At 59.1% G+C, this 170406-nt stretch carries 154 protein-coding genes and 2 tRNA genes (1 of these 156 cut by a window edge); 51 read left to right on the top strand and 105 right to left on the bottom strand.

The features are described 5' to 3' along the window. Positions 1-582 (top strand): metal-dependent hydrolase (locus A0251_RS11690; protein WP_062817035.1); only part of this gene is annotated, 582 nt, incomplete at its 5' end. A gap of 403 nt (positions 583-985) precedes the next feature. Here the strand turns inward: A0251_RS11690 and A0251_RS17195 are convergent. From A0251_RS17195 to A0251_RS17185, 4 genes are all read right to left on the bottom strand, one after another. Further along, positions 986-2986: a CocE/NonD family hydrolase gene (locus A0251_RS17195; protein WP_082810864.1), complete on the bottom strand. Its 2001-nt coding sequence runs from the start codon at positions 2984-2986 to the stop codon at positions 986-988. Positions 2987-3223: 237 nt separating this feature from the next. Continuing rightward, the gene (locus A0251_RS11680; protein ID WP_156478283.1) at positions 3224-4156 is read right to left on the bottom strand and encodes a metal-dependent hydrolase; all 933 of its coding nucleotides are present in this window, start codon (positions 4154-4156) and stop codon (positions 3224-3226) included. Between the two features lie 40 nt (positions 4157-4196). Next, positions 4197-5015 (bottom strand): SDR family NAD(P)-dependent oxidoreductase, encoded by an 819-nt coding sequence (locus A0251_RS17190; protein ID WP_082810863.1) that lies wholly within the window; start codon positions 5013-5015, stop codon positions 4197-4199. Beyond that, a complete protein-coding gene (locus A0251_RS17185) occupies positions 5015-6589 on the bottom strand; it encodes an NAD(P)/FAD-dependent oxidoreductase (protein WP_082810862.1) in 1575 nt (524 codons plus the stop codon). The genes A0251_RS17190 and A0251_RS17185 overlap by 1 nt, the downstream gene beginning before the upstream one ends. Before the next feature lie 86 nt (positions 6590-6675). Here A0251_RS17185 and A0251_RS11670 point away from each other — a divergent pair, with 86 nt between their 5' ends. Then, positions 6676-7311 carry a TetR/AcrR family transcriptional regulator gene (locus A0251_RS11670; RefSeq protein ID WP_062817020.1) on the top strand — a complete coding sequence of 212 codons (636 nt, stop codon included), beginning with the start codon at positions 6676-6678 and terminating at the stop codon, positions 7309-7311. Positions 7312-7482: 171 nt separating this feature from the next. Here A0251_RS11670 and A0251_RS11665 read toward each other — a convergent pair whose 3' ends face one another. After that, positions 7483-13071 carry an alpha-2-macroglobulin gene (locus A0251_RS11665; protein ID WP_062817033.1) on the bottom strand — a complete coding sequence of 1863 codons (5589 nt, stop codon included), beginning with the start codon at positions 13069-13071 and terminating at the stop codon, positions 7483-7485. Between the two features lie 131 nt (positions 13072-13202). Between A0251_RS11665 and A0251_RS11660 the strand changes: the two genes are divergently transcribed. Beyond that, positions 13203-14240, top strand: a complete 1038-nt coding sequence (locus tag A0251_RS11660) for a DUF3080 family protein (RefSeq protein WP_062817019.1) — start codon at positions 13203-13205, stop codon at positions 14238-14240. Positions 14241-14731: 491 nt separating this feature from the next. On the opposite strand, the gene pelG is transcribed toward A0251_RS11660, so the two are convergent. The 10 genes from pelG to A0251_RS11610 all read right to left on the bottom strand — a co-directional run bounded on the left by pelG (position 14732) and on the right by A0251_RS11610 (position 28462). Beyond that, complete coding sequence (gene pelG, locus A0251_RS11655; protein WP_062817018.1) at positions 14732-16102, bottom strand: exopolysaccharide Pel transporter PelG; 1371 nt, start codon at positions 16100-16102, stop codon at positions 14732-14734. After that, on the bottom strand, positions 16102-17622 hold the full coding sequence (gene pelF / locus A0251_RS11650; protein WP_062817017.1) for a GT4 family glycosyltransferase PelF: 1521 nt from the start codon (positions 17620-17622) through the stop codon (positions 16102-16104). The genes pelG and pelF overlap by 1 nt, the downstream gene beginning before the upstream one ends. After that, complete coding sequence (locus A0251_RS11645) at positions 17600-18610, bottom strand: hypothetical protein (protein ID WP_062817016.1); 1011 nt, start codon at positions 18608-18610, stop codon at positions 17600-17602. Before A0251_RS11645 ends, pelF begins: the two co-directional genes overlap by 23 nt. Beyond that, positions 18603-19937, bottom strand: a complete 1335-nt coding sequence (locus A0251_RS11640; protein ID WP_062817015.1) for a PelD GGDEF domain-containing protein — start codon at positions 19935-19937, stop codon at positions 18603-18605. The genes A0251_RS11645 and A0251_RS11640 overlap by 8 nt, the downstream gene beginning before the upstream one ends. Beyond that, positions 19937-20449, bottom strand: coding sequence for a hypothetical protein (locus tag A0251_RS11635; RefSeq protein WP_062817014.1), 513 nt, complete (start codon positions 20447-20449; stop codon positions 19937-19939). The genes A0251_RS11640 and A0251_RS11635 overlap by 1 nt, the downstream gene beginning before the upstream one ends. Positions 20450-20458: 9 nt before the next feature. Then, positions 20459-23227 carry a tetratricopeptide repeat protein gene (locus A0251_RS11630; protein WP_062817013.1) on the bottom strand — a complete coding sequence of 923 codons (2769 nt, stop codon included), beginning with the start codon at positions 23225-23227 and terminating at the stop codon, positions 20459-20461. Further along, positions 23227-24099, bottom strand: coding sequence for a hypothetical protein (locus A0251_RS11625; protein ID WP_062817012.1), 873 nt, complete (start codon positions 24097-24099; stop codon positions 23227-23229). The genes A0251_RS11630 and A0251_RS11625 overlap by 1 nt, the downstream gene beginning before the upstream one ends. After that, the gene (locus A0251_RS11620) at positions 24062-26716 is read right to left on the bottom strand and encodes a bifunctional glycoside hydrolase 114/ polysaccharide deacetylase family protein (protein WP_156478282.1); all 2655 of its coding nucleotides are present in this window, start codon (positions 26714-26716) and stop codon (positions 24062-24064) included. The genes A0251_RS11625 and A0251_RS11620 overlap by 38 nt, the downstream gene beginning before the upstream one ends. A gap of 238 nt (positions 26717-26954) precedes the next feature. Beyond that, positions 26955-27515: an HNH endonuclease gene (locus A0251_RS11615; RefSeq protein WP_062817011.1), complete on the bottom strand. Its 561-nt coding sequence runs from the start codon at positions 27513-27515 to the stop codon at positions 26955-26957. 311 nt (positions 27516-27826) lie between these two features. Continuing rightward, complete coding sequence (locus A0251_RS11610; protein WP_082810859.1) at positions 27827-28462, bottom strand: DUF3047 domain-containing protein; 636 nt, start codon at positions 28460-28462, stop codon at positions 27827-27829. 107 nt (positions 28463-28569) lie between these two features. Here A0251_RS11610 and A0251_RS11605 point away from each other — a divergent pair, with 107 nt between their 5' ends. The 3 genes from A0251_RS11605 to A0251_RS11595 all read left to right on the top strand — a co-directional run bounded on the left by A0251_RS11605 (position 28570) and on the right by A0251_RS11595 (position 34099). Further along, entirely contained in the window at positions 28570-30165 is a 1596-nt protein-coding gene (locus A0251_RS11605) for a GMC family oxidoreductase (RefSeq protein WP_062817010.1), read from the top strand. A 398-nt stretch (positions 30166-30563) separates the two neighbouring features. After that, the gene (locus tag A0251_RS11600) at positions 30564-32222 is read left to right on the top strand and encodes a hypothetical protein (protein WP_062817009.1); all 1659 of its coding nucleotides are present in this window, start codon (positions 30564-30566) and stop codon (positions 32220-32222) included. 221 nt (positions 32223-32443) lie between these two features. Beyond that, positions 32444-34099, top strand: coding sequence for a DEAD/DEAH box helicase (locus A0251_RS11595; RefSeq protein WP_062817008.1), 1656 nt, complete (start codon positions 32444-32446; stop codon positions 34097-34099). Positions 34100-34192: 93 nt separating this feature from the next. Here the strand turns inward: A0251_RS11595 and A0251_RS11590 are convergent, their stop codons facing one another. Then, positions 34193-34408 (bottom strand): dodecin, encoded by a 216-nt coding sequence (locus tag A0251_RS11590; protein ID WP_062817007.1) that lies wholly within the window; start codon positions 34406-34408, stop codon positions 34193-34195. A gap of 174 nt (positions 34409-34582) precedes the next feature. Here A0251_RS11590 and A0251_RS11585 point away from each other — a divergent pair, with 174 nt between their 5' ends. The 3 genes from A0251_RS11585 (at position 34583) to A0251_RS11575 (ending at position 36416) form a co-directional block, all read left to right on the top strand. Beyond that, the gene (locus A0251_RS11585) at positions 34583-35098 is read left to right on the top strand and encodes an Hsp20/alpha crystallin family protein (protein WP_062817006.1); all 516 of its coding nucleotides are present in this window, start codon (positions 34583-34585) and stop codon (positions 35096-35098) included. A 168-nt stretch (positions 35099-35266) separates the two neighbouring features. After that, positions 35267-36019: a subclass B1 metallo-beta-lactamase gene (gene bla / locus A0251_RS11580; RefSeq protein ID WP_062817005.1), complete on the top strand. Its 753-nt coding sequence runs from the start codon at positions 35267-35269 to the stop codon at positions 36017-36019. A 16-nt stretch (positions 36020-36035) separates the two neighbouring features. After that, positions 36036-36416 (top strand): hypothetical protein, encoded by a 381-nt coding sequence (locus A0251_RS11575; protein ID WP_062817004.1) that lies wholly within the window; start codon positions 36036-36038, stop codon positions 36414-36416. A 3-nt stretch (positions 36417-36419) separates the two neighbouring features. On the opposite strand, the gene A0251_RS11570 is transcribed toward A0251_RS11575, so the two are convergent. Further along, positions 36420-37136: a nitroreductase gene (locus A0251_RS11570; protein WP_062817003.1), complete on the bottom strand. Its 717-nt coding sequence runs from the start codon at positions 37134-37136 to the stop codon at positions 36420-36422. Between the two features lie 52 nt (positions 37137-37188). Here A0251_RS11570 and A0251_RS11565 point away from each other — a divergent pair, with 52 nt between their 5' ends. From A0251_RS11565 to A0251_RS11540, 6 genes are all read left to right on the top strand, one after another. After that, positions 37189-37707 (top strand): DUF1643 domain-containing protein, encoded by a 519-nt coding sequence (locus A0251_RS11565; protein ID WP_062817002.1) that lies wholly within the window; start codon positions 37189-37191, stop codon positions 37705-37707. A gap of 89 nt (positions 37708-37796) precedes the next feature. After that, on the top strand, positions 37797-38249 hold the full coding sequence (locus A0251_RS11560) for a DUF3429 domain-containing protein (RefSeq protein WP_231874221.1): 453 nt from the start codon (positions 37797-37799) through the stop codon (positions 38247-38249). A 113-nt stretch (positions 38250-38362) separates the two neighbouring features. Next, on the top strand, positions 38363-40690 hold the full coding sequence (locus A0251_RS11555; RefSeq protein ID WP_062817000.1) for a fatty acid cis/trans isomerase: 2328 nt from the start codon (positions 38363-38365) through the stop codon (positions 40688-40690). A gap of 543 nt (positions 40691-41233) precedes the next feature. Next, the gene (locus A0251_RS11550; protein WP_062816999.1) at positions 41234-42541 is read left to right on the top strand and encodes an acyl-CoA dehydrogenase family protein; all 1308 of its coding nucleotides are present in this window, start codon (positions 41234-41236) and stop codon (positions 42539-42541) included. 14 nt (positions 42542-42555) lie between these two features. Next, entirely contained in the window at positions 42556-43761 is a 1206-nt protein-coding gene (locus A0251_RS11545; protein WP_062816998.1) for an acyl-CoA dehydrogenase family protein, read from the top strand. A gap of 349 nt (positions 43762-44110) precedes the next feature. After that, entirely contained in the window at positions 44111-44443 is a 333-nt protein-coding gene (locus A0251_RS11540; RefSeq protein ID WP_062816997.1) for a hypothetical protein, read from the top strand. 82 nt (positions 44444-44525) lie between these two features. On the opposite strand, the gene A0251_RS11535 is transcribed toward A0251_RS11540, so the two are convergent. Then, positions 44526-44912: a DoxX family protein gene (locus A0251_RS11535; RefSeq protein WP_062816996.1), complete on the bottom strand. Its 387-nt coding sequence runs from the start codon at positions 44910-44912 to the stop codon at positions 44526-44528. 152 nt (positions 44913-45064) lie between these two features. Here A0251_RS11535 and A0251_RS11530 point away from each other — a divergent pair, with 152 nt between their 5' ends. Beyond that, complete coding sequence (locus tag A0251_RS11530; protein ID WP_062816995.1) at positions 45065-46084, top strand: zinc-binding dehydrogenase; 1020 nt, start codon at positions 45065-45067, stop codon at positions 46082-46084. Between the two features lie 74 nt (positions 46085-46158). Here the strand turns inward: A0251_RS11530 and A0251_RS11525 are convergent, their stop codons facing one another. After that, on the bottom strand, positions 46159-46473 hold the full coding sequence (locus A0251_RS11525) for a thioredoxin family protein (protein WP_062816994.1): 315 nt from the start codon (positions 46471-46473) through the stop codon (positions 46159-46161). Position 46474: 1 nt separating this feature from the next. Continuing rightward, positions 46475-47362, bottom strand: coding sequence for a LysR family transcriptional regulator (locus A0251_RS11520; protein WP_062816993.1), 888 nt, complete (start codon positions 47360-47362; stop codon positions 46475-46477). 110 nt (positions 47363-47472) lie between these two features. Here A0251_RS11520 and A0251_RS11515 point away from each other — a divergent pair, with 110 nt between their 5' ends. Both A0251_RS11515 and A0251_RS11510 read left to right on the top strand, forming a co-directional pair. Continuing rightward, positions 47473-48114 carry an NAD(P)-dependent oxidoreductase gene (locus A0251_RS11515; RefSeq protein ID WP_062816992.1) on the top strand — a complete coding sequence of 214 codons (642 nt, stop codon included), beginning with the start codon at positions 47473-47475 and terminating at the stop codon, positions 48112-48114. Between the two features lie 91 nt (positions 48115-48205). Beyond that, entirely contained in the window at positions 48206-48988 is a 783-nt protein-coding gene (locus tag A0251_RS11510; protein ID WP_062816991.1) for a crotonase/enoyl-CoA hydratase family protein, read from the top strand. Between the two features lie 187 nt (positions 48989-49175). On the opposite strand, the gene A0251_RS11505 is transcribed toward A0251_RS11510, so the two are convergent. Both A0251_RS11505 and A0251_RS11500 read right to left on the bottom strand, forming a co-directional pair. Continuing rightward, complete coding sequence (locus A0251_RS11505) at positions 49176-50522, bottom strand: DegQ family serine endoprotease (protein WP_062816990.1); 1347 nt, start codon at positions 50520-50522, stop codon at positions 49176-49178. A gap of 170 nt (positions 50523-50692) precedes the next feature. Beyond that, positions 50693-51370, bottom strand: coding sequence for a 50S ribosomal protein L11 methyltransferase (locus A0251_RS11500; RefSeq protein WP_062816989.1), 678 nt, complete (start codon positions 51368-51370; stop codon positions 50693-50695). A 49-nt stretch (positions 51371-51419) separates the two neighbouring features. Here A0251_RS11500 and A0251_RS11495 point away from each other — a divergent pair, with 49 nt between their 5' ends. Beyond that, positions 51420-53327, top strand: coding sequence for a hypothetical protein (locus A0251_RS11495; protein WP_062816988.1), 1908 nt, complete (start codon positions 51420-51422; stop codon positions 53325-53327). Positions 53328-53466: 139 nt separating this feature from the next. On the opposite strand, the gene trmH is transcribed toward A0251_RS11495, so the two are convergent. After that, complete coding sequence (gene trmH / locus A0251_RS11490; protein WP_062816987.1) at positions 53467-54162, bottom strand: tRNA (guanosine(18)-2'-O)-methyltransferase TrmH; 696 nt, start codon at positions 54160-54162, stop codon at positions 53467-53469. 192 nt (positions 54163-54354) lie between these two features. On the opposite strand from trmH, the gene A0251_RS11485 reads away from it, so the two are divergent. Beyond that, the gene (locus A0251_RS11485; protein WP_062816986.1) at positions 54355-55563 is read left to right on the top strand and encodes a CaiB/BaiF CoA-transferase family protein; all 1209 of its coding nucleotides are present in this window, start codon (positions 54355-54357) and stop codon (positions 55561-55563) included. 262 nt (positions 55564-55825) lie between these two features. Here A0251_RS11485 and A0251_RS11480 read toward each other — a convergent pair whose 3' ends face one another. After that, positions 55826-56266, bottom strand: coding sequence for a group III truncated hemoglobin (locus A0251_RS11480; protein ID WP_062816985.1), 441 nt, complete (start codon positions 56264-56266; stop codon positions 55826-55828). A gap of 74 nt (positions 56267-56340) precedes the next feature. Next, on the bottom strand, positions 56341-56661 hold the full coding sequence (locus tag A0251_RS11475; protein ID WP_062816984.1) for a DUF962 domain-containing protein: 321 nt from the start codon (positions 56659-56661) through the stop codon (positions 56341-56343). Between the two features lie 291 nt (positions 56662-56952). Between A0251_RS11475 and A0251_RS11470 the strand changes: the two genes are divergently transcribed. Beyond that, positions 56953-58203 carry a serine hydrolase gene (locus A0251_RS11470; RefSeq protein WP_062816983.1) on the top strand — a complete coding sequence of 417 codons (1251 nt, stop codon included), beginning with the start codon at positions 56953-56955 and terminating at the stop codon, positions 58201-58203. On the opposite strand, the gene A0251_RS17180 is transcribed toward A0251_RS11470, so the two are convergent. The 8 genes from A0251_RS17180 to xerD form a co-directional block, all read right to left on the bottom strand. Then, a complete protein-coding gene (locus A0251_RS17180) occupies positions 58186-58407 on the bottom strand; it encodes a DUF3565 domain-containing protein (protein ID WP_082810865.1) in 222 nt (73 codons plus the stop codon). The two genes, A0251_RS11470 and A0251_RS17180, sit on opposite strands and share 18 nt — an antisense overlap. A 56-nt stretch (positions 58408-58463) precedes the next feature. Then, positions 58464-60041: a BCCT family transporter gene (locus A0251_RS11465; RefSeq protein ID WP_062816982.1), complete on the bottom strand. Its 1578-nt coding sequence runs from the start codon at positions 60039-60041 to the stop codon at positions 58464-58466. 165 nt (positions 60042-60206) lie between these two features. Then, entirely contained in the window at positions 60207-61358 is a 1152-nt protein-coding gene (locus A0251_RS11460) for a hypothetical protein (protein ID WP_062816981.1), read from the bottom strand. Between the two features lie 449 nt (positions 61359-61807). Next, positions 61808-62890, bottom strand: a complete 1083-nt coding sequence (thrC, locus tag A0251_RS11455; protein WP_062816980.1) for a threonine synthase — start codon at positions 62888-62890, stop codon at positions 61808-61810. Positions 62891-62948: 58 nt separating this feature from the next. After that, entirely contained in the window at positions 62949-64250 is a 1302-nt protein-coding gene (locus A0251_RS11450) for a homoserine dehydrogenase (RefSeq protein ID WP_062816979.1), read from the bottom strand. Between the two features lie 88 nt (positions 64251-64338). Beyond that, positions 64339-65529: an alanine transaminase gene (gene alaC / locus A0251_RS11445; RefSeq protein ID WP_062816978.1), complete on the bottom strand. Its 1191-nt coding sequence runs from the start codon at positions 65527-65529 to the stop codon at positions 64339-64341. A 121-nt stretch (positions 65530-65650) separates the two neighbouring features. Further along, a complete protein-coding gene (locus A0251_RS11440) occupies positions 65651-66397 on the bottom strand; it encodes a DsbC family protein (protein WP_062816977.1) in 747 nt (248 codons plus the stop codon). A gap of 46 nt (positions 66398-66443) precedes the next feature. After that, positions 66444-67352: a site-specific tyrosine recombinase XerD gene (gene xerD / locus A0251_RS11435; RefSeq protein ID WP_062816976.1), complete on the bottom strand. Its 909-nt coding sequence runs from the start codon at positions 67350-67352 to the stop codon at positions 66444-66446. Positions 67353-67536: 184 nt separating this feature from the next. On the opposite strand from xerD, the gene A0251_RS11430 reads away from it, so the two are divergent. Further along, on the top strand, positions 67537-67791 hold the full coding sequence (locus A0251_RS11430) for a GlsB/YeaQ/YmgE family stress response membrane protein (RefSeq protein WP_062816975.1): 255 nt from the start codon (positions 67537-67539) through the stop codon (positions 67789-67791). A gap of 55 nt (positions 67792-67846) precedes the next feature. After that, on the top strand, positions 67847-69004 hold the full coding sequence (locus A0251_RS11425; protein ID WP_062816974.1) for a diguanylate cyclase: 1158 nt from the start codon (positions 67847-67849) through the stop codon (positions 69002-69004). A 169-nt stretch (positions 69005-69173) separates the two neighbouring features. Here A0251_RS11425 and rplS read toward each other — a convergent pair whose 3' ends face one another. The 5 genes from rplS to ffh form a co-directional block, all read right to left on the bottom strand. Then, positions 69174-69530 (bottom strand): 50S ribosomal protein L19, encoded by a 357-nt coding sequence (rplS, locus tag A0251_RS11420; protein ID WP_062816973.1) that lies wholly within the window; start codon positions 69528-69530, stop codon positions 69174-69176. A 10-nt stretch (positions 69531-69540) separates the two neighbouring features. Then, positions 69541-70323 carry a tRNA (guanosine(37)-N1)-methyltransferase TrmD gene (gene trmD, locus A0251_RS11415; protein ID WP_062816972.1) on the bottom strand — a complete coding sequence of 261 codons (783 nt, stop codon included), beginning with the start codon at positions 70321-70323 and terminating at the stop codon, positions 69541-69543. Next, positions 70324-70863, bottom strand: coding sequence for a ribosome maturation factor RimM (gene rimM / locus A0251_RS11410; protein WP_062816971.1), 540 nt, complete (start codon positions 70861-70863; stop codon positions 70324-70326). After that, positions 70863-71111, bottom strand: a complete 249-nt coding sequence (gene rpsP / locus A0251_RS11405) for a 30S ribosomal protein S16 (protein ID WP_062816970.1) — start codon at positions 71109-71111, stop codon at positions 70863-70865. Before rpsP ends, rimM begins: the two co-directional genes overlap by 1 nt. A 431-nt stretch (positions 71112-71542) precedes the next feature. Beyond that, positions 71543-72958 carry a signal recognition particle protein gene (gene ffh / locus A0251_RS11400; RefSeq protein WP_062816969.1) on the bottom strand — a complete coding sequence of 472 codons (1416 nt, stop codon included), beginning with the start codon at positions 72956-72958 and terminating at the stop codon, positions 71543-71545. A 206-nt stretch (positions 72959-73164) separates the two neighbouring features. Here ffh and A0251_RS11395 point away from each other — a divergent pair, with 206 nt between their 5' ends. Continuing rightward, the gene (locus tag A0251_RS11395; RefSeq protein WP_062816968.1) at positions 73165-73965 is read left to right on the top strand and encodes an inner membrane protein YpjD; all 801 of its coding nucleotides are present in this window, start codon (positions 73165-73167) and stop codon (positions 73963-73965) included. Between the two features lie 413 nt (positions 73966-74378). Next, positions 74379-75641, top strand: a complete 1263-nt coding sequence (locus A0251_RS11390; RefSeq protein WP_062816967.1) for an HlyC/CorC family transporter — start codon at positions 74379-74381, stop codon at positions 75639-75641. Between the two features lie 154 nt (positions 75642-75795). On the opposite strand, the gene rssA is transcribed toward A0251_RS11390, so the two are convergent. The 4 genes from rssA to A0251_RS11370 are packed head-to-tail and all read right to left on the bottom strand — an operon-like array spanning position 75796 to position 78052. Further along, positions 75796-76722 (bottom strand): patatin-like phospholipase RssA, encoded by a 927-nt coding sequence (gene rssA / locus A0251_RS11385; RefSeq protein WP_156478280.1) that lies wholly within the window; start codon positions 76720-76722, stop codon positions 75796-75798. Beyond that, on the bottom strand, positions 76719-76925 hold the full coding sequence (locus A0251_RS11380; RefSeq protein ID WP_062816965.1) for a DUF1289 domain-containing protein: 207 nt from the start codon (positions 76923-76925) through the stop codon (positions 76719-76721). The genes rssA and A0251_RS11380 overlap by 4 nt, the downstream gene beginning before the upstream one ends. Continuing rightward, a complete protein-coding gene (locus A0251_RS11375; protein WP_062816964.1) occupies positions 76922-77458 on the bottom strand; it encodes a gamma carbonic anhydrase family protein in 537 nt (178 codons plus the stop codon). The genes A0251_RS11380 and A0251_RS11375 overlap by 4 nt, the downstream gene beginning before the upstream one ends. Before the next feature lie 18 nt (positions 77459-77476). Beyond that, entirely contained in the window at positions 77477-78052 is a 576-nt protein-coding gene (locus tag A0251_RS11370) for a CoA pyrophosphatase (protein WP_062817030.1), read from the bottom strand. A gap of 171 nt (positions 78053-78223) precedes the next feature. Here A0251_RS11370 and A0251_RS11365 point away from each other — a divergent pair, with 171 nt between their 5' ends. Then, the gene (locus tag A0251_RS11365) at positions 78224-78787 is read left to right on the top strand and encodes an NUDIX hydrolase (protein ID WP_062816963.1); all 564 of its coding nucleotides are present in this window, start codon (positions 78224-78226) and stop codon (positions 78785-78787) included. Between the two features lie 124 nt (positions 78788-78911). Here A0251_RS11365 and A0251_RS11360 read toward each other — a convergent pair whose 3' ends face one another. From A0251_RS11360 to purL, 4 genes are all read right to left on the bottom strand, one after another. Next, positions 78912-79244, bottom strand: a complete 333-nt coding sequence (locus A0251_RS11360) for a hypothetical protein (RefSeq protein ID WP_062816962.1) — start codon at positions 79242-79244, stop codon at positions 78912-78914. Between the two features lie 226 nt (positions 79245-79470). After that, entirely contained in the window at positions 79471-80169 is a 699-nt protein-coding gene (locus A0251_RS11355; protein ID WP_062816961.1) for a PaaI family thioesterase, read from the bottom strand. Positions 80170-80171: 2 nt separating this feature from the next. Next, positions 80172-80837: a PaaI family thioesterase gene (locus A0251_RS11350; RefSeq protein WP_062816960.1), complete on the bottom strand. Its 666-nt coding sequence runs from the start codon at positions 80835-80837 to the stop codon at positions 80172-80174. A gap of 203 nt (positions 80838-81040) precedes the next feature. Continuing rightward, positions 81041-84916, bottom strand: coding sequence for a phosphoribosylformylglycinamidine synthase (purL, locus tag A0251_RS11345; RefSeq protein WP_062816959.1), 3876 nt, complete (start codon positions 84914-84916; stop codon positions 81041-81043). Between the two features lie 364 nt (positions 84917-85280). On the opposite strand from purL, the gene mltF reads away from it, so the two are divergent. After that, positions 85281-86684, top strand: coding sequence for a membrane-bound lytic murein transglycosylase MltF (gene mltF / locus A0251_RS11340; protein ID WP_082810855.1), 1404 nt, complete (start codon positions 85281-85283; stop codon positions 86682-86684). Between the two features lie 90 nt (positions 86685-86774). Here mltF and A0251_RS11335 read toward each other — a convergent pair whose 3' ends face one another. The 4 genes from A0251_RS11335 to A0251_RS11320 all read right to left on the bottom strand — a co-directional run bounded on the left by A0251_RS11335 (position 86775) and on the right by A0251_RS11320 (position 89079). Continuing rightward, entirely contained in the window at positions 86775-87620 is an 846-nt protein-coding gene (locus tag A0251_RS11335) for a DUF72 domain-containing protein (RefSeq protein WP_062816958.1), read from the bottom strand. Further along, positions 87617-88096: a DUF6942 family protein gene (locus tag A0251_RS11330; RefSeq protein WP_062816957.1), complete on the bottom strand. Its 480-nt coding sequence runs from the start codon at positions 88094-88096 to the stop codon at positions 87617-87619. Before A0251_RS11330 ends, A0251_RS11335 begins: the two co-directional genes overlap by 4 nt. A gap of 114 nt (positions 88097-88210) precedes the next feature. Continuing rightward, positions 88211-88287, bottom strand: a tRNA-Val gene (locus tag A0251_RS11325). A gap of 96 nt (positions 88288-88383) precedes the next feature. Further along, positions 88384-89079 (bottom strand): GntR family transcriptional regulator, encoded by a 696-nt coding sequence (locus A0251_RS11320; protein WP_062816956.1) that lies wholly within the window; start codon positions 89077-89079, stop codon positions 88384-88386. Positions 89080-89438: 359 nt separating this feature from the next. Here A0251_RS11320 and A0251_RS11315 point away from each other — a divergent pair, with 359 nt between their 5' ends. Continuing rightward, positions 89439-89984, top strand: coding sequence for a hypothetical protein (locus tag A0251_RS11315; protein WP_062816955.1), 546 nt, complete (start codon positions 89439-89441; stop codon positions 89982-89984). 402 nt (positions 89985-90386) lie between these two features. On the opposite strand, the gene A0251_RS11310 is transcribed toward A0251_RS11315, so the two are convergent. The 6 genes from A0251_RS11310 to dapA form a co-directional block, all read right to left on the bottom strand. Next, positions 90387-90893, bottom strand: a complete 507-nt coding sequence (locus tag A0251_RS11310) for a hypothetical protein (protein WP_062816954.1) — start codon at positions 90891-90893, stop codon at positions 90387-90389. A gap of 152 nt (positions 90894-91045) precedes the next feature. Then, positions 91046-91279 (bottom strand): DUF6726 family protein, encoded by a 234-nt coding sequence (locus A0251_RS11305; RefSeq protein ID WP_062816953.1) that lies wholly within the window; start codon positions 91277-91279, stop codon positions 91046-91048. A 50-nt stretch (positions 91280-91329) separates the two neighbouring features. Then, the gene (gene purC / locus A0251_RS11300) at positions 91330-92046 is read right to left on the bottom strand and encodes a phosphoribosylaminoimidazolesuccinocarboxamide synthase (protein WP_062816952.1); all 717 of its coding nucleotides are present in this window, start codon (positions 92044-92046) and stop codon (positions 91330-91332) included. A 25-nt stretch (positions 92047-92071) separates the two neighbouring features. Beyond that, complete coding sequence (locus A0251_RS11295; protein WP_062816951.1) at positions 92072-92845, bottom strand: MBL fold metallo-hydrolase; 774 nt, start codon at positions 92843-92845, stop codon at positions 92072-92074. Positions 92846-92850: 5 nt separating this feature from the next. Then, on the bottom strand, positions 92851-93465 hold the full coding sequence (bamC, locus tag A0251_RS11290; RefSeq protein ID WP_062816950.1) for an outer membrane protein assembly factor BamC: 615 nt from the start codon (positions 93463-93465) through the stop codon (positions 92851-92853). Continuing rightward, entirely contained in the window at positions 93462-94346 is an 885-nt protein-coding gene (gene dapA / locus A0251_RS11285; RefSeq protein WP_062816949.1) for a 4-hydroxy-tetrahydrodipicolinate synthase, read from the bottom strand. Before dapA ends, bamC begins: the two co-directional genes overlap by 4 nt. A gap of 388 nt (positions 94347-94734) precedes the next feature. Here dapA and A0251_RS11280 point away from each other — a divergent pair, with 388 nt between their 5' ends. Both A0251_RS11280 and bcp read left to right on the top strand, forming a co-directional pair. Further along, positions 94735-95262: a glycine cleavage system protein R gene (locus A0251_RS11280; RefSeq protein ID WP_103916509.1), complete on the top strand. Its 528-nt coding sequence runs from the start codon at positions 94735-94737 to the stop codon at positions 95260-95262. A 54-nt stretch (positions 95263-95316) separates the two neighbouring features. Further along, positions 95317-95793, top strand: a complete 477-nt coding sequence (gene bcp, locus A0251_RS11275) for a thioredoxin-dependent thiol peroxidase (protein ID WP_062816947.1) — start codon at positions 95317-95319, stop codon at positions 95791-95793. A gap of 49 nt (positions 95794-95842) precedes the next feature. On the opposite strand, the gene A0251_RS11270 is transcribed toward bcp, so the two are convergent. Both A0251_RS11270 and A0251_RS11265 read right to left on the bottom strand, forming a co-directional pair. Further along, a complete protein-coding gene (locus tag A0251_RS11270) occupies positions 95843-96934 on the bottom strand; it encodes an AI-2E family transporter (protein WP_062816946.1) in 1092 nt (363 codons plus the stop codon). Then, positions 96934-97182: a sulfurtransferase TusA family protein gene (locus tag A0251_RS11265; protein WP_062816945.1), complete on the bottom strand. Its 249-nt coding sequence runs from the start codon at positions 97180-97182 to the stop codon at positions 96934-96936. The genes A0251_RS11270 and A0251_RS11265 overlap by 1 nt, the downstream gene beginning before the upstream one ends. 107 nt (positions 97183-97289) lie before the next feature. Here A0251_RS11265 and A0251_RS11260 point away from each other — a divergent pair, with 107 nt between their 5' ends. Then, positions 97290-98720, top strand: a complete 1431-nt coding sequence (locus A0251_RS11260) for a M48 family metalloprotease (protein ID WP_062816944.1) — start codon at positions 97290-97292, stop codon at positions 98718-98720. A gap of 171 nt (positions 98721-98891) precedes the next feature. Here the strand turns inward: A0251_RS11260 and nadA are convergent, their stop codons facing one another. The 7 genes from nadA to A0251_RS11225 all read right to left on the bottom strand — a co-directional run bounded on the left by nadA (position 98892) and on the right by A0251_RS11225 (position 106664). Continuing rightward, positions 98892-99941, bottom strand: coding sequence for a quinolinate synthase NadA (gene nadA, locus A0251_RS11255; RefSeq protein WP_062816943.1), 1050 nt, complete (start codon positions 99939-99941; stop codon positions 98892-98894). 147 nt (positions 99942-100088) lie between these two features. Further along, a complete protein-coding gene (locus A0251_RS11250) occupies positions 100089-101351 on the bottom strand; it encodes a cyclopropane-fatty-acyl-phospholipid synthase family protein (RefSeq protein ID WP_062816942.1) in 1263 nt (420 codons plus the stop codon). Positions 101352-101355: 4 nt separating this feature from the next. After that, the gene (locus tag A0251_RS11245; protein ID WP_062816941.1) at positions 101356-102123 is read right to left on the bottom strand and encodes a DUF1365 domain-containing protein; all 768 of its coding nucleotides are present in this window, start codon (positions 102121-102123) and stop codon (positions 101356-101358) included. Continuing rightward, on the bottom strand, positions 102120-103373 hold the full coding sequence (locus A0251_RS11240) for an NAD(P)/FAD-dependent oxidoreductase (protein WP_062816940.1): 1254 nt from the start codon (positions 103371-103373) through the stop codon (positions 102120-102122). The genes A0251_RS11245 and A0251_RS11240 overlap by 4 nt, the downstream gene beginning before the upstream one ends. Beyond that, positions 103370-104836: a deoxyribodipyrimidine photo-lyase gene (locus A0251_RS11235; protein ID WP_062816939.1), complete on the bottom strand. Its 1467-nt coding sequence runs from the start codon at positions 104834-104836 to the stop codon at positions 103370-103372. The genes A0251_RS11240 and A0251_RS11235 overlap by 4 nt, the downstream gene beginning before the upstream one ends. Next, on the bottom strand, positions 104833-105714 hold the full coding sequence (locus A0251_RS11230) for a MerR family transcriptional regulator (protein ID WP_062816938.1): 882 nt from the start codon (positions 105712-105714) through the stop codon (positions 104833-104835). Before A0251_RS11230 ends, A0251_RS11235 begins: the two co-directional genes overlap by 4 nt. Next, positions 105711-106664 (bottom strand): DUF523 and DUF1722 domain-containing protein, encoded by a 954-nt coding sequence (locus A0251_RS11225; RefSeq protein WP_062816937.1) that lies wholly within the window; start codon positions 106662-106664, stop codon positions 105711-105713. Before A0251_RS11225 ends, A0251_RS11230 begins: the two co-directional genes overlap by 4 nt. 171 nt (positions 106665-106835) lie before the next feature. Between A0251_RS11225 and A0251_RS11220 the strand changes: the two genes are divergently transcribed. Continuing rightward, entirely contained in the window at positions 106836-107228 is a 393-nt protein-coding gene (locus A0251_RS11220; RefSeq protein ID WP_062817028.1) for a DUF2493 domain-containing protein, read from the top strand. A gap of 218 nt (positions 107229-107446) precedes the next feature. Here the strand turns inward: A0251_RS11220 and A0251_RS11215 are convergent. The 15 genes from A0251_RS11215 to aspS all read right to left on the bottom strand — a co-directional run bounded on the left by A0251_RS11215 (position 107447) and on the right by aspS (position 119284). Next, a tRNA-Lys gene (locus A0251_RS11215) sits at positions 107447-107522 on the bottom strand. 72 nt (positions 107523-107594) lie between these two features. Further along, positions 107595-108263 (bottom strand): 7-cyano-7-deazaguanine synthase QueC, encoded by a 669-nt coding sequence (gene queC / locus A0251_RS11210; protein WP_062816936.1) that lies wholly within the window; start codon positions 108261-108263, stop codon positions 107595-107597. A gap of 26 nt (positions 108264-108289) precedes the next feature. After that, a complete protein-coding gene (gene queE / locus A0251_RS11205) occupies positions 108290-108931 on the bottom strand; it encodes a 7-carboxy-7-deazaguanine synthase QueE (protein WP_062816935.1) in 642 nt (213 codons plus the stop codon). Positions 108932-109020: 89 nt separating this feature from the next. After that, a complete protein-coding gene (gene ybgF / locus A0251_RS11200; RefSeq protein WP_231874219.1) occupies positions 109021-109743 on the bottom strand; it encodes a tol-pal system protein YbgF in 723 nt (240 codons plus the stop codon). Positions 109744-109785: 42 nt separating this feature from the next. Continuing rightward, entirely contained in the window at positions 109786-110358 is a 573-nt protein-coding gene (gene pal / locus A0251_RS11195) for a peptidoglycan-associated lipoprotein Pal (RefSeq protein ID WP_062816933.1), read from the bottom strand. Positions 110359-110403: 45 nt separating this feature from the next. Further along, positions 110404-111678: a Tol-Pal system beta propeller repeat protein TolB gene (gene tolB / locus A0251_RS11190; protein WP_062816932.1), complete on the bottom strand. Its 1275-nt coding sequence runs from the start codon at positions 111676-111678 to the stop codon at positions 110404-110406. Next, positions 111678-112466, bottom strand: coding sequence for a cell envelope integrity protein TolA (locus A0251_RS11185; RefSeq protein ID WP_062816931.1), 789 nt, complete (start codon positions 112464-112466; stop codon positions 111678-111680). The genes tolB and A0251_RS11185 overlap by 1 nt, the downstream gene beginning before the upstream one ends. Then, the gene (gene tolR / locus A0251_RS11180) at positions 112459-112896 is read right to left on the bottom strand and encodes a protein TolR (RefSeq protein ID WP_062816930.1); all 438 of its coding nucleotides are present in this window, start codon (positions 112894-112896) and stop codon (positions 112459-112461) included. The genes A0251_RS11185 and tolR overlap by 8 nt, the downstream gene beginning before the upstream one ends. A 3-nt stretch (positions 112897-112899) precedes the next feature. Further along, entirely contained in the window at positions 112900-113586 is a 687-nt protein-coding gene (gene tolQ, locus A0251_RS11175) for a protein TolQ (protein WP_062816929.1), read from the bottom strand. Then, on the bottom strand, positions 113579-114022 hold the full coding sequence (gene ybgC, locus A0251_RS11170; protein ID WP_062816928.1) for a tol-pal system-associated acyl-CoA thioesterase: 444 nt from the start codon (positions 114020-114022) through the stop codon (positions 113579-113581). The genes tolQ and ybgC overlap by 8 nt, the downstream gene beginning before the upstream one ends. Beyond that, a complete protein-coding gene (gene ruvB / locus A0251_RS11165) occupies positions 114015-115043 on the bottom strand; it encodes a Holliday junction branch migration DNA helicase RuvB (protein ID WP_062816927.1) in 1029 nt (342 codons plus the stop codon). Before ruvB ends, ybgC begins: the two co-directional genes overlap by 8 nt. A 244-nt stretch (positions 115044-115287) precedes the next feature. After that, positions 115288-115887 (bottom strand): Holliday junction branch migration protein RuvA, encoded by a 600-nt coding sequence (gene ruvA, locus A0251_RS11160; protein ID WP_062816926.1) that lies wholly within the window; start codon positions 115885-115887, stop codon positions 115288-115290. A 21-nt stretch (positions 115888-115908) separates the two neighbouring features. Continuing rightward, complete coding sequence (ruvC, locus tag A0251_RS11155) at positions 115909-116427, bottom strand: crossover junction endodeoxyribonuclease RuvC (protein ID WP_062817027.1); 519 nt, start codon at positions 116425-116427, stop codon at positions 115909-115911. A gap of 287 nt (positions 116428-116714) precedes the next feature. After that, positions 116715-117455: a YebC/PmpR family DNA-binding transcriptional regulator gene (locus A0251_RS11150; RefSeq protein ID WP_062816925.1), complete on the bottom strand. Its 741-nt coding sequence runs from the start codon at positions 117453-117455 to the stop codon at positions 116715-116717. 65 nt (positions 117456-117520) lie between these two features. Next, entirely contained in the window at positions 117521-119284 is a 1764-nt protein-coding gene (gene aspS / locus A0251_RS11145; protein WP_062816924.1) for an aspartate--tRNA ligase, read from the bottom strand. Positions 119285-119653: 369 nt separating this feature from the next. On the opposite strand from aspS, the gene A0251_RS11140 reads away from it, so the two are divergent. The 8 genes from A0251_RS11140 to A0251_RS11105 all read left to right on the top strand — a co-directional run bounded on the left by A0251_RS11140 (position 119654) and on the right by A0251_RS11105 (position 130002). Next, positions 119654-120028 (top strand): HU family DNA-binding protein, encoded by a 375-nt coding sequence (locus A0251_RS11140; RefSeq protein WP_035248851.1) that lies wholly within the window; start codon positions 119654-119656, stop codon positions 120026-120028. Between the two features lie 192 nt (positions 120029-120220). Further along, positions 120221-120520: a PA4642 family protein gene (locus tag A0251_RS11135; protein ID WP_062816923.1), complete on the top strand. Its 300-nt coding sequence runs from the start codon at positions 120221-120223 to the stop codon at positions 120518-120520. A 369-nt stretch (positions 120521-120889) separates the two neighbouring features. After that, positions 120890-122113: a hypothetical protein gene (locus A0251_RS11130; protein ID WP_062816922.1), complete on the top strand. Its 1224-nt coding sequence runs from the start codon at positions 120890-120892 to the stop codon at positions 122111-122113. Then, positions 122113-122733, top strand: coding sequence for a class I SAM-dependent methyltransferase (locus A0251_RS11125; protein ID WP_062816921.1), 621 nt, complete (start codon positions 122113-122115; stop codon positions 122731-122733). Before A0251_RS11130 ends, A0251_RS11125 begins: the two co-directional genes overlap by 1 nt. A 200-nt stretch (positions 122734-122933) precedes the next feature. Continuing rightward, entirely contained in the window at positions 122934-124124 is a 1191-nt protein-coding gene (locus A0251_RS11120; protein ID WP_062816920.1) for a HAMP domain-containing sensor histidine kinase, read from the top strand. Further along, the gene (locus tag A0251_RS11115; protein ID WP_062816919.1) at positions 124121-124690 is read left to right on the top strand and encodes a response regulator transcription factor; all 570 of its coding nucleotides are present in this window, start codon (positions 124121-124123) and stop codon (positions 124688-124690) included. Before A0251_RS11120 ends, A0251_RS11115 begins: the two co-directional genes overlap by 4 nt. A gap of 153 nt (positions 124691-124843) precedes the next feature. Beyond that, positions 124844-126538: an autotransporter assembly complex family protein gene (locus A0251_RS11110; RefSeq protein WP_231874218.1), complete on the top strand. Its 1695-nt coding sequence runs from the start codon at positions 124844-124846 to the stop codon at positions 126536-126538. Next, positions 126535-130002, top strand: a complete 3468-nt coding sequence (locus tag A0251_RS11105) for a translocation/assembly module TamB domain-containing protein (protein WP_231874217.1) — start codon at positions 126535-126537, stop codon at positions 130000-130002. The genes A0251_RS11110 and A0251_RS11105 overlap by 4 nt, the downstream gene beginning before the upstream one ends. A gap of 53 nt (positions 130003-130055) precedes the next feature. Here the strand turns inward: A0251_RS11105 and A0251_RS11100 are convergent, their stop codons facing one another. Beyond that, positions 130056-130463: a PaaI family thioesterase gene (locus A0251_RS11100; protein ID WP_062816916.1), complete on the bottom strand. Its 408-nt coding sequence runs from the start codon at positions 130461-130463 to the stop codon at positions 130056-130058. Positions 130464-130606: 143 nt separating this feature from the next. On the opposite strand from A0251_RS11100, the gene A0251_RS11095 reads away from it, so the two are divergent. Next, positions 130607-132319: a proline--tRNA ligase gene (locus A0251_RS11095; protein ID WP_062816915.1), complete on the top strand. Its 1713-nt coding sequence runs from the start codon at positions 130607-130609 to the stop codon at positions 132317-132319. A gap of 158 nt (positions 132320-132477) precedes the next feature. Here A0251_RS11095 and A0251_RS11090 read toward each other — a convergent pair whose 3' ends face one another. Further along, positions 132478-133512, bottom strand: coding sequence for a DUF4062 domain-containing protein (locus tag A0251_RS11090; RefSeq protein ID WP_082810853.1), 1035 nt, complete (start codon positions 133510-133512; stop codon positions 132478-132480). A gap of 232 nt (positions 133513-133744) precedes the next feature. Between A0251_RS11090 and A0251_RS11085 the strand changes: the two genes are divergently transcribed. After that, a complete protein-coding gene (locus tag A0251_RS11085) occupies positions 133745-134491 on the top strand; it encodes a ParA family protein (RefSeq protein WP_062816914.1) in 747 nt (248 codons plus the stop codon). Between the two features lie 159 nt (positions 134492-134650). On the opposite strand, the gene A0251_RS11080 is transcribed toward A0251_RS11085, so the two are convergent. The 3 genes from A0251_RS11080 to chrA all read right to left on the bottom strand — a co-directional run bounded on the left by A0251_RS11080 (position 134651) and on the right by chrA (position 138366). Beyond that, positions 134651-136345, bottom strand: a complete 1695-nt coding sequence (locus A0251_RS11080) for an acyl-CoA dehydrogenase family protein (protein ID WP_062816913.1) — start codon at positions 136343-136345, stop codon at positions 134651-134653. A 19-nt stretch (positions 136346-136364) separates the two neighbouring features. Further along, positions 136365-137000 carry a TetR/AcrR family transcriptional regulator gene (locus A0251_RS11075; RefSeq protein WP_062816912.1) on the bottom strand — a complete coding sequence of 212 codons (636 nt, stop codon included), beginning with the start codon at positions 136998-137000 and terminating at the stop codon, positions 136365-136367. Positions 137001-137229: 229 nt separating this feature from the next. Continuing rightward, on the bottom strand, positions 137230-138366 hold the full coding sequence (gene chrA, locus A0251_RS11070; protein WP_062816911.1) for a chromate efflux transporter: 1137 nt from the start codon (positions 138364-138366) through the stop codon (positions 137230-137232). 96 nt (positions 138367-138462) lie between these two features. Here chrA and recQ point away from each other — a divergent pair, with 96 nt between their 5' ends. Further along, complete coding sequence (recQ, locus tag A0251_RS11065) at positions 138463-140598, top strand: DNA helicase RecQ (protein ID WP_062816910.1); 2136 nt, start codon at positions 138463-138465, stop codon at positions 140596-140598. Between the two features lie 25 nt (positions 140599-140623). On the opposite strand, the gene A0251_RS11060 is transcribed toward recQ, so the two are convergent. Continuing rightward, on the bottom strand, positions 140624-141055 hold the full coding sequence (locus tag A0251_RS11060) for an MgtC/SapB family protein (RefSeq protein ID WP_062816909.1): 432 nt from the start codon (positions 141053-141055) through the stop codon (positions 140624-140626). 169 nt (positions 141056-141224) lie between these two features. Here A0251_RS11060 and A0251_RS17685 point away from each other — a divergent pair, with 169 nt between their 5' ends. From A0251_RS17685 to A0251_RS11050, 3 genes are all read left to right on the top strand, one after another. After that, the gene (locus A0251_RS17685; protein ID WP_255357632.1) at positions 141225-141359 is read left to right on the top strand and encodes a hypothetical protein; all 135 of its coding nucleotides are present in this window, start codon (positions 141225-141227) and stop codon (positions 141357-141359) included. A 76-nt stretch (positions 141360-141435) separates the two neighbouring features. Beyond that, a complete protein-coding gene (locus A0251_RS11055; RefSeq protein WP_062816908.1) occupies positions 141436-142158 on the top strand; it encodes a glycerophosphodiester phosphodiesterase family protein in 723 nt (240 codons plus the stop codon). A gap of 103 nt (positions 142159-142261) precedes the next feature. After that, the gene (locus A0251_RS11050) at positions 142262-143632 is read left to right on the top strand and encodes a DEAD/DEAH box helicase (protein ID WP_062816907.1); all 1371 of its coding nucleotides are present in this window, start codon (positions 142262-142264) and stop codon (positions 143630-143632) included. A 48-nt stretch (positions 143633-143680) separates the two neighbouring features. Here the strand turns inward: A0251_RS11050 and A0251_RS11045 are convergent, their stop codons facing one another. The 4 genes from A0251_RS11045 to sat all read right to left on the bottom strand — a co-directional run bounded on the left by A0251_RS11045 (position 143681) and on the right by sat (position 147581). Continuing rightward, positions 143681-144355 carry a hypothetical protein gene (locus tag A0251_RS11045; RefSeq protein WP_062816906.1) on the bottom strand — a complete coding sequence of 225 codons (675 nt, stop codon included), beginning with the start codon at positions 144353-144355 and terminating at the stop codon, positions 143681-143683. A 189-nt stretch (positions 144356-144544) separates the two neighbouring features. Then, positions 144545-145084, bottom strand: a complete 540-nt coding sequence (locus tag A0251_RS11040; RefSeq protein WP_062816905.1) for a hypothetical protein — start codon at positions 145082-145084, stop codon at positions 144545-144547. A gap of 122 nt (positions 145085-145206) precedes the next feature. After that, on the bottom strand, positions 145207-146112 hold the full coding sequence (locus A0251_RS11035) for an aspartyl/asparaginyl beta-hydroxylase domain-containing protein (RefSeq protein ID WP_062816904.1): 906 nt from the start codon (positions 146110-146112) through the stop codon (positions 145207-145209). Positions 146113-146375: 263 nt separating this feature from the next. Beyond that, positions 146376-147581 (bottom strand): sulfate adenylyltransferase, encoded by a 1206-nt coding sequence (sat, locus tag A0251_RS11030; RefSeq protein WP_082810852.1) that lies wholly within the window; start codon positions 147579-147581, stop codon positions 146376-146378. 329 nt (positions 147582-147910) lie between these two features. On the opposite strand from sat, the gene A0251_RS17510 reads away from it, so the two are divergent. Further along, entirely contained in the window at positions 147911-148084 is a 174-nt protein-coding gene (locus A0251_RS17510; protein WP_197461915.1) for a hypothetical protein, read from the top strand. A gap of 215 nt (positions 148085-148299) precedes the next feature. On the opposite strand, the gene A0251_RS11025 is transcribed toward A0251_RS17510, so the two are convergent. From A0251_RS11025 to A0251_RS11000, 6 genes are all read right to left on the bottom strand, one after another. Beyond that, positions 148300-149358 carry a succinylglutamate desuccinylase/aspartoacylase family protein gene (locus A0251_RS11025; RefSeq protein ID WP_062816903.1) on the bottom strand — a complete coding sequence of 353 codons (1059 nt, stop codon included), beginning with the start codon at positions 149356-149358 and terminating at the stop codon, positions 148300-148302. 109 nt (positions 149359-149467) lie between these two features. Then, positions 149468-150373 (bottom strand): 30S ribosomal protein S6--L-glutamate ligase, encoded by a 906-nt coding sequence (rimK, locus tag A0251_RS11020; RefSeq protein WP_062816902.1) that lies wholly within the window; start codon positions 150371-150373, stop codon positions 149468-149470. Further along, positions 150370-150807 (bottom strand): ATP-dependent zinc protease, encoded by a 438-nt coding sequence (locus tag A0251_RS11015; RefSeq protein ID WP_062817024.1) that lies wholly within the window; start codon positions 150805-150807, stop codon positions 150370-150372. Before A0251_RS11015 ends, rimK begins: the two co-directional genes overlap by 4 nt. An 11-nt stretch (positions 150808-150818) precedes the next feature. Next, the gene (gene gloA, locus A0251_RS11010) at positions 150819-151202 is read right to left on the bottom strand and encodes a lactoylglutathione lyase (protein ID WP_062816901.1); all 384 of its coding nucleotides are present in this window, start codon (positions 151200-151202) and stop codon (positions 150819-150821) included. A 419-nt stretch (positions 151203-151621) separates the two neighbouring features. Further along, a complete protein-coding gene (locus tag A0251_RS11005; protein WP_062816900.1) occupies positions 151622-153025 on the bottom strand; it encodes a YncE family protein in 1404 nt (467 codons plus the stop codon). Positions 153026-153226: 201 nt separating this feature from the next. After that, positions 153227-154450, bottom strand: coding sequence for an argininosuccinate synthase (locus tag A0251_RS11000; protein ID WP_062816899.1), 1224 nt, complete (start codon positions 154448-154450; stop codon positions 153227-153229). Between the two features lie 202 nt (positions 154451-154652). On the opposite strand from A0251_RS11000, the gene rnt reads away from it, so the two are divergent. Further along, on the top strand, positions 154653-155321 hold the full coding sequence (rnt, locus tag A0251_RS10995; protein WP_062816898.1) for a ribonuclease T: 669 nt from the start codon (positions 154653-154655) through the stop codon (positions 155319-155321). A 121-nt stretch (positions 155322-155442) separates the two neighbouring features. Here the strand turns inward: rnt and A0251_RS10990 are convergent, their stop codons facing one another. The 5 genes from A0251_RS10990 to A0251_RS10970 form a co-directional block, all read right to left on the bottom strand. Beyond that, positions 155443-156045, bottom strand: a complete 603-nt coding sequence (locus A0251_RS10990; RefSeq protein ID WP_062816897.1) for a peroxiredoxin — start codon at positions 156043-156045, stop codon at positions 155443-155445. Positions 156046-156229: 184 nt separating this feature from the next. Continuing rightward, positions 156230-156955, bottom strand: a complete 726-nt coding sequence (locus tag A0251_RS10985; RefSeq protein ID WP_062816896.1) for a PepSY-associated TM helix domain-containing protein — start codon at positions 156953-156955, stop codon at positions 156230-156232. Positions 156956-157122: 167 nt separating this feature from the next. After that, a complete protein-coding gene (gene grxD / locus A0251_RS10980; RefSeq protein WP_062816895.1) occupies positions 157123-157455 on the bottom strand; it encodes a Grx4 family monothiol glutaredoxin in 333 nt (110 codons plus the stop codon). Between the two features lie 163 nt (positions 157456-157618). Then, a complete protein-coding gene (locus tag A0251_RS10975) occupies positions 157619-159808 on the bottom strand; it encodes a TonB-dependent receptor domain-containing protein (RefSeq protein ID WP_062816894.1) in 2190 nt (729 codons plus the stop codon). A 95-nt stretch (positions 159809-159903) separates the two neighbouring features. Next, the gene (locus A0251_RS10970) at positions 159904-161454 is read right to left on the bottom strand and encodes a hydantoinase B/oxoprolinase family protein (RefSeq protein ID WP_062816893.1); all 1551 of its coding nucleotides are present in this window, start codon (positions 161452-161454) and stop codon (positions 159904-159906) included. A gap of 513 nt (positions 161455-161967) precedes the next feature. Between A0251_RS10970 and A0251_RS10965 the strand changes: the two genes are divergently transcribed. From A0251_RS10965 to A0251_RS10955, 3 genes are all read left to right on the top strand, one after another. Further along, positions 161968-163149: an aspartate aminotransferase family protein gene (locus tag A0251_RS10965; protein ID WP_062816892.1), complete on the top strand. Its 1182-nt coding sequence runs from the start codon at positions 161968-161970 to the stop codon at positions 163147-163149. Then, positions 163146-164054: an ornithine carbamoyltransferase gene (gene argF, locus A0251_RS10960; protein WP_062816891.1), complete on the top strand. Its 909-nt coding sequence runs from the start codon at positions 163146-163148 to the stop codon at positions 164052-164054. The genes A0251_RS10965 and argF overlap by 4 nt, the downstream gene beginning before the upstream one ends. A gap of 98 nt (positions 164055-164152) precedes the next feature. Continuing rightward, positions 164153-165208 (top strand): ABC transporter ATP-binding protein, encoded by a 1056-nt coding sequence (locus A0251_RS10955; protein WP_062816890.1) that lies wholly within the window; start codon positions 164153-164155, stop codon positions 165206-165208. Positions 165209-165359: 151 nt separating this feature from the next. On the opposite strand, the gene A0251_RS10950 is transcribed toward A0251_RS10955, so the two are convergent. The 4 genes from A0251_RS10950 to A0251_RS10935 form a co-directional block, all read right to left on the bottom strand. Further along, complete coding sequence (locus A0251_RS10950; RefSeq protein WP_062816889.1) at positions 165360-166463, bottom strand: GGDEF domain-containing protein; 1104 nt, start codon at positions 166461-166463, stop codon at positions 165360-165362. Beyond that, a complete protein-coding gene (locus A0251_RS10945; protein WP_062816888.1) occupies positions 166460-167563 on the bottom strand; it encodes a diguanylate cyclase in 1104 nt (367 codons plus the stop codon). Before A0251_RS10945 ends, A0251_RS10950 begins: the two co-directional genes overlap by 4 nt. Before the next feature lie 200 nt (positions 167564-167763). After that, entirely contained in the window at positions 167764-169254 is a 1491-nt protein-coding gene (gene glpK, locus A0251_RS10940; RefSeq protein ID WP_062816887.1) for a glycerol kinase GlpK, read from the bottom strand. 351 nt (positions 169255-169605) lie between these two features. Then, positions 169606-170406, bottom strand: the 3' portion of a protein-coding gene (locus A0251_RS10935; protein ID WP_062816886.1) for an ATP-binding protein. It continues 816 nt past the right edge of the window; only the last 801 of its 1617 coding nucleotides appear in the window; its start codon lies beyond the right edge, outside the window — the gene reads right to left on this strand; its stop codon occupies positions 169606-169608.

Below are 170406 nucleotides of genomic sequence, written 5' to 3'. Positions count from 1 at the left end.
CCGGTGGAAGCCGGGCTGCCGGTGGATACCCAGGAAGCCATTGTTTCCAAACTGCTGGATGTGGTTTCCAAATACACTCCTAATGCTCTGCAACTCTCCGCCACCGTGGCACTGGAACACCTGACCGCCATTCTCGCCGATATCCTGCTGCGTGAGCCGGACCTGATTGACGATTCGGATGAGTCCTACCAGCGTCTGTGGCACTGGCACGCCCTGGAAGAAACCGAGCACAAGGCGGTCGCCTTTGATGTGTACCAGACCGTATTCGGTACCGGCATCAAGGCGTGGGCCCTGCGCAGTGTGGGCCTGGTCCTGGCCACCACCATTTTCTTCTCGCTGTTCTATCCCTTCTACCTGATCAACACCTGGAAGGTGGGCCAGTTGTTCAATCTGAAAGGCTGGTGGCTCTCGTTCAAGTTCCAGTGGCTGAAGCCGGGCGGCCTGCGCCGGGTGGTGATTCCCTGGCTGGACTGGTTCAAGCCGGGCTTCCACCCCTGGGACCACGACAACCGGGAATTTCTGGCAGAAATGGATAGCCTGATCGGCGATGCGGACGGTTACCAGAAAAACCAGGCAGCCTGATCCGTAGAACTCTACTCATCCGGTTAGAGCCTTGTTAGCAAGGCTCTAACCCAACGAGCCGCTAAATAGGGAGCCTCGACACGCGAGGCTCTGGTCTAGGGAGCCTCTGAATAACGCTTTGCGTGCTCAGGCTTTCAGGCTGGCTCACAATCTAGGCGCGCTTTTGAAGGCATGCTGGTTGCCTGTCGAGAAAGTGCAACAACGAGTGTGGGCCAGCCTGGAAGCCCCGAAGGGCGCGACCTGAAGGGCACATCTGCTGCGCTTTGTCGCTAGGAAAGGGAACCACCCTGTCCGTCGCACCAAAACACAACAGCTGCACCCTTCAGGTCACGCTGAGTACGCAAAGCGTTATTCAGAGGCTCCCTAGTCATGATCACCCAGCATACAGATCATAGTTGGTGATTTATTTTACGAAAACGATTTCATCAGTGGGAACCTCAGGCAACACAAGACTGGACTGAAATTCTGAATTTGCATAGATCTTTATCCTCCCCAAATAAAGAGGCGCATTACCCATCCAAATGTCGCTGGCGGAAACCGACAAGCGCAAACGGTGGCCTTTAGGAATCCGAACTGCATTTTGAAATAACTCGACCTGCATCAGCATTGGTTCATTTTTCACAACAGTCTTAACGGTTTCCTTGGTATGGGTGTGCCAAGGCTGAATCATTTCATCGTCAACAAAGCGCGACTTTTCAGTATCCACGTTTCGCTTTGATGCCATGAGACCGCCAGCACTAATGCGTGTGACCTTGCCGGTTGAGGGGTTAACATGATCAAGGTGAACCGCTAAGCCCATATCCGGGGCATTCGTAGAAACCCATAAATTCGCTTGGATCGGGCCGTTGATATACAGATCGTCAACCAAGGGGTCAGTCTGATATTTCGATGCTGCCAAGTTGAAAACATTATTTTCATTAAAACAGTTCGTAGGCAACAAAGAAGTAATACCCATTGTCATTTGATTGGCATAACTCGAGCACAAACCAAAAAACGGCGCCTGCGGAATAGAATTAAAACCATAATCAGATTGAGGGAAATCCGGCAGCAATTCACCAGTACTCTGCAGATAGATTTTTTTAGGGCTCATTTTTGGGTGAGGCCAATCAGTGGTAGTAACATACTCGTCAACACCGTGGACCCACTGAGTCATATTTGGCAACTCAGGTGCACCTGTATCCATTCCCTTCAAATAATAGTCAAACCACTGAAGAGCGATATTTGATATGCTTGGGATGTTATTTTTGGGCAATCCTGTCGGCAAGAAATCAACTGCTTCAGTATGGCTCCAGGGCCCAATCAGAACTTTGGTATTAACGTTTTCTTTCATAGCCTCAAACCACAAGGGCGCACTCCTTTGCATCAGGTCGTAGCTACCGCCTACAAAAAAGCTTGGAACCTGAACATTTCTTGCTTGCTCAAGCATAGAGCGCTCAGCCCAAAATTCATTATCAAATGAATTATCCCCTCCAGTAAGCACGTCAACCATAAATTTACTTTGGTCGATACTGTTCTGAAAAAGACTGCTAAAGGCAAGAGAAAGGCCACCAGCAGGGTTGCTCAGAATATTATCGACTGGCAAACCACTCATTAACGATATGAACCCTCTCCAGAGAGGCGTGAAATTTGCATTTGGCTGCCCTCCACTAAAAGAGAAATCCCTATACAAGTCACCAATTGGAACAATAGAAAAAGCAGCTTTCAGTGCAGGATTTGTTGAAGTGGCGCTGGAAATAGCAGTGGTTCCAAGGTACGAACCGCCATAGGTTCCAACCACGCCATTTGACCAGCTTTGCTGGCTCGCCCACTCAATCAACGCATAAGAATCTTTCTGTTCTCTTTTACCAAGAAAATCCCAACGACCAGAAGAACTACCTGTACCACGCACATCGACCACAATATTTGCATAGCCACGCTTTACAAGTACCGGGTTAGGTGCGCCAAGAGCATCAAAAACACTTCCACCCACTAACGAGTTGTAGGGGGTTTGTATAAGAACGACAGGAAATCTTTGGTTAATAGCTTTTCCTTTATTGTCGGCAGGCAACGTCACTGAAACTGCCAACTCTGCCCCGTCATCCATTTCTACCCACTGGGTTGGCAAGGTGATAGTGCGGGGATATTCCTCTTCCCGACTATAGTTGTTCCACTTAGCATTAGAATCACCTAGCAGAACCTTTTGTCTTTCACTATTTTCAAATCGTGTTCCCAGTTTGGTATTCTTTTTTGAAACAGGTTGATCATTTTTCTGGGGGCCGTCGACATTAAGGGCAGGCTTGTTACTATTTGAAGGATCCGCTGATCGATCGGCGGCAGCATTACCGCCGGAACCTCCGCCTCCGCAAGCGACTAACAGCATTGATGAAAGGAATGTAGCAGCCATCTCCATGTTAATATATTTCATTTTTCCCTCACTCTAACAGTCACTCTCTCACCTTCAGGGAAGGCTACATTTACTCATAGCCATTCACTCGATCATCACAACCGACACTGACTAACAAAAGTTTCAGAGCAGCGTTCCAGGATATTTTTTAATCCGAAAAACTCACAATCAACGTAAAATGATAAAAAAGGCAATCTCATCGGCGTACCAGCAGCATTATCCAAGCGGGACAACAATACTGAAACGCACCCAGATTTGTCAGCCGCGAATAGCGGGTATCATTTCCTTGGTCAGATAAGGAACGAGAATCCCATTATCAGGGTTTAAAAGTTTTTCTTTATAATAATCAAGATAATCAAGTGTATCATGATCATTTGGATGGAAACCCGGTCTCAGATAGTCAAATATATGTCCCAGCGAACTACCATAAACCCCATTTTGAACCCCAAAAAGCAGACCTGCTCCGCGCCACGCATCTTTCCAGTATTTATAACTGAACACTTTGGACGGTTTACGGTACAGGGGTGTAATAGTACTCATGGCCGCCGTTTGAGACATAATTGTAAGGCCAATAGCAAAACCTAAAACCCTAAGGTAATAATTACCCGACAACTCCTGAAAAAGATCATAAGCGATATCTTTATGCTCTGACTCTTCCATCATATGCCAGAGCCACATTGCCCTTTGTTTCTCATCTTGCGTCTCAAAGAAATAGCCCTCTCTCTTCATCATAAAATCCGCCAGGACTGCACTAAAATGTTCAATACCTGCAGTCATGGATAATTTCAAAGGTTGAGGCAATTTCTTCAAAACATTCTCCATGAAAAAAGAGCCTATCGATTTATATAGCTCCACAGGGTAGTTATATTCTTTAAGAACCCCATGATTCCATTCGTCATGGACTTTGGAATGAATCGCTTCTTGCCCAATAAGTGCAGTAACACGCTGCTTTAGCACCGGATCCTTTACAAAGTCGCGATGAAATCGGGCTGTATCAATAACGAGATCTTCACCAAAAGTCAGAAATATAGATAATGCTTCGAAAAATGCACTTGCTTGCTCTGATTTCAAGTAAAACTCATGATCCATTTCTTCTGCATCAAACAGAAAATTCATATGGCGGACAGGAACCAATGGCTTACCACTATAATCGATATTATTTTTTTCTTTCTTAGCTAAATTAATCATCATTCAAACTCCATCAGAAAACGAAAAATATCAACTTTAAAAGTCAAAATAAGCCATTCAAAAGTCCCACACTTTTTGCATAATAATCAGGCGCGTAGCGTTTTAATCGCCATACGACTCGCCCATCAATTTGCGGCAGGACATACAGTTTTCCGTTATCCATGGCATCCAACGCATAAACAGCAATTTTCCCTGGATTCACACCAACCCACTTCATCAATTTTTCTGCATTCTTTGAGGCATCACCGGAAATGCGACCCTCTTGTGCAATATTTGTTTTAACCCAAGCCGGACAAAGCGCAGACACTTTTACTTCACTTCCACTTAATTCAGCTGCAAGGGTTTCTGTAATGGAGAGAACAGCGGCTTTACTCGCATTGTATGGAGCCATTTTGGGAGCGGACGCAAAACTTGCCATTGAACAGACATTAATGATTCCGCCATGATCAGATTTTTTGATCTGTGGCAAAAAAGCCTGACAACCGTAAATCACTCCCCAGAGATTTATTCCCAACACCCACTGCCAATCTTCCATTGATGTATCTTCCAGGGCAGTCCCTCCTGCTCCTACTCCAGCATTGTTGATAATTAAACTCGCAGGACAACCGAACCAATCCTCAGTATATCTAGCGAGACAATCAACATCCTCTTTTCTGCTGACATCACAAACGAACGGGGCCGCAGCGTCGTCCCCGAAAAGGGAACATATTTTTTTTGCTGTTTCATTTGCCGATACGGAATTTACATCAGCACAAATAACCCGGCCACCACGCTTTGCTATTTCTTCAGCAAATGATCGCCCAATTCCGCCGCCCGCCCCTGTGACCACTGCACAGGAAGAGTAACTCGGTTTCTTTTTCATTATATGGCTTCACTGCGCTGAGGAAATTCATCAAATCCGGAAAATTCATAATCACTCAGAGGAAATGTAAAGCTTCTCCAGTGTGCCTCCAGACTTGTTGAAGGGCGAAATGGAACATCACCGTGCTTATCAAAATAGTAACTATTCGCTACGCCGCAGTTATTTGAGAAGAACACCTGGTTTTTAGACCTTGATTTCATCTCCACAAAAAACCGCTTATTGGCTCCTGGTTTAATTTCTACTCTTCTCGCACTTTTATTATTTGCTGATTTCAAGCAACGAACGATATGCCTGGCCTGCATTTCAATTAATTGAAAATAAGAAGCACCATTAAACCCATTCGGTCCAAGAACCATGAAAAAATTAGGAAAGCCGGGGATACTCACACCCTCATAAGCTTGATACCGGTTGTTATCCCACCATTTTTCCAGATCCAGACCAGAGACTCCTTTTACTGGGAACGGTGGCATATTTCCGTTTTCAAAAACTTTAAACCCTGTGGCACAAATCAGAATGTCAAAATCATGTTTGGCACGGTCTTGGGTATGGACGGATTTTTCATCGATATAATCAATGGGATCTACGACCAGCTTCACATTGGAACGGTTAAAGGTTGGAAGGTAATTATTAGAAGCACTGGGTCTTTTGCAGCCAAAACCATACTTGGGAGTAAGTTTTTGCCTGATATCGTAATCTTCAACCTGCTTTTCCAGGTGCGCAAGAGCAAGCTTTTCGTAATATTTAGCAATCTTGAATTGCTTATGATAATGAGCGGTAAGAACGAAACCAACTTCGACCGCTGACTGGCTTACCAGCCTTAAGGGGGCTTGAATTAACGGATATTTACTGAGCAGCTTTCTTATTTTTCCTGGAATCTTAGCATCCGGTTTCGGTAGCACCCATATCGGTGTTCTTTGAAAAACTGTCAGCTGTTTTGTCAAAGGCGCAATCTCAGGTATCACCTGAAGCGCCGAAGCCCCTGTACCAATGATTCCTACACGCTTTCCCTTGATATCTACTGAATGGTCCCACCGTGCGGTGTGCATGGTGATCCCCGCAAAATCATCTACGCCTTTTATCTCAGGTTTTTTGGGCTGGTTTAAGACCCCGGTTGCACCAACCAGGAAACGCGCCTTAAATTCTTTTCCGTAACCCGTTCGGACACACCAAAGATCATTGGCCTCATCAAAATCACAGCCGACTACTGATGTATTCAAAGCTATCTTGGATTCTATTTTGTATTTTTTTACACAGTGTTCTGCATAGCTTTTTAATTCGTTACCTTTCGCAAACACCCTCGACCAATTGGGGTTTTTCTCGAAAGAGAAACTGTAACTGAATGATGGAATATCAACTGCAACGCCAGGGTAAGTGTTGAAATGCCATGCGCCGCCCACTCCCTCTCCAGCCTCGAGGATCATGTAATCCCCTAGCCCAGCTTTCTCCAGCTGAATTGCAACGCCGATCCCTGAGAATCCAGCCCCAATTATCAAAACCCCGTATGCGGACTGTGACGAGGTTCCTTTGGAACGCCCTGTACTGACAAAGCGTTTGACGTTTGTATTTTGCGACATGACACACCTGTGCAATTTTTGACCAATAGATAGCACCACTATCCAGATAACTCGACTATCTGAATAGTCACGCTATAGTCTTTGCCATGAAAAAGCAACGCCTCAGCCGCGCTGAGAGTCAAATCCTGACCAAACAGCGAATTGTCGAATCCGCCTCACGGCTTTTCCTGGAAAAGGGCTTCGTAGGCACCTCCCTTGAAGAAGTTGCCCGTGAGGCTGGCTATACGATTGGTGCCATCTACTCCAACTTTGGCAACAAAGTCGAAATCGGTATTGCCGTGGTAGATCAGCTATTGACTGGGCTGACTCGCCGGGTTCTGGATGCATTTATGGAGGGTGACTACGAGAACCTTTCCGATGCACTGGAGGGTATTTGGGTAGCACTCGAACCCGACTGGGGGAGCTCAAGCTGGACGAGACTGGAAACGGAGATCATGATGAGTGCCACCAAAGATCACCAATTCCAGATGTCTATTGGCCATCGGTATGAACAGGTTCAGCGCTTAATAAGATCAGCGCTTGAAAAAATCTACTCCATCATTGGCACCCCTCCTCCTACTGATATTGATGCTAAAGCACTTTCCATTCTTGGCTTGATTGTCGGCCTGGGCCTGCAACGTACCATGAACCGTGATATGCCTCTTGCAGAGCTCAAAAAGTCGTTACTGACCAGCATGGAAGCTATTGTTGTTTTTGATTCATCTCCGGAAAAAGTGGCATAACACACTCGATATAGTTTTGTTACTGTAGACCCAGTTGTCAGTCCCCTACCCCTGCCCCTTGCTAGAGCGTTGCCAGCAAGGCGAAAGCTCGTCGATGGCAGCATGTCAGCCAATCGCTTTCGCCTTGCGAGTACGAGTAAGGCTGGGTGGAAACGTCTGACGGAAGCCGCGCTATCGTTTCACTTCCACCCACTGGCCTTTGCTGCGGGCCTGACGGCGGCCGTCGTACATGGCTTCCACGGTCCAGGCCGGCAGGTAGAAACGGCCGGCGAAAGAGGCGTTCAGGTCCACGCTCAGGGTCAGGGCATTGTTGCTGCCGGGCTTCAGGTCGAAGTAATGCATCACCCGATCGTCGCGCAGATCCTGGTACGTCACCTTCTCGTTATTGCCCGCACTGCCATCCAGACGGCTGCTGGTCAGCTGCCAGCCGGACGGCAGAATCTGGGTCAGCGCCACATCCTCCAGCAAGCGGGAGCCGGTATTGGTCACCGTCACCTGCGCCGTGAAATCCTGCCCTTGCGTCAGGCTGGCCGGATTGATCGGCCTGTTATTAACCAGGAACCGTACGGCCAGACTCAAGCCTTCGCTCACCGGCGCCTCGTTGCCCGGTAGCGGGGTACCGGTCTGGCTGAGGGTAACGAACAACTTGCGGTCGCTGTCATTGCGCACACTGAGCGACTGTTTGTCATCCCCTTCCCGGCCGCCGGCGTTGAGCGGCTGGCGGGTGACCGGCGAGGTGGCGGCAATATCCTGCCAGCCCTGTTTGCCTTCCTGCCAGGCAAAGCGGTAACCATGATCGCCGCCCTGACTACCCGCATAACGGGCCATGGCCATCAGTGACCAGGCGGTGGTCTGGGTGCTGTACCAGCTCTGCCCGGACAATTGATCGGCCATGTCCTGGGCCAGGGACCAAGCCTCCTGCTCACGATTCAGAGCCTGAGCCACCGTCAGGCGAATGGCCTGATCACGCAGGGAGGAGCCGTAGGTGTAACTGGCACCGTCATAGTCCAGATCATCCACATTCAATGTGGTGAGTTCAGCGGCCACATCGCTGAGCCCCATCTGCTGATAAGCCGCCGCCAGCAACCAGCGACCGCTGTGGTAACTGGCGCTGCGGGGATAATCCTGCTTCGCCATCTGCAGGCGCTCACGCAGGCGGTTCATGGCACCCACCTGGGGCTTACCAGCCAGAGCGAGCGTGTACTGGCGATAGGCCTCGGCGCTCCATTCCCAGGGACGATTCCCCAGGGTCTGACTACGACGGGTTTGGTAGTCGACCCAGTCATCCATCATGCCGGCGGGCACCGCATACCCCAGCCTTCTGGCTTCCAGCAGGAAGTGCCCGGCATAGGTAGACCCCCAGTCATTGGCCTGGGCCTGGCCGGGCCAGTAGCCAAAGCCGCCATTGGCCAGCTGGAAGCGCTTGAGCCGTTCGATGCCGGCGGTAATGTTCGTTTGGATCTCCTGTTGCTGCTGCGCATCCAGTTGCACCAGCTGTTTCAAGTACAACTGCGGCAGCACCGACGACGTGGTTTGCTCAACGCAGCCGTGGGGGTAGCGCAGCAGATAATTCAACCGTCGCTCCAGCCCCATGGCCGGCAGGGCACTCACTGCCAATGTCGCGCTGTTGGTACCGGTCATGCCATGGGGCTGATAACCCAGCGCCCAGGTTTCCCCTTTCTCCAGCACCTTGAAGGTATCGCGGGTGGTGGGCGGATTGGCTGCCCGTACCGGCAGGTGCACGGTTTCGCTGGCGCGATGCTTGCCCCCCGTGGCCGTCACCGTGACCGAGCCGGTGCCTACCCGATCGTTGGCGCGCAGGCGCAGCATGGCGATCTGGTCCGACGGTCCGGTAAAGGTCATCGCCGCCTCACCGGTTTCCACGCTGAACAGGTCATCATCTGCCTGCACGGACAGCGTGACCTGCTTCACCGCGTCGTCAGTGACGAACACCGTTACCGGCAAATCCACGGTTTCTCCCGGGCCCATGACCCTCGGCAAGGTACTGAGCACTGCCAGTGGCTGGGTCACGGTGATGTCCTGATCCGCCTTGCCGTAGGCGCCATTGTCACCGGCCACCACCATGGCCCTGACCTGCCCCATATAGGGCGGCAGGCTGATCTCGTGAGTGCCGCTATCACCCGCATCCAGGGTGAAGGGGCCGAGGAATTTCACCACCGGCGGGAAACGCCGCCGCTGTTTTTCGCGGCCATCATCGGCGCCATCGGAGCCGCCCAGAGCCAACAGCCGGTCCAGCTCGGCGCCGTAGGCACCGACCACCATGTCGAACAGATCCCAGGTGAGCACACCCAGAGCTTCGCGACGATAGAAGGCGCCGTGGGGGTCCGGGGTGCGGTAGTTGGTGAGGCCAAGCAGGCCCTCGTCCACCAGCGCCAGGGTATAGGTCATGGCCTTGCCCTGCTTTTCGCTGACCTCCACGGTGAAGCTTTCTTCCGGTTTCACTTTTTGCGGCGCGCTTATCTGCGGCTGCAATCGGGTGGCCGGGTCTTCCACCAGTAACGGCACGATACCGTACAGACGGATGGGGCGATCGTTAGCGCGCTGGTGAGGCTGCAACAGGGCCACATGCACATACACATTGGGCGCCATCTCGGCAGTCACCGGAATCTCCAAAGTCTGAGCCTGGCCACTGGCCGACAGCCAGTAGTGATCCAGCACCCGGGAACCGTTTTCCAGGCTCACCAGCAGGCGGCCTTCGCTGACCGCAGGCAGTTCTACCCTGGCTGTGTCGCCCACCTGGTAACCTTCCTTGTCCGCAGAGAGGGACAAACGGGTAGCCGCATCCTGACTGCCACTGGCCTGGTCGCTGCTCCAGCCCAGATACACGGTCTGCGAGGTGCAGTGATCACTTTGTCGATCGCAGACGCGAATCAGGTGGCGACCCCAGTCATAGTTGTTGCCATCCAGCGTCCATTGGCCCCGGCCTTGTGCATCCGTGGTCAGCTGTGCCTGGGTAACCACCTTGGTATTGGGGTCGCTGATGAAATTGCTCAGGTCGTCGCCGGAGCGGTCCCACCACCAGCGCCAGTCGATTTGGTAGATAGTGATATCCAGCGGCCGGCCGTCCACCGGCTTGCCCTGGCTGTTCACGCTGATCAGGTCGATCGGGTGCTTGCCATCACGGGACAACGCACCGCCCCAACCACTGCCCTGCGGCACCTGCATGCCAACCCAGTGTTTGAAGGGGTAGACCGGCACACTGCGAACCTGGGTACTGTAATCACCGCTGTTTTCGAACACCCGGGTGGTCAGGGTAGCGCGCAGCATGCCCGGGGTCTGTTCCACCGGGATGGTGAGCGGGAAGCGGGCCTTGCCCTGCCCGTCCACATTGGCTTCGAAGGCGGTAAAGGGCTCGCTACTGAGGGCGCGGGTGCTGTCATCGAAATGATAGGCATTGAGGCCATCGAAGCCAGTTGTGGTCGCCGCCACCCGCACTTTCACATCCGCTTTCAGGCTGGCGGCGGTGGCGCCGTTGAGCCACTGGGCAAACAGGCCCACCTGCGCCGCTTCATTGGCGGGTAGCTGGTCGGGCAGTTCCAGCTCAATCTTCAGCCGGTTGGGCTTGATGGCCTCTACCCGCACCGGGGTATCGAAATAGCGCTGCCCCAGCCGGGCCACGGCGCGCCAGTTACCGGTGGGGGCGTCTTCGCGGGTGCTCAGGGTAAAGGCATAAAAGTCCCCCACCGGCTGATCCAGGCTGTAGCTTTTCACCTTGTTTCCACGGGGATCGAACCAGTCCAGAGTGAGCGGGTGATCGTCGGGCAGCACGTCGTTTTTATCTTCGAGAATAAAGGTCAGGTGGATGTCATCGCCCGGGCGCCACACATCCCGTTCCCCGTAGAAAAACCCTTTCAGACCATCGCGCACGGTCTGGCCGCTGGTGTTGAACTGGTTGGTGGGCAAGGCCCGGTTGCGGGCCACTTTCAGGAAACCGGTGTCGCGATCTTTTACCGCCTGCAGATAGAAAGGCGTGCCATCCAGCTTGAGGCTGGCCATGCCCTCTTTATCGGTAAGCCCCATGCCCACCTGTTGCTGCTGGTAATTGTAGGCCTTCACCACCACATCGGCGGCGGGCTCATTGTTGTCCAGGGTGGTGGCCACCACGTGCAGGCTATCGTCCTGGCCACGCTTGGCGATCAGGCCCAGGTTGGAAGCCAGGAAGGCACGGGTGCTGGAGGCCAGGTCGTTATAGCGGTAGTAACTGTCGGAACAGGGGTTGTCCTGTTCGTACCAGCTCAGGTAGCCGGCATCACGGTAATAATCCGCCAACCGGTCCGGTTGGTCCTGTTCCTGCCCTGGGCCTTCGTAGTTGTCCGGCAGGGTTGTCTCACGGGTCAGGGCATTGTCCGGGCAGGTATAAGTGATGTCGTCGCCATCAATGGTCAGGGTGAGATGGACCAGACCATTGGGATGTTTGGCCATCAGCTCGGTCAGGTCCAGATGATAGCGCTGCCAACCGTCGCCGTTGGCGGGAAGCTCAAGGGTTTTCTGCCACAAATAGCGGCCAGTGCGGGTATCCATGTCACCCTCATCCAGCTCACTGCCCTGCAGATAATTGCCAATATTGTCGTCAAACACCCGGAAGGCCTGCACCTTCACTGAGCGAATACCGACGGCCTCAAAAGGGACGCTGAGCTGCTTGCCATCCGGCAGGATGGTGCCCTTGCCGACAAAGCGCACACCGGGCTTGGTCATCATCAGGGTGACGGTTTTTTCCAGCTTTTTCGCCAGCCGGCCATGACTGGCGGAGCGCAGGCCGGCGTCGATCACCAGTGCCACATTCTCTTCCTTGTCATCCTGGGGATAGACCCGCAAGCGACTGCCGTCCACTTCCAGCCGAGGCGCCTTGCCATTCAGGGTGACCAGGCCGTTGAGGTTCTGGAAGCCTTGCAGGGCCTCGGAAAAATTCACTTCCACATGGGGTTTCGGGTAGTTCACTGCCCGCACATTGGTGACTGCAAACGCAGCCACCGCAGGGACGTTGTAGTGGCGCTCGCCCTGGTTTTCCACGCCAAGAGGGCTGCCATCCCAGCTCAGGGTCACCTGGCTGGCCTGGTCACCCCGACGGATACCGGATACGGTGAAACCATGGCCCAGACCGGCCTTGTCGTGCTCCCAGCGTACCGGGAGGCTTTGCTTGTCCTGGCTGGCATGCAGGCTTTTTTCCACCTTGTCCTGATCTGCCAGATCCCGGGTTTCCAGGCTGCCGGTGAGCACCATCTGCTCGCCATCATCCGCCGGCAGCAGGGATTGCACAGTCAGGCTCAGTTGCTGGCGCATGACCTGCAGGGGGAATTCCGCCGGGGGTAGCGTTTCATCCACACCGTTCAGGCCCTGGGCATAGAGCATCAGGGTCAGGTTTTCACCGGCGGGCAGTGGTTCCGAGGGGTGGATTTCCAGCCGGTCTTCGGCAGTAAAGCGAATGTCCGCCGGTATTTCCGGCACCAGCCGGGCGACACCGGAGACCGATTGATCAAGTTTCCCGGCAGACGCTACCGGATGATTAAAACGCACCACCAATGGCGCCCGGGCACTGATTACCCCGGAGGGAGACGATGCCAGGTGCGCCTGCCAGCGCTCGTCCAGCTGTGCCTGTGCCGGCTGCGCAGTGAGCGTATCGGCTTCATTCTGGTCGGAGGGAGAGCCACTGCCCCCCTTCTCTCCGGTATCACAGGCGCCCAGTGACAATGCCAGGCACAGCATCAGTAACCGAAAAAACGGCAATCCCCTCGTTGACATAATACGCGTCCAATGCAAGTTGATAATCAGGCCAAACATAGCACAGCCGTCCTGCAATACGCGGACAGATCGACCACAGTGTCAACGGTTTGGCAAAAGAGAGGCACCGGATGAAGCGGAGTCCTGTCGTGATGCAGAAAAAGACCGCCTGGGGGCTGGTAGTCCTGGCCATGGCGTCGCTACTGGTCATCGGGTGGCTGGTCCCTCAGGACCCGGATGAGGCGCGCTGGGAGGACTACCTTGACCGCATTGCCCGACTGAGTCGACAGGCGCTTCCCGAACGTGCCCCGCTTCCCCTCCTGCCCTACCCCGGTGCCAGTGAATTGCGGCTGTCACTCCCGGAACACCGGGTGAATTTGCTCGACTATCTGGAGCTGCGACACTGCGGCCTGATGGAATTGATCAGCCAGCGCAACAGCTCGCTGGGCAAGCTGCAGGCGGATTCCTTACGGCTCAGTCACGAGCTCGCGTTCATTGCACAGGCGCGCGCCTGCCTGGAGAGAGAAAAGCTGGACGACCCGGAGCTGGTAACGGTCATGTCGCAGGTGGTGGCCGAAAAGGAAGCCGCGTTGCCAGCCCTGTACTGGAATGTGCTTGCCAGCAGCGAGGAAATACGACGCTTTTTCAGTCAGTCGCCGTCCGCCAGTGTCGGCGACACCAGCGCAGCCTTGCAGAGCCTGGAGCAACTGAGTCACACCCTGGTTGACCACAAACAACGCGGCGCGGTGACGCCACTGAATCTGGAGCCGCTGCTGGAAACCCTGGCCCATAATCAATCCGGCGGGTACCTGCTGCGGCGCATGGCGCTTTCATTGCGTGAGCTGGAGCGCGGCAACCAACTACTGGAAGGCATTGATCCGCAACGCCTTTGCCCCCGCAACCAGGCCAGCACCCGGGCCCGGCGGCTGCGCAATGTGCTGGACAAGGTGTGGGGCCCCAGGGTGCAGCAGGCCCTGGCGGAAAGCCGCCGCCAGCGCCAGTCACTGGCTGACAGCCTCGAACAGATGAACGGTCTGCTGGATTCGCCCCCCGTCGCCTTCACCCGCTGGCACCGCCATTACTTCGGCCAGAATGGCGTGGAAAGCCGCATGGAGACTGCCCTGGAGCGTCATGTGACCCTGTGGCAGGAGCACCTGGGCGCCTGCGGACTGATGCCGGGGAAGCCATGACTGGCGGGCTTATATGCACTTTCGTGCAAAAATTGACCTGGCGGGCTAAACAGAAAGTCTACAAAGCGAATGTTTCGGCGAACAACTGTCCACATAATGCCAGGCGTCGATGAGGTCCCATCCATCGACTCCGGAGTTTCTACTCCGTGATAGCTCTCCCGAGCCAAACTATTACGGCGCCTTATGGCGCCGTTTTTTTTGGGGGGGGGACTCACAGGGTGCTACGTAGCCGCTGTAGGAGCGCCGCTTGAGGCGCGATCCTCGCCCTAGCGAGGACATTGCCCGCAGGGCAATCAGGAATATCAAGGCTCGACAGGTTTCAGAAAGAATGACCGACAGCTCTAGCCCCCTGTCGCGTCGCCTCGCTTGCACTCGGTTCGCGCCTCGAGAGGCATTATTCGCTATGCTCACCCTTCGGGCCGCACTGCACAACGTGCGTTACTCCGCTACCCTCCTGCGGCGGATTCCAGAAAGGTTAGCGGCTATATCAATCAATGCAGCATAAATGTGCTGTACTCCAGCTCCCCCATCTTCCGGTTCACCAGCCACAACCCCAACATCACGCACACTGCCAGCGACAGCAGGAAACCGAAGCCGAAGAACTGCGGGCCCAGGTACAGGCTGATGCCGGTAAAGATCACGTTGAGCACGAAAAACAGGCCGGTGAGCAGTACCAGCATGCGGCGCTGGTCCAGATAGCAGAACACGTTGATGATGGCCAGGAACACCACCTGTAGCGCCGTGGCTACCAGCTGTACTTTCAGCAACGGCAGGTAGAGATCGGTGATCCCCAGGGCCGCGAAAATCTGGGCGCCGGCCACCATGATCACCAGCGCCGAGATGGCCTGGATCTTGAGGATCTGGAAGATCCCCTGACGGATCACGAACACCATCTGGTTGCGCATGTCCTCGATATAGGACAGCGAGCCCCCTTCGCGCACCGCATCGTAGAAATTGCTGTAATACTCAACGAAATCGGTTTCCATGCGCACCAGAAACACTGCCATGCCGGGAATCAGCGACAGGTAGGACAGGAACACCGGGATGTCATAGATCAGCGAGGCACGCAACGGACCGATCACATCGCTGCCGGTGCCGCTGTAAAACCAGAACATGGCCTTGTCCGCCCACACCCCGGCATTATAGAACAGGCCCACCAGCATCAGACTGGGATACAGATAACGGGGGCTGAACATCTGAAAAGACACCATGCTGCGCGCCGGATAGCCACGCACAATCAAAACCAGCATGCCGGCCAGCAAGGTCACCTGCCCCAGCAGAAAGCCCAGCAACAGGCCCTCCAGATCCAGAAAGCGCAACAACAGGGCGCCCACCACGGTAATCCCGTAACCCAGGGCGTACAGCAACAAGATCGCCTTGTATTGCTTCATACCGGACAGGAACACGGTGGCAATCCAGATATTGCACAACACCACAAAACTGGCCGCCAGCAGCACCCGGAACAGAATGCTCTGTTCCGGAAACAGGAACAGCGCTACCAGCAACGAAAGCACGCCGGAAATCACCGTCACCAGCAAGGTAACGCCGCCATAATTGGGGAGAACCAGATCCTCTCGCTGCTCGAAAGCACGGTCGGCACAGAAGCGGGTAAACGCCAGCTGTACGGTACCGGTGAGCACAAGACTGGTGGCGATCAGATACGTCACCGTAACCTGGAACTGGGACACGGCGATATCCGGTACCACTGCGCCCAGACTGAAAATACCGATGATCAGGATGCCGATAATTGACAACACCCAGGGACCCGAGCTGATGACACCGGCGTAGGTGTAGGCACGGATCAGCCCCAGCAAGGTATCCTTGCGCAGCAGTTTTCGCAGTTCGAAACCAATACCCGCCATCAGCTATCCTCCCCCAGCAGGCCCTGATAAAGCGCACGGTAGGAACCGAACATTTGCTGCTGGGTATACAGGTTCTCCACACGGCGAATACCGGCCTGCTGGGCCTGGTGCCAGGTGTCGGGATTCTTGAGCAGATGCGCCACCGCCTTGCCCAATGCTTCCGGGTCCGCAATACCCACCACAGAACCGGCTTTGCCGAAGGCCCGGTCTTCTTCATCCAGGCCTTCGATTAATTGACGACAGGAGCCCACGTCAGTGGACACTGCCGGCACCCCGGCGGCAAACCCCTCCAGCAATACCAATGGCAGTGCCTCACTGATAGAACTGAGTACGATCACTCCCACTTTCGGCAGTAGCTCGTCAATCTTCTGGAAACCGAGAAATTCCACGTTTTTTTCCAGTCCCAGGCTGCTTACCAGCGCGCGACATTCCGCCGCATAGTCCTTGTCTTCGTCTTCCGGGCCGGCAATCCAGCCTTTCGCGTCCGGTATCTCGTTGACCAGGGTGCGCATGGCACGGAGGAAGGTTTTGACATCCTTGATGGGCACCACACGGCCAATCAGGCAAGCGGTATGGGGGATGCCTTCACCCCGGGCGGCACGGACCTTTTCCATGCGCGGCAAATCAATGCCGTTGGGAATATTCAGGGTACGCTCGGCAGGCGCCCCGTCTTCCACTTGCCGTTGCCGGTTGCGCTCATACAGTGCCACGATACGGTCCGAGGACTGGTAGCACTCGCGGCCCAGCTCGGTGAAAAAATTCACCCACTTCTCGCGGAAATACGCCATTTCCGCATTGTTTTTTTCCACCAGTCCGCGGTTATCACTGATCCATTCACTCTGAAACAGATCAATCTTCCGTTCCTTGGTGTAGATACCATGCTCGGAAAGCAGCAACGGCTTGCCTGTCCGTCGTTTCAGCATGGCACCCAGAAAGCCGGCATAGCCGGTGGAGATGGTGTGATACATGCGCGCCGGGATCAGATTGCTGGCAATATCATTCAGTACCCACAAAGGGGAATGCATGATGCGCACGGTCCAGAAATAATCCACAAAGGAAGGGTCGCGGCTGTACTTGCGATAGGCATCGGAGATGAAATCCCAGCTTGCCCGACTGTGCAGGAATGCATCCTCGGAATAACAACAGCCATCGCCAAGGCCATCCAGAGCCTCGCCCAGCAAAGCCTCACGCTCCCGGGAATGTCGCCCTGTGCGCATCAACTCGTGGAGCCGACGTAACCGTTCGAACGCCTCCGGGTCACCTTTTTTGGGTTTTTTCTCAGCCCCGCGCTGGAAGTCATGCAAGTAGTGCACTTCCAGGTGCACCACATTGTCCGGCAGGGTGTACTTCATGTCGCCGTAATCTTCCGGTCGGCTACCGACGAAGCAACAGGCAAACGTATATTCGGGGAAACCACGGATAATCTGGTTTACCCAGCTGGACACGCCGCCACTGACATAGGGAAAAGTTCCCTCAAGCAGCAGGCAGATATCCGCCTTATCCGCTCTGGGCAGCGCCATAGCCCCTCCAGTACTCCACGGATTTATTCAAGGCAGTAAACTGACTGCCATCGGGAATTTGTTCCATCAGCAAGCGCACCATGGGCAATTGCCGTCGTTGCAGAGCGATTTCCGCCAACCAGGGATTTACCTGGGCCGGGGACAACCCCAATCTGCGGGCAAATATCAGGGATTCCTGGGCTTCCCCAAGGTTGTCCTGGCTCATCTTGATACGTCCACGGAGCAACCACAGACCGGCATCCTCAGGGGATTCCATCAGTCCCATATCGGCATAAAAACTGGCCCGCTCCAGGGTCAGGGTGAGGATGTCACCGCGAACCAGGTCCTGATAGCTCAGTTCCCAGTAAAGTTCAGCCAGACGCCGGGCAAGTCGGTATCGACGCGACTCTTTGGCCCGCTCCAGCAATTGCAGCACCCGGTCGATATCACGGGTAATCTCTTTTTCCTTCTGATCCAGAATACCGTAGGCAAGCAGGCGCAAATCCTCATAGGAATCACCCAGTGAATCACGCAGCAATCGGCCCGTGACCCGTCCAGGCATGTCCTTGAGTACCAGCATGCCCTGAATCCGCAAGGCGTTGGGCGCAGTCTCACTGGTAAGCAGGGTTTTCAGGTCAACCTGCCGGAAACCGGCGCTTTGCTGATTGTTCACCGGAGTGAAGTAAGGCTTGGCTACCTGGGAAAAAGGAAGCGGCTTGAACAACGCCGGCAACATCACGCCGAGGGCAATCCCGCCGACGATGGTCAACAGGCCAATCGCCGGAATGAAAAAAGCGAAGGAAAAAATCAACGCCAGCGAGAATACTTTCGGTTCCCGAAAACGGGTGGGAAGAAAGGTCCATGCCACTGCGGAAAGCAGGGCCGAGGCCAAACCGTGAGACACCAGATAAAGCAGGAAATAGGATAGCGAGCTGTTCTGGCTAAGCAGCAGCAGCAAAGAGCCCAATTCGGCACTGATGGCATAGATAAGCAGCTTCCAGCTAGACACCCGCCACCCCCAGCAGTTCGTTCAGCTGATCGGCCGGATCACGCTCATCCAGTAGCCGATGGAAGTACTTGACCCCCGCCTGGCGCAGACTGAAGAACGCAAAGTCGTCCTGCAACCACTGTTCGGTGCGCAACACAAAACCTTCCAGACTGGACTCCCCGGTCATCGGCATCATGATCATCAATACGTTGTCATGCACCCACCAGGCCAGGTCCAGACTGCGCAACCCACGGGCCAGCACTTCCAGAATCTGTGCAGCCTGTTCGCTGTCATCCGCGACAAACAGCGTCAGAGCGGTATCTACCCGGGCCTCCCCACGGAGTCGGGCCAGGGCAGTGAGTTCGCTGGCGAAACGGTTGGGCAGATTCGGCCAGGTATCCAGAAGACTGTCGACCTCTTCCCCGTTGTGAGCCACATCCGCATAGAAATTCAACAGTACTGAGAGCAGCTGAAGGTTTTCATAATTCATGGAAAGAAATGGCAACCGTTCCACCACCAGTGCGCCAATCATCTCCCCGGCACTGTTGGTCACCGGCGCAGCCACCAGGTAACGGCCAACGTAGAGGTCATCCTGGGTATGCTGTTGCACATGGGCGAGCATGCCGATGTCCAGGGCGTGGTTCAGCAAGGCGTCGTTCGGGTCCAGGGGTTTGTTCTCACCCAGCAACGCAGCAGGCTGGTCACTGACCTTGCCATCGATGATCGGGTACAAGCCTGCACGCTGCAGCTGGCAATACTCTGCCAGCAGGTTGATCAGATCATCCGCCGCCGGCAGGACCTTTCCGTCACTTTCATCCAGGGTCAGATCCCGTAACCGAAAAAGCGCATCCCGCACGGTGTAAGGTTTGACCAGCAGATTTTCTTCAAGGCGATCATGGGACAGTCGCAACAGCACGTGACGCTGAGTCAGGTTCTGCAGACGCTCCAACGCATAGCTGGCAGCACTTTCCGCCCGTTGCAGACGCACCCGCCAGAGGTCGGCAAATTCACCACAAACCAGGCTGAGAATGAAACCGCCCAGCATGGTGCCCTCAGGAAAACTCCAGTCCGCATAAAAGCCCACCTTGCGAAGCACGAACCAGCTCGCCAGCAGACACAACATCCCGAATACGCCAGCCAGACTGCCGTATCGCAGCGCGACCACAATGGGCACAAACAGGCCCCAGCGGAAGTTGGCACCCAGCGCCAGCGGGTCATCGGAACGCAACCACAGCCCGATCCCCACAGCCGCCACAGTCAGCATTATCGTCTCGAAGACCACCCATAAGGGTCTTGCCGATGGCGCCACCAGTGCGGGGATGACAGTGTTACCCAGCCACTTGCGCATTAGCGAATGACCGGTGCCAGCAGCTTATCGATCACTTTCTGCCCCGTTTGGCTGAGCGACGATCTTGCCCAGCCAGCACGGGCTCCTGTCCCGCTGTAAACGATATTCCCGGTGGGCAATTCACGGATTTCCAGCATCACACCCACTGCCGGTTCGCCATCCACACCAGTCTTGTAGCGCCATTCATGGACCACACCGCTGACCACATACTGGGCCGATTGCGACTGTACCCAGCGATCCATTTTCTCACGGTTGGCAGAGGACGAGGCTTCGAACAACAAGCCGTCATTACCGGTTTCCGGGTAGCTGTCCACGGTGGTCACACCATGGCGATAGAGTACCGACTCGACGATGGCCGCTGCCCGCAATCCGGCCTGGGGGGTGCCGGTGCGGTTGACCAGCGGCAGCACCAGCCAGGTCCCTTCCGCGTCCAGCGAGACGTCCTGACTACTGCGTACATGGGTGCAACTGGCCAGCATCAGTGCCAGCAACAAAGCAACAACCTGTTTCATCTCATGCTCCTAATAGTAAATCCTGTATTGCAGTTCGGCCCGGTAGCTGTCTTCGTCGTTGCCACCGGTATTCAGTTGGCGCTCCAGAGACAACTGCCAGGCATCGCGCCCCAGCAGCGGACCGGCGAGCCCTAACCGGCCGATAAAGCCATCGCCGGAAATGCTGTTATTCACATAACCGATTTCACCCCATCCCTGCAGGCGGTGTGGCCGGATATGCACATCCGGCATTCCCAGTAACAGGGAGGCGCCGGATTCGTTGTAATCCTGCGGTAAAGGACCGGTGTCCGCCCCCGGTGGCAGCAGCGCCCGAACCTCCCCCATGCTGTCCCCGGTTTCGGTAAAGTCGGCGCGGGTATGTCGCAGACGCAGCCCCGGGGAGAAACGGGACAGCCAGGGCCGCCAGGTAGTTTGCAGATTGAGGATACTGCCATCTCCCAGGGTCTGGTCATTGAGATCCCGGTACTCATAATCCGCCCAATCCACACTGCTCTGCCAGGTAGCCTGGGGCGACCAGTTGAGTTGAAGCTGGTTTCCCGTTCGCGACCCACCCAGCAACAACAGGGAGGTCTCATCCGCTGGCATTCGCCACTGGTATCGCCAACTGGCTGACCAGTCGGAGTGCCAGTTGCCCCCCACTTCCAGCTCCGCCGTGGTTTCGCTGTTCTCCAGCAACTGACGCTGGCCCAAGGAGAAACGCTGACGGTAGCGTTCGCGCTGATATTGCCATTCCAGGCTCAGCCACTGTTCCGCTTCATTCACGTCAAGCTGGGTGCGGTCATTACTGCCAAACTGCCGCTGACGATAGCGGGCCGACAGGGTGCTGTAGTCGCTGAATGGCTGGTACTGGGTGAATGCCCAGTCGGTCATCTCCAGGGCCCCCAGACGGCGTTGCCCCACTACCAGCTCACTGGAACGTGCGCTGGGTAACAGCAGCGACTCCTGCTGATTGTTGGCACCGGCCAACTCCGGAGAACCGGCCTGCATGGCCATCAGTGTGGCAGTAGCGCGCCGTTCCTCGTCCAGCTGTACCCGAGCCTCCAGTTGCTCAGAGAGGGTCAACTGGCCGGCATAACGCTGACGGATTTGCGCCACCGCATCCCGGTCGCTGTTCAGCATGGCATAGGCCAGTGCCGACCCGGCATGGAGGGCTCCGGCTGCCTGTTGCTTGCGCAAGTACCAGGCACGGGCCTGCTCCGGCTCGCTATGTCCGAGCGCCCATTGGGCCAGCCATTCCGCACGGGCTTCCTCATCCCCCTGCTGCTGACGGATCTGTTGCGCCAGTTGCCAGGAACTGTCTCCACCGTCGAACCGTTGACTGAGGGTCAAACGCATATCGCGATACAGATTCTGCTTATCGTCACTGACCGGGAAGGGCACACGGTGGTGCAAGTTGCGCAGTATCGGCCGGGCCTCACCGTCCCGGCCTGCTGCGATCAACGCCTGGGCATACTGCCACTGCCGTTCCCAGTCACCGGGAGCGCTTTCCAGCAGACGACTTTCATAGCGGACCGCCTGCTCGGTATGTCCCAGGGCCATGTGGGCAGCGGCAAGCACCTCCCAGTAACGCCGGTCAAGGCGGATACCCGCCTCCCAGGCTGCCAGAGTCTGGGCCAACTGAGTATCATCACCACTTGCCACCAGCAGCCACAACCAGGCAATACGGGTTTCCCGATTGCCGGGGGCAAGCTCCAGCGCCTGCTGCAACCACTGCTCAGCCTGTTCCGTCTCCCCCCTGCGCAATAGCAGGTTGGCGTAAAAGCGAAGAAAACTCGGATCCTGTTGCAGTTTTTGCAACTGGGCGTCACTCAGCCGGGCCAGGAAATCATCAATGTCCTGCCAACGCCCCGCATCCTGCATTTGGTAAAGCGCGCCCATGGCAAAGGCCTGATCACCATTGCGCTGCCAGGCCCGCTCCATTAACGCCACGACCCGCTCCCGGTCGTAATAACGGGCCAGTGTGATGTACTGATAAAGATCGGGCAGGGTTTCGTCACCCTGATCCAGCAAAGTCTGGTAGTCATCCATGGCCGCCTGCCATTGCCCCAGCTCGCTGGCCATGATCGCCAGACGACGGGTGAGATCCGGATCATAGGGAAGCCCCTGTGCATCGGTACGCAGATCCCTGTAGGCCTGTTCCCGCTGGCCATCCAGCCAACGATAGCGGGAAACATTGAGCGCCATCTCCCGATCCGGACCGTAGCGATCCATGTACTGTCTTGCGTAACGGGCTGCGCGTTTTTCCTCACCCTGATTCCACGCCAGTCGCTGCATTTCCCACAATACGGCCTGGCCCGGATAGCGGCGATGCCAGTCCGCGAGAAAATCGACCCCCTCACTCACCTGGCCGAGCAGCTCATACTGACGAGCCACGGTAGCCAGCATATCCCTGTCGCGGGGAGAGGTTTCCAGCAACTGCTTGTAAACGCGCAGGGTCAGCTGGTGATCGTAGGCCAGCGGAGCGCGCTGGCGCACCTGCTGCCAAGCCTGTGGATCATCCGTGGTTTCTGCTACTTTCCACCAGGCTCTCAGGGCGGTCGGACTATCTCCCTGCCAGTCAGCAATCTGTGCCAGGCGCTGCCACCAGCGGATATCCCCGGGCCGCCAGTAGAGGGCGTTCTCCACCACCTGACGCGCCCGCCCCAGATTGCCGGCTGCCACGAAAACCTCATAGCTGTGCAGGTAATAACTTTCCACGTAGGGTTCCGGTGCCTCCGCCAGGGCAACGCCAGGGCATAACGACAGGGGCAATAACACCAGGACAAGCAGCCGCTTCATTACTGCTCCCCCGAATCCGGCAAACGCAACAGACGTACGGCATAGCGTTGGGCCTGGGCCAGGTTGCCTCCCGCCTGGGCCAGGCGCATGAGTCGATACAGCACCTCTTTGTCCCGGTAGTAGAGATGTTCGTAGCGCGACGCAAACCGCAAGGCCACCTCATGGAGGCTGCCCGCTTCGAGGGCCGCCAGCGCCTCCAGGAAATAATATTTGCTTACGGCAGGGTCACTGGACGCTCGCATGGCTTCGCCATAGGCCAGCCCGGAGGCCAGATAGTTGCCCTCCCCCAGCAGAACGCGCCCGGCTTTTTCATACCAGTCCCCCGGCCGCTCCGCCTCGCCGGCCAGCAGGCGGTAGTAACGGACCGCCTGCTCCGCAGCCCCCAGTACCAGGGCCATTTCCGCCAACTCCCGGCGCTGCTCGCCGTTCAGCATGGACCAGTCCTGGGCACGGACACTGGCCAGGGTCTCAGCTTGCAACCGTGAGGCGGGACGCAGTTCAGGCTCCATGGCCATCAACCGCTTGAAATCCCATTTCAGTCTCAGCCAGCGTATCTCTGGCAGATAGCCCGCATCGGCGGCTTCAACCCAGTCCAGCTGTGCATCGGCCTCAGCAAATCGGCCAAGCACGATCAACTCCCGGGCCATCAACAGCCGCAGTTCATGATCATCCGGCTTGGCTTTCAGCCAGGCCTGCATGTAACTCAATGTCACCGCATCCAGGCGCGCGTTACGCAGTGTGATGGCCAGATCCCGCGGAAAGGTCAGCCAGCACACCACCGCAATCAACAACAGGCAGGCAAGCAGCTCTGTTGGACCGAAAACCCGTAATCGCTCAGTGCGAACAGTGTAGCCGTAGCTCTTCGAGCCCATGCTTCGCACTCCTGTAGTGATAGAGGGTTCCTTCCCGACGTACCGGTGTCAAAGACCCACCATTATGGTTGAGGGTGCAACCGCCAGCATTGCCGATGGCAAATTCCAGGTCGGCATGACCGGCAAGAGAAAAACGAAAACCCTTCTCCTCCCGGGCAAACATGGTCAGACGGGCATTGGCCTGTTGCAGGTAAGGCACCGGATCCGGGCCGGGCTCCCAGCGGGCCTCATTCGCGGACAAATGCACATAGCGACCCGGGCCATCTTCACGATAACCGGCAATGCCCTTGCTGCCGGGCAGCGACGGCAAAGCCAACGCATCAGGCAAACGCAGGGTACGCAGCTGTCCCTCCCCTTTGATGCGCCAGCTATTGCCTTCCCTGGCGATCACCATGGTATTGAAATCCAGAACCTTGCGGGCGTAGTCCGACGCAAACACCGGATGCAACGGCTGGGACTGTGCCCAACGGTAGACAGTCAACAGGGATTCCAGTGCCGCCGTCTTGCTGGCGATATAGGTGTGGTAATAGATATTGACCGGCTTGAAACGGTGGGGCGTTTCCGTCAGCTTGAACGTTTCAATCACCCGCTCGAAACCGTAGAAAGGACCGGTCCACTCTCTGGTGTAGATATTCTCGTTCTGGTTGGGCGCATACACCTGGTATTCGTCACCCTTGGGCACGCCAATGCCCTTTACCAGGGTCCAGGTGGGTGCACTTTCGGTGATAATGGTGTCACTGCCGTTCATATTGAGCAGGTTACCCTGCCGGGCTGCGGCCAACGCCTCGGGAGTGGGAATGGTGTCCCCGCTCCACAACACCATTTCCGTTCGCTTGTCCCCGCTTAGCAGGTTCTCATTGATGTACTCTGCAGAGCCGACAACCTCCCGAACCGGATCCATCCGGTAGCCCGGAATGGGCAAACGCAGCTGTCCTTCCGGACCGTACAACTGGCCGGGCATTCGCTGAGCGTCATACCAGAAAAAAGGATGGGAATAGGTGTGGGTCGCCGCTTCCACATGGGGCAAGGCGAACATGTCCCGGGCAATCTGCTCCAGCTCGGCGGACATTTTCGGGTAAAGCCCGTGGGGGGCCACTTCCCCCTCAATCACCGAGATGGTGGTGGGCAGCTCAAAACGCTTGAGCACTTCCTCCAGCAATACCCGTGCATCCGTTTGCCCCTGATAGCCCTTCACCTCCGCAGGGCTGGGAAAACCATCACCATCCATATGCGCAAACAACAGCCGTCGACCATTTTCCGTGGTCACATCCGGAATCGGCATGGCCGGCAGCTGCAGGGCCTCACGAATAAAGGTGAGTGGATTCACCACCCAGCGATCCAGCCCTTCGCCTTTCTCGCCGGGCAATACCGAGCGGATCATGAAAGGCTGGAACACATAGCCCCCCCAGGGGGTTGTTGCCGCCGGCGTATAGGTATGCTCCCCGGAACGCAGTTCCAGCCAGGGCTGGGCGGAAACATTGTGCAAGGGTGAGGACAACTCAATCAGCTTGGGCAACGCCAACTCAAATCCCATGGCCTGGTGTTGACGGGTAATAGCTGGCGGCGACAAGGGAGTGGGTCGAGTTTCAAACCCGAAGGCCTGGGCATTCGGGCCTACCGGATCCACCGCGGGATAGCCCAGCATGGCAATGGGAACCCCGGCCTCTTTCTGTTCCACCAGCCAGGCCTCGAAGTCGTCGTCGGAAAGGTCTTCCTGTTCCAGCCACACCACGATACCCGCATAGCGCCCCTGCAGGTTACCGGCCGGCATCGACGTATTGATGGCGCGAATCTCCGGCACAAGACCCTGAAACTGCAGGGGCATCAGGCCATAGCGTACCGCATCGGAGAGCTCCCATAGCCGCTCATCGGAGCCGCCATGGACCAGCAATACTTTTCGGGGAAGGACCTCGCGTTGCCCCAGACCAAACATGTCCAGCTCCGGATTGGTGACCCAGGGAATCACATCATGTCCGGCAATTTTGTCCGCAATTTCCCGCGCCTGCTGACGCTGGCCGGGCGGCGTGTAATCAATGGCAATGGTCGCCACCTGATATTGTTCACGCATGGCCGCAAACTGCCCCAGCAACCACTGACGGTCTTCTTCGGGCACCGCAGCATAGCGTTGCTTGCCGGCTTCCCAACGCTGGTAGAGGGATTCCGCCGCAATGGCATCCACTGGCGCCTCAACCAGTGGCATCAACTCGAAACCACGATTGAAAATAAAACGGGCCTCGGGATAACGCTGCGCGATCTGGTTGATCAGCGCGGCGAGCCCCTCACGCTGCTGCTGACGTTGCTCCGGTGTTTTGGCAACCAGCTGATAACTGTCCAGGGTGTCGAAGAAAAAGCCCTGGTAACCCTGCTTCCACAATGGCGCGACCACCTGTTCGACAAGGAAGTCCCGCAAATCCGGCGAAGACAAATCGAAAATATGGGAGCCCCAGTCGGGGTTTTTGCCCAGCAACCATTCCGGTTTCAGGCTTTTGAAAAACGGGCGGGATGCCAGCACTTCACCCAGGCTGACATAGGCATAGAAACGTTCACTGCGATACCGGTCGGGCACACCGCTGGCCTGATCAGGCTCAACCACAGGGAAATCGTAGACAGAAAGCATGTGCCAGGGGATGTCCGGCCCATAATAAAAGGCAGCCGCCTGATCCAGGCGAGACTGTGCCCCGGCCGATCCCCAAAGAAGTACAAACAGAATCGTCACAAAAGTACGAATCAATGAATTCCCCAATTCACTCAAAGCGATAGGTTCTTATATACCTATTCAAGGCAGCGTGAATAATGGGAGGAAACATCATGTAACCCAAATACGACAAAAAAGGCATTTATGTAAAATTTACGTGTTACAACAACCGACTATTCTTGCCAAACTGGCTGCGTAAAAACGCCATCTGGTCACCACGGATACGGTGGCTGTTAATCAATGCCAGGTATTCGGCCATGTTGGGCACATACGGCAATGCCAGCAAATCCATATCGATGTCTTCCAGAGAGCGGCTGCCCTTGCGCTGGTTACAGCGTCGGCAGGCGGAGACCACATTGGACCAGCGATCCCGCCCCCCTTTCGAAGTGGGAACAATATGATCACGGGTAAGCGCGTGCTCCGGGAAAGGCTTACCGCAATAGAGACAAAGATGCTGATCGCGCCGGAACAGGGCCCGGTTAGTCAGCGGAGGGGCCGGGCGCTTGTGGGGATAGGCCACGCCGTCGCAGGCAATGATGGAATGCAGTGACAGACCGGAACGTTCCCCGGACAGGCGACAGGTCCCGCCGCGCAGACGATAGATCACATCCCCCAGCGTCCAGGTCACCAACCCCCGGGCGTAGAGGGTGGCAGCCATCTGCCAATCCAGCCATTCAACGGGGGTCCCGGTCTTGTCCAGACGCAGAATGCGCTCACTCATGGGCTACCTCACGATCAGTGCTGTACCCCCAGTGGGTACAACGGCCCCGTCCAGGTTTGGCACTAGCATGCCAACGCTCGGGTCAGTATCTCGTAAACCAGTGACGATTCTGCGACAGCGGGAAAAGGAGGCAGAGAGGCAGGCAGACTGGGTCTGCCCGGGAAAGTCCGAATTGCCTCTATCGACAGGATCCACACAGCCGTGGTGCCTTTACCCGGTTATCTCTGATCAAACGACCGTGGCCGACTGATCACAGACACCGGATTGCACAAATAATAAACAGAGGGATGTGCGTATCGCAACCGTGGGGCTCAGGGTGTGCTGCGAAATTCCGGCAACCGGTAGCAACTGCTTACCTGCGTGTTGGTGTTATCCCCGTCGGTCATGATGGCCACCGCATCGACCGTATCCACCTCCAGATCATGAAAGCGACGAAAATCCTCACGCACGTTCCGGGAAAAGGATTGCCAGCTGCCGGCACCACCCGGTCCTTGCACCACCACCATCATTGCCTGGGAAGCAAAAGGGTTGGGCCAGGATGTCCCTGGCGCCTGCTGCCGGGACCACACATAGTTGATGGCCCGGGTCTGCCAGGGCAGCCAGCCCTTTTTCACCACGTAGACTCGTGCCTGAAAATCGTCGCCAACCCGGCTCTTCTCGTCCACCGCCGGCCAATCGGCCATGCGCTCCGCACGCCATTGCCAGTGCAGATGGGGCGTGCGGGTCAGGTCCACGGTATGCTCGTGCACCAGCCCTGACGCCGTACCCCGGGCCCGACTCTGCCAGCATCCTTGCTCAAGGCGGTATTGGGTCTTGCCGTCAAAGACCACTTCCCGCCACCCCTCCAGTCCTGCAGAACTGGCCGCGGAGGGCAGCAAAGCCAAAGACAAAAGACACAGCGCTGGTATACATTGGACCAACGGGTCACAAACAGGTCTCGTTTTCATGGCTGCGTTTCCTAAAATAGACAATCTGTTTACGACTATTTTCTCCTCCTGCTGAGAGGAGCTTTCACCGGATTTTCCTGTCTCAACCCAAGCTCAAGGCAGACATCATGCAGTTTGATTACATTATCGTCGGCGCCGGTTCCGCCGGCTGCGTACTCGCCAACCGTCTCTCCGAAAACCCCAATAACCGTGTTTGCCTGCTGGAAGCGGGCCCGGCAGACAACAGTCTCTTTATTCGCATTCCTGCCGGCATCATTCTGATGATGCGTTCCAACGCGCGTAACTGGCGTTACTACACGGTACCCCAGAAAGCCTTGAACAACCGCCAGATCTACATCCCGCGGGGCAAGACCCTGGGTGGCTCTTCAGCGGTGAATGCCATGTGCTACACCCGCGGCCACAAGTGGGATTATGACCACTGGGCATCACTGGGGAATGAAGGCTGGAGCTTTGACGATGTCCTGCCGGTGTTCAAACGCTGCGAACACTATGAGCCCGGGGAGAGCGAATTCCACGGCACCCACGGCAAGCTCAACATTGCCGACCTGCGTTTCACCCATCCTGTCAGCCGGGCCTTTATCGAAGCCGGCGTCCAGGCGGGCCACCCCGCCACGGATGACTTCAACAACGATGTCCAGGAAGGCATGGGCATGTACAAGGTGAATCAGAAGGACGGGGAGCGTTGTGGCGTCTCCCGCGCCTATCTGCACCCGGTCATGGACCGGCCCAACCTGACCATCATGACCGGCGCCCTGGTAAACCGGGTTCTGTTCGACGGCAAGCGTGCCATCGGCGTGGAAGTGGAACACAACGGCCAGATCCGCACTCTCAAGGCCGACAATGAAGTGATTCTCTCCGGCGGTGCCATCAACTCCCCACAGATTCTCAAGCTCTCCGGCGTGGGCCCGGCGGCGGAACTGGCCGAGCACAACATCCCGCTGGTGCACGAACTTCCTGGCGTGGGCGAAAACCTGCAGGATCATCCGGACGCCCTGGTGGTCCACAAGAGCTTGCGCAAGGACACCCTGAGCCTGGCGCCGGGCGCCCTGCTCACTACCGGCCTGAAAGGCTTTATCGATTTCTTCTACCGTCGCACCGGACAGCTTACCTCCAACGTGGCAGAGGCCGGCGGCTTCATCAAATCCCGTCCGGAAGAAACGATCCCGGATCTGCAGCTGCACCTGACCGCCGCCAAACTGGATAACCACGGCCTCAACCTGCTATTCAGCATGGGCTATGGCTATTCCGGCCACGTCTGCATTTTGCGTCCCAAGAGCCGGGGCAACATCACCCTTCGCGATGCCAACCCGCGCTCCCCGGCCCTGATCGATCCGCGCTTCCTGGAACACCCGGATGACATGGAAGGCATGGTCCGTGGCGTCAAGGCCATGCGCAAGATCATGGCCCAGGATGCGCTCAACGACTGGCGGGGTGATGAAATCTTCCCCGGCAACGATGTGGAAAGCGACGAGGACATCCGTAACTTCCTGCGTCAGAAATGCGACAACATCTATCACCCGGTGGGTACCTGCAAGATGGGCAACGACGACATGGCGGTGGTCGACAGTCAGTTGCGCGTGCACGGCCTGGAAGGCCTGCGCGTCATCGATGCCTCCATCATGCCCACCCTGATCGGCGGTAACACCAATGCGCCGACGGTGATGATTGCCGAGAAAGGGGCTGACGCCATTCTCGGGGAGTAACCGCTGCAAGCCTCAAGCTACAACGCGGGCCGGGCCGTGCTAATCACATAGCGCCCTGCCCGCGTTTTTTTGTGGTAGGTTGCCCAGCCCCTCGCCGTTGGAGCCATGCTCGCATGGCGAATAGGTTCGCAGGTTGCTCCAGATTGGGGAGAAATGCATAGACCTGTCGAGCCCTGAGATTCCTGATCGCCCAGCGGGCGATTTCCGCGCAAGCGCGGTTCGCGGCTCAAGCTCCGCTCCTACAGAGGCTTCGTAGCAATGCCAGGGTCTCGGGAATTTCCCAACCTTTGCCTATCCAAATAGCCTGGCTTTGTAGCTTTCGACTTTTCACCTTCCTGTCATCTTTCTTTTACACACTGCCTCTTTTCGAATATCGCCTGATCCGATTGGGGGGATTTATGGTGGATGAAGTATCGTCTCCGCGTGCACAGCTTGTGGAATTGCTGTGGCAGCTGAAGCAAAATTTTGATCAGGAAAACGACAGCAGCCTGCGGTTTGTTCATTTCAATACGCTTCTCAACGACCCGGCCTATCGTGCTGAAGTGATTCAGCGGGCGGTCAATAGCGAGAACAAAAAAATCCGTAACCTGGGTCTGAAACTGCAGGATGCCAATCGCGACGGCATGCTGCTACACAAGCGGCCCTCAGCTCCCGGCTCTTCGCTGCCCATCACCAACCCGGACATCGCCGAAACCCTCGGCCATTCCTCCCTTGCCAGCAGCCGCAACGCAGGATTTCACTGGATGTACGCCTGGCTGGGACTGGCTGCGATCATGCTTGGTGTCATCGGCTACTTTGCCTATCAACCTCTGCACCAGATGATTGCCGGCAAACAGGTAATAAAAGGCGCTTTATTGGGTAACCAGACATGGCATGCCGGCACCACCTGGATCCTGGATGGCATCGTCTATGTGGAAGCCGGTGCCAGCCTGACCATCGAACCCGGTACCCGTATCGAGGGCCGACCCGGTTCTGCCCTGGTGATTACCCGCGGCGCGACCCTGTTTTCCCGGGGCCAGGAGACGGCTCCCATCGTCTTTACCAGCCATCAGCCTGAGGGGAGCCGTTCAACCGGCGACTGGGGGGGGGTGGTCATGCTGGGAAGCGCGCCGGTGAACAGGGCCGACGCACAGATCGAAGGGGTACCCCACGGGGATACCCGGGGCGCCTTCGGCGGAAGCGATGCCGGCTCGTCCTGCGGCATCATGGAATATACCCGCATCGAATTCGCCGGCTTCGAGGTATATGCCAACAACGAGCTCAATGGACTCACCCTGGGCGGCTGCGGTGATGGCACCATTGTTCGCCATGTCCAGGTACATCGCGCCCTGGACGACGGCATCGAAGTGTTTGGCGGCACCGTGGACTTGCAGAACATCGTCATCACCGGTGCCGGCGACGATTCCCTGGACTGGGATATGGGGTGGCGTGGCCGGGTGCAGTTTCTCGCCATTCAGCAACATGCGGATACCGGCGATAATGCCTTTGAGGGGGACAATCAGTCCGGCAACCCGGATGCGTCTCCTGTTTCTGCCCCGACCATGTACAACGTGACCCTGATCAGTCCCCGTAGCCACGAAAAATACCACCGTGCCATGACACTCAAGGCTGGCTCCGGCGGGCATTTCCACAACATCATCATCGATGGCTTTTCCGGTGAAACCATCGACCTGAAAGGCACGGAAACCGTAGCGCGCATTGAGCAGGGAGAATTGAGTTTCCAGAGCATGATGGTTAACCGGGTGGGCAGTCGCGGGCTGACCTTCTTTGACCCGGAAACCGGTGACAACGACGATGATGGTGATTTTGACGAGCGCCGTTACTTCCAGAGCAGCGCCGTGGCCGCCCAGTTTGGCACCGACCCGCTGTTGACCCGTGACGCCACCAGCGCCTCCCACCCGGACTTCGCCCCCACCTCCCGGTCTCCGGCCCGCAACGGCGCCAGCCCCATTCCCCAGGGAGAATTCTGGGACGAAGCCGCCAATTATCTGGGGGCAGTACGCCCCGGCAGCGTACAGAACTGGACCGACGGCTGGACCGCCTATCCGCTGAACTAGGAAAGCCTCTGAAAATTTCGTGGGAGCCATGCTCGCCATGGCGAAAAGCCTCAGCAACATCGAGCATGTTCGCCATGCAAGCGTGGCTCCTACAGGGAGACGGGGCGCCAGGGCCACCAACCATATTGGCGAAAAAACGTGCAATAACCCCTGTACACGCGTATACTGCCGCGTCCTCGCCGACGCTCGCTCGGCCCCTCCTCCCAATCCATAGGTAACACATGTCAGATTCCCGTTCCGGGTTCGCCGATTTAGGCCTGCCCGAGGTATTGCTCGCTGCGATTGCCCGCCAGGGCTTCCAGGAGCCGTCGCCGATTCAGGCGCAAGCCATCCCGCTGTTGCTCGATGGTCACGACCTGCTGGGCCAGGCACAAACTGGCACAGGTAAAACCGCCGCTTTTGCCCTGCCACTGCTGGCACGGCTGGATGCATCCCTGCGTCAACCACAAATGCTCATTCTTGCCCCCACTCGTGAACTCGCTATCCAGGTGGCCAAAGCCTGCGAAGAGTTTGCCCAGGGCATCAAAGGACTCAAGGTACTGCCGATTTATGGCGGCGGTGAATACCGTACGCAGCTCAAGGGCCTGCGTGACGGCGCCCAGGTGATTGTCGGTACCCCCGGACGTGTCATGGACCACATCGAACGTGGCTCCCTGAACCTGGCCAACCTGCAGGCACTGGTACTCGACGAAGCAGATGAAATGCTCCGCATGGGCTTTATCGACGATGTGAAATGGGTACTTGAACGTACCCCGGACGACTGCCAGCTGGCATTGTTCTCCGCCACCATGCCACCGGTGATTCGCAAGGTGGCCGACCAGCATCTGAAGAACCCCAAGCTGGTACGCATCGACAATGGCGGCGCCACCACCGGCACCAGCATTCGCCAGCGTTTCTGGCCGGTCGCCGGGCTAAACAAACTGGATGCCCTGTGCCGCATTCTGGAAGCCGAAGAGCACGATGCCGTGATCGTCTTTGTGCGAACCAAACAGGCAACCCTGGAACTGGCGGATCAATTGAACCGTCGCAATTTGCGCGCAGAAGCCCTCAACGGCGACATTCCGCAGCAACAGCGAGAAAAAACCGTTCAACGGCTGAAAGACAAACGTTTTGACCTGCTGATTGCCACCGATGTGGTGGCCCGGGGCCTGGACGTTCCGCGCATCACCCATGTGGTGAACTACGACATGCCCGGTGACCCGGAAGCCTACGTACACCGTATCGGCCGTACCGGCCGTGCCGGTCGCGAGGGTGACGCGATCCTGTTCGTTTCCCGTCGTGAGCAGCACGTGCTGCGTCAGATCGAGCGCACCACCCGCCAGAGCATCGAAAAGATGACCCTGCCGTCCGTGGACGACCTGAACGCCAAGCGCATTGCCCGTTTCCAGGAGCAGCTCACCACCGTACTGGAAGGCAGCGGCCTGGACGAAACCCGCGCCCTGGTCAATCAGCTACGCGACAGCATGGATGTCAGTGACAACGACATGGCCACTGCGCTGGCGGTGATGATGTTCAAACGTGAACCGCTGATTCTGAAAGAACCGAAAATGATCAAGGAAACCCGCTCCCGTCGCGAACCGGCCCACGCTGCCGGCGGCCGCCGCGAGGATCGTGCCCCCCGTGGCAACAGGGGCAAAAGCGACAAGACCATGCGTCGCTACCGGATTCAGGTCGGCCATGACCACGGCGTCAAGCCGGGCAACATTGTTGGTGCCATCGCCAACGAAGCCAAACTGCCCAGCCGCCTGATCGGCCCGATCAAGATCCACCAGGACCACAGCACCGTGGAATTGCCGGAAGACCTGTCTCCCCGCCAGCTCCACGTGATCCGCACCGCGCGGGTCTGCCAGCGTTCTCTGGATCTGGAAGCGGTTTAAAACCGTCGCGAGGACCGAGTTGAAAGAAGCGAAAACAGTCTCCAACGGATTGCTGTTCTTCGTTTCTCGAAACTCGCTCCTCGCAACGCGTTATCAAGACCCGGAAATCCGGAAGCCCACCTTCAAACTCACCTGATAATGCCCCACCTTGCCATCCACGATATGGCCGCGGGTTTCGGTCACTTCGAACCAGTCCATCATTTTCAGGCTTTCCCTGGCAGTGGCCAGAGCGTTGTCGATGGCGTCCTCAATGCCGGTTTTCGATGAGCCAACCAGTTCCACTTTCTTGTAAACGTGATGATCGGACATTTCGCTCTCCTTTTCTGTCCTCGGTCACTTCATCTGTGACACTCAAGACCCGGGATTACAAGGGTCACCTCCATGACATTGTTTAAAGATTAATCAAAAAACCATTGAAACCGGGGCGCACTTCCCTCAAAACAGACAGGGAAAGCACTTTCCTTTCGAGAAGGAGGTCATGCGATGGATATGCACAAAATGACGCCCTGGAACTGGTTGCGCCAGGAAAGCAGCCGGGAACGGCCGTTGCCGCAACGTCAACCTCGCCATCCGCTGTTGCGCTGGGAACGAGAGTTCGACAACTGGTTTGAACAGATGCTGGGCGATATGGCCTGGACGACGCCAGCGCCCCACGCCGAACCCAGCATCCCGTTTCGTCCCAACCTAGACATTCTTGAGCGTGATGATCATTACCTGATTACCGCAGAACTCCCGGGTGTGGAAAAAAAGGATCTGCGCATCACGCTTCATCAGGACGCCCTGACCATTGCTGGTGAAAAGCAGGAGGCACTGAGCTCGGAGCGGGATGGCTATCACTACAGCGAACGCCGTTTCGGCCAGTTCCAGCGCCTGCTCAATCTACCCACCGATGCGGATGGTGAGGCCATGGAAGCGGTGTTCCACAATGGCGTGCTGTCGCTAACCATTCCCCGCCACGAACACCATGGACAAGCCAGCAAGACCATCGAGATTCATTAAAGGGTGCACGGAGTCCAGGACGAACTGCACCGTTCCGGCATTTGACGGGGCAGTTCGCCTTGGCTCAGTGCACCTCACGGAAACGAGACATTCTTTCCCGGTGCCAACCCTGTCACACGGCCGATCGTAAACCGTCGTACCATGGGCTTCCTGATCCGGAGGTTCGTGATGCGCATCGTTGTTGCCCTGCTGGTATTGTTCTCCCTGCCTTTGCACGCAGATGAAATCCGACTCAGCGATGATCTGCAGGTCTACCCGCTGACCCAACACACCTGGGTGCACCGTTCCTGGGAAGTCATCCAGGGTCAGCGCTACCCCTCCAACGGACTGATTATCGTCGAAGAGAAAGCCCTCACCCTGATCGACACCGCCTGGGGAGACACCCCCACGGCGTTGTTGCTGGACTGGATCGAACAGCAGTTCGGCAATGTGCCGGATCTCGCCATCCTCACGCACTCCCACGACGACCGCATGGGCGGCGCCAGAACGCTGGCGGAACGGGGGATTCCCGCCTGGGCGCATCCAGCCACTCTGGCCCTCGCCCGCAACGATCCCGATACCTTTTACGATCCGGACATTCCCCTGCCCCGGCTCCTCAAGGCTTTCACGGAGCAATCACGGATCACGTTCGCTAATCTGGAACTCTATTACCCGGGCCCGGCGCACAGCCCTGACAACATCCTTGTCTGGTATGCCCGCGATGAGGTATTGATCGGCGGGTGCGCTGTAAAGGGAGGCTCGGCCACTGCTATCGGCCACGTGGAAGGCTCGGACGCCAGCCACTGGCCTGTTGCCATGGACAATGTGTTGGCTCACTACGGTGATGCCAGTATCGTCGTCCCCGGCCATGGAGACATCGGCGATGCCAGCTTGCTTACCCATACTCGTAACCTGGCCGCGCGGGCTCTGGAGAATCCGTAACGCCCTGCTAATGGGGATGTTTGTCACCGCTGCCAGTTCGGCTGCTCTGGCTGACAACGATACGGTTTTGCGTTTCGACACCCCGGTGCAAATTGACGGTGAGGCCCGCTTTGATCGCGACAGCCCGCTGCAGCCCAACGCCAGCAGCTTTCGCATCCGGGAAGCCAACACGCTCAGCAGTGACAGCGGAGAACGCTGGGCCCTGGTCACCCTGGAGAACCGGGATGGAGGCAAGCGACTGCTGCAGAACAACTATCTGGTAGCAGAATTTGCCAACGGAGAGCGGCGCCACCCTACCGGCCTGGAAGGCTCCTTTGCCGCCGGGGAATCGCAACGCAAGATGGTTTTCTTTGGCTATCACCGCTTCCCCATTCTGCGTATCTTCACGGCACGCTGAGCATTATTTTTCCGGGATCAATAACGCATCAAGAGGCTGGCGGTCCGGCCGGAACTGGTTGATGCGGGTATCTGCCTCGTAACCCAGCGACAACCCGCACAGCAACTTGTAGTTGTCCGGCAACTGGAAATGCTGCTCCAGCGGCGAGCGCCACAGCCCCAGCGCCCCCTGGGCACAGGTGCCCAGGCCCGCATCGGTGGCCGCCAACATCAGATTCTGCAGAAAGATACCGGCATCCAGCGCACTGTAGACACCCAAACCTTCATGGATAAAAACAAACAACGCGACCGGAGCATTGAAGAAACGAAAGTTGTCACGCATCTGTTCATGGCGAGCTTGTTTGTCCTGCCGTCCGATATCCAGCAACTCATAAAGCCTGCGTCCGGTGGCCACTCGGCGGGGTTGCAGATCATCGGGATAATTCACAACCGGGCGAAAATCGCCGTCGGGAATGCCGTCCTTGCGCAACCAGGCCAGCACTTTTTTTGTCATGGGGGCTTTCTGTAGCGCCGCCAGTTTGTCAAAGCGCGGAGGCAATTCCTCTCGCAGACTCTCCAGTACCTTTCCCCGGGCAATGGCGATCTGATAAGGCTGGGTATTGGACCAGCTTGGGGCCGTGGTGGCAGCGGCAAGCAGCGCTTGCAGCTGGTCATCGCTCACCGGCTGATCGGTAAAGGCACGCACACTGTGGCGAGCCCGTATCACATCACTGAATTCCATTAACGTCTCCTGTTGCTGGTCATATCATGGCAGATGCCTACAATACGCAGCCATGACCAAGTCCGTCCCTACCCTGCAACGCAGCGCCAATTTTTCCCGTTGCCGCCAATATCGCTATGCCCTGTGGCGACACTGGGGCCCCGGGGATGATTTTTTATTGCTGATCGGTCTGAATCCGTCCACTGCCGACCATCGTCAGGATGACCCGACCATCCGCCGTTGCATGGGCTTCGCCCGGGACTGGGGCTACTCCGGCCTGTGCGTGGCCAACCTGTTTGCCTACCGGGCCACCTACCCGGAGGACCTGTTTGCCACCGACAACCCGGTGGGCCCGAAAAATGACCGATGGCTGCGCAAGCTGGCCCGTCAGGCGGACCTGGTCGTCGCAGCCTGGGGCAACCATGGCCGATTCATGAACCGTGCTCGCATCGTGTCTGATCGATTACCCGCCATGCACTGCATTCGCCTCAACGGCTCCGGAGAACCGGCCCACCCGCTTTACCTGCCCAAACATCTCACCCCCACACCCTGGAAGGTCCGCGAGCCAAGCCCCCTGAGAGCCTCTGAGTAGCGCCGTCCATACTCAGCGGTTCCCTTGTCTTCACCTTCACTCCGGGCGCAAGATAATAATGACATTCGCTAACATCATGGATGACCGCCTTGGGCCCTCATACCGTCAACAATATTCGCCGTGCACGCTGGCTCGCTTACGGTGGCTTGATCCCTTTCTACGGCCTTGCCTTACTGGCCTGGATAGAGACCTGTCGAGAGTGGGCACTGCAAGGCATCGCGGCCTATGCCGCCATCATCATTGCCTTTCTGGGTGCCGTTCACTGGGGGAGAGCCCTGCAGCAATTTGACCGCGGCAATCAGTTCCCCACCTTGCTATTCGGCATCATGCCGGCGGTTCTGGGCTGGTTTGCCTTGCTGCTGCCGCTGGAGTTTTCCCTGCCCATGCTGGCTGCCGGCCTGGTTTTTGTCTGGGGCACCGAGCAGATGGTGTTCACCGAAGCCTTACCCGACTGGTATCGCCACTTGCGACACCAACTCACCGCCGCCGCCGTGATTGCCGTTTTGATAGGCTGGGCCGCCACCATGATCCCCATGTTCTGATCCTCCCCCTCAATGCAGTTTCTCCCGCTTTTCCCTGCACCGTTTGCCGCACAAGCGTAGCCACTTCGCACCGACACAGATAGACTGATTCAAATTCACAAGGAGACGGTGATATGTCCTTGTTTCCCCGATATCGGGTCTGTCTGAGTCTGTTTGCTGCGCTTTTTTTGCTGACGCCTGTGACTGCTGCCGAGCGGCCTCTCAAGTATCAGACCGATATTCAGCCTATTTTTGAAACCAAGTGTCTGGCTTGCCACGGCTGTTACGACGCTCCCTGCCAGTTGAAACTGGAAGCCCCGGAGGGGCTGGACCGGGGCGCCACCAAGAACAAGGTCTACAATGGTGTGCGCACCGAATCCGTGCCGCCTACCCGCCTCTTTGAAGACGCATTCACCACCGCGCAATGGCGCGACAAGGGTTTCTTTTCGGTAATCGACAGCACGCAAGGTATGGAGTCATCGCTGCTCTACAACATGCTCGAGCTGGGCAGAGAGCAGCGTTTTGCCGACAACGAAAAATTACCGGATGACATGGTACTGGGGCTGAAGCGAATCAACAGCTGCCCGACTCCGGCAGAATTCGACGATTACGCCGACAAGCATCCCATGGGCGGTATGCCCTTGGCCGTCAGCGGCCTCACTGACCAGGAGTTTGCTACCGTCAGAGAATGGCTTAAGCAAGGCGCTCCGCTGTCTTACCAAACGTTTTCTCTGTCAGAGGATGAGCAGCGCCAGATCCTTGCCTGGGAGAAAATGCTCAACCAGCAAGACAAGCGCCATCAACTTGTGGCTCGCTGGCTCTACGAACATCTGTTCCTGGCCCACCTGTATTTCGGCAATGACAGTGACAGCAAACCGGATCATTTCTTCAAGCTGTACCGCTCCAGCACCCCTCCGGGCGAGCCGGTGAAGCCCGTTGACAGCGTGCGCCCGAATGACTTGCCCCCCGAGCACTTCTGGTACCGCCTGGCACCGGTGCGCGGTAGCCTGGTCCACAAGACCCACATCACCTTTGCCCTTAACGATAAAAAACTGGCTCGCACCCGCGAACAGTTTTTTGCCGGCGACTGGGAAGTGGAAAAGCTGCCCGGCTACAGCTATGAACAACAGGCCAATCCCTTCCTGACATTTGCGGATATCCCCGCGCGAGCGCGTTATCAATTCATGCTGGATGAGGCCGAATACTTTGTGCGCACCTTTATCCGCGGTCCGGTATGCCGGGGTCAGGTGGCCACCGATGTGATACGCGACCAGTTCTGGGCTGTGTTTCAGGATCCCGATCACGACCTCTACATCACCGACGCCAATTACCGCGCCAAGGTCAGTGGTCTTCTGGGTCTGCCGGGCCAGGAAGACAATTTGCTATCACTGGGTCCCCAGTGGCTCAAGTACAGCGAAAATCGCAATGAATACCTGAACGCCCGGCACCAGGCCTATGGTGAAAAGGACCCGCAGGGACCCACCTGGGAGAGTCTCTGGGATGGCGACGGTGAAAACCGCAACGCCCTGCTGACCATCTTCCGTCACCATGACAATGCCTCGGTGCGTAAGGGACTGATCGGGGATCTGCCCCTGACCACCTGGGTGATGGACTACCCATTGTTCGAGCGCAGCTATTACAACCTGGTCGTCAACTTTAATGTCTTTGGCTCCGTCTCCCATCAGGCCCAGACCCGCCTCTACTTCGACCTGATCCGTAATGGCGCTGAACAGAATACCCTGCGTTATTTCCCCCGTGAGCTGCGCACACCGGTGGTGGAAAACTGGTACCAAAACACTGGCAAGCTGCGCCTGTATGTGAGCTACGCATCAGTGGATACCAAGCATCCCACCGGCATCCAGTACCAGACCCGTACCCCGGTGAATGAATTCAACGATGCCCTGTTGAAACGTTTTGCCGCCATCAACGCCCGTCCTGACCCGATCAATCGGTGCGATGGGGAAGACTGTCATCGCAATGATATTGCTGACTGGTTAAAAGCGCCGGAAACCGCGCTGGTGGGTATTGCTTCCACCCTGGCCCAGGACCTGGAAGCGGTGAACTTCATGCCCGAAGTCACCATGCTGCGCGTGGAGAATGACAACGGTGAGCGGGAGATCTATACCCTGATTCGCAATCGGGCCCACACCAATGTGGCCTTCATGCTGGGGGAGTCGCTGCGCTACCAGCCCCCGCTGGATAGCCTGACAATCTACCCCGGTGTTCTGGCCAGCTATCCCAACTTCATGTTCAACGTGAAAGCGAAGGAGGTAGAGGATTTCGTGTCCGCCATGCAGGCGATCAAGAAAGAAAAGGATTTCACGGCACTGACCGCCCGTTTCGGCATCCGACGAACCCATCCACAGTTCTGGACCTACTTCCACGACCTGACCCGCTACCTGGAAGAACACGAGCCTACCGAGGCCGGGGTCCTGGACATGAATCGCTACGAAAATCTGTAGAGACAGCTGCAAGCCTCAAGCCAGAAGCTGCAACGCGGGTTGGGCCGTGCTAATTGGATGCCGCCCTGCCCGCGCTCAACGGTACGACCCGGGCTGTAGGAGCGTCGCTCGCGGCGCGATTCGGCCACCAGTGCAGCCACCTTCCCCCGTTGGAGCCATGCTCGCATGGCGAATAGGGTTATGGTGGCACCGGATCGGGATGGTTTGGATAGACCTGTCGAGCTCTGCGATTCCTGATCGCCCTGCGGGCGATTTCCGCGCGAGCGCGGTTCGCTTGCAAGCATAGGTTATTCGCTTCGCTCACCCTTCGGGCCGCACGGAACTACGTGCGTTACTCCGCTGCGCTCCGTTCCTACAGCGGCTTCGTAGAAATGATAGCCGTTACCAGCTTCCCTTCCATACCCTTCACCGCCCGTAGTTACTAGGCCTTTGGCGCCAACGTGTTGCTACTTGGCCCGACCCATCGGTCACACTGGTCAATGTGACTGAGCCCCTCCGGTCCATAATCGAGTACAAATAGACACAACAACGAGGCGAACTCTCATGGCAAAAGATGCAGTTGGTTATGCGCTGACCGCGCTTAACCGCCTGGCCAGCTCGGAAGTGCTGGACAAGATCGGCATGCGCAAGACCGTGGAACGGCTTGCCTACACGCTCACCAAAAGCGGCTTCCAGGTGCTCACCACCACGGCCCGTACCTTCAAGTCCAGCAACCCGGGCAGCAAGCCGGAACGGCTGAATGCCCCGGGGCATACCCGCGACCTGTTCGATCTGGGTATCACCGACGAGCAGCAGATGATTCGCGACAGCGTGCAGTCCTTTGCCCGCGATGTCTTGCGTGACAAGGCCGAAGAAGCGGATGCCGCCCAGAAGACCAGCGATGAGGTGATTGCCCAGGCACTGGAACTGGGCCTCAACTATTTTGCGGTACCGGAATCCCTGGGCGGCGCAGCCACCGAGCGCTCCACCGTCACCAGCATGCTGGTGGCCGAAGATCTGGCCCACGGCGACATGGGTCAGGCCGTGGCGATCCTTGCTCCCATGGGGGTGGCCAATGCCCTGACCCAGTGGGGCACCGCGCAACAGCAGGACAAATACCTGAGCACCTTCGCGGAAGAAAGCCCGCCCAAGGCCACCATTGCCGTGTGCGAGCCTTATCCGCTGTTCGACCCCATGGCACTCAAGACCACCGCCCGCAAGGACGGTGACAGCTATGTACTCAATGGTGAAAAGTCCCTGGTGCCGCTGGCCGCCGAAGCAGAAATCTTCCTGGTGGCCGCCCAGGCCGATGACGGCCCCGCCGTGTTCATCGTGGAAGGTGGCAGCGACGGTCTGGTGGCCGGCGATGATCCTTCCATGGGCATCCGCGCCAGCGGCCAGCGTCCGCTGAAGCTGGACAATGTACGCGTGCCGGTGGAAAACCGCCTGGGTAACGGTGATTTCGATTACCGTGCCTTTGTGGACCTGGGCACCCTGGCCTGGTGTGCACTGGCCGTTGGAACCTGTCAGTCCGTACTCGACTATGTGGTGCCCTATTGCAACGAGCGCACCGCCTTTGGCGAGCCCATCAGTTACCGTCAGGCGGTGGCGTTCATGATTGCCGACATCGCCATCGAGCTGGATTCCATGCGCATGCTCACCTACCGCGCTGCCAGCCGTGCCGAACAGGGCAAATCCTTCCAGCGTGAGGCCCATCTGGCCCGCACCCTGGTCAAGGACAAGGCCATGAAGATCGGCACCGACGGCGTGCAATTGCTGGGCGGTCACGGCTTCACCCATGAATATCCGGTGGAGCGCTGGTACCGGGATCTGCGTGCCATAGGCGTCGCCTTCGGCGGCCTGCACCTGTAAGGAGGGAGACAACCATGAATATCGAAATTCCCAAGAAGTTCAAACCCCTGATCAACAACGCCTATCAGGTGGCCCAGAGCACCCTCCGCCCGATCTCGCGCAAGTACGACCGAGGCGAGCACGAATATCCGAAAGAGCTGGATATGCTGGCGTCGGTGCTGGATGGCTTCAACGAGGGTGATCCGGCCAACTCCGCCGGTGCCGCCACCACCGGTAGCGGCAAGGTGAAGGACGACGGCAGCGTGAAAAACGGCGCCAATATGGGCGTTTGCCTGGGTGCCATGGAAATGTGCTACGGCGATACCGGCTTCCTGCTGGCCATGCCCCGCCAGGGCCTGGGCAATGCGGCCATCGCCGCGGTGGCCAACGACGAGCAACTGGAACGCTTCAAGGGCAAGTGGGCGGCCATGGCCATCACCGAACCCAGCTGCGGCTCCGATTCCGCGGCCATTCGCACCACCGCCAAAAAGGACGGCGATCACTATGTGCTGAACGGCGAGAAGATCTATGTGACCTCCGGCTCCCGGGCCGACTGTGTGGTGGTCTGGGCGTCGCTGGATCCGAAACTGGGCCGTGCTGCCATCAAGTCCTTTGTGGTGGACTGGGGCACCCCGGGCATGGAACTGGCGCGTCTGGAGAAGAAGCTGGGCATCCGTGCTTCCGACACGGCGGCTATTAACTTCAATGACTGCCGCGTACCGGCAGAGAACCTGCTGGGCAGCCCGGAGATCGATACCAAGAAGGGCTTTGCCGGGGTCATGGAGACCTTCGACAACACCCGCCCGCTGGTTGCCGCCATGGCCATCGGCTGCGCCAAAGCTTCCCTGGAGCGCATCAAGGAACTGCTGAAGGACAGCATGACCTATGATTACGGCAAGCCGGTGGACAACTGCTCCGCGGTGGAAGCGGAAATCTATCGCATGGAAGCGGACTGGGAAGCGGCCTACTGGCTGGCCGTGAAAGCCGCCTGGATGGCCGATAACAAGAAGGCCAACACCCTGGAAGCCTCCATCTGCAAGGCCAAGGCCGGGCGCGTGGGCAATCAGATCACCCTGCGCTGCGTGGAACTGGCCGGTAGCATCGGCTACACCGAAGACGAACTGCTGGAAAAGTGGGCCCGCGACTCGAAGATTCTGGATATCTTCGAAGGCACCCAGCAAATCCAGCAACTGGTCATTGCCCGCCGGGTACTGGGATTGAGCTCCAAGGAACTGAAATAATCCCGCTCCCGGCAGTCATGCCGACCTGAAAGCCGCACCTCCGGGTGCGGCTTTTTTGTTGCGGGTCCCCGCCCTCTCCGTCCGCACTTCCATGTCTTTCCTATTACTCACCACGGCTTTTATCGGCCGAAATCCCTACTGCATAAAGAGACATAACGATGATGTTGCGGTGACATCGTCTGTGCCACCATCCAGGGAGCCTCTACAAGGAGTTATGCCGAGGCTCCCTGGTCGATGGAATGTAAAAAAACACTACACCCCGGTTACAGCTTTACTGACATTGCACAACAGGTCGGGCCAGTACGCCGCAGTAAGGTGTAGGTGTAACAATAAAAAGGAAGGGATCCCCATGTCAGCACTGAAACTGCATCTGCTCGGTGCCGGTCTTGCGGGCTGTATGTTGCTCGGTCAGACAGCACACGCCAACCAGCAACAGGCCACCGTCATTCTCAGTCAGAGTTGCGAATACATGTTGCTCAATACCCGTGGCGGCATGGTGCTGGTCAAACAACTGGACGGCACCACACCCCAGGCAGGCGACACCCTGAAAGGCAATATCGTTGCCGGCGACTTCACCAAATTACAGAACACCCGGGATCAGGCGTCCATGCAGGTCTGGGTGGATCTGGTGGATCCGCACAGCAGCAAGGCCCTGAGCCAGTACGGTCGCTACTGTACCTGAGCGTAGACTCGCCTGAACGAAAAAGGCCGCCCTGTTGAGTCGGCGGCCTTGAGACAGTGCGTGCGAAAAACTCCGCCTGCACTCAGTTCCTCACGGCGTATTTACCAGCCCCCAAAAAGAAAATGGCAACTGCGGTAAACAGGAAAAAGCCCTGTAATTCCAGCGCCCAGCCTCCGGTCTTGCTCAATGCAAACAGCTCGCCCATGTGCACCAGCACCAAAGCCACCAGCATATTGCCGGCGATCAGCACTGCGCCAATACGGGTATGCACGCCCAGGATCACCATCAACGGGGCAATAATTTCACCGATAAAAACCCCATAGGCCAGAAAGCCCGGCAGACTGTGAGACGCCAGCTCCGCTGAAATCCAGCCCACCCCATGCTGCAGCTTGCTGATACCGTGCAACAACATCAGTAACCCCAGCATCAAACGCAGCACCAACTTGCCGATATCCGGATTGTTGACCATCTTTACTCCCAGTGAAGAATTTCGTTGCCCGTCATTCAACCGGTTCGTCCGGGAAAAGAAAAGTGCCATCACCCTCAATACCATTCTCTTCATGGCCCATTGAGCTCTGCCACGCCCCGTCCCATACTTTCGCTTTTGCGGCGGAGAACGGGATGAGCACTTTTCGTTACTGGCAGACACCCCGCGCCGGCAATATGGCGCGGCTGACGCTGTATACCGGTAACCTGCCCGCCCTGGCGGACAACCATGTCCGCATCAAGGTCCATGCCGTGGGCCTGAACTTTGCCGATATCTTTGCCCTCACCGGGCTCTATTCCGCCACCCCGCAGGGCGCTTTTATCCCCGGCCTGGAGTTTGCTGGCGAGGTGCAGGAAGTCGGCCAGCAGACACAAGGGGTTGCCGTGGGCGACCGGGTCATGGGCGTCACCCGCTTCGGTGGCTATACCTCCGTCATCGACAGCGAAGCGGATTACCTGATCCCGCTGCCCCCCCAGTGGGACTATGCCCAGGGCGCCGCCTGGCCGGCACAGACCCTGACCGCCTGGTACGCCCTCACTCACCTCGGTGCCCTGCAAGCGGTCCAGCAAGTGCTGATCCACAGCGCTGCCGGTGGTGTGGGCCTGCAGGCCATGAAACTGGCACAGGCGCTGGGCGCCCGCCCCACCGGCACGGTAGGTAGCGAAGAGAAAGCGAGCTGGCTGCGGCAACAAGGGTTCGAGGATGTGCTGGTACGGGAGGCAGACTTTGCCCGGCAACTGCAACGGGATGAACGAGGCTTCGACCTGGTGCTGGATGCCATCGGCGGCAAGGTCCAGAGCGCCAGCTTCGACGCGCTCAATCCCATGGGTCGGCTGGTAGTTTTCGGTGCCGCCGAGTTCACTCCCAGCCACAACCGCCCCAACTACCTGAAAGCCGCCTGGCGCTATCTGCGCCGCCCCCGCTACGACGTGATGGAGATGATCAGCAGTAATCGCTCGGTACTGGCGTTCAACCTGATCTGGTTATGGGAACAGAAAGACAGGATGCAGGCGCTGCTGGAAGAATTGCAAACGATTGCCCTGCCACCGCCCCACGTAGGGCACCGCTTTGCCTTTGACGATGCCCATGGGGCATTGGCGCTGCTGCGCTCGGGGCAGTCGGTGGGAAAGGTGGTGCTGGAAACCGGGCAATAACGCTCTGGTGCGCGGTGCCCTCCACGGTCAGATGCTTTTGATCCAGGCCGGAAAGCGCGCCGCCAGCGACACTCTTACGGGAAAAGCTGGCGGATCTGTTCAGCACTGGTGGGACGCACCACACGGTCTATTTCCTGACCGTCACGAACCAGAATCAGCGTGGGCCACAGTTTGACTCGATAACTACGCCCCAGGGGACGGCCCGGGCCATCGGCAATCTTTTCGTGGTTCACCTCTGCCCGGGAGGCCAGGACGGTTTCAATGTCCTTCTGGGCCGCGATGCAGTGGCCGCACCAGTTGGCACCGAATTCCAGCACCCAGGTGCCCGGGCGTTGCTCCACGGCGTCGCGGCTGAGAGTTTCCTCTTCGTAGGTCTTCACATAACTCATTTCATAATTGCTCGCGCAGAAATTCCACAAAGGCCCGCACCTTGGCCGGGGTATGCCGCCCCGGCGGGTAGACCGCGTAAATGCCACCTCCGGGAAGATCCCAGTCAGGCAGAACTCTTTCCAGCTCGCCCCGCGCCAGTGCTTCTGCGGCAATGGAGTCCGCCAGCACCGACAGGCCTGCCTGTTGTAGCAGCAACTGCTTGGTCACTGCCGTGGTGTTGGCTTTTAGAGCCCCCTGCATGCGTACTGTGCAACGCTCGTCTGCCCGGGAAAAAGTCCAGGTCAACGGTGACGGCAAAGGAGTAAACGTCACCCAGGGCAAGGCAGCCAGATCCCGGGGATGACTGACCGGCCCATGGTTTGCCATGAAGGCCGGCGACGCCACCAGAAACTGCTCGAACTCGCCCAGGCGAGTGGCGCGCAAGGAAGAGTCTTTCAACCAGCCCAGGCGAATGGCCAGGTCGATGCCCTCCTTGACCATGTCCGCCACGCTGTCGCCGGTGCGCAATTCAATTTCCAGTTGCGGGTGACGCTCACTGAAGGCCACCACCGCCGGGGCCACCACCTGGGCCGCGAAATCCTCCGGGGCGGTAATGCGCAGCTCCCCCTGCAGGGTCTGCTGGTCGGTTTCCACCTGATCCAGCAGGCCTTCCAGCTCGGCAAACAGGGGGGTCAGCCCGGCCAGCAGCCGCTCACCGGCTTCAGTCAGGTGCACCTGGCGAGTGGTGCGGGTCACCAGCGCCACACCCAGACGCTGCTCCAGCCGCTTGATGGACAGGCTGATCTTGCTCTTGTTGCACCCCAACCGTTCCGCCGCGCCTGTAAAGCTGCCCGCCCGGGCCAGCGCCAAAAACAGGGGCAAGGCATTAAGATCGTATTCCGCTTCCACGCCGGTCTCACTGTTTAGAAATCAACAACACTGATTTACTTATTAGGCTATTTTTCCAATCAGTGCAAATGCCGATACTGCTCGAAACACATCGAATCAGGAGATACCCCATGAAGATTGCATTGATCGGTGCCAGCGGTTTTATCGGTTCAGCGCTGCGCGAAGAAGCCCTGGATCGCGGCCATCAGGTGATGGCCCTGATCAGTCAGCCGGGCAAGTTGAATGCCACAGCCACCCACCTGACCGTGAAGCAAGTCGATGTGCAGGACACTGCACAACTCACACAAACACTCAGCGGGGCGGATGTGGTTATCAGTGCCTTCAGCGGCCACGCCCAGGACGATATCCGTGGCTACTATGTGCAGGGGGTGAAATCCATTATCGCGGCAGCGAAAGCCGCTGACGTGCCTCGCCTGGTGATCGTGGGCGGGGCCGGATCCCTGCGGGTAGCGGCGGACACACGGTTGATCGACACCCCGGCCTTCCCGGAGGAGTACAAACCCACCGCCCTGGGCGCCCAGGATGCCCTGGCCCTGCTGCAGGCAGAGTCAGCATTGAACTGGACCATGCTGTCGCCGGCAGCGGAAATCTTCCCCGGTGAGCGCACCGGTCAGTTCCGTCTGGGCCAGGATGATCTGCTGGTGGATGACCAGGGCAACAGCCGGATTTCTTTACAGGATTATGCGGTGGCACTACTGGATGAAGTGGACCATCCGCAACATGAACGTCAGCGTTTCACCCTGGCCTACTGAAAACTGAAAAGCGGAGCGGTAACGACTGCCGCTCCCCTTCCGGCTTTCTTTTATGGTTAGATGCGGAAAACGGCAGAAAACGGATAGCCCTGTGACTGAACAACCGGTAATCACCGAGACCCGCGACGACCTTTTCATTATCACCCTCAACCGCCCCGAAAAGCGTAACGCGGTGGATCGCCCCACTGCGGATGCGTTACGTACCGCCTTCGAAACCTTTGAACGCAACGCTGACCTCAAAGTCGCTATTCTCACCGGCGACGGTGGCAACTTCTGTGCCGGCGCCGATCTGTCCGCCCTGTCGGATCCGCAACGACGCAATGAGATCGATGAAACCGGCAGCGGCCCCGGGCCCATGGGACCCACCCGCATGCTGCTGAGCAAACCGGTAATTGCCGCTGTTAGCGGCTTTGCCGTGGCCGGCGGCCTGGAGTTGGCGCTACTGTGTGACTTGCGGGTGGTGGAGACGTCAGCCACTTTCGGCGTCTTCTGCCGACGCTGGGGAGTCCCTCTGATCGATGGCGGTACCGTGCGTTTGCCACGCCTGATCGGCCATAGCCGGGCCATGGACATGATCCTCACCGGCAGGCCGGTGGCCGCCGATGAAGCGTTGCAGATTGGACTGGCCAACCGGGTGGTCGCCGACGGCACGGCGCTGGATGAAGCCATTGCCCTGGCCCGACAAATCTCCGCCTTCCCGCAACACTGCCTGCAGGCTGACCGGCTTTCTGCCTATCGACAATGGGATCTGCCCCAGGAGGAAGCCTTGCGTCAGGAAGGCGCTGGCGGATATCCGGTCGTGTTCGAAGAAGCCATCGGTGGCGCCGAACGTTTCCGGCAAGGCGCCGGCCGACATGGGAAATTTGAAGAGTGAGTTTTGTGGAATGACCACCCTGGCAGTGAAATACTAGCAGCCGATCCGGTTTCTCTGGCCAAGGTTCGCCATGCAAGCATAGCTACTACAGGGCCATCAGCGCTTTTGCAGAAATGAAACGCGGGCACAGCCTGGCAGTTTTAAACACCAGACTCGCCCGCGCTTTTTTACTTTCAACTCAACCGAATCAGCGAATCACCACGAAGAACACACCACCGTTACGATTGACCCGCAACAACAGAGTGCCATCCTTGTCGTCGATGGCATTACGCAGTTCCGCCGTATTCTGCACATCCTGACGGTTGGCATTGATGATCACGTCACCCCGGCGCAGACCCGCGCGCCAGGCCGGCGAACCCTGCTTCACCTCGTCCACCAGCACGCCGCTTTCAGCATGTTGCAACTCGCCTTTACGCAGGTCCCGCAGGCTGGCGCCCTCCAGATACTTGGAAACGGTCTCACCGCTGGATGCCTGCTCGGAGGACTCGCTGATCACCGCAGTCATCTCACGCTTTTTGCCATCACGCAGCACCGTCAGCGTCACCTTCTCGCCTACCGGCGCCATGCCGACCTTGTTACGCAGATCCGCGGCACGCTTCACCGGACGGTCATCCACGGCAATCACCACATCGCCGCTTTTGATACCCGCTTTTTCCGCCGCGCTCTCTTCCATTACCTGAGTGATGACCACCCCACTCTTGCGCTTGACCCCGAAGGCTTCCGCCAACTCGCTGGTGAGGTCCTGGATGGTCACCCCCAGCACGCCGCGGCGCACTTCGCCATGCTCAATCAACTGATGCATCACGTTCTCGGCCATTTCCGTGGGGATGGCAAAACCGATGCCCACATTGCCGCCGGCAGGGGCAATAATGGCAGTATTGATCCCCACCAGTTCGCCATTCAGGTTGACCAGGGCCCCACCGGAGTTACCCGGGTTGATGGAGGCATCGGTCTGGATAAAGCTTTCATAGCCTTCAATGCCCAGGCCGGTCCGGCCCAGCGCGGAGACGATGCCACTGGTGACGGTCTGGCCCAACCCGAACGGGTTGCCGATGGCCACCACAAAATCACCGACCCGCAGCCCCGTGGAATCGGCAATGGCAATCTGAGTGAGATCCTCGGCAGATTCCAGCTTGAGCACTGCCAGGTCCACTTCCTCATCGGTACCCACCAGCTCGGCGGACAACTCACGACCATCGGTGAGGGTCACCTCAATGGAGTCCGCGTTCTTGACCACATGGGCATTGGTCAGTACGTAGCCCTCCCTGGCATCCACGATAACGCCGGAGCCAGCACTGGCGGCACGGCGCTCCCGTTGCTGGTGCTCGGGGATATTGAAAAAGCGACGGAAAAAAGGATCTTCCATCAAGGGATTTCGGGCAGTGCGGATCCGCGTTTCGATGGCGATATTGACCACCGCCGGGGAAGTTTTTTCCAGCATCGGCGCCAACGATGGCAGCGCCTGGCCGTCCCCCGTAGCCGATGGCAACGCCGCCCGGGCCGGGGAAAAGGCGATGACACAGAGTGTCAGCATCCAGACAGCAGGGTATAGCGGATTCTTGGAATTCAACAACGTCGTTCCTCCTGTATTGAGAAAACACACCAAAAGCGACTTACAACGGTGGAGGCCTTCCCTCCTCCCTACTGCAGATGCAGGGGCCGCCGGGGCGGATAGCTACGCCGTACAGCTTTTCTGACATTGCTTCATGGCGACGGTTCCGAGGCAAACACTCGTACCCCGTTATACTCGCTGGATTCTCCCAGATCCGGCCAGGTACAGGACTGCCACTGGCCCAGCAGCCGGTAACCGGGCGGATTCAGGTCCGGCACCCGGGAGTCGGCCAGCAGCACCTGACTGGCCTGCTGGAAGCGGGCCAGCAGGGGCAGATTTTCCCGGTCGTAAAGGATATCCGCCGCGGTCACCAGATCCGCCACCGCCAGAGCACTGTCCAGATCCCGGCTGAGTTCCAGATTCACCCGGTTTTCCGCCGCATTCAGGGCGGTGGCCGTAAGTGCATCCTGGTCCAGATCGCAGGCAATCACCCGACTGGCGCCGGCCATCGCCGCGGCAATTGCGACCACCCCGGACCCGGGCCCCACATCCACGACACAGCGCCCTTGTACCCACTGCGGGTTCGCGAGCAGAAATTCCGCCAGCACCTGACCGGATGCCCAGCAAAACGACCAGTACGGCGGCTCTTCCATGATCGCGTTAACGATTTGCGGGTCCAGCGCCTGTTCGGGAAACAGCTCATCCAGCAGCCACAAACGGATTTGCGGTGTCTTCGGCAAAGCCTGGCAGGACAGGGATACCGCCGGTAATACGCGGTGGAGCCGTTCATGCAAGGCGTCAAGGCCTACTCTTTCCTGATTGCTTGTCATACCCTAGGGCCTTGTTTCGCCAATCCAAATCGTCCAAGAGAATAACAAAATGACCGGCAGACAGGCATGGATCGGTCTCACCGCCCTTCTCATCACTCTGGTGAGCCCATTACAGGCACGGGAAATCTGGACCGAGGGGGTCCCCGATCCCTACTTCGAGCATTTCCTGGATTTCTACAAGGCAGACCCCAGTGCCATGGGCCGCTGGGCCTCCGGCCTGCGCAACATTTCCACCGATCAGCTTGATCGCACCCTGAAAGCCCTGGATACCACCCAGTTCACCTACCTCTACCCCATGGAGATGAAGGGCTTCCAGCTGGCCAGACATAACGGCATCCCCACCGGGGAATTGTCACTGATGGCAGTGCGGGCGGGCAAACTGGTTCCGATTCCTTTCCAGATTGACGAATTCGACAAGACCGGCCTGATCTGGATCGAGGGTCACAATGATCACAAACCGGAGGGCAAACCCGGCATCTTCGATGATTTCGATGAGCTGGCCTTCATGTTTCGCGATGGCGGCTGGGACCGTTTTGATCCCCGGCAACATTCACTGAAAGAAGGCAGGATGCTGGAGGAAATCCGCCTGGATTCCCCCCGCAACCAGCCCCGCTATATTTATCTGGTGCGCAACAACAGCGAGCGCTCACGGGCGGACTATGTGCAGGTGGACCTGGACAAGGGCCGTATCGAGACCACACTGATGCAGATGGACTACGAGCCCAAGGATTTCACCCAGATCAAGGGTATGTCCCCCCGGCTGGGTCCACACAAGGACGAAAATGTCATCGACAACATTTACGTCAACATCAGTACCGGCATTTTCAACCAGAACCTGCGGGTGGATCTGGATACCCGCAAGAACATCAAGGCCACTCCCATTGCCGTCAAGGACGGACCGGTGCGGGCATCCATCCTGGTCAAGGCCCGCATCTGGTATGCCTACCTGCCAACGTTTTTCAGCCAGAAATTCCAGGTGGATTTTTACGAGCAGTCGGTGACGATTCCCTCCCGTTTTGCCATCGGCAGCGTCAAGGTATTGAAGTTTTTCATGATGTTCCTGCGCGAACCCCGCATTCACTTCGCCATCGATTTTCACAATCTGGATGGCGCCCGCATTACCTATGATTCCGTGTATGGCAAAGGCCAGTACGGCACCGTGGATGGCGAAATGAGTGATTTCGAGCGGACTCTTGGCGCTACCCGCCTGCCCGGCGACTGGCTGCATATGGATTCCAATCAGGGTTGGGAAATGTTTTTCAGCAACCACATGCCGGTGGTGCCTGATGGGTTATTCGATGCTTTCCTCAACGGCATGACCATGAACATGTTCTATGAGGACGACAAGGCAAGCATCACCGATTATGAACGTCATCCGGGGGCAACCCCTCGACTGGGTTTTGAAAGCGAAGGCATGCCAGCCACGGTCATTGATCTGATGGGAGCTATCCCCAAACTGGATTACCTGGACATGGACAGTCTGGGCGAGGCGATTCTGGCGTTGGCGGACGCAGAGGATGACGGCGCCTTTAAAAAATACGATGAGGTAGTCAATCAGCGCTTGCGAGAGCTGAAGAAGGAGGATCGTTTTGCTTCAGTGGATGATCTGGCTGATGCCTTCCTGGCCGACCTTAACCGGATGAATTTTTCCGGTATTGCCCGTGATGATTTAAACCGGCTCATGCGTCAGGCCATGCTGGACACCATCAAGCACGTGGATCAGGTGCACCATGGCAAGGTTCTGCAGCGCATGGTTGAACTGGCCAAGGAGAGCAACATCGATATTCGCCGGCTACGATACGCCACCATGGACAACACCCTGTGGTTCCCGGCCTGGGTAGGCGAAGGCGGTGCCGCCGATTTCCACTGGCAGGTCAGTCATGCCCCGGTGGCCAAACCGGTGACAAGCGACGCGGTGGCCGTTTCCGGAGAGGACACCACCAAGGGCGAACAATAGCGAACAACCGCCCGCGTGATTCATTGAAAATGGATAACGCACGGAATCTCTCTTCCTTGCCCAAACCCAAAGGCCGCGCCAGGATATTGCGCGCGGCCTTGAGGTTTCCGGTCCATTCACGACGTTGATCGCGTCGTTATCAACGACAGTCCTGATCCTTCTTCTTGAGCAGCGCGGAAAGTGCGGCACTATCTTTCACCTGCCCCTCGTCATCCAGCTCCGGGTAGGCAATGCCCTCGGCATCACAAAGGCGGGCAATTTTTTCATGCCCCCAGCGGAACAGCAGCTCGTGGTAGCGGGCCGGATCAATGCGAGGCTGATCATAGAACCCTTTCGCCCGGCGCTGCTCGCAGGCTTCCGCCAGAATAATGGCTGCTGCCACACTCACGTTGAAGGATTCCACCATGCCCATCATCGGAATGATCACATGCTGATCCACCGCCGCCGCCGCCTCATCGCTGACGCCAAACTTTTCCGTGCCCAGCAACAACGCCGTGGGCCGGGTGAAATCCACCTCGCGATAGGGGACGGCAGTATCGGATAGATGCGCCGCCAACACCTGCACCCCCTGACCCTGCAATTCACGAATCACACTGCCGCTTTCGTCCCGCTTGTGCACCTTTACCCAGCGCTGGGAGCCCATGGCAGTGCCGGCAGCCATCCGCGCCCGGTTATTGGGCAAGATCGCGTGCACATCAAGAATCCCCACCGCATCGCAGGTGCGCACAATGGCGGCAATATTATGGGGTTTGTGGACGCCATCCATGATCACGGTGAGATCAGGCTGGCGACGGTCCAGGGTGTCGCAAATACGACGATAGCGTTCCGGGGTCATGGGCTTTCCTCATGGATGGCCGCGGATTGTATAGGCTGCGGGCGAGCAGGCAAAATCCGGCGCCCGAGCCCCATGCCTTAACGCTTGCCGAGACTGACCTTAAATCATTCGCTGCGAGCATTTTGGACACTACCACGGGGCTTTCAATCCGCTAGGCTTATGCTCCAGAAAACCGCAATCTTCGGAGGTTCCATGCCCGAGACTCCATCCCGCCGCCTGCCCCTGGACGGTGTCCGTGTTATCGAGCTGGGCCAGCTGCTGGCTGGCCCTTTTACCGGCACCCTGCTGGCCTATTTCGGTGCCGATGTGGTGAAGGTGGAACCCCCTGGCGGTGACCCCATTCGTGGCTGGCGCAAGCTGGACGAGGACGGCACCTCGTACTGGTGGCGCAGCCTGGGGCGCAACAAGAAATCCGTGACCCTGGATCTGAAGTCCGAGCAGGGCAAGGGACTGGTGCGCAAGCTGATGAGCAGCGCGGATGTGGTGATCGAGAACTTCCGCCCCGGCACCATGGAAAACTGGGGCCTGGGCCCGGACAGCTTTGCCGATGACAACCCGGGGCTTATCTACACGCGCATTTCCGGCTACGGCCAGACCGGACCCTACGCCAGCAAACCCGGCTATGCCTCGGTGTGTGAGGGCATTGGCGGCCTGCGATATGTCAATGGTTTTCCCGGCGAGCGCCCGGTGCGCCCCAATCTCTCCCTGGGCGACACCATTGCCGGCCTGCACGCAGCCCTGGGCATTCTGCTGGCCCTGTTTGAACGGCAAAAAAGCGATAAGGGCCAGGTGGTGGATGTGGCCCTTTATGAATCCGTCTTCAATCTGCTGGAGGGGGTGATCCCGGAATTTGATGGTGCCGGGGTCATCCGCGAACCGGCAGGCTCCACCGTCACCGGTATCGTGCCCACCAATACCTACCGCTGTGCGGATGGGAAGTTTGTGGTGATTGGTGGCAATGGCGATTCCATCTTTAAACGGCTAATGACCACCGCCGGCCGACCGGACATGGCAGACAATCCGGCCATGGCCAGCAACGCCGGACGGGTGGAACACGAGGCTGAGATTGATAGTGCTCTTGATAGCTGGTGTCGCAGCCTGCCCAGCGAGCAAGTCCTGACTCTGCTGGAGGAAGCCCGGGTCCCGGCAGGTCCCATCTACTCGGTTTCCGATATGTTCAACGATCCCCACTTCCAGGCCAGGGGCCTGTTCCAGCAGGTGGAAATCAACGGCAAACCTCTCAAGGTCCCCGCCATCACTCCGCGCCTGACCGACACCCCCGGGGAAACCCGCTGGCCGGGTGGCGAAGTCGGCAGTCATAACGAGGCGGTTTTACGTGAGGAGTTGGGGCTGAGCGACGAGGAGTTTGCGGCGCTGAAGGCGGACGGGGTGATCGGGTAGAAGAGCAGTTGAAAGTGTAAAGTTCAAAGTTGAAACGCGATGACGGCCTTCCCTGACAACAAGGGCGAAGGCCGCGTTCAGACGCTTTCAGGAAACACGGATGTAGGAGCGCCACTTGAGGCGCGAATTACCCCCCCGTGGCTGTTCGCGCCTCAAGCGGCGCTCCCAAAGTAGCTTAGTAGAAGATCTCTTCCTGCAGAGAAACGCGGCCACCCTGCTCTCCGTTTGGCAACGAACATCAACCGCGTTTCAACTTTGAACGTTAAACTTTCAACTCACGCCTTTTGTTCAACTGCGCATACAGATTATCCATCACCCGAAAGGCAATATGCCGCGCCCGGTCGGTGTAGGGGCCGGCGAAACGGCCGTCGAGATTATTCATGAAATGCTGCAGCCAGCGTTCATGATGCTCACCCGTCAGCGGCTGTTTGTCATCCAGGGCCCGGTGCTTGGCCATCATGTGACGCCGGTATTCCCGCTCCCCCAGCAGCATCTTGTACCAGTACTGGCAGATGGTGGGCAGATGCTGCTGCAGATCAATGGTAGCCACATCCAGGAACATGGGCGCCATCACCGGATCATCCAGCAACCGGCGATAAAAGCCATGGACCATGGCATCGATATTCTCCCGGCAATCCAGATCGGGTAGCGCGCTGTCTTGCTGCGGGGAAATGCCGGGTTGAAAGTGCTGAACAACGGTCATTGCAATATTTTTGGCTCATGGATTCCCGGCACCAGCCGCGCTGAAGCATCAGGCCGGGAGCGTGATGGTATGCCTTACCAGTCGATACGACGGGTGAGGATGTCCTTGTACATGACAAAGTCACCCATCAGGCTGTACCAGGGGTGTTTGAAGGTAGCCGGGCGATTTTTCTCGAAAAAGTAATGCCCCACCCAGGCAAAGCCATAACCCACCACTGGCAGGGCAAACAGCCACCAGGCACTCAGGGCGCCGACGACGATGGCCGCCAGCAACACCAGCAATAGCGTGGTGCCGACCACATGTAACCGGCGGCAAGTGGGGTTACCATGCTCCTGCAGGTAATAGGGGTAAAATTCAGCGAAACTCTGAAAATCGGACTGCTTGATGGTATTCACGTAACCTCCTGAAAATGCTTCTGTTATTCTGGGTATCACGCCCTTAATCCTGCAAGGATCATGGGACAAAATCTTGTAACCTGCGGCTAGCCCCTGCGGCTTACCGCCATTGTACCGCAGTGACTTCAGCCCGCACGGCCAAAACATTGTGATCTGGCGCCATGAGGATGGCACGGGTGGCCATTGCAGGAGCGCCTGCCACGTGGACAATGTCGTCCTTTCACAATAAACATCACGTCGACATATATCCCGTCATTTCGGGCCCGACACGACCTGTTATTCGAGATCCTTATGGCTTTACGTCCCCGCATCAACCGAATGCTCAGCGCCCACGGCACCCCTATTCCCCGCAGCCTGGATGGCCTGATCCGCCAGGGACAGGAAGCCCTGCCGGAGAAAACCGGCATGGGATCCGAGCAGGTAGAAGCCATCTGGCGGGCCACTCGCAAACTCTACCGGGGTGGCATGAGCCCGGCCATCAGCCTGTGCCTGCGACGCCATGGGGAAATCATGCTGGACCGCAGCATCGGCTATGCCGACCCGGAGAGCCAGCGAATCATGACCCCGGACACCCCGGTCTGCCTGTTTTCCGCTTCCAAGGTGGTGGCCGCCATGATGGTCCATCATCTGGTGGAAACCGGGCAGCTGGACCTGGACGACCCCGTCACTCGCTACCTGCCCAAATATGGGCAGAACGGCAAGGGGCGCACAACCATCCGCCACTTACTGACCCATCAGGCCGGTATCCCCCGCCCCCCTGCCCAGGTGGAACCGGACATTCTTTACCGCCCCCAGGAAATCATCAATCTGCTGTGTGCGGCCAAACCTTCTGGTCTCAACAATCAGGCCTACCATGCCATTACCGCCGGCTTTATCCTCGGCGCCATTGTCGAGGCGGTTACCGGCGAGGACCTTAATGCCACCCTGGATCGGGTAATTCGCCAGCCCATGGGCATGAAATACTTTACCTTTGGCCAGACCGGCCCGGAACGTGCCCGGGATGTATCCACTGGCGTGCCCATGAAACTGGTGGATTTGTTTCTGACCTATGCGGTGGGAGGCAGCATCGATGAGGTAGTGGAAGTCACCAATGATGACCGCTTTCAGGACATCATCGTGCCGGCGGGTAACCTCTATGCCACCGCCGAAGAAGCCAGTCGATTCTTTCAGATGCTTCTCAATGACGGGTATTACGAAGGCCAGCAAATCTTCAAACCGGAAACCGTGGCTCGCGCTCTGCAGCCGGCCTATCACCGCCCGCGCTTCGATCGCAGCCTGTTTCTCCCCCTGAATTTCTCCAGCGGCTTCATGCTGGGAAATCGGGGCATGGGTATGTTCGGCCCGGGCGCTCCCCGCGCCTTCGGTCATCTTGGCTTTATCAGCATCTATTGCTGGGCGGATCCCCAGCGGGCACTGAGTGGTGCGCTGTTGACCACTGGCAAGGGCGTGGTCGGTCCGCACCTTCCCGCCCTCTTTGGCCTGCAGCACACCATCAACCGCCATACCCGGTTACGTCAGGATGGCTCACCCGCCACGGTTTGAAGGGAACGGCATACCACGCTGACATTGGTTGCAAGTGAGCGCCCTCCCCAGATGCCGGGCACGCCCGGCTTCACGGGTAACCCAGGGGCGATTGATAAAGGGTGGTTGATGGCGCACATGCTGGCGATGGCCACATGACAACAACATCACCCAGTCTCCCTGTTCATCCTGTGCAAAGCTGCAGATTCTGACCTGAAACGTCATTTTTCCATCCATAAAAAATGCCCGCATGTGCGGGCATTTTTTGCTTTCCTGCGCGATCAAGAAGTCTTGATGGCTCGTAGCCGCTTACTCTCTACGGAAAGCCCCATGTAGAGGCTGACGCACATCAGCAAGAGCACCAGCGTAAACGGCAAGCCGGTGGCAACCGCGCCGGACTGCAAGGCCTTGAGGGCTTCCTTGCCACCACCATACAACAATGCACCGGCGATGACGCCCTCCATCACCGCCCAGAACACACGCTGGGGTACCGGCGCATCCACCTTGCCACCTGCGGTAATGGAATCAATCACCAGGGAACCGGAGTCGGAGGACGTTACGAAAAACACCAGTACCAGTACGATCCCCAGGAACGACATGATGCCGGTCCAGGGAAGATTTTCCAGCATCTGGAAGAGCGCCAGGGAGGCATCATTGACGCCACCGGCCAACTCGCCGACACCATTGATGGCCTGGTCCAGGCCTGCACCGCCGAACGCGGACATCCAGATAATGGTGATGATGGTCGGCACCAACAGCACGGCGGTAATGAACTCCCGTACGGTACGGCCTTTGGAAATACGGGCGATAAACATACCGACGAAGGGTGACCAGGAAATCCACCAGGCCCAGTAGAACACGGTCCAACCGTGGAACCAGGCATCATCCTCACGACCGATCCAGTTACTCAGCGGCACAATATTGGACAGGTAATCCACTGCCGTGGTGCCAAAGCCGGTGATGATCAGTAACGTCGGGCCGGCGATAATCACGAAGAACAACAGGAACAGCGCCAACGTCATATTGATGTTGCTGAGAATCTTCACGCCACCATCCAGGCCACGCATCACCGAGACCACAGCCACAGAAGTCACACCGAAAATGATCGCCAACTGCATGTTGATGGCATTGGGGGTATCAAACAGGAAGTGCAAACCACCGGATGCCTGCTGAGCACCCAGCCCCAGAGACGTAGCCAGACCGAAGATGGTTGCCACTACCGCTAGCGTATCAATGATGTGGCCCGGCCAGCCCCAGCAGCGCTCACCCAGAATGGGATAGAAGGCGGAGCGAATGGTCAGCGGCATCCCTTTGTTGTAGGAAAAGAATGCCAGCGACAGGGCTACCACGGCATAGATCGCCCAGGGATGCAGACCCCAGTGATACATGGTTGCCCCCATAGCCATGTGACGGGCTTCTTCAGAGCCGGCTTCCACTCCCAGGGGCGTCCCGTACCACTGGCCGTTGAGATAGGCCACCGGCTCCGCAACGCTCCAGAACATCAGGCCGATGCCCATACCGGCAGCGAATAACATGGCAAACCAGGACAATGTGGAAAACTCCGGCTTGGCTTTCTGGCCACCAAGACGAATCTTCCCGGTTGGCATCACCGCCAGGGCCACACAGAACAGTACAAAAAGATTGCCACTGACCATGAACAACCAGTCGAAATGCTCGATGGCCCAGCCCTTGGCGCCATTAAGCATGCCGTTGGCACTCTCCGGGAATGCCAGGGTGCCGACAACAAAGGCAATCACCAGTACGGCACTGATAAAGAAAACAGGATTGTGCAGATCCATCCCCAGGACCTGCACATTATCCTGGCCGACATCATAGTCGGTCTCGTAATCAATACTCATGTTAGCTCCGTATTCCGTCTTGCTTCAGGGTGCGCAGTGAATGCCGCAACTCACAGCCAGTCGGTCCGGACGATGTCAGGGTTGCTTCCCCGAAACATGCACTCCTCAAAAGGCACTTCATCATCTGAACCCGAGTAGGCGGCCCCGCAGGACCGCTACCGGCAATCAGAAATAAAAATCAAACGAGGCGTAGACGGCGCGGAAATCCGCTTCGTAAATGTCGCCATTACGATCTACATCCCCATCAGACCACAGATATTCCAGATACAGCCAACCCGGGCCGTACTTGTAGCTGACACCGGGTGCGTAGAACTCCACATCGTCGGCGTTGTTGCCGCGGGTATCGGTGCTTGCCACACCCGCGTCCAGGTAATAGCTCCAGCGATTCTGGTTGTAGATCAGCTGAGCCATGTGCACCTGGGTTTTCACTTCTTCATCGACCGGGCCCAGAAAGTCACCATCGTCATTCACCCAGTTAGCCAGATTCATGCCACCGAAGTCCCGCTCAGTATCAATGAACTGATAGCGGGCGGTGAAGTCATTCATGTTGAAGGTGTAATGCAGATTCACTGCTTCATGGTCACCTTCATCATCCCGCGCCTTGGCCACGGTGGCGGCAAGGTCCTGCAGGCGCCCCTTCTGAAAGGACACACCAACAGTATGGCCTTCCATAAAGTTCCAATCACCATTGACAACACCGGTCTTGATCTTCCGATAAGTCGTTGCGCTACCCCAGTGACCGTTGTCATCCACGGTATCGGTACTGGTTTCACCCCAGTCATCCTGGTGGTAGTAGGCCACATCGTAGCTGAAGGCATTCAGTGAAGAGCTGAGCTTGAAGCCCACATCCATCTGATCGCCGTAACCCCCCAACACCCCTTCACCGGGCCAGAAGTTGACGGTTTTCCAGCCGAAAGGTACCTGGCTTTTCCCCACTGTGAGCAAGGTTTCGTCGTCAAACTCGTAACCAATCCATGCCTTGTGCATGGTGAAGGTATCACCGGAGTTGTTGTTGGCCGGATCGGTGAAACCACCGGTGCCAATGCGGCCTTCTGCACTGAAGCGCCAGGGCCCATGGGAGCCATCGTCATTGGCATAGAGAATCAGGGCAGGATCCGCGAAGTTACCCCCGGTGGTGTTATCCAGATCTTCATCAAAGGCGGACGATGGACCGGAAAAATCGGAGTCCGTGACATATTGATAAACCCACCAGACACCAGCGCTGAGCTCGGCCCCCGCATGGGCATTGAGTGGAATGGACGCAGTAAGCAGACAGCTCAGGTAGCCAGTGCGCTTTGCAAAAGCACGCTTATTCATTTAACGCTCCCTTCTCTGATTTTCTTTACAGACTAAATATTGACCAAGCAAAGTCAAATCACCGGGTGATACCCGATTGTGTGCAGACACAAAAACTTCGAACTAGAACGATGACAATACAAGGAGAGGAATAGCCGCAAAGGGCTATAGAACAGGCAAAAAATCAGCCCGGAAAAGACAATATACAGGTAGGTGGTTTCAATAATCTCGACACGGAGTCGTGGTTCCCTTGCTTCCCGTCAAGAAAGCGCACCCTAACATATTCTTGCCAGATTGTTTCTCGCAATCGCCAAAACAAATGCAAAATTCCCGGTTTATTGGTTGCAGCCCCGTTCACAAAAGCCGCACTTAAATACCGGTAAGTAGCCGGGGCATGAAAAAAATCACAGCAAAAATTAAAAAAAACGGAGCGCCATGCGCTCCGTTTTTGGGTCGAGCGTTGTTGCAGATCAGGACATATTGGAGAGGATGGCACCTTTCACTGCGTCCAGATCCGCATCGATGGTGACCATGCGGCTGTCCTGGCACTGGGCGATGGCCGTATCAGGATCTTTGAGACCATTGCCTGTCAGGGTGCAGACAATGGTGGAGCCTTCGGGAATTTTTCCGGCCTTGATATCGCGCATGGCGCCACCCAGAGATGCCGCAGACGCCGGCTCACAGAAAATGCCTTCCTTTTCGGCCAGCAGCTTCTGCGCCGCCAGAATTTCCTGGTCGCTCAGCTCGTCGAACCAGCCGCCGGATTCTTCCTGCAGGGCCCAGGCCTTGTCCCAGGACTGCGGGTTACCGATACGAATCGCCGTGGCAACGGTTTCCGGTTCTTTCACCGGTCCGCCGCGCATGAACGGGGCTGCCCCTTCAGCCTGGTAGCCGACCATCTTCGGGGCGCTGTTCACCACGCCGGCTTTCTTGTATTCGCTGTAACCCATCCAGTGGGCGGAAATGTTGCCCGCATTGCCCACCGGCAGGCAGTGGAAATCAGGAGCGCGACCCAGCTCTTCGACAATCTCGAAAGCCGCGGACTTCTGGCCCTGAAGACGATAGGGATTAACGGAATTCACGATGGTCACCGGCGCCTTCTCGGCAACCTGTTTGACCAGTTCCATGCCCTGGTCGAAATTACCGCGAATCTGCATGATCACCGCGCCATACATCATCGCCTGGGCCAGCTTGCCCATGGCAATCTTGCCTTCCGGGATCAACACGAAAGCGGTAATGCCGGCACGGGCCGCGTAGGCCGCCGCTGCTGCAGACGTATTGCCGGTGGACGCACAGATAATGGCTGTGCTGCCCTCTTCCACGGCCTTGGTCACCGCCATGGTCATGCCCCGATCCTTGAAAGAACCGGTGGGGTTGAGGCCCTCATACTTGACGTAGATATCCACGTCCTTGCCCAGCATTCGGGGAATATTCTTCAGACGGATCAGGGGCGTATTGCCCTCCCCCAGGCTGATAATGGGCGTGTCATCATTCACCGGCAGGTGGTCACGGTAGCGGTTGATCAGGCCGGTGTAACGGTCACGAAAAGGCATGTTCAAATCTCTCTTAAAAAGCGTCTGAAGTCTGACGTCAAACGTCGGACCCGGTATTTCAGGCGTCCAGAGTTTCCACTCTGATGCGCATTATATCGCTATCCACGGTGTCCAGGGCACCGATCTTGGCCAACGCCAGATTCATGTCTCCCTCGCGCACTTCGTGGGTCATCATCACGATGGGTACCAGCCCCTGATCCACTTCCCGCTGCACCATGGCATCAATGCTGACATTGTTGTCACTGAGGATACGAGTCACATCGGCCAGTACCCCTTTCTTGTCCTGCACGTGCAGGCGCAGGTAGAAACAGCAGGTCACATCATCAATGGTGAGGATCGGCTCATCGGACATGTGGTCCGTATGGAAGCCCAGATACGGTACTCGTTCGTCATGATCCACGGTCAGGGCGCGGCCCAGTTCGATGATGTCCGCCACCACCGCAGACGCGGTGGGCTCAGCGCCGGCACCGGCGCCGTAGAACATGGTCGGACCCACGGCATCGCCGTGGATCATCACCGCATTCATGACGCCATTGACCGCGGACAGCATGGTTTCCTTGGGCACCAGGGTCGGGTGCACACGCAGTTCAATCCCCTTGCCGGTGTCCTTGGCGATACCGAGATGCTTGATGCGATAACCGAAGTGCGCCGCGCTGGCCACGTCCTCGGTGGTAATGCGGCTGATCCCTTCGGTGTAGACCTGGGAGAACTGCAGCGGAATCCCGAACGCAATGGATGCCAGGATGGTCAGCTTGTGGGCCGCATCAATGCCTTCCACATCGAAGGTCGGGTCCGCTTCCGCATAACCCAGCTGCTGGGCTTCGGCCAGCACATCATTGAAGTCACGACCGCCCTCTTCCATCTCGGTGAGAATGAAGTTGCCGGTGCCGTTGATGATACCCGCCAGCCAGTTGATATGGTTGGCGGCCAGCCCTTCGCCCAGGGACTTGAGGATGGGAATCCCCCCGGCGACGGAAGCCTCGAAGGCCACATCCACGCCGTTATCCTGGGCCGCCTGGAAAATTTCATTGCCATGTTCGGCGATCAGTGCCTTGTTGGCGGTCACAATATGCTTGCCGTTCTTGATGGCGGTGAGCACCAGCTCACGGGCGGTATCGATACCGCCGATCAGCTCCACCAGGATATCGATATCCGGATCGGTGGCCACGGCGAAGATATCCCGGGACAGGCGAATACCCTGGGTGTCGCAGGCGGGGTTGTCCCGGCGCGCACCGATGTGGGTAATTTCGATCGGACGTCCCACACGGCGGGCAATATCCCCCGCATTGCGTTTGAGAACGTTGACGGTGCCTGAGCCCACAGTGCCCAGACCAGCAATACCCACCTTCACCGAATCCACAGCCTATCCTCGTTTCATTTATCAGGGTGACAAAAGCCCAGCAACGGCTTTTCCCGACGCCCGCGGCCAAGTGCCGCAAGAGCATTTCTCAACCCAGCAAACCGTCCTGGCGAAACATCTTCTTGATGCCGCGGATGGCCTGCCGGGTACGTTGTTCGTTCTCGATCAGCCCGAAACGGACATGATCGTCGCCATAGTCGCCGAAGCCAATGCCCGGAGAGACAGCAACGCCAGCATCGACAAGCAGTTTTTTGGAGAATTCCAGCGACCCCATGTCACGATACGCCTCGGGGATTTCTGCCCAGACGAACATGGTGGCACGGGGCCTTTCTACCTGCCAGCCGATCTCCGCCAGCCCATCCACCAGCACGTCCCGGCGCTTGCGGTACATCTCGCAGATGTCGGCCACACAGCTCTGGTCCCCTTCCAGGGCGGCGATGGCGGCCACCTGAATCGGCGTGAAAGTGCCGTAGTCCAGATAGGACTTGATCCGTGCCAGGGCGTGGATCAGTTCCTTGTTGCCGCAACAGAACCCCACTCGCCAGCCGGGCATGTTATAGCTCTTGGACAGGGAGAAGAACTCCACGGCCACCTCTTTCGCCCCTTCCACTTCCAGAATGGACGGGGCCTTATAGCCATCAAAGACGATATCCGCATAGGCCAGATCATGAACCACCCAGATCTGGTGCTCACGAGCGATGGCCACCACCTTCTCGAAAAACGCCAGATCCACACACTGGCCGGTGGGGTTGCCGGGGAAATTGAGCACCAGCATCTTCGGCTTGGGCCAGGATTCCTTGATCGCCCGCTCCAGCTCCACAAAGAAATCCACCCCTTTCACCATGGGCACGTGGCGGATATCCGCGTTGGAGATCACGAAACCGTAGGGATGGATCGGATAACTGGGGTTGGGCACCAGTACCGTATCCCCCGGCCCCATGGTAGCCAGCGCCAGATGCGCCAGCCCTTCCTTGGAGCCGATGGTAACGATGGCTTCAGATTCCGGATCCAGGTCCACCGCATAGCGGCGCTGATACCAGTCGGCAATGGCCTTGCGCAGGCGCGGAATGCCGCGGGACTGGGAATAGCGGTGAGTATCCCCGCGTTGCACCGTTTCGGTGAGCTTGTCGATGATGTGCTTCGGGGTGGGCTGGTCCGGATTGCCCATGCCGAAATCAATAATATCCTCACCCCGCGCTCGCGCTGCTTTCTTCAAATCACCAACGATATTGAAGACATAGGGCGGCAGACGACGAATGCGCTGGAAATCTGTTTCCACGACAGCACCTTGGGTGAGGGAAAAATGAAGGCGGACACATTAACGGCGCATCTCTGCGCCGTCAATGTATTCACGCTGTATTCCCGGGCCGAAAGCGCCGGATTACGCGGGGTCCAGCCCGTTAGTTGAGTCGCTGGAGAAGCTGTTCCGGGGTCACATAGCCCCCCAGTTGCTCGCCTTCGGTGGAATAGATGGCCGGGGTGCCACGGACGCCGAAGGTATTACCCAGCTGATACTGCTCATCCACCGGTTTGGCGCAGTCGCTCAGCTCAGCCTGGATCACTTCGTTGTTCAGCTTGGCATCGGTGAGTGCCTGGGCCCGATCCTCCGCGCACCAGATATGGCGCATGGCCGCTGCGGCTTCGGTGGTCGCACCACCACGGGGGAAGGCCAGGTAGTGAACGGTCACGCCCGCGGCGTTGTACTCGTCAATATGGCGGTGGAGTTTGCGGCAGAACCCACAGCTGATATCGGTAAACACATACACCTCGGCCGTCTCGTCATCCGCCGCGTAGGTAATCATGTCTGCCGGGTCCAGCTCCTTGATGCCCGCTTTGCGCACCTTCTCGAAGCGCTCTTCTGCCGGGTTGACCACCTCGCCGTCCTTGATCTCCAGCAGCTTGCCAATCAGGATGTGACGACCATCTTCGGTCATGTAAACACTCTCACGGCCGTTCACATCCAGTTCCACCATGCCCGCCATCGGCGCAGCACGGACTTCGGTCACTGTCATGCCCTCAAAGGCTTCCTCGAAAGCCGCCTTGGCCTGGTCGCCATTCACGGCATTTTTGCCAGCCTCTGCGGAACCCGTATCCGCACCGCAAGCCGTCATCAGCCCCGTCAGTACCACTAAAAACCACTTGTTCATTTTGTCGTTACTCCTTCAGCTGATGTCTTGGAGCCCGGCGAGCGGGTCAGGTTCCCGAACGGGGGTGATGTTTCTGGTACAGATCCTGTAAGCGCTGCTGCGCCACATGGGTATAAATCTGGGTGGTGGACAAGTCACTGTGGCCAAGCAACAACTGCACCACTCGCAAGTCTGCCCCGTGATTCAGCAGATGGGTGGCAAACGCATGACGCAGTGTATGGGGTGAGAGTTTTTTTTCCACCCCGGCGACCATAGCCATTTGCTTGATACGATGCCAGAACGTCTGGCGGGTCATACAGGTGCCTCGTCTGCTGGGGAACAGTAGTTCCTGATTGTCCCCCAACAGCAAAGGTCGCGCCTCACGCAGGTACCGGGCCAGCCAGTGAAGCGCCTCTTCCCCAAGGGGAACCAGACGCTCCTTGTCTCCCTTGCCGATCACACGAACCAGTCCCTGGCGGGGATTGATCTGGCTCTGGGTCAGGGTAACCAGCTCGGTGACCCGCAACCCGGTCGCGTAGATAAGCTCAAGCATGGCCCGATCCCGCAACCCCAGTGGCGTGGACACATCCGGGGCCGCCAGAAGCGCCTCCACATCGGCTTCGGTAAGGGTTTTGGGCAGCGGCCGGCCGGTTTTGGGGCGCTCAATCAACAGCGCCGGGTCCTCTTCGATGCGCCCTTCCCGCTTCAACCATCGGTAAAAACTCTTCACCGCTGACAATTGCCGGGCCACCGAACGGGCTCCCACTCCCTGCTGATGGCGGTCCGCGAGAAATTCCAACAACTGGTAACGCTGGCATTGCAGCAAATTGGCATGCTGGCCCTGCAGCCAGATGGCCAACTGGCGGATATCCCGCCGATAGCTCTCCAGGCTATGCTCACTGAGCCCTTTTTCCAGCCACTGCTGATCCAGCCAGCTGTCGATCAGGCGCCCATGGTCATCGGTTAACTGATTCATTCCTGAATAAAGCCCTAAACAGCAAGAAAAAACAATGGGTTAACGACATTCTGCATGGCCGCTTCAAACTGTCTTTTACCAAAAATTACGCCCGGAGCGCGCCACATTAACGACAGCGGCCGCCTTTTGCGGCAACAATGGGTCTGTCCTTACAACTGACAATCAGCTACCAAGGAGAGGAAATATGGGCATTCTATCGTGGATTGTGTTTGGTCTGATCGCCGGGATCATTGCCAAGTGGATCATGCCGGGCAAGGACCCGGGTGGCTTTATCGTCACTATTCTGATTGGTGTGGCCGGAGCCTTCGTGGGCGGCTGGCTTGGCTCCATCACCGGTATCGGCGGCTCCATGGGCGATTTCAGCCTGGGCAGTTTTGTGACCGCCATCGTCGGTGCATTGGTGTTACTGGCGCTCTACCGGATGCTCAGAAAAGCGTAAATCTCCCCCCTTGCGGTTTCGCTCCCCGCGAAACCGCAACCCAACCGCGACAGCCATGATAAAACCATTAGAAGAACTCTATCGGCTCATCGGTCAGCAAATTAATGGCAGCCCCCGGGAAAAAGGCATTTTCATCTGCTGGATCGGGCAGCCCATCTACTGGGTCATCTTCCTGGGATGTGCCGCAGGACTGACCCTTTCCGTCTTTATTGAGGGCGTCTACAACCCCCTGCTTTGGGCTGGCTTGGCGTGGGGTCTTATTGCCAGTCTGATGTGGCTGGCCATCGCCCTGTTCGGCAGCCGCACGCCCATGTCCGAGAGCGGGGAAACCCGGTTTGCCAATTTCACCATCCTGCTTTTCGGGCTCAGCGGCATCGTCTCGTTGTTACTGGTAGGCCCATTCAATCTGGTTACCGGCATTGTCCTCACCGGCTGCGTCCTTATCGGCCTGCTGCTGTTTCCCGCGCCCCAGATCACCCTGGTGTTCGCCTGCTCCATGGCCGCCATACTCGCCTACGCCATTGCCGTCAGCCTGGATAGCACGCTGTATCGGCCCTTGCTTTCCCCCGTGGACTACCGCCCGGCACAGGTCTGGTATGACATGATGACAATCATGGCGGCTGGCCTGATCATCATTAAAGATTCCTTTACGGTTGCCGCACTCACGTCTACCTGGCGCCATCGGGAAGCCTCCACCTTTGACCGCTCCATACGCGACCCTCTCACCGGTGTGGTCAATCGCGGGCACTTGTTACAGACCCTCAACCAGCAACTTTCCCTGCCAGTGCGCAATCGCAAAAGCTTGGCTGTGGTGCTCATGGATGTGGACCATTTCAAACAGATCAATGACCGTTACGGCCATGCCATTGGTGACCAGGCTCTGATTCATGTTGCCGAGACGCTGCAGGACAATCTTCGCGACAATGACCTGCTGGGGCGTTACGGGGGCGAGGAGTTTCTGATGCTGCTGCCCGGGGCCACCCTGTCCCAGGCGCAAAATGTTGCCGAGCGGTGTGCCGAGGCGCTACGTCGCAACACAATGCCGATTGCCGGTTCTCCAGCCATCAAGCTCACCGCCAGTTTTGGTGTCAGCAGTACCGGGGAGGCATCTGCGATAGATGCCCATACGCTGATTGAGGAAGCAGACCGGGCCATGTACACGGCAAAACACCAAGGGCGAGACCGCGTGGTGACCTATTCACGGCCGCAGTGACCCGAAGCGTACGCACCCTCTGCCCTCTGTGACAGACACAAAAAAGCCGCGCCCTTTCGGGAGCGGCTTTTTTGTGTGGAGCATTCTGTCTGGCCAGAGGTCGATTTCGCATGCCCTACAGCAAAGGCTAAACCGACATTCGCTCGCGACAGAAGATACGCGCAGGATCTTAGCGGATTTTTTCCTTGATCCGGGCAGACTTGCCAGAGCGGTCGCGCAGGTAGTACAGCTTGGCGCGGCTTACATCACCACGACGATTCACTTCGATGGAATCGATCAGCGGGCTGTGCAGCTGGAATACACGCTCAACGCCCACACCGTGGGAGATTTTGCGAACGGTGAAGGCAGAGTTCAGGCCACGATTGCGACGTGCAATCACAACGCCCTGGAACGCCTGAAGACGCTCACGGCTACCTTCCTTTACTTTCACTTGCACGGTGACGGTGTCACCGGCGCCGAATTCCGGCAGATCGGATTTCAGCTGGGCTTCTTCGATGCCCTGGATAATCAGGTTCTTGCCACTCATGGCAGTGCTCCTAGTCTGTCGTTTTTGCTGTATGCGGCGACTGCTCGGCGATGTATTCGTCCAGCAGCTGCTGCTCTTCAACGCTCAAACCCCGCGCCCGGCGGGCTTCCAGCAGGTCGGGACGCTGTTGCCAGGTCCGTCCCAGCGCCTGTTTCAGACGCCAGCGGCGAATCAGCTCGTGATTGCCGCTCAGCAGTACCGGGGGTACTGCCTGCCCGTTGTACACCTCCGGGCGGGTGTAGTGGGGGCAATCGAGCAGGTGTTCGAATTCACCGGAAAACGAATCCTGCTCGGCGGAATCCTGGTGTCCCAGCACTCCGGGTAACAGTCGGCTGACCGCATCGGTCAACACCAGCGCCGGCAATTCGCCGCCGCTGAGCACGTAGTCGCCGATGGAGATCTGTTCATCCACTTCGGCCTCGAGCAAACGCTCGTCTACGCCCTCATAACGCCCCGCCAGTAATACCAGACCGGGCTTTTCCGCCAACTCCGCAGCTTTCGCCTGGGTCAGCGGCTGCCCCTGGGGGGACAGATAGATCACGGTGGCCGCCGGATTGGCTGCACGGGCCGCCTGCAGGGCTTTCGCCAGCGGCTCCACCTTCATCACCATGCCAGGGCCGCCGCCAAAGGGGCGATCGTCCACGGTACGGTGACGATCTTCGGTGAAATCCCGAGGGTTCACGGTGTCCAGCTGCAATTGGCCGTTTTCCACCGCGCGCCGGGTCACACCGAAGTCAGTAATCGCTTTTGCCATTTCCGGGAACAGGGTTACCAGCGTCACCGAAAAAGGCATTTAAAACTCCGGATCCCAGTCCACCGTCATCCGGCCTTCGGCCAGATTCACTTCGGTGATCACATCGTCCGGCAGCCAGGGAATCAGGCGCTCGCGCCGATCCAGGCTGTTGCTGTCGCCGCGTACCGCCAGCACATCGTTGGCACCGGTTTCCAGCATGCGTACCACCTTGCCCAGGTCCATGCCGTCCACGTGATGAACACGCAGGCCGATCAGGTCGCGCCAGTAGTACTCCCCCTCCCCGGAGGTGGGAAGCAGATCACCGGGGACCCCGATGTCTTGCCCCACCAGGCTTGCCGCCGCTTCACGATCGGTGATTCCCTCGATCTGCGCGATAAGCCCCTTGCCCTGGGGGCGAAAGCCGGTCAGTTTCACCGGCTTCCAGTGGCCACCCTGTTTCAGGTGCCAGGGTTGATACTGCTGGAGGTTGTCCATGGGATCGGTATAGGAATACACCTTTACCCAGCCCTGGATGCCGTGCACCCCGAGGATGCGACCGACCACCTCCAGCTTAGAGGACACTTGCCCTCCCCCTGCCATCAGGCTTCCTTACGGGCCTGCTTAGCCAGGGATTTGACACGGTCAGACAGCTGCGCGCCTTTGGCAACCCAGGCGTCCAGGCTTTCCAGGTTCAGCTTGAGAGGGATTTCACCGCCGCGGGCGATGGGGTTGTAGAAACCCAGCTGCTCGATGAAACGGCCGTCACGGGCGTTACGGCTATCGGCAACAACAATGCTGTAGAACGGGCGCTTCTTGGAACCGCCACGGGCAAGACGAATAATTACCATGGTTCATTTACCTTTTATCAATCCGGTTTCCCGGCCTATCTCGTGATAAGCCATCGTATCCGCTTGAAAGCCAGCCCTGACACACAGGGAAGGCCGCGAAGGGCGCGAATTATACAGAGGGACGAGGCTGGCAACAAGCACCACGCAACACGCTTTCTACAGCGCCCCTGTAGGAGTACCTCTTGAGGTGCGAACCTCGCGCAGCGAGGACATTGCCCGCAGGGCAATCAGGGCTTGCCGAACTCGACAGGTTTCTCCCCTGGGATACACACCCTCAAGGACAGTTCGCACCTCGAGAGGTGCTCCTACAATAATATCGGGAGCCTACCCCCCCAAAAAAACGCAACGCGGGCAGAGAGGCGGCTTAACCACCCACTCTGCCCGCGTTGCAGCTTGCAGCTTGAAGCTTGAAGCTTGAAGCTTGAAGCTTTTTACATAGGCGGCATACCGCCCGGGCCGCCCATGCCCCCCATTCCGCCAGGGCCACCGGGGCCGCCGTTGCCCCCCATCATGCCTTCCATGCCCCGCATCATGTTCTTCATGCCACCCTTGGTGCGCATCTTCTTCATCATCTTGGCCATCATCTTCTGCTGCTTCATCAGACGATTGAGGGCCGGGATATCCAGGCCGGCGCCGGCGGCAATGCGCTTCTTGCGCGACCCCTTGATCAGATCCGGGTTACGGCGTTCTTTCGGCGTCATGGAGTCGATCAGCGCTTCCATGTGTTTCATCTGCTTCATGGCCGCCGGGTCCTGGGCCGCCTGCATCATGCCGCCCATACCGGGCAGCTTGTCGAGCAGGCCCGCCATGCCACCCATGTTACGCATCTGCTGAAACTGGTCCTTGAGGTCCTCGAAGTCCATGGCCTTGCCTTTCTTGAACTTCTTGGCAATTTTCTCGGCCTTGGACTTGTCCAGCTTGCGCTCGGCTTCTTCCACCAGGGACAGCACGTCGCCCATGCCGAGAATCCGGCTGGCGATACGGTCCGGGTGGAACGGCTCCAGGGCATCGGTCTTCTCGCCCATACCGATAAACTTGATCGGCTTGCCGGTAAGGTGGCGAACCGAGAGAGCGGCACCACCGCGGGAATCACCATCCGCCTTGGTCAGAATCACACCGGTGAGCGGCAGGGCTTCATTGAAGGCCTGAGCCGTATTGGCAGCGTCCTGACCGGTCATGGCATCGACCACGAACAGGGTTTCCACCGGGCTGATGGCCCCGTGCAGGCGCTTGATCTCACTCATCATGTCTTCATCGACATGGAGTCGACCGGCGGTATCGACGATCAACACATCCATGTAGCGACGACGGGCTTCTTCCAGGGCGCCGTTGGCGATATCCACCGGGTCCTGATCGCCGGTGGAGGGGAAGAAGTTGGTCTCCACCTCCCCCGCCAGGGTTTTCAACTGCTCGATCGCCGCCGGGCGATACACGTCGGCGGACACCACCATGACCTTCTTCTTCTCCCGTTCCTGCAGGAAGCGGGCGAGTTTGGCCACGGAAGTGGTCTTACCGGCACCCTGCAGGCCGGCCATCAGGATAATGGCCGGCGGCTTGGTGGCCAGGTTAAGGGCGTCATTGGCGTCGCCCATGGTGTGGACCAGCTCGTCATTGACGATCTTCACAAACGCCTGGCCGGGATTCAGGCTCTTCAGGACTTCCTGGCCCAGGGCCTTTTCTTTCACCTGTTCGACAAACTCTTTCACTACTGGCAAAGCCACATCGGCCTCCAGCAGTGCCTTGCGCACTTCGCGCAGGGTGTCGCGGATATTGTCTTCGGTCAGTGAGCCCTGACCTGCCAGGTTTTTAAGCGACGATCCCAACCGGTCGGTGAGATTCTCGAACATGGGGTTACCTCCAAATACACCGTGTCTGCGGCTGGCCTTCGCCACCGCAGGGACAGGGGCGCGATTATAGCCTTCCTTGACCGCCAACGTCATGGGGCAGACACCGGCAGAAAATGAGAATGATTGTTGATAGTCAAGTTATGCCTATGCCAGACTTCAGCGGCCCGCCACTTTATTCGGGTAATGACGACGGATAACAACGACCTATGAACCTTTCCGTGATCAGTGGTTTTGCCGCCTTTGCCCTGTATCTGGTTGCTTGCCTGATCCTTTACCGGCAGTACCGCGGGCAACAGCGCCCTTCCCGGGTCTCCGTGCTGCTCCCCGGGAGTCTGGCCGTGCTGGCCCATGGACTCTGCCTGTGGCAAATCATCCTGACTCCCCAGGGGCTGCAACTGGGCGTGTTTCCGGTGGCGTCCACGGTGGCTTTCACCGGCGCTATCGTGGTGCTGCTTTCCAGCCTCTATCGACCCTTCGAGTGGATTTCTGCGCTGGTCTATCCCTTTGCGGCACTGACTATCCCCGCCATGCTCTGGGTCAACACAGGTTATATCGCCCACCCCCTGGCCCACGGCCTGGGGGTGCATGTGCTGTTTTCCATTCTTGCCTATGCGGTGCTGGCCATCGCCGCCTGTCAGGCGGTGCTGCTGTGGGTGCAGGATCGACAGCTAAAGAGCGGCCATATCCGCGGCGTGATGCGGGTTTTTCCGCCCATCCAGGTGATGGAATCCATGCTGTTCGAAGCCATCTGGCTGGGGCAGATCCTGCTTACCGTGGCGATCTTCAGTGGCTTCCTTTACGTGGACAACCTGTTCGCGCAGAACCTGGCACACAAGAGCATCCTGACGCTGGTGTCCTGGGTGGTATTCGCGATCCTGCTCACCGGCCGCTATTTGCGCGGCTGGCGGGGGCGCACTGCTATTCGCTTTACGCTGGGTGGTTTCGCGGTGCTGCTGGTAGCCTTCTTCGGCAGCCAGCTGGTGCTGGAATTTATTCTCAAGCGGTGATCGCAGCGACAAGCTTCAAGCCACAAGCAGCAACCGGGGCTGAGCCGTGCTGATCGGATAGTATCTCGCCCGGGTTTTTGTAGAAGCCGTCCGTAGGAGCGTCGCTCGCGGCGCGATTCGGCGTTCATTGTGGCTGCGCATCGTCTGATCAGTAAAACCTCTTGAGCGCTGCGATTCCAGATCGCCCTGCGGGCGATTTCCGCGCAAGCGCGGTTCGCATGTCGCAGATCCCCCATGGGGGACAAGCATGGGTTATTCGCTTTGCCCACCCTTCGGACCGCACTGCACTACGTGCGTTACTCCGCTGCGCTGCGTTCCTGCAGCGGCTTCGTAGGAACGCAGCGTGCTGCTTGACACCTCCAGCCCCCAGCCCGAACAATAGCGGGCCGATTGGCGGATAAACGATATTTCCTTTGGATACCTACTCTGACGGGTGGCTGATAGGCGCCCTGATTGCCCTGATTCTTGGCTCTGCCTTCTTCTCCAGCAGTGAAACCGGCATGGTGGCGATCAACCGCTACCGACTGCGTCATCTGGCCCGCCAGGGTAACAAGGCCGCTTCCCGGGTGGAGGGGCTGCTCAAGCGTACCGACCGGCTCTTGTCCGTAATCCTGATCGGTAACAATTTCGTCAATAATTTCGCTGCTACTGTGGCCGCCATTCTGGCGATCCGCTGGCTGGGCGACAGCGGGGCTGCGGTGGCGCCGGTGGTGATCACGATCATCATGCTGGTGTTTGCCGAAATTACCCCGAAGACCTATGCAGCCATGAAGCCCGAACGCGTGGCCTTCCCCGCCAGTGTGCTGCTGAAACCCTTGCAGGTGCTGCTTGCCCCCCTGGTGTGGATGGTCAACGGCGTCAGCATGATGCTGCTGCGGCTGGGCGGCATCCGTCCCCATGACCAGGACGACGATCACCTGAGTCCGGAGGAGCTGCGTACCGTGGTCAATGAGGCAGGCGGCCTGATCCCGGAAAATCACCAGAAGATGCTGCTCAATATCCTCGACCTGGAAACGGTGACCGTGGAAGACATCATGGTGCCCCGCAACGAGATGGTGGGTATTGATCTCGAGGATGACATGCACGAGATCCTCACCACCCTGCGCGCCAGCCAGCACACCCGCCTGCCGGTTTTCAACGGTGACCCGAACAACATGATTGGCCTGCTCCACCTGCGCAAGCTCAGCCGCTTGTTGCTCAAGGATGACATCAACAAGGCAGAGCTGATGCAGCACACAGTGGAGCCCTACTTTGTCCCCGAGGGTACCTCCCTGCACCAGCAGCTGATCAACTTCCAGAATGCCAAACGCCGTATCGGCATCGTGGTGGATGAATACGGCGATGTGCTCGGCCTGGTGACCCTGGAAGACATTCTCGAAGAGATCGTCGGCGAATTCACCACCGACCTGGCCGCCAGCAGTCCGGACATCCACCCCCAGGACGACGACAGCTATGTCATCGATGGCTCCGCCACCCTGCGCGAAATCAACCGCAGCCTGGACTGGGAACTGCCCACCGATGGACCCAAGACCCTCAATGGCCTGATTCTGGAATACCTGCAGGACATCCCCGATGCCAACATCTCGATAAAGATCGATCAATACCAGATCGAGATCCTGCAGGTGAAGGACAATATGGTGAAGGCGGTGAAGGCCAGGAAAGCAATTAATAGTTAATAGTGAATAATTAATAGTTGCGCGAACATACTTCCTGCTGAATTAAACGTAAGAGGCCGCGCCCAAGTTTTGGGCGCGGCCTCTATGCTTTCAATAACTGAAGCCGCCTCTCGCGACGTTATTAATTATTCATTATTAACTATTAATTGCCTCTTCAAACCCTATCCGCTACCGGTGAGCCCACCCAGGCGAGGATGTCGGCTTCATAGCGTTTAACCAGCGAACGCCCCTCTTCAATGGCTTCCTTGGCGCGATGAAAATCCATCAGCGCAAAATCCTCCAGCAAAGGCACCAAGGTGACTTCCGGCGGATCGCCAGCCATTCGAGAACGGGTGATGCGGTCCTGCATGATGTTGATGCTGGACGCCACCACATCAAAGAAACCCGGGTCTTCATCGTCTTCGGAGATGAAGTAACCCATCATCTTGTGCCAGATGCTGCGCTCTTCGTCACTGCCGTCTTCCCCTTCGGCCTGGGTGCGGGTATCCCGGGACAGGTGGGCGCCAACCAGCTGGGCATTGAGGTTCACGGCGATGACCACATCCGCTCCCATGGCACGGGCGGCAGACACCGGTACCGGGTTGACCAGGCCCCCATCCAGCATCCAGCGACCCTGCATTTTTACCGGAGAGAACAACCCCGGCAGTGCACAGGATGCCCGGGCGGCATCCAGCATGGTGCCTTTGGTGATCCAGATTTCCCGGCCACTCTTCATGTCCGTGGCCACAGTCACCAGCTTTTTCTCCAGGGTTTCAATATCCGGGTTGTCATGATGCTCACGAAAGAAATTAAACAATTTCTCCCCCTTCACCATGCCCCCAGACAGACTGATATCCAGCAGCCCGAACACATCCTTGACGGTGAGCGACTGAACCCAGTCAGCGAATTCATTCAGCGTGTTGGTAACGTAGGCACCCCCCACCAGCGCACCAATGGAGGTCCCTGCCACCACCTGGGGCTGTACGCCGATTTCCTCCAATCCCTGGATCACACCGATGTGGGCCCAGCCCCGGGCAGAACCACTGCCCAGCGCCAGACCGACCACCGGCTTGTGAGGCGCCTGATCATCAATATTCGTCATGATGAACTCTTCTCCTTGCGAACCACACAGGGCGCCGGCTCGCCGTTCATGCGTTGCTCGATACGACGAAAAACTTCCCGCTTTTCTTCATCGGAAAGCAGCCCCCAGATGGAAATCTCTCCACCACTGCGGAAACAGCCCACGCAGATATCATTTTCATCCAGCGCGCAGATAGAAACGCAGGGGGATATCAACTGGCTCATGACGGAAACCGTTCGTCCACTTCCAGGTGCTCGCTGAATTCCTTGGCATGGGCCACATAATGCATGCTGCTCATGGTCAGCATGGCCTTGTGGCCGTCGGTGATTTCCTTGACCACCTTGGCCGGGGACCCCATCACCAGGGAATTGTCGGGAATCTTCATCCCTTCCGGCACCAGGGAGTTGGCACCAATGATGCAATTCTTGCCCACCACCGCCTTGTTCAGAACCACCGCATTGATACCAATCAGGCTGTTGTCGCCAATGGTGCAGCCGTGCAGCATCACCTTATGCCCAACAGTCACATCACGGCCGATTTTCATGGGCACGCCGGGGTCCACATGCAGTACCGCACCGTCCTGGATATTGGTGTTTTCGCCAATCTCGATCACATCATTGTCGGCGCGTAATACCGCGTTGAACCAGATGCTGGTGTTGGCTTCCATGATTACCGAACCGATCACGGTAGCGTTGTCCGCGATCCAGTGGCCGGCGCCCCGTTGTTCCAGTTGCCGGCTGCCAATTTTATAAATCATCAGTGCTTTCCTTCGTTGTCAGTCCGTCACTTCAAACGCAATGTTCGCATCATAAACGTGGTTGATCAGGTCCAGAATCATGAAGGCGGTGAGCCCCCAGATGCGCTTGTCTTCGTAGTAATAACTGGGAATGCGGAAACGACGGCCAAAAAAATCGATGGGGCTGGACAGCTCCGGCACTTCATCCAGAAAGAACCGCAGCGGCACCTGGAAGATGGTCTCGATTTCACCGGGCTCCGCCACCAGCGGTGCCTCCGGCCGGACGATACCCACAAAGGGTGTGACCTTCATCCCATAGCGGGACGCCAGCGGTGACAGCTGCGCCAGCACCTCCACATAGCCAGGGTCCAGACCCACTTCTTCCTGACTTTCCCGCAGGGCGGTCATCAGCAGGCTCCTGTCACCCGGGTCCCGCTTGCCCCCCGGAAACGCCACCTCGCCGGCATGGGTTGGCATGGTACTGGAACGCACGGTCAGGATCAGGCGCGGTTCCGGGTCATCAATCAGCGGCATCAGCACCGCTGCCTCCGGCAGTGCCAGCGGCAGCTCCGTGCGTTTGTAGTCCGGCAATCGCTGCCTGAGCTGATCGAGCACAACCTTCTCCTGTAATGCATGCAACGGTGCATTCAATTCAAACGGTAGTTTGAACAGGCAGGCCGCCGGCGGCAAGTCCGCGATCACAGTAACATCGTCACCGTGCCGATGGGGCCGCCGGAGATTCTCCTGTATCATCAGGTTTTTGCCGCGTCCGGAGCGAGAGGTTTCATGAAATTCTGCAGTCACTGCGGTAGCGACCAGATCGGTTTCAGCATTCCGGAGGGGGACAATCGGCCCCGTTACTGGTGCCCCGATTGCCAGACCATCCATTACCAGAACCCCAAGATCGTGGTCGGCGCAGTGCCTATCTGGGACGGCAAGGTGCTGCTCTGCAAGCGCTCCATCGAACCGCGCAAGGGCTACTGGACCCTGCCCGCCGGCTATATGGAAAACGGGGAAACCCTGCAGGAAGGCGCGGCCCGGGAAACCTGGGAGGAAGCCTGCGCCACGGTGGCCATCGGCGATTTGTATACCGTCTTCAACCTGCCCCATATCAACCAGGTCTATGTGTTCTTCCTGGGCAAACTGGAGGACGGCAAGTACGACGTGGGCGAGGAAAGCAGCGATGCCGGTCTGTTCGCCCTGGATGACATTCCCTGGGGTGAGCTGGCCTTCCCGGTGGTGGGACGCACCCTCAAGTTCTATATCGATGATCTCAAGCGTGACGAGTACCCGGTACGCATTCAGGAAGTGCCGCCCATCGGCAAGAAACACCTGACTAAAGATGCATAATGCTTCCGTAGGAGCCATGCTCGCATGGCGAACCGAGCCTCAGCGAGGAGGAAGGCTCGCCACGCAAGGTTCGCCATGCAAGCATGGCTCCTACAGGGAGGGCATGTCAGCCGCCAGGCGTTAGTCAACCGGGTAACGGCTCCAGCCGCCACAGGTCAATGGCGGGCTCTTCGTAGGGGTGGGCCAGGCGCAGGGCGCTGATTACGGTTTGCACCCGCGACGCCGGGCAGATTGTCTCCACCCGGTACTCTTCCACCACTTCCACGTCGCCCCCGGTCTCACCGATATAGGGATTGCTGCCTTCCAGGGGGCGGAACTGGCCCTGCCCCAGGGTCTGGAAGCAGCAGGCATCATAATCGCCCATGTGCCCGGCGCCGGCTTCGAAAATGGCGTTCTTCACCTGCTCCACATGACTGGTGGGCACGTAAAAGCACAGTTTGTAATACAGCTCGTCCATGGGGCTGGCCTCCTTGTCATTGTCGCTCGCAGCTCGGGAAAACGGATTGTTGCCACAGAGGGCACAGGGTTCAGTTGCAGGGTGAAAGTTAAAAGTTGCAACGCGCGACCAGAGGGAAGCCAAACGGAAAGCGACTTTCTCCGCGTTGCCCGGGTTGAGCCAGAATCCCGGGTAAGGGATGTGCTTATTGCCAGCGGCCTCGCCCGCGCTTGGTAACTTTCAACTTTTAACTTTCACCGTGTAACTCGGCAAACTCCGGCTTGAGAGCGTAATCGCCGTGGGCAGAAATCCAGATGCCTTCGGCGGCGACGGTCTGCTGGCCATTGACCCAGACACTGCCTTCACAGCGCAGCTTGCGCCGTTCCAGGGTGACCAGCCTGGCCTCGAAGTCCACCGGCGTATTGATGGGGGTGCCGGCAAGATAACGAATATTGAGCGTACCGGTCATACCGATCTGTTTCACGAAATCCTGGCTTTTCGCCATCAGCATATCCAGCGCCAGGGACAGGACACCACCGTGTACCCGCCCCGGTGGGCCCTGGAAAGCCAGCCCGAACGTGGCCCGGCCCCGGACCCGGTCCCCGTCCAGCCACAACTCCAGCGGTGGTGACATGGGGGAGGCCTTGCCGGTGAGGATCTCGAAATCCACCAGATCGGTCACATCATCCGCGGAGCCTTCTCCCGCCAACAGCCGCTGGAGAATGCCGTTATAGTCCCGTTGGCCATACTGGGCCAGGTCCGTACGCAGCTGACGGATGTGTTCGATGTACTCGTGCAGCTTGTCGTCCGGGGCATCCAGGCGCAGCACCTGCTCGGTCAGCCCGACCAGCTCCTGGCCCAGCTCCCGGTGTAGTAGAGCCCGAGTCGAAGGCGCCGGGGTTTCCGCCACGAGAATGTCGCGGAAGTGATAGCGTTGCTCGCTCATGGTCACCCCAGACTCTTCGGTGTGAGCCAGATGCCTTCCGCGCTGACCGTCTGAGTGTCACCGTGCCAGATGCCCCCTTCCACAAAGATCTTTCGCCCTTCCTGGCCAGTGATCCGGGCCCGGCAATGGATGCTGTCTTCGATGGGTGTGGCTGCCAGATAACGAATATTCAGGGTACCGGTGACGCCCAACCGGAAGGCCGCATGCAAGGCGCGGGACAGGGCCGCGTCCAGCAGCCAGGCGATCACGCCACCATGCACCCGCCCCGGCGGGCCCTGGTATTGCAGGCCCAGGCGCAGGGCGCCTTCGATACCGTTCTGGTCTTCCTGCAACCATTCCACCTGGGGGGCAATGGGGTTGGAAGGCCCACCCACCGGATCGTAATCCATCATGTGGAAGATATCCTCGGTGGTGGCCGAGCCGGTGAACAGCTTGCGGTTGGCGGCCCGGGTGTCGCGTCGCGCCGGTTCCCCCACTGTTGCCACCAGCGCTTCCAGCTGATCCGCCCAGCCACTGAGCGTGTCGATATCCCCCTCCGCCCGGATCAGCCGCTCCGCCAGGGTCTGCATGGCCGCACTGATACGCCGGCGCTCAATAAAATCCGCCGGCACAGGCTCGTTGTTGTAGGCCTTTTGCAATTCGAAAGGCCCGAAGGTTTTTTCAGACACAGGACACCTGAGAGTAGTGAATAGTTAACAGTGAACAGTTAAAAGCGAAATCAAAACAAGCGTTTGATTCTGAGGGTAGCAACTCTTCAGCTCAAGCTCATAAAAGGACATAAAAAAGGCGGAAACAGCCAAGCCATTCCCGCCTTTCTCTTCAGCTTTAGATCCCAGCTGTTAACTGTTCACTATTAACTGTTCACTGCCTTTTAACCGACCCACTTCCGCGCATTGGCAAACATCCGCAGCCAGGGGCCGTTCTCGTGACCCCGCCAGTCGTCCGGGATCCAGCTGTTCTGCAGGACACGGAACACCCGCTCCGGGTGCGGCATCATGATGGTGACGCGGCCGTCGCTGGTGGTGAAACCGGTAACGCCCTGGGGTGAGCCGTTGGGGTTTGCCGGGTACTGTTCCGCCGGGTTGCCCTGACCATTCACATAACGCAGGGCCACCAGACGCTGCTCGATATTGCGATTGAGCGCATCATCACCCAACTCCACCCGGCCTTCGCCATGGGCCACGGCAATGGGGATACGGGTACCGGCCATGTCCTTGAGCAGGATGGACGGGGAATCCTGGATTTCCACCAGGGAAGTCCGTGCCTCGAACTGCTCGGACAGGTTGCGCACAAAGCGCGGCCAGTGTTCGGCACCGGGAATCAGGTCCTTCAGGTGGGACAGCATCTGACAGCCGTTACACACACCCAGCGCAAAGGTGTCTTCGCGGAAGAAGAACCGATTGAAGGCTTCGCGCAGCTCCGGGTTATAGAGCACGGTCTTGGCCCAGCCACCGCCAGCACCCAGCACATCCCCGTAGGAGAAACCGCCACAGGCCACCAGTCCCTTGAAGTCATCCAGCTGCACTCGCCCTGCCAGCAGGTCGCTCATGTGCACATCGATGGCAGAGAAGCCGACCCGGTCGAAGGCGGCCGCCATTTCGGTCTGACCGTTGACGCCCTGCTCGCGCAGGATCGCCATCTTCGGTTTTGCGCCAGTGTTGATGAAAGGCGCCGCCGGGTTCTCGGTCATGTCAAAGGTCAGGCGTACATTCAGGCCCGGATTGTTGTTGTCCGGGATGGCCTCGAATTCCTGACGGGCGCAATCCGGGTTATCGCGCAGGGACTGGATCTGGTAGCTGGTTTCCGCCCAGGTGCGATGCAGCTCCCGGCGCGGGGTTTCCAGCAGGATACCGCCGCCCAGACGCAGGCGAATCACATCATCACCGTCAGGATGACCCAGTACATGCACACACTGGCTCAGGCCGGCTTCTGCATAGCGTGCCAGGATTTCCTGGCGATGGGCCGGGCTGATCTGCAGTACCGCGCCCAGCTCCTCGGCAAACAAGGCGGCCACCGCCTCCGGGTTATCACCGGCAATATGATCCAGACTGATATCCAGGCCGGTGCGACCGGCAAAGGCCATTTCCACCAGGGTGGTAAACAGACCGCCGTCGGAACGGTCGTGATAGGCCAGCAGCTTGCGCTCGGCCAGCAGTTGCTGGGTCACCTCGAAGAAGGCGATCAGATCCTTGGCATCGTCCAGGTCCGGCGGCACATCGCCCACCTTGCCGAATACCTGAGCCAGGGCGGAGCCTGCCAGGCGGTTCTGGCCACGGCCCAGGTCCACCAGCAGCAGTTCGCTGTCCACACCGGTTTTCAGTTCCGGGGTCACAGTCAGATCAATGTCGGTGACACCGGAAAACGCGGAGATCACCAGGGACAGGGGCGCGGTGACACTCTTGTCGATACCCTTGTCGTTCCACACGGTGCGCATGGACAGGGAGTCCTTGCCCACCGGAATGGCAATACCCAGCTGCGGGCACAATTCCATGCCCACGGTTTTCACGGTATCGAACAAGGCCTGGTCCTCGCCCGGGTGACCGGCAGCGGCCATCCAGTTGGCGGACAGGCGAATCTGGCCCAGATCACCGATATGGGCGCTGGCGATGTTGGTGATGGATTCCGCCACGGCCATGCGACCGGAGGCCGCTGCGTCCACCAGGGCCACCGGGGTTCGCTCGCCCATGGCCATGGCTTCACCGGTGCGTTGATTGAAACCCGTGGCGGTCACCGCGCAATCGGCCACCGGCACCTGCCAAGGGCCCACCATCTGGTCGCGATGGACCAAGCCGGTGATGGAGCGATCACCGATGGTAATCAGGAAACTTTTCGACGCCACCGTGGGCAGGCGCAGCACGCGCTCGCTGGCCTCTTTCAGATCGATGCCCTTGGTGGTGAAGGTCTGGCGCAGGAAGTCTTCCCGGTCAAAGCTACGCTGCATTTTCGGCGGCTTGCCGAACAGCAGGTCCATGGGCAGATCCACCGGCGCCTTGCCGAAGTGTTCATCACTGACCGTCAGATGCTCTTCGCTGGTGGCTTCACCGAGGACTGCGTAAGGGGTGCGCTCGCGCTGGCAGATTGCATCAAAACGCTCGATGTCCTCCGGCATTACTGCCAGCACATAGCGCTCCTGGGCTTCGTTACACCAGATCTCCACCGGGCTCATGCCGGGCTCGGAGCTGGGGATTTCACGCAGTTCCAGTCTGGCGCCCATATCGTGGTCGTGGACCAGCTCCGGCAGGGCGTTGGACAGACCGCCAGCGCCCACATCGTGGATGGAGACGATGGGATTGTTGTCGCCTTCTGCCCAGCAGCGGTCGATCACTTCCTGTACCCGACGCTCGATTTCCGGGTTGTCCCGCTGCACGGAAGCAAAATCCAGGGTTTCGTCGGACTCACCAGAAGCCATGGAACTGGCCGCACCACCACCCAGGCCGATCAGCATGGCCGGGCCTCCCAGCACGATGATCTTGGCGCCGGCGGGAATCGGGTTCTTTTCCACATGGCCGTCGCGGATGTTGCCCAGGCCACCGGCGATCATGATCGGCTTGTGGTAGCCGCGCACTTCATCACCGTTCACGCCCGGGGCCTGGATTTCCAGGGTGCGGAAGTAGCCACACAGGTTGGGGCGACCGAATTCGTTGTTGAAGGCCGCCGCACCGATGGGGCCTTCAATCATGATGTCCAGTGCCGAGGCAATACGGCCGGGCTTGCCATAGGGCGTTTCCCAGGGCTGCTCGAAACCGGGAATATTCAGGTTGGACACGGAGAAACCGTTCAGGCCCGCCTTGGGTTTGGAGCCACGGCCGGTGGCACCCTCATCACGGATCTCACCGCCGGAGCCGGTGGCCGCGCCCGGATGGGGCGCAATGGCGGTGGGATGGTTGTGGGTTTCCACCTTCATCAGCAGGTGTACCGGCTCGTTGACGAACTGGTACTCGGCACTGCCCGGTGCCGGGAAGAAGCGATCGGCCACCGGACCGGCAACCACCGAGGCATTGTCCTTGTAGGCACTCAGCACCCCTTCCGGGGCATGGTTGTAGGTGTTGCGGATCATGCCGAACAGGCTCAGATCCTGTTCCTCACCATCGATGGTCCAGTCCGCATTGAAAATCTTGTGGCGGCAATGCTCGGAGTTGGCCTGGGCGAACATCATCAGTTCTGCATCGGAGGGATTACGGCCCAGCGCCGTGAAACGCTCCACCAGGTAGTCGATTTCATCCTCGGCCAGCGCCAGGCCCAGCTCGCGGTTGGCGGTTTCCAGGGCGTCGCGCCCGCCGCCGATCACATCCACCGTGGTCAGTTCGCGGGGGCTGTGATGGGAGAACAGGGCTTCAGCGTCTTCCAGTTCCGCCAGCACCACTTCCACCATGCGGTCATGCAGGGCCGGCGCCAGGACAGACCGGTCACCCTCGCCAGCCAGCCGGTATTCGATGCCCCGCTCCACCCGCTCTACTTGAGTCAGGCCGGCGTTGTGACAGATATCCGTGGCCTTGGATGACCAGGGCGAAATGGTGCCCGGGCGCGGCACCACCACAAAACGCTGCCCCTCCACATCATCCTCTTCCAGGCTGGGGCCGTACTGCAACAGCCCTTCAAGCACCTGTTGCTGCTCATTACTGAGGGGCGACTTGAGCGCCACGAAATGCACGTAACGGGCAGAGATCGCAGAAATGCCCGTCAGGGACTCCAGCAGTTTTTCCTTACGAAATGCGGACAGGGCCGGGCTTCCGGAGAGGATCAGCATAGTGCGCCTTATATGATTACCAGTGGGGGTGGAGAGTAGGGCAGCAATGATACGGGATTTGACCGCCGCTCGCAGCCTCCGCACACCGCCAATTTCCATCCAGTGCAGCCTTGTCTTACCGCGAGGAAAAATCGCCTACGACACCTGCCTTATACGCAATTTAATGCTCTCTTCCGGACTTGTCGCATTTGTGCATAAAACGCTCAATTGTTCGACAAAGCGTTACATAACAGCCATTTGCCACTGATAGAGTTGCGCCACTTTGACGTGATATAGATCACAGGCAGGGGACCAAACAATCCCCAACCGGTCGGCGGTAAGCAGTATCGACCTGTCTGGACAACCTGACAGAGGTACACCAAGGATGACGGTTTTCTTTCGACATACTAAGCATCTCCTGGCTTCGCTGGCCCTGTTCGGCGTTATCGGCATGATGCTGGCCATGCGTCCCACCCCTACCGCCATGGAACGGGTCATGACCCGCGGTGAGCTGGTGGTGATGACCCGTTCGTCCAACACCACCTACTATCAGGACCAGCACGGCTATACCGGCATGGAATACGAGCTGGCCAAAGGCTTTGCTGACAGCCTGGGGGTGGAGCTGCGGATGCTGGAATCCGACGACCCTTCCTATATTCGTTATGCCATTCGCAAAGGCACTGCTGACATGGCAGCGGCCGGCCTGGTAGCCACCGCAGAACGCAGCGAAAGCCTGCGCTTCACCACGGATTACCAGAAAGTGGACGCTCTGGTGGTACGCCGTCTGGACACTCCGCGCATCCGGGATCTGGAAGACCTGGCCGGTAAACGTGTGGCCGTCGCTGCCGGCTCCAGCCACGCAGAGCTGCTGGTCAAGGCCCAGCTGGAAAACCCGGGCCTGGCATTCCAGGAAGTGGAAGACGCCAACCCGGAACAACTGATGGCCCTGGTGGAGGACGGTCAGGTGGATTACACCCTGATTCACTCCAACAGCTACTCTCTGCAGCGCGCCCTGTGGCCGGAGCTGATTGCCGACTATACCGCCGCCACTGATATGCCCCTGGCCTGGGCTTTCAGCCCCAAGGATGACCAGAGCCTGTATCTGGCCGCCCAGCGCTACCTGACCCAGGCCAAGGCCAACGGCACCACCGCCAAGCTGGAAGACCGTTTCTACGGCCATGTGGAACAGTTCAACCTGTATGCAGCCCGCAGCTTCATGCGCCATCTGGAAGACCGTCTGCCCCGCTACGAGGAACTGTTCCGTCAGGCGGAAGACAACAGCGGTTTCGATTGGCGCCTGCTGGCGGCACTGGCCTACCAGGAATCCCTGTGGGATCCCGGTGCCATCTCCCCCACCGGGGTGAAGGGTCTGATGATGTTGACCAACGACACCGCGCGCCAGATGGGTATCAGTGATCGTACCGACCCGGCCCAGAGCATTCTGGCCGGCGCAGACTACCTGCGTCACACCCACGAACGCATCCCTGCGCGCATCCCGGAACCGAGCCGCACCTGGATGGCCCTGGCCGCTTACAACGTGGGCTTCGGTCACCTGGAAGACGCGCGCGTGCTGACGGAAAAACAAGGCGGCAACCCGGACAACTGGCAGGATGTGAAGCAACGCCTCCCCATGCTGGCCAACCCGGCCTACGCCGACCAGCTGCGCTACGGCAATGCCCGTGGTGGCCAGGCAGTGATCTACGTCCGCCACATCCGCCGCTACTATGATTTGCTGGTATGGGCGGAAAACAGCCGCCGTCGTGACGACACGCTGATCGCGCTGAATTAAGAGACAGTGACGAGACGCGAGTAACGAGTAACGAAACCCTGTCACGGTTTTGCTGTTCGAAACTCGTTTCTCGCAACTCGCAACGTCGTCTCAGAACAACCCTGGCTGCTTCACCTGCCTCCCCAACGCCAACGGTGCCAGCCCCGGCAAACGTTCCGCCAGCATGTCGTGCCACAATGCCGCCAGAGCCAGCGCATCTCCGTTGTCCGGCATGTGTATGAAAACGTAAGGGCCCTCCCCCGCCGCTATCCAGTTCGCTACCCGTTCCACCCAGGGCGCAAGAAACGCCCGGTTGGCCTGCAGCTCCGGATGCCCGACGTAACGAATCACCGGCGACGCGTCACCGGGCAGCACATGCACTGGCAGGCGGGGCTTCTTGCGCTGAGCCTCTCGTGTGGCAGCATCCTCCGCGCTGGCGGCAAACAACGCCCGGCTATCAAAACAGACCCGGGCCAGATTGCGCTCGCGCAGGCCGCGATTGAGCGCCCTCTCCGCCTCGCCCTTGGCGAAGAAATCCCGGTGACGCACTTCTACCGTGCAAGCGAACGGTGCCGGCAGCGCCTCCACAAAGCGCCACAAATCCTCCAATCGCTCCGGCCCGAAAGCTGCGGGAAGCTGTAGCAAGAACGGCCCGAGCACATCCGCCAGCGGAGCCAGCACATCCAGAAATGCCCGCGCCGGCCCATCAACCCCCTTTAGCAGACGGTCATGAGTGATCTGCCGGGGAAACTTGAACAGGAACCGGAAATCCTCCGGCACCTGGGCCCGCCATTGTTCACATTGCTTGCGTGACGGGGTGGCGTAGAAGGAGGTATTGCCCTCGACACTATTGAAGACCCGACTATAGCGTTCCAGAGGACTCTCGCCGGCAGGCAGACGACCATTCCAGCCGGGGTGCTGCCACTGCGGGCAGCCAAGAAAATACGGCAGCGTCATGGGCAAACCCCGCCATAGAAGCCCTGCTCCTCAAGACAAAGACGCACCTTTTCCAGCAACGCGTTGCTGAGCTGGCGATAGTCCGGGTAAGGGGTTAGTAGCAAGCGGCGCTCCGTGTCCACGGAAACCCCGGGAGCACCGGCCAGCGGACGGGCATTGTGCTGCAAGCCGGCAAAACGCTGTAGATTGTCCCTGCCTCCAATCCAGTGCCAGCATTCCTTGTCGGACATTGTCGGCACAAAACAAAGTGCGGAGTTCTGGAACAGACATTCATCCCGAAAATGCCGCCAGTCCTCCGCCACCGGGCTGGCCAACTTGGCGAGCAGGTTCACGATCTTGCGCCAGTGGTTGGAATTGGCCGCCACCAGTTCAGTAGCGTCAGGGTGTTGCTGCAACCGGGCAAGACCGTTCGGCCGATGCGGCAGGTAAAGAATCAGGGCCGGGCGGGCAGCCCCGAGATAATCAATGTCAGGCATCCCAACTTTCTCGTCGGCTCCAGAGTGTCAGGTATTCTACAGGGCAGCGTGAAAAAGGGGCCAAACGAAAAAAGGGTTTGCCGCATCACTGCGACAAACCCTTTTTCTGAATCTTGGTAGAACCGGGCGGATTCGAACCGCCGACCTCCGCCATGTCAAGGCGGCGCTCTAACCAACTGAGCTACGGTTCTATGGCGATCTTCAGGTTGATGGGGTCACTGACCCGGCCAGCTCCCTGAAGAGGGTGGCAATTCTATGCAGCTTGGCGGCACAGGGCAAGGGGGAATTTATTTACGCCGGCGCGAGCCCCAGGCGGTTTCGATCTGGCGGGCCCGGGTAATGGATTCCTCCACCAGTTCAGACTGGTGCTCGGCAAACTCCCGAATGATTTCCAGGGCCGAGCGTACATCACGGCGGAAGATGGTTTCCACCAGGGCCTTGAAGAACGACAGGCATTCCTTCACTTCATCGGCCTCCAGATGCAAGGCCATGAAATAGGCCCGCTGCATGGCCGGCTGCATATTGATCAGGATGTCTTCCACAAACACATTGCGGGCGAACGGGTAGGCATGCTCGAGAAACTGGAAACTGAGCACAAAGAACGCATCCAGATCCCGATCCTCCGCGGCCACCTGCAAACCGTGAACCAGCTCAATAAACGCATCCAGGTCTTCTTCGCGTACCACCTTGATGGCCTTGCGAATCACCAACCCCAGCAATACCTGCATCACCTCGTAGAGGCTGCGCACATGGGCTTCAGACATCTCCTTCACTACGGCGCCCCGGCGCGGCAGGATATCGATCAGCTGGCGGCGCTGCAGGATCAGCAGCGCCTCGCGGACAGAACCGCGACTCACATCCAGCTCACCGGCGACACGCAGCTCCTGGATACGATCGCCAGCCAGCATGTCACCATGAATAATCTGCTTGGCAAGATGCTGGGCTATCTGCTCAGAGAGGCTTTCTTTGGCTTTGAAGCTCACGGGCACTCCTTGTGGGGATTGTCTCAGCCCGCAGGCAGCCGTATTGAAGCCTGCCGACGGCGGGATCAGACAGTGGTACTGCGGCCCCAGGCTTGTTGAACAATCCCAAAATTCTTGTCCGACTATAGTACAAGGAAGACTGAGTACCAAGCACCGGAAATCGATTGCTTACAATTTTGGTGACCACCGGCACTGTCTACACCGTAAAGCCAATATCACGATGCCCTGAAGGTGTGTCCGGGGTCCCAGTTTTTACCCGTGCCCACTGGATTTCATTCACACTACTGGCCAGTATGAAGTGACATGGTGTCTTATCGTGACGTTAAGATGCGCCCCTTGAAGACCACCAGGTAGACAGGATGCCCCAAGACCTGATTACGCAATTGCCGCGCCTAGATGCACTGTTCGATCAATACTCGGAACGCTTTGGCAAGCAACAGACCCCCTATCGGAACCACGTTTACCGTTTGATCAATCTTGTGGCGGCGCAAAAAACACTGGACCCGCAGGAATGGGAAGCCCTGGAAATTGCCGCTTTTTTTCATGATGCCGGCATCTGGCTGGCCGGCACCTTCGATTACCTGCAGCCCTCTGCCCGCCTGGCAGAACACTACCTTGAGGAACACCAGCTGGGCCATTGCCGTACCCTGGTCCGGGCCATGATCCTCAATCACCACAAGATCAGCCGCTACGACAAGGACCGCAATAACCTGGTCGAAGTGTTCCGTCGCGCAGACTGGATCGATGTGAGTCTGGGCGTCATTCGTTTCGGCGTCCCCATGGCCCGGGTCCGGCTCATCAAACACGCTTTCCCCAACGCCGGCTTCCATCGTCTGCTGCTCAAACTCAGCGGCCAGCAACTCCTCAGCCAACCCTGGCGGCCCCTGCCGATGCTGAAGCGCTGAGCGCGACGACCGGCTTGCCGCCTCCATCACAACGCGGCGGTGTGTACACCGTCTAGCGGCCTTCCGTTGTCCAACATCGGCCCCGAAAAGTTACTCACAACATCTGTGGATAACTTTGTGCATAGACTGTCAGGAACTGCCGCCAGCACCCATGTTGCCTGCCCTTCCCCCAGAATGATGAAAAAATGGCCGTTTTATTAAAACCTTTAAAAACAGCAACTTAACAATCATCCACTGCAAATCAACGAGTTAGCCAAGAACATTCACACAAGGTGTGAAAAACGGTTAAACGCTGTGCAAAACTTTTGCTTCAGATCAGGGCAAACACAAGAAAGCAAGTGCCCGTGGCGCTTTCTTCAACCGCCACAGACACTTGCGTAGGAACACGGAAGGATTGGGGAATCAGCGGCGCAAACTGAAGCTGATACCGAGCACGACCACCGGCTCTACATCCAGGTCGTTATTGTCGCGCTCTTCTTGCGTATCACAACGAATCGCCGCTTTGTATTCGTCGCAGTCCAGGGCTTCGATAGCGCCCACCCCGGCACTCACGGTCCAGCGGGAATAGGGCTTCACCCATTGATGGCCCAGCTCCACACCGACACCCAGGCGTTCATAATGACGCTCACCGCCCAGGTCCCCTGCCATCAGGCCGGTGAAGAAGCCACTCTCGGACATCAGGCCCCGCTCCATTTTACGGCGCCAGCCAGCCACCCAGCGAGGCTCATCGGTGTCGAAGCCACCGGAGTCCAGATACATGGCAGGCATGGCGTAGAAGCTGTTGTGCTCGGTGGCCCACTCCAGGTTCACCCCGGCGAGACCATTCAGGTAACCCAGGCCTATCAGCAGATCATCTGCCACAGCCGGCAAAGGCATAAGCATAAGGAAGGAAAGTAGCCAGCGGTGCATGGCGAACTCCGGTTATTGTTGTTATGTCGCCAGGGCTTTCACGCCTGGTCAGGCCGCAAGCGGGCCGGGGAGTCTGTATTTTTCACAACCGCCCCGGGGATTACAAGCCCGGAAATCCCTGGCCCCGCCTCCGCAGGGCCAAAGGACGCCTGTTACAGAGGAATCTTGTCGATATTGTCCGCCGTGGTATCGATGGCACCATCCACCTTTTCCAGGGCTTCATCAGCGGCATTCCCGGCCACCGGAATAATGGACAGCACCGCACCCACCACAGAGCCGGCGGCGCCGACCAGTCGCATGGGAGTGGTGGCCAGTTTGGTCAGGAAACAGCCACTGAGAGTGGCAGCCAGCAGGCCCACCACCGCCAGACGCATTACGGATTTCATAGTTGCTCCTTATTATTCTTCAGTGTGTAGTTGTACCGGCACGCCGTGAATCAGTACTGAAACTGCATCCCCAATCGGCGTCCCACTTCTTCATAGGCTTCCACCACGCCACCCAGGCCCTGGCGGAAACGGTCTTTATCCAGCTTTTCCCGGCTGTCCTTGTCCCACAAGCGGCAGCCGTCCGGGCTGAACTCATCGCCCAGCAGCACCTCACCATTAAACACGCCAAATTCCAGTTTGTAATCCACCAACAGCATGCCGCCATCCAGAAACAGCTGCTTCAGTACTTCGTTGACCTGGAAGGTGAGAGTCTTCATTTGCGCCACCTGCTCGTCGGTGGCCCAGCCAAAGCTGCGAATGTGGTAATCGTTGACCATGGGGTCGCCCAGGTCATCATTCTTGAGAAAGAATTCGAAGGTGGGCGGATTCAGTTCCTGGCCTTCTTCCACCCCCAGACGACGGCAGATAGAGCCAGCGGCAATATTGCGCACCACGCATTCCACCGGAATCATGTCCAGCTTCTTCACCAGAGACTCCACCGGTGACAGCATCTTCTCGAAATGACAGGGAATCCCGGCCGCCTTGAGCTTTTCCATGATGGCGGCATTGAACTGGTTGTTCACCGCTCCCTTACGCGCCAGTGCCTCTTTCTTCTTGCCGTCAAAGGCCGAGGTATCGTCGCGGAACAGCATGATCAGTTTGTCCGCGTCATCGGTGGTGTATACAGACTTGGCTTTGCCGGCATACAACTCGTCGCGTTTTTCCATGGAAAGGCCTTTATTCGGGTCAGTATTAATGTACTTGCAGCCAGCCAAACCCTTCCGTCTGGCTGGCAACGCCAATTCGTTCGCGTCCCTGGGTTACCACTTGTTCAATGGCATCCAATGCATGCCGGGACGTGTTGTTCTGCTCGCTCAGATGCGACAGCACCAGATGCTGCAGGCGATCCACATTGGCCTGACGGAGCAAGGCCGCCGCCTGATCATTGCTCAGATGACCCAACATACCACCCACACGACGTTTCAACGACGGCGGATAAGGGCCGTTAACCAGCATCTGCGCATCATGGTTGCATTCCAGTACCAGCGCATCGCAATCCTGGTAGGCCTCCACCACATGGGGAGTGATTGCCCCCAGATCCGTGAGCACACCCAACGTACGGCCCTGCCAGCTAAAGCGGTACTGGCAAGGTTCACGGGCATCATGGGGTACCAATACCGGCAGAACCTGCATGGCGCCAATGGTAAAGGGGCGCCCCGGTCGCACTTCCTGCCAGTTGGCGCCGCTCAGACTGGTGCGCTTGCCCTGTACCGCACTGGCGGTACCGAAGGAGCTGTAGACCGGGCAACCGGTCTTGCGGGCCAGCGCCCCGGCACTGCGAATATGATCACCGTGCTCGTGGGTTACCAGAATCGCGCTGAGCTGATCTGCGGCCAGACCCAGCCGGGCCAGTCGCTGCTCGGTTTCCTTGACGGTAAACCCGCAGTCGATCAACACCAGGGTGTCGTCTGCTTCCACCAGGGTGGCGTTGCCCTTGCTGCCACTGCCCAGGGATGCCAACTTCATGATGCTTAATTCAGTTCGTCAAAAATGCGTTCGAGAATGGCCTGGCCGGGCGTCTTTTCCACCAGCGCAGTCCCCTCCTCATTCAACACTGCCACCTGGATGCCATTGGTGGTGTGGCTCAGCTTCAGCTGGGCACTCTTGGCTCCCAGGGTGTAGCGCTCGGGCACTCTCAGATAATAAATGCCCACTTCACGATCCCGGTCGCTGATCTTCAGGTCCGTCTTGCCCAGGGCCTCGCCCACATATTCCCAGGCCCAGGCAAAGCGGGTGGACATCATGATGATCGGGTAACCGTTCCCGTCACGGGCCAGAATCGCCTTGGATGAGGCATCTTTGGGCGCCGGCTGCTGTGCCTCGTCGTCATCGGCGCTTCCCAGCACCACCAGCTGGGGCGGTCTGGGAACCGCAAAGCGTTTCTCGTCCTCACCACGGCCCACCAGTCGTTCTTCCTGGCGTGGCACCGAATAAAGCGGTTGCTCGCCGATGAATACGCCATCTTCCGGAACCTCCATGGGCTCCAGCACCTGCGCATCACGATAATTCAGGCTGCTATCCGGCAACCAGCTACAACCGGATGTGGCGGATACCAACAGTGCGAGCGTTAACGCCGCTTTCTTCATTTAACCTCCAGCAGGCCGCATTGACGCATGGTCTCGCGCAATCGCGGCTGGGCCGCTTCTGACAGCGGTACCAACGGCAAGCGGATACCAAGGTCAATCAGGCCCATTTCATACAGTGCCCATTTCACCGGAATCGGATTGGCTTCAATAAACAGATCACGGTGCAGGGGTTCAAGTTCCGCATTCAGTGCCCGGGCCTGATCCGCATCGCCAGCCAGGGCCGCTTCGCACATGGCAGCCATCTTGGCCGGCGCCACGTTGGCGGTTACCGAGATGTCACCGTGCCCGCCGGCCAGGATGAAATCCATGGCCGTTGCATCGTCCCCGGAATAGAGCATGAAATCATCGCCGCAGCGCTCGCGGATTTCCCGGGCGCGCTCCAGGTTCCCCGTGGCTTCCTTGATGCCGATGATATTGGGCACCTTGCTGAGTCGCTCAACCGTTTCCGGCAACAGATCACAGGCGGTCCGGCCAGGCACGTTGTAGAGAATCTGTGGGATATCCACCGCCCGGGCCACCGCCAGATAATGCTGGTAGAGGCCTTCCTGGGGCGGCTTGTTGTAATACGGGGTCACCAGCAGACAGGCATCGGCACCGTCGCGCTTGGCATCACGGGTCAGGCGGATGGCTTCGTCGGTGTTGTTGGCGCCGGTACCGGCAATCACCGGTATGCGGCCCTTGGCCACGGCCACCACTTCACGGATCACACTATCGTGCTCTTCAAAGCCCAGAGTGGCGGATTCGCCCGTGGTGCCCACCGCCACGATGGCGTGGGTGCCCTGCTCCACATGCCAGTCCACCAGGGCGCGCAAGCGCTCCCAGTCCACTGCTCCGTCTGCGCGCATGGGGGTTACCAGCGCTACAATGCTGCCACGGATCATGCCTGTCTCCTGTTTTGCGCCAATCGGGCGCAATCGCGATTATTCCGGTGCACCGGACCCTGTCGTCGAAGGGCGCTATGGTAAACCTCGAAAACGCCGGACGCCAGATGCCTGACGCCCGGCAAGCCCTTTGTCGAAACCGAGCCAGCGAGATCAAACGGTCGCTCCACCGCAAACAGGCCGAAGCGAGTCACGCGGTGCGAGTTTCGAAAAGACAAACCCGGTGTTGCCTTTCGAACCTTGTCACTCGCTCCTCGCCATGGTTTTGCTTCCGGGTCCCCACCGCCTACGATAAGCCTTCAGCCCCCTGCACACCCCGCAGAAAACCTCTAAACTCTCACCACACCACTCTCAAAATACCAACAAGACAATGCCTGCGGAGCGCATCATGGAACAACTCATCGTTATCTCGGCCCTGGGTTCAGACCGCCCGGGTATTGTGGAGTCGCTGTCCCGGGCGGTACTGGAACACAACGGCAATATCCTCGACTCTCGCATGACGGTGTTGGGCGGTGAGTTTGCCGTGCTGATGCTGGTGTCCGGCAGCGACGCAACCCTGGACCAGCTGGAAACGGACCGGGACAAGCTGGCTGGCGAACTGGACCTGCTGCTCACCCTCAAGCGTACCCGCCCCCGCGACCTGCAGGCCCGCGCCCTGCCCTACGAGGTAGAGGTGGTCGCCATGGATAACCCGGGCATCGTCCACGAAATTGCCAATTTCTTTTCCCGCCGCAGCATCAATATCGATGATCTGCATACCGGCACCTACGCGGCGCCTCACACCGGCACCCGCATGTTCAGCCTTCACCTGGTGCTGAGCATGAACGCGGAACAATCGGTGGCCGAATTGCGCGACGCCTTCCTGGACTTCTGTGAGGCGCGCAACCTGGACGCCACCATGACGCCGAAACGCTGAACGGCTCGCTCAGACGGCTATACCATCAACCTCAGAAAGAGAAACGGACCCGATATGGCACATCCCAAGATTGGTAATCTGGCACCCAACTTCAAACTGCCCGATCAGGACGGCAACCCGGTTGAGTTGAAATCCTTCAAAGGCAAGAACCCGGTGGTCATTTTCTTTTACCCCAAGGCACTTACCCCGGGCTGCACCACCCAGGCCTGCGGTATCCGCGATACCAAAGCCGAGCTGGAAAAACGTGGCGTGGTGGTGTTTGGCATCAGTCCGGATCCGGTGGCACGGCTGCCCAAGTTCATCGACAAACATGATCTGAACTTCCCCCTGCTCTCCGACGAAGATCATGCCGTTGCCGAGAAGTACGGTTGCTGGGGCATGAAAAAATTCATGGGCAAGGAATTCATGGGGCTGATCCGCACCACCTTTATTGTCGGCAAGGACGGCAAGCTGGTGAAAGTGATGGACAAGTTCAAAACCAAGAGCCATCACGAGGATCTGCTGGCAGAACTGGACGCACTGGGAATCTAGGGAGCCGCTTCACGGCAAGGGGCGTCGCCGCGCCCCTCGCGTAACGCCGCTATGTATCGGCCTGCACCGTCGGCCCAGAGTCCGGGTAGTCCCCCTGGCTGGGCCAGGCATTGATCACCGCCTTGATCAAGGTGGCCAGGGGAATAGCGAAGAATACCCCCCATAATCCCCACATCCCCCCGAACAGCAGGATCGCGGTAATAATCGCTACCGGGTGCAGATTCACCGCTTCCGAAAACAGCAACGGCACCAGAATATTGCCATCCACAAACTGGATCACACCGTAAATCACCATCACCAGAGCAAAATCTCCGCTCCAGCCAAACTGCACATAGGCCGCCGCCGCCACGGGCAGTGTCACCACGGTGGCACCGATATAGGGCACCACCACCGACAGCCCCACCAGCACCGCCAGCAGCACGGTGTAATGCATGCCCAGCAACAGGAACGCGATGAAGGTGACGCTGCCGACCAGGAGGATCTCGATGGCCTTGCCGCGCACGTAATTGGCGATCTGGTCATCCATTTCATGCCAGACGTGATCGAGAATCCGTCGGCGACGGGGTAAAAAGCGCATCATCCAGGCAATAATGGCTTCCCTGTCCTTGAGGAAGAAAAATACCAGCAGTGGCAGCAGTACCAGGAAAACCATGATCTCCACCAGATTGGGAATCGACGACAGCGACAGCGTCAGCACCCCCTGCCCGGCTTCCGCCACCTGCCGCTGTATCACCGCGACAATGGAATTGACCTGTTCCATGGAAATCACTTCCGGATAATGCTCCGGCAACTGTCGCAGCCAGGTTTCCCCATTCTTGAGCAGATGCGGCAACTGATCCTGTACCAACAGCAAGGTCTGGCGCCAGACCATGGGCAGCAACACCACCAGGGTGACAACCAACAAACCGAGGAACAGGGTGAACACCAGGTTTACCGCCAGCAGACGCCGCATGCCCCGGCGCTCCAGCCCGGCCACCAGCCCCTGCATCAGGTAGGCAATCACGATCGCTGCCAGCACCGGTGCCAGCATGCCGCCGAAAAAAAGAATCACCAGCCCGGCGGCGAGCAGCACCACCAGCAGATACACTGCCTCCTCGTCGGAGAAGTATCTTTCGGACCAGTTCTTGAGAATACGTAACATCAGCTCTCCTGTTCGCCGCGGCGAATGACAAAGGCATAGTGGCCTTTATTTTCGCCCATGCGAACCAGCTCGTGGCAGGATTGTCTCAGATAAGCAGGAATGTCATCGGCAGAAGCGACGTCGGTGGCAATGACCTCAAGCAACTGACCCGGCTTGAGATGTCGCAATGCCTGCCGGGTCTTCAGCAACGGCATGGGGCATTGCAGGCTGGAGGCATCAATCTGCAGATCGATTGGCTGGTCGCTCATACAGGCGCTTCATTCGTCTCTGGTCTACCGGCATTATAGTCACAACCCGGCTATGGAATAAGGGTCGATCTGTGTCGGTCGGCACAAATAATCACGGGAGTCCCGACTTGAAGTTTTTGCTACGCACTCTTTTATTATGGAGTTGTTGCATCCCGGCAGCCATCAGTGCCAATGACGACTTGCCGGTGCTCGGTGATCCTACCGCCGCACTGATGTCTGCCGACCAGGAATACCGGTTGGGCCGGGGCTGGCTACGCAGCCTGCGCGGCCAGACTTCCATCATGTCCGACCCACTGGTACAGGAGTATGTGGAAAGCCTGGTCTACCGGCTCGCCTCCTACAGCGACCTGAAAGAGCCCAACCTGGACATCGTGGTTATCAACAGCCGCCAGATTAATGCCTTTGCGGTGCCCGGTGGGGTGATCGGCCTGAACGCCGGGCTGTTCCTCAACGCCCGTGACGAGGACGAAGTGGGTGGCGTGGTCGCGCACGAAATCGCCCACGTCAGCCAGCGGCATTTTGCCCGCCGCTACCTGGATTCCCGGAAGATGAACACCGCTGTGCTTGCCGCCATGCTGGCCAGCCTGGCAGTGGCCATCGCCGGCGATGGCGAAGCCGGCATGGCCGGTATTGCTGCCACCCAGGCCGGTGCCATCCAGGCACAGCTGGCTTATTCCCGGCAGAACGAGCGCGAAGCAGACCGGGTAGGTATGCAGACCCTGGCCGCCGCCGGGATGGATCCGAATGCCATGCCCCGGTTCTTCGAGCGCATGCACAACAATCAGCGCTTTGCCGGTGATCCCCCGGAGTTTCTGCTCACTCACCCGGTTACCGAGAGCCGCATTGCGGATAGCCGCGCCCGGGCGCGCTCCCTGCCTACACCGCGCATGAATACGTCCCTGCACTTTCTGCTGGTGCAGGCCCGGCTCCAGGCCGCGTTTATCCAGAGCGACAACCACGCCATCGACCACTTTCTGCGATACAGCAACGAACGCAATGCGCTGGGCTTGCAGGCCGCCCGCTACGGACTGGCCCTGAGTTATCTGCGCGCCGACCGCTATGAGCAGGCCAGAACCATCATGCAATCACTGGCCGAGGAACATCCGGACCAGCTGTGGTTCCGGCTGGGATTGGTGGAGGTAGCCTTGGACGAAGGGGATTACACGCGCGCCATCAGCCAGGCCGAACGCGTTCTGGATCTGGCACCGGACAATTACCCCGCGTCCATCCTGATGAGCAAGGCACTATTGAGAAGCGAACAACCCGCCCGGGCCTTGCCGGTCCTCAAACCCTTGCTCAGCGAGCGTCCCAACAACCCCTATCTCTGGGAGCTGGCCGCCGACGCCTATGGGAACAGCGGCGACAAGGTTCGTGCCCTGCATGCCCGGGCGGAGAGCCAGTTTCTGCGTGGCAGGGACCAGCAGGCCATGCAGCAGATGGAATATGCCCTGCGTGATGCCGAAAATGATTTTGCTCTATACAGCAAACTCAATGGCCGGCTGCAAACCATGAAGGCGTTATCGGAAGAGAAATTCTAGAAGGACTGGCAACGTGTCTGAAAAGTGGCGAGGCAGGTCACGGGGTGGCGGCTTCGGTGGAACGTTAGCGAGTGGCGAGGTACGAGTTGCGAAAGGCGACACCGGTTTTCCCTTTCGTTCCTCGCAACTCGCTTCTCGTGAATGACAATCTTCTCGTCAGGCTTCTGCGTTCTACCCTTTCAAGGACTTGCCAAAGTCCAGCATGCGATTGAGCGGCACCATGGCTTTTTCCGCCAGCGCCGGATCAACGAAAATTTCCTGGCCCATGCCATTATCGTCTTCCAGCACCGCCAGCATGTTCTGCAGGCCATTCATGGCCATCCACGGGCAATGGGCACAGCTGCGGCAGGTGGCGCCGGAACCGGCCGTCGGCGCTTCCAGGAAGGTTTTCCCCGGTGCCAGCTGCTGCATCTTGTAGAAGATGCCCTTGTCGGTGGCAACGATGAAGGTATCGTTATCCATCTCGCAGGCCGCCTTGATCAGCTGCGAGGTCGAGCCCACCACATCCGCCATCTCCACCACCGGGGCCGGGGATTCAGGGTGAACCAGAATGGCCGCGTCCGGGTAGGCCGCCTTGAGGTCCTGGAGCCCCTTGGCCTTGAATTCCTCGTGGACAATGCAGGCACCGTCCCAACACAGCACATCCGCACCAGCCTTGTCCCGCACATAGCTGCCCAGGTGCTTGTCCGGGGCCCAGAGAATTTTTTCGCCGTTGCGATCCAGGTGTTCGATCAGCTCCACCGCAATGGAGGACGTGACCACCCAATCGGCGCGGGCTTTCACCGCCGCCGAGGTGTTGGCATAGACCACCACGGTGCGATCCGGATGCTGGTCGCAGAAAGCGGCAAATTCGTCCTCCGGGCAACCGATATCCAGGGAGCAGGTTGCCTCCAGGGTGGGCATGAAAACCCGTTTTTCCGGGCTGAGGATCTTGGCGGTCTCGCCCATGAACTTGACCCCGGCCACAATCAGGGTAGAGGCCGGGTGTTCCTTGCCGAAGCGCGCCATTTCCAGGGAATCGGACACGCAGCCGCCGGTCTCTTCCGCCAGGGACTGAATTTCAGGATCGGTGTAATAGTGAGCCACCAGTACCGCGTCGCGCTGGCGTAACAATTCCTTAATGCGCTGACGATAGGATGCACGCTGCTCCTCGTTGAGCGAGTCTTCGTGCTCCACCTTGGCCAGGTGGGCCTGTACCAGTGCTTGTGCCTCTGCTGTCATTGGCTTCACCGCCCGGGGTTTCCCCCTGATATCAATAACTTAGCTAACAACCAGGAAATCAGGGCGGGCATAATACCACAACGTGGCGCCGAAACGACGCCACGCAAATACCCTTGGTAGTTAAAATGCGCCCGGACGGGCGGCTTTTCAAGATGCCGGGCGATAGTCGGGGCCGGCTGCCACCAGGTGCACGGTACTGATGGCACGCTCCAGGAAAGCGCCCTCGCAGTAGCACAGGTAGTAATCCCACATGCGAATAAACCGCTCGTCGAAACCCAGCTCGCGAACTTTGGGCAAGGATGCCAGAAACCGTTCGCGCCAATGGTGCAACGTCAGGGCATAATCGTGGCCGATGTCATGGAGCTCCGTGGCAACCATGCGGGTATGCTCGGCCAGGTGCTGGCACATCACCGAAACACTGGGCAGAAAGCCGCCGGGGAAAATATAGCGTTTGATGAAATCCACCTGATTCAGGGCATGCTCATAGCGTTGGTCCGGAACGGTGATCGCCTGCAATACCATCTTGCCATCCGGCTTCAACCGCTCACCCAGCACCCGGAAATACCCCGGCAGGAATTCCGCGCCCACCGCTTCAATCATTTCCACGGAGACCACCCGATCATAGTGACCGGTGAGCTCCCGGTAATCTTCTTCCAGCACCGTCACCCTGTCTTGCAGGCCTTCGGCCTCCACGCATTCACGGGCATGGCGTGCCTGCTCCCGGGAAATCGTCGTGGTGGTGACCTGCACGCCGTGATGCTTGGCCGCATGAATGGCAAGGCCACCCCAGCCGGTGCCGATTTCCAGCAGGGTCATACCCGGGGACAGTGACAGGTACTGACAGATTTTTTCCAGCTTGTGCTCGGAGGCCTCTTCCAGGGTGGCATCCGGATGAGGAAACACCGCACTGGAATACATCATGCTGCGATCCAGGAACAGGCTAAAAAAGTCATTACCCAAATCGTAGTGGGCAGAAATATTGCGCCGGGATCCCTGCAGGGAATTACGGTTGTAGCGGTGCAACATTTTCAGGGCGGGCTTGGACAGCAACGCCATGCCGCCCTCCAGTGCTTTCATGGCATCCACGTTGGCGGCGAAGTAGCGAATCACGGCCACCAGATCCGGACTGCCCCAGCCTTTTTCCAGGTAAGCTTCCGCCGCCCCCAACGCGCCGCCGCTCATCATCATGGAGTAGGTTCGCCAATCATGCAGGCGAATTATCGCGGCATCAGCGTGGCGGGCGTTGTCACCAAGGACCACCTGATTACCGTCAGGCTCATGGATACGAAGAGCGCCGTGGGGCAACGCATTGAGACGCGCCAGCACCAGCTTGCGGGCCACAGTTTGCGGCCAGCGAATAGTCACTCTGTGCTCGAGTCGATTGGTTGTGGCTTTTTCGCCAGACAGCATGCGGTCAATCTCCGTACCGATTGTTACTGTTTTTGCCGGGGTGAGAATGAAATCTCGCCCCTTTGCGCCATAGCCGGAATGCCTGCCAGTAAATGGCACGCAACGTGGCTAACCCCTGAGCGCCAAAACGGAAAACCACCGTTGTCATGGTGCGACGATTGGCTTCCTGCAAATTCAGCTGCAGACCTGCCACGAAAACGATCTGGTCATCCTTTCTATCTTCCAAGACTAGGCGCAGGCCGGGTAAAGCCACGTGAAGATCCCAATGATAGTCCAGTGCCATGGGCAGAAAAGGCGATACATGGAACGCCTTGGGGTGGCTGACCTGCCAGCTTCCTTGAGCGTTTTTTTGCAGCTCCAGCGGGTAAAAATGACGCTCACGCCAGGGGGTGTTCTGGACTTCTGCCAGCATGCTGTCCGGCTGATCGCTGCCTTCAGCAAAATGCAGGTACAGCACCAGCGGATTGAACAATGTCCCCAGGGTGCGCCACTGGCCCAGCATCACCACCCTGCCCCCGGTCCATTGCAGACCCAGCGCGGCCGCCTTTTCACGGACCTTGTTTTCCAGGTTATCCGGGCGGGAGTCCACAAAATCACTGTCCCGGAACACTACCGGGCGCCAACGACGGCCCCAGCCGGGATGCCTCGCCAGCATGGCGTCCACTTCCGCCAGGTCACACCAGACCAGCCAGAGCGGGTAATGGAAACCATGACGGAACGGCACCAGGCGCTGATGCCACACCTTGCCCCTTGCCACCGCCTGGCTGATCACGGCACTGACTCCGGGGACAGCGCCCGTACCACATCCAGGGCCGACACCACGCCGTCTTCATGAAAGCCATTGCGGCACCAGGCACCGGCAAACCAGGTGCGCCTTTCACCATTGCCGGCCAACAGCGTCTCTCTGGCCGCCATCGTTTCCGGCGTAAAGAGAGGATGGGCAAAGTGATAGCGAGCGATGATCTTGTCCGGGTCAATCCTGTCCGTGGCGTTAAGGGTCACGCAAAAGGTTTCCGGCGCCTGGATGCCCTGCAGAATGTTCATGTCATAGGTCACCTGGACGCGATCCTGGTCATTATCGAACAACAGGGCATTCCAGCTCGACCAGACCCGCTGCCGCCGGGGCAGCAAACGGATGTCCGTGTGCAACACCACCTCGTTATCCTGATAGCCAAGCCGTGACAGACAATCCTTCTCGCGGCTGTCCGGGTCGGCCAGCAGGGCCAGGGACTGATCGCTGTGGCAGGCGAGAATGACCTGATCAAAGGTCTGCTGTTCGCCGTTCACCGTGAGAGTGACACCCTGGTCGTAGCGGCGCACTTCACTGACCGCAGCGCGGGTATGAAAACGGGCTGAACACTTCGCCACCAAGGGAGCCACATACTGGTTGGAGCCTCCGGGCACCACATACCACTGGGGCCGGTTGGTCAGTGACAGCAGACCATGATTCTGGAAAAAGCGGATGAAAAACTTGGCCGGGAACACTTCCATCTGCTCCAGAGAGCAGGACCAGATGGCGCCTCCCATGGCGAGGATATAATCCCGGCAGAAACGCTCCCCGTAACCGTGCCGGCGCAGGTACTCTCCCAGGGGCATTTCCCCCGCCTCAGTGTTCAGCAAGCCGGGCGCATTGCGATTGAAACGCAGGATGTCACCGATAAAACGCCAGTGTGACGGACTCAGCAGATTGCGCTTTTGGGCAAAGATGCCGCCCAGCCCATCTCCACAATATTCCAGGCCGTTGCGCTGGTCGCTCACGGCAAAGCCCATGGCGGTAGGCTGCCCCTGCAGACCCAACTCGTCCAGCAAGCGCAGATAATTGGGGTAGGTGCGGTCATTGAAAACGATAAAGCCCACATCAATGGCGTAATCGCCGTGATCACGACGTACCGGTACGGTGCAGGTGTGGCCACCGAGATAGTCGTTGGCCTCAAAGACGTCCACCTGGTGATGCCGGGAGAGATACCAGGCGGCGGTCAGGCCACTGATTCCTGCGCCGACAATGGCAATACGCTGACTCATGCCTGTTCCTTTTTGCTGACGGGACTGTGATGACTGTGATCGTTATCGTACTGGGCCTTGGCGGCCTTGAAGGCCTCGGTGACCCGCTCGCGCACCCCGGCATGGGGCACCACCGGCGAAGGGTAATCCGGTGCCAGCAATGGCTGTTTCCAGGGTTCATGGACCGTCTTGTTGTCCAGTTCGCGCAATGCGGGCACCCAGTGAGCAATAAACTGACCCTGGGCATCGAAACGCTGACTCTGGCGGACCGGATTGAACACCCGGAAGTACGGCACCGCATCGGTACCGGAGGAAGCACTCCACTGCCAGCCACCATTGTTGGCGGCAAAATCGCCGTCGATCAGGTGCTGCATAAAGAAACTCTCCCCCCACCGCCAATCCAGCCACAGGTGCTTGCTGAGAAACATGGCCGTGACCATGCGCAGACGGTTATGCATCCAGCCAGTGGCCACCAGTTGGCGCATGGCCGCATCCACCAGCGGGTAACCGGTGCGGCCTTCACACCAGGCCTGAAACCGCTCTCGATCCCGGGACCACTGGAGCAGCTCGGTTTCCGGCCGAAACGCGCCGCCACGGCTGACCCGGGGGAAACGGGCCATGATCTGGCGATAGAAATCCCGCCAGGCCAGCTCGCCAATCCAGCAGGCGGCGCCATCCCGGGCACCCGCATCGGCCATGGCCCGGGTCGCCGCCCGGTAACAGCTGGCCGGTGACAGGGTGCCGGCAGAGAGGGCCGCGGACAAACCACTGGTGGCAGGTTCGGCGGGGAAATCCCGGTGTTTTCGGTAACCCGCCAGATGGTGCTCAACAAAGTGATCCAGTTGTTTCAGCGCCGCCGACTCACCCGGCTGCCAATGACGGGTCAGGGAGTCGGCCACCGTCAGGGTCTTCAGGGCAGCGTCCACTGTGGTCCTGCCGACAAAATGCCCCTTGCCGTGGCTCTTCTCCGGCAACGGCGGCACCGGCTGGAAGTGGCTGTCGAGCCACACATCCCAGCGTTTCTTGTAGGCACTGAACACCGTATACGGCGTTCCCTTGCCGGTATTCAGAGTGCGCGGAGGCACCAGCACACTGTCGTCATAGCCGGTGATACCCACACCCTGCGGCTCCAGCGCCCGGGCCACGGCCCGGTCGCGGTTCAATTCGTTCAGCGGATACTCGCGGCTGCAGAAAATGTGCTCAACGTCATGCTCGCTGGCAAAATCCGCCAGCATTGCTGGCACGGCAGCGAAGTCACCGGCATCCAGCACATGCAGATCCACCCCCCGCGCCGCCAAGGCATCACCCAACTCCAGCAGACTCTGCAGCACATACCAGCGCCGCAATGGCGCCACCTCGTGGGCATCCCACTGTTGCTCGCACAGACAATACACCGCTATTACCGGCCCACCCTGCGCCAGCGCCTGCTGCAAGGCGCGGTGGGCATGAACACGCAGGTCGTTGCGGTACCAAACCAGATTCATGGGTTGCCCCCGTTATCGTCTACCGTTGCCATACTGGCCGCGGGATTCATCGTCTCCAGGGCCAGCAATTGCTCCGCCACCGCCTGACGGTCCCCGGTCAGTCGGGTAACCGCTGCCGGCGGCGCCTCCACCACTCTGCCCCAACAGGCGGCAGGCCAGGGCAATGACGGCTGAGACCAGAGACGCTGGCGCTGACTGGCGCTGGGCCAGTGGTCCATCACCCAGAGCACCCCGCAGGGCTGCCGGTCAGCCAGCAATGCGGCCAGGGCATCCATCTCCACGTCCCGCTGCAGGCACCAGAGGGGCCGTTGTAGCACCATGGCCAGCTCCAGGGCCGGCAAGGCATCGCCCACTGGCATCAGCAGCCAGCCGAACTCGCGGCGTCTGGGGGACAGAGACAGTGCCCGGGCAGCCCATTTCTGTGTCAGCACCGCGTCCAGCAGCGCCAGGTGGGCAGAGAGGGAGGCACTCCCCGTCAGTTGCTCGCGCAAGGGGTCGGTAAGCTCACGGATGACCTGGCCGTGGCTGTAGTCCGCCAGCAAACGGTTTATCAGTTGCTCAAGTCGGCGCACGTTCATGGTTTCCAGGGCCTGCAGGGCATCCTGCCGGGCCTGCGCCCAGGGCTGACCATTGTCCACAGCCTGTTGCGGCTCCTGCTCCCCCGACAGCAGGGAGGCCACCTGGCTGATGGGCACCCCCTTTTCCACCCAGTGCACAATGCGCCGGATCTGCTCCACCTCGGCGCTCCGATAACGGCGATGCCCTTTGGCGGTGCGTTCCGGTTTCAACAACCCATAGCGACGCTCCCAGGCACGCAGGGTGACCGGGTTCACGCCACATTGTTCACTGGCTTGCTGAATGGTCAGCACATCGCTCATACCCGGTTCCTCAGTCCCAGGTCATCCGGGTAGGGAGACAGGTAGCCCTGCTTTTCCAGATAGGGTTGCGGCACCTTGCGCATGCCGCCACGCAGCAGGGTCATGGGCACGATCAAAGGCACTTCCTCGCGCAGATAGGCCTCGATCTGTTCATTGATCAGGGCGCGGTCGGTGTCACTGAGCCCCTCGCGCAGGAACCCTGCCAGGTGCTGCAGCGTATTCACGTGAGCCCCCCGGGATACCCGCTTTTTCATGGCCGCCATCAGGCCGTGGATATATTCCTCAGCAATCTCTTCCAGTGGCCGGGCTTTCAGGTCACTGAGCAACGGACCCAGCTGGCGATAGGTTTTCTGGCAGTGCGCCAGCAACTGGAATTTATGTCGGCTGTGGAAATCAATCAGCCGCTGGGCTGTCAGCCCCTGTTCACGCAGTTGGCACCAGTCATCGTAGAGAAACACCCGTTCGATGAAGTTTTCCCGCAGGGTGTCGTCATTGAGTCTGCCCTCTTCTTCCAGGGGCATGAGGGGATAGTGGCGTTGCAGGGCCGCAGCAAACAGTCCGCTGGCCTCACGGTGCTGGACATGGCCGTCATCGTTATAGACGCGGATACGCTCCATACCGCAACTGGGGGATTTGGCCATCAGGATATAGCCCCGCAGCGGTGCCAGAGAGGGCATGGCCCGGTCGATGAAATCCTGCATCAGCTCGGTATGGTCACGCAGGCCGTCGGTCGTGATTAACCGCAGCATCCCGTCTTGCTCGGTGAGGTGCATGGCCTTGCGAGGCGCGCTGAGCCCTGACCCCATTTCCGGGCAGAGGGAACGAAACTCGAAATAACGGGACAAAACGCCGGTGCAGTAGCGGGAATGTTTGTGCCCCTTGTCGTGGCGCACTTCCAGACCCAGCAAACAGGCGCTGATACCAACCGGGATTTTTGCAGAGCGGATCATGTGCCACCTCATACCTGTACAAAGAATCATATTTGTACAAGTTTAGGCCGGAGTACAGTCAACACGCCGTGAAGCCTGTGATGATCCTGCCTCGCGGCATCACAACCGGTGGGTGCAATCACGGGCCAGGCTATCTATACTGCCCGAAAAACTGACCAAATGGACAGTATCATGCGTATCCTTGTGTGTGGCGGTCGGGATTTTTCCGACCAGGCATTACTCACCCGCAGCCTGGCACGGCTGCTGCGTGACAACACCTTCAGTCTGCTGATTCACGGCAATGCCAGTGGCGCAGACCGGCTGGCCAGCCAGTGGGCCCATGACAGCGGTGTGGACCAGGTCAGTTACCCGGCCAACTGGGTGGCCCACGGCCGGGCGGCGGGCCCCATGCGTAACCGGCGCATGCTCCATCACGGACGGCCCCAGGCCGTGGTGGCCTTTCCCGGCGGACGAGGCACCGCCAACATGATTCAGCTGGCCGAGGATGCGGGCCTGCCAGTCTGGCAACCGGCGCTGGATGGCGAAGATGGCCTGCCCACAGCCCAGGGCCTGGTCGCCCGCTGACAGCCCCCACTCTTGTCTTTCAGCACACAGGACGCCGTGACAACGCCGGTCCCGGTGTTCCCGGTGGAGGCCACTGGGCAAAGCGGGTTGGAGAGCGGGTTGGAGAGAAACAGCAGCCGGGGAGCGCCGGTTTCAAGGGAATGAGCGAAAGGTGGGGCGCAGACCGTCTGTGACTGCAGAAACGAAAAAGGGCCCGCCGTAGGCGAGCCCTTTAAATATGGTGGGTCGTGCTGGATTCGAACCAGCGACCAATTGGTTAAAAGCCAACTGCTCTACCAACTGAGCTAACGACCCGCTCCCGAAGGAGGCGCAAATAATACGGATTTATTTCCGGGTGACAAGGGGGAAACCGATTTTTTTTCCCCTTTACTGATAGTTTGTTGGATCTTTGACCAATGCCTCTTCAAAGCCCTGCTTGCGCAGGCGACAACTGTCGCATTTGCCACAGGCATTGCCATTCTCGTCAGCCTGATAACAGGACACGGTCAACCCATAATCCAGCCCCAGAGCCGTGCCTTGCTGGATGATCTGCGCCTTGCTCAAGTGCATCAATGGCGTTTCCACAGTGATCGGGCTGCCTTCCACTCCCGCCTTGGTGGCCAGATTGGCCATGGTCTGGAACGCCTCAATAAAGGCCGGTCGGCAATCCGGATAGCCGGAATAGTCCACCGCGTTGACACCGATATAGATGGCCTGGGCCTCCACCACCTCCGCCAGACCCAGGGCCAGAGACAGAAAGACGGTATTACGGGCAGGCACATAGGTGACAGGAATACCCTCACCGCCCTCCTCTGGCACCGCAATGGAATGGTCGGTGAGCGCAGAGCCGCCAATATTGCCCATGCCCAGTTCAATCACCCGATGGCTGAGCGCGCCAAGGGCTGCGGACACCCGCTCCGCCGCATCCAGCTCGGAACGGGTGCGCTGACCATAGTCGAAAGCAATGGTATGGCACTGGTAGCCTTGATCCCGGGCAATGGCCAAACAGGTGGCCGAATCCAGACCACCGGACAGCAATACCACGGCTTTTTTCATTGATGGCTCTCCTTCAAACCTGTCAGCTAGCGCCCGCGGGCGTCATTCCAGAGTAGTTTGTGCAATTGCAGCTGAAACCGCACCGGCAGGCGGTCCGCCACAATCCAGTCAGCCAGCTCTCCCGGGGCCAACTGCCCCTGTACCGGAGAAAACAGCACGTCGCCGACCCGCTGGGGTAGCTGGTGCTGATCAAGCATGAATCGGGCCCAGTCATAGTCCTTGCGGTCCGCCAGCACGAACTTGACCTGGTGATGGGGGCGCAGCAGCGGAATGTTTTCCAGCCGGTTGTTGTGCTGCTCGCCGGAGCCCGGCGCTTTCAGGTCCATGACCACGGAGACGCGCGGGTCCACCTCCGCAATATCCATGGCGCCACCGGTTTCCAGGCTGACTTCATACCCCTGATCGCACAGGGCGGTCAGCAGCCCCAGACAGTTGGGCTGGGCCAGGGGCTCGCCGCCGGTGACCGTCACGTAGTGGGCCTGGTAACCGGCCACCTGCGCCAGGATCGCCTCGAGAGACCATTTCTCGCCACCGGAAAAAGCGTACTCGGTGTCGCACCAGACACAACGCTGCGGGCAGCCGGTCAGACGAACGAACACCGTGGGCCGGCCAACCGTTCGCGCCTCGCCCTGAAGGGAATAGAAAATTTCGGTCAGACGGAGGTCCACAACATCTCCTGAGCACCCGGGAGGGGGAAATGCGGCGGATTCTATCACCTTTGCCGGCGTCTGTGCCGCCGGCAAGGCAACGATAGGGATTACTTATCGAGTTGTTCCAACAGCGTCTTCGCCTGGTTGGCTTCCGAGCTGTCCGGATACTGCTTGACCAGCTTGTGCAGGTTCACCTTGGCCTGGGAGACCTGCTCGTCACGGGCCTGCATCACTGCCAGGGTATAAAGGCTGGTGGGCGCTTTACTGTGTTCCGGGTAGTCGTCTACCACTGCCTGGAACTGGGCCTGGGCCTTCTCCGGCTTCGGGGTCTTCAGGTTACTGTAGACCTTGCCCAGCCAGAAGTGGGCGTGGGCACGGAATTGCCCGTTGGGAAAATCATTGAGGTAACCCTCGAAGGCTTCTGCCGCCGCATCAAAGTCGCGCTTGATCAGCTTGTCCTTGGCGGCACTGTAGGCATCACGGTCGGCTTCGGGGTCATTGGGCGCCGCACTGTCGGCGCTCTCTTCTGGCTGCTCGGTCTTGCTCTGCTCAGCCAGCGTATTGATTCGGGTATCCAGGTCCAGGTAGCGCTCACGTTCAGCATCCTTCATGACCTGTAGTTCATGCCGCAACTCTTCGATCTGACCCTGGAGTTGCTGTATCTGCTCTTCGAACTGCTGTTGTTGCTGCATGAGAAGCAGCAACCCATCCTGACTTGCAGTACTACCGGCACTACTGCCACCGGAGCGGGCCTGCGCCAGGCTTCTCTCTTCAACGGCCAGCGGCCCGGTGTTCTGTGCTTGCGCACAGAACACCAGGGAGCCGAGCACGACGCCTGCGAGGAGGCGCGTTCTCTTTACTGCTTTCATGCCTTACGGACGGCCGGCAGTGTAGTTGATTTCTACACGACGGTTCTTGGCCCAGTCCATTTCGCTGTGACCAAATGCCGCCGGCTTTTCTTCACCGTAGGAAACGATTTCCAGCTGGGAAGAAGACACGCCCTGAACCCGCAGGAACTTCTCTACGGCCTTGGAACGACGCTCGGACAGAGCCACGTTGTACTCGCGGGTGCCGCGCTCGTCAGCATGACCTTCCAGGCGCACTTTGGCGTTGGAGTTGTTCTTCAGATAGGTAGCATGGGCACGCAGAGTTTCGAAAGCTGCCGCCGGAACGGTGTTGCTGTCGAAAGCGAAGTAGATCACCCGGCTGTCAGTGGTGCCATCGTAGTTGGACGGATGGTTGTAGAAGTTGTCAGCTGTCAGCGGAATGCTGCTGGTGTCCGGCTTGGACGGAGTAGACGGCTCAACCGGAGTTACCGGAGAGGTATCAGTCTGCTGGGACATATCGTCGGTTGCAGAGCTGTCATCTTCAGTCGGGGTGCTGGAACAGGCTGCCAGGGCAGCTGCCAACATCAGGGCGAACAGCGGGTTAAGAAATGAACGCATGCGAAAAGCTCCTATAATTTCCTAGTATTGGACTCCGAGAATCACTCAGAGGAACGGCGACCAGGCCGGTTCTCTGACTTCACCTTCCTTCGACGGCAGCTTCACCTTGACCCTACCATCGATGGATACGGCTTCCAGAACCCCCGTCCCCCGATCTTGCGTCCCGTAAATTACCATACTTCCATTGGGCGCAACACTGGGCGATTCATCCATGTCTGTGCGGGTCACAATATTGAATGTGCCCCGCTGGAGGTCCTGCACCCCGACGTTAAAATTTCCATTACGCCGGTGTACATAAACAAGATAACGACCGTCAGGCGTGACATCCGGGCGGGCATTATACGCACCCTCGAATGACACTCGCCGGACCGACTTATCATTTATGTTCAGTTTGTAAATCTGGGGCCCGCCGGAACGGCTGGAGGTGAACACCAGGTGTTCCCCATCCGGCAGCCAGCGAGGCTCCGTATCAATACCATAATGCTGGGTCAGCCGTGTTAACTGCTTGGTGGCGATATTCAGCATGTAAATCTCCGGGTTACCGTCCCGCGACAGGGTCAGCGCCAGCTTCTGGCCATCCGGTGACCAGTCCGGGGCACCATTGATACCCCTGAAGCTAGAGACCTTTTCCCGGTTGGTGGTTGCCAGGTCATGGGTATAAATGGCCGGCATCCCGTCATCCTCGAAAGAGACATAAGCAACTTTCCTGCCATTTGGTGACCAGGTCGGGCTCATGATCGGCTCTTGGCTACGCAGGATAGTGGTAACACGGTGCCCGTCGGCGTCGGCATATTGCAGCTGGAAAGGGTTTTTGTCACTACGATTATGCGTCACATAGAGAATTTTGGTGGAAAACGCCCCCGGGATACCGGTGAGTTGCTCATAGATCCGGTCACTGATGGCATGGGCCACATCCCGCAGCTGTGAAACCGGCGGGCGATAGGTCTCCGACATCACCTTCACCTGCCGGTTTACGTCGAACAGGGCATAGCTGACTTCGTAGCCACCGGTTTCCTGAGCCTTCATGCTGCCGGTAATGATGTATTCTACGCCCAACACACGGAAATCCCGGTAGATGACTTCACTCTCGTTGCGCGGCCGGCTGAGCATATCTTCCGCGGGTAACGGCTTGAACTGGCCGCTGCGATGCAGATCCGCCTGCACGATCTGCGACACATCCTCGGGCGCGTTCTGTGCCCCCTCAAAGGGCACGATGGCAATCGGCACCGCATCCACCCGGCCTTCCGAAATAGTGATCAAAAGCTCTGCCTTGGCCATGACCGCACTCATGGTCATAACAGCAATTAATAGAAAACGCATCACTGAGAGGCTCCTTTGGGTACAAATCCGAACAAGAATGAGCGGAAATTTTGGTTGAATGTTTCCCCTGAAGGCACAGGTAAAGGACTGGCCAACTCCACTGCGTTCACAATCGATTCGTCAAGCTGAGGATATCCGCTAGTTTCAACCACAGTCACATTCACCACTTCTCCTCCTGGGATGAGATGAATTCTGACGATAACCTTCAAATCATCCCTGTTTCGATAGTTGCCAGGAATACGCCAACGCTGGTAAATAGCTGCACCAATTTGGTCCTTGAAACTAGCCACCTCCACATCCGACTGATCCGCATTGCTGACCGCATCCTGGGATTCCTGCTGTGAGGGCTCCATCGGCTTGGCCATCTCCAGCTCTTCCTCCGCCAGCATTTCCTCCAGACTCGGCTCCTCAATATCGGGGATGACCGGTTTGGGGTCAGGCTTTGGGTCAGGTTTGGGGGCCGGCTTCGGATCTGGTTTCTTGGTCGGCTCCGGTTTCGGCTTGGGTTTGGGCTCAGGCTTTTTGGGTTCGGGCTTGGGCTCCGGTTTGGGTTTCGGCTTTGGCTTGGGTTTCGGTTCCGGTTTCGGCGCTGGCTTTTGCTCCGGCTTCGGCTTGCTCACCGGCGCCTTTTTCTGTTTGGACGTTTCTACCATGGTGGCTTTCACATGGGGAGGGATCACCGGCGCCTTGTGCAATGCCGGGTCGGTGCTCCAGCTGAACACCAGCAGCCCAAACACCAGCAGGTGAATGAACAGGGTAAACAGCAGCGCGGCGCCACGATCACTCATTGCTGCCCTGCGGTTCCGTTACCAGACCCAGCTGGGTAATGCCGGCTTCCTGCAAGGCACCCATCAACTGGACTACCTTGGCATAGGCCACCTGGCCATCGCCCTCGACCAAAAACAGGGTGGCAGGTTTCTGCTTGTGAATCCGCAAGGCATGCCCCTGCACCGTTTCCAGACTGGCAGACTTGCGGCTGTCACTGCCCACATCAATGTAGTAACTGCCATCAGCGGTCACCGAAATGATCACCGGCTCATCCTTGGTGGTATCAATGGGCTCGCTGTTGCTGTCGGGCAGGTCCACATTGATGCCCTGGGTCATCATCGGCGCCGTGGCCATGAAAATCACCAGCAGCACCAGCATCACATCGATGTAGGGCACCACGTTCATCTCGGCAACGAGCTTGCGCGGCACCCTGATCTTCACGCCGCTCATGGCTTACCCCTCGCGTCCGTGAACCTGACGGTGCAGTACCGAGGAGAACTCCTCGGCAAACATTTCGTTTTCGGTGAGCAGAGCATCACTTTGCGCAGAGAAACGGTTGTAGGCCATCACTGCCGGGATGGCGGCAAACAGACCAATGGCCGTAGCAATCAAGGCCTCGGCGATGCCGGGTGCCACCACACTCAACGTGGCCTGCTTCACGTTGGCCAGGGCCATGAATGAGTTCATGATGCCCCACACCGTACCGAACAGCCCCACATAGGGACTGGTGGACCCCACTGTCGCCAGAAAAGGAAGGTGCTTGGTCAAGCGGGTCTGTTCACGCTGCAGGGCCACACGCATGGCACGCTGGCTGCCATCCATCACCGCTTCAGCGCCACGGGTGCTTTTCGACAGGCGCACGAATTCCTGGAAACCGGCGCGGAAAATGGCTTCCGTGCCTGCGTCCACGTCCGGATCCTTGCGACTCTGGTTGTAAAGCGACGCCAGGTCATCACTGGACCAGAACTTCTCTTCAAACGCTCGCCCCGCCTTGTGGGCCCGGCCCATTACCCGATACCGACTGACGATCATGTACCAGGACGTCAACGACGCCAGCACCAACAGCACCATGACCAGTTGCACCACAATGGTGGCATGACTGATCAGACTGATGACGGACATACTGGATGCCTCAACCATTAAGCCCTTCTCCTTCGCTGGCTGCTTTGAATTTGTTGTACAGGTCCACCGGGATCCCGGCGGGCCTCAATGTATCTGCATTCACGCAGGCAACCTTGATCTCGGCCTGGCAAAGCAGTGTGTCAGCCCGGCGAACCTGCTGCTCGAAAAACAGCGTCGCCTTGCCCAATTGCTTCAAGCGGGCGGTCACTACCAGTGCATCATCAATGCGAGCCGGCTGACGGTACTGCACATTGGCCGAATGCACGACAAACTGGAAGTTCTCATCGGCCAGCACATAATGCTGATAACCCAGGGTGCGCATGAATTCCGTGCGCGCCCGTTCCATGAATTTCAGGTAATTCACGTAATAGACGATGCCACCGGCATCGGTGTCCTCGATGTAGACGCGCACCGGCAGGGTAAATTCCCCGTTTTGCGGCTTTTTTTCAATCATTAAACAAATCACCGTCCTTACGCGGCCGCTGCAACCCGAAATGCCGCCAGGCATGGTTGGTGGTAGCCCGGCCGCGCGGGGTACGCTGGATGAAGCCCTGCTGAATCAGATAGGGCTCCACCACTTCTTCCAGGGTGCCGGCATCTTCATTGAGCGCCGCCGCCAGGGACTCCAGACCCACCGGACCACCATCAAATTTATGCATGATCATGTCGAGCAAACGCCGGTCAGTGCCGTCCAGGCCGCAGCTATCCACTTCCAGCATGTCCAGCGCACGCTGGGCCATGGCTTCGGTAATTCGCCCTTCGCCCTTCACTTCCGCGTAATCGCGCACCCGGCGCAACAGCCGGTTGGCAATGCGCGGCGTACCACGGGCACGACGTGCCACTTCCAGGGCGCCGGCATCATCAATGGGAATGGCAAGAATGTCGCAGGCACGAATCACAATCCCGGAGAGATCTTCCACGGAGTAGAACTCCAGCCGCTGAACAATCCCGAACCGATCACGCAGAGGGGCAGTCAGCAGGCCCGCCCGGGTGGTGGCCCCCACCAGGGTAAACGGCGGCAGATCCAGTTTAATGGAGCGGGCCGCCGGCCCCTCACCGATCATGATATCCAGCTGGTAATCTTCCATGGCGGGATAGAGGATCTCTTCCACCACCGGAGACAGGCGGTGAATCTCATCCACGAACAGCACATCACCCTCTTCCAGGTTGGTGAGGATGGCCGCCAGGTCGCCGGCCTTTTCCAGTACCGGCCCGGAGGTAGACTTGAGTTCGCAGCCCATTTCCCGGGCAATGATATGCGCCAGGGTGGTTTTACCCAGACCTGGCGGGCCAAAGATAAGGGTGTGATCCAGCGCTTCCTGGCGGCCGCGGGCAGCATCAATGAAGATTTCCATGCGCTCGCGGACTTTCGGCTGGCCTTTATAGTCAGCCAGACTGGCCGGGCGGATGGCCCGGTCCTGCTGTTCTTCACCGGTGCCAACAGCGGCAGCTGAAATCAGACGGTCGTTTTCCATGCTTGCAGTAGGGAGACCCAGCGTTATGAGAGTGATGTTGAGCTAGCGTAGACGGATTGGTACCGGCAGTCATCTTTCCCTGTAGATTTCCTGGAAGAGCCTGCCGAAGGCGCCCTGTGATGGGTCGCAAAGTAAACCATGATGCCAAGGCTGCAATGCGAGCCACGAAAAAACGTCAGGTTTTCAAACGCCCTTCAGTGGATTCGCCGCCAGGTTCGCCATGCGAGCATGGCTCCTACCAGGGTCAGCGCGCCAGACTTTTCAGTGCCAGGCGGATCAGTTGCTCACTGGTGGCGCCTTCCTCTGCCACCTTGCCAACGGCGGCGGCGGCATCCTTGTTACGGTAACCGAGCGCTTCCAGGGCAGCGATGGCATCGGAGCGGGCATCGTCCGGCTGGGCCAGAGGCGTCTGCCCCGGCAGGGACACTGGACCACCATCAATCTTGTCGAGCCGATCACGCATTTCGATGACCAGTCGTTCGGCGGTTTTCTTGCCAATGCCCGGCACTTTCACCAGCGAGGTGGTGTCCTGATCGTGAATGCATTGCGCCAGCCGGTCTGCCTCGATGCCGGAGAGAATGGCCAGGGCCATTTTCGGGCCGACGCCGTTGACCTTGATCAGTGCCCGAAACAGCTCGCGCTCATAGCGATCAGCAAAGCCATACAGCAACTGGGCGTCCTCACGCACCACGAAATGGGTGTGCAGGGTGAGCGGCTCACCGGTCTCCGGCAAGCTGTAAAAAACGGTCATGGGGGCTTCCACTTCATAGCCCACCCCGTTCACATCCAGCAACAGCACTGGAGGGCGTTTCTCGAGCAGGGTTCCGCGCAGTTGTCCTATCATGGCTGTGTTTTACTGTCCTTTTTAGCGTATTCGTCCGTTTCTGACTGCGGTGGCTCCACCCATCCGGGCCAGTGACACACGCATATGGGCATGACACAAGGCGATGGCCAACGCATCGGCGGCATCTTCCTGGGGGCGCTTTTCCAGGCCAAGCAGATACTTGACCATTTCCGCCACCTGCCCCTTTTCCGCGCCGCCGCGCCCTACCACTGCCTGCTTTACCTGGCGGGCAGAGTATTCAAACACCGGCAGCGAAGCCTGCATCACCGCGGCAATGGCCGCTCCCCGGGCCTGCCCCAGTTTCAGGGCGGAATCCGCGTTGCGGGCCATGAACACCTTTTCGATACTCACTTCCGCTGGACCATAATCCATCACCACCTGATGAATACCGGCGAAAATCTCACCCAGGCGCGGGGGAATGTCCTTATGGGTCGTAGTAATGGTCCCGAAGGCCACTGCCCGACTGCGGTTGCCCACCTGCTCCACCAGACCGTAGCCGGTTCGCCGGGAGCCGGGGTCGATCCCCAGTAGTAATGCCATAAGCCGCTGACCCGAAAATAAAAACTGGTCCAGTTGTACCTTACAGCTGTCCATATGTCCAGTTGAAGCAGCTTCTAGCTTCTAGCTTCTAGCTTCTAGCTTCTAGCTTCTAGCTTCTAGCTTCTAGCTTCTAGCTTCTAGCTTCTAGCTTCTAGCTTCTAGCTTCTAGCTTCTAGCTTCTAGCAGGATTGTGGCCCGGCCCGAAGGATGCGCAAGCCAAATAACAAAAAACCCCGACTCTGCGGGGTTTTTTGTTTTCCTGATAGCTAGCAGCTCGTAGCTAGTAGCTATTCCTCTTCTTCCGACGGCCAGCTGGCATTGGTGTAAACGTTCTGCACGTCGTCCAGATCTTCCAGCATATCGATCATCTTCTGCACGGTTTCAGCGGTATCCGCATCCATCTCCGCTTCCGTGGAGGGATGCATGGTGACTTCCGCATCGGCAAACTCCAGGCCGGCCTCGCGCAGGGCGTCAACCACATCACCGAACTGCTTGTCCGGCGTAGTAATCACCAGGAAGCTGCCATCGTCGTTTTCTTCCACGTCCTCGGCACCGGCTTCCAGGGCCACTTCCATGAGCTTTTCTTCGTCCACGCCGGGCTCGAAGAAGATCTCGCCACGCTTGGTGAACAGGAAGGCCACGGAACCGCTGGTGCCCAGATTACCGGCAAACTTGGAGAATGCATGGCGCACCTCGGCGACGGTACGGTTGACGTTGTCGGTCATGGTTTCCACCAGCACCGCCACGCCTCCCTTGCCGTAGCCTTCGTAGGTGATCTCTTCCATGTTGGCATCGTCATCACCACCGGCGCCGCGCTTGATGGCCCGGTCGATGGTGTCGCGGGTCATGTTCTGACCCAGGGCCTTGTCTACCGCCGCCCGCAGGCGCGGGTTGTCCGCCGTTTCACCGCCGCCCATTCTGGCCGCCACGGTGATTTCACGAATCAGTTTGGTAAAGATCTTGCCGCGCTTGGCATCCTGGGCCGCCTTGCGGTGCTTGATATTGGCCCATTTACTGTGTCCTGCCATGGTGTCTCCCGTAATTGCTACGAACAGACCGGCGCGGCCGGGCCGCGCCGCCGGTTGTTATCGAATCAACTGTCTTCTTTTCGTACCTGCACACCCACTTCACGCAGCTGCTTGCTGTCCACCGGTGACGGCGCATTGGTCATCATGCAGGAGGCGGTCTGGGTTTTCGGGAAAGCGATCACGTCACGAATGGAGTCACAGCCGGTCATCAGCATGACCATGCGATCCAGACCGAAAGCCAGACCACCGTGGGGCGGTGCACCGTATTTGAGACCGTCGAGCAGGAAGCCGAACTTTTCGTCCGCCTCTTCATCGGAAATACCCAGGGCCTCGAACACGGTACGCTGCATGGCCGGGTTGTGGATACGGATAGAACCCCCACCCAGTTCGGTACCGTTGAGCACCATGTCATAGGCACGGGACAGGGCCCCTTCCGGGTTGCTCTTCAGTTCTTCCGGGCTGCAGCTGGGCATGGTGAAGGGGTGATGCAGGGCGTAGTACTGACCCTCGTCCTCTTCGAACATGGGGAAGTCCACCACCCACAACGGGGCCCAGTCGCCTTCGACCAGGTTCAGGTCGTGGCCCACTTTGACGCGCAGCGCACCCAGCGCTTCGTTGACGATCTTGGCCTTGTCGGCACCGAAGAAGATCAGGTCGCCGGTTTCGGCGCCGGTGCGCTCCAGAATGCCCTGGATGGCCTCTTCGGTGAGGAACTTGAGGATCGGCGATTGCAGCCCTTCAGCACCCGCCGCCAGATCGTTGACCTTGATGTAGGCCAGCCCCTTGGCGCCGTAGATGCTGACGAACTTGGTATAGCCGTCGATGTCCTTGCGGGACAGGCTGCACCCTCCCGGGACTTTCATGGCCGCCACACGCCCTTTCGGATCGTTGGCCGGGCCGGAGAACACCTTGAAGTCCACACCGGCCAGCAGATCGGCGATGTCGATCAGCTCCAGCGGGATACGCAGGTCCGGCTTGTCGGAACCAAAACGCTGCATGGCTTCAGAGAACGGCATGCGCGGGAAGTCCGGCAGCTCCACATCCAGCAGCTCCTTGAACACCGAGCGCACCATGCGTTCGGTGATGCCCATGATGTCCTCTTCCTCCACAAAGGAAGCTTCCAGGTCAATCTGGGTGAACTCCGGCTGACGATCGGCGCGCAGGTCCTCATCACGGAAGCACTTGGCAATCTGGTAGTAGCGGTCGAAGCCCGCCACCATCAGCAGCTGCTTGAACAGCTGCGGAGACTGCGGCAAGGCGAAGAAGCTACCGGGATGGGTACGGCTGGGCACCAGGTAATCCCGGGCACCTTCCGGGGTGGCCCGGGTCAGGATCGGGGTTTCCACATCCATGAAGCCTTCGCCTTCCAGGAAGGCGCGGACCACGTGGGTCAGCCGCGAACGGAACTGGAAGTTACGCAGCACTTCGGGACGACGCAGATCCATATAGCGATACTTGAGGCGCACTTCTTCGCCAGCGGCGGAATGGGCATCCAGCTCGAACGGCGGCGTTTGCGCCTCGTTGAGAATGGTCAGTTCCTTGCCCAGCACTTCGATATCGCCGGTGTCCATCTTGCTGTTGCGCACCGCTTCATCGCGCATACGCACCAGACCGGTCAGGCGCACCACGTATTCGCTGCGAACCTTGTCGGCCAGCGCGAAGGCTTCCACGGTGTCCGGATCGAACACCACCTGCACCAGACCATTACGGTCACGCAGGTCGAGGAAAATCACCCCACCGTGGTCACGGCGGCGACTGACCCAACCGCAAAGCTCAACTGTTTCTCCATCGTGGGAGGCTCGCAAATCACCGCAATAATGGCTTCGCATGCTTAACTTCCGCTTGTATTTCTGAGGGCGCTACCCGGGGCCAACCGCATCTGTCGGCAGTACCAGTCCCCGGGTCGCTGAAAAAGGCGCCACAGTATAGCGATTCCACCGCCTGCGAGCCATGCCGGGGGGCGATTCCCTGCCAAACAGGCCACATCCGCCCCATTTTTGTTGAAAGTCCGTAAAAAATAGTGGTTTCACGGCTTGTGCAGTGAAAATTCATGGCATATAACAGATGCGAACCAATTCAGTGGCCCTCTGAGTTTGCGCAGTCCAGGGGCGTACCTGACAGGGAAGCAAGACCGGTTCCCCGCCGATCGGCGGAGACACACATTCTCAGGAAGACACAAAACAAGGGGTAAGTAATCCATGGCTGCAAAGAAAAAGACAGCTGCCAAAGCCACCAGCGCTACTGCGGCTCGCAAGGTTAAAACCATCACCGAACCGATGAACAAGACCCAGATCGTTAACCAGATCAGCGATACCACCGGCCTGACCAAGAAAGACGTCAACGCCGTATTCGATGAGCTGGCCGACATCATGGAAGGTCATCTGAAGAAACGCGGTGCTGGCCAGTTCACCCTGCCGGGCCTGATGAAAATCGTCACCCAGAAAAAACCCGCCACCAAGGCACGCAAGGGCATCAACCCGTTCACCGGCGAAGAAACCACGTTCGCCGCCAAGCCGGCCCGCACCATGGTAAAAGTGCGTCCGCTGAAAAAGCTCAAGGACATGGCATCCTGATGCCGCTTGCCACCGCCGGGCTCCGGCCCGGCGGTTGACCTTCTCTTTTCCCTCCTCTGGCCCCTGGCCACCCCAGCCTCTATAATCCGCGCCCACTGATATCACGCTGACTGACCCTGGTTGTTTTCTGGCCAACCGCAGCCACTCCGAGGCGCCAGCATTCAGCCCCTGCACAACACTAGGAGCGCGCCCATGGCAGAGCGTAAGGACAAAAAGAAGGTAATCGGCGAGCCGATGACCGACGAACAGATCAAGGTTTTCCTGGATTTCTCCAGTGAGGAAGGGGTCGACGCCGACTTCCACGTGCTCGAGAAAGCCTACCGGGCCCTGCGGGCCGAAGATTTCGAGCGCTTCATCGGGTTCTTTCAGGAAAACGGCCGGGATATCAACGCCCGTGACCCCAAGGGCCGCACCCTGCTGGCCCTGATCGAGAGCCACCCGAAGTGCAGCGACTATGCCCAGCTGCTCCGTGATGCCGGCGGCACCCGCTAGCTGGCTGCCAGGGAGTCTCTGAATAACCCCTTGCGTACCCGGCGAGGTGTTGCCCAGCGGCTCCCTGAGACCTCCCCCGTCGCCTGACTCCTGTCGGGCAGCAACCCTACAGATACATTTCCCAAGGGAAATAGATACCCTCAGAAACTTGTCCACCGCCCAAGCCCATGGCATTGTTAAGCCATTACAAGGGCTATCGGGGCCCGGCGATCATATAGCCTCCAAAACGGGGTATTGGGAAAAGCCTGACAAGGCTTCGCTGACGTTTTTGTTTCCTCTGTCTTCACAGGCAGCGGGCGGCAAGGACTACAGCACGTTGTATTCCCTACCCTGATAAAACACACAACAACAACAAGAGCTGTAACCATCATGACAGCATATCCTCAACGACTCTGGCACTCCCTTTGTCTGATCGCGCTTTGTACATTGAGCTTGCAACTTCATGCGGCGCGGGACGATGACTACGATGATGAAATGGACGAAGTCACCGCGGAAGAACTGCAAATGCAGGAAATCCCCGTGGATGAACGCATCTTCCAGGAAAAATGGAACGACGTCCCCTACAAGAAAAGCTACTTCACCTACACCGACGCGCAAATCCGGGAAAAATGGGATTACCTGATGCGCGGCCTGAAAGTCCCCTACCCCTCTGCGGACTACATGCGCACCCAGTTCAAGAAATACCCCTTTATGTCTGAAGACATCCAGAACTGGGATGGCAAGGATTTCGACGGTCTGGAACGCCGTTACCTGGAAGTGTGGCGAATGTTCTTTGCCGGTGATTTCCAGAAAGCCCGGGAAGAGGGCCTGAAACTGGGCGCCATCGGCAAGATTCCTTCCCTGTTCTCCCAGCTCATGTATGCGATTTACCTGGCGGACCGCCAGAGCACCAAGTACATGATGCTGCAGGACGTGGCGAACCAGGCCCAGGAATATTTCGACGATATGAAGGAAGCTGAGGATGACCCGGAGGTAGCGCCGATCGTGGCCACCGTGAAGCTGGGTTACGCCTACGCCATCGCGCGTATCGCCGAAGAATCTCCGGTCCCCATCGTTGTCGCACGACGCTATATCGGCAAGATCAAGAGCAGCGCCGAGGAAGTGGTGGAAGTTATGCCGGAGCAACCGCTCGCCCATGCTTTCCGCGCAGGCGTGGATGCCGGCATCATGCGCCGGGTCGGCAAGTTCACCGGCCGCATGACCTACGGGGCACGCACCACCACCGTGGAAGAGTCCTTCGCTGAAGCGCTGGAAATGGCTGGCGACATTCCCATCGTCAACTATGAATACGCCAACGCCCTCATTTACATGAACCGCAAGCGCGATCTGAATGAAGCGATCAGCTACCTGGAAAAGGCCATGAAAATCCGTCCGGAATTTTCCATGGATGCCCTGGACGTGATGTATTCCTACAAGCGCCTGCAGGAAGTGCGGTTGTATGCCCTGAACTTCCGCAGCTTCCGCAAGTTTGAAAAGCTGCGCCGCAAGTTCAGCAAGCAGACGGACCGTAATCTGACCAGCATCATCAGCGATCCGCTGACCATGGATATGCTGAACAATCCGGAAAACTACGTGCTGCCCCCACGCGGCTGATGTCACTCTACGAAGATACGCTGTTCCCGGTATTACTGGATTGGGCAACCCGTCCGGTCTACCGGGATCGCGAGCGGATCATCGGCCAGGCCCGGGGACGTGTTCTGGAACTGGGAGTCGGCACCGGCAGCAACTTTCCTTTCTATGGCGATGCGGCCACAGAGATCCACGGCATCGAACCGGCTCAGGCGCTGTTAACGCTGGCGCAGGAAGCGGCCAGCCAGTGTGCGCGGCCGGAGCGGTTTGTGTTGCGCACCGGTGATGCCCAGCAACTTCCCTACCCGGACCACCACTTCGATACCGTGGTCGCCTGCCTGGTATTCTGCACCATCCCGGATCCGGAGCGGGCCGCCGCAGAGGCCTTCCGGGTACTCAAACCCGGCGGCACCCTGCTGGCACTGGAGCATGTACTCAGTGAACGTCGGTGGGTGCAGCGCCTGCAAAAAGGCATGAACCCGGCCTGGAAGCACCTGGCCTGCGGCTGCCAACTCACCCGCGATACCGCCAGCATCTTCCGTGGAGCCGGTTTCCGCCTGCACAAGGCCAGCCACCGCCGCCACCCGAAACTGCCCGCCTTTGCCGGGGAGTTGCTTGACGGGGCGCTGCTGAAACCCAGTTAAAAGTTCAAAATTGAAAGTTCAAAAGCGCGAGACAACGCTTGGTGCGCTGCTATGCCATGCCAGCGCTCAAACCCATGAGCGCGGAGAGTGAGACTCCGGGAGGCGGCACCCCGGAACGCGTTTAAACTTTGAACTTTCAACTCACCCGACGGGACAAACTGCCACACCCACTCGCGGCACTTTCCCTTTACAATAGCCCCATGGATAACCGCCCCCCCCTACTGAACTGGCGACTGCGCCTGATATGGCTGCGCAGTCTGTTGGTGCTGATCATTACCCTTGCCCTGATGGTGCTGCAAAGTCAGGGGCATAGCGGCTATCGCCTGTATGAGCTGGGTTGGCTGGCGGCCTTGCTGCTGCCCAGCCTGATCACGTTGCTGTCACACCGGGTGGGTCGCCAGCGCCACGCTCCGCTGCTAACACTGGAATTGGCCCTGGATACGATCCTGTTTACCGGCCTGATCCAGGGGTTCGGCGGCGCCGGCAACCCGCTGTCATTCTATCTGCTGGTCCCCGCCCTGCTGGCCTCGCTGACCCTGCCACTGAGGAGCGGAATGCTGGTGGCCGCCCTGGCACTGGGCGGCTATATGGTGTCCATGAGCTGGTATCAGATGCCGGCCATGGACAGCCCCCTTCATGCTCTCAGCCACCAACTCAGCGGTTTGCATGGGGTCGGCATGGCCGCGGTTTTTATCGCCCTGCTGGTCATGCTGACCTTGCTGGGACAGGTGATCCAGCGCCTGATGCGCCAACAGCAACGCCAGCAGGAGCAGGCCATTGACCTGGCCGGTCGCCGCGAGCACATGTACCAGATCGCCGCCACCCTGGCTGACCAGGCCCATGAGCTGAATACCCCGCTGGGGACGCTGGTAATGCTGGCAGACAATCTGTTGCATTCGCCACAACTGCCCGGCGCGCTTCGTGATGAAGTGACACAGATGGAACAACTGGCAAGAAACGTGGCCCGACGCCTGAAACAGGGCGACGACACACCGCTACCGGAATCCCTGCCTTTCAGTGAGCTGTTGACCAGGCTGCAACAACACCTTCGGCATCTGGCACCGACCCTCTCTGTGACCCATCAACTGGATACCAACCCCAACGTGGCCAACCCGGAAGGCTGGTTCCGGGTCCTTTGCAACCTGGGTTATAACGCCATGGATGCCGGCGCCTCGCGACTGGCAATCACGCTGCATGACCGGGATCAGAGTTACCGCCTGCAAGTTAGCGATGACGGCCCCGCCCACGCCCCGTCGGAGCGGGAAGGCATGGGGATTGGCCTGACGCTGGTCAGCACCACGCTGGAGCAAATGGGCGCACACCTGGAAATGGAATTGGGACCTCGCTGGACCCAGGCTCGTATCGACTGGCCACGGGAGCTCGCCAGATGACTGTGCGCCAACTCCTGCTGGTTGAAGACGATGAGCCGCTGGCCGAACAGACCGCTCGCGCCCTGGAGCATCGTGGCAATCGTGTGGCCGTGGCCCACAACGCGGAACAGGCCCTCGCCCTGCTTGCCCGCTTGCCAGACCTGGCAGGCGCCATCCTCGACCAGAATCTGGGCAGCGACAACGGCCTGGATCTGATTGTCCCGATCCTCGAACATTTCCCGGACTGCCGTATCATTCTGCTCACTGGCTACGGCAGCATTACCGCGGCGGTGGCGGCAACCCACCGTGGTGCCCGCAACTATCTCACCAAGCCCGCCAGCCCTGCTGACATCCTGCTGGCCCTGGATACCGACCCGGCCAACCCGGCCCTGCCCTTACCCGCCACGCCCCCGTCCCTGCAACGGCTGGAATGGGAGCACATCCAGCGCACCCTGGATGCCCATGATGGCAATATTTCACGGGCCGCCGACGCCCTGGGCATTCATCGCCGTACCCTGCAACGACGACTGAAAAAGCGCCCTACCGCCAGTGACTACCAACGCGACAAGCACTTTCGCGAAGACTGACTGTCACAACTTGCCTTACACTGTTGGGCGAGTGGCAACATACCCAACCGGTGGGACACAGCATCAAATCCACATGCCGCCGGGAAACAGCGCACAGGGATGCAAGACTTGAGGGCACAGCAGCAGACAACCTGGTTCCTAACGCTATTTCTGATGCTGCTCGCCGTACCGGCTTTTGCTGATGACGCCCCGCAACTGCGTATCACTGGCAACGCCAGCGACGCGGTCAACAGCAACATTCGCGCCCTGGTCAATCTGTCCCGCTACCCCTGCGAGCCACCCACGGCCCAGTTCGGCCTGATCCGCCGGCAGATCCTCGCCAATAGCCAGCAAGCCTTGCAGGCCATGGGCTACTACGAGAGCACCTTATCCCTGCAAACCGACCAGCAAGACGGCTGCGCACGCGTCACCCTGGATGTGAATACCGGGCCGGCGGTGATCCTGCAGCGGGCCGACATCCGCATCAGCGGCGATGCCGCCAATGATCCTGCCTTCAATCAGCTGGTGGCCACTGCGCAACTGGCCATCGGCCAGCGACTGCAACATGACCAGTACACCTCCCTGAAAAAAAATCTGCAGCAACAGCTGATCAGTCGTGGCTATGTGCAGGGAAAACTGACCCGCAATCAACTGAGTGTGGACACCCGAAAACGTCAGGCCACCATCGCATTGCATATGGACAGCGGCCCCCGCTACGACTTCGGCGCCATCACCCTGACCGGCAGTGAACTGAGGGACAAGCTGGTCGATGCCTACGTGAGCTTTCATGAAGGTGAGCCCTTCGACAGCAAACAGCTGCTGGAGACCCAGCAGGCCTTTCTGGGCGCCGGGTATTTCAGTGCTGTGCGGGTCCAGAAAGGCACCCCGGATGATGACAGCCGGACTATTCCCGTGAGCATCAACCTGACAGACAACAATCGCTGGTCACTGCTCGCCGGCGTCGGCGCCAGCACCGATACCGGACCACGGGTGCGCCTGGGGGTGGAAAATCGCCGGGTGAACCGGGCCGGTCACCGCTTCCGGGCGGAAACGGAAGTCTCTCAGGTGCAGCAAGGGGCCGGTGCCAGCTACCAGATCCCGCTGAAAGATCCGCAACGGGAACGGCTGGATTTCCACACCAGCTATGTCAATGAAGTCACCGACAGCAAAGACAATGAACGCTGGACCACCGGTGCCGACTATATCGTCGAGTTGCAAAATCGCTGGGTCACCACCACGTCACTGACCTACCTGCGCGAGACCTACGAGATCGCCGGGGAAGTGGATCAGGCCGAGCTGATCATTCCCGGCTTCCAGCTCAGCCGCGTCAAGGCCAACGACCCCATCTATCCGTCTTTCGGCTGGCGGTTGAGCAGCAAAATCCGGTTCGCCAATCGTAACCTGTCTTCCACAGCCTCTTTCCTGCAACTGACCGGCAGTGGCAAGCTGCTTTTCCCGTTGCTTGGTGGGCGCGTACTGATGCGCGGGGACCTGGGCTATACAGAAGTCACGGATGTCCGGGAGCTGCCCGCCTCCATCCGTTTCTTTGCCGGCGGTGACTCCAGCGTGCGCGGTTTCGCCTATGAATCCCTGGGCCCACGGGCCGACAATGGGGATGTGATTGGGGGTCGGCATCTGGCCACCGGCAGCCTGGAGTACGACCATCCGATTACCGAGAAATGGCACCTGGCGGTTTTCAGCGATGGCGGCAATGCCTTCAATAACATCAATGATTTCGAAATCCGCCGCAGCGCCGGGTTCGGCATCCGCTGGCGCTCCCCGCTGGGACCAATCCGGCTGGACCTGGCCCGGGCCGTGGATGAACACCGCGACTGGCGCGTGCACCTGAGCATGGGGCCGGACCTGTGATAAAGCGAACCCTCAAGCGTTTCAGTGTCGGCCTGCTCGGGGTGCTGTTCAGTCTGATCCTGATGGTGGTACTGACCACCTGGCTGCTGCTTGGCACGGCCACCGGCAACCGCTGGTTGCTGGGTCAGGTCAGCGAGTGGATCCCCGGGGATCTGCAGGTGGAAGACTGGCAGGGCAGTCTGCTGGACCGGGTCACGGTCACCGGTGTGCGCTATCAGCTGGACGGGGTGTCGGTGACTCTGGATCGTCTCGAGGCGGAGCTGGTACCCGCTTCCCTCACCCGCGGTTGGCTGGAATTCACCACCTTATCCCTGGGCGATCTCCGCCTGTCACTGCCCCCGGATCCGAAAACAGAGGACACCGCCACGGCCGGTTTGCCTGACAGCCTGGCACTCCCCCTTGGGGTACGCATCGACACCCTGACCCTGGCCTCACTTCGCCTCAACGACACCCAGCTGGTCAGTGGGCTGGATGCCCGACAGCTGGCTGCCTGGCGTCGCTTTCAACTGGCCAGCCTGACCACCCGCACGGTGGCCGATATCAGCGTGGAAGCCACCGCCCAGGGCAGTCTTGCCGCCCCCATGGAGATTCAGGGGCAAGCCCGTTGGCAGATGCCCCTGGCCGAGAACGAAACCCTCAACGCGCAGAAAGCAGCGGGCCAGCTCAATATCCGCGGATCGCTCTCGACCTTGATATTGGATCATGAACTGAGCGCCCCGGTGCAAATTCACAGCCAGGGCGAATGGCAACTCGCGGACCCGGAACGGCCCCTGGCCCTGGAACACCAGTGGCCGGCACAGCCGTTGCCACTGGTGTTGCCGCAACCACTGTCCGTGGGCGACGGCAGGCTGACCACCCGGGGGCCACTGGCAACGCTGCAAATAGCAGGCGAGAGTCGCCTGACCAGTGGCGACAAGACGGTGCATCTGTCACTGAACAGCCAGCTCACCCACGGTGGCCTGGCACTGCAGCAGCTGCAGCTTGATGACGGCGAGCAACAACTGGCAGGACGCGGTGAGCTGCAGTTCAGCCCCTTGAGCTGGGACCTGGAGCTGGAGGGCAAACTGGATACCGGCCTGCTGCATCCGCACTTCCCGGGCCAGCTCAATGTGAAAGGCAACAGCCAGGGCACCCATGCAGACGGGCAATGGCAGTTGTCACCCAGCCGGCTAGAACTGGCAGGCCGGGTTCGCCAGCAGCCTCTGACCGCCACGACCACCGTGGCAAGCCATCAGCAAGGCCTGCAACTGGACAGCAACATCCGCTGGGGTGACAACCGGCTCACCGGCCGCGGCGCCATCCTGCCCGACTGGTCCCTGGACACCACCCTGGCCCTGCCGCGGCTGGACCAGCTCTACCCGGATATTCAGGGCCAGCTCAGCGGTCAGGTGCAAATCCGTGGTCCCATGGCCTCACCCCATCTGACCGGCAATCTGACCGGCCAGCAACTGGGCTGGCAGGATTGGTCGCTGGCCTCCCTGCAAACCCGGTTCCGCGCACTCGGCCCGGGCGCGCAGACCATGATGCTTGAGCTGAACACCGAGACGTTGCAGCAGGGCAACAGCGAACAACTGGCCACCGCACAGCTCAGCCTCAACGGCACCCTGGCCGACCATCGTGCCACGGCCCGTTTCCGTCGTGACGATGTCCGCCTGGAGACAGGCCTGCAAGGCAGCCTGGTCTCCCTCCATAACGCGCCCCGCTGGGAGGGTTCGCTGTCCGATACCAGCCTGGTACACGCGCAACTGGGGCGCTGGCAGCAAAGCCGGGACACGTCGCTGGTGCTGTCCGCCACAGAGCAGTCCCTGAGCGCTTTCTGTCTTGAGCAAGCGCCGAGCCAACTCTGCCTGGAAGGCAAACGGGACGACGCCAACCAGGTCCACGTCCGCGCCTCCGTCGACGCCCTGCCGCTGGCGCTGGCCGGCGCCTTGCTGGGACCGGACTTTACCGTGCAGGGCAACCTGAACGGCGACGCCTCCCTGCAAGGCCCGCTGGAAAACCCGGCTGGGCAGTTTCAGCTGCAAACCGACAATGCCCGCCTGGCCGTGCGCACCCCGGACACTCCCCAGGAGCTGGTTATCGAGCAGCTCTCCATGAAAGGACAGCTGCAAGACCAGCGGCTGACCAGCGAATTGACCCTGGTCTCCGACCTGGCCAGCGCCAACGCCTCCCTGGAGCATGGCCTGGACGCCAACGGCCCCCTGAGCGGCCAGGTAGCCTTCCAGCTCACCAGTCTGTCACCGCTGGCGCTGCTTACCACCGACCTGCGCGAAATCAGCGGTCAGGTCCGTGGCGATTTCGCCCTGGCAGGCACCCTTCGACAACCATTGATGGACGGCAACATCCGTCTGCATAACGGCAGCGCCCTGGTCCCCGCCCTCGGCGTCGCCGTCACCAACCTGCAGATGGATGTGCAGGGCTCGCCCCGGGGACAACTGGATGTGAACGGGTCGGCAACTCTGGGCGAAGGCACCCTGACCCTGACCGGCACACTGGATCCCAGGGAGTGGCCAGCCACGGTGAACCTGTCATTGGATGGCCAACGGTTGCGGGTGGCGGACAGACCCGATGCCCGCGTGCTGCTCAATCCGAGCCTGACCCTCAAGGGCGACCTGGATGAGTTGCAGCTGGGCGGCAAACTGACCATCCCGGAGGCGGAAATCCAGCCCACGGAGCTTCCCGAGGGCGCGGTTACCGTCAGTCAGGATCAGGTCCTGGTACATCAGGAGGGAGAACAGCAGAGTGGCCTGCCGTTGGGGATTGATGTGATCGTCAACCTGGGTGACAAGGTGCACTTCAAGGGCTTTGGCCTGGACGCCATGCTTGGCGGCACTCTGCAAGTGAACCAGCAACCGCAACAACCCCCTCAACTGAACGGCGAACTGGTAATCCGGGAAGGTCGCTACCGGGCTTACGGCCAGAACCTGGCCATCAGTGACGGTCAACTGATCTTCCAGGGCCCGCCGGACAACCCCGGGCTGGATATCCGAGCCATCCGCAAGATACCCAGTGAGAACGTGGTGGTCGGGGTACAGCTCAGCGGCACCCTGCAGGCACCGGAAGCCAGCCTGTTCTCGGAGCCGGGCATGGAACAAAGCCAGGCCATGTCCTACCTGCTGACCGGCCGACCACTGGAAAGAGGCTCCAAAGGCGACAACAACCGCATCGCCCAGGCGCTGGCACTCTACGGCCTGGAAAAAGGCAGCGGCGTCACGGAAAAACTCGGGGACAAACTGGGCGTGGATGAAATCAGCGTGGGCAGCGACTGGGAAACCGACGACGCCGCCCTGATGCTGGGCAAACAGCTGTCTGACCGCTTGTACCTGACCTATGCGGTGGGACTGTTCGATGCGGTCTCCACCGTGATGTTGCGCTACACCCTGACCCGACAGCTGCACCTGGAAGCCCGCTCGAGCACCCGCGCCAACAGCCTCGATCTGATCTGGGAGAAGGAGTTGCAGTGAGGAGGGCGAGTTGTAGGAGGTCGCTGAGGGCGAAACAAGCCTTGGCGTAGGAGCTAGATCGGCAGCGCATAGGTTCCGGTCACATGGGCCACCATCTCGTCACTGCCTTCGCTGAACAGCTGCACTTCCAGCACGGCGGAACGCCGTCCCAGACGCAGAATCACCGCGTCGGCAATCAGATCCTTCTGTGCCGGGCGGGACAGGAAATTGATATTGAGGTTCTGGGTCACCGCCATTTCCACGCGACCCAGCTCGCCAAGAATCGCCGCATACATGGCCGCATCCGCCAGCCCCATCATGGTGGGGCCGGACAGGGTACCGCCCGGACGAATAGTGGACGGCCGGAACGGACTGCGCACCCGGGCACGTCGTTCGCCCACCGCTTCGACCCGCAGACCTTCCTCAGATGCCGCCGGCAATCCCTGATAGATCACGTCCTGTACTTCTTGTGCATTCAGCATATGACTCGCCATTTAATTCTGGATACGGGGAGGATACGAAAGCCCGTGCAACAATCCCAGCAGCAATCATGATGGCTGGTGACAAGACGTCTTTGCCCCTAAAATAACCGGCTTCAGCAATAACCGGTCAAAGACTGTCTCCTATGCGCACTTCCCAGTACCTGCTTGCCACCGTCAAAGAAACCCCGGCCGATGCCGTTGTCATCAGCCATCAGCTCATGCTGCGTGCCGGCATGGTCCGCAAGCTGGCTTCCGGCCTGTACAACTGGCTGCCCACCGGCCTGCGCGTGCTGCGCAAGGTGGAGCAAATTGTCCGCGAGGAAATGGACCGTGCCGGGGCCCAGGAAGTGCTGATGCCGGTGGTTCAGCCCATGGAGCTGTGGGAAGAGTCCGGCCGGGCACCGGCCTACGGCCCGGAGCTGCTGCGGATTACCGACCGTCACAACAATCCCTTCTGCCTGGGCCCGACCCATGAGGAAGTGATTACCGACCTGGTCCGAAACGAGCTGCACAGCTACAAGCAGCTGCCGGCCAACTTCTACCAGATCCAGACCAAATTCCGGGACGAGATCCGCCCGCGCTTCGGCATCATGCGCTCGCGGGAATTCATCATGAAGGATGCCTACTCCTTCCATGCGGACATGGAATCCCTGGCCGCCACTTATCAGGTCATGCATCAGGCCTACTGCGCCATCTTTGATCGTCTGGGCCTGGACTACCGCCCGGTGGAAGCGGATACCGGTGCCATCGGCGGCGCCGCCAGCCACGAGTTCCACGTGCTGGCCGACTCCGGTGAAGATGATATCGCCTTCTCCGACAGCTCCGATTACGCCGCCAATGTGGAACTGGCGGAAGCCCTGGCCCCCGCCACTGAGCGCCCGGCCCCCGGTGCGGCCATGGAAAAGGTGGATACCCCCAACGCCAAAACCATCGAAGAGCTGGTCGCGCAGTTCGATCTGCCCATGGACAAAACCGTCAAGACCCTGGTGGTGAAGGGGGCGGAGGAAGGCCAGCTGGTCGCCCTGCTGGTTCGGGGTGACCACGAGCTGAACGATATCAAGGCGGAGAAGCTGGACGCCGTGGCCGCGCCCATGGAGTTCGCCAGCGAGGAGGAAATTCGCCAGGCCATCGGCGCCGGCCCTGGCTCCCTGGGTCCGGTGGGTCTGCCGATCCCCATTGTCATCGACCGTAGCGTAGCGGTGATGAGTGACTTTGGTGCCGGCGCCAACGAAGACGGCAAGCACTACTTCAACATCAACTGGGAACGGGACGTGGCGCTGCCCCAGGTGGCCGACTTGCGCAATGTCGTGGAGGGCGACCCCAGCCCGGACGGCAAGGGCACCCTGACCATCAAGCGTGGCATTGAAGTGGGCCATATCTTCCAGCTGGGCACCAAGTACTCCGAGGCTCTGGGCGCCAAGGTTCTGGATGAAAACGGCAAGTCCGTGGTCATGCCCATGGGCTGCTACGGCATCGGCGTTACCCGGGTGGTGGCTGCCGCCATTGAGCAGAACCATGACGACCGCGGCATTATCTGGCCGGCGGCCATCGCGCCCTTCCAGGTGGCCCTGGTGCCCGTAAACATCAAGAAGAGCCCCCGCGAGCGGGAACTGGCCGAAAAACTCTACGCCGAGCTGACAGGCGCCGGCATCGAGGTGCTGTTCGATGATCGCGAGAAAGAACGCCTGGGCGTGAAACTGGCCGACAGCGAACTGCTGGGCATCCCCCACCGCGTCGTCATCGCCGAACGGGGCATGGACAATGGGGTGCTCGAATATAAAGGGCGAGGGGATGCGGAGAATACCGAGGTGGCCATGGATGAAGTTCTAGCATTCCTGAAAGGGAAGCTGGGCTGAGTTAACAGTTAATAGTGAACAGTTAACAGCGACGCGCGCCAGCGCCTCGTAACTAGAAACGCAAGAGGCCGCGCCCAAACCATGGGCGCGGCCTCTTTGCTTCCAGAACAGACAACGCTGTTCCGCGCCGCTGTTAACTATTAACTGTTCACTATTAACTAGATTTTGATAGACCGCTTTACCGCCATCACCTGGCTCATGGTGTTATCTCCGTGGGCCGTCAGCTGCCACAACGGCAGGCCGCGATTATCTTTCTCCGACGATTTGGCAATCAAGCCAAGCGCCCGCAGATGGATCTTGATCTGGTTGAACGCATGGGCAGCCAGCACCACGTTGCGCACCGCATGGGCACGGGGGAAGTCCTGCTGCACATCGCCCAGAGCCTTGCGACCGATGAAATCTTCCAGCGCTTTCTGCATCACCGGTTCGGATGCCGGATTGAGCATCAGCGGAGCCACACAGGAAAACGCCTGGTCCCAGCTGATCCGGGTGGTGACCATAGCCAGTTTGCAATCACCGCCTTCATAGACATTACAGGAGTAATCCAGCGCCACCAGATCGCCCCCCCGGGACAGGGTTTTCAGCGGGGGCCGGGCCTGGCTCATGCTGTCTTCGCGCTCCTTTTCCAGCATCTCGATACGGGCTTTGAGGGCCTCGACCTCAGCCCCGCCGCCACCGATGCCGGCCTGGTCTGCGCGCACCCAGCCGTCAGCTCGATGTTCCCGCATCAGATTGGGGATCACCTTGTGAGCCAACTCTGCCAGACCGCTCTCCGTGGTCCAGCGAAAGCAGGCCACTTTCTCTTCCAGCAGGCGCACAAAATCATCCCGGCGCACCTGGCCATCGCGGGTGGGTTCCTGCTGGTCAGCGGGCAACATGGCAGGGTTATCATGGATAAAGGCGACAATGGGTTTGCGCTTGGTGGCGGCAAAGATATATTCGCGGTGCAGCTCACTGAGCCCCATGGGTGAGAGCGTGCCGTAGCGGCCACCTACGATCAGCACGAAATAATCGCTGGTTTCGATCAGTTTCTGGATCACCGGCAACAGGGTATTGCCATCCGCAGCGGAACTGTCCAGACCCGTGGGAATCATGCCGTGCTCGATCAACGGCAACATCAATGCCTGTCGCGCCCCCTGCATATCGGGAAAGGTGGCACTGATAAAGACCTGGTAGCGTTTCGTCGCTGTCACCCTGGGTACCTGTAGCGTCGAGTTCGGCCCTCGCGGGCACTTTTTGGCTGGCTATTAAACCGCCTGTGGGTCCTCATCACAACCCGCAGGACCTGACGGAGCCCCCCGATCGTGGGACATCCCACTGGTTCATGCTAGCCTGAGCACAAACCGCTGCACCGGACAACTCACGGCGCCAGCACTAACAATCAATATCGTAGCGCTTTTTGTAAGCTTACAGGAATGGGACGCCATGCAAACCATAGCCTTTTACAACCTGAAAGGTGGCGTGGGCAAGACCGCCTCGGCCGTGAATGTGGCCTGGCATGCCGCGCGCTGGAAGCACCGTACCCTGCTCTGGGACCTGGACCCCCAGGGCGCCGCCAGCTTCTATCTGGGGGTGGATGACGGCGACGGCTACAAGGCCGGCAATCTGATCAAGGGCAAACAACCCATCGGTCGACTGAAACGGGAAACCCGCTGGAAGAATCTGGATGCCATCCCCGCCGATATTTCCATGCGTAACGCGGATATCAAGCTGATGGAAAACGGCGGCGCCAAGAGTCGCCTGAAGCAGCTGATTGCCCCCCTGGGGGAAAGCTACGAACTGGTCATTCTGGATTGCCCGCCCACCCTGAGCCCGATGGCCGAAAGCATCTTTGCCGCGGTGGATTACCTGTTTGTCCCGGTGATCCCGACCCACCTGTCAGTGCGGGCCTATGAGCAGGTGCTGGACTGGCTGGCCAGCAAGAACGTCAAGAACCTCACCGTGGTGCCTTTTTTCAACATGGTGGACCGCCACCGGGACCTGCATGTGGAAATGCTGGTCAAGCGTCCCAAAAGCATGAAAGGCGGCCTGAAGACCTGGATCCCCTACTCCACCCATGTGGAACAGATGGGCGATCACCGCGCCCCGGTCGGCGAGTTTGCCCCCTACACCCCCTCCGCCCAGGCCTTCCGGGCCATGTGGTTCGAGATTGCAGGAAAGCTGAAACTGTAAAGGCAGTGAACAGTTAACAGTGAATAGTTAACAGCGACGCGGAAAACGAATTGTCTGTGTTGCAACGCAAGAGGCCGCGTCCAAAGTCTGGACGCGGCCTCTTGCGTTAAGGATCATGTCAGCGCTGAACACGCGATGTTAACTATTCACTGTTAACTGTTAACTGCTCTCCCACGGGTTTGCCCGCCGCAGAATCTCATCCAGATCCAGCCCCCGCGGCAGCGTCCCATAGTTTCGATCACCGTGCTCGCCCAGACGGGAGGCGATAAAGGCCTCGGCAACTGCCCCATTGCCGGCGGCCACCAGCTGGCTGGCCTGGAGGGTCAGGGACAGGCGATCGACGATGTCCCGGGCCCGGTATTCGGCCTCATCCATGTCCGAAAATTCCCGCTTGAGCGACGTCACTGCCTGGTCAAGACGGCTATCACTGCCGGCGGTTTTCGCCAGCTCGGCGAACCACACCTCCAGTACCGCTGGGGTCTTGGCCAGGGCCCGTAACATGTCCAGGGCCTGCACGTTGCCGGAGCCTTCCCAGATGGCATTGATGGGCGCCTCGCGATACAGGCGCGCCATAATGAAGTCTTCGGTGACACCGTTCCCCCCCAGGCACTCCATGGCTTCATAGGCATGGAACGGGGTGCGCTTGCAGATCCAGTATTTGCCCGCCGGCAGACCTAACCGCAGCAGCAGTTTCTCATGCTCATTGGCCGGGTCCAGGGTACTGTTATCCAGTGCCTCCCCCATGCGCATGGTAATGGCCAGGGAGCCTTCTACCTCCAGTTGCAAATCCGCCAACACGTTACGCATCAATGGCTGATCAATCAGGGTCTTGCCGAAGGCGGCTCGGCCCATGGCATGGTTCACCGCCTGAGCCACGGCCTGACGCTGACCGGAGGTGGAGCCCACCATGCAATCGAAGCGGGTCATGGCCACCATCTCGATAATGGCCGGTACACCGCGCCCTTCCTCGCCGACCATCCAGCCCAGGGCGCCGCGCAGTTCGATCTCCGAGGAGGCATTGGAGACATTGCCCATCTTGTTCTTCAGGCGCTGCACCTGGATCGGGTTCTTGCTGCCATCCGGACGCCAGCGCGGCACCAGGAAACAGCTCAGGCCGCTGTCGGTTTGGGCCAGTACCAGGAAGGCGTCGCACATGGGGGCAGACGTGAACCACTTGTGGCCCACCAGTTCATAGGCTTCACCGGGGCCTTCCGCTGACACCGGGTAGGCCCGGGTGGTGTTGGCGCGCACATCGGAACCGCCCTGCTTTTCGGTCATGCCCATGCCGATGGTCAGCGCCTGCTTTTCCGTGTGCGGCACATTACGGGGGTCATAGGCATTGTTGAGAATCTTCGGCAGCCATTCCTTTGCCAGCGAGGACGTCAGCTTGATAGAGGGCACCGAGGCAAAGGTCATGGTCAACGGGCAGCCATGGCCCGCCTCCACCTGTCCTTGCAGATAGCTCTGTGCCGCACGGGCCACATGGGCACCCGGCCTGGGATCCGTCCAGGGAGCCGAATGAATCCCGGACTCCAGACCCAGCGTCATCAGGCGATGGTAGGCTTCGTGGTACTTCACGGCGTCCACGCGATAGCCCTGACGGTCGTGGGAGAAGAACTGCGGCTTGTGCTCGTTGGCTAGGAAGCCCCATTCGATCACTTCCGCGCTGCCGGTTTTGGCACCGTGGGCAGACAGGCGGTCTTCTGCCCACCCGGCCCCGTGGCGGCGCACCGCTTCACGCAGGGCAGTGTCATTGTCGTAGGCGTTGTAGTCTTCCAGGGCCCGGGCCTGGTTGAAGACCTCGTGGGTCTGGGCCAGCGGGTCCGGCTTCAGGTTATCGTGCTTGGCGGTCATTGGTGCTCTCCCGAAAAAATCATGCAGTCTGTTGCTGCTCGATAAACTGGGCCTGCGCCGGGGGTACCCCCACGGCTCGCAGACAGAATTGGGTCAGGGATTCCGCCAGCTGGGTTTTGGCCAACGGGTCGGACAATGGGCCCACCAGGGCTTCGGCAATGGCGCCGACCAGCGCCGCCGCGCTGATCGCCGTATCCTGCATGGGCAGCGCCCCCTGGCTAACCCCATCGCTGAGCAACTGCTGATAAAGCGCGGCGTAGCGCTGGCGATAGGTGAGACGCTCCGCGTCCACGGCCGGATCCACCGGCTCGGCGATCAACGACCAGGCCAGCCGCGGTGCCGCCTGGGCACGCCGCACAAAGACCTGCAGCACATGGCAGAGCCGCTCGGAAAAGCTGCCGGGATGCCCCATCGCCTTTGCCACTGCAGCCACTTCACGCTCGGTGGCCACACGAAAGACCTCCGCCGCCAGCACCGCCTTGTTGTCGAAATAGCGATACAGGGTGCCCACGCCTACCCCGGCCTTGGCCGCCAGCGTCTGCATGGTGAGATTGGCAAAGCCGCCCTCGCGGACCAGCTGCTCAGCGCAAACCAGCAGATGGTCACGCTGGGCCGCCTTGCGCGCTTTCACATTGGCGGTTTCCCGGTAAGCCATAATCGGAATCCATATTCATTTCTTAAAAGAAGTGAACCATGATTCCGACTTTCAGGCAAGCGCCGCCTGTCGCGCACCCCAGCTCCCCGCAGGAGCGCCTCTCGAGGCGCGAACCTGAGCCCAGGCGAAGAACCGGCTGCAGATAGCACCAGCGAATCTATTGGCAATTTGCCTGATCGGATGACAAATCCCTCGCCAAAGGCTCGGATTCGCGCCTCAAGAGGCGCTCCTACAGCAGGTTGGTCATCACCCCCAGCGCCGCCATGCCCAGCACCATCCCCCATAACGGTACTGTCTTGCTACGCAGCACCACAAACCCCGCCACCACGATCAACAAATCCCACAGATCATTCACCGCAGAGACGAACACCGGCTGATACAGGGCCGCCAGCAGCAGCCCCACCACCGCCGCATTGATCCCCGCTACTGCCCCGGCCAGGGCCGGACGGGAAGAGAGCCACTGCCACCCTTCCATCAGTCCCAGCACCAATAGAAAGCCCGGCAGGAAAATCGCCAGGGTAGCGATCAGTGCACCCCACCAGGGGCTGGCCGGCAGCAGCACAGCACCCAGATAAGATGCCAGCGAGAACATGGGCCCGGGCACTGCCTGGGCGGCGGCATAACCGGTGAGAAATTGATCCGGAGACATCTGCGGCCCCACCAGTTCCTGCAACAGTGGCAGCACGACATGCCCCCCACCAAACACCAGGGAACCGGCGGCAAAGAAATCATTCCACAGGCCCAACATCCGCCCCGCCGGCAGCAGGGCGACAACCGCAAGCAACGCGAACAGCAGCAACGGCCCACGGCGCCACACCGGTTTACCCGGTGCCGCCACGCCCTGATCCGGTCGCAGCCAGTGCCAGCCAATGGCGGCAGCAACCAGCAAGGCCAGCATCTGCCCGAGCAACGCCGGCCACAGCACCAACAGCACAGCCACCAAGGCGGCGATGGAGCGGGTCAGGCCGTTGGCACAGAAACGCTGGCCCATATTCCACACCGCATCGGCCACCACGATCACCGCCAGCCACTTCAGCCCGGTGATTGCCCCACCCTGCAGCCAGTCCGGCAAAGAGGCGGCGTAGATCCCCAACAGCGCCATCAACAGAAAAGACGGCAGGGTAAAGGCAACAAACGCTGCAAAGGCCCCGAAGATCCCCCCGCGCACCCGGCCGATGGCAAAGCCCAACTGACTGGACGCCGGCCCGGGCAGAAACTGTGTCAGCGCCAGCAGGCGAGCGAACTCCGCCTCATCCAGCCACTGCAATTCCTCCACGAAGCGACGGTGAAAATACCCCACGTGGGCCGCCGGCCCGCCAAAGCTGATCAGCCCCAGCAACAGAAACTGACGAAAGATATCGCGCATCACTGACAAGTATTCCCGCTGAAATTTCACCAGAACCTAGCACAGTTTGCTGATGGGCGGATGTCAGTGCCGGTCAGCGGCAGGTATACTCGCCCCATGCAATCCGATGCCCACTCCGTTCTCCAGCATGTCTTTGGCTATCACCAGTTCCGTGGTGAGCAACAGACCATTATCGATAGCCTGATCCAGGGCGACGATGCGCTTGTGTTGATGCCCACTGGCGGCGGCAAATCCCTGTGCTACCAGATTCCGGCGCTGGTACGCCCTGGCACCGGCGTGGTGATCAGCCCGCTGATTGCCCTGATGCAGGATCAGGTGGATGCTCTCAAGGCGCTGGGCGTCAGAGCCGGATTTCTCAATTCCACGCTGAATATGGAGCAGCAGCGCGCCCTGGAAGATGCCCTGCTCAACGGCGAACTGGACATGCTCTACATCGCCCCGGAGCGTCTGATACAGCCTCGCACCCTGTCGCTGTTGCACCAGGCACAGACTGCCCTGTTTGCCATCGACGAAGCCCACTGTGTCTCCCAGTGGGGCCATGATTTCCGCAATGATTATTTGCAACTGTCCCTGCTGCACCGGGAATTTCCCCATGTACCGCGCATCGCCCTGACCGCCACGGCGGATCAACGCACACGAACGGAAATTGCCGAACGGTTGGACCTGACCCAGGCCCGTCACTTCGTCTCCAGTTTTGATCGGCCCAATATCCAGTACCGGATCGAACGTAAGGACGGCGCCCGGAATCAGCTCCTGCGCCTGATTCGTGCCGAGCATGACGGCGATGCCGGGATTGTCTACTGCCTGTCACGCAACAAGGTGGAACGGGTCGCCGAATGGCTGTGCCAGCAGGGCGTCAAGGCTCTGCCTTACCACGCCGGCCTGCCCGCGCAAACCCGCGAAAACCACCAGCAACGGTTCCTGCGCGAGGATGGGCTGGTGATGGTGGCCACCATTGCCTTCGGCATGGGGATCGACAAACCGGATGTGCGCTTCGTGGCCCACCTGGACCTGCCAAAAAGCATCGAATCCTATTACCAGGAAACCGGTCGTGCCGGTCGTGATGGGGAGCCCGCCACTGCCTGGATGGCCTATGGCCTGGAAGATGCCATCAAACTCAAGCAGATGCTGGCCCAGAGCAGCGGCAACGAGCAGCATAAACGCAACGAACATCAGCGCCTGGAATCCATGCTGGGGTTGTGCGAGATCACCCAGTGCCGTCGTCAGGCCCTGTTGCATTATTTCGGTGAGACCCTGGAGCAGCCCTGTGGAAACTGCGATACCTGCCTGAACCCGCCGCAGACCTTCGATGCCAGCGAGGCCGCCCAGAAAGCGCTGAGCTGCGTATACCGCACCGGCCAACGCTTTGGCGCCAATCACCTGATCGACGTGCTCACCGGCAACCGCTCCGACAAGGTGGCCAGCGCCGGCCACGACCATGTCTCCACCTGGAACATCGGTAATGAGTTCAGCGCCAGCCAGTGGAGAAGCATTTACCGGCAACTGGTGGCCCGTGGCCTGCTGACCGTGGACATGAACGGCTTTGGCGCGCTGCAACTCACCGAAGCCTGTCGCCCCTACCTGCGCGGCGAACAGCCCCTTCACCTGCGCAAGGAAATGGCCAAGGCCAGGAAAGCCTCCACCCGCCGCGCGCACGCCAATATCGCTGACGCCGACCGCACCCTCTGGGAAGCCCTGCGCGCCTGCCGTAAACGGCTGGCGGATGAAGAAGGCGTGCCACCTTATGTGGTCTTCCACGACGCCACACTGATGGACATGCTCGCCATTCGCCCTCGCAATCGAATGGAAATGGCCGCCGTCAGCGGCGTCGGCGACCGCAAGCTGGAACGCTACGGGGATGCGTTTCTGGCCATCCTCAACGGGAAGGATGATGCCGCCGGTGTCGCCGAGCCCGTCGGCCCGGATCGAAACGAGATTCTCGCTCTGGCCCAGGCAAACATGAGCCCGGCCGCCATCGCCCGCCAGCAGAATCTGAACGAGCAAACCGTGTACCGGGAGCTGGCACAGCTGGTTACCACCCATCAGCTCAGCCTGGAGCAGGCGCTGGGGATCAGCGAAACCGAGATCGGCATCATCCAGGATGCGCTGCTCAGCCAACCCAACCTGGCCGAGGACACCTTCAGCTACCGACAGTTGAAAGACCTGCTGGCCGACGACTGGCCCACCGGGGTCCTGCACTGCGTCCGTCAGGCCATCCTTGCCACGGCATAAAAGCGCCTGTACCGCCCATCCGCCTTCAGTCTTCCACCGGAAGCCGTTTGAATGAACGGGAGAACTGCAGGATCAGAAAGTTGATCAGTGACAGCACCAGGGCGATTTCATAGCGGCTGTAAGCCACCGAAATGCCAATGGCCCCGGTATTCCACAAACTGGCCGCCGTGGCAGTGCCACTGACACTGGCTCCATCCTTGAGAATCGCCCCGCCGCCGATAAAGCCCATGCCGGTAATAATCCCGTACATCACCCGGGCTTCTGCATCAGAGCCGCTATAGACCTGCATCCCCACCAGCATGTAACCGCAGGCGGCAATGGATACCAGCGGGAAGGTCCGCAGGCCCGCACCCCGGGCGCGCTGCTCCCGATTCCAGGCCACCGGTAACGCCAACACAAAGGCAATCCCCAGTTGGTACAGGTGGGTAACGACCTGGTTCCAGTCCAACTCCTGCATACGCACTCTCCTTAGCCAGCATTGCCGTGACAAAGGCCCGGGCTACGCCAAATTTTGCAGCACGCTTTGTCACTCTCTGTAAGCAAAAGCTTACACCCAGACAACAGAGCCATGGCCATAGCCACGCTACTCTTGATCCTGTTCAAAAAAGATACTGTGGGGACAAACCATGGAACAAGACGTGCAGCTGGATCTGGAATGGGTGCCTGACGCCCTGGCAGGGGTTTTTGAGGATGCCCACGCGGATCATTGCGGCCAATGGGAATCCATTGACGCGGAAAGCACCGCCGCCCACGCGGCCTGAGAGAGCCCAGCCATCCCGCATCCTCGCCCGACCTGCGGCGCTTTAACCTGACCCGCGTCCGGGGGAGAATACTCCCATGGATGTGATATGGATCAGTCATCGCGGCCTGCACCAACGCCATGGAGAGAACAGCCTGCATGCGTTCGAGGCCGCCGCCGAAGCCGGTTTCCACACCTTGGAAACCGACCTGCGCACCACCCATGATGGCCAGATCGTCCTCCATCATGATGCCTCCCTGATTCGCACCACCGGCAGTCACGCCGTTATCGAAGACATGGACAGGGACCAATGCCTACGCCATCGACTCCATGATGGCCAGCCGTTGCTTACCTTCGAGCATTTCGCCCATACCTTTACCGACCAGCGCTGGATTCTCGACATCAAACCGGAGAGCGCGGCACGCACCCTGGCAGCGCTGCGCCATTGGGCCGACCAGCAACAGAAAGGCGACTGGCTCTGCCGCCAGGCCCGTTTCCTGCTCTGGCACCCGGAGCACACTCGATTGCTACGCCAGCACTTCCCCGCCGCTATCACCATGGCGCCGCAGACAGAATGCCGCCGAGCCGGCCTGTCGCTGCTGATGGGGCTTCGCCCGCTGGCCGCCATACGCGCCGGTCGCACCTATTCCCTGCCACCGGTGTTTCACGGCCTGCCCCTGTTCCGGCACTCCCTGGTCGATGCCTATCACCGTCTCGGCGGCCGGGTGCTGGCGTTCCTGCCGGAGGGACGGGAGCAGCAGCGCCAGGCGCTGCGCTCCGGGGTCGACGAAATCCTCAGTAATACCGCGCCGATACGCTAGCGAGCCTGGGAATGAGGCACCGTCGGGCACCGGACCGCCGGGCTCGTGTTCCGCCCCGGGATGCGGTAGGCTTGCCGCCCCTTCTTATGTCAGACCCAATTACATGCCTTTTACTTCCCTTGGACTGGGGGATGACCTGTTGGCCGCTGTTGCCGATCAGGGTTATCACACCCCGTCACCGATCCAGGCCCAGGCCATCCCTGCCGTACTCAGCGGCCGTGATGTGATGGCTGCTGCCCAGACCGGCACCGGCAAGACGGCTGGTTTTACCCTGCCCCTGCTGGAGCGCCTGCGCGCCGGCCAGCCCGCCAGCCATAACCAGGTACGCGCCCTGGTACTGACCCCAACCCGGGAGCTGGCCGCCCAGGTCGCCGACAGTGTGGCCACCTACGGCAAGCATCTGCCCCTCACCTCCACCGTGGTCTTCGGCGGTGTGAAGGTGAATCCACAGATGCAGCGGCTGCGCGGCGGCGCGGATATCCTGGTGGCGACACCCGGTCGTCTGCTGGATCTGTATCAGCAGAACGCGGTGAAATTCGACCGCCTGGAAATCCTGGTGCTGGACGAAGCGGATCGCATGCTCGACATGGGCTTTATCCATGACATCCGCAAGATTCTATCCAAGCTGCCCCCCAAACGGCAGAACCTGATGTTTTCGGCCACCTTCTCACCGGAAATCCGCGCCCTGGCCAAGGGCCTGGTGAACAGCCCGGTGGAAATCGATGTGAGCCCGCGCAACACCACCACCGAGCTGGTTACCCAGTGGATTGCCCCGGTGGACAAACAGCGCAAGGCCGCCCTGCTTACCCACCTGATCCAGGACAACAACTGGTACCAGGTACTGGTCTTCAGTCGTACCAAGCACGGCGCCAACAAGCTGGCCAAACAACTGGAAAGCAACGGCATCGAAGCCGCGGCCATCCACGGTAACAAGAGCCAGAATGCCCGTACCCGTGCCCTGGCAGACTTCAAGAACGGCAAGATCCGCGCCCTGGTGGCCACCGACATTGCGGCCCGGGGTCTGGATATCGAGCAGCTGCCCCAGGTGGTCAACGTGGACCTGCCCAATGTGCCGGAAGACTACGTGCATCGCATCGGGCGCACCGGCCGTGCCGGCGCCACCGGCCAGGCCATCTCCCTGGTCAGCGCCGATGAGGCCCAACAGCTGAAAGATATCGAACGGCTGACCCAGCAACAGCTGGAGCGCAAAATCGTGGCCGGCTTTGAGCCCGGCGAACCGCTACCGGCAGCGGGGGCGCTACAGCCACCCAAGCGCAAACGCCCGAAGAAAGCGAAACCGGCCCACTCCCGTCCGGACAATGGCGGCGGTAACGGCCAGGCTCGCAAAGGCAATGGCGGAGGCGGCAATGGCCAGAACCGCCAGGCACGGCCTGCCAACAACAGCCGCCCCGGTGGCAACAGCCAGCGACGGCGTCGCCCGGCAGGCAACCGCCGGCCGCAAGCCCAGTCCTGAACGAAAAAAGGCGCCTGAGAGGCGCCTTTTTTCTGACTCTAACATCGCTTACCGCTGCCGCAGCAACCCCTGGTAGTGAGCCATATAACCTTTCAGCTCGTCATCGCTCAGGTCCTTGAGCACCTTGTTGTTGACCGCATGCACCGCCTTGCGGCTACCGTCGATACCCACGTTCAAGGCCTTCTGGGTCACAAAACCGATTTTCACTTCCTTGGTGTTGGCGACAAAGACTTCATCGATGATCTTGTCCGACATGGCGCTCATCACCCGGGTGACCAGAGCCACGTCTTCGGTGCCCTTGCCTGCCGCACACAGCTCGGTGGCCTTGCGGAAATCAGCGGCGAAGCTGTCTTCCACCGGGAAAGCGATACTGGCGTGATTATCGTTGTCGTCGCCAGCCTGCCAGTACATGGCCTTCACGTTCTTCACCACCGGGGCGAATTCCGCGTTGGACACCTTCTTGAAAATCTGGCGGGTGAGCATGCTGGACGCCTTGCCGGCGGTGGACACGGCAAAATCGATCACCTTTTTCTGGCCCCCTGACAGCTCGGTCATATTGGCCGGCTCCACCAGAAACAGGCTGAGAATCCGGTCGGTGAGATGGTCCACCATGTGAATGAATTTCTCGGCACTGTCTTTACGATCGTGCTCGACGGCATGAAGGAAGTCTTCGGTGCTGTTGACCAGCGCCGGGTTAGCGGGAATCGCCACCACGTTCTGCATTGTTATGTCCTTGCCTTGCAAACAGTTGCTGTCACTCAAAAAACTCATGATAGCGGGGCCATGGCCCGAGGGGAAACGCCAATCGGGCCGGAATAACAAAGCTTATACGCAGGAGTATCAACCTGGCGCGTCTGAATCACGCCTTGCAGGCGCAGGCTTTCAGGCCATGCCAAGTCCCCCAGGCGTGATTCAGGAGCCACCGCTGTGGGTAACAGCAGGTTGACGGACCGCCTGTGAGGAAGAGGCAGAGGGTTTGGCACGGCGGATATCTACCTGGGGAGAGGTGATCATGGTTCCGTCCATGGCGCAGTCCGGGCCCAGGGTCACCGCATCAAACGTGGCCGAACCGTCCGTGTTGCCCCACACCAGGGTCACCGGCCCGGGCCCACAGATCCCCCCCAGTAACGGCACCCTGACCTTGACCTGCATGTCATCCACGGTGAGGCGCCCCGGGTGCTCTACCTGGCCCTGCCAGGGCAGCGCCAGCGCCTTGATGCTTTTGCACAACGGGTTGATGCCACCGAAGATGACCTCGGTCACCCGGATCGCCCCCTGCTCACTGACATGGCCGTTAAACGTGGTATGGCAACTGACCGGGATGGCACCTTTCTTCATGGCCAGTTTACCGCTGGCGGAAAACGCCCCCGCCGGCGCCACCGTCACCTCTGCGCTGGTGACCCCGACAAACGCCAAGGCCATAACGGCCCCGGCAATGATGTTCCTTATCATTATTGTTATTCCCTGCCGATATGTTCACCGGCATGGTGGCACGAGGCAGTAATACGTCCCAAGCCAGTCGGACGCAAAACCACGACCGCTCGGCAGTTTTTCTTGCCAACCTCTACGCCAGGCTACACCAGTTGGTAGCCGATACTCCCCAGTACCGCCAGCACCACGGCCCACTTGGCGGTCACATAGAACGTCTTGTTTTTCCGCTTTACAGACTTCAGGAAGCCCTTGTAGGCCAGCACCCCTTTGCCCAGCTTGTTACCCACCCCGGTATGGCTGCTATCCAGGTTGTCGATAAAGAACAGGCGATTGAAGAACCAGCCGAAGTACCAGTACACCTTCTGTACCCACTTCCACTTCATGGGCCGGTCCACATCCGTCATCAGAATGATCCGCGGGGTCTCGGTGCGGTTCCAGGCGGAATGGATATAGGTTTCATCGAAGATGATGCTGTCGCCATCGCGCCAGATATAGTCGTCCTCGTTCACCGTCAGGCCACAGCCCTCATCGTTGGGAGTGCTCAGCCCCATGGAATAGCGCAGGGTGTAGGCGAACGGATCGTGGTGACGATTAAGCTTCTTGCCCGGCATCAACACGGCAAACAGGGCAATGTTCATGGACGGCAGCTGGTCCAGCAGGGCCATGGTTTTCGGTGCCAGCTCATAGGCGGAAGGCAGCTTGTTGTCATAGACCTTCAGGTAAAAGCTGGTCCAGCGATTGTCCTTGTAGAAACTGCTGGCCGGCAGGTCTTCCTTGGCGGTGATGTTGCCGCCGTGATACAGGGCCAACGCCTCGTCACGGATGGTTTCCCAGTTATCCTCAATCAGCTGCAGCTCAGGAAACCAGGATTTGTCCATGCGGGGCGTGGTGGGCACCTTCGACAATAGATACGCCGGAATATTGAAAGGCACCATGAAGGTGGAAAAATCGGAAAGCTGGCGCTTGAGACCAAACGGCTCCCGGTTACGCATACGGATAAACACAATGCAGCCCACATAGACCAGCAAACAGACCACAATAACGGCCATAACCTGTCCCTTTTCACTCTTGCTAACGGGGTTTCGCCAGTGAACCGCGGCACCCGGAAAATGAATTAGGCGGAATTTTACCTGATCCTGGCCCGCAAAACCGGAGCCACATCGGTAATTTTCCGCCGCTGCTCGGCGCTATCCGTCCTGGGTTACGACAGCGCCGGGGGCATTTCGCACTGGCGAGCGCCTTGCCGGAAACGAAAAAAGCCTCTCGAAAGAGGCTTTTCCCGAAGGGCATTGAGTGCGGAGCACGCAGCCTGTTACTTGTCTGCGTCCAGCGCCTGGTAGTAGTCCATCAGGATCTGGGCCACTTCCGGACGAGAGAACTCCGGCGGCGGGGCAATGCCCTGGCCCAGCATCTCACGCACCTTGGTACCTGACAGCAACACAAAGTCGTCCTTGGTGTGGTCCGGCACATCACGCATCATGACCACACGATCAAGCTTCTTGGAATAGGCGGTGTGGTCCGCCTCGAAGATCTTGATTTCCAGGGCACCGGCCGGCACCTTTTCCTGGAAGATGGTTTGCGCATCGAAAGCGCCGTAATAATCGCCCACGCCTGCATGGTCACGGCCGACGATCAAATGGCTGCAGCCACAGTTCTGGCGGAATACCGCATGCAACACCGCCTCACGGGGGCCGGCGTACAGCATGTCAAACCCGTACCCGGTGATCATCACGGTGTTGGGCGGGAAGTACACTTCCACCATCTTGCGGATTGAGGCATCACGCACGTCAGCCGGAATATCACCCTTCTTCAATTTGCCCAGCAGCATATGAATCAGGATACCGTCGGCGTTCAGCGCCTCCTGGGCCATGCGACACAGTTCTTCATGGGCGCGGTGCATGGGGTTACGGGTCTGGAACGCGACCACATTGCTCCAGCCACGCTCAACGAACTCATTGCGAATGGAAACCGCGGTACGGAAGGTATCGGGGAAATCGTCGGCGAAATAGGAGTAATTGAGGACCTGGATGTCACCGGACACGATAAAGTTGCCGGCGGCCAGGAAATTGGCCACACCCGGGTGCTCCTTGTCATTGGTGGCAAAGACCTGCTCGGCAACGGCTTCCAGTTCGGCGTCGGAGGCTTCCTCGATCGCCGCCACATCCATCACCGCGATCACCGGCTCGCCCTCCACATTGGGGTCGCGCAGGGCAATGCGCTTGGCACCTTCAATGGCGCTGACATCCTTCAGCATGTTGACGATCGGCACCGGCCAGAACAGACCATCGGCAGTGGTCATGTTTTCCGCCACCGACAGCATGTCAGCCTTGTTCATGTAGCCCGTCAGCGGGGTGAAGTAACCGGCACCCATCATCACCGCATTGGCGGCAGCGGCCGAGCTGATCACCACTGAAGGCAGAGATTCCGCTTCCTGCTGCAAGGCAACGCGGGCATCTTCATCAGCAACGTAAAGGGGTTTCAATGCGTCCGCACCATGCGGCTTGACCAAAGCGACCATCTATTCACTCCAAATGCTCAATCAACGGGGTATCCATATCGCGGCGGAGTATAGCAAAGGATCGGCAGCAGGTCGGCCCGGCAAGGGCGGCGGACGTAAAAAAAGCGGCAACGCGCCAGCCCGATCAGTAAAGAGCCATACTCAACAATGACTTGCGTGCCCCGCCCCCCGTCACGGCGTCCCCCAAAAGCTCCCTCCCCCCTTTAAGATCCCCTTACCCTGGAAAAAATGTATATACATTGACTATCTATAAGATAGCCAATAGTCTGTTTGCAAGTCGCTAATATTCCAGCGACGATGCAGCCTGTTTTCCTGTGGTGTGTCTCTGTATGGCAAAAAAAGGCAAGGCCAAGAAGAACAGTCAGCTCATCGTTCGCATCAACGACGAAGAACGTCTGCGCTTTATCGAGCTCTGCGAAGAGCTGGATACCAGCGCCGCGCGTGAAGTCCGCCGGTTTATTCGTGACTTTATCAAGGCCCAGGAGTCGACATCCGGCGAGTAGCCGAGGGCTCGGCCATCACTTGCGAAAATGGAGAGACATCATGTCCAAGAAGAAAAAGCTAAAAAAAGCCATCAAGCAGAGCAAGGCCAAGATCAACAAGCAGGAATCTGTGCTGAAGAAACTGAAGAAAAAGCTCAAGAAGGCGTAAGCCGAGCCACACAAAAAACGGGCCACCAGGGCCCGTTTTTTGTGTGGTCACGTTTCCGTTGAGAGGCTCAGACGATCGGCGGCTCACCTGCCAGGGTCGGGCCCTTTTCGATATCGGAGGTAAACACTTCCAGTGACTGCGCCACTTCGCTGACTTCCTCGAAGCGGGCAATGTGATAGAGCGCTTCCCCTTCATTCACCAGGGGCAAGTTATTACGGCCCACCAGGATGCCGGCAGCCGGCGCGAAGATATTCACATCCTCCCCGCCAAAGGGGCTGGAAATACGACCGATCAGATCCCCCTTCTTGATCCACGCCCCCAGTGCCACCAGCGACAGGAAGACCCCATCCCGTTCTGCACGAACCCAGCTGGATGAGCGGGCAATATAGGGTTCGGTGGGCGCCTTGGTGCGGCGACTACCGGTCATGCCCAGGTGCTGCATGATATTGAGCACCCCTTTCACACCGGCCCGGATACAGGATTCTTCGAAGCGCAATGCCTCACCGGCTTCATAGGTGATCACCGGGATGCCCTGGGCCTCGGCCACTTCCCGCAACGTGCCCTCGCCCAGCACCGAATTGATCACCACCGGCACGCCAAAGGCATTGGCCATGGCAGCGGTATCCTCGTTGGACAGGTCGGCGCGGATCTGCGGCAGGTTGGCCCGGTGAATCGCGCCGGTGTGCAGGTCCACCGCATGGGTGGCTCGGTCCAGCACCTGACTCTTGAATTGCCAGGCCATTCGCGCGCCCAGGCTGCCGGTTTCCGAGCCGGGGAAACAGCGGTTCAGATCACGCCGGTCCGGCAGATAGCGGGTCTTGTGAATGAAACCAAACACGTTCACTACCGGCACTGCCAGCAAGGTGCCATTAAGGCTTTTCAGGGCAGAGTGACGCAGCAGGCGACGGATGATTTCCACGCCATTGAGCTCATCCCCGTGAATGGCCGCGCTGACCATCAGCACCGGGCCGGGTCTGCGTCCATTGATCACATGGATGGGAACATTCAAGGGCGTCTGGGTATAAAGCTGCGCCAGCGGCAATTCCACTTTGGCCCGGGTACCGGGCGCTACCGTCACGCCATCCAGTTCAAAAGGGGTGTTTTTCGGTTCTTTGCTGTTTTTCATTCTGTTTTTCTCTACCTTGCAGACCCAACCACACTAACGGCTCCCCCCGGGACGCCGACCCGAGACTGCGAGCTGCAACCCTCAAGCACGGCTCCTGCGAGGCGTCGGTTCAGCCTGACCCCTTGGTCTGGGTCCGGTAGGGGCGCGCATCCTTTTCGATGAACTTCATGATCATTCCCGCCACATCTTTGCCGGTGGCGGTTTCGATGCCTTCCAGGCCCGGCGAGGAGTTCACTTCCATGACCACGGGGCCGTGGTTGGAACGCAGGATGTCCACCCCGGCCACATTCAGGCCCATGATACGAGCGGCCCGCACGGCCGTGGCGCGCTCTTCCGGGGTAATGCGGATCAGGCTGGCGCTGCCACCACGGTGCAGGTTGGAACGGAACTCGCCGGGCGCGGCCTGACGTTTCATGGCCGCAATCACCTTGCCGCCCACCACGAAACAGCGAATATCGGCGCCGCCGGCTTCCTTGATGTATTCCTGGACCATCACCGACACATTCAGCCCCATGAAGGCCTCGATCACCGATTCCGCCGCCTTGCGGGTTTCCGCCAGCACCACACCAATACCCTGGGTGCCTTCCAGCATCTTGATCACCAGTGGCGCACCGCGAACCATGTTGATCAGATCGGGAATGTCATCCGGAGAGTGGGCAAAACCGGTGATCGGCAGGCCCACGCCCTTGCGCGACAGCAGCTGCAGGGAACGCAGCTTGTCCCGGGACCGGGAAATGGCCACGGATTCATTGACCGGGAAGACGCCCATCATTTCGAACTGGCGCAATACTGCCGTACCGTACTGGGTGATGGAGGCACCGATCCGCGGGATCACCGCATCAAAGCCTTCCAGGACTTCGCCCTTGAAATGAATCTCCGGCTTGTGTGCCACCATGCTCATATAGCAACGCAGGGTATCGATCACATGCATTTCATGACCGGCAGCCTCGCCCGCTTCCACCAGTCGGCGCGTGGAGTACAGTCGCTTGTTTCTCGAAAGAATGGCAATTTTCATGGTTGCTCTTTGTTTCCACCTAATAAAAAAGATGCCGTGGGATCGACAATGATCTCGCCCATGGCGGTGCGTCCCAGCAGCATACGGAATATCATGTTTTCACGGTCGGTCAGAGTGATCTCGATGGGCCAGCGGCGGCCACCCAGTTCAATATCGGTGCAGATCACCGGGCGCTCTTCCTTGTGGCCACCGGAGTCAGTCACCACCCGACGGTCCAGTACCGGCGCTTCACAATGGCTGACCTGGTCCTGCCCCTGAATCGGATGGATAGAAAAACGAACCCATTCCTGTCCATCGCGCATAAAGCTTTCCACTTGAAAAGCATGCAGCGCCGACGTCCGCGCTCCGGTGTCCACCTTGACCTTGATGGCTTCGATGTCCAGTTCGGGCAAGCTTGCCCATTCCCGCCAGCCGACGGTGACTTTGGTTGCCATTGGAGAGCCCATCAGTCCCTTTCCAGCAGTTCGATCTTGTAACCATCCGGGTCTTCCACAAAGGCCAGAATGGTACTGCCATGTTTCATGGGGCCGGGTTCGCGGGTAATGCGCCCACCCCGTTGGCGAATACGTTCACAAGCAGCGTACACGTCGTCCACCGCCAGGGCCACATGGCCATAGCCATCGCCCAGATCGTACTCGTGCTGATCCCAGTTAAAGGTCAACTCCAGCACCGCGCCCCGGGATTCCGGCTGATAGCCCACAAAGACATTGGTGAAGCGGCCTTCCGGGTACTCCTTGCGGCGCAACTCCTTCATGCCCAGCACCTCGGTATAGAAGGCCACGGACCGATCCAGATTGCCCACGCGCAGCATGGTATGCAGGATTCGCATTGCTTACTTCGCTCCTGATATCAGCAAAACTCAGCGGGCACGGAGCCCCAGCTATCTACAGGGCGAATAGTGGTGGCAGAGGGGAGGATTGACAATGAAAAAGTGGGTTTACGGAGGGGAACACTGTAAAACATCCAGGTAATCGCCGCTCATGGCAGACAGTCTGGACGTTATCCCGCCGCAACAACGTTACCGACAACGCGAACCGTGATATCGACAAAGCCACTGCAGGAGTTCCTCTCGATGGACGAATCTGCGCCGAACCGAATCCTGGATCGGCGCTTGGGGCTATTTCCACGCTGATGCGTAGATCGTCCCTCGAGAGGAACGCCTACAGCCGCTTCGTTGTAGACGGGCGGGCATTGCGGTGATCGCGCCGCCAGCGCCGCCCCGACGGGCAACGCGCTATGCATCGCGATTCAGGGCAGGAACAGGCTGCCCTGCGCCTCGACCCATGCCTCCGGCACACTCCCCTCGCGGATGCGTTGCGGATGATCCCCCACGTCCACGCGAGCCACTTCCTGGCCGGTCTGGTAGTTGAACACGGACATCTGGTCAGTCCCGCTCCAGGACACATAGCAGTGATTGCCATCGGCGCTGGTGGTCACCCAGTAGGGTTTCTCGCCAATGCCGGTTTTCAGTTGGTGGGAGAAATCCTCGCGATTTACCAGGGCCACGTAATCACTCATGGTCCCCGCCACACACAGCGTCGAATCATCCGCGCTCATGGCGATGCCATGGTGGGCGGAATCATTCACGTACAGTTCCCGTGGCAGTCCATTGGTCAAATCCGGCAACTCGGCCAGACGCAGCACTTTTTCTTCCTGCATGTCGTACTCGATAAACCCGTGCAGGAACGACAGCTGGAAGTAGAAATAGCGTTCGTCGGCGGTGTGTGCCATGGGCCGCACCGCCGTGCTGAGATTGCCATAACCGGCCTCTGCCAGGTCTTTTTCCAGATCCAGCTGCTTGATGATTTCCAGGCTGTTTGCGTCCACCACCTGGAACACCCGCTCGCCCTTGGTGGCATCCAGCAGGTTCTGCCCCAGCAGCCCGTCGGTCAGATCACCCACCAGCTCATTGTCCAGCGGCGTGTACACGGTACCGATGCTGGCATGGTAAATACGCTCGCCATCCTCGGAATAGATGTTTTCGTGGGGAGAATCCCCGGACGGGAAACGACCCTGCTCCTCACCGGTTTCCACATCCAGAATGTGCACCACGTTGCCGGTGGAGGCGGATACCGCCACCTGGGTGCCATCCGGTGACAGGGCCATATGGTCAGACCGGTAACCGTCCACCTCAAAGCGCCAGGCGATCTCGCCACTGACCACGTCGATGGCCACCACATCCGCGTAGCTGGGCCGGGAAACGATCAGCAGGCGTCCATCCGGGGAGCTGTACATGTCGTCCACATACTGGTGGTTGCCCTCACCGATCAATACCCGGATACCCTGAAAAAACAGCAGATCGAGGGGATTCAGGGCAATCGCTTTTTCCCGTTCCTTCTGGTCCGGAATCCCGCTGATACGACCCAGGCGCTGGTAGCTGGCCGCATCGATTACATCAATCACCCCTTCCCAGTTGTTGCCCACGAAGATCACCGACCGTGGGCCGTCTTCAGTCTCTTCCGGCACCTCCTCAGCCACCTCATCAGGCGTTCCCTCCTGCTGTGGCGCTTCGCGCTGGGCCTCATCGACACCGGTAGAGGCAGGTGTTGCAGAATCACTGCCCCCGCCGCCACAGCCGACCAGTAACGACGCGGTCAGCAGGGTCAGAATCCCCAGATCCTTAACGGAAAAACGGTATTGCCCGATAGTCATGGCAAGCTCCTCGATCAGCCTGTTGTTGTAAGAATGTTGCTGCTCTCAGGCTAATTGAGACTACCGTGCAAATTAAATGCCTTTTCCTTGTCGTTATGTAACCGCCAATCCCCTGCAACAGGCACAAAAAAACCGCCGCAGCCTGCCGGCTGTGGCGGTTTTCCTGGGGGTCAGCTCCGGGACGGGAAACGCCCGGAAGCCTTAACGCAACTTGCGGCCGTTCTTGGCGGCGATACGCAAGCGCAGGGCATTCAGCTTGATGAAGCCTTCCGCATCCTTCTGGTCGTACGCGCCGGCATCGTCTTCGAACGTGGCAATAGACGCGTCGAACAGGCTATCATTGTCTGAACGACGCCCCACCACGGTGGCATTGCCCTTGTACAGTTTCATGCGCACTTCGCCATTCACGTGTTCCTGGGTGGCGTCGATGAGCTTCTGCAGGGCCAGACGCTCCGGGCTCCACCAGTAACCGTTGTAGAGCAGCTCCGCATACTTGGGCATCACGGAGTCCTTCAGGTGCGCGGACTCGCGATCCAGGGTCAGGGACTCGATGGCACGGTGAGCCGGCATCATGATGGTGCCGCCCGGGGTTTCGTAACAGCCACGGGACTTCATGCCCACATAGCGGTTCTCGACGATGTCGAGACGACCGATGCCGTTGTCGCCACCCAGCTTGTTGAGCTTGGCCAGGACCTCGGCAGGGCTCAGACGCTCGCCGTCGATGGCCACGATATCGCCCTTCTCGTAGGTCAGAGTGATGTAGGTAGGCTGGTCCGGCGCCGCTTCCGGGCTCACGCTCCAACGCCACATGTCTTCTTCCGCTTCCCACCAGGGATCTTCCAGGTTGCCGCCCTCGTAGGAGATGTGCAGCAGGTTGGCGTCCATGGAGTACGGGGATTTCTTTTTCTTGCTGGAGAAATCCACCGGGATATTGCGCTCTTCGCAGTACGCCATCAGCTTCTCGCGGGAGTTCAGATCCCACTCCCGCCAGGGCGCAATCACCTGGATGCCCGGGGCCAGGGCATAGGCGCCCAGCTCGAAACGCACCTGATCATTGCCCTTGCCAGTGGCGCCATGGGAAATGGCATCCGCACCGGTTTCTTCGGCAATTTCCACCAGCCGCTTGGCAATCAGCGGGCGAGCGATGGAGGTACCCAGCAGGTACTCACCCTCGTAAATGGTGTTGGCGCGGAACATGGGGAATACGTAGTCGCGCACGAATTCTTCGCGCAGGTCTTCAATGTAGATTTCCTTCACGCCCATGGCTTTTGCCTTGGCGCGGGCCGGCTCCACTTCTTCGCCCTGACCGATATCGGCGGTAAAGGTCACCACCTCGCAGTCATAGGTATCCTGCAGCCATTTGACGATAACCGAGGTATCCAGGCCGCCGGAATAAGCCAGTACCACCTTGTTGATCTTGGACATTGAAAGACTCCGCATGTGAGAGGCCCCGCTATCAGGCGCCCCCCGGTGAATCGAGGCCGCGTATTGTACCCGCCCTGCCCGGCTGGCGTCATCTCTGATCCACTTTCGCGCCTGTTGCCCCTGCGGGCTTTCCGGTAGCATAGCCCCCTCTCGCGGCCGTCGCCGACGGCAAAGCGGGGTTTGTGTGTCTGATGGAGTGATCATGAATGATCAGCACCCCAGCCTGGCGCTGCGGTTTCGGGGCTTTTTGCCGGTAGTGATTGATGTGGAAACCGGGGGCTTCAATGCCCAGACCGACGCGCTGCTGGAAATTGCCGCCGTGCTCATTGATATGGATGCCCAGGGCTATCTGCGCCCCTCCACTCGCATCCAGTTTCATGTGGACCCCTTCCCGGGGGCCAATATCGAACAGGCAGCACTGGATTTCACCGGCATTGACCCGGACAACCCGTTGCGGGGTGCCGTACCCGAGGAAACGGCCCTGAAAGGCGTGTTCGAACCGGTGCGCAAGGCAATCAAACAGCATGGCTGCACCCGCGCGGTGCTGGTGGGGCATAACAGCTTTTTTGATCAGGGCTTTCTGAACTCGGCATCCGAACGTGCCGATATCAAACGCAACCCCTTCCACCCTTTCTCCAGCTTCGATACCGCCGCCCTGGCCGGACTGGTATATGGCCAGACCGTACTGGCCAAGGCCTGCGAAGCCGCCGGCATCCGCTTCAGTCAGCGCGAGGCCCACTCGGCGCTCTACGATGCCACCCGAACCGCGGAGCTGTTCTGCTCCATGGTCAATCGTTTCAAGGACCTGGGCGGCTGGCCACCCCCGCCGCCGAAGGATATGCCGCCGACGCTGGCGAAGCAGCTGGATTAATGCGGCCTGACGTCGGAGGTCAGAGGTCGGACGACAAAAGCGTCTGACGTCAGACATCCGACGTCAGACACACAAAAAAAAGGGGCGCCATTACTGGCGCCCCTTTTTTTTGTGCTGTCTATTACAGCTTGTCTGCATTACCAGACAGGTACTCGGCCACGCCGTCCGGGGAGGCGTTCATGCCGGAATCGCCTTTCTGCCAGCCCGCCGGGCACACTTCGCCGTGCTCTTCGTGGAACTGCAGGGCGTCAACCAGACGAATCAGCTCGTCCATGTTACGACCCAGCGGCAGATCGTTAACGATCTGGCTGCGTACCACGCCGTTCTGGTCGATCAGGAACACGCCACGGAATGCCATGCCACCTTCGGATTCCACGTCGTAGGACTGGGCAATGCCGTGGTTCATGTCAGCGGCCAGGGTGTATTTCACCGGACCGATACCGCCTTCGTTCACCGGGGTGTTACGCCAGGCGTTGTGGGTGAAGTGGCTGTCGATGGACACACCGATTACTTCCACGTTGCGCTCTTTGAACGCGTCCATGCGGTGATCCAGAGCGATCAGCTCGGAGGGGCAGACAAAGGTGAAGTCCAGCGGGTAGAAGAACACCAGACCATACTTGCCCTTGATGGCTTCGGACAGGGTGAATTCGTCAACGATGCTGCCATCGCCCAGTACTGCGGGAACCGTAAAATCAGGTGCAGGTTTACCTACCAGAACGCCCATTGCTTCTCTCCATTATGACTAGATTGACTCTCCGGCACCTCAGGGTGCCGGAACCAACATTGAATCCGAGCAGCGATAGTACAACGGCTACCGTCGCGCTGCATGGCACTATCATGGGGATTATGGCCATGCTTTCAATAGGCAGGCCGGCCAATGTCCGTGAATTCGGCCTCAGCCGTTCAAATTATCGCCGGCTACGGGCCCAGACAAGCGCTCCCGTGAGCGCCAGCACCACCAACACCAGGGCCGCCAGATCCATCAGCCACTGCCCGACCCGCCCGAAAAGACGCCCGGCATGGAGATCCTGCAACAATCGCTGCCAGTTCAATGCCGCCGGCACACTGGCCGCCTGCAAATCGGACAATATTGTCGATGGTACCGGAGTCAAAGGAGCAGGCTGCCAGTCCCCCGAGGGCGCCCCCGCGCTGCCGAGCCTGTCCGGATCAAACTGCAGTAAGCGATTATCTGTCTCCAGGATCAGTGCCCCTGCCGCCACTCCCAGACGGGTAAAGGCTGGCACGCCCTGGGCAGGCCGTAGCCGCTCCACCAGTTGCTCTCCCTGCAACAACAGCAACTCACCGCCACAGCCGGCCATAATAAGCCCCTGCACCGCCACCGCCCCCTGAAACGGCGACGAACAGGCCGCCACAGCACGGCCATCCACAAAGAGTCGCTCTCCGGCCTGGGCGTACCAGTGCCCGTCCACCGGGCTACCATTGATCTGCTCCGGTATCGGCACACCGTAGCTACGTGCCAGGGTGGGCGGCAGCGGCTCACTGGCCCAATCCAGTGACTCCACATGATTGAGCAGAATCCCGGTGACCGACAACACCAGCACCGGCATGGCCACCAGCAGGCCCAGCCAGCGATGCCAGCGACGCCATCCACCTGTGGGTTTGCGTTTTTTCACCGGGTTTCCTCGCGACGGCGAATAATCCGCTTCGATTGTAGGCGCTACGGCAGCGGAGCCAACACCGGGATCATCCCACTGGCTGAGCGAAAGTGTCAGGCCCGCCCCAACGCCGGACACAAAAAAACCCGGCGCGAGGCCGGGTTTTGTCAGACGCGACGACGGTATCAGGCGTTGTCGTCGGCATCCACGGCGGCGCCGTCCACCAGCTCCTTGAGCTGACCGGAACGGTACATGTCCATGATGATGTCGCAGCCGCCGACCAGCTCACCGCCCACCCACAGCTGCGGGTAGGTCGGCCAGTTGGCATATTCCTTCAGGCTCTGGCGGATTTCCGGCGCCTCCAGGATGTTCACATAGGCAAACGGCTTGCCGACAGCGGTCATGGCTTCCACCACCTGGGCGGAAAAACCGCACTGGGGAAACTGTGGGGTGCCCTTCATGTAGAGGATCACCGGGTTCTTTTCGATCTGGTCTTTGATGACCTGGATAACATCCATACTGACTACCTGGCGGTTTGGGGTGTATTAGCTGTGGTTGGCCACCATTCTACCACTGTTGGCCCTGCCCCTCCCAGATGGGGCCGTGGCATTCCCCCTTCAAGGGGCGCCACCAACAGAAAAGGGGGCCGAAGCCCCCTTTTCCTTGCTACAGGCACATTGCTCAGAAGCGCACTTTCATGCCCAGGTAGCCGGTACGCGGCTTGTTGGGACGGGCGCCGGCGGGGTCACGGGAGACGATTTCCTGATCGTCAAACACGTTATCCACCTTGGCATACACTTCCATATCGCTGTTCACGTGGTAAGTAGCCACCACATCCGCAATCACATAATCGCTGGTGCGTTTGAAGGTGGTCACTTCGCCAGGACGGTCGCAGCTATTGTCGATGCACATACCCTCAGTGTGGCTGACAGACATCAGCGCAGACCAGGCCGCCGGCTTTTCCAGGCCGAAGGTCAGGCTGGCCAGATGCTCCGGCAGGTAAGGCAGTACATCGCCATCCAGCACAGACAGATCATCCGCATCCTTGGTGATTTCGCCGTCGGTATAGGTATAGGTCAGACGAACCGGAGCTTGCAGACCGCTGTCACCTTCCCAGACCACGCTATTCAGACCTACTTCCAGACCACGAACCTCGGACTCACCAAAGCTTTGCGTGCCGGAATCGTTGCCATTCGGGCATGGATTAGCGATGGAGCAGTTCTGGATGGTGTTTTCATAATCGCTGTAGAAGGCGATCACATCCGCACTGAAGTTCTCGTTCCAGTAGCGGAAACCGGTTTCGTAGTTAACGCTCTTTTCAGCATCGGTGCCTTTCTTGGAAGAAGCACCCGCCGGAGCAAAGCCCTGATGCACACCGGCCAGAACAGACCAGTTGTCGTTAAGCAGCCAAGTGGCGCCCAGGCCGGCCATCAGTTCTTCGTTACGGTTTTCAGTACGGGCACTGACGGTGTTGCGAGCCGGATCACCCCAGCGCTTGCTCTTGCTTTCCACGTTCTCGTAACGCAGGGAGCCGGTGACAATAAAATCACCGATGTAGGCATGATCGATGATCCAGGCGGACATGGCATCGGCGTTTTCCAGACGGTTATCACCGCCGGTGGGCAGAGTGGAGGTCTGGTACACCAGGCTGCCATTGCGCTGGTCAAAGGTGTCGGTGGGCTGATAGCGATCCACCTCATCCTGATGGTAACGGGCACCGACAATCAGGTCGTTGTCCACGGAACCGGTCTGGAAACGGTGGTTCAATTCAGTCTGCACGCCTTCGGAGACGTATTCACGATTATTGTTCTTGAATACCAGATCATCCGCATCGGCACCGCGCAAGATCGCTTGCTTCGCACCTCCATTGGCGTTGGCGTCGGCCACAAAGCCACCAATGCCTTGCCCTTCGACGCTGGCCAGCTTGTACCAGTTACGGTTGAACTCGTTGCGGTACACCACGGAGTTCAACTGGGTATTCTCGTCAAATACCAGAGTATGACGCAGTGAAACCGCATCCCGGTCGTTGTCCATCTGATCGATGTCGCTCATGCCGTAACGACGGTTGGCATCACGCTCAAAATCACGGTCGGTCAGACCCAGATAGGTTTCGTCGGACACTTCACTGGAATGCTCCAGTTTCAGCTCAAACGCCTGCTGAATATCTGCCGTTTCCGGGGCCTGCCAGCGCAGCTTGGCCACGTAATCACGCTTGTCGAAGCCGCTGTCGCGATTGGAACGGTCGATGTCCTTGAAGCCCATGGTGCGCTGCTGATGGGCTTCCAGCATGAAGCCGAACTGGCCTTCAGTGGCGCCATAGTAGGCATGGGCCCGCTGGGCACCGTCTTCACCGCCTTCCACATTGACCATGCCGGAGGCACGGGCAGGAATCGGGGTGGACAGGAAGTTAATGGCACCGCCCACGGTGAAGGGCCCATAGCGAAGGGTGTCCGGGCCTTTCAGTACTTCAATACCGTAGAAGCGACCGGCGCTGGGGAAGTAATAGGCAGCCGGGGCAGCATAAGGAGCAGGGGCGATCAGCACCCCGTCTTCCATCAGGGAAACCTTGCTGGAACGATCACGACCGGAACCACGGATACCGATGTTCGGACGCAGGCCGTAACCGTCCTCTTCCTGGAAGTAAACGCCGGGCACATCCCGCAGCATGCGATGCACATCGGTGTTTTCTTTTTCTTCCAGGTCTTCGTTGGAGAGCACGTGGGCAGAGCCACTAACGCTAAAGGTGTTCTGACGATCCCCGAGGATCTGTACCGGTTTCAGCTCATTGGCCTGATCGGCAAAAGCCGGAGCAGCCCCGGCGGCCACGGCAGACGCGATGGCACAGCAAAGCAAGCGACGCTGTAAATGCATGTTTGTTCCTTCCCGACGCAAATGACAAAAATGTAAAAATCGTAAGCGCAGAGAAGATACAGCGAAAACGAATCGATATCAATTCACTATCATTCTCATTTACATTCCGTATCGCAATACCCACCCCCACCAGGTGAAGCCACTACCAAACGATCACCGGCGCGAGCGGAAAAGCTGGTTTTCGGCGGCAATAACTCCCCGTTATGACGGTTTTCCCCCACCGCCCCATCCTGTCCCCCTGCCAGTCCCCAGGGTGCGTGACGGCGGCGCTCGGTCAGCAAGGTCACCTGGGCATCGCCCAGGAATTCCAGCTCACGCACCAGACCATCACCGCCTGCAAACTGCCCTTCACCACCACTGCCCCGGCGCAGCTGATAGCGGTGCACCCTGAGCGGATAGTGGGACTCCAGACTCTCGATGGGGGTATTCAGGGTATTGGTCATATGGCTGTGCACCGCCGACAACCCCGGACCACCGGCATGGGCGCCAGTGCCCCCGGCCATGGTCTCGTAGTAATCCCAGCCATCCTCTCCGGCGGCGCCCATGGCCACATTGTTCATGGTCCCCTGGCTGGCAGCGGGAATCGCCTGGGGGGCCGCCTGGGCCAGCGCCCCCAGCACCACATCCACCACCCGGGAGCTGGTTTCCACATTGCCAGCCGCCACTGCCGCCGGACGATTGGCATTGAGCAACGAACCTTGCGGGGCTGACAGGCTGATGGGCCGAAACAGGCCATCGCACGCGGGCACATCATTGTCCATCAGGCAGCGAAAGCAGTAATAAGCGGCGGCGGCGGCCACTGACAGCGGACAATTGATGTTGCCTGCCACCTGGTCAGCGGTGCCGGAGAAATCCAGGCTGGCCTGCTCCCCGGCAATGGTCAGGGTGACGGCAATGACGATGTCCTGCTGACCCTGACCATCGTCATCCATGTAATCCCGGAACCGGTAACAGCCGTCCGGTAACGCTGCGATTCGGGCACGGGCCCGTTTTTCCCCATAGGCGTTGAGGGCATCGAAGGCAGCAACCAGGTCGGGCTGCTGTTCCGCCAGTTCTGCCAGACGCCGAGCCCCCGCCTCACAGGCGCTGGCCTGGGCGACAAAATCGGCAAACCGCCGGTTTTCCACCGGCAGCCCCCCGCTCTCATCCAGCCCGGCCAGGTGTCGACACAAAGGCACCTGCCACTGTCCCGCCCGTTTCAGCCAGCTGGGAGCAATGACGATGCCCTCCTCCTCCAGATGGGTCGACACCGGCATGGATCCGGGACTGTGGGCGCCAATATTGGCGTGGTGAGCCCGGGTCACGGCAAAGCCGATCAAGGAGGATGCCTGGAAGACCGGGGCCACCACCGTCACATCCGGCAAGTGGGTGCCGCCCAGATAGGGATCATTGACCACCAGCAGGTCGCCGGGCTGCCAATCCCGGCCACTGACCAGATCCGCCATGGCATAGGCCATGGACCCCAGATGCACCGGAATATGGGCTGCCTGGGCACACAACCTGCCCTGTTTGTCGAAAACGGCGCAGGAGAAATCCAGGCGATCCTTGATGTTCGGCGAGAGGGCGCTGAGCCGCAGCACCGCCCCCATCTCGTCACAGATCCCTGACAGGCGGTTGGCGAAAATACTGAGCTGGACAGGATTCATAGAAGCAATTAACAGTTAATAGTGAATAGTTAAGGAGCCTCTGAATAACTCCTTGCGTACTCAGCGTGGCCTGAAGGGTGCAGCTGCTGTGTTTTGTTGCGACGGACAGGGTGGTCCCTTTCCTAGCGACAAAGCGCAGCAGATGGGCCCTTCAGGCCGCGCCCTGCGGGTCTTCCAGGCTGGCCCGCACTCGTTGTTGCGCTTTTTCGATAGATGGACATATCTCGATCCCCCTTGAGGGGACACCTTCAAAATCGCGCCTAGATTGCGAGCCAGCCTGAAAGACTGAGCATGCAAGGAGTTATTCAGAGGCTCCTTAATAACTAAAAACGGGACAACAGCCTACCGCTGTTAACTATTCACTGTTAACTATTCACTGAATTGTGCGCTATTATCGACGGTTCCGGCAGCCTTCGGCTGCCGTTTTTTATTTGGGACGCGTACAGACGGTGCTGTGATCAACGGTCCGGTGCCCGTTATCAATTCTCTATTATCGATTATCAATTGCCTGTTATGTCGCAATATCTGATTCCCACCTATGCACGGCAGCCGCTGGCGTTTGTGCGCGGTGAAGGGGTATGGCTCTACGATGAGGCCGGCCACAAGTACATGGATGCCATCTCCGGTATCGGGGTCTGCAACCTGGGCCACTGCCATCCGGCGGTAACCCGCACCCTGGCCGATCAGGCCGGGCAGCTTATGCACACCTCCAACCTGTACCGTATTCCGTCCCAGGAAGCCCTGGCCCAGCGCCTGTGCGAAGTGAGCGGCATGCAGAGCGTGTTCTTTTCCAACTCCGGCGCCGAAGCGAATGAAGCGGCCATCAAGATTGCCCGGCTCTTTGGTCAGCGCAAGGGCGTCAGCCGCCCCACTGTGGTGGTCATGGAGGGCAGCTTCCATGGCCGCACCATGGCTACCCTGTCCGCCACCGCCAATGCCAAGGTACAGGAAGGCTTTGCCCCGCTGCTGGAGGGGTTTGTCCGGGTGCCGTTTAACGATCTGGACGCGGTCCGCGCCCTGGGCGACAACGCCAATGTGGTCGCTGTCCTGGTGGAACCGGTACAGGGCGAAGGCGGTATCAATGTCCCCGCCAGTGACTATCTGCCCGGCCTGCGTGCCCTCTGTGACCAGCATGACTGGCTGCTGATGCTGGACGAAATCCAGTCTGGCAATGGCCGGACCGGCGATTACTTCGCCTGCGTGGGCGACAAGGTGACGCCTGACGTGCTGACCACCGCCAAGGGCCTGGGCAATGGCTTCCCCATCGGCGCCTGCCTGGTGGCCGGCAAGGCCGACGGGGTGTTCGGCCCCGGCAACCACGGCAGTACCTACGGCGGCAATCCGCTGGGCTGCGCCACCGCGCTGACCGTGGTCAACACCCTCACCGATGACGTGGTGGCAGGGGTCGCGGAGAAAGGGGCCTGGCTGAAGCACGCCTTTACTGACGCCTTTGCCGATCTGCCCATGATCAAGGAAATCCGTCAACGGGGCCTGATGCTGGGTATCCAGCTGGATCGCCCTTGCGCCGAGCTGGTCAACCGGGCCCGGGAAGCCGGCCTGCTGATCAATGTCACCGCAGGCTCCGTGGTACGCCTGCTTCCGCCACTGGTGATCAACCAGACCGAGATGCAGCACCTGGTGGAGACTCTCTCCCAGGTCATTCATGACTTCGCCAACGAACAGGAGGTCGCATGACCCGCCACTTCCTGACGCTCACCGATCTGAGCCGGGACGAGCTGGGCTACCTGATCCAGCGCGCCATTGAACTGAAAACCATGCTGCGTAATGGCCAGAGCCATACGCCCCTGCTGGGCAAGACCCTGGGCATGATCTTCGAGAAATCTTCCACCCGTACCCGGGTATCCTTTGAAGTGGCGATGACCCACTTCGGCGGGGCCAGCATCTTCCTGTCGCCCCGGGACACCCAGCTGGGGCGCGGCGAGCCCATTGAAGATTCCGCCCGCGTGCTGTCACGCATGGTGGATGCGGTGATGATCCGCACCTTCGACCACGCCACCGTGGAAACCTTCGCCCAGCATTCGGCGGTGCCGGTGATCAATGCGCTCACCGACGATTTCCACCCCTGTCAATTGCTGGCCGACATGCAGACCTTTGTGGAGCATCGTGGCAGCATCCAGGGCAAAAAGGTGGTCTGGGTGGGCGACGGCAATAACATGTGTGCCAGCTATATCAATGCCGCCAACCAGTTCGACTTCGAGCTGGTGATCAGCAGCCCCAACAGCTTTGAACCGGACAGCGAACTGCTCAACCGTTATCCCGAGCGGGTGCGTCTGGAAGCCGACGTGAACGAAGCCGTGAAAGGGGCGCATCTGGTCGTTACCGACGTGTGGGCCTCCATGGGGCAGGAAGACGAGCAGCAAGCCCGCCTCAATGCCTTTGAAGGCTACCAGGTGACCCCCGAGTTGATGGATCGGGCCGACCCGGACGCCCTCTTCATGCACTGCCTGCCTGCCCACCGCGGCGAGGAAGTCAGCCACGAGATGATGGACGACCCGCGCTCGGTGGTTTGGGATGAAGCGGAAAACCGTCTGCATGCCCAGAAGGCGCTGCTGGAGTTCCTGCTCACAGGCCAGCACTGATACAAACCCGTAAACCGTTGGAGTCTTGCTCGCAGGGCGAATATTTTCCGGCTTTCGCCCCGAGCCAGCCTCCAACATCTCCAGAAGGCGCAAACGCAATGAACCCGCCGCTGCTTACCCTTGAAAACCTGGCCTGCGGTTACCACCAGCAAGCCGTGGTAAAGGATCTGAGCCTGGAGCTGGCCACCGGCGAAATTGCCTGCCTGCTCGGGCCCAGCGGCTGTGGCAAAACCACCACCCTGCGCGCCATTGCCGGGCTGGAACCGGTCTCTGGTGGCAGCATCCATATCCAGGGCCGGCAGGTCTCCAGCCGCAGCCGTCAACTGCCTCCGGAACAACGGGGCCTGGGCATGGTGTTCCAGGAACATGCCCTTTTTCCCCACCTGACCGTGGCCGACAATGTGGCGTTCGGCCTGCGCAAACAGCCTCGCGCGCAACAACGCCAGCGAGTCAGCGAGTGCCTGGACCGGGTCCGGCTGGCCGGCATGGAAGACCGTTACCCCCATGAGCTGTCCGGTGGCCAGCAACAGCGGGTGGCGCTGGCACGGGCACTGGGCCCCCGCCCGGCCCTGCTTCTGCTGGACGAACCTTTTGCCAGCCTGGATCTGGACCTGCGCCGGGCCCTGGCCCGTGAACTGGGCGATATTCTCCGCCAGGAAAATGTCACCACCCTGCTGGTCACCCACGATCAGGAAGAAGCCTTCGCCCTGGCCGACCGGGTCGGCGTAATGAATCAGGGCCGGCTGGAACAATGGGACAGCCCGTACAATATCTACCACGCCCCGACCAACCGTTTCGTGGCGGAATTCGCCGGCTACGGCTCTTTTCTGCGCGGGGAGGTGCTCGATGAAAACACCGTCAGGACCAGCCTGGGGGAGCTCACCGGGCGCAGCAATGCTGCACTGATACCGGGCAGCCAGGTGGATGTGTTATTACGCCCGGAAGACGTGATCGCCGACGAAAGCGCGCACCTGGCCTTGCCCGTGACCCGCCGCCAGTTCACCGGCGCCACCATCCTCTATCACCTGCGCGTCGGCGCCGACGAAACCCTGCTCTGCCAGACCGACAGCCACACCAATGTGGTGGAAGGCGATGTGTTACGCGTGCGACTGGCGACCAAGCACCTTGTCGCTTTTTCAATTAATAATGAATAATTAATAGTTAATAACTCGCGATCAAACTCACTCTGGTCTGCAAACACCAAGAGGCCGCGCCCAAACCATGGGCGCGGCTTGTTGCCGTTCAAAACCATCAATTTTTTCCGCGCAACTATTAATTATTCATTATTAACTATTCACTGGCCTCTCACGCCACCCGGCTCTGATTGCGCCCCCCGGACTTGGCCTTGTACAAGCCCCGGTCCGCACGGTTGATCAGCTCGTCAATGGTTTCGTTTTCCTGGCAGGCGGCCACACCGACCGACAGGCTGACGGCGCCGGGCCCGCCTTCCTGCATAAAGCTTTCTTCGCGCCAGCGCTCGCGCAAACGCTCCGCCACCCGCAGCGCACCGCTCTCGTCACTCTGGGGCAGAATCAGCAGAAACTCTTCCCCACCGAGACGACCGAAATAGTCACCATCACGCATGCCCGCCAGGGCCAGCGCGGAAAACCGGCGTAACACCCGGTCTCCCCAGTCATGACCGTGACGGTCGTTGATCTGTTTAAAATGGTCCAGGTCCACATAGCAGATGGCAAAAGGCAGCCCCTTGCGGGCAAACAGCGCCCGCTGACGCTCCAGGATCTCAAGCAGGTGGCGACGATTGAACAGGCCGGTCAGATCATCCCGTATGGCCATTTCACGGACCTGCTCCACCGCCCGGGCCAGTTGATGGTTCTTGTCGGCCAAGGCGTCACGCAAACGATTGATGCCCCCGCCGGTAATGGCAAAGCTCACCGAGATCATGGAAAACACCAGCCACTGCAAGGCTTCCACGGACAGACTCAATTGCACCCAGCGGTCGTTCATGGCCAACCACAGCATCACCGCATAGGCCGCACTGGCAAGCACCGCCACGCCGATCATTACCTTGCCGGAAAGCCGGAACGAGACCAGCAACAGGCCGGCAAAAAACAGGGTGACCACACTGAGCCGGAACTCGTCCACGTAGTAACCGGAGACCATGAATACCACCATGAAGTGCAGTACCAGCGGCAAGGACAGACTCGGTTCACTCAGACGCAGGGTCCAGCCGGTGGCAAGAAGCAGCTGGTAGGCCACCAGGGAGGCCCAGACCACGAACAGCATCACCAGCCCCTGTTCCAGCGCCACGTCAAAATAGCCGAACTGGAAATACACCACGCATAACAAGGTATGCATGGCCATGATGGCAATGGCCGAACGGCTATGCCGCTTGAGCAAACGCTTCTCGCTGAGGGTCAGCTTTTCCGCCTGTCGCAGATCCTGATTCATTCGCTCTGCTCCACCACCAGTTTGTCGCGGCCGGACTCCTTGGCCTGATAGAGCGCCCGATCCGCACGCAGGATCACCTGCTCCGGGGTTTCTTCACGCCGGTACATGGCCAACCCCGCGGAGACCGTGACGGCGAGTCCCGGTGCCTCCTCAAAGCGCTGGCTGCGCATACCCAGCAGGATCCCCTCGGCCAGGTTACTGGCCTCATCCGGATCACTGACCGGCAACACCAGCATGAACTCCTCTCCCCCCAGCCGGGCGGCAAAATCCTGCCCGCTCAGGTGACGGCGAGCCACCTCGGCAAAGCGCTCCAGCACCCGGTCCCCAATACGGTGTCCATAGTCGTCATTGATACGCTTGAAATGATCCAGATCCAGATACACCACGGCCAGCTGGTAGGCGCCACGTGCTGACTGGCCACAGGCCTTGGCCAGTAACTCCATGGCATGGCGGCGCCGATAGAAGCCGGTCATCTCGTCTTTCACGGCCATATCGTGGATACGCTCGACAATGTCCGCCAGCTGCAGGTTGCGGCGACTCAACTGGGAGCGGATGGTGGAAATTTCCGAGGCAAGCAGAATCATCGCCAACACCATGACCGAGAACAGCCCCCACTGTATCCATTCGCCCCGCAGGTCCACCACCTCCGGCCAGTAGCCGGAAACCACACCAAGAATGACCGCATAACCGAATACGCAATAACCGGCCAGCCAGGCGAACTGTCGGAATGACGCCTGCAGCACTCCCATCTGGACAATGGCAAAGAAAATCATCATCACGCACAGGCGCACCTGGTCCACCACCAGGGCAGTCAGCAGAATCCCGGTGGTGGACCAGACCATCAGCGGCATGATCATGGAAGGTTCGGAAAGCCGGCGATTCAACCCCAGCAGCATGAACAGGACGAAGCCCAGATGTCCCACCCAAATGGCAGCGAACATGCCGTAAAAAAGGGCGGAACCGCCGCGGAAGAAATCCAGCTGCAGGGCAATCCAGCATAGCAGGGTGTGGGCGCTTCCCCCGGCCAGGATGGCAAACAGCACCCGGCGCAGTCTCTGGGACTGCAGGGCTGCAGGATTGAGCGTTAATGATTGATCCATGCCGGATTCCCGATCCGGTGCAGCCATTCCCACCAGCAGCCGCACCCAATGGTAGTCATTTAGTATTATTGTTGTGTGAACTCTAACCCTAAATGTCTACCGCGTCACAGTTTTCATCCCTGAAACCGGACCGTCCATCACCGTGCCAATGAAAAAAGTGGCACAGAAGTCCCTGATTTTTCGGGCATTACTCTTGCAGCCTATTCACCGACCGGGCTCTGACAGACCCGGGCCACTGCCTCCCGCCATCCCTGATAGCGGCGTTGGCGCTCGTCATCTTCCAGCAGCGGTGAGAATTCCCGCTCGCAGCGCCATTGCTCGGCCACGGCGTCCAGTGAGTCGTACAGACCCACGCCCAGCCCTGCCAGGTAGGCCGCGCCCAGGGCGGTGGTTTCGGTGACCATGGGACGGTCCACGCACACTCCCAACACGTCAGCCAGGGTCTGGCTGAGCCAGTTATTGACCACCATGCCACCATCTACCCGCAAGGTGGTGGGCCGGGTACCGCAATCCGCCGCCATGGCATCCAGCAGGTCCCGGGACTGATAGCACACCGCCTCGAGCCCCGCCGTTACCACTTCGGCAATGCCGGTGTCACGGGTCAGCCCCAGCAGGGCACCGCGGGCGTGGGGATCCCACCAGGGAGCACCGAGACCGGTAAAGGCCGGTACCAGATAGACGCCACCGGCAGAGCCGGCGCGGCGGGCCAGTGCCTCGGTTTCACTGGCATCACGAATCAGATTGAGGCCATCGCGCAACCACTGGATGGCGGCGCCCGCTACAAAGATGGAGCCTTCCAGCGCATAGGTGGTTTTGCCATTGAGCCGGTAGCCCACGGTGGTAAGCAGACGGTTATGGGACACCACCGCCTCGCCGGTATTCATCACCATGAAACAGCCGGTGCCATAGGTACTTTTCACCATGCCTGGCTGAAAACAGGCCTGCCCCACCAGTGCCGCCTGCTGGTCCCCGGCAATGCCGGCCACCGGCACCGCGGCGCCCAGCAGTTCAGGGCACGTGGAACCGAACTCACCGGCACTGTCACGCACCTCCGGCAGTACGGCGGCAGGAATAGCGAACAACTCCAGCAAGGCCGGGTCCCAGGCCTGTTCGTGGATATTGAACAACAGGGTGCGCGAGGCATTGGTGGCATCGGTGGCGTGGACCTTGCCACGGGTGAGTTGCCAGAGCAGCCAGCAATCGATGGTGCCGAACGCCAACTCACCGGCTTCGGCACGCTGGCGGGCGCCGGGCACATTATCCAGCAACCAGGCCAGCTTGGTGGCCGAAAAGTACGGATCCAGCAACAGTCCGGTCTTGCTGCGAACACTGTCTTCATGGCCGGCATCACGCAGGCGCTGGCAGTACTCTGCCGTACGCCGGTCTTGCCAGACAATCGCTCTGGCCAGCGGATCACCGGTCTGGCGATCCCACAGCACCGTCGTTTCACGCTGGTTGGTAATACCAACAGCCGCCAGCTGCTGGGCTTCCACACGGGCATTTCTCAGGGCCTGCTGGCAGAGCGCCAGGGTATCCTTCCAGATTTCCAGGGCATCGTGCTCCACCCAGCCATCCTGAGGAAAATGCTGGCGGAACTCTTTCTGTGCCTGCCCACAGGCCCGCCCACTGGCATCAAAAACAATGGCGCGGGAACTGGTGGTGCCCTGGTCGATGGAAAGGATGTATGACATGGCTCGGCTAACCCTTTTATCAGAATTGGAGGCTGGATCAGTCAGACGCTGCGTGGAGGCGCCGGGAACCGTATTTTACATGATGGCGCGATGGCAGATTGAACGATAACGGACAACACCATGGACCTTATCGGCGATTTAGGAGCCTCCAAACCCACCCTACGATGCTGCCGGGTTGTCGACATCTGTTGCGCTTTGAAAACCCTGACCGCCCTTCGGTCGATATCCGCGCAAGCGCGGTTCGCACCTCAAGCAGTTTATTCGCTTCGCTCACCCTTCGGGCCGCACGGAACTACGTGCGTTACTCCGCTACACTCCGTTCCTACAGCGACTTCGAAGAAAGCTTGCAGCTTAATTAACCCGCCCCAGCACATGCTGGCCCTGCTGGTGGCGCGGCAGAATGACGGTAAATCGGGCGCCGCCCATGGGGCTTTCATCCACGCGGATATCCCCACCATGCCAATCCACAATCCGTTTCACAATGGACAAGCCAAGACCATAGCCACCACTGGCACGATGGCGACTCTTGTCCAGCCGGGCGAAGGGTTTAAACACACGCTCGCGCTCGTGCTCGGGAATGCCGGGACCATTGTCATCCACATGGATAACCACCTGGCTTTCAGTCCCCTCAACCACCATCACGATCCGCGAGCCGGCATAGCGCAGGGCATTGGTTACCAGATTCTGTAGTACCCGGTGCAGGTAGCGTTCTTCCGCTTCCACTTCCAGGGTGGGCTGCCCGCACTCCACACTGATAACGGTATCACCACGAATGGTTTCCAGTTCGTCACGCAGCTGCTCGCAGAGCTCCCCCACCAGGACCGGCTTGAATTCAATATTGGGGGTGCCCTGTTCCAGGCGGGCATAGGTCAGAATTTCATCAATCAATTGATCCAGCTGCTCGATATCATGGTCCAGGGCATTGAGTTTTTCCCGGCGCAATTCCGCCGACTCGATATCCGCCAGCATCTCCAGACCGAAACGCAGCCGCGCCACCGGGGTGCGCAATTCATGGCTCACCGCCCGGGTCATCTCCCGCTGGGACTCAATCAGTCGGCGGATATGGGCGGTCATGCCATTAAAGGTGGCCGCCACCTGGCCGATGGCATCGTTGCCTTCAATATTGGCGTAGGCCCCCAGGTCACCACTGCC

Origin of the sequence: Alcanivorax sp. NBRC 102024, assembly GCF_001602235.1 — a bacterium.
In the GTDB taxonomy this organism is placed as follows: domain Bacteria; phylum Pseudomonadota; class Gammaproteobacteria; order Pseudomonadales; family Alcanivoracaceae; genus Alcanivorax.
The sequence above is the reverse complement of the archived record's forward strand: the minus strand, read 5'-3'. Positions and strand labels throughout refer to the sequence as shown.

Excerpts from the sequence above, each read along its gene's own strand:
- A0251_RS17195 (WP_082810864.1), bottom strand. The coding sequence starts at position 2,986 with ATGAAATATATTAACATGGAGATGGCTGCTACATTCCTTTCATCAATG.
- A0251_RS11680 (WP_156478283.1), bottom strand. The coding sequence starts at position 4,156 with ATGATGATTAATTTAGCTAAGAAAGAAAAAAATAATATCGATTATAGT.
- A0251_RS17190 (WP_082810863.1), bottom strand. The coding sequence starts at position 5,015 with ATGAAAAAGAAACCGAGTTACTCTTCCTGTGCAGTGGTCACAGGGGCG.
- A0251_RS17185 (WP_082810862.1), bottom strand. The coding sequence starts at position 6,589 with ATGTCGCAAAATACAAACGTCAAACGCTTTGTCAGTACAGGGCGTTCC.
- A0251_RS11670 (WP_062817020.1), top strand. The coding sequence starts at position 6,676 with ATGAAAAAGCAACGCCTCAGCCGCGCTGAGAGTCAAATCCTGACCAAA.
- A0251_RS11665 (WP_062817033.1), bottom strand. The coding sequence starts at position 13,071 with ATGTCAACGAGGGGATTGCCGTTTTTTCGGTTACTGATGCTGTGCCTG.
- A0251_RS11660 (WP_062817019.1), top strand. The coding sequence starts at position 13,203 with ATGCAGAAAAAGACCGCCTGGGGGCTGGTAGTCCTGGCCATGGCGTCG.
- pelG (WP_062817018.1), bottom strand. The coding sequence starts at position 16,102 with ATGGCGGGTATTGGTTTCGAACTGCGAAAACTGCTGCGCAAGGATACC.
- pelF (WP_062817017.1), bottom strand. The coding sequence starts at position 17,622 with ATGGCGCTGCCCAGAGCGGATAAGGCGGATATCTGCCTGCTGCTTGAG.
- A0251_RS11640 (WP_062817015.1), bottom strand. The coding sequence starts at position 19,937 with ATGCGCAAGTGGCTGGGTAACACTGTCATCCCCGCACTGGTGGCGCCA.
- A0251_RS11635 (WP_062817014.1), bottom strand. The coding sequence starts at position 20,449 with ATGAAACAGGTTGTTGCTTTGTTGCTGGCACTGATGCTGGCCAGTTGC.
- A0251_RS11630 (WP_062817013.1), bottom strand. The coding sequence starts at position 23,227 with ATGAAGCGGCTGCTTGTCCTGGTGTTATTGCCCCTGTCGTTATGCCCT.
- A0251_RS11625 (WP_062817012.1), bottom strand. The coding sequence starts at position 24,099 with ATGGGCTCGAAGAGCTACGGCTACACTGTTCGCACTGAGCGATTACGG.
- A0251_RS11620 (WP_156478282.1), bottom strand. The coding sequence starts at position 26,716 with ATGCTTTCTGTCTACGATTTCCCTGTGGTTGAGCCTGATCAGGCCAGC.
- A0251_RS11615 (WP_062817011.1), bottom strand. The coding sequence starts at position 27,515 with ATGAGTGAGCGCATTCTGCGTCTGGACAAGACCGGGACCCCCGTTGAA.
- A0251_RS11610 (WP_082810859.1), bottom strand. The coding sequence starts at position 28,462 with ATGAAAACGAGACCTGTTTGTGACCCGTTGGTCCAATGTATACCAGCG.
- A0251_RS11605 (WP_062817010.1), top strand. The coding sequence starts at position 28,570 with ATGCAGTTTGATTACATTATCGTCGGCGCCGGTTCCGCCGGCTGCGTA.
- A0251_RS11600 (WP_062817009.1), top strand. The coding sequence starts at position 30,564 with ATGGTGGATGAAGTATCGTCTCCGCGTGCACAGCTTGTGGAATTGCTG.
- A0251_RS11595 (WP_062817008.1), top strand. The coding sequence starts at position 32,444 with ATGTCAGATTCCCGTTCCGGGTTCGCCGATTTAGGCCTGCCCGAGGTA.
- A0251_RS11590 (WP_062817007.1), bottom strand. The coding sequence starts at position 34,408 with ATGTCCGATCATCACGTTTACAAGAAAGTGGAACTGGTTGGCTCATCG.
- A0251_RS11585 (WP_062817006.1), top strand. The coding sequence starts at position 34,583 with ATGGATATGCACAAAATGACGCCCTGGAACTGGTTGCGCCAGGAAAGC.
- bla (WP_062817005.1), top strand. The coding sequence starts at position 35,267 with ATGCGCATCGTTGTTGCCCTGCTGGTATTGTTCTCCCTGCCTTTGCAC.
- A0251_RS11575 (WP_062817004.1), top strand. The coding sequence starts at position 36,036 with ATGTTTGTCACCGCTGCCAGTTCGGCTGCTCTGGCTGACAACGATACG.
- A0251_RS11570 (WP_062817003.1), bottom strand. The coding sequence starts at position 37,136 with ATGGAATTCAGTGATGTGATACGGGCTCGCCACAGTGTGCGTGCCTTT.
- A0251_RS11565 (WP_062817002.1), top strand. The coding sequence starts at position 37,189 with ATGACCAAGTCCGTCCCTACCCTGCAACGCAGCGCCAATTTTTCCCGT.
- A0251_RS11555 (WP_062817000.1), top strand. The coding sequence starts at position 38,363 with ATGTCCTTGTTTCCCCGATATCGGGTCTGTCTGAGTCTGTTTGCTGCG.
- A0251_RS11550 (WP_062816999.1), top strand. The coding sequence starts at position 41,234 with ATGGCAAAAGATGCAGTTGGTTATGCGCTGACCGCGCTTAACCGCCTG.
- A0251_RS11545 (WP_062816998.1), top strand. The coding sequence starts at position 42,556 with ATGAATATCGAAATTCCCAAGAAGTTCAAACCCCTGATCAACAACGCC.
- A0251_RS11540 (WP_062816997.1), top strand. The coding sequence starts at position 44,111 with ATGTCAGCACTGAAACTGCATCTGCTCGGTGCCGGTCTTGCGGGCTGT.
- A0251_RS11535 (WP_062816996.1), bottom strand. The coding sequence starts at position 44,912 with ATGGTCAACAATCCGGATATCGGCAAGTTGGTGCTGCGTTTGATGCTG.
- A0251_RS11530 (WP_062816995.1), top strand. The coding sequence starts at position 45,065 with ATGAGCACTTTTCGTTACTGGCAGACACCCCGCGCCGGCAATATGGCG.
- A0251_RS11525 (WP_062816994.1), bottom strand. The coding sequence starts at position 46,473 with ATGAGTTATGTGAAGACCTACGAAGAGGAAACTCTCAGCCGCGACGCC.
- A0251_RS11515 (WP_062816992.1), top strand. The coding sequence starts at position 47,473 with ATGAAGATTGCATTGATCGGTGCCAGCGGTTTTATCGGTTCAGCGCTG.
- A0251_RS11505 (WP_062816990.1), bottom strand. The coding sequence starts at position 50,522 with ATGCTGACACTCTGTGTCATCGCCTTTTCCCCGGCCCGGGCGGCGTTG.
- A0251_RS11500 (WP_062816989.1), bottom strand. The coding sequence starts at position 51,370 with ATGACAAGCAATCAGGAAAGAGTAGGCCTTGACGCCTTGCATGAACGG.
- A0251_RS11495 (WP_062816988.1), top strand. The coding sequence starts at position 51,420 with ATGACCGGCAGACAGGCATGGATCGGTCTCACCGCCCTTCTCATCACT.
- trmH (WP_062816987.1), bottom strand. The coding sequence starts at position 54,162 with ATGACCCCGGAACGCTATCGTCGTATTTGCGACACCCTGGACCGTCGC.
- A0251_RS11485 (WP_062816986.1), top strand. The coding sequence starts at position 54,355 with ATGCCCGAGACTCCATCCCGCCGCCTGCCCCTGGACGGTGTCCGTGTT.
- A0251_RS11480 (WP_062816985.1), bottom strand. The coding sequence starts at position 56,266 with ATGACCGTTGTTCAGCACTTTCAACCCGGCATTTCCCCGCAGCAAGAC.
- A0251_RS11470 (WP_062816983.1), top strand. The coding sequence starts at position 56,953 with ATGGCTTTACGTCCCCGCATCAACCGAATGCTCAGCGCCCACGGCACC.
- A0251_RS17180 (WP_082810865.1), bottom strand. The coding sequence starts at position 58,407 with ATGACGTTTCAGGTCAGAATCTGCAGCTTTGCACAGGATGAACAGGGA.
- A0251_RS11465 (WP_062816982.1), bottom strand. The coding sequence starts at position 60,041 with ATGAGTATTGATTACGAGACCGACTATGATGTCGGCCAGGATAATGTG.
- A0251_RS11460 (WP_062816981.1), bottom strand. The coding sequence starts at position 61,358 with ATGAATAAGCGTGCTTTTGCAAAGCGCACTGGCTACCTGAGCTGTCTG.
- thrC (WP_062816980.1), bottom strand. The coding sequence starts at position 62,890 with ATGCCTTTTCGTGACCGTTACACCGGCCTGATCAACCGCTACCGTGAC.
- A0251_RS11440 (WP_062816977.1), bottom strand. The coding sequence starts at position 66,397 with ATGAACAAGTGGTTTTTAGTGGTACTGACGGGGCTGATGACGGCTTGC.
- xerD (WP_062816976.1), bottom strand. The coding sequence starts at position 67,352 with ATGAATCAGTTAACCGATGACCATGGGCGCCTGATCGACAGCTGGCTG.
- A0251_RS11430 (WP_062816975.1), top strand. The coding sequence starts at position 67,537 with ATGGGCATTCTATCGTGGATTGTGTTTGGTCTGATCGCCGGGATCATT.
- A0251_RS11425 (WP_062816974.1), top strand. The coding sequence starts at position 67,847 with ATGATAAAACCATTAGAAGAACTCTATCGGCTCATCGGTCAGCAAATT.
- rplS (WP_062816973.1), bottom strand. The coding sequence starts at position 69,530 with ATGAGTGGCAAGAACCTGATTATCCAGGGCATCGAAGAAGCCCAGCTG.
- trmD (WP_062816972.1), bottom strand. The coding sequence starts at position 70,323 with ATGCCTTTTTCGGTGACGCTGGTAACCCTGTTCCCGGAAATGGCAAAA.
- rimM (WP_062816971.1), bottom strand. The coding sequence starts at position 70,863 with ATGGCAGGGGGAGGGCAAGTGTCCTCTAAGCTGGAGGTGGTCGGTCGC.
- rpsP (WP_062816970.1), bottom strand. The coding sequence starts at position 71,111 with ATGGTAATTATTCGTCTTGCCCGTGGCGGTTCCAAGAAGCGCCCGTTC.
- ffh (WP_062816969.1), bottom strand. The coding sequence starts at position 72,958 with ATGTTCGAGAATCTCACCGACCGGTTGGGATCGTCGCTTAAAAACCTG.
- A0251_RS11395 (WP_062816968.1), top strand. The coding sequence starts at position 73,165 with ATGAACCTTTCCGTGATCAGTGGTTTTGCCGCCTTTGCCCTGTATCTG.
- rssA (WP_156478280.1), bottom strand. The coding sequence starts at position 76,722 with ATGACGAATATTGATGATCAGGCGCCTCACAAGCCGGTGGTCGGTCTG.
- A0251_RS11380 (WP_062816965.1), bottom strand. The coding sequence starts at position 76,925 with ATGAGCCAGTTGATATCCCCCTGCGTTTCTATCTGCGCGCTGGATGAA.
- A0251_RS11375 (WP_062816964.1), bottom strand. The coding sequence starts at position 77,458 with ATGATTTATAAAATTGGCAGCCGGCAACTGGAACAACGGGGCGCCGGC.
- A0251_RS11365 (WP_062816963.1), top strand. The coding sequence starts at position 78,224 with ATGAAATTCTGCAGTCACTGCGGTAGCGACCAGATCGGTTTCAGCATT.
- A0251_RS11360 (WP_062816962.1), bottom strand. The coding sequence starts at position 79,244 with ATGGACGAGCTGTATTACAAACTGTGCTTTTACGTGCCCACCAGTCAT.
- A0251_RS11355 (WP_062816961.1), bottom strand. The coding sequence starts at position 80,169 with ATGAGCGAGCAACGCTATCACTTCCGCGACATTCTCGTGGCGGAAACC.
- purL (WP_062816959.1), bottom strand. The coding sequence starts at position 84,916 with ATGCTGATCCTCTCCGGAAGCCCGGCCCTGTCCGCATTTCGTAAGGAA.
- mltF (WP_082810855.1), top strand. The coding sequence starts at position 85,281 with ATGACGGTTTTCTTTCGACATACTAAGCATCTCCTGGCTTCGCTGGCC.
- A0251_RS11335 (WP_062816958.1), bottom strand. The coding sequence starts at position 87,620 with ATGACGCTGCCGTATTTTCTTGGCTGCCCGCAGTGGCAGCACCCCGGC.
- A0251_RS11330 (WP_062816957.1), bottom strand. The coding sequence starts at position 88,096 with ATGCCTGACATTGATTATCTCGGGGCTGCCCGCCCGGCCCTGATTCTT.
- A0251_RS11315 (WP_062816955.1), top strand. The coding sequence starts at position 89,439 with ATGCCCCAAGACCTGATTACGCAATTGCCGCGCCTAGATGCACTGTTC.
- A0251_RS11310 (WP_062816954.1), bottom strand. The coding sequence starts at position 90,893 with ATGCACCGCTGGCTACTTTCCTTCCTTATGCTTATGCCTTTGCCGGCT.
- A0251_RS11305 (WP_062816953.1), bottom strand. The coding sequence starts at position 91,279 with ATGAAATCCGTAATGCGTCTGGCGGTGGTGGGCCTGCTGGCTGCCACT.
- purC (WP_062816952.1), bottom strand. The coding sequence starts at position 92,046 with ATGGAAAAACGCGACGAGTTGTATGCCGGCAAAGCCAAGTCTGTATAC.
- A0251_RS11295 (WP_062816951.1), bottom strand. The coding sequence starts at position 92,845 with ATGAAGTTGGCATCCCTGGGCAGTGGCAGCAAGGGCAACGCCACCCTG.
- bamC (WP_062816950.1), bottom strand. The coding sequence starts at position 93,465 with ATGAAGAAAGCGGCGTTAACGCTCGCACTGTTGGTATCCGCCACATCC.
- dapA (WP_062816949.1), bottom strand. The coding sequence starts at position 94,346 with ATGATCCGTGGCAGCATTGTAGCGCTGGTAACCCCCATGCGCGCAGAC.
- A0251_RS11280 (WP_103916509.1), top strand. The coding sequence starts at position 94,735 with ATGGAACAACTCATCGTTATCTCGGCCCTGGGTTCAGACCGCCCGGGT.
- bcp (WP_062816947.1), top strand. The coding sequence starts at position 95,317 with ATGGCACATCCCAAGATTGGTAATCTGGCACCCAACTTCAAACTGCCC.
- A0251_RS11270 (WP_062816946.1), bottom strand. The coding sequence starts at position 96,934 with ATGTTACGTATTCTCAAGAACTGGTCCGAAAGATACTTCTCCGACGAG.
- A0251_RS11265 (WP_062816945.1), bottom strand. The coding sequence starts at position 97,182 with ATGAGCGACCAGCCAATCGATCTGCAGATTGATGCCTCCAGCCTGCAA.
- nadA (WP_062816943.1), bottom strand. The coding sequence starts at position 99,941 with ATGACAGCAGAGGCACAAGCACTGGTACAGGCCCACCTGGCCAAGGTG.
- A0251_RS11250 (WP_062816942.1), bottom strand. The coding sequence starts at position 101,351 with ATGCTGTCTGGCGAAAAAGCCACAACCAATCGACTCGAGCACAGAGTG.
- A0251_RS11240 (WP_062816940.1), bottom strand. The coding sequence starts at position 103,373 with ATGAGTCAGCGTATTGCCATTGTCGGCGCAGGAATCAGTGGCCTGACC.
- A0251_RS11235 (WP_062816939.1), bottom strand. The coding sequence starts at position 104,836 with ATGAATCTGGTTTGGTACCGCAACGACCTGCGTGTTCATGCCCACCGC.
- A0251_RS11230 (WP_062816938.1), bottom strand. The coding sequence starts at position 105,714 with ATGAGCGATGTGCTGACCATTCAGCAAGCCAGTGAACAATGTGGCGTG.
- A0251_RS11225 (WP_062816937.1), bottom strand. The coding sequence starts at position 106,664 with ATGATCCGCTCTGCAAAAATCCCGGTTGGTATCAGCGCCTGTTTGCTG.
- A0251_RS11220 (WP_062817028.1), top strand. The coding sequence starts at position 106,836 with ATGCGTATCCTTGTGTGTGGCGGTCGGGATTTTTCCGACCAGGCATTA.
- queC (WP_062816936.1), bottom strand. The coding sequence starts at position 108,263 with ATGAAAAAAGCCGTGGTATTGCTGTCCGGTGGTCTGGATTCGGCCACC.
- pal (WP_062816933.1), bottom strand. The coding sequence starts at position 110,358 with ATGCGTTCATTTCTTAACCCGCTGTTCGCCCTGATGTTGGCAGCTGCC.
- tolB (WP_062816932.1), bottom strand. The coding sequence starts at position 111,678 with ATGCGTTTTCTATTAATTGCTGTTATGACCATGAGTGCGGTCATGGCC.
- A0251_RS11185 (WP_062816931.1), bottom strand. The coding sequence starts at position 112,466 with ATGAGTGATCGTGGCGCCGCGCTGCTGTTTACCCTGTTCATTCACCTG.
- tolR (WP_062816930.1), bottom strand. The coding sequence starts at position 112,896 with ATGAGCGGCGTGAAGATCAGGGTGCCGCGCAAGCTCGTTGCCGAGATG.
- tolQ (WP_062816929.1), bottom strand. The coding sequence starts at position 113,586 with ATGGTTGAGGCATCCAGTATGTCCGTCATCAGTCTGATCAGTCATGCC.
- ybgC (WP_062816928.1), bottom strand. The coding sequence starts at position 114,022 with ATGATTGAAAAAAAGCCGCAAAACGGGGAATTTACCCTGCCGGTGCGC.
- ruvB (WP_062816927.1), bottom strand. The coding sequence starts at position 115,043 with ATGGAAAACGACCGTCTGATTTCAGCTGCCGCTGTTGGCACCGGTGAA.
- ruvA (WP_062816926.1), bottom strand. The coding sequence starts at position 115,887 with ATGATAGGACAACTGCGCGGAACCCTGCTCGAGAAACGCCCTCCAGTG.
- ruvC (WP_062817027.1), bottom strand. The coding sequence starts at position 116,427 with ATGGCATTACTACTGGGGATCGACCCCGGCTCCCGGCGAACCGGCTAC.
- A0251_RS11150 (WP_062816925.1), bottom strand. The coding sequence starts at position 117,455 with ATGGCAGGACACAGTAAATGGGCCAATATCAAGCACCGCAAGGCGGCC.
- aspS (WP_062816924.1), bottom strand. The coding sequence starts at position 119,284 with ATGCGAAGCCATTATTGCGGTGATTTGCGAGCCTCCCACGATGGAGAA.
- A0251_RS11140 (WP_035248851.1), top strand. The coding sequence starts at position 119,654 with ATGGCTGCAAAGAAAAAGACAGCTGCCAAAGCCACCAGCGCTACTGCG.
- A0251_RS11135 (WP_062816923.1), top strand. The coding sequence starts at position 120,221 with ATGGCAGAGCGTAAGGACAAAAAGAAGGTAATCGGCGAGCCGATGACC.
- A0251_RS11130 (WP_062816922.1), top strand. The coding sequence starts at position 120,890 with ATGACAGCATATCCTCAACGACTCTGGCACTCCCTTTGTCTGATCGCG.
- A0251_RS11125 (WP_062816921.1), top strand. The coding sequence starts at position 122,113 with ATGTCACTCTACGAAGATACGCTGTTCCCGGTATTACTGGATTGGGCA.
- A0251_RS11120 (WP_062816920.1), top strand. The coding sequence starts at position 122,934 with ATGGATAACCGCCCCCCCCTACTGAACTGGCGACTGCGCCTGATATGG.
- A0251_RS11115 (WP_062816919.1), top strand. The coding sequence starts at position 124,121 with ATGACTGTGCGCCAACTCCTGCTGGTTGAAGACGATGAGCCGCTGGCC.
- A0251_RS11110 (WP_231874218.1), top strand. The coding sequence starts at position 124,844 with ATGCTGCTCGCCGTACCGGCTTTTGCTGATGACGCCCCGCAACTGCGT.
- A0251_RS11100 (WP_062816916.1), bottom strand. The coding sequence starts at position 130,463 with ATGCTGAATGCACAAGAAGTACAGGACGTGATCTATCAGGGATTGCCG.
- A0251_RS11095 (WP_062816915.1), top strand. The coding sequence starts at position 130,607 with ATGCGCACTTCCCAGTACCTGCTTGCCACCGTCAAAGAAACCCCGGCC.
- A0251_RS11085 (WP_062816914.1), top strand. The coding sequence starts at position 133,745 with ATGCAAACCATAGCCTTTTACAACCTGAAAGGTGGCGTGGGCAAGACC.
- A0251_RS11080 (WP_062816913.1), bottom strand. The coding sequence starts at position 136,345 with ATGACCGCCAAGCACGATAACCTGAAGCCGGACCCGCTGGCCCAGACC.
- A0251_RS11075 (WP_062816912.1), bottom strand. The coding sequence starts at position 137,000 with ATGGCTTACCGGGAAACCGCCAATGTGAAAGCGCGCAAGGCGGCCCAG.
- chrA (WP_062816911.1), bottom strand. The coding sequence starts at position 138,366 with ATGCGCGATATCTTTCGTCAGTTTCTGTTGCTGGGGCTGATCAGCTTT.
- recQ (WP_062816910.1), top strand. The coding sequence starts at position 138,463 with ATGCAATCCGATGCCCACTCCGTTCTCCAGCATGTCTTTGGCTATCAC.
- A0251_RS11060 (WP_062816909.1), bottom strand. The coding sequence starts at position 141,055 with ATGCAGGAGTTGGACTGGAACCAGGTCGTTACCCACCTGTACCAACTG.
- A0251_RS17685 (WP_255357632.1), top strand. The coding sequence starts at position 141,225 with ATGGAACAAGACGTGCAGCTGGATCTGGAATGGGTGCCTGACGCCCTG.
- A0251_RS11055 (WP_062816908.1), top strand. The coding sequence starts at position 141,436 with ATGGATGTGATATGGATCAGTCATCGCGGCCTGCACCAACGCCATGGA.
- A0251_RS11050 (WP_062816907.1), top strand. The coding sequence starts at position 142,262 with ATGCCTTTTACTTCCCTTGGACTGGGGGATGACCTGTTGGCCGCTGTT.
- A0251_RS11045 (WP_062816906.1), bottom strand. The coding sequence starts at position 144,355 with ATGCAGAACGTGGTGGCGATTCCCGCTAACCCGGCGCTGGTCAACAGC.
- A0251_RS11040 (WP_062816905.1), bottom strand. The coding sequence starts at position 145,084 with ATGATAAGGAACATCATTGCCGGGGCCGTTATGGCCTTGGCGTTTGTC.
- A0251_RS11035 (WP_062816904.1), bottom strand. The coding sequence starts at position 146,112 with ATGGCCGTTATTGTGGTCTGTTTGCTGGTCTATGTGGGCTGCATTGTG.
- sat (WP_082810852.1), bottom strand. The coding sequence starts at position 147,581 with ATGGTCGCTTTGGTCAAGCCGCATGGTGCGGACGCATTGAAACCCCTT.
- A0251_RS17510 (WP_197461915.1), top strand. The coding sequence starts at position 147,911 with ATGGCAAAAAAAGGCAAGGCCAAGAAGAACAGTCAGCTCATCGTTCGC.
- A0251_RS11025 (WP_062816903.1), bottom strand. The coding sequence starts at position 149,358 with ATGAAAAACAGCAAAGAACCGAAAAACACCCCTTTTGAACTGGATGGC.
- rimK (WP_062816902.1), bottom strand. The coding sequence starts at position 150,373 with ATGAAAATTGCCATTCTTTCGAGAAACAAGCGACTGTACTCCACGCGC.
- A0251_RS11015 (WP_062817024.1), bottom strand. The coding sequence starts at position 150,807 with ATGGCAACCAAAGTCACCGTCGGCTGGCGGGAATGGGCAAGCTTGCCC.
- gloA (WP_062816901.1), bottom strand. The coding sequence starts at position 151,202 with ATGCGAATCCTGCATACCATGCTGCGCGTGGGCAATCTGGATCGGTCC.
- A0251_RS11005 (WP_062816900.1), bottom strand. The coding sequence starts at position 153,025 with ATGACTATCGGGCAATACCGTTTTTCCGTTAAGGATCTGGGGATTCTG.
- A0251_RS11000 (WP_062816899.1), bottom strand. The coding sequence starts at position 154,450 with ATGTCCAAGATCAACAAGGTGGTACTGGCTTATTCCGGCGGCCTGGAT.
- rnt (WP_062816898.1), top strand. The coding sequence starts at position 154,653 with ATGAATGATCAGCACCCCAGCCTGGCGCTGCGGTTTCGGGGCTTTTTG.
- A0251_RS10990 (WP_062816897.1), bottom strand. The coding sequence starts at position 156,045 with ATGGGCGTTCTGGTAGGTAAACCTGCACCTGATTTTACGGTTCCCGCA.
- grxD (WP_062816895.1), bottom strand. The coding sequence starts at position 157,455 with ATGGATGTTATCCAGGTCATCAAAGACCAGATCGAAAAGAACCCGGTG.
- A0251_RS10975 (WP_062816894.1), bottom strand. The coding sequence starts at position 159,808 with ATGCATTTACAGCGTCGCTTGCTTTGCTGTGCCATCGCGTCTGCCGTG.
- A0251_RS10970 (WP_062816893.1), bottom strand. The coding sequence starts at position 161,454 with ATGAATCCTGTCCAGCTCAGTATTTTCGCCAACCGCCTGTCAGGGATC.
- A0251_RS10965 (WP_062816892.1), top strand. The coding sequence starts at position 161,968 with ATGTCGCAATATCTGATTCCCACCTATGCACGGCAGCCGCTGGCGTTT.
- argF (WP_062816891.1), top strand. The coding sequence starts at position 163,146 with ATGACCCGCCACTTCCTGACGCTCACCGATCTGAGCCGGGACGAGCTG.
- A0251_RS10955 (WP_062816890.1), top strand. The coding sequence starts at position 164,153 with ATGAACCCGCCGCTGCTTACCCTTGAAAACCTGGCCTGCGGTTACCAC.
- A0251_RS10950 (WP_062816889.1), bottom strand. The coding sequence starts at position 166,463 with ATGAATCAGGATCTGCGACAGGCGGAAAAGCTGACCCTCAGCGAGAAG.
- A0251_RS10945 (WP_062816888.1), bottom strand. The coding sequence starts at position 167,563 with ATGGATCAATCATTAACGCTCAATCCTGCAGCCCTGCAGTCCCAGAGA.
- glpK (WP_062816887.1), bottom strand. The coding sequence starts at position 169,254 with ATGTCATACATCCTTTCCATCGACCAGGGCACCACCAGTTCCCGCGCC.